Origin of the sequence: Collimonas arenae, assembly GCF_000786695.1 — a bacterium.
Lineage (GTDB): Bacteria > Pseudomonadota > Gammaproteobacteria > Burkholderiales > Burkholderiaceae_D > Collimonas > Collimonas arenae_A.
In genome coordinates this window covers 1,036,285-1,266,970 of sequence record NZ_CP009962.1, presented here as the reverse complement: position 1 = coordinate 1,266,970, position 230,686 = coordinate 1,036,285, and the positions used below count along the sequence as shown (strand labels likewise).

Here is a 230,686-nt window from a genome sequence, read left to right as displayed (position 1 = left end):
CGCTGCTGCTGGCGTTAGCCGGAGCCGCTCTGCCGGTGCAAGCGACGATTGCCGCATCAACTGCCGTAATCGACGCACCCGCTGCAGTCCCGTCATGGGGTGCCGCCGGCCTGCTGCAGGCAGCGTCGGGCCTGGCGGTCGTAATCGCGCTGATCTTCTTATGCGCCTGGGCGGCACGTCGTCTCGGACTGCAAAAACACAATAGCGGCCGCCTGGTGAAAATCATCGCCAGTACCGCCATCGGCCAGCGCGAGCGCGTGGTGGTAGTCGAGATCGGCGACACCTGGCTGGCGCTTGGCGTCACACCCGGGCAGATCCAGGCGCTGCACAGCATGCCTGCGCAGGAGCTGCCGCCAGAGCCCAAGCTGCCGATCCGGCAAGGCGCCATCGCGGCTGGCAATGCCGCCGGTCTTTTTGCGCAAAAGCTGCGCGAATCGCTGGGAAAAAAATAGACAAACGCGGCTTGCCGCGACTTGTATAAATCATTGCAACAACCATTGCAGCGACCATTGCAAAATCATTCCATCGATACTCTTTCAAACCGACAGCCAGAATGCGTCCTCTCTCTTTCCTCGCGCAACACCGCAAACTGCTGCCCGCATTACTGCTGGCGCTGAGCCTGCTGCCGGCCGTCGCCGCCGCACAAGCGCTGCCCGGCATCACCAGCACCGCCGGTCCCGGCGGCAGCCAGACCTGGTCGCTCAGCGTCCAGACCATGCTGCTGCTGACCTCGCTGTCTTTCCTGCCGGCGCTGCTGTTGTCGATGACCAGCTTTACCCGCATCATTATCGTGCTTGGCCTGCTACGCACAGCGATCGGCGCGCAAAGCTCGCCGCCCAACCAGATCCTGGTCGGCTTGGCGCTTTTCCTCACCTTCTTCGTCATGTCGCCGGTGTTCGACAAAGCCTACAGCGACGCCTATAAGCCGTTTTCTGATAATAAAATCAGCGCTGAACAGGCCCTGGAGCGCGGCATCCAGCCGTTCAAGACCTTCATGCTGAAGCAGACCCGCGAAGGCGATCTCGCCCTGTTCGCCAAGCTGGCGCAAACGCCGCAGATGCAAGGCCCGGAAGAGGTGCCCTTGCGTATTCTGGTTCCGGCGTTTGTCATCAGCGAACTGAAGACCGCCTTCCAGATCGGCTTCACCATCTTCATCCCTTTCCTGATCGTCGACCTGGTGGTCGCCAGCGTCCTGATGTCGATGGGGATGATGATGGTGCCGCCGGCCACGATATCCCTGCCGTTCAAACTGATGCTGTTCGTGCTGGTCGACGGCTGGCAATTGCTGATCGGCGCACTGGCCCAGAGTTTCTACACATGAGTGCGAAAATATGACGCCCGAATCGGTAATGGCGGTTGGCTTCCAGGCCATGAAAATGACGCTGCTGCTTGGCGCCCCTCTGCTGTTGGTAGCCCTGATAACAGGCTTGATCATCAGCCTGTTCCAGGCCGCCACCCAGATCAATGAAATGACCTTGTCTTTCATTCCCAAGCTGCTGGCGGTGTGCGCGACGATGGTCATCGCCGGGCCGTGGATGCTGAACTCGATCCTCGACTACATGCGCCAGCTGTTCTCCAGCATCCCTCATCTGGCTGGCTGATGTCGCCGGTCCTGTCCGTCACTTCGGCCCAGCTCGGCGCCTGGGTCGTCGCCTTCGTCTGGCCCTTCGTGCGCATGCTGGCGCTGATCAGCAGCAGCCCGGTCTTCGGCGAAAAGAAGGTCGCGCGCCAGATCAAGGTCGCCCTGGCCGCCCTGCTGGCCATCGCCATCGCTCCCACGCTGGGCCCTATGCCGGATGTGCCGCTGTTCTCCGCCGGCGGCGTCTGGATCCTTATCCAGCAAGTGCTGATCGGCACTGCCATGGGCTTTTCGATGCGCCTGGTATTTGCCGCGGTACAGGCCGCCGGCGACTATGCCGGTTTGCAAATGGGCCTGTCGTTCGCCTCTCTCTTCGATCCGAATAACGGCGGCAACACGATGGTGCTATCGAGTCTGCTGAACATGTTGGCGATGCTGATCTTCCTGGCAGTTGATGGTCACCTGATGATGATCAGCACGTTGGTCGAAAGCTTCCATGTATTGCCGGTTTCAGACGCGCCCTTGGCGGCGGAAGGCTGGCATTTCCTGGCGCTGGCCGGGGCCAATGTGTTTTCAGCGGCGCTGATGCTGGCGCTACCCCTGATCGGCGCATTGCTGACCTTGAATCTGGCCATGGGGATACTTAACCGGGCTTCGCCACAATTGAGCATCTTTGCTGTGGGATTTCCGCTCACGCTGCTGGGCGGAATCTTGATGTTGCAGCAGTTGATGCCGCATCTGGCGCCGTTCATGGAACAGCAGTTTGCGCTGGGGTTAGCGGATATGTTACAAGTTGCCAGGGCATTCAGGCAATAAGCCAGTTCGCGGCCCGTCGCACGTTTAATCGTTCGACTTTAGTCACCGCGATTTTTCAATACCTGACATATCAATTGCGTAGATATCCCTTTTCTACAATGTCAAATTTTCGCATCAACAAACAATCGCAGTCACTGGACGACAACTGTACTTGCCTATCGTGACAGGACTACGCTGTCTTGAACGAAAGCGTGCTTGAGAAAAGGAAGCTGCAATGCAATCTGCGTTCCCTCAATGCTGGATACCCTGCCGCAGCCGGATATGATCAACTGCTCGAGTTGCGGGAACAGCTGAGGAATCAGGGCCAAGCTGGCCAAATTTCGGCAGCGATGGATTTCAAGGCGGCGCAAGGACGCAATCGGCTTCAAGCCGTCAAGACTTGTTGGGTTTGCCCAGATAATTTGAAGTTCGTTCAATGTATCCGGCAGCTGCAAATCCGTGAAGCTTTTACTCTTCGGGCGGTAATGCCAGACATGCAAAAGTTGAAGATTCTTGAGCTTGCTGACACCAGCATCCTTTGGCTTATGACTCCAGATCATATCCTTCAAAGCAGGAAAGCGGGAAAAATCGATCGCCGGCCGCTTGTCATGAACGCCAAAATATTCCAGCGACGACAAGGTGTACAGCGCGTCGATATTCTTCAGATCGATATCCCAAAACCAAACCGCCTGGATACCGGGAAGGCTGTATAAGAAATCAAGCGTTGTCTCGGAAAAGCCAAACGAAGGATTGCCGAATACAGACTTGAATGAATGTCTGTGTGCTTCTTCAAGACACTCTGCCAGCATCGCAGACTCAATGCCCAGTCCTGGCATTCTTGCCGGATCTCTGGAAATTAAAAATCGTTCTTCGCGAGCAATACTCATATTGAGAGATTAAGTTGAGGGAACCATGTCGCCAAGCCTGGGCAATCCGGGGCGAAGATTGCGGCGTGAAGTGTAGAGTCAAAGTGCTCATTTAGCAACAGAACAGAACTATTTTCCTCCCGCTAAACATATTTGAACTGAAATGCAAACAGGCCGCTGCGACATTGCGCAGCGGCCTGTGAAAGATGTACTTCCATACGACGAAATATCGCGTACGCCCCGGAAAAAGGGCAGACAGGAAATTACAAATAATTAAGCAACGAAATCTTCCGTATCTGCACAAACGTCTGCTGCGTAGCTTGCAACGCCATCTGCCGCTGGTACAGCTCGGTGATCGCGCTGGTGTAGTCCAGGTCCTGGATATTCGACAAATAACTTTTATCTGACAAATTGCGGGCATCGCCTGTGGCGTTGAGTGCATCCAGCTCCTGCATGCGCGAACCGACCGACGAACGCACCGTCAGGACATTGTCGAGCGTATTCGACAATTTGACATTGGCCGTGCTCAGGGAATTCAGTAATTGCGCCTTAGCTGCGGGTGTGGCGTTATCCACCGGCGTCTTCAACGCGCCAATCAAATCCTTCAATGCGCCAAACATATCGGGATTGGCGTTCTTCGCGGTGTTGACATTGAAACTATCGCCGGTGGCCGGTGCTCCCGTCAGCGAAATCTGCAAGCCGCCGAACTGGATTGGCGTGCCCGATGCATATGTGCCTGTGGTTACCTTTGGCGGCGTGTCGGAATTGGTCACGGTGAAAGTGGTCGCCGAGGTGAAAGCGATGGAAAAATTCTTGCCGAAATCAGGATTGCTGGCGTCGGTCACCGAGGTCGATCCGTACACGCCGTCGCCGCTATTGGCCGGCGACGAAGTTGTCACATAACCTGCCCCGCCCTGCGCACTTTGGAAAATACTGCGGCCGTCATCCCCGCCGGCCATCTGCCGCGACACGTCAACCTGCAACAGCTTCTGACCCTGATCGCCCACATATTGCGCGCCACCGGCCCGGTCTACGAACGGCGCGCTACCGCTCTTGAAACCAGCGAACAGGAACTGGCCGTTGCCGTCATCGGTATTGGCCAGGCCCAGCAACTGGTCGTAGGTGCTTTGCAATGCGGTGGCGATCGAGCTGCGGTCGGCATCGGTCATGCTGCCGCTGCCGGCCGACACGATCTGCCCCTTGATATTTTGCAGCAGCGTGGTAACGCTCTGCAGTGCATTGTCTTCCAAGCCCAGCGAGCGAGTGGCTTGTGCGCGGCTTGTAGCATATTGCTCGTTGAGAGAGATCGATTGCGATGCGCTCAGAGCGCGAGTCGCGCCTAGCGGATCGTCTGACGGGGTCAGGATCTTTTTCATGGCGCCGATCTGCTGTTGCACGTGCAACAGGCTGCCTTGCTGTGAATTCATTGCAGACAGGCTCTGGTCATAAAACGACTGGGTACTGATACGCATGGTGTTCTCCCGAATTTCTCTTGAGTATGACAGTTCAATCAGCCGCAACTACCTCGCAATTCCAAGGATGGCGTCAAACATGGTCGATGCGGTCTGGATCACTTTGGCGTTGGCCTGGTACATTTGATTGTACATAAGCAGGTGGGCGGTTTCTTCATCCTGGATGACGCCCGACACCGATTGCTGCGCTGCCTTGATTTGCGACGCCAGGCTGGTTTGCGCGGTGTTGGCTATGGTGATCTGATTGGCTTTGTTACCGATGGTGCTGACCAGCTGGCCATAGGCATCGGTATAGCTGGCGGTGCCGCCAGCCATGGTTTTCTTGTTCTGCAAAGCGCCCAGCGCCAGGATATTGCTGCCGTCCGAGACGCCGGCGGTATTCGGCTCGACTGTAAACGTGTCGCCATTGACCGGCTTGCCGCTGATGGTGGCGGTAATTCCGTTGAAGCTATAGGAGGCTCCATCGGTATAACTGACGGCGGCACCGGCGGCATAATTGACGGTCGTGCCGTCAGGATTGGTGACAGTGACGGCGGCAGTGACAGGAAAGCCGGATAAGCTGGGAGGCGCAGTGGTGCTGTCGTACTTGAGGGTCAATGCAGCGGCTAGCGGCGTCGCCAGATAAGAGGCATCGACCTTTCCTGCGCTGATGACGCCGCTACCCTGGTTGCCGGCTGTCTTACCTGTAACGATGGGTGAAGCCGCAGCAACCTTGGCCGGATCGGTCACCGTTACCGTCAGATCGCGAGCGCCGGTACGGGTCGGTTGCACCAGGAAGGAATCACCGATTTGCGGCGTACCGCTGGCCGCTTTCAAGGAAACGCCGTCAAAAGTCGCCGGCAAACTGGCGTAATTGCCGACCACTTTGTTGTCGGACAGACGGGTCACTGCATATTGCGGCGTTCCGGCTACATTGACATAGTCGACCCGGTAATCGCTGGTCGTTAACTGGCTGGTGTCGCTGAAGGACGGGGCAATCACCAGGTTACCGGTATTGCGCGCGTTAGCGATCGCGGCTGGGCTTGCCTGCGAAAAGAAATCCTGGCCCGCCGCACCGTTCAGATCGATACCCAGCTTGTGCTGGGCATTGAACGAATCCGACAGCGCAATCGCCATCCGTCCCAGCGAATTCTGCGCATCGCCCAATGTCTGGTTTCGGAACTGCATCAGGCCGCCGAGCGAGCCGCCGGTGATCACGCTATCCTGCATTTCCACCGCAACCCCGGCGGCGTTTACCAGCGCCACCGAAGTCCGGCTTGGATCGGCGGCGGAGGTCACCGCCTTCAACGTAGATGCCTTATCGCCTAACACCAGCGTCTGGCCGGTGCCGATGAAGACGTTGTACTGGCCTCCATCCTGCACCACCACCTTGGTTGCTACCAGCTGTCCCAGGCTGTTGACCAGCCTGTCGCGCTGGTCCAGCAAATCGTTGGGAGCCTGGCCGCCGGCGGCGTTACTCAGCAAAGAAATTTGCTTGTTGATGCTGGCGATCTGGGTAGCGTAGGTATTAATCTGGTCGACAGAGCCGGAAATCTGATCGTTGACATTCGCGTTCAGGCCGTTCAACACGCCGCTCATGGTACGGAACTGGTTGGCCAGCGCCTGCGCCGAGCTGATCAATTGCTGCCGCGCTGCCGGATCGGCCGGCGTATTGGCCACTGCCTGCACACCCTTGAACATGGTTTGCAGCATCGGCGCCAGGCCGGTAGTCTGGTTGGCCAGCAGATTGTTGATCTGGTTGATCTGTGCGGAATATGTAGCCAGCGACTGGTTGGTCGACTGCGCCTGGTTCAGTTGCGACGTCAGGAACTGGTCGTAGCTGCGGCTGACATCGATCACTTGCGCGCCGCTGCCGAAGAAACCGACGCTGGGTGTATAGATGCCGCCGCTGGAAACGACCTGCACCATCTGACGGCTATAGCCAGGAGTGTTCACATTGGCGGTGTTGTGGCCGGTGATGACCAAAGCCGCCTGCGCCGCATTGAGGCCGCTCAGGCCGGTAAAAAACATGCTGTTCGCCATACATTCATCCTTTAAAAAGGCAACCGCCAGGCATCCCCGCCAAGCTCACTTAAGGTATAACGGCGGTAACCCGGGAAATTTGAGAGATATTTATGTGAATTTCGCAAAAAAACACCTGCCCCGACGGCAAAGCAATACCTTGTCTAGCGCGAAGGCGCACAGGAAGAATCAGATAATCTGCTTGAGAATCCGTACCAGCTTTTCACCGTATAGCGGATCTGTGGCATAGCCTGCGCGTTGCAAGCCATGCGCAGCTTCTGCCGGGTCGCGCGCAGCAAGAACTTGGGCATAACGTGGATTGGCGGTCAGGAAACGAGCATAGTCGGTAAAGGCTTCGTCATACGAACCATAGGCGCGGAACAAGGCCTTGGTCTGACGCGGCACGCCATCGACATACTCGGTCGTGAACGCCTCCACCACAGGCCCTTTCCAGGCCTTGCCGGCCTTGATGCCGAACAGATTGTGGCTGGGGCTGCCATCGCTGCCTTTGATTTCCCGCTTGCCCCAACCCGATTCCAGTGCGGCCTGGGCCAGGATCAATTGCGACGGCACGCCGCTGGCGCGGCTGGCGACCTGCGCCGAAGCACCCATGCGCGAAAGGAATTGGTCGACCTGCGACTGCGCGTTGCCGGCGCCAGCGCGGCCGGACCGATAATCGGCCGCGTCATACAAGGATAAATTCTGGACATTGACTGCATTATTCAACGGTGCAGGCGCACCCGGCTGGACAGCGCGCCGATCCAGCGCCGACGCCGGCATTTTACTGAGCGGCGACGGCTGCTGCTGCGAACCATCGACAGCGCGGCTAAGCTGCGCCTGCATCGCCTCGGCCAGCCCGAGACCGCGTCCGGAGAGGCTTTGCGCCAGTTGCTGGTCCAGCATCGACGTATACATTTTCTCTTGCTGGCTGTCGAACATGCCGTCGGGCGGCGTCGCCTCGCGCATGCTTTTCAGGACCATCTGCATAAACATCGCTTCAAACTGGCGCGATACCTGTTTCAAGCCGTCTTGCGGCGAATTCCTGGTAGTGCGGCGCAGCGCGTCGACGCCCTGGACATCCAGCGCAAAGCGCTGGTCCAGCTCGCCGCTGCGGCTGCTATCGAGTGGGCCGGAAAGGTTCATGCTCATGCGCTGTACCGTGGGTTAAATGATTTCCAGCTCGGCGCGCAACGCGCCAGCGGCCTTCATCGCCTGCAGGATCGACACCAGATCCTGCGGGTTCGCGCCCAAGGTATTCAAACCTTTGACCACATCCGCCAGCGACGCGCCATTCTTGACCACCTGCAAAGCACCGCCAGCCTGGTTCAGCTGGATTTGCGAAGTTTGCGCCACCACCGTGCTACCGCCGGAGAACGGCCCCGGCTGGCTGATAACCGGCTGGGTATTGATCACCACCGACAAATTGCCATGCGCCACCGCGCAATCCAACACGCGCACAGTCTGATTCATCACCACCGAACCGGTACGCGCATTGATGACCACCCGCGCTACCGCTTGCGCCGGTGTCACATCGAGATTTTCCATGCGCGCCAGGAAGCTGACGCGCGCTTCCGGCTGCGCCGGCGCGATCACCTGGATCACCCGCGCATCCAGCGCACTGGCCGTACCTGCGCCAAAGCCGCGATTGATCGCCTCGACCGCTTTCTGCGCAGTGCCAAAATCGGAAACATTCAATTCCAGGGTGAGCGTATTGGCGTCACCCAGCGGCGACATCACCGCACGTTCGACGATAGCGCCCGCCGGAATCCGGCCCGAGCTAAGCTGGTTGACCTGCACCTTGCTGCCATTGGCCGAAGCGCCCGCGCCGCCGACCACCATATTGCCCTGCGCAATGGCATACACCATGCCGTCCGCACCCTTGAGCGGGGTCATCAGCAGCGTGCCTCCGCGCAGGCTTTTGGCATTGCCCATGGAAGACACGGTGACATCGATATTTTGCCCCGGACGCGCAAACGAAGGCAGAGTCGCCGTCACCATCACCGCCGCCACGTTCTTCAACTGCATGTTGGTGCCTGGCGCCATGGAAATACCCAGCTGCGACAGCATGTTGTTCAGCGTCTGCGTCGTGAACGGTGTTTGCATGGTCTGGTCGCCGCTGCCATCCAGGCCCACCATCAGGCCGTAGCCGATCAGCGGATTGTCGCGCACGCCCTGGATGCTGACCAGTTCCTTGAGCCGCTCGGCATGGACCGCAGGGATGAGGCTACATAACAGCAAGCCACACAGCAAGGAATAACGTTGGAGTAGTGGTCGCATGATCAGAACGGTAAGACGTTGAGGAAGAAGCGTTGCAGCCAGCCCATGGTTTGCGCCTCGTCGATATAGCCCTTGGCGCTGTACTCGATCCTGGCGTCAGCCACTTGCGTCGAAGCGACGCTGTTGTTGCCGCTGACGGTCCGCGGATTGACGACGCCGGAGAAACGGATGAATTCCGTGCCCTGGTTGATCATCATCTGTTTTTCGCCGCTGACGATCAGATTGCCGTTGCCCAGCACCTCGGTCACGGTGACGGTGATCACGCCGTTGAACGTGTTTGCAGCATTGGCGCCGCCTTTGGCGGTCAGCGCGTTGGTAGCCTTGGCTTCAGTATCGAGATTGCCGAACAAGCCGCCCAGGAATTTCGGAATCGCCGTCAGCGCGCTGCTGGTGCTGCCGTTGCGGCTGGAGTTCGCTGCGGAGTTTTTGCTGGCGTTAACGTTTTCGCTGACGATGATGGTCAGGATATCGCCGACATTGCGCGGCCGGCGGTCTTCAAACAAGGCCTGGCTGCTGAAACCGGATTGATAGATGGCGCCATTCACCGGCATCGTTGGCCGCACCTCGGCGCGCGCGGTCATCGGCTGCTGCACCAGCGGCTCACGCGGCAGTTGCGCGCAAGCGCCGAGCAACAATGTAGCTAGCCACAGGCAGCATTTTTTCAACATCGGCTTGGTCATTACAACTGGGTCAGGCGTTGCAGCATCTGGTCGGAAGTGGTCACCGCCTTGCTGTTGATTTCATAGGAGCGCTGGGTCTGGATCATGTTTACCAGCTCTTCGACTACATTTACGTTGGACGATTCGACATAGCCCTGGCCGAGCGTTCCCGCGCCGTTCTGGCCTGGCGTGCTTTGGTTGGCGGTGCCGGAGGCGTTGGTTTCGGTGTACAGGTTTTCGCCGTTGCTTTGCAGACCCGTCGCATTGAGAAAGGTCGCCAGCTGGATCTGGCCGACCTGCACGCTCGCGGTGCTGCCCGCTTGCGTCACCGACACCGTGCCATCCTTGGCGATCGTCATGCTGGTGGCGTTTTGCGGAATCGTGATCGCCGGTTGTACCGGATAGCCGCTGGCTGTCACCAGCTGGCCGGTCGAGTCCGACTGGAACGAACCGTCGCGCGTATAAGCCGTGGTACCGTCCGGCATTTGTACCTGGAAAAAACCATCACCGGAAATCGCTACGTCCTTGGTATTGTCGGTCTTGGTCGGATTGCCCTGGGTATGAATCCGTTCCGTCGCCACCAGCCGCACGCCGGTGCCGATCTGCAAGCCGGACGGTAAATTGGTCTGGTCGGAAGTCTGGCCGCCTACCTGGCGCAGATTCTGGTACATCAGGTCTTCAAAGACCGCGCGGCTACGCTTGAAACCGGTGGTGCCGACGTTGGCCAGGTTATTCGAAATCACGTCCAGCTGTTGCTGCTGGGCGTCGAGACCGCTCTTGGCGATGGAAAGTGAACGCATCATGGGTAAAACTCCTGTCGGAAAACTAGTTGCTCGATTAAGTGCTTAATGAGTGCCTAATGAGTGCTCAATGAGCGGTCAATGAGTGATCAATAAGCTGTCGCTAAGCCGTCATGCTCAACAACTGGTTGGCCCGCTGGTCATTTTCATCAGCGCTCTTGACGGCCTTCATTTGCATTTCGAAACTGCGCGCATTGGCGATCATGTCTACCATCGCCGACACCGGATTGACATTACTGCCTTCAATCGCACCGGTCTGCAAGGTCACCGCAGGATCGGCGTCCGGCGCAGCAGCGCCGGCACGCATCCGGAACAAGCCGTCATCGCCGCGCTGCAGGTCTTTGGCGTCAGGATTGACCAGTTTCAAACGCCCCAACTGCGCCACATTGGTAGCCGGATCGCCGGCGCCGATAGCGCTTACCAGGCCATCTGAAGACACCATCACCGCTGCCCCCGGCGGCACGGCCATCGGCCCGGCATCGCCGATCACTGGCAATTTATCCATAGTCATCAATTGGCCGTCGGCGCCTACCTGAAGATTGCCGACTCGCGTATACGCTTCGTTGCCATCTGCGGTCTGTACCGTCAACCAACCGTCGCCGCGCACCGCCACATCCATCGGCCTCCCGGTCTCGGTCAACGGCCCGGTGCGCATGTCCGCGCCAGACGAGGCGCTCACCACGAAGGCGCGCGTGGCTGCTTCGCTGCCCACGACCGGCACCGCGCGGAAGCTGTTGAGTTGCGCCCGGAAACCGGGAGTCGACACGTTGGCCATATTATTGGCCGCCGACGCCTGCTGTTCCATGACTTGCTTGGCGCCGCTCATGGCGATATAGATCATGCGGTCCATGCTTGCTCCCCGTTGCCGGCAACCGTGATGACGTTAACGAAGTCCATCATCAGCGCATGCTCACCAGAGTCTGCATGACCTGGTCCTGGGTCTTCACGGTTTGCGCGTTGGCTTGGTAGGTGCGTTGCGCGATGATCATGTTGACCAGTTCTGCGGTGAGGTCGACGTTGGACGACTCCAGTGCGCCGGAAGCCAATGCGCCGACTTTGCTGCCTGCGCCGGCAGTGCCTACCAGCGGCTGGCCGGACGCGGCCGTTTCGGCCCAGACGTTGCCGCCCTTCGGCTGCAATCCGTCCGGATTGGCGAATGATGTCAACACGATCTGACCCAGCGTCTTGGTCTGTTCATTCGAATATTTTCCGGTCACCGTGCCATCCGGATTGATCGCAAACGCGGTCAGGGAACCGGAGGTATAGCCATCCTGGGTCTGTTTGGCGACAGAATTATCGTTACCGAATTGTGTCGTGCCAGTCAGGTTGATGCTGAAATTCATGGGCGCCGCGCCATTCGTCAGCGGTATGGTGGCAGGCGTCAAGATGCCGCCTGCCGGCGCCACCAGCTTGCCCGTACCCGCGGGATCAAAGGTCAATCCGCCAACCTTGCTGCTGGCGCCGCCGTCGACGGTTTGGTAAACATCCCAGGCGTTGGCGGCGGTCTTGACAAAGAAGCTGGTAATTTCATGCGGGTTGCCCAGCGAGTCGTAGCCAGTCACTGCATTTTGATAGTTGAAACTGGTCGAGTCGGTCGAGCTGAATGTCGTTGTAACAGGTATCGTGCTACGTGAATCAAGATTGTATTGCGCATTGATCTTGGCAGTCGCATTCGGCGCCATCGCTGTCGCCGGCAACTGCAATGCTGCGGGTGTGCCGCCGGCAATACTGCCGTTGGCGCCAACCTGATAGCCCGTCAGGCGCAAGCCGCCAGAATTGATGATGTAGTTGTCTTTATCGATATTGAACTGGCCATTGCGCGAATACGATACTTCGCCGGAAGGGCTAGCCAGACGGAAGAAGCCGTCGCCATTGGTAATCGCCACATCCAGCGCGCGCGTGCTGGTCTGCACCGCCCCTTGCGTAAAATTCTGCGACACGCCCGCTACCTGGGTTCCCAGACCGACCCGCGAACCGGCATAGACGTCGGCAAACAATACGCTGCCCGCCTTGAAGCCTACGGTCCCCGAGTTGGCGACGTTATTGCCGATCACATCGAGATTGCTGGAACTGGCGTTCAAGCCGCTTACGCCTTGTTGAAAACCCATGGTGCTCTCCTTTTTAAATCAGTTAATCGCAAGTTCTTCCAGCCCCGGCTATCGCGAGAACAACAGGTGGCTGGTGAAAGAAACAGATAAATGACAGATGAAATTTATAAAAACTGTTTGACGTCGCTCAACGCCACGGTACCGGCCGCACCCAGGTTCAAGGTGACGCCATTGGCGCCTTGCGCCACGCTGGCAACCTGCGCATAGGTCAGCGTGCCGGCAGCGACGGCTGTACCGTTGGCGGCGGCAGCCACGCTGATTTTGTAATCGCCATTGGCCATCATCGTACCGGTGTCGTTTTTACCGTCCCATGACAAGATCTTGGTGCCTTGCGGCAGCGCGCCGACATCAATCGTGCGCACGGTTTTTCCGGCCGAATCGGTGATGGTGACCTTGACGGTATCGGCTGCGCCTTGCATGTTCAACCCGAACGTGGTCGTAGCCCCAACCGCTGCGCCATCCTTCAGCGTAACGCTGCCACCGGGAGTCAATACGGTGTGGCCGATCAGAGACGCCGCCTGCAAGGTCTGGCTGGAGCCGGTCTGGCCCAGCAACGCTTGCAGCGCGGCATTGGTTTTTTCAATGCCGCTGACGGTGCTCATCTGCGCCAGCTGCGAAGTAAGCTCCGCATTGTTCAACGGATTCAACGGGTCCTGGTTATTGAGCTGTGTCACCAGCAATTTGAGAAAACGCTGCTCTTGGTCTGAACTGCTTGACACAGCGCCTGCCAACGCGCCTGCTGAGTTATTGTCGGCTCCTGAAACGCCCGAAACTGCCATGGTGGTTCTCTCCTGATGCGGTGGCCGCAGAGTGGTTATTCAATCGTTCTGATATAGAAATGGATTACTGCCCGATGGTCAGCGTCTTCAACATCATGGTCTTGGCAGTGTTCAATACTTCGACATTGGCTTGATACGAACGCGAGGCGGAAATCATGTTGACCATCTCCTCCACCACATTCACGTTCGGCATGGCGACATAGCCAGCCTCATTGGCCAGCGGATGCTTGGGGTCATACACCATTTTCAGCGGCGACTGGTCCTCCACCACCCCGGCCACCTGGACACCGCCGACCGCAGCCGAAGCATCCTGTTGATCGTTAGCCGCCACTGCAAACACAACCTGCTTGGCGCGGTATGGCTGGCCGTCCGGCCCAGAGACGCTATCGGCGTTGGCCAGATTGCTGGCGGTAACGTTCATGCGCTGCGATTGCGCGCTCATGGCGGAACCGGCAACGTCGAAAATATTCATGGATACGTTGGAAGGTGGCATAGCTTGTTCCTCGTTTACTTGCTTGCTTACTTTCTTGTTTTCTTACTTTAGCCACAGGGTCATTGCTGCACCGCCGACAGCAACGATTTGATTTGCGCCCCTATGATGGTCAGGCCGGATTCGTAGTGGACTGCGTTGTCGGTGAAATTGACTCGCTCGACATCCATCTCCACGGTATTGCCGTCGATGCTCGATTGCGTCGGCACCCGGTACAGTAAGTCGGGATCGTTGCTGATGCTTGCTTCGCCCTGGATGTGCCGTGCGGAAGTGGTGTTCATGCTGACCGATTGCGCCTGACGGCCTTGCGCCATGGCTTGCGACAAGCTGCTGCTGAAATCGAAATCGCGCGCCTTGTAGCCAGGAGTATCGGCATGCGCAATATTCGACGACAGCACTTCTTGCCGCCGCGCCCGCAAATTCAACGCCTCCTGCTGAAAGCGCAATGCTGCATCCAGTTTGTCAACCATCTTGTACCTGCCTTCAACAGACCTTTTGATGAGAACGATTATAGGTAGCCGCCGGCTGCCGCAATCACCGGAACAGGCAGGATATTCGGCCTTAATTTAAATCGCCGATGTGATTCCGATGCGTCGCATGTACCATGCACGCGTCATTTTCCCTCTGGCAGATAACGGGCAAAATCATCGAAACTCACGCAATAGCCGCTCAACACGCGCTTGATGGTCGAACCGCTAGGATCGGTGACCCGGCCCGTTTCAAGCTTGCTCAGCACCGGCACCGACAAACCGCAACGTTGATGCATTGCCGTCAGCGATATCTTCTTGCCGTCTTCGCCTGTCTGCTTCAAGCGTATCCGCCGCAAAAACTCCGCCAGCGTCTCTGGCGCCATTTCCTGGTGCTCGTCCGTCAATTCACTCACATTCGCCATTGGATATCCTTGGTTTGCAACCGCCTGCCAACGTCTTCGACGCCGGCCCGGCCAGATGCCGCAAAACATTATTAAGCAGGACGCATCCGGCCAATAACGCAAACAACACGCAAATCGCAATCCAGTTCAATGCTTGGCCGCGCCGGCCGGTCACCTAGAATCTGGTATTGCTCGGATATTGCGCAACAACGCCTTGAATAGGGAAATGAGATATGCAGCCAATGCATTTGATCGCAGCCGTAGTGCTGAGCCTCGCTGGCCAGGCCGCGCTGGCGACAGCGGTGGAACTCAGCGGCAGCGCCAGACCGGTGATAGAACAGTTCTTGCTGGAGCAGACCAAAGGTTTGCCGGGCAAGGTCAGTATTCGCATCGACACGCCGATGTCGGGCGCGCTACCCGCTTGCGATGCGCCAGAAGTGTTCCTGCCGAGCGGCGCCCGCCTGTGGGGACGGGTTTCGGTCGGCGTGCGCTGCAGCGGCGACGGCGCGGCCATGCCGGCCTGGAGCCGTTATGTACCAGCCTACATCGCCGTGACAGGAAATTACTATGTCGCCGGCCGCACTATCAATGCCGGAGAAAGGCTGAGCATGGCCGATATCCAGCTGCGCCAGGGCGACTTGAGCGCCTTGCCGCGCAACGTGATCACCAGCCCCCAGCAAGCCGGCGGCATGATCGCCTCCAACCGGATTGCCTCGGGCGCGCCGCTACGGACGGAGTTGCTGAAGGTTGCCAACGTCATACAGCAAGGACAGAATGTCAAAGTGCAGTCGCAAGGATCAGGCTTTGTGGTCAGTACGGAAGCCCGCGCCATGACCAATGCCGGCGCCGGTGCGACCATCCAGGTCAAGACCCAGGCCGGACAGATGCTCAGCGGCACCGCCTTGGCAGATGGCTCGGTCGCGCTGCCGAATTAGCGTAATCCTTGTATAAAACAGCTAATACAGTCAAAACAAGGCTTTTTTGACAAAAACCTAAAGTTTCAGCGCAGACTGCCGTTATACCGAACATATCCTAGGACCTGTTGGCAGTTAATTTGGGAGATGCGTTCAAACCAAAACGCGTGCTGGCAAGGGTGTAGCAGGGAATTCGGACAGCGTGCTGTTCGCCTGCGCAACGATACCCGCATGCAGGCGGGTATGCGCCCTGCAAGGGCATGGCGTAGCAGGGGCAGGTCGCCCCCGCAAGCCATGCAACGCAGTCCAGCGCGCGTTTTGGTTTGAACCCGAAGGGAACGAGCCGTAGGCGTCGCATGCCGTTGTTACAACGGGGCGGCTATCCGCTCCTTGCCGTAGTGCCGCTACGTCGCGTCGCTGCGCCTAGGCCTGCAACGCCTACGTCACGTTCGCATTCCCAAATTAACTGCCAACAGGTCCTAGAGGAAGTATCTTGAAAATCGATCAACCCACAAAGCCGCTGAACAGTGTGTCGAACCAAGCCAATGTGGCGCCCAACAAGGATAGCGCGCCGCGTGCCGCATCCACAGACGCCGCTGCCACCGGCGTCGCCAGCAGCGCCAGCCCGCCTATGCCAGCCGCCTTGAATTCGCTGGCGGCCCAGGTACGCCAGTTGCAGACGCAATTGCTGCAGCCGGGCGCAGGCGATTTCGATGCCGCCAAGGTGGCCGAGATACGCCAGGCCATCAGCGAAGGGCGCTATCAGATCAACCCCGAGAAAATCGCTGACGGCTTACTGGATACCGTGCGCGACCTGCTTGGCAAGAAGCCGTCATGAGCAGCGCCTTGCTCAATCACCTGAATCAGGAACGGGCCGCGATGGCGACTTTCCTGGATTTGCTGGACCGGGAAGCGGAAGCGCTGATCCACAGCCGCTTCGACGAGCTGCAACAGATTACCGAGCACAAGGCGCAGTTGGCTGATCGCATCACTACCCTTGAGCAGGAGCGGGAACGTCGGCAGCAGCAAGCCGGCTTTGCCTTGACGCGGGAAGGCGGCGATGCCGCTGCAGCAGCCGGCGGCAGCGATTTGCAGCTGGTCTGGCACGATTTGCTAAAACGCGCCGCTCAGGCGCGCGAAAACAATCACCGCAACGGCATCATGATTCACACCCATCTGGATTTTGTAAGGCAGTCGATCAATTTCCTGCGCGCCCACGGCCAGTCGCTCTATGGTGCGGACGGCAAGCATAAGATCGGCCTGGGCAACGGGCATAGCCTGGCTTCAGGCTGACATCGGGCATCTTTCTGCCCGCCGCTTCCTCTTTTGTGGTGCAAATCGGCGGTTCATTCGTAACCAACCAAGACCTGGCTACGGGATCCCTGCAATGCGGGTGTCAGCGCACCGCGTCCGTCGATGACAAAAGCAAACGAGAAATAAGACCAGCCATCGTCACCGTCAAACGCAGTGGTGCTCCCGCTGGCGCCGCTCAGCCCCACACATCTGGCGTAATTGCATAAGTAAGCATGAATTCCCGCAGGCGGAGAACTCAGAAATGCATATTGCCAAGCGACCCGGCGCGTTCGCGTACCCGGCTTGACGCCACGGCCAACCGGTTCGATCTGTGCCGATTGATAAGGCGTTCCACGTTGGAAAATCGCTGGCGCCGAGGTGCTCGCACTCCATGAACCGACGGTTCCGCGCGACTCACCGGACGGTTCACCGGCGGTGGCACTATTGAGCTGAAGCGCGCCCTGGCCATCAGATGCAGCAGACGCACCAAAATTTCTCTGAAAATAGGTATCAAGGCTGATAGCGGCTGCCGGTCGTTCTTGCGCAACGACAATCGATGCCGTCAGCCAGAGCGTCGCTGTTATTCCCAGCATCGATGTTTTCATCTCAAGCCGCCTCGCTCCAGCTGCTTTCATTCAGGCGGGCCCGCAACCGGCTAATAGCCTGGCTATGCAACTGGCACACGCGTGACTGGCTAACCTCAAGTACGGCGCCGATCTCACGCAAATTCATTTCTTGTTCGTAGTACAGGCTCAGCAGCAAACGCTCACGTTCCGGCATCAATCCGATCGCCTCGACCAGCATGTGACGCATGCCGCTGTCAAGTAACCGCTGCAATGGATCGTTGTCGCCGCTGCGATCGGAGGAACCATTCTGGCGATCGAGAAAGGAATTTTCGCTGTTATCGCTTTCGCAGTCTTCGTAATAAAGCAGTTGCGAACCGTGGATTTCTTGCAGTAATTGCTGGTAATCTTCCAGCGACAATTTCATGGCCTGGGCGATTTCACGTTCGCTCGGCGCTCGCGCCAGCTTTTGCTCAAGCACCTGCACAGCAGCGTCGACACTGCGCGAGGATTGCCGCAGGCCGCGCGACAGCCAGTCGTTGGCGCGCAACTCGTCCAGCATGGCGCCGCGGATACGCTGGCTGGCATAGGTTTCAAACTGCGCACCCTGGTCTTCCTGGAAGCGGTTGGCGGCATCCAGCAAGCCCAACATGCCAGCCTGGATCATGTCGTCCAGTTCTACGCTGGCCGGCAATTTTGCAATCAATTGCAAAGCCAGGCGACGCACCAGCGGCGCATGCTTCGCCAACGTATCGGATTTGTCGATTTTTCCCTGCGCTGTATACATGACGAATTCCTCTTTCCTGCGTTACTTAGCACTCATTTCACAAATGACGTCAGCTGGACTTACGCAAAGCCGCCCTGACTGCGTTGCATCTCCTGGCCGACCATGCGTACTGTCTTCGTCGATGCGTCTTGCCATGGCGACTTTTCGTAAGTCCTGATCAGGCGTCTTGCGCGGCCATTGCAGAAGCTGCCCCGCAATCCGCCGAAAATCGACCGCTGCCGCGCTGGTCTGGAATGCTTCCACCACGCTCAACCTCATTCTTTGTGCATGCGGCAGTTGCGCATCTGCCGCGACGCAACCGGCGGACTCCAGCGCCAGGCCTAGATAGCGGCTGCCCGCGGCGGCCAGATTGTCCAGCACACGCCGTGCTTCCAAAGCACCTGCGGCCAGGTTGAGCATGACTCGCAACTGCTGTAGCGCATGGACGTAATGCAACTGTTTGATACAGGCATATGCTGCTGTGATCGATGTCGCTTGCGGCCTGAACACCACCACCACGTCGTCGGCTTGCGCCGCCAGCGGCGACAAAGCGCCACGTTCGTCGCGACGGGCATCGATCAACACCACCTGTCCTTGAAACCTGCTGCGGATAGTTGTCAACGTTGCGTCGCCTTTAAAAGCTGGCAACAGTAGCGCGCCGCTACTCACGCGCCCTGCCGCATCCGACAACGACAAAGCGCCGGTCGCGACTTGCGACCAGTTACCGGCCGGCGCCGCCCCTTTGACGCCGATCGCGCAAAGCGCCGCCGCTGCGGACGACGGATCGCCGCCATGTTCATCCAGCAGCAGCACCTCTTGCCCTTGCTGCACCAGCGCCGCCGCCAAATTCATGATCACGCTCGTGACGCCGACGCCGGGGCCGCTGCCGATCAGCGCCACAACCCTCGCCGCCTGCCCGCCAGCGTGCTGCGCCATCAAGCAACGCAAACCATCCGCCTGATCGCTGACTACCTTGTTCAACAGCATCTCCTCATCCCGGCGTCACGGCCATGCCGGTCGTCTGCTCGATGCTGCTTTCACTATCCATCGCCAGCGCATCCAGTAGTGCAATCAATTTTCCGAAACCTTCCAGCATCGCCGCAACGGAAGCGACGGTTACTACGCCGGGACGGTTGCGGTGGCCCGTCAGTTGCGCCAGCATGGCGCGCGCAGCCACGGCCCAATCTTCCTTGCAATGAGCCAGGCGCCACATCGTGGCGCTGGCCTGGCCAGCGACCAGCAAACATTTCTGCATGCTGCTGTCACCCGGTTCGGTACAGGCGTCGAGTTGCCGGATCGCCTGCCTGAGCAATTTATAGAAAGGCTCCGCCGCTTGCTTCCAGCATGCCCATGCCGTCAATTGCACCGCTGTGACGCTGGAAGGCAGATTACTTAGCAGACGCCAGTCCGCAAGTTGCTTGCCGCTGTGTTGATCGACAATGCGCACCAGCACGCAACGCAAATCGGACAGGTTGCCGCCCTTGCTGGTCAAGGTGATAGGCGTCTCGGCCAGCGACTGCAGCGCGGCCTTGCCTTTGTAGACGACAGGCTGCGGCTCCCCGAGCACCGGAAGTGAAGTGAGTTTTGCCAGCGTTGTCGCCGTTTCGCCGTCAAGCACGCGGCAAGTGCCGCGAGCACGCGCCAGCCACAATACGGTACCGGGCTGCCATGACTGCAACAGATCCGCAGCCGGCGCTTTATCCAGCAAATGCACCAGCGGCTTGCCGAAGCTCTGCTGTTGCAGCCATGCCATCTGCCGCATCAGCGGCGTCGCCATGGCGCTGCCAGCCGCTGTGGACAGCAATTGATGCGGCGCCGCCAGCGGCATGCCGCTGCGGTCGGACAACAGCACACCGGTTTGCAGGAAATAGGCATCGCCGCTGCGGCTGGCGACCAGATTGCTCTGGCCGCTGATGGCCAGCACGTGGTCGTCACATGTTGTGCCGATTTCAGCAACCGCCTGCTGCAACAATTTCAATTCCAGCGTCTTGCTGCCAATGCCGTCATCCGCCAGATCGCGCCATACTTCGCAACTGCCATCGAAACCAATCCGGCCTTGCTCCATCGCCGCCACATTGGCCGCAAGCTCTTCGGCATCCTGCGCCAGAACGCGGATCAATTGCTGGCATTGGCTGCGCAAGCGCTGGGCAGTGGCAGCCTGCGCGGCAGCCAGCGTGGCTGCTGCCGCCAGCTCGCCATCGTTGTTCAAAGCCGCCGGCAGTTCTCCCAGATCGGCTTCGCCGGGCACGAACAAGGCGCTGCGGCTGGCACTCTGGAACACGCTTTCAACCAGTTGCAAACGGTCGGCGATCATCAGGTTTTCCGGCACTTTCTGGCCGGATGAAACGTAATGCACCGGCAAGCGGTGACGAATCACTGTATCGAGCAATGCGCCCGGATGGGTCGCCTCGTCGGTTTTGGTAAAGATACATCCCGCCAGCTGATTGCCGCCGGCGCTGTCCTTGTAGGCGTGCACCACTTCATTCAAGGTATCGCCATGGCTGGCCGCGTTAAGCAACAGCAGACGTTTTACCGGCCGCCCGGCGCCACACAGCATGGCGACCTGGTCGGAGACGCTGCGGTCGCGCTGGCTCTTGCCTACGGTATCGATCAGCACCATGTGCTTGTCGCGCAAATCGTCCAGCGCCAGCCGCAAATCGACGGCATCTTTAACCGCGTGCACCGATACGCCGAGGATTTTTCCATAGATGCGCAATTGCTCGAAGGCGCCGATGCGGTAGCTGTCGGTGGTCAGCAAAGCCAGCTTTTCTGCGCCGAAACGCATGACGCAGCGCGCCGCCAGTTTGGCGGTGGTCGTGGTCTTGCCAACCCCGGTCGGCCCCATCAAGGCGTACACGCCGCCCTGCTCCATCAAGGCGTCTTCGTTATCCAGCAAAGGCAGGTTGCGCGCCAGTTCTGCCTTGACCCAGGCCAAGCCGGAGGAAAAATTCAAGCCGGTCGGCAAATGGTCCAGCATCGCCTTGGCCAGGCTGGCGCTGAAGCCGGCGCCGAGCAAGGTGCGCAACAAATGGCCGCGCACCGGGTCGCGGCGCTGCTTGTCATTCCATACCAGGCCGGCCAGCTGCTCTTCGATCATGCCGCGCATGGAATGGATCTCGCTGATAACGCTAACTTCGCTTTCCGTGCTAATCGGCGGCACGACGCCTGCAGCGCGCGACACGATTGCAGGTTGGGGAGAAACGATGACCGAAGGCGCGACGGCTTCAGCAACGACGGGGACAGCTTCTTTGTCCTCGCAGGCAGCGTCCGCCATGGCGACGATTTCAGCGCCGACGGCGGTGGCGCGGCTGGAAACGATAATCGCATCCGGCCCGAGCTGCTCGCGCACCAGGCGCAATGCTTCTCGGCTGGACGGAGCGATGATGGTGATAGTGTTGTTCAAGCTTTGCCTCCGATGGTGGCGGTTACTTTGATATTGCGGGTATCAGGAATTTCAGCGTGCGACAGCACCTTGAGCTGCGGCAGGCTACGTCGCAGGAAGCGCGCCAGCAAAACGCGCAGCGGGTGTTGCACCACCAGTACCGGCGACAGGCCGAACTGCTCTTGGCGCGTAATCGCAAGCTGCGTCTGCGTCAGCAAACTATCGGCCAGTCCCGGTTCAAGGCCGCTGCCGTTGGTCAGCGCTTGCAATAAAACGCGATCAAGCGAGCCGTCGAGGCCGATCACCTGCAACTCGCCATTACCCGGGAACAGTTGCTGCGTGATGGCGCGGCCCAGCGCCAGCCGCACCAGCGAGGTCAGCTCATTGGCGTCGCTGACGGTAGCGCCATGCTCCACCAGCACCTCCAGCACCGTGCGCATGTCGCGGATCGAGACGCTCTCATCGAGCAAGTTCTGCAATACCTTCTGCAAAGTGGTCAGCGACAAGGTCTTCGGCACCAGATCCTCGATCAGCTTCGGCGTTTCCTTGCCGACCCGGTCCAGCAATTGCTGCACTTCCTGGCGTCCCAGCAATTCTGCCGAATGCGCGTGGATCAAATGGTTCAGATGGGTGGCGATCACCGTGCTGGCGTCGACCACGGTATAACCGTAGATCTGCGCCTGTTCGCGCATGGCGCTGTCGATCCAGTACGCAGGCAGGCCAAAGGCCGGATCGACCGTCTGCGTACCTGGCAAGCTTGCGCTGACCTGGCCCGGATTGATTGCCATCCACTGGCCAGGCCATGCTTCGCCATTGGCAATCTCGACGCCCTTCAGCGTAATCGCGTAGGAATTCGGTTTGAGCTCAAGGTTGTCGCGGATATGCACCACCGGCACCAGGAACCCGACGTCCTGGGCAAATTTCTTGCGGATGCTCTTGATGCGGCCCAGCAGCTCGCCGTTCTGGCTGCGGTCGACCAGTGAAATCAGGCGGTAACCGACCTCCAGGCCCAGCGGATCGACCAGCGCCACATCGTCCCAACTGGCGTCGGCAGGCTCTACCGCCGCCGCAGAAGGTGGCGGCGCCTTGGCGGCATATTCTGCAGCAGCCGTCTTTTGCAACAGGCGGCGGCCCAGATACACCAGCCCACCGGAAATGATCAGGAAAGCCACATGCGGCATGCCTGGCACCAGCCCCATCAAGCCAATGATGCCGGCGGTCAGAAACAGCACCTGCGGGTTGGAGAACAATTGCCCCATCAACTGCTGGCCGACATCCTCATCGGTAGTCACGCGGGAGACGATCACGCCGGCGGCAGTGGATATCACCAGCGCCGGTATCTGCGCCACCAAGCCATCGCCGATGGTCAGCAAGGTGTAGTTCTTGGCCGCCACCGAAATATCCAGGCCATGCTGGGCGACGCCGACGATCAGGCCGCCGACCACATTGATCACCATGATCAGCAAACCGGCCACGGCATCGCCACGCACGAATTTGCTGGCGCCATCCATGGAGCCGTAGAAATCTGCTTCTTGCGCTACTTCGGCACGGCGCTTGCGCGCCACGTCTTCGCCGATCAGGCCGGCATTGAGATCGGCGTCGATCGCCATCTGCTTGCCCGGCATCGCATCCAGGGTAAAGCGCGCGCCCACTTCAGCGATGCGGCCCGCGCCCTTGGTGATCACCATGAAATTGATCACCACCAGGATTACGAACACCACGATGCCGACAGCGAAATTGCCGCCCACCAGGAAATGGCCGAATGCCTCGATCACCTTGCCGGCAGCGTCAGGCCCGGTGTGTCCTTCCAGCAGCACCACCCGAGTGGAAGCGACGTTGAGCGACAGACGCAACAAAGTCGAGAACAGCAAGACCGCCGGGAAAGCGGCAAAGTCGAGCGCCTTCATGGTGTACATGCTGACCAGCAGCACCATCACCGACAACGCAATGTTGAAGGTAAACAGCAGGTCGAGCAGGAATGGCGGCAAGGGCAAGATCATCATGCCGAGGATCATCATGATCAGCACCGGACCGGCCATGCCCTTGAAGTTGTTTCCGGCCATGAAAGCCGCCCCTAAGCGAGGCAAGGAACTGAATGAAAAAGCGGGACCTGACGGCTTCATGCCGGATTTCCTAACATATTGATTACATCGAGTGAATCGGGAACCGGCAGATCAGCCGGCGGGCGTGGCGCGATGCCGCCTTCGCTGCGCCAGCGTTGCAGCTGGTACACCCAGGCCAGCACTTCAGCCACAGCGGTATACAGGGCGGCAGGAATTTCTTCGCCCAGATTGGTATGGCGATACAAGGCGCGCGTCAGCGGCGGCGCTTCCAGCAGCGGGATCTTGTGTTCGGCGCCGATGGCGCGGATACGCAGCGCGATCAGGTCGGTGCCCTTGGCCACCACACGCGGCGCCCGCATCTCCTTGTCGCTGTATTTCAGGGCCACCGCAAAATGGGTCGGATTAGTGACCACAACGTCGGCCGTGGCCACGTCGGCCATCATGCGGCGTCGCGCCATCTGTTGCTGCTGACGCCGGATCAGACCCTTGACGTGCGGATCGCCTTCACTTTCCTTGTGTTCCTGCTTCAGCTCTTCGCGCGTCATACGCAGCTTGCGGTAATAGCTCCACAACTGAAACGGCACATCGATGGCGGCGACCAGCAGCAATGAAGCAATCATCAGTGCGCAGCAGTTGGCCACCAGCCGCACCGTATGCGCCAGCGCACCATGCGCCGGCTCGGTCAACAGGCCGAGCAGCGTATCCATATTGCGGGAAATGACCCAATAAGCGACACCGCCCACCAGCACCGATTTGGCGCAAGCCTTGAGCAGTTCCGCCAGTGACTGGCTGGAAAACATACGGCCGATGCCGCTGACAGGGTTCAGTTTGGAGAACTTCGGCGCCAGCGCATCCGTGGAAAACAGCCAGCCGCCCAGCATCACCGGCGCGACCAGTGCGGCCAGCGCCAGCATGGCCAGCAACGGCAGCACAGCCTGCAGTGCTTCCCACGCGGCAGCAGCGGCCTGGGTCAGCATGAAAGAAGTATCGAAACCGGTGGCGCGCTTGAATTGCATACCATTGCGCAGAATATGACCGAGATGCCCGGCCATGGGAACGGCGGTCAGCCACAGGCCGCCGATGCCGGTAAGCAGCATGACAAAGGTGCTGAGCTCGCGTGAACGGGCAACCTGGCCTTCTTCACGCGCCTTTTCCAGGCGCCTTGGAGAACCGGGTTCTGTCTTTTCGAGATCGCTTTCTTCCGCCATGCATGCTCCGAACCAGAAGGGACAAACAGTCCCTGTCAGGATCGATTATTGCTGCAAGGCAGAAGATGCAATCGGGCAAACAAGGCGGGGATCGCCGTGCTGCTCAGGCAATCGGCAGCCGAATGGCTGCGTTGCCGGTTGTTTTTCTTGTCGGCGGTCGGCTAGAGAACCGACCGTCGCCAGACTTGTTGTCGCCAATGATTTTCGATGAAACCGAGGTTCGATCGATGGTGATTACTGCTTAAAAGCCCAGACTGGATAACAAGTCGTCAACCTGCTCTTGATCGGATACGGCATCCGGGCTTTCTTTTGCATTCATTTGCGGACCATTCAGCAAGCCGTTGCTTTCTGCACGCTTTTCGACCGGGGTGTTATCGATCAGGACTTGCAATAACTGCTTTTCCATTTCCTGGACAACTTCCATCATTTTCTTGATAACTTGGCCGGTCAGATCCTGGAAGTCCTGCGCCATCATGATTTCGATCAGCTGCGCGTTGATGGCGCCGGCCTGCACCGGCACATCTTTCAGATAGGTACGCGTATCAAGCACCAGCACCCGGGCATCGTCCAGCTCCACCGGATCGAGAAACCATTCGTCCCAGCGCTGCGCCAGCGATTTGGCCTGCTTGCTGAGCGTTTCCTGGATCGGCTGGGCAACGTCGATGGCGTTCAAAGCGCGTTCGGCGGCCCGTTCGGTCATCGCCGCGACGTAGTTCAAGCGATCGCGGGCATCCGGGATGGCCTGCGCCGCCTTGGCGATTTCCTGGTCCAGCCCCAGTTCCCGCATGCTTTCGCGCAGCAAACGGGTCAGGTGGCCGATGCGGTTGACCAGCTGTTCGGCGGAATCGCCGGCCGCCGGCATCTGTATGGCGAGCGCACTCATCTCAGGCACTCTCTTTCGCGATTTTCTCGAATATCTTGCTGATCTTTTCCTCCAGCGTGGCGGCGGTAAACGGCTTGACGACATAACCGTTGGCGCCGGCTTGCGCGGCAGCGATGATGTTCTCCTTCTTTGCCTCAGCCGTCACCATCAGCACCGGCAGCTTGGCCAGCGCCGGGTCGGCGCGTATCGATTGCAGCATGGTAAGGCCGTCCATGTTCGGCATGTTCCAGTCCGAGACGACGAAACCGAAATTGCCGTCCTTGAGTTTGGCCAGGCCGGCGGCGCCGTCTTCGGCTTCGTCGACGTTGACGAAATCAAGTTCTTTCAACAGATTCCGCACAATCCGCCGCATCGTAGGAAAGTCGTCCACGACCAGGATTTTGATGCTTTTATCAACCATGATTACTCCACACTATGAATAGGACCCGCGCATATGCTTGTATCCGCGACAAATACACGGGATCTCTTGGTATAACGGCATACCTGTCAAAAAACTTAAACCGGCGACCCGCTACACCCGGTTCGAGCGCTCGCCGAACGCCATCAGGCGCGCCATCACACGCTGGCTCATGTCGCCCAGGCTAGCCACTTCGTTTGCTGCACCCAGGGCGATCGCTTCACGCGGCATGCCGAACACGACGCAGCTGGCTTCGTCCTGCGCCAGGGTGTAGGCGCCAGCCTCGCGCAAACGCAACAAGCCTGCCGCGCCATCGCGCCCCATGCCGGTCAGGATCACGCCGATGGCGTTTTTCCCCGCATGCTTGGCAACTGAATCGAACAGCACGTCGATTGACGGACGATGACGGTTGACCGGCTCTTCCTGGTCCAGATGCACAACGTAGTTGGCGCCGCTGCGTCCGAGCGATAAGTGAAAACCGCCCGGTGCGATATAGGCATGGCCCGGTAGCACCCGCTCGCCATGCTCGGCTTCCTTGACGGTGATACGGCACAAGCCGTCCAGCCGCTGCGCAAAGGAACGGGTGAAACCAGGTGGCATATGCTGCGCAATCATGATGCCCGGACTGTCAGGCGGCAACGGCTGCAGCACTTCGCGGATGGCTTCGGTACCGCCGGTGGAAGCGCCGATGATGATCAGCTTCTCGGTGCTCAACAAGGGACTGCGCAGCATCGGCGCCTGCACCGCGCCGTCTGCCGGATGTGCCTCGGCGCCGGGACGGCGCACCGGCCGCAGGCGTGCGCGCGACGCCGCACGGATTTTATCGGCGATCAGGTCGGTGTATTCCAGCAAACCTTCGCGGATGCCGAGCCGTGGCTTGGTGACGAAATCGACCGCGCCCAGCTCCAGCGCCCGCAGCGTGATTTCAGAGCCGCGCTCGGTCAGCGACGACACCATTAGCACCGGCATCGGCCGCAGGCGCATCAGCTTCTCCAGGAAATCAAGGCCATCCATGCGCGGCATTTCGACATCCAGGGTCAGCACGTCGGGATTGAGCTGCTTGATCAGATCGCGCGCCACCAGCGGATCCGGCGCCGTCGCCACCACTGTCATGTCGGGCTGGCTATTGATGATTTCTGTCATCAGGCTACGTATCAGTGCCGAGTCGTCGACGCACAGTACTTTTATTTTTTTTTCGCTCATGCGGAGTCCCCTTGTTTATGCATTTTTTTGCACGGCCTTCTTACGGACAGCCGTATCGAATAGTTCCACTTTGTTGTGTATCGGTTTGGCCAGCGTGTGCACCAGTTGCTGCTCGTCGCGCTGGATCTGGTCGACTTCGTTGATCCGGTGCAGTTTGCGCACCATCGCTTTGCCGCTGCGCGGGAAGTAACTGACGCGGCGCGGCAGGCTGCCGCGCAAGTCTTGCGCCGCCACCCGCACCTGCTCCATCTGCAAGTAGCGCAACACAAAATCGGCATTGCGGTCGCCGATATTGAGCATCGTCATGTTCGCCAGCACAGCGCCGCCGCCGAATACCTTGGCCTCCAGCCTTTCGCGTCGGGCGCCCGCCTTGAACAATTCGTTCAACAGCATTTCCATCGCATATGCGCCATAACGCATGGAGGCGGAGGCCGCGACGCTGCCGCCATGACTGCCGTCATCCGGCAACATGAAATGGTTCATGCCGCCGATGCCCGCAGTGCTGTCGCGCACACAGGCGGCAACGCAGGAACCAAGCACCGTGCTCAGCATCATGTCGTCCTGCGTCACGTAGTACTCGTTCGGTAACAGCTTGACCGCAGCGCTGTCGAACTCGCGGTCGAAATAATGATGGGTCGCCACCGACTCTTCGGCAGTTGACATCATGTGTTTCCCTTGCCATGGCGGACATGGCTTTCATTGAGCTGATACACGGTCTGGCCGCGCAGCCGGAACGGCTGGCTGGCGTAAGAGAAATTCTCGGAATGCCCTGCAAACAGCAAGCCCTGCGGTTTCACCAGCGGCGCAAAGCGCTGCAGGATCTTGTTCTGGGTCGGCTTGTCAAAATAGATCATGACGTTGCGACAGAAGATGGCGTCGAACGGCTCTTTCAAGCCCCAATGCGTTTCCAGCAGGTTCAGCTGATGAAATTTCACCATCGCCGCCACTTCCGGCCGTATCCGCACCTGGCCAGCGCGAGCGCCGCTGCCTTTCAGAAAAAAGCGCTTGAGCCGCTCCAGTGGAAGTTTGCTGACTTGCTCCATCGTATAGATGCCGCTGGCCGCCTTTTCCAGCACTTGCGTGTCGATATCGGTTGCCACTACGCTGGCCGAACCGGCGCGGCTGCCCAAGGCCTCGATCAGTGTCATCGCGATCGAATACGGTTCCTCGCCGGTGGACGCAGCCGAACACCACACCGTGACCGGCGTCGTGTTATGTCTTACGTGCTCCGCCAGCAGGGGAAAATGATGCGCCTCACGAAAGAACGCGGTCAGGTTGGTTGTCAGCGCATTGGTGAACGCTTGCCATTCGGCGCTATCCTTCTGCGCTTCCAGCAGGGCCAGGTAGGAAGTAAAGTCGCTCATGCCAAGTTCGCGCAGGCGTCGCGACAGGCGGCTGTAGACCATCTCGCGCTTTTGCTCCCCCAGCGCGATGCCGGCGCGTTGATAGATCAGCGCGCGCACCTTGGAAAAATCGCTGTCAGTCAGCAAAAAATCACGCATGGATACAGCCATCAGAATGTTTGCCAGTCGTCGTCAACGCTGGCCTTGGCTACCGAAGGACTAGGCGTCAGTTTGAGGTAGGGCTTTCCGGTGGGCTTAATCGCTCGCTTGGCCGGTTGCGGTATCGGCTTTCCGACAGCGATCTTGGATAGCTCCTTGCGCACGACGACAACCGGTTGCACACGTTGTTGTCTGGCAGGATTTTCTTGTGCCGCTACTTCCTGCAAACGAAATACCGATACCGCCTGATGCAGGCGATGCGCCTGCTCCTCCAGCGAACCGGCCGCCGCCGCAGCCTCTTCCACCAGCGCGGCATTTTGCTGCGTGACCTGATCCATCTGGATCACTGCCTGGTTGATCTGTTCGATACCGCTGCTTTGTTCCGCCGACGCTTCAGAAATCTCGCCCATGATGTCGGTCACACGCTTGACTGCCTGCACCACCTCACCCATGGTATCGCCGGCGCGGTCGACCAGTTGCGAGCCGGAATCGACGCGGCTGACCGAATCGTCGATCAGCGCCTTGATTTCCTTGGCTGCCTGGGCGCTGCGCTGCGCCAGCGTACGCACCTCGCCGGCCACCACCGCAAAGCCGCGTCCTTGTTCGCCCGCCCGCGCTGCTTCCACTGCCGCATTCAGCGCAAGGATATTGGTCTGGAACGCAATGCCATCGATGACGCCGATAATGTCGGCAATCTTGCGCGAACTGGTGGTGATGCCTTGCATGGTGTCGACCACCTGGTTCACCACCGCCCCGCCCCGAGCAGCAATATCGGAGGCAGTCTGCGCCAGCTGGCCGGCCTGGCGCGCATTGTCGGCATTCTGTTTGACGGTGGCAGTCAGCTGCTCCATGCTGGCGGCGGTTTCCTCCAGCGACGCCGCCTGCTGCTCGGTGCGCGCCGACAAATCCGCGTTACCGGCGGCGATTTCACGGGTAGCTCCGGTGATCGCCGCGCTGCCGTCGCGGATTTCGCGGACAGTCGCGGCGAGCCGCTCTTGCATCTGGCGCATCGCATGCAACAAGCTATGTTCGTCTCTGGCGGCGACTTCTACCCGCAGATCCAGGTCACCGTCGGCGATCCGCGCTGCAATCCCGGCGGCATACTGCGGCTCGCCGCCGAGACTGTTGGTGACGCTGCGGATAACCAGCAGCATCAAGGCAGACACGAAAGCGCCAATGGCGAACAAGATCAGCAGATCGCGTCGCAGGTTTGCGTAAAAGGCGGCATCGACGTCATCCAGCATGACGCCTGACACCAGGTGCCAATCCCAAGGCTGGAAATATTTGGCGTAGCTCACCTTCGGTCCGTACTGGCCACCGGAAAGCTGCGCCACATAGTCGACAAAGGCCTCGCCCTTTTCCTTGCTGGCGTTGACCATCTCCCGGAAAAAGAATTTTCCTTCCGGATCCTTGCGTTCGTTCACATTGGTGCCGACCAGCGCCGGCAAGGTCGGATGCGCCAGCACCACAGGGCGCGAATCGACCACCAGTACGTAATTGGTTTTAGCGTAACGCATGGCCAGGATGCGTTTTAAAGCTTCAGACTGAGCCGCTTCCTTATCCAGCTTGCCGGCAGTGACGTCGGCAGCGTAGCTCTTGACGATGCCCTCCGCCGTTTCCACCAGATTTTTCAAGCCCTCCTGGCGTTCCTGCAACATGGTGTCGCGGGTATTCCAGGCGCTCCATCCGCCCAGCAGCAACATGCCGATCCACATGAACGCCAGCACCGCCAGCAATTTTTTCTTCAAACTCATTGTTTTCATTTCATTCCAGCTTCCAAATCGGTGGCACCGCTATCGCAAGCGATGGCAATAGCCCGTATTGCAATATAAGCATGCGAGTGGCAAGGCAAACCCGCGAACAGCGACCTAAACCGCTGTCAGCTCATGCGATGACTGTCACTCTGTTTGCAATCAGGCGGCGCTGCGCAGCATCTGCACATGCGGCCGGACATCCATCATTTTTTTCACCGACGCCAGTGCCGGTTCGCGCTCCAGCCTGAAACCGCCGACCACTTCCGCCAGCGTCGCGGCCTGGTCTTGCAAGCTGCCGGCAGCGGCCGCAGCTTCTTCCACCAGTGCAGCGTTTTGCTGGGTCACCTGGTCCATCTGGCTGATCGCCGTGTTGATCTGCTCGATGCCGGCGGTCTGTTCCTGGCTGGCGGCGGTAATCTCGCCCATGATGTCGGTCACCCGGCGTACGCTGGCGACAATTTCGTCCATGGTGCTGCCCGCCTGGTCGACCAGCCGCGTGCCGACGCCGACTTTTTCTACCGAATCGTCAATCAGCACCTTGATTTCCTTGGCCGCAGCGGCGGACCGCTGCGCCAGGTTGCGCACTTCGGCCGCCACCACTGCAAAGCCGCGCCCTTGCTCACCGGCCCGCGCCGCCTCTACCGCAGCGTTGAGGGCAAGAATATTGGTCTGGAAAGCAATGCCGTCGATGACGCCGATGATGTCGACGATTTTCTTCGACGAGGTATTGATCGCACCCATGGTGCTGACCACCTGGGTCACCACCGTGCCGCCATGCAGCGCCACTTCGGAGGCCGATACCGCCAACTGGTTAGCCTGGCTGGCGTTGTCGGCGTTCTGCTTGACGGTCGAAGTCAGTTGCTCCATCGAAGCCGCTGTTTCTTCCAGCGAACTGGCTTGTTCTTCAGTGCGTTGCGAAAGATTCTGGTTACCGGCGGCGATCTGGCTTGATGCAGTGGCAATGGTGTCGGTGCCGCTGCGTACTTCGCCGACAATTTTTTGCAAGCTCTGGTTCATGTCTTTCAGGGCCTGCATCAACATTCCGGTTTCATCGCGCGACCTGACTTCAATGCTGGCGGTCAAGTCGCCGTCGGCCACGCGCCGGGCCACTTCCACCGCAAAGCCCAGAGGCTGCGCCACCACACGGGCGATCCATGAAGCCAGCCCGATGCCAAGCAGCACGATGGCTATCATCAGTCCTATCGTCCAGTTCTTGGCCTTGTTGTAAATCGCTTCGCCATTCTTGGCGGCGGCTGTGCTGCCGTCGCTATTGATCTTGACCAGCCGCTCGACTTCCTGGTCCAGCTCGATGATGGCGTTCAGGGAGTCGCCACGGATCTCTTTCAAGGCGTCGTCCTTCCTGAAGGAGCGGGAAATATCGCCAATTTTCTTGTCCAGCTCCAGATAAGGCGGAATATTGGCTTTGAGCTGTTCGTAGGTACTGCGCTCCTGCTCCGAGACCATAGGCGCGTAATCGCGCATGTTCTTTTGTATGTCGGACTTGATCTGCTCCAGATGCGCGGCGCTCTTGTCCATGTCCTTGACGTCGTTCGACATGACATGTTCCATCTCGATATTTCGCAGCAGCGCCAGGTTGCTCTTGAGCGTCAGCAGCACCCGCACGCTGGGCAGCCAATTGGTGTTGATTTCGGTAGTGGTGGCATTGACCTTGCCCAGCTGGGTGATCGCAGTTGCGCCCAGCACTAGCGTCAATATCAGTATCAAAGAGAATGAAAGCAGCAGTTTGCTGGCGATTTTCAGGTTGTAGAACCAGGTCATGATTTTCTTTTCAGATGGAAGTTGCAGTTACAGGCGGCGGCACGTCACGCATCGTCGGGTTTCATCACGCTGATCCTCGCGGGTTAATCCTCCCGACGTATTCCTGACGTATCCCTGTTAACGGCAGCCCGCGCAGTTTATTGAACCGCAGCAGCCCTTCAACTTCCGGCAGCAATGCCGTTATTACATGTGATTGCCGGTAATTGGGCAGGATGCCGTCCGTCCGTAGCAGGCGCACCAGGGTCTGCACGGCATCGGACTGTGCTAACCGGGATGGCGCAATAACGGCCCTCCATCAAACAAGAAAAGGATAGTTCATGCACAACAAATTCTTCAACGTACGGAATCTGAACGTCGGCCTCAAGCTCAGCCTGTTTACCTTTCTTTTGGTTACCCTGATTTTTCTGATCTATGGCTGGGCCAGTGCACGCTCCACTGCCCGGTTGCTGGAACAGCGGGGAGCCGCCGACATTGCCGGTCGGACCAGCACCATGATCCAGATGCTGGATACCTTCGACAGCAGCCATAAAAGCGAAGCCGAGCGCTTCGCGCTTTTACTGGCGAGCTACTTCCCTGGAAAGTTCTCCATCGACAGCAGCAAGAGCGTCGATGTGGCTGGCAAGCCCATGCCGCTGCTGAAGAACGGCGACGACGTCATCAACATGAATTTCTCCATCGCCGACCGCTTTACCGGCGCCAGCCGCGCGGTAGCGACGGTCTTCATCAAGAATGGGGATGACTTCACGCGCATCTCGACTTCCCTCAAAAAGGAGAGCGGCGAGCGCGCCGTCGGCACCGTGCTCGATCACGCCCATCCGGGCTATGCCAGCCTGCAAGCCGGGCTGTCGTATATCGGACGCGCCAGATTGTTCGGCAAGGAGTACATGACTGCCTACAACCCGGTCATGGATGATGCCGGCCAGATTGTCGGCGCGCTGTTCGTCGGTGTCGATATCAGCAACGACATCGACACCCTGAAAGCGCGCATCCGATCGGTCAAGCTGGGAGAGACCGGCTATTTCTATGCGCTCAGCGCCAGCCCCGGCCAGGATCAGGGCAAATTGCTGATCGATCCGCGCGATGAAGGCAAGAATGTCCTGGCGCAGAAGGATGCCGGCGGCCGCGAATTCATCAAGGAAATCATCGAGCGCAAGGAAGGCAACATGCGCTACACCCTGCAGCAGGGTTCCGTAGCAGGCGTTGAAAAAATCGCCGCCTTCGCCCCCTACAAGAACTGGAACTGGATCATCGTCGGCAATGAAGACGCGACCGAGCTAACGCAGGAAATCACCACGCTGCGCAACCGCAATGCATTGCTTGGACTGGCAGCGGTACTGATCATGGTGGCCGCGCTGTACTGGCTGATCCGCCGCAACGTCAGCCTGCCGCTGAAACGGGTCAGGCACGCCGCGCAACTGCTGGCGCAAGGCGACCTGACTGCAACATTGGCAAGCGACAGAGGCGACGAAATCGGCCAACTGGAGCAGGCGATCAACGGTATCAGCCAAGGTCTGGCGGGCGTCATTGGCGAGGTGCGGCAAGGCACCGATGAAATGGCGCGCGCCTCGCAGGAAATCGCCGAAGGCAACGCCAATCTCTCGGCACGCACCGAATCGCAAGCCAGCTCGCTGGAGCAAACCAGCGGCTCGCTGTCACAGCTTACGGCGGCGGTGAAACAAAGCGCCGACAGCGCCCAGCATGCCAACCAGCTGGTCGTGACCGCATCGGGCCAGGCGCTGGAAGGCGGCCAGGCGGTCGGCCAAGTGGTGTCGACCATGGGCGCCATCAAAGACAGTTCGCGCAAAATCTACGACATCATCAGCGTCATCGACGGCATCGCTTTCCAAACCAATATCCTGGCGCTCAACGCTGCGGTGGAAGCCGCACGGGCAGGTGAACAAGGACGCGGCTTTGCAGTGGTAGCGGCGGAAGTGCGCAACCTGGCGCAGCGCTCAGCCGCTGCCGCCAAGGAAATCAAGGACTTGATCGGGACGTCGGTAGAACAGGTGGATGCAGGCGGCAAGCTGGTGGATGCGGCGGGACAGACCATGCAAGGCATCGTCGCCGCAGTCAAGCGGGTGGCGGACATCATGCATGAGATCACGGCCGCCACTACGGAACAAAGCAGCGGCATCGAAGAAATCAACCGCGCCATGGGCCATATCGACGACATCACCCAGCAAAATGCCGCGCTGGTGGAACAGGCTGCGGCAGCGGCACAAAGCATGCAAGACCAGGCTGCGCAATTAGCGCAGACGGCCTCGGTGTTTAAGCTGTAACCGGTGAGCTGTAACTACTGAGCTGTAACTACTGAGCTGTAATTTCTAAACCTCAATTGCAGCATTAATTACAGCTTTGATTACGGCTGTGATTACGGCTGTGATGCTGGACGGATGACCGGTGTCATCCGTCCATTTTCATTACACCAGCGTCAAGGTGACGTCGATGTTGCCGCGTGTGGCGTTGGAATAAGGGCAAACCTTGTGCGCCTTGTTCACCAGGTCTTCCGCTGCGCCGGCTTCCATGCCTGGCAGGGAAATCTGCAGTTCCACTTCGATGCCAAAGCCGCCAGGGATCTGGCCGATGCCGACATTGCCGGTGATCGACAGGTCTGCAGGCAAATGGATCTTCTCTTGCGAGGCGACGAATTTCATGGCGCCGATGAAGCAGGCGGAATAACCGGCTGCAAACAGTTGTTCAGGATTGGTGCCTTCACCGCCAGCGCCGCCCAATTCCTTTGGCGTGGTCAATTTGACGTCCAGCACGTTATCGGATGAAACAGCACGGCCGTCACGGCCGCCGGTTGCAGTGGCGTGGGCGCGGTACAGAACTTTTTCGACTGACATGATGATTTCCTTTATTGGCCGTTTGGAGAATCCTTTGGATCAGCGCAGTCGGCCGTACTGACGATCCGGATAAAAAGATACAACACTAAGATGACGCAAGAATGAAAAAAACTGACGCATTTACAAAGTACATACTACAAAGCACAAATTACAGATCACACAATTACATTGCTAACAATCTATTCCATAAAATGACATGACTCCGCACCATCCCACTCTCTACTTATTCGATATTACCCGCCATTGCGGCGCGCAGCCGTTGCAACTGCTTGGTCAACGCCTTCAACTCATCCAGCGAACATTCAGCGCTGCAACTCACGTGCTGCGGAATCGCCTGCGCTTCATTGCGCAGATTCCTGCCCGCCGCAGTCAGGCTGACAATCACCTGGCGCTCATCATGCTGCGCACGCTGACGGCGTAAAAAACCGCTGCTTTCCAGGCGCTTGAGCAAAGGCGTCAAGGTGCCGGAATCCAGAAACAAGCGCTCGCCGAGGGTGGATACAGTGACTTCATCGCGTTCCCACAAGGTCAGCAGCACCAGATACTGCGGATAGGTCAGGCCCATCTTTTGCAGCAAAGGCTTGTAAATCTTGGTCATGGTCAACGATGCCGAATACAGGGCAAAGCACAACTGGTTATCCAGCAACAGGCTTTCCGGTCCCAGCAATTCGGGCGGGATGTTTTCGGTTGGCAGGTGATGTTTGCTGGTTTCCATGGTTTGAATAATATATCGCTAAAAATTAAATTGCAAGCAATCTAAATTGCATTTAAAACTATCCGGGACATTGCCATTTGCTATCGGCGTTCGCATGGATTAATCAATGATCGGCACAAAACATCTTACACGCCGCGCTGCTTCATCTGCAATTTAAGGCTTGCCATAAAAAATATCCTTAACAAACTCCGGCCTTTCCCGGCGTGTTACGGTAGACAAAATATTAACTAAACTAAAGCAAAGAAGCAGAAAAAGGAGGCAATCACGAAACAGACTAAGTAGTAAACAACATGCCTGCGCCATAGCGACGGGCATCGTAAAAGCGCGAGACGGAGATGCAGACACATCCCTGCCTCGCTAACCACAATCAACAAAACAGGAGCAGTTGAATATGGCTAAGCGCGATTCTACGCGAGACCTTCTTGCATCTACAACAACAAACGAGCCGGAGCGGCTCACCGCTTCTTTCTACCTCGAAGACAATTCCGAAGCGCTCTGGATATGCTTATCCGGCGCAGCACTCAAACGGACCGGCTTCACGCCTGAATCTCCCCTGCAGGTCAGGATCATGGCCAGTTGCCTGGTCATTACAAGCGATTAAGCCGATACCGAAGCAATAAACACTATCAAAGACCCTATCAAAAGCGCCATCAAAGTTAAGCCATTTCTTAATCCAACGCCCTGCATTGGATTTGAGGAATGGTTTTTTTTGCAAAAGCAACGTCAAACGCGCCGACGAATGCATTGAATGCAAACAGCAGACATCCATCGGGTACACTACCTGCGCATAATTTCCATATCGTCCGAACCATGACCATCACTATCAACGAATCCCTCCGCGCCTATATCGATCCATTGACCGAAGATGAATACACAGCGCTTGAACGCAGCCTGTTGTCCGAAGGTTGCCGCGATGCGCTGGTATTGTGGGGCGACCTGCTGGTCGACGGCCACAACCGCTACGGCATCTGCCAAAAGCACAGCATCCCTTTCAATACGGTACAAAACAAGACATTCCAATCCATGGACGATGTACACCTGTGGATGATCGACAACCATCTCGGCCGACGCAGCGTATCGGACTTTCAGCGCGGCGTACTCGCCTTGCGCAAGAAAGAAATCGTATCGGCACGCCTGACAGAGAAACAAGCCCAGCAAGCATTAGGAACGCCTGCGGACAATGACGCCAGCGCACAGTCAGAAAAAGAACCGCCCTGGACCCGCGAAACCATTGCCCGCGCCGCACGGATGAGCAGCGCGACACTGGGACAAATCGAAAAAATCCAGAAAACAGCTGCGCCAGAACTGGTCGGCGCCATCAAATCCGGCGTCATATCGATTAACGCCGCGGCGGCTGTCGCTTCCCTGCCGAGCGAAGAACAGATCGCCGCCGTCGCCGGAGGCAAGAAGGAATTGCGCCAGGCGGCAAGACAGGTGCGCGAAGCCAGGTTGCCGCCCAAGCCCAAGGTTGAACTGGATGCACCGCTTGAAGGGGCATCGGAAGAGCAAGTCGAAATTTATCGTTTGACGGTATTGGTCGCGGAATTGACGGAGGAGCGTGATCAGTTGAAGAAGAAAGTGCAGAATCTGGCGATTGCGCTTTCTGAGGCGCGGAGCGAGCAATAGTTCACTGCAAGGCTAAAGGGTTCGAGAATATATGTACGGCCACATTCGCAGATGCATCTATTGGCACTGCTGTTTTCGGCCTCTTCCTGGTTTTGTTTGCATTTGGATTGCGATCCCGCATCGCGATTGACAGCCGCCTCTCATACCCTTCATTAGCATTGGAGATTGTCTTGAAGTCAAATTTTGCTAACCACTTTCAAATTATCGCTGGCGCAGGGGAAATCCCGCGTTGATGCCGCAATCGCCGGTGATCGGAATAACGCAGCAATCGATAGCATGGATTGGCTGGCGTCCAAGGCCATGGCGCCCACGCCAACAAGCAGATCACCGCACGGGCTGCAAAACTGGAATGGGCAAATATCCGTGAGTGACGTGAGATCATTATGAAAAACAGCAACTAGGCGGCGGTACCCCGTCATCAGCCTCAGTCATATGAAATTCTAGTCAATGACTGCGTAGCTGATGAACCAGAAAAACGATTTTTGGATAGGAGTTCCGCCGTCACATACCAATTTTGCAGATTACGCATCCATCTCTTTTTACTTGTTTATTAAAGAGCATAGTTCTTGGCAATCACCATTTTTCATGTTCAAGCGCACATCAATCGCGATGATCTTCATGGTGATCTTCATGACGGTCATCGTGACGGTCATCATGATTGCGTTGGTGCGCTTCCCAATCGCGCCGTGCCCAGTAGCGATTACCATCGTAGTAGCGGTCGCCATGCCAACCCTGCGTAATAACAACCTGCGCCGGTACTACCTGTACATGGCGTTGATGCTCTTCCCAATCACGTCGTTCCCAATAGCGATGACCATCGTAGTAGCGCTCGCCATGCCAGCCTTGCGTAATAACTACCCCCGCTGGTGCTACGAGTACGGGAGCTGGCGCCCCGATATTGACATTGACATCAACGGCATGTGCAGTAGCGGAAAGACCAATACCAAGGCTGATAATCGCTGATGCGATAACTGGATATTTCATCGTAATGCTCCAATATATTGTGAATAATAAACCTGGCGATCCGCCGCGACGCATTGGTTATCTGCCTGGTTCTCCCACAATGCAAAGAGTAGCGCTGCGGTTGACGCAATGCGCGAGATGTTTCAGAAACTAACAGCGCTTACGAATTTTGTACATTTAGGTAACATTGAACGATATCCATATGTATGACATCGTCAAAGTAAACTGCTCAACAAAGGCAACAACGTGGCACAACAAGGTTTTCTTCTCACCAGGCACTGGCGCGATACCCCCTCTGGTACGGAAGTCGATTTCTGGCTGGCGACCGATAGCGGTCCACAGCATATCCGCCTGTCGCCGCAGGAATCGGTGGCGTTTATTCCGGCCGAGCAGCAGCAACTGGCCGATAGCGTATTGCGCAACGAACGCCGCTTCGAGCTAAAACCTTTGCAGCTGCAAGATTTCCATTCCCGGCCGGTGCTGGGCTTGTATGTCCAGCAGCATCGCCAGTTGATGAAGCTGGAGAAGCAACTGAAGGAAGCCGGCGTGGATGTCTACGAAGCCGATATCCGACCGCCTGAACGCTATCTGATGGAGCGCTTCATTACGGCGCCGGTGTGGTTTGCCGGGGAGCCGGGCAGTAATGGTCCCATGCTCAACAGCTACCTGAAGCCTGCAGCCGACTACCGTCCGCAGTTGAAGCTGGTATCGCTCGATATTGAAACCACCGCGCACGGCGATTTGTATTCCATCGCTCTTGAAGGTTGCGGACAGCGCCAGGTGTATATGCTGGGGCCGCCCAACGGCGACGCCAGCGGGGTAGATTTCGACCTGGAATATTGCGATAGCCGCCCTCTTCTTCTGGAACGTCTGAACCAATGGCTGGAGCAGCACGATCCCGACGCCATCATCGGCTGGAATCTAGTGCAGTTCGATTTGCGCGTGCTGCAAAAACATGCACAGGAATACAAGATCGCCTTGCGTATCGGCCGTGGCGGCAGCCCGATCGAGTGGCGCGAACATGGCTTCAAGCCGAATCATCACTTCGCTTCCGCTGCCGGACGCTTGATCATTGACGGTATCGAAGCGCTGAAATCGGCGACCTGGAATTTCCCGTCTTTCAGCCTGGAGTATGTGGCGCAGACTTTGTTGGGCGAGGGGAAATCGATTACCAATCCCTATCAGCGGATGGCGGAAATCGATCGCCGTTTTGCCGAGGACAAGCCGGCGCTAGCGACGTACAACCTGAAAGACTGCGAGCTGGTGACGCGTATTTTCGCCCAGACCGAGTTACTGAAATTCCTTCTGGAGCGCGCTGCCGTCACCGGATTGCCGGCGGACCGCAACGGCGGTATGGTCGCCGCCTTCGGTCATTTGTACCTGCCGCAAATGCATCGCCAGGGTTATGTCGCACCGAACCTGGGTGACGTGTCGGGTGAACCTAGTCCCGGCGGCTTTGTGATGGATTCGCGATCGGGCTTGTACGACTCCGTACTGGTGCTGGACTACAAAAGTCTTTACCCCTCGATCATCCGCACCTTCCTGATCGATCCTGTCGGGCTGGTCGAAGGTATGCAGCATCCCGACGACTGCGATTCCTTGCCGGGTTTCCTGGGCGCGCGCTTCTCCCGCAACAAACACAGCTTGCCAGCAATCGTCAACCAGATCTGGCAAGGGCGCGAAGTCGCCAAGCGCGAGCACAACCAGCCGTTGTCGCAGGCGCTGAAGATCATCATGAATTCCTTTTACGGCGTACTTGGATCAACGGGCTGCCGCTTTTTCGATCCTCGCCTGGCGTCGTCAATCACCATGCGCGGCCACGAAATCATGCACAAGACGCGTGAGCTGATCGAGGCCAAAGGTTATCAGGTCATCTACGGCGACACAGACTCCACCTTCGTCTGGCTGAAGCAGCCGCAAACGGAGGAACAGGCTGCCGAAATCGGCAATACGCTGGTCTGCCACATCAACGCATGGTGGCGGCAGCACCTGCAAGAGAATCTGGGTATCGAGAGCGCGCTGGAACTGGAATTCGACACGCACTACCTCCGCTTCCTGATGCCGACCATCCGCGGCACCGATCTGGGCAGTAAAAAACGTTACGCCGGCATGATCGCCAAGGAAAATGGCGAGAAAGAAATGATCTTCAAAGGACTGGAAACGGTACGCTCCGACTGGACGCCGCTGGCCAAGCAATTCCAACAGCAGCTTTACGAACATATCTTCAAGCGCGAGCCCTACCAGTCTTATGTCCGCGATTACGTGCAGCGCACGCTGAGCGGCGAGTTCGACGAGTTGCTGGTCTACCGCAAACGGTTGAGGCGGCCGCTGGAAGCCTATCAGCGCAATGTGCCGCCGCATGTGCGCGCCGCGCGCGTAGCCGACGAATTCAACCGCGAGCAAGGCCGGCCCTTGCAGTATCAGAATGGCGGCTGGATCAGCTATGTGATGACTACGGCGGGGCCGGAGCCGTTAGAGACGCAACGTTCGGCGATTGATTACGACCATTATTTGACCCGGCAGTTGCAACCGCTGGCAGATGCAATATTGCCCTTTTTGGATGATAATTTTGCGACACTGGTGGGAGGACAACGGGAATTGTTTTGAAGAATAGCCCGATATGCCGTTCTAAGATCAAAACCCGAACCGCACCCTGGATTTTAAAGGACGTCTGAATGAAAGAAGTCATACCGATCAATCAGGATCGCGAAGCAAGCGCAATCAAGGTCCTGGACGGACCGATCGAGCAATACCGCCTCGGCGCATCGGCGTCGGTGTTCGAGCGTGTGCGGTTTCGTCTCGACGGCATCGTGGTAGAAGCGCATCCGGCCGAGCAAAACACTACCTCCGAGCGCTTGAAGGCCTTGGCCGGTACAGGCGCCCCGGTGGTGGCCGGCGTTTTCCAGTTGCACGATGGCCGGCATATGCTCGACTGGCTGATTCCTCCCAACGCGCACACCATTGCGGCGCTGCCGATAGCCGTGCGCGCGGCGAAGACGTGGAAATCGTTCTGGCGTGCGCTGCAAGTGGCGACTGTCGCTGGCTTGATCTGCGCATACGCGGTGTACCTGACTGTGCATATGACCTCCGCCTGGAATGCCCTTTCCGGCATCATTGGCCTCGTGGCGGCGATTGCTGCGTTTGTTTCCTCGCTTCAGATATTTTTTTCTGTCCAGACTATCTGGCAGCGTTTTAGCCGCCGGCGAGCGCTGCAGCTGATGGAATCGGTGATGGCGAAGTATGAGAGCGCCTCGCCGCGCACGGAAGAGCGCCTTTCTGCCGGAGCATTGCATGAGCGTTGAATTGCCAAAAATAAAACGCATTGAGGGCAGGCTGCATAAGCTGCAGGCAAGCTCACTTAATCTGATCACAAATTCGTTCGTCGACAATTCCACTTACAGATTCGATATCGACGGCCAGAAGATGCGCTTCTATACCGGGCGTTGGATGTGGAATCCCGAGCCGTTCCTGGCCGAAGGCGACCGGGTTGAACTGGCCGTGCTGGAGGAACCCTTCACCCGCGACGGAGAACAGCGGATCTACGCACTGCGCAACTGCGAAGACGACTGCGTCTATGTTGCACACTTCCTGTGGAAAGGAGATTCATCTTCCTATGCCACGACCCGTATCCCGCCCAAGAGCGAGCATCGCTACATCGCCTGGCTGGGCGTGTTTTTACTTGTTCTTGCCAGCGTGTTTTTTTGCATCAACGCAATGACAAAGGGCGGCAGTTCGTACTGGATCTTTCTTGATAGTCTGTTGCTGGGCATTTGGCTGCTCGCTGCCATTCCCTTGCATGTCATGCGCTGGCGTTGGCAAGCTGGATTTCCGACGCGCAGGCAGCGGATCATGGATGCCGTCTACGATTGCCTCGGCCTTGGGTCGCCACTGGCTCCCAACAAGCCCGTCCAGGCGGTGTAACGGAGAAAAGAGAAAGCGATAGCACCTTGTTTGGAACTGCGCTAGAGTCTTCACAAGCGTTGGCGCCCTAGGGCACTCCGCTTGCAACTGAATATGGATTATCGCCAACCAGCGAATCGCCCGTGCAAGCAGAAAACAGATGGCAATAGAGCTGAATCAGATGATGAAATTATCGACGATGAAAAGCCGGATAAGGTTTTTTCCGACCTTATCGATACTTCTGGCCTTCAGTGCTGCGACGCCTGTAATGGCGCAAACCTCCGGAGCTACCATGATGCATGAAAATCATCCTGTCACGCCAATGGCGGCAGTGTTCGCACCGAGCGGCACGCTGCGCGCATCAATCAATCTCGGCAATCCGGTATTGGCGAATCTGGATCCGCAGAGGAGCCAACCTGTCGGCGTATCCGTGGATCTGGCCACTGAGCTAGCCAAACAACTCGGCGTTCCACTGCAACTGGTCGCGGTCAAGTCGGCCGGCGGATCAGTCGAGAATGTAGAACAAGACAAAGCAGACATTGGTTTTTTTGCAGTCGATCCGAAACGCGCGCAGGAAATTCACTTCACCAAGCCCTATGTCTTGATCGAAGGCTTTTATGCCGTGCGCGACGATTCGCCAATCACGACCAATGAACAGGTCGACCAGCCCGGTATCACCGTGGCCGTCGGCAAAGGCAGCGCTTACGATCTGTTTCTCACGCGCGAACTGAAGCACGCGACGATCGTGCGCATAGCCACCTCTCCGGCCGTCGTCCAAGGTTTTCTGGATCAGCACCTGACCGTCGCCGCCGGAGTCAAACAGCAACTTGAAAAGGATGCGTCGAAGGCAGGCGGATTGCGGATCCTGGATCAACGCTTCATGGTGATCCGCCAGGCGATGGGCGTACCAAAGGCCAAAGGCGATGCAGCGGCCACCTATCTTTCGAAGTTTGTCGAGGACATGAAAACATCCGGCTTTGTCGCCGCCTCGCTGGCGCGGCACCACATCGAGGGTGCGGCAGTGGCCACGGGAGATGACTAATGCTCCCCCGATTCCGTGCCGACCGCGGTAGCCATATAAAGCCGGCTGCGTGACAGCCGACGCTGTCTGACATTAGGCGCTACCTCGTTGCCTATTACCGGGCTTGTGTGACTCTCCGAATTTGCTCTTTCACGCTCCGTTTTTTTCAACGCCGACGCACTTCTCCAAAGCACTTGAAACACAGAGCCTGTTTTTCTGAAACAAGCGCCAATTGATGGTCTGCAACATCCCATGTAGACTCAAAAACCTTGAAGCTTCGGACTAGGGGATATTCGGTGCGAAACGCTAATCAAATTGAACTACTCGCCAAATCAGGCTGGAACACCTGCGAATCCGTGCGAGAGGGAATTGTGCAGGCAGGACTTCCGATCCCTACCGCCGAATATCTGCGCAAGACATTTTCTGCTGCATATTGGAAACGACTCGACCGCGCTATCCAGGCTCTGCGCGATCATTTCCAATATGCACGCTTCGGCGACCAGGCTGTTTTTGGCGCTGTGCTGATTCCCGACCCGGCCAAGCTCGACACACGTGGCGCGGTGGAACCCGCAATGCGCCGGGACCAGGTTGGCGCAGCCAGCGAAGACGTCGTCGACAAGCTGCTTCCTGCTGGAAAATTGGTGATACAAACAGGTACCGACTGGACGCCGGTTGCCAGCATCACCGGCCCGGCGGGCATCCATTTCGGCAGTTACAACGATATTCGCAATAGTGCGCCGGAAACCTATACGGTCGATGGGGTTGATACGCGTGACCTGATGGTGCGGCAAATCTGGGGCGCGCGCGTATTGCAGAGCGGCGCTCAGTTACCTGACTGCGAAGTTGGTGGCAGCTGGACCTTCACATTATTACCGGGAGAAGATCTGGTGAACGCGAAAGCGGTGTCGGGCACCGTGTTGTATGACAAGGTGCGTTTCCGGTTGGGCAGCTCGGATCGAGGTATCGCCGTGGTGCGGATCTGTCCGGCGTTGATTGTCGAATAGACCATCAGAATGCAGGGACAGGTTCGGCGGCCACCGCTTTAAGCCTGTGACCGCCGGGAAATCCATTCAAGCCAACCTAGACACTCATATTACCCAGCGTACTAGCCCGATAAGCCGCCACAAAAGTATCAAAATCCCCCGTCTGGCTACGTTCCAGACTCTCTTGCTCGGACAAGGACGTCGCCGCCAGCGTGTCGTAATAATTACGCTCTTCCAGACTAGGCGGATGCGCCAGGAAATAGGCCGCATGTACTTTGCTTTGGCGTAGTGCAAAACTGGCGAACGATTCCTTATTGTCGCGCAAGATAGCCAGCACCTTTGCCGATGGCGTCAGCTCAACCGACTCCAGCTTGCGGCTTTGCTGTGCAAGCGACGCCGCATGCGCGCCATCGCTGCGCTGGGCGTCCAGCAATTCTGCCGCCGCGCCGATGCGCTGCATCAGTTCCATACCCCATGCCTGCAAGCCGATCGGATTGCCGTCGCGCTGCAATTGCAAGCCGGGACGCCGGCCTTCTTTGACTGCACGGTTGAAATTCTCGGTGTTTTCCAGGCTTTCTTCATCGCTGGTCAGCGGGCTTTCATCGAGCGCGCAGAACAGCAGGAAGGCATCGAGGAAACGCGAGGTTTCGAGGTTGATGCCCATCGGCTCGAAGGGATCGATGTCCATGCAGCGTACTTCTATATATTGCACGCCGCGTGCGGACAGTGCCTGGATCGGCCGCTCGCCGCTGTTGATGACGCGTTTCGGCCGGATGGTCGAGTAGTACTCGTTTTCGATTTGCAGGATGTTGGTGTTGATCTGTACCCATTCGCCGTTACGGTGGGTGCCGATCGCTTCATACGGCGGATAGGGCTGGCTGACCGCGCGTGCCAGACTCTTGATATAGCTATCGAGGCTGTTGAACTGCGGCGTCAGACGGGCCTGCGCTTCGCTGGTGTAGCCGAGGTCGCTCATCCGCAAGCTGGTGGCGTATGGCAGGTAGAGGGTATCTTTATCCAGTTCTTCCAGCCGGTGCTGGCGGCCGTCGAGAAAGCATTTCGACAAGGCAGGCGAGGCGCCGAACAGGTACATCAACAGCCAGCTGTAGCGGCGGAAATTGCGCACCATCGCGATATAGCTTTCCGATTGAAAATGGATTGCGCTGCCGGTGGCGCCTTCAGCCTGTTGCAAAATTTGCCACACGCCTTCTGCCAGCGAGTAGTTGTAGTGGATGCCGGCGATGCATTGCATGCGCTTGCCATAACGCAGCGCCAGGCCGCGCCGGTAGACATGCTTCAAGGTACCCATGTGCGAAGTGCCGTACCAGGCGATCGGGATCTGCTCTTCGGCCGGCAAATGGGCCGGCATCGACTGGCTCCACAGCAGTTCGTCGCCCAGCTTGGTGTAGACGAAGCGGTGGATGGTATCCAGTTCGGTCAGCGCGGTGGCGATATCGTGTTCGGCCGGGGTGATGAACTCCAGCAGCGATTCCGAATAGTCGGTGGTGATCTGCGGCTGCGTCAGCGCCGAACCGAGGGCGCGCGGATGCGGCGTCAGGGCCAGGCGGCCGTCAGCGTCCACGCGCAAGGTTTCTCTTTCGATGCCGCGTAAGCCCTGGCCCAGCAAGCCACGGTGCTGCTCTTGCCCTAGCAGCGCCAGTCGGCGAGTGTAATGATCGGTCAATTCAGCATCCTTTTATAAAATTATCATCTCTGGCTGTGTGGTCATTCATTGCGCATATACAGCCAAAGCCGGTGACATACAGATGTCGTAGAAGGCGAGAATAGCCGAAAATGAAAGAACGCGTTGGATGTGGTCCTGACCCGCGAAAAGTGCCCCAAACGATGCTTTTTTAGGACTTACGCAAAATTTCGCCAGCAAGGCATGCCGACGAAGATAAGGCATGCCGACGACGATAGTACGAAGGTACAGCCAGGAGGCATAACGCCGCTGGCGGAATTTTGCGTAAGTCCTAATTTTATTAAACGGATAACTCCCAGTGAATTCGCGTGGATCGCCAGGAAGTAATTTTCAAGTTTCCACAAGGAAACAGATCCTCGACGCATTCTTCAGGGCGCACACCCTTTATAATCCTGCTTTGCTTTCAATTTTCAATTGCCTTCACCATGCCAGCTCAACTAATCGACGGAAATCTCCTCTCCCAACAACTCCGCGCCGATGTCGCCAGGCGCGCTGCCGTGCTGACGGCCCAGGGCAAACAGCCCGGACTGGCTGTGATCCTGGTCGGCGACAGCCCGGCGTCGCAAGTGTATGTACGCAACAAGGTCAAGGCTTGCGAAGACAACGGCTTGCATTCGGTATTCGAGAAATACGATGCCGACCTGACTGAAGCCGCCCTGCTGGCGCGCATTGACGCCCTGAACCAGGACCCGAAGATCAACGGTATCCTGGTCCAATTGCCACTGCCGGCGCATATCGATGCGCATAAAGTGATCGAAGCCATCGCGCCGGAAAAAGACGTCGACGGTTTCCATATCAGCAATGCCGGCCTGTTGATGACCGGTCAGCCGTTGTTCCGTCCGTGCACTCCTTACGGCGTGATGAAAATGCTGGAATCGGTGAATTTCCCGGTACGCGGCGCGCATGCGGTGATCGTCGGCGCCTCGAATATCGTCGGCAAACCGCAAGCCATGCTGCTGTTGCAAGCCGGCGCCACTGTCACCATCTGTAATTCGAAGACACGCGATCTCGGCCTGCATACACGCATGGCCGACATCCTGGTGGTCGCAACCGGCAAGCGCAACATCGTCACCGCGGACATGGTCAAACCGGGCGCTGCGGTGATCGATGTCGGCATGAACCGCGACGATAACGGCAAACTGTGCGGCGATGTCGATTTTGCCAATGCCAAGGAAGTCGCGGGCTACATTACTCCAGTGCCAGGCGGCGTCGGACCGATGACCATCACCATGTTGCTGGTCAATACCATTGAAGCTGCAGAAAGAATGTAATAGCAATGACCTCTACCGCAATCAAAGCCGCTGCCAGTTCCAATCCCCTGCTCGACTTCACCGGCCTGGCCAAGTTCGACCGGATCACGCCAGCCGACATCACGCCGGCGATCGCCATGCTGCTGCAGCAGGCGCATACCGTGGTCGAACTGCTGGAGGCATCGCCCGAAGCCGCGACCTGGGAGAATTTCGTCTTGCCGCTGGAGCACGTAACCGAAAAGCTCAGCCGTGCCTGGGGCATTGTCAGCCATTTGAATGCGGTAGCGGATACTCCGGAACTGCGCGCCGCGTATAACGAAAACCAGCCAAAACTGATCGAATTCTGGACCGCCCTGGCGCAAAACCTGGCGCTGTTCGGCAAGTACAAGGCGATCAAGAACAACCTCGATTTTGCCGATCTGTCGGACGCGCGGCGCAAGATCGTCAACAACGCCTTGCGCGATTTCCGGCTGGGCGGTGCTGAACTGGCGGCCGCCAAGAAAACCCGTTTTGCGGAAATCCAGGAAAAGCATGCGGCGCTGACTACCCGTTTCTCGGAAAACATCCTGGACGCAACCAACGCCTACGGCTTGTTTGTCACCGACGAAGCAGAACTGGCCGGTTTGCCGGACGACGCGCGTCAGGCTGCGCGGGCCACGGCAGAACAAGATGGCAAGCCAGGTTATAAATTCACGCTACATTTCCCGTCCTATTTCCCGGTCCTGCAATACGCAGACAACCGCGCCCTGCGCGAAAAAATGTATCGCGCCAACGCCACCAAGGCTTCCGAACTGGGTGAGAAGCCGGAATGGGACAACACGGCGAATATCGTCGAAATCCTTCGCTTGCGTAACGAAGAAGCCAAGCTGCTGGATTTCAAGAATTACGCTGCGCTGTCGCTGGTGCCAAAGATGGCAAAGACGCCCGAGGAGGTGATCCAGTTCCTGGAAGACCTGGGCCGGCGCGCCCGTCCTTTTGCCGAACAAGACCTGGACGAACTACGCACCTTCGCCGCCGAACAGCTTGGCCTGGCGCCGCTGGAAGCCTGGGACATGGCGTATGCCGCAGAAAAATTGCGCGAGCAGCGTTACGCGTTTTCCGAGCAGGAAGTCAAACAGTATTTCCCTGAACCGACTGTGGTCGAAGGCCTGTTCCAGCTGGTGCAGAAACTGTTTTCCGTCGACATCAGCGCCGACCAGGCTGCGGTGTGGCATCCGGACGTCAAGTTTTTCCGGATTCAAAAAGACGGCAAGCTGATCGGTCAGTTCTATCTCGACTTGTACGCACGCAACGGCAAACGCGGCGGCGCCTGGATGGACGACGCGCGGGCGCGGCGCCGTATCGGCAATGAAGTACAAACCCCGATTGCCTACCTGACCTGCAATTTCACCGCACCAGCCATGGTCGACGGCGTCAGCAAGCCAGCCTTGTTCACGCACGATGAAGTGATCACCTTGTTCCACGAGTTCGGCCATGGCTTGCATCACATGCTGACCCAGGTCGATGAAATCGGCGTATCCGGCATTTCCGGGGTCGAATGGGATGCGGTAGAACTGCCGTCGCAATTCATGGAGAATTTCTGCTGGGAGTGGGATGTGTTGCAGCACATGACTTCCGATGTCGTTTCCGGTGCGCCGTTGCCGCGCGAACTGTTCGACAAGATGATCGCCGCCAAGAATTTCCAGTCGGGCCTGCAAGCATTGCGCCAGGTGGAGTTCTCCCTGTTCGACATGCGTTTGCATGACGACTACGATCCTTACGGCAAGCAAAGCGTGCAGGATGTGATCGACCAGGTGCGCAGCAAGATAGCGGTCATTACGCCGCCTGCCTTCAATCGTTTCCAGCATTCGTTCGGCCATATCTTTGCCGGAGGCTATGCTGCGGGTTATTACAGCTACAAATGGGCTGAAGTGCTGTCGGCCGATGCGTATAGCGCGTTTGAAGAAGCCGCAGCAAAGGGCGGCAATGTGATTTCGGCCAAAACAGGCAGCAAGTTCCGCGACGAAATCCTTGCCGTGGGTGGTTCGCGCCCGGCGCTGGAATCGTTCAAGGCCTTCCGCGGCCGCGAACCAAATATAGATGCGCTGTTGCGGCATAGCGGGATGGCGGCATAGGTCGTGGCGCCAGCAATGGCGAAAGCAAGATCAAGTTAGTTCAAACACAAACTCAATCGACAAGGGGAAAAGGATGAAAATTGCTGCAACGTTTTTTTTGCTGACGCTGGCCGCCGGTGCACAGGCACAACTCTATAAGTCGACCGGGCCGGATGGCAGAGTCACTTATAGCGATACGCCGCCTGCGAGCGGCCATGTGGTGGAGAAAAAAACCGCTGGCGGCTTGAGCGACGACAACGATGGCCTGCCGTACGAACTGGCGCAGGCAGTCAAGAATCATCCCGTCACCTTGTATAGCTCGGATAAATGCATCCCTTGCGACGACGGCCGTAAAATGCTGAAAGAACGCGGCATCCCCTTCAGCGAAAAGACTGTCAAAAGCAATGAGGATATTGCCGCGCTCAGCAAAGTCTCCGGCGATAGTCAGCTTCCGGTGCTGATGGTTGGCCGCGACAAGCAAAGCGGCTTCTCCGGCACAAGCTGGGGCAGCGCACTAACCGCGGCAGGCTACCCGGAAAGCAGCCGTTTACCAAAAACCTATAGCTATGCAGCGCCGGTGGCCGCTGCACCAACAGCCGGCACTGCCAGAAAAACCACGGCGCCAGCCTCCGGCATGACCAACAGCGGCGATGTCGCGCCGGCAGCAGGCAACGCGCCGCCCGGCTTCCGCTTTTAAGCCCGGCCTGCCCCTATCCGTATAGATCAATGACGCAAATCGACTTCCATACCAATATTTCGGATAAATTCCTGTACACCTGCCGGTTGGTGCGCAAAGCCCGCACGGCGCAACGCCAGATCGTCATTTTGTGCGGCAATGGCGACGAACTGGCGACGCTGGACCGGACGTTGTGGACCTTTTCGGAACATGATTTCCTGCCGCACGTGCGCGCCGGCGATCCCCTCGCCGCGCAAACCCCGGTTATCCTGGCCGCCGACGAAGAGACGGAACTACCCCATCACCAGATGCTGATCAATCTGTCGGGCAAGACGCCACAACACTTTGCGCGCTTTGAAAGAATGTTTGAAATCATCTCGCTGGCCGATGATGACAAGGCCGGCGGCCGTGAGCGCTATCGCTTTTACCAGCAGCGCGGCTACCCGCTGACCCATTTTGTTGCCGAAAACGTATAGAGGAACTTGTCATGACTAACGGCAAACTAGACGCCAATATCCCTTTATTGACCGAGGTCATTGTTCCTCTGCCGACTTTGACCGACATTATCGACATGCCCAAAGCAGTGGTGGCGGCGCCAACCCATCCGGCACCGAGCGCGGTCGACGACGACCTGGATAATTTCGACCTGCCGGTGCGGCAGCGCGAAATCACCCTCAGCCAGCACGACTGGGACCGGCTGGAAGCGGAAGTGCGGGAAAAAGTGCTGCAGCAGTTGCAGGACCGCATCGATTTCGTTATCGAACAACGGGTTCGGGACGGCTTGGCGGATGTGTTGCAGACAGCGGTGGAAGGCATGGCGGCGCAAATCCGGAGCGGCTTGCACCAGACCCTCGATGAGGTCATTTCCCGTGCGGTAACACTGGAATTAGTCAAATTAAAAAAAACAAACATTTAACAGAATTTCTTTGCTTTTCAGTCAAAAATATCATCGCTGTAGATAAAAGTAAAAATTATAAGCCTCATTTTGATCGCCTAAAAAATCACGCTTTTCTTACAATAGCGCTATTGAAAAGGCTGCATATTCTGCTGATTCAGCAAGCGAATTGTTAAAAAACGGTGGTTTTTGGAGATGAGATGAAAGTAATAGTATTGGGCGCTGGTGTGATCGGAACCTCTTCAGCCTGGTTCCTGAACAAAGAAGGTCACGACGTAACGGTGATCGAACGCCAGCCTGGCGCCGCGCAGGAAACCAGTTTCGCCAACGGTTGCCAGATTTCGGTCTCGCACGCCGAACCGTGGGCCAATCCGCAAGCGCCGCTGAAGGTACTGAAATGGCTGGGACAGGAAGACGCGCCTTTGCTGTATCGCTTCCGTCCGGAATGGCTGCAATGGAAATGGGCCCTCAACTTCCTGCGTGAATGCACCCCGGCCCGCACCAACGACAACATTCGCCAGATCGTCGCGATCTGCGAATACAGCCGCCAGACCCTGCAGGCAGTGCGCGCTGAAACCGGCGTCGACTACGATTGCCTGACACGCGGCATCCTGCACTTTTATACGGATCAAAAAGAATTCGACATCTCGCTGCCTGCCGCGCAACTGATGCGTGATCTCGGTTGCCCGCGCGACTCGATCAGCGCCGATGAAGTGGTGAAAATCGAACCGGCGCTGGCGCGGATTCGCGACAAGATCGTCGGCGGCGACTTTACCGCCACCGATGAATCCGGCGACGTCTATAAATTCACTTCCGGCCTGGCCGGCAAAGCGGCCGAAGTCGGCGTCAACTTCCAGTACAACACCAGCGTCACACGCCTGATTACCGAAGGCAGCGGCTCCGGCGCCAAGATCACCGGGGTCGAAGTGATTAATGCCGACGGCCGTCACGAAGTGTTGCATGCCGACGCTTTCGTGGTCGCCATGGGCAGCTTCTCGACGCCGTTGCTGAAGCCGCTCGGCGTCGATCTGATGATCTATCCGGGTAAAGGCTACTCCGCCACCTACCAGATCACCAACTCCGACGCCGCGCCTAGCGTCTCGCTGACCGACGACGGCTACAAGCTGGTGGTGTCGCGCCTTGGCGACCGTTTGCGCGTAGCCGGCACGTGCGAACTGAACGGCTACACGCGTGAACTGAACACCACGCGCTGCGAAGCAATTACCCGCCGCACGCGCGAATTGTTTCCTGACGGTTGCGACTACGACAATCCGGTTTACTGGACCGGCCTGCGCCCGATGACGCCGTCCAACGTGCCCTACATCGGCAAGACGAAAATCAGCAACCTGTTCCTCAACACCGGCCACGGCACACTTGGCTGGACCATGGGTTGCGGCTCTGGACGCGCCATTGCAGAGATCGTTTCAGGCCGCCGGCCGGAAGTCGATTTCGCCTTTACCGGCATGCCGCGGCAAGCGCCGCAGCCGTTGATACTGCCGCGTCCTGTACAGGCTTGAACATGCTGATTGCTCACGGAGCAATGGAATAAAAAAAGACCGATGCTGGCGACAGCATCGGTCTTTTTTTGTCCTTTGCGCCTTCGTGCGGACATGGCGCGGTTTTTGCTCAAGTGTCTCCGGGAAGGATCAGGTCAGCGTTTTTTCCGGATCGGTGCACTGTTGAAGTGCATCACTTGGCGATGCGTACTTCCACTGTCGCCGGTTTTTCATCGAAGGCCACCCGCGTCACGAATTTGGCGCGCTTCATGGGAAAACGCGACTGGAAATGACGGACATTGCCGGAGCCGGAAATGACCCGCCGCACGAACTGGTAATAGGCGTCCATATCGATCACATGCACGACCAGAAAGTAGTCGTAATCGCCGGAGACGAAATAGCATTGCATGACCTCGACTTCCTTGTTCATGCGCAGTTCGAATTCCTGCATGTGTTCGTCGGACTGGTGGTTGAGCGAGATTTCGAGAAACGCCAGCATGCCGTAGCCGAGCGCAAACGGATCGACCAGCGAGACGTCGGCGCTGATGATGCCGGCCTCGCGCAAGTCGCGCAGGCGACGCAGGCAGGTGGGCTGGGAAATATGCGCTTTTTCGGCCAGGGTGCGGGTCGGCATTTGATTGTCGCGCTGCAGCAAGTTAAGCAGTTTGCGGTCGACTTTATCTAAGGTGTGATGTTTGCTCATGCCGAGGGAATTAAAGGCTGCTCCAGCTGTAATAAGAATTCGCAAAAAACCGCTATGCGAAGCGTTTTTTATGTTGTAACGTTGCTCTATTCGGATCAGTCTGAATAAATAACAGAAAAGCAGCGGATGGTGAAACTGTAACTACATTGTTTTATTTTAAATCCTCAGGAGGATATTCATGCAGAACAAGATCAAAATGATTCCGTTGGCTGGTGCAATTGCAATGGCTTTCGCTTTTGCCGGTCCGGTTTCGGCACAAGAAGTCGTTACTATCGGCCAGGTCAGCCCGCTTACAGGTCCTAACGCCCACATCGGCAAGGACAATGAAAACGGCGCCACCATGGCGATCGAAGCGTTGAACGCCAAGGGCACCATGATCGGCGGCAAGAAAGTCACTTTCGTGCTGCAATCCGAAGATGATGCTTCCGATCCGAAACAAGGCACTGCCGTCGCGCAAAAGCTGGTGGATGCCAAGGTCAAGGGCGTTATCGGCCACATGAATTCCGGCACTACAATTCCAGCATCGAAGATCTATTACGATGCAGGGATTCCGCAAATATCCCCTTCCGCCACCAATCCTAAGTACACACAGCAAGGCTTCAACACCGCGTTCCGCGTGGTGGCCAACGATGGCCAGCTGGGCGGCACTCTGGGCCGTTACGCCATCAATACGCTGAAGGCCAAGAACATCGCCGTGATCGATGACCGTACAGCCTACGGCCAAGGCGTTGCGGAAGAGTTCGCCAAGAGCGCCAAGAAAGCCGGCGGTACGATTGTGGCTACCCAGTTCACAACCGACAAAGCGACCGACTTCAATGCGATTCTGACTTCCATCAAGGCAAAGAATCCTGACCTGATCTTCTTCGGCGGCATGGATGCAGTCGGCGGCCCAATGCTGCGTCAGATGGACCAGCTCGGCATCAAAGCCAAATTCATGGGCGGCGATGGCCTGTGTACGACTGAGCTGGCCAAGCTGGCAGGCGCAGGCTTGAAAGACGGCCAGGTAGTCTGCGCTGAAGCCGGCGGTGTGCCGGATGCAGGCAAGGCTGCGCTGGATGCGTTCAAGGCGGCTTATCAAAAACGTTTCAACCAGGAAGTCGTGATCTACGCACCGTATGAATACGATGCGCTGATGGCCATGGTTGCAGCGATGCAAAAAGCCGGTTCGTCCGATCCGAAGAAATATCTGCCAGAACTGGCCAAGATCCACTACAGCGGCGTAACCGGTCCGATTTCCTTTGATCCAAAGGGCGATATCAAGGACGGCTCGCTGACTTTGTACACTTACAAAGACGGCGTGCGTACTCTGCTGACCGTGACAAAATAATCGTCGCGCGCAACACATAGAAAGCGCCCCGGTTTCCGGGGCGCTTTTTTTTCGCCTCTCTTCCGATCATCTGCATCGCCATATCTCCCCCCCCCCGCTTTTCCTTGTGACACAGAACAATCTCCTCACGCCGAGCAAGGGTATTGTCTAAAACACAGGAAAACCCTTTGAGAAGATTTTTTTCTGTTGTAACGTTTACATGCCCCGCCTCTTGCAGCGGGAAACTTTTCATGGTTCTTATCAAATCCTTAGGAGGAAACACGTGCAGATGAAGAATAAAATGTTGCCGTTGGTTGCAGCAATTGCATTGGCCTTGAGCGCATCAGGCGCAGCTTATGCGCAGGAGCAAGTCGTCAAGATTGGTCATGTCGGTCCGGTTACCGGTCCATCCGCCCATCTGGGCAAAGATATGGAAAACGGCGCCAAGATGGCGATCGAGGAATTGAACGCCAAGGGCGTCACCCTGGGCGGCAAGAGAATCAAATTCGTGCTGCTGGCGGAAGACGATGCTTCCGATCCCAAGCAAGGCACGGCAGCAGCCCAAAAACTGGTCGACGCCAAGATCGACGGCGTTATCGGCCACCTGAATTCCGGCACCACGATCCCGGCATCGAAAATTTACTACGACGCCGGCATCCCGCAAATTTCACCGGCTGCCACCAGCCCGAAATACACCCAGCAAGGTTTTAACAGCGTATTCCGCGTCGTCGCCAACGACGGCCAGCTGGGCGGTACGCTCGGCCGCTATGCGTCGACTTCCCTGCACGGCAAGAATATCGCGGTCATCGATGACCGCACCGCTTATGGCCAAGGCGTGGCGCAAGAATTTGCCAAGGGCGTCAAGGGCGCCGGCGGCAATATCGTCGCGACCCAGTTCACCAGCGACAAGGCGACCGACTTCAACGCCATCCTGACCTCGATCAAGGCCAAGAATCCGGACGTGATTTTCTTCGGCGGCATGGATGCAGTTGCCGGTCCGATGTTGCGCCAGATGAAGGCGCTCGGCATCAAGGCCAAATTCATGGGCGGCGACGGCATGTGCACCGCCGAACTGGGCAAACTGGCAGGCGATGGCTTGATCAATGATGAAGTAGTGTGCGCCGAAGCCGGCGGCGTAGAAGAGTCGGGAAAGAAGGGCCTGGACGATTTCAAGGCAGCCTTCCTGAAGAAATACGGTACAGAGGTCAAGCTGTACGCGCCGTACTCCTACGACTCTGTCATGACAATGGTGGAGGCGATGCAAAAAGCCAATTCCGCCGATCCGAAAAAATATCTGCCTGAACTGGCGAAGATCCATCACAAGGGCGTGACCGGGATGATCGCATTCGACGCCAAGGGTGATATCAAGGACGGCACGCTGACCTTGTACACCTACAAGGATGGCAAGCGAACCTTGCTGACCGTCACCAAATAAACAGTCGCACTGTATGGCAAAAGCGCCCCGCCTTCCAAGGCCGGGGCGCTTTTTTCATGCGTTTTTATCACCGCAACACCAGTACATTACGCATATCGTTCTGCCAAATTGATAAAAAAGCATATAAACATACTTTGCGTAGCGTTTTTAATGTTGTACCGTTTAACTCCCCCGCTCAGGCCGAACTACTTGGCGACAGCGGATGTCTAAAAAAGCTGTATTTGTTATTGTTTATTATTAATACCGTTGTAAATCCTTAGGAGAAAATCTGGTGCACACAACTAAAATGACGCCATTGGCCGCCGCCGCAATCGCCCTGTCCCTGGCCGCATCGGCGCATGCACAAGAACAGGTGGTCAAGATCGCACACGTCGCTCCGACTACCGGCCCTATCGCCCAGATTGGCAAAGACAATGAAAACGGCGCCAGAATGGCGATCGAAGAACTGAACGCCCAGGGCATCACCCTCGATGGCAAAAAAACCCGATTCGTACTGGTGGCGGAAGACGATGCTTCCGATCCGAAACAGGCGACCACAGTTGCCCAGAAACTGGTCGACGCCAAGGTAGCCGGCGTGATAGGTCACGTCAACTCAGGTACTTCCATCCCTGCGTCCAAGATTTACTACGATGCAGGTATCCCGCAAATTTCACCTTCGACCACCAGCGCAAAATATACGCAGCAAGGCTTCAACACCACCTTCCGCGTGGTTGCCAACGACAGCCAGCTGGGCAGCGCCCTGGGTCGTTATGCGGCCAACACGCTGCATGCCAAAACCGCGGCCGTCATCGATGATCGCACCGCCTACGGCCAGGGTTTGGCGGAGGAATTCAGCAAGGCGGCCAAGGCTGCCGGCATGACCATCGTCGCTAGCCAGTTCACCAACGACAAAGCGACCGATTTCAATGCCATCCTCACCTCGTTCAAAGCCAAGCAACCTGATGTGGTTTTCTTTGGCGGCCTGGATGCCGGCGCCGGCCCGATGCTGCGCCAGATGAAACAACTGGGCATCAAGGCCAAATTCATGGGCGGCGACGCCATTTGCACTTCCACTTTGCCTAAGCTGGCTGGCGACAGCATCAGCAACGACCAGGTGATCTGTGCGGAAGCCGGAGGCGTCGAAGAGTCTGGCAAAAAGGCCTTGGACGGCTTCAAGACCGCCTACAAGATCAAATACGGCAAGGATGTCGTGATCTATGCACCGTACACTTACGATGCCCTGATGACCATGGCGGATGCCATGCAGAAAGCCAAATCGGCCGATCCGAAAAAATACCTGCCCGAACTGGCAAAGATCCATCATCAAGGTGTGACCGGAATGATCGCATTTGATGCAAAAGGCGATATCAAAGACGGCACCATCACTTTGTACACTTACCGCGGTGCGCTGCGCAGCCAGTTGGCGGTGACCAAGTAAGGCCAAAGGCATTTACCGCAGCCATGCAAAAAGCGCTCAATTGAGCGCTTTTTTTATGGCATTACCTGCCGCAATGCCGGAACATGCTGCTGCATGCGTATTACTTCTGCGACAAAATCCATTTCACCAGCGTGTGCGCTTCGGCATCGCTGACTTGCGGATTGGCTGGCATCGGAATCGCGCCCCAGGTACCGGTACTGCCCTTCAGGACTTTTTGCACCAGCATGTCTTCAGCGCCCTTCTGGCCGGCGAATTTCGCGGCAACGTCCTTGTACGCCGGTCCGACCACCTTGTTTTGCACCGAATGGCACGCCAGACAGTTTTTGGCCTTTGCCAGATCCAGGCCGGCGTCCGCCAGTGCGTAACCTGATGCTGTTGCACTGAGCAACGCGCAAATCAACAAACTACGTTTCATGCTTATCTCCGTCAATGTGTGTGTCACGATTTTACCTGCCCGCGAGCATTGTCTCATATTCAGGAAACACCATCATACATCTCAAATTCGGCATAACAACGCAACATCCGTTGACCGTAGGCATCTTTCGCCCTATCCTTTCCGCAAAGAAAAGGGAATGCCATGCCATTGATTATCATTATCGTTGTACTAATAGCGTTAAAATACTTCGAAATCGGTCCGTTTGCCGGGATGTCCTGGTGGTGGATTGCCGGTTTGATGGCGATAGCATTTATCTGGTTTGAATTCCTGGAGCGGATGTTCGGCCTGGATAAGCGCAAAGCCCACGAAGAACTCGAAAAAACCAGGGCGGATCGCGTCAAGAAAACCTTCGAAAAGCATAAGGGCTCCGGCCGCTAAGTAGCTACAGAAGTAACATTACGCACATCAAAAAGCCGGCGCCCCCCGGCTTTTTTATTAGGGTTCGATAAATGCACATAGAGTTGCGACAACTGCGCTATTTCGTGGCGGTGGCGGAAGAACGGCATTTCGGCCGCGCCGCACTGCGGCTGCACATGACGCAACCGCCTTTGTCGCAGGCGATCCAGGCGCTCGAGGCCAACCTTGGCGCCACACTGTTTGCGCGCACCAAGCGCAGCGTCGCCCTGACTCCGGCAGGACTGGCGTTGTTGCCGGAAGCGCAACGCTTGCTGCAGCAAGCCGCCACCCTGCCCGATCTAGTGCGACGTGCAGCCTCCGGCGAATCCGGACTACTTACCCTGTCGTTTGTCTCAACCGCCGATTACAGCATCCTGCCGCCTTTACTGCGCGCTTTCCGCGAAGCCTATCCGCTGGTGCAAATCGACCTGCAGGAAGCCACCAGCGACCTGCAACTGGCGCAACTGATGGAAGGCAGGATCGACGCCGGCCTGCTGATTCCACCGCTGCCGGACAAAGCCCGGCTGGTGCTTGATTACCAGCCGGTGCTCGCCGAGCCGCTGATCCTGGCTGCGCCTAGCGGCCTCAAGGCCTTGCGCGGCAAAGGCAAGATCGCCCTGAGCACGCTGGCTGAGATGCCGCTGATTATTTTCCCGCGCCGCATCTCGCCCGGCTTCCACGACACCATCCTGGGCTGTTTCCGCGCTGCGGGCGTCACCCCGCATATCGGCCAGGAAGCCATCCAGATGCAAACCATCGTCGGCTTGGTCTCGGCTGGCATGGGGATCGCGCTTGTGCCACAATCGGTATCGAACCTGCAACGCCCCGGGGTCGACTATCGCGAATTGCAGGACCAGACGCCCTTGGTCGAAACTGGGCTGGCCTGGCGCCGCGATAATGCCTCACCTGTATTGCAAGCCTTTTTGGAATTGTTGAGAAAGAAATAAAAGATGCTAATTCACCCTTTGCCTGATCCGATTGCCTTCTCTTTAGGACCGCTGCATGTGCGCTGGTATGGCCTGATGTATCTGCTGGCGTTCATCCAGTTCATCTGGGTCGGCCGTATCCGTATCAAGCAACCGCACATCGCCGCAGTCGGATGGAAAAAGGAAGACATCGACGACATGCTGTTTTATGGCGTGCTGGGGGTGGTGATCGGCGGCCGCCTGGGTCAAGTGTTCTTTTACGATCCCGCCTTTTATTTTTCGCACCCGTCGGAAATCATCGCGGTGTGGAAGGGCGGCATGTCTTTCCACGGCGGTTTTCTGGGCGTCCTGATCGCTATGTGGTGGTGGGGCCGCAAGGCGGGCCGCAATCTGATGGATATCATGGACTTCATCGCGCCGATGGTGCCGCTGGGTTATGCCGCCGGCCGTCTCGGCAATTTCATCAACGGCGAATTGCCGGGCCGCGTGGTATCCGACCCATCGCTGCCATGGGCCATGATCTGGCCGAACGTGGATAACCTGCCACGCCATCCGTCGCCGATCTACCAGATGCTGGTAGACGGTATCCTGCTATTCATCATTCTCTGGTTGTTCTCGCGCAAGCCGCGGCCACGCATGGCGGTAGCCGGTATGTTTTCGCTACTGTACGGCTGCGCCCGTTTCTTCACTGAATATTTCCGCGTGCCGGACTACAACGTCACCTTCGGCGGCATTACCATTTCCGCCGGCCAGATGCTGTCTGTGCCGATGATCGTGCTGGGCATTATCCTGCTGTATATCGCCTACCGCCATCCGCGCAAATATGCCGGCGCTGCCGATGCGCCGCCAGCCAAGGCTGCGGCCCCGTCCCCGACCTGATCCGCAACACTGCGGCGGCAATCCCTGCTTCCCTGGGATTGCCGCCGCGTCCAGAATGTCTTTTCCAACGCAATCATGACAGCCAATCTCTACGCCCTTTTCGCGTCGCACTTCCCTGCCGACAAAACCGCCTGCTGCATCGAAACCCACGACGGCCAGTACTATAGCTGGGGCGATGTCGAACGCGCCTCCGCCAGGATCGCCAATCTCTTCGCCAGCCTGGATCTGCCGCGCGGTTCCCGTATCGCGGTGCAGGTGGAAAAATCGCCGGAAGCCTTGATACTTTACCTGGCCACCTTGCGCGCCGGCTTTGTCTACCTACCGTTGAATACAGCCTATCGTGCAGCGGAAATCGAATACTTCATCGGTGATGCCGAACCTGCAGTGTTCGTCTGCTCGCCGAAAAATTTCGGCTGGGTGGCGCAGATTGCCTTCAAGGCAGGCACCCGTCATTTGTTTACGCTGGATGAAATTACTAGCGGCAACCAAGGCAGGAATTCTGGATCGCTGCTGGCGCGCGCCATGCATTTTCCGGATACGTTTGCTACGGTCGACAGGCAAGCCGACGATCTCGCCGTCATCCTTTATACCTCCGGCACCACTGGCCGCAGCAAGGGCGCGATGCTTTCGCACGGCAATATCGCCTCCAACGCCAAAGTGCTGCAACAATACTGGCACTGGCAAGCCGATGACGTGCTGCTGCATGCGCTGCCGCTGTTCCACATCCATGGCTTGTTGGTGGCGGCCAATGGCGCGCTGCTAAATGGCAGCAAGATGATTTTCCTGCCCAGGTTTGACGCTGCCGAAGTGTGTCGCCAGCTGCCGCGCAGCAGCATCTTCATGGGCGTGCCGACCTACTATGTACGACTGCTGGCCGATAGCGGCTTCGATCGTCGTACCTGCCGCAACATACGCTTGTTCGTTTCAGGCTCGGCGCCTCTGCTGGCCGATACCTTTACCGAATTTGTCGCACGTACCGGCCACACCATCCTGGAACGCTACGGCATGAGCGAAACCGCCATGCTGACCTCCAACCCCTATGCGCAAGAACGGCGTGGCGGCACCGTCGGCCTGCCCTTGCCCGGCGTCTCGCTGCGGCTAGCGACCACCAACGAGAACGGTCATGACACCGTTAGCGGCCCGAATGAAATTGGCGATATCCAGGTAAAAGGGCCGAACGTGTTCCAGGGCTACTGGCGCATGCCGGAAAAGACCGCTGAGGAATTTACCGCAGACGGCTACTTCAAGACCGGTGACGTCGGCAAATTCGATAGCGCGGGTTATCTGGCCATCGTTGGCCGCAGCAAGGATCTGATTATCTCCGGTGGCTACAACGTCTATCCGAAGGAAATCGAAAGCGTGCTCGATGAAATCGATGGCGTAGTGGAATCGGCTGTGATCGGCATCCCGCACGCGGATTTCGGTGAAGCTGTGACCGCGGTCATTGTGAAACGGCCGGAAGCCAAGCTGACCACCGACGGCGTGATCGCCCTGATGAAGACTGCCATCGCCAATTTCAAAGTACCGAAACAGGTATTCTTCGCCGACGAACTGCCGCGCAACACCATGGGAAAAGTGCAAAAAAACCTGTTGCGCGAACGTTACGCCAGCCAGCCGGACATTACTTCATCAGCTTGTTGATATGCCGCCATTCTGCGGCGCTGACCGGCGTGATCGATAGCCGGTTGCCGCGCCGCAGGATCTGCATCTCGGCCAGCGCTTCCTGCTCACGCAATTCCGCCAGGGGAATCAGGCGAGTCTTCTTGAGCGCCTTGACGTCGACCAGCATCCAGCGCGGATTTTCGCGGTCGCTCTTGGGGTCGAAGTATTTGCTCTTGGCGTCGAACTGGGTATCGTCGGGATAGGGTGTGCTCGCCACCTCCGCCAAGCCGGCAATGCCGGGCACCGCGCAGCCTGAGTGATAAAATAGCACGCCATCTCCAACCTGCATCAGGTCGCGCATGAAATTGCGCGCTTGATAATTGCGTACACCGTACCAGGCGATAGTTTGCCTGGACATCGCCAGCACATCATCGATACTGGCGTCGTCAGGCTCGGATTTCATCAGCCAATAATTCATTTGGTCTCTTCCCTCTCTGGCCAACACGTCGGAAACAAGGTCAAAAATACGCTAAAACCACGGCAAACAAAAGCCGCAAACGAAAAAAAGCGGCTGCACGTAAATGCAGCCGCTCCAGAATAAAGTCCCGCCTGTGCCGCTTTGTCGGCATCCTGAACCAAAGCGATTCAAGTTGGCCGCAGTTAGTTCAACTTCGGGCTCATCGGACTAGCGACGCTCACACCTGTCGAACAAAATCCCGCAGCCGTTGCGTATAAATGGTTCAAGGATTTTATGACAATCGCGAACACGGCAGGAATGAGTAGTCTACCCCAAACAACTTCCAAGTCAAATCCTTTTGCTGCATGTTTTTTGCCGCGACGTGGGCAGGCGCTGCGGCGCCGAGCAATGTCAGAACAAATCTTCCTGCGCCGCCAAGGCATCGTCCAGCACCGTATGCATGGTAGCGATTTTCTGCTTGACTTCCGAGACGGTCAGTTCCGACAAAGGCCCCGATGGTGCCTTGCTGCTCAATAATTCAGCAGCGATGCCGAGCGCGGCAATCACGGCGATGCGGTCATTGCCGCGGATCTTGCCGGCGTCGCGGATCGCCGTCATTTTGCCGTCCAGGTAAGTCACCGCTTCCTGCAGGGCGGCTTCTTCGCCTTCCTTGCAAGACAGCGTGTACGGCTGGCCCATGATATTGACGCTTAACTGGCTCATGCAAGCTCCTTATCCTGTGACGACTGCGGCGATGCCGGAAATTTTTCGAGCAAGGCGGCAACCCGCTGATGCGCTTCATTGATCCGTTGCTGCAGCTCGGCATTCTGGCTCTTGAGGTCGTCGCAATCGTTTTGCAAGCCCTTGGCGCGCAGACGCAGTTCGGCGTTTTCCCGGCGCAAAGTATGCGTCAACTCGGCCAGCTGGCCGATTTTTTCTGATAATTGATGGAATTCTGAAATCATTTTGTCACTATAGTGTTGCGGAGGAAATTACGTCAATAGATTCGATCAATCAATCTCGCACTTTGTCATCAGTTACGTCACATTTACATCCCGTTGCTACCAGCTTACACGTCATTTAATGACCGGCGCCAGCCGTTTCAGCACATACCCGTACGCCAACGATTGCAATAATGCTACGGTACTGCCGGCGATGACTTCACCGACGCGCAATAAAGCATATTCCAGTTCCTGGTGCAGCCCTTTGCCGCCAATCGCCGCCGACATCAGGATCACCACGGTGGCCGGCCCCAGACGCCAGTTGGCCGGATAATTTTGCAACAGCATCGCTACCAGCACCGAGACTGCCAGGGCAATCAGCAACGACATGAAACCCGGGCCGAACAAAACCAGCGCCAGGCAAGCCACCACGCAGCCGTTCAGGGTATTGATCAGACGCGCCTTGAAACTTGCCTTGGCGAGGTTGATGTCCGGTTCGGTCACAATGATCAGCGAGATCATGGCCCAGTATGGCTCTTGCAAGCCCAGCGCGCGCAAGCCGTACCACGTGATCAGGGAGCCGGTCAGTATCTTGACCAGATAAAGCAGCGCATTCTTTTTGGGACTGATGAACTGGAATTCCATGGTTTCAGACTTGTCGATGTAAATGCAGCGCGAGCGTCATTCTAGCCGAGAACCGGGAACGGCCCGCATTTTACGTTATCTGACGGCTAGGGCCTGCTCATACTTCATTGAATTTACGGATTGCCATTCTGGCTAGAAAACCATATATTCGTCCAACGAAACAATCTGCCTGATCTGTCGCGCGACGCCGCACCGGCGTCTTCAGTTATAGAGGAAAATATGTCAATTCCGTTTTCTGCTTCCCGCCTTTCCGAACGCTACAAGCTCTCGCTACCCGCCATCGCACTCACCGCTCTATTCACCATGACCAGCATGCCACTCCAAGCCGAGACGCCCGCTTCCGCCACCCAATTTGCCTATATCGGCACGTATAACCCTAACGGCGAAGGGGTTTACCTGTTCAAGGTAGATGGCCAGAGCGGCGCCTTAAGCCGCGTCAATGTCGCCAGCACACAGGCGAATCCGGCGCAACTGACGGTGGATGGGAACGGCAAAACGCTGTATGTCGCAAGTGAAATCGCCAACTACAAGGGCGGCAAGAATGGCAGCATCGCCGCCTATGCCGTCAGCCGCACGGATGGCGCACTGACTATGTTGAACGAGCAGGATTCGCAAGGTGCGACGCCGGCGTTCGTCACGCTTGCAGAGCAGGGAAAATATCTGTTCGCAGCCAACTACGGCGGCGGCTCGGTAGCGGTGTTCCCGATCGCAGGCGACGGCAGCCTGCAATCGGCATCGTCGGTACAGCAAGACAGCGGTCCGGCAGGTGCGGCCAAGCCGGAAGCCGCAGCCACTGGCAGCTTTGCCGCCAGCGACCATAACGGACCGCATGCGCACATGATCGCCAGCGATCCCAGCGGCAAATTCGCGTTCTCCACCGATCTCGGACTGGATCGCATCTATCAGTGGCGCTTCGACCAAAGCAACGGCCGCCTGACGCCGAACACGCCCGCCTTCATCAAGGCGTCTTCGGCCGGCGCCGGACCGCGTCACTTCGTGTTTCATCCCAACGGCAAATACGTGTATGTGATCAACGAAGAAGCGTCGACGTTGACGCTCTATCATTTCGATAAAGCCAGCGGAACTTTGCAGGAGCAGGAATCGGTCTCCAGCCTGCCGAAGAATTACCAGGGCACCAGTTTCGCCTCCGGGCTGATCTTCAGCGCTGATGGCCGTTTCCTGTATACCGCCAACCGGCTGCGCAACAGCATTGCGCAATTTGCCGTCGGCGCCGAGGGCAGGCTGAAATGGGTGGACGATACCTGGACCCGCGGCGACTATCCGCGCAGCCTGGTGATTAGTCCGCAGGGACGTTTCATGTATGTGATGAACCAGCGCAGCGACAACATCACCCAGTTCGCCGTCGACAAGGAAAGCGGCAAGCTGGAATTCATCGACCGTTATACAGGGCTGGGCAGCCCATCGCAGATGGTGTTTTTGCCGTAGGCTGCTTTACTTGAGCACGCCGGCATGCAGATGGATTGCTTCCAGCACGATCGGCATCAGTTCGGCACCGCCCTGCTCGTCGACATAGGCCAGCAATTCGCGCCGCATGCGCGGCTCCCAGCTGCGCTTCAAGTGCGTCACCAGATCCGTCATGGCTTGCGGCCGGTCCGGCATGGTGTCGAAAAATGAACCGATCTGATTCGCCATTTTTACCAGGTGTTCGAGATTCATTGCACCTACCTTTTCCACTGCATGAGGGTGATTCAATCCAAGCTACCTAAGAGGCTGCTGCAAACACAGCTGGCTAGGCGCTCCGACGAAGACAGTACGAGTAGTACGGCGAGGAGGAGCAACAACGCCAGATGTGTTTGCAACAGCCTCTAAGAAACCGACAGACGTTGGGGATGGGCATACACCACATGTCCCGGCTGCCGCACAAAACCCAGCAAGGTAACGTCGGCTTGCTGCGCCAGACGGATCGCCAGCGCTGTCGGTGCGGAGACCGCGACGATAAAGCCGCAACCCATGCTAGCCGCCTTTTGCACCATTTCATAACTGGCGCGGCTGGTGATCAGCACCGCACCACTGGAAAAATCGTGTTGCGGATGTGCATTGATCAAGCCGCCGATCAGTTTGTCTAGCGCATTGTGACGGCCGACATCTTCCCGCACCAGCGTAATTTCGCCATCGGCCTGCAACCATGCTGCAGCGTGGGTGGCGCCGGTGACCTGCTGCAAATGCTGCTGCTTCTGCATCTCGGCCATGGCGGCATAAATGACTGCCGCCGAAAACTGCGCATTCGACACAACCGGCGCCGGCTTGCGCACGGCCTGTTGCAACGTTTCAGCTCCGCACAAACCGCAACCGGTACGTCCGGTCAGGTTGCGCCGCTTTTCCTTCAGGGCCACGAAGCGTTCGGTGGCAATCTGCATCTGCACCTGGATACCGTCCGCAGCGGCCAAGATCTCGCAGTCGAACAGTTCACTGCGATCCCGCAGGATTCCTTCTGTGAGCGAAAATCCCAGCGCAAAATCTTCCAGGTCAGCCGGCGAAGCCATCATCACCGCATGCGAAATACCGTTGTACTCGAGCGCCACCGGCACTTCTTCCGCCACGATGTCGCGGCTGTTACTGACGCCGCCGTTACGCCATTGTTCTACTGCTACTTCCGTGCTGCTGGCGTAATCTGGCAAGACCATGGTTTCCTCTAACTGTTATTTGGTGACCGCCGCCTCCGCCTGTTCGGCCTGTCCTTGCAACAACTTCAATTGCTGCTCGGTGAAACGGCTGAACTGCTTCTGCCATGCGGACGGCTGGCTAACCGGCATGACCTGCACCGCGGTGACTTTGTATTCCGGGCAATTGGTCGCCCAGTCCGAATTATCGGTAGTAATCACGTTGGCGCCCGATTCCGGGAAGTGGAAGGTAGTGTAAACCACACCCGGCTGCACCCGCTCGGTGACCGTCGCCCGCAACACAGTCTGCCCGGCGCGCGATTCAATTCCGACCCAGTCATCGTCTTTGATACCGCGGTCCTCGGCATCGTGCGGATGAATTTCCAACCGGTCCTCGCTATGCCATTCGACATTCTCGGTACGGCGCGTCTGCGCGCCCACATTATATTGCGACAGAATGCGACCGGTAGTCAGGATCAGCGGGAATTTCAGCGTGACCTTCTCGTCGGTGGCGAAATACTGGGTATTGATGAACTTACCCTTGCCACGCACAAACTGGCCGATGTGCATGATCGGCGTGCCTTGCGGCGCTTCTTCGTTGCACGGCCATTGCAGGCTGCCGGCCTGCTCCAGTTTGGCGTAGCTGACGCCATGGAAAGTCGGCGTCAACGCGGCGATCTCGTCCATGATCTGGGACGGATGGCTGTAGTTCATCGGATAACCGAGCGCGTTGGATAACGCAACAGTCACTTCCCAGTCGGATTTTCCAGCCTTGGCCGGCATCACCTTGCGCACACGCGAGATACGACGCTCGGCGTTGGTGAAGGTGCCATCTTTTTCCAGGAACGACGAACCGGGCAGGAACACATGCGCGTACTTGGCAGTTTCATTGAGAAACAGATCTTGCACCACGATGCACTCCATCGCCGCCATGGCGGCGGTCACATGCTGAGTGTTCGGGTCCGACTGGACAATATCTTCGCCTTCGCAGTACAAGCCCATGAAACTGCCGTCGAGCGCGGCGTCGAACATGTTCGGTATCCGCAAACCCGGTTCAGGGCTGAGCGTAACGCCCCACATCTGTTCGAATTCACCGCGCACGGTACTGTCGGAAACATGGCGATAACCCGGTAGTTCATGCGGGAAGGAACCCATGTCGCAGGACCCCTGCACATTGTTCTGACCGCGCAACGGATTGACGCCGACGCCTTCGCGACCGACGTTACCCGTCGCCATCGCCAAGTTGGCGATGCCGATCACCATGGTCGAACCTTGTGCATGCTCGGTGACGCCGAGGCCGTAATAGATTGCGCCGTTAGCGGCAGTCGCATACAAACGGGCGGCGCCGCGCAATTGCTCGGCCGGCACGCCGGTGACAGCCGCCATCATCTCCGGCGAATTCTCCGGACGCAGGACAAATTCTTTCCAGTCAGCATACGATTTCTGGTCGCAACGTTCGGCCACAAAATCCGGCTTTTCCAGGCCTTCCGACAGAATCACGTGCGCCAGCGCAGTGATCAGCGCGACGTTGGTGCCTGGCCGCAGTTTCAGATGAAAGGCTGCCTGTACGTGCGGTGACTTGACCATGTCAGTGGTGCGCGGATCGACCACGATCAGCTTGGCGCCCTGCCGCAGGCGGCGCTTCATTTGCGAAGCGAACACCGGATGCGCCGCCACCGGGTTAGCGCCGATGACCATGATGACGTCGGACTGCATGACCGAATCGAAAGTCTGGGTGCCTGCCGATTCGCCCAGCGTTTGCTTCAGGCCGTAGCCGGTTGGCGAATGGCACACCCGGGCACAAGTATCGACGTTGTTGTTGCCGAAGGCCGCGCGCACCAGTTTCTGCACCAGATAGGTTTCTTCGTTGGTGCAACGCGATGAAGTGATGCCGCCGATCGAATCCTTGCCGTACTTGGCCTGGATGCGACGGAATTCACCCGCGGCGTAAGTCAGCGCTTCATCCCATGAAACTTCGCGCCACGGATCGGTAATTTTGCTGCGGATCATCGGCTTGGTGATGCGGTCCTTGTGTGTCGCATAGCCCCAGGCGAAACGCCCCTTGACGCAGGAATGGCCGTGATTGGCCTGGCCATCCTTGTGCGGCACCATGCGTACTACCTGGTTGCCTTTCATCTCTGCCTTGAACGAACAGCCGACGCCGCAATAGGCGCAAGTAGTGATCGCGCTGTGCTCGGCCTGGCCTAGCATGATGACGGTCTTTTCAGTCAGGGTGGCGGTCGGGCAGGCTTGCACGCAAGCACCGCAGGAGACGCATTCGGAATCCATAAAATCCTGCATCTGCCCAGCCGACACGCGCGACTCAAACCCGCGGCCGTCAATGGTCAGCGCAAACGTACCCTGGGTTTCTTCGCAGGCGCGCACGCAGCGGTTGCAGACGATGCACTTGGACGGATCGTAGGTGAAATAAGGATTCGATTCATCCTTCTTCATCTTGAGGTGGTTTTCGCCTTCATAGCCATATCGCACTTCGCGCAGGCCGGTGACGCCCGCCATGTCCTGCAGCTCGCAGTTACCGTTGGTGGGACACGTCAGACAGTCGAGCGGATGATCGGAAATGTAGAGTTCCATGACGCCGCGGCGGATATCGGCCAGCTTCGGCGTCTGGGTACGGACTTTCATGCCGGGTTCGCATGGTGTGGTGCAAGAAGCGGGATACCCTTTCTTGCCTTCGATTTCAACCAGGCACAAGCGGCAGGAACCGAACGGTTCGAGGCTGTCGGTGGCGCATAGTTTTGGCACATTGATGCCGGCTTCGACCGCAGCGCGCATGACCGAAGTGCCGGCTGCCACGTCGACACTGACGCCATCGATTTCCAGCGTGACCGTCTGGCCGGCTGGTTTGGCGGGAGTACCGTAGTCGAGTTCGTTAAGCTGGTTCATCACATACTCCTGGTTCCGTCGGAACGTGGGTTAGTCGTGTTTATGCTGGTAAAAGTAAGTTCAGGCGGCCTGATTGAGCGCGCCGTCGCCGAAATCTTCTGGAAAATGATCGAGCGCCGATAACACCGGCAACGGTGTCATGCTGCCCATGGCGCACAGTGAACCGTTGACCATGGTGTCGCACAGGTCGCGCAGGAGCTTTATCTGCACAACAGCTTGACGAGGTTCGCCGGCGACGATCTTGTCGATCACTTCTACGCCGCGGGTAGAGCCGATGCGGCATGGGGTGCATTTCCCGCAGGATTCGCTTGCGCAGAATTCCATTGCATATCTGGCCTGTTTCGCCATGTCGACGCTATCATCGAACACCACGATGCCGCCATGTCCCAGCATGCCGCCGACGGCAGCCATGGCTTCGTAATCAAGTTTGGTATCGAACAGCGATGGCGGCAGATACGGGCCAAGTGGGCCGCCGACCTGCACCGCGCGGATAGGTTTGCCGCTGGCGGTGCCGCCGCCAAAATCGATCAGCAATTCGCGCAGGGTGACGCCAAAGGCTTTTTCAACCAGGCCGCCGTGACGGATATTTCCAGCCAGCTGCATCGGCAAAGTGCCAAGCGAGCGCCCCATGCCGTAATTCTTGTAGAACGCGGCACCGCGCGCCAGAATAACGGGCACCGAGGCCAGCGAGATCACGTTGTTGATGACAGTCGGCTTGCCGAACAAGCCTTCGATGGCCGGCAGCGGCGGCTTGGCGCGCACCACGCCGCGCTTGCCTTCCAGGCTTTCGAGCAAGGCGGTTTCTTCACCGCAGATATAGGCGCCGGCACCTTTGCGTACTTCCAGATGAAAGCTGGAATGTGAACCGAGGATATTCTCGCCCAGGTAATTGGCGTTGCTGGCGCTGACGATGGCATGGTTTAGCGCAGCAATCGCATGCGGATATTCCGAGCGAACATAGATATAGCCATGGCTTGCGCCGACTGCTAGTGCGGCAATCGTCATGCCTTCAATCAGCATGAAGGGATCGTCCTCCATCACCATGCGATCGGAGAATGTGCCGGAGTCGCCTTCATCGGCATTGCAAACGATGTATTTTTGCGCAGCTTGGGTAGCTGCCACCGTCTTCCATTTGATGCCTGTCGGGAAAGCCGCACCGCCGCGGCCGCGCAAACCGGAATCCAGTACTTCCTGCACCACCGCTTCGCTGCTCATGTCCAGGGCGCGGCGCAAACCGGCGTAACCTTCATGCGCGAGGTAGTCTTCCAGCGACAGCGGATCAGTGATGCCAACTCGGGCGAAGGTCAGGCGTTCCTGTTTTTTCAGATAAGGAATTTCTTCGACCAGTCCCAGCGCAAGGCGATGCTGGCCGCCATTGAGAAAATCCGCATCGAATAATCCTGCCACATCCTCGGTTTCTACCGGGCCATAGGCAATGCGGCCTTCCGCAGTCGCCACCTCCACCAACGGCTCCAGCCAGAACATGCCGCGTGAGCCATTGCGTATCAGCTTGATGTTCACGCCGCGCTGACGGGCCTGCTCCGTAATATCAGCTGCGACCTGATCGGCGCCGAGCGCAAGCGCGGTTGAATCGCGCGGCACATACACGGTCACCACGGGATTGAGAGCGCTCATTGAACACCTCGCTTGGCGCGTACCACACGATTGAATTTGTCGTTACTGACGCGGGCATGCAAATCGTCGTCAATCTGCATGTTCGGACCGCAGGCGCATTGCCCCAGGCAATACACCGGTTCCAAGGTGAACTGGCCATCGCTGCTAGTGCCATGGAAATCACAGCCCAGGGCTGCCTTTGCGTGGGCGGCCAGTGCATCAGCGCCGACTGCCTGACAGGCCTCGGCGCGGCAGATCTGCACGATATGGCGTCCGGCCGGCTGCTGGCGGAAATGATGATAGAAGCTGATGACGCCGTGCACTTCGGCTCGCGACAGGTTCAGCTCGTCGGCGATCAGCGGCACCACTGAAGGCGGCACATAACCGAGCGCATCCTGGATCGCGTGCAGCACGGGCAGCATGGCGCCGGGAAGCGTCTTGAATTCTTCAATGATGATCCTGACCTGGTTCAGGTCGACAGACGGATCCGAAGGTACAGCTTGCGGAACGTGAGAGCTTGGCTCGATTTGCATCTTCACTACAGTCTCCTACCGGGATTCAGCACTACAAATGGCGCTCGGACTGGATGCTGTTTTTATAGACAGCCATGCATCTTGATCAGCGCGCCGCGGTGTGTCTTGAAATCTGTATTGCCACTCTACTTATCTTATTATTTTGTTGCATCCTTCCGGATACCGGGCAGAGCCATGGCCACACTGCGTTGGCTTGCAGACCCTGCCCTCCTTACTGCTTTTACTACGGTCTATTTAGTTGCCTATCCACTTGCTCTAAATATTTTTTACTTGTTTGTTACGTTACTTGAACAGCACTGCCGATTTTTGCAGGGTGATGGCAATCCCCCAGATCAGTGGAATAACTACCGCCGCCCACGACAGCCACAACAGCGCAGGATTGCCGCCACTGCCGATACGCGCCATGACTTCCGGCGGCAACACTGCATCGCCCTTCACCGAAGCCTGCTCGTGCGCCAATTGCTTTTCGCGCGCCAGTTCTTCCGGCGTCATGAAATGCGTTGCGGCGATCGGACGAATCATCAGGTTGCACAGCAAACCCAGCACCAGCATGCCTGCCAGGATATACATGGTGGTGTTGTACACCGACTCACGCGGCATGCCCAGGCCGAGCTGATACTCGCGCATGTAGTTCACCACTACCGGTCCGAGAATCCCCGCCGTCGCCCACGCAGTCAGCAAACGACCATGGATCGCGCCCACCATCTGGGTACCGAACAAGTCAGCCAGATAAGCCGGCACGGTGGCGAAACCGCCGCCGTACATCGACAAGATCAGGCACACCGCCGCTACAAACAGGGCCACGCTACCGGTCGCGCCAGACCAAGGCAAACTGACATACAACACAAACCCGAGTACAAAGAACACCACATACGTCATCTTGCGGCCGATATAGTCGGAACAAGTAGCCCAGGCAAAGCGGCCGCCAATGTTAAACAGGCTGATCAAACCGGTAAATCCTGCTGCAATCGCTGCAATCGCGCCTTTTTGCTCCAGCGTCAATTCAGTGAATTTAGCGCTAACACCCAGCAAATGACCACCGAACACTTCTTGCAACATCGGCGACGCCATACCGATCACGCCGATACCTGCCGATACGTTCAAACACAGCACCAGCCACACCAGCCAGAACTGCGGAATGCCCCAGACCTTGCTGGCATGGACGTGGTTTTGCGTGATCATGGCGTTGCTGTTGGCCACCGGCGGTGTCCATCCGGCTGGTTTCCAGCCGCTAGGCGGGATCCGGTAACCGAAGGCGCCAGCCATCATGAACACAAGATAGATCAAGGCCATCACTACAAACGTCTGCCACACGCCGACCGAAATATCGGTCGCAAAAAATTTCATTAGCTTGTCTGCCAGCGGACTGCCGATCAGCGCACCGCCGCCGAAGCCCATGATCGCCATGCCGGTCGCCATGCCGCGGCGGTCCGGAAACCATTTGATCAGGGTCGACACAGGCGAGATATATCCCAGCCCGAGTCCGACGCCGCCGATCAGGCCTGAGCCCAGCCAGATCAACCATATCTGATGCTCATACACACCCAGCGCCGAAATCAGCAAACCGCCGCACCAGCACAGCGCGGCGACAAAACCAGCCTTGCGCGGGCCAACGTGTTCCAGCCAGCCACCCCAGATTGCCGCCGACGTTCCTAGCAACACAAAGAACATGGTGAAAATCCAGCCCAGCATCGAGATCTTCCAGTCGCAATTGCTGGCGAATATTTCAGCTAAAAAACTCATGTCCTTGGAACACGCTACCGATTCCTTGATCCCGATCGCCTTTGACAACGGCAACCAGAACACCGAAAAACCATAAGCCATGCCAATACACAGATGTATCGCCAACGCCGCCGGCGGCACCAGCCAGCGGTTAAAACCCGGACCTGCAATGGTCCGTTCTTTATCTAAAAACCCCATCTAATTCCCCCCGGAAATGAAAAAGTCTTATATGTACCATAGGTAATTAATTACATATAGTTTTATCTGTGAAATATTTCCATTTCTCTGCCATATTCGAAAAATATCACTGGCAGCGCGCATACTCAATAGGCTATATTTTGCATATTCTTCGATTCGGTAGTTGGACGGGTGCGAGTGCGCATTTTCCGTTTCTCTGACTAGAGGTGACGACGACGCGGACCGCATTCCGCTCGAAGGAGCAACGAAGGCAGAGGACCGGAAAATACGCAATCGCACCTGTAGCGTCCTCACTTCGCCTGTAAGCCATGACGCTACAAAGAAAACCAATATTCATCTGACATCTATTTATGCAAGTAAGCGGTCAACTGCCGAATCTAGGAACATGTTTAAAGTCAAAATCAAACCACATTGGGAAATTTCACGCGACGCCGACCAGTCGCTGGATACCGCTGTGCTTTTGTCATTACTGACTGCCATCCAGGAGACCGGCTCCATCGCCAATGCCGCCAAGCAGATCGGCAGCTCTTATCGTCACGCCTGGGGCTTGCTGCGAGAAGCCGAGAAGATGTTCGGCCATCCCTTGATACAGACCGGGCGCGGCCGTGGCAGCGAATTGCTGCCGCTGGCGGAAAAGCTGATCTGGGCCGACAGGCGCATCGCGGCGCGGCTTTCGCCGACGCTGGAAAGCCTGGCGTCTGAACTTGAAGGCGAACTGAGCAAGGCAGTCAGCGTGCAGCCGCAAGTGATACGCCTCAACGCCAGCCATGGCTTTGCGGTCGCTGCGCTGCTAAACCAGTTGAATGAGCGGCAATTGCCGGTGGAACTGCGCTATCGCAACAGCGCCGATGCGGTAGCTGCGCTGGCGCGCGAGGAATGCGACCTGGCCGGTTTCCATGTGCCTCTGGGCGAATTTGAAGAGGCTGCGGTGGCCAGCTATAGCCATTGGCTGGACAAACAGAAGCATTGCCTGATCCACCTGGCGGTGCGCAACCAGGGCTTGATGGTCGCTCCCTGCAATCCCAAGCATATTGTCAGCCTGGCCGACCTCAGCCGCGACGGCGTGCTGTTCGTCAATCGCCAACCTGGTTCCGGCACCCGCATGCTGCTGGAGCTGATGCTATCCCGGCACAACTTGTCGCCCACCGCCATCGATGGTTTCGAGACCGCCGAATTCACCCACTCTGCGATCGCAGCCTTTATCGCCAGCGGCATGGCCGATGTCGGCTTCGGCGTCCAAACCGCCGCTGAACGCTTCGGCCTGGACTTCATCCCGCTGATCCGTGAACGCTATTTTTTTGCCGTGCCCATCAGCGCCATGAAGGACCCGCTGATGCAGCAAGTCATTGGCATCCTGCAATCAGACTCGTTTCGCAACATCGTCAATCAGCTGCACGGCTACGACGGCAACGCCACCGGCGAAATCCTCTCGCTCAGCAAGGCATTCAACAGCTTGCGCTAAGTTGTCGCAGAACAAAAAATCAGCGCCATCTATTTATATAAATCGTTGTGAAATGCAAAGATGAATCTAAAATAGCGGATTAATCCCAAAAACATTATCAAAGAACTATTTTCTTATCAAAGTAAAACTGCCGCACGGACGACTACTTACAAGAAATTATTTCTTTGCTGATATGGACGGAACACTTTACCGATATTTACAGGAGATATATTCAATGAAACGAATTTTCAATCTGAGTTTGTGCGTACTTTCCGCCGCACTGTTGATGACTGCCTGCGGCAAGCAAGAATCGAAAACGGCGGAGACCTCCGAGCCGAAGGTATACCTGGTGGGCGCCGAAGCGACTTTTGCGCCGTTCGAGTACCAGAATGAACAGAAGGAAATCGTCGGCTTCGATGTCGACGTCATGAACGCCGTAGCCGACAAAGGCGGTTTCAAGATCAAGTTCGTCAACACGCCGTTTGAAGGCATCTTCAACTTCCTGGCGCAGGGCGACCGCGATCTGCTGGCATCGGCCATCACCATCACCGACGAGCGCAAACAGACGGTCGATTTTTCGGAGCCCTACTTCGAAGCGGCTCAACTGATCGTGGTGCCTAAGGATTCCAAGGTCACCCAGTTTGCCGACCTGAAAAACATGAAGGTAGGCGTACAAAGCGCAACTACCGGCGACGAAATCGTGCAAAAGGAATTGGGCAAAAGCAATCCGAACATCAAGCGCCTGGAATCGGCGACGCTGGTGATGAAAGAACTGGAAGGCGGCGGAGTCGAAGCCGTAGTATCCGATAACGGCGTGATCAAGAACTACATCAAGAACAATCCCTCAGAAGGTTTCCGCTTCATTTCCGACCCGGCTTTTCCTAAAGAGTACTACGGTATCGCGGTCAAAAAGGGCAACGCGGATCTGTTAGCCAAGGTCAACAAGGGACTGGCGGCGATCAAGGCCGACGGCACTTACGACAAGATCTACGCCAAATACTTTGCCGACACATCCAAATAAGCGGGAGCGACCATGAAACAACGATATCTTCCCGTCTTGGCGCTGCTGTGTTCGCTGACCATCCTGGCGGCATGCGGTAAAAAAGAAAGCACTTCCGCCGCGGCGACGGCCAGCACTGAGTATGTGGTCGGCGCTGACGGCGCCTACGCGCCTTTCGCTTCCGAAAATGAACAAAAGGAACTGGTCGGCTTCGACATCGAAATCATGAAAGCCGTGGCCGACAAGGCCGGCATCAAGGTCCGCATCGTCAATACGCCGTTCGATGGCTTGTTCAACGCACTGGCGCAAGGCGACCGCGACATCCTGATCTCCACCATCACGATCAACGACCAACGCAAGCAAAGCATGGATTTCTCCGAGCCCTACTTCGTCGCCAAGCAATTAATTGTGTTGCCGAAAAATTCCACGGTGACCAAGTTCGACGATTTGAAAGCGTTGAAGATCGGCGTCCAGAGCGGCACTACGGCCGATGAGGCGGCACAGAATCTGATCGGCAAGAACAGCCCCAACGTCAAGCGCTTCGAGTCGATGCCCTTGTCGTTCCAGGAACTGGAAGGCGGCGGCGTCGACGCTGTAGTTGGCGACAACGGCGTCGTCACCAATTTCGTCAAGAACAATCCGACCAAGAATTTCCGCATCATCAATGACCCTAGCTTCCCGAAAGAGTATTACGGTATTGCTGTAAAAAAGGGCAATCAGGAATTACTGGCGAAGATCAATCATGGCCTCGAACAAATCAAGGCAGACGGCACCGAAGACAAGATATATAAAAAATATTTTGCGGATGAAAAACTGTAACCCTGAGTCGATCTGATCAGTAACGCCGGCAACTGCGACGACGCTCGGCGCCGTCAGCCGGCGATTTATTTTTTGCGAGAACACCATGAAAAAAATCTTAAGCCGCTATTTGCCGCTGTGCACGCTGGCCTTGGGCCTGATAGCTGTCGGCGCCTGCAGCAAGAAAGAAGAAGCGCCTGCTGCCAGCGCCGCAGCCAAGCAAAGCCTGTATGTGGTTGGCGTGGAATCGGCGTATGCGCCGTTTTCTGCTGAAAACGAAAAGAAGGAAGTGGTCGGTTTCGATATCGACGTGATGAAAGCAATTGCGGCTAAAACCGGCATCGAGGTGAAGTTCATCCCCACGCCGTTTGAAGGTTTTTTCAACTTCCTTGCCCAGGGCGATCGCGACCTGCTGATTTCCGCCATTACGATTACCGATGAGCGCAAGCAGACCGTAGATTTCTCGACACCGTATTTCGAAGCCAGCCAACTGATCGCTGTGCCGCAAAGTAATACGTCGGTGAAGCAGTTCTCGGATCTGAAGACCTTGAAAATCGGCGTGCAAAGCGCCACCACCGGCGACGAAGTGGTGCAAAACCTGGTGGGCAAGAATAATCCGAGCATCAAGCGCTTCGATTCAACCCCACTGGCCTTGAAAGAGCTGGAAGGCGGCGGCGTGGACGCCGTGGTGGCGGATGACGCCGTGGTAAAAAATTACATTACCAACAACCCTTCCGCCAGCTTCCGCGTCGTTTCCGATGCCGGTTTTCCGAAGGAATACTATGGAATTGCGGTCCGCAAAGGCAATACCGAGTTGCTGAACAAAATCAACCGGGGTCTGGCCGACATCAAGGCCGACGGCAGTTTCACCAAAATCAATGAGAAGTATTTTGGCAACGCCAAGTAATAGACGCCAAGGACGCCCGGACCACCATTTTTTGGCGGTCCGAGGCAACTACGGTATAATTTTTCGCTAATTTTTTAAAATTATCCTTATACGCAACCTGGGAAATACCAGAATCGGGCTGCGTATCCATCTTCATCCTCGCATCATTTCTTCTCAATAATTTATGGATTTCCGCTGGAGCATCATACAAGGCTACGCGCCGCTATTCGTCAAAGGCTTCTTCATGACGCTGCAGGTCGCCGTGATCAGTATCATCATCGGCACCATCCTCGGATTATTTCTAGGCATGCTGCGCCTGGCTGAAGTCAAGCAAGGGCCATGGAAATGGCCTTTCCGCGTGGTGAAAGGACTGGCCGGTTTCTATGTGGCGTTCTTCCGCGGCACGCCGCTGTTCGTGCAGATCCTGCTTATCCACTTTGCGGTGATGCCGGTGCTGATCCATCAAGACAACGGTTTGCTGATTTCCGGCGAACTGGCGCGCACCATCAAGCAAGACTACGGTGCATTCATCTCTGGCATTGTGGCCTTGTCGCTGAACGCCGGCGCCTATATTTCCGAAATTTTCCGCGCGGGCATCCAATCCATCGACCGTGGCCAAACCTATGCGGCATCCAGCCTCGGCATGGGTTACAAAGCGACCATGCGTTATGTGGTGCTGCCGCAGGCATTCCGCCGCATGCTGCCGCCGCTGGGCAACGAAGCCATCACCCTGCTCAAGGATTCGTCGCTGGTATCCGCCATCGGCCTGGCCGAATTGGCATATGCCGCCCGGACCGTCGCCGGCGCCTATTCGCGCTACTGGGAACCGTACATCACGATTTCCGTTGTCTACTTCGCCATGACCATGTGCCTGGCGACACTGGTGGGCCGGCTGGAAAAGAAATACGCAGCACCACATCATCGTTGATTTGATGCGTGGACGGGATTGACGTTCTGCGTTGAATCTCTTGTTCACGAAAACACGAAAGGCACGAAAAGAAACTTATCAAGGTTTCATTCGTGCCTTTCGTGTTTTTAACGAGTGACATTTCGGCGTCGTAACCCGAAAGACCAACTAGTCAATCTCAGTCAAACGCCCGTCCACAGTCAGCAAAGCGGTTCGCAGGCGCTTATCGGCGAACACCGGCTGCGCTGCCTGCCGATAACTGCGCAACTGGGCCGTGTAGGTTGCACGCTCGCTATCCAGCAGATTGCGCTTGTAATCAAGAATCCATACTTCATCCTCAAATACCACTACGCGGTCGAAACGCAACACCGTGCTATCGGCGATTATTTCCATTTCATTTCGCGCGTGCAGGTGCAAGGCAGGATCAAAGAAATGCGCCAGTTCCTTCTGCGCCAGAATGGTTTGCGCCTGCTGTCTCACCTGCTTCGCCATCGCCAGCGGACATGGCAGCCAGCGGGCGATAGTCTCACTGTCCGGCAGCACTGCCGGCCACTGCCCATGCTGGGTGACGCGCTCCAGCAAACCGTGCAAGGCAATGCCTTCCGCAATGACCTGGCTATCGAAAGTCGCTGCAACCGCAACAACCGGCGGCGGCAATTGCGGCGGGTCGAAGATCTCTTGATCGAATCGTTGCGCACCGCTGGCAACGGCATCCAGCATGTGTTCTGCGGCCTCGGCGACGGCTGTTTCAGGCACTTGCTCAAGACGCGCATACCAGCTGTCTTCCGTGATACCTCCGCTTCTTCCTGCGACGCCGCTAATGATCAGCAACTGTTTGGCGCGCGTCGTAGCCACGTAGAGTAAGTTCCAGTCTTCCTGGGTCTTGAAGCCCTCTTCCGCGTTAAACAAAGGATCGCGCGCAGCGCCACGTTCCGCACTACTGCCGAACGCAGAAAAATGCTGAGGCGCTTCCGCGTCTTGCGGCCAGTCGCACAGGATGCCGTAGTCGTCACGCGCAGGTTTGCTGTGATTGGCGTCCAGCAAAACTACCACCGGAGCTTCCAGGCCCTTGGCGCTATGCACCGTCAGAATGCGCACCGCGTCGGTAGCTGCATCGATGCTGGCTTCATCGGGCGCGTCACCGCCGCTGGCTTGTTGCAGTCCGCGCAAGGCGTCAATGAACTTCGGCAGGCTGGGATAACGGCCGCCATCCATGTTCAACGCCAGCTCGATGAAAGTTTCGATGTTGCCAATAGCCTGGCTGCGCGAAAGCGGCGATGCTGCTTGTGCGTAGCGCGCCAGCAGCTGTCCTTGATGCAAGATCACATCCAGCAGATCATGTACAGGTAAACGCGGCGCAGCTTGCAGCCATTGTTCCAGCAAAACAACTGCTCGTTGCACCGCATGAGTCGCATTCACATCCTTGGCAGCAGCTCGCAGACGCACCCACCAGCCGCGTTCGGTGCGTTGCGCCAGGCTGATCAGATCCTCATCGTCGGCGCCGAAGATCGGCGATTTCAATACGTGACCAAGCGCGCGCGCATCGTCCGGTGTAATCAGAAAGGTCAATAGGGCAATCAGGTCGGAGATTTCCAGCGATTCCAGCAGGCCACCGCGCTTGTCCGACATGAACGGGATACTGGCTTCACGCAATGCACTTTCGTAAGCGCCGAGATGACTGCGCTTCTTCACCAGCAGCATCACGTCAGACCAGCACAGACTGCGACGGCCACTTTCCTGAGCGACGGTCAGTCGTTGCCGGGCCAGCCACAACGCTTGCGCCAACTGCTTACCTTCATCGCGGCGGCGCGCATCTTCCGACTCTTCGCGCGCCGTGATCAAAGGATTACGCAAGCCCGGCGAAGATGCATCGTCCGCGTCGTCGCCTGCGAGTTGCTTGACCAAAGGTAGCCGCCAAACTTCCCCGCCGGTTTCGCCTAGCGTGGTTTGCGCTGAAAACAGCGGATTGGCGCGAAAACTGGCATTCAGCACTTCTACAATCGCACTTGCGTTACGGCGCGTCTGGTTGGCTTGCAACACCGTTGCGCCCTGCTCTTGCAATAATGTTCGTGCAGCTTCAAAGACCCTCGGTTCAGCGCGCCGGAAACGGTAGATCGATTGCTTCGGATCACCCACCACGAACACGCTGGGCTGGCCAGCGTCTTCGCCGTAAGCGCCAAGCCAGGCGCGCACGATGCTCCATTGCAGCGGATTGGTGTCTTGGAACTCATCGAGCAGGATATGCTTGTAGCGCGTATCGAGCCGGCTTTGCAAGTAAGCCGCAGTCTCCGGATTGGTCAGCAAGCGATAGGCCTGCCATTCCAGATCGGCGAAATCGAACACGCGCTGCTCGGCCTTCAGCGCCTGATAGCATTCCAGATAGGCATTACCGACGCTGAACAGATGCTGGTTCATACTCAGCACTGTGGGCTCGAAGCTGCGCCGGCGCAGCAGTTTTAGTGCTTCACCTGTAACGTTGAACTGCTCATCGAAAGCGTCAAGCGCATTACCGCCCAGGCTGTTTTCCAGTGCCTTGAGAAAATCCTTGGCCTTACCATTGCTGCGCGGCTTGCCGTTGTCGTCAAAAAACTGATGGCACAGCGCGTCGAAATTTTCCACCGCAGCACCTGCGGTCAGCGCCATTTCAATCGCCGTCGCACGCTTCTGGTTGGTAGCTGAACCTTGCCCCAGCAGCCAGGCGATCTGCTTGATTTGAGATGACAGCTTCTCGTCATCCCATAGCGATAAGCGGGCGTCGGTTTCAGCATCTTCGCCGCACAATTCACGCAGCCATTCCAACGGCGCCTCGGCGCCTTGGCGGGTCACCGCCCACCACTCGGCGCGCTTGTCGATAAAGGCATTGAGCAGTTTTCTGGTGCTGAAATCGCCGGTCAACTGATACAGGGCCAGCAGATCCTGTTTGATTGCGTTGTTCTCTTCATCGTTCAGCGATTGCATGAAACGCAGATACGCATCTGCCAGCAGCTCACCGGTTTTCTCGGTCAAAGAATAACCATGCGGCACGCCAGAGGCCAGCGGCGCGATTTGCAACAGCCGCGCAAACCAGCTGTGGAAGGTATCGATCGACAGGCTTTGCGGACTGGACAGCACACGTTCATACAGATTACGCGCTGCCGGCAGCACCTGCGCCAGTTCCTGCGGCGCAATGCCGCGCTCAAGCAGTAAATTGCGCACTTTGGCTTCTGGCTGCAGCGCCAGATCATGCAGCAACTCCAGCAGGCGTTCGCGCATTTCCTGCGCAGCTTTACGGGTAAAGGTAATCGCCAGCAATTCAGACGGCGCGGCACCGGCCAGCAACAGGCGCAACATACGCGCCACGAGCAGCCATGTCTTGCCGCTGCCGGCGCAGGCTTCCACCACGACCGAATATCGCGGATCGCAGGCGGCGTTGGTAAAAGCCTGCGCTTCGACCACGTCGCCGTTCATGCGATAGGCGCTGGGCAAGTCGGCCTGGTCAGGGATCGCTGCGCTCATTACCATGCTCCCTTGCGGCACAAGCCGCGTACATCGCAATACTGGCACACCGAAGCAACGCCATTGGCTGGCAGGCCGACACCGCGAGCAATGGCCTCGACGTTGACGGTGATCTGCGTAGCGAGCGCGGCTTGCGCCTGATCGTAATCTGGTGCGCTGACGTCGCCGACCTTATCCTTGCTGGTTTCGAGGGCGACATAGTGCGCCGACGCCACAGGCCGGTCAGACAGCAAGCCGTAGAACGCCAGTTGATGATCTTCATGGTCTTTCAGTTTTTTGTTCAGCGCCAACAGGTTGTTCGTCTTGTAGTCCAGCACCGCACGTTCGCCAGCATCGTTTTCGTCAATGCGGTCGATGCGGCCATGCAAGATCAGGTTGCGATCCGCCAGTGGCAGCAGTTTCTCATACGCTTGTTCGCCGAAGACAAAGCGCCAGCCTGCTGCTTCGTGCTCATTGGCCCACGCCACATACGGCGCGATCACTTTTTGCCAGCGTGCGTAATAACCCAATGCAGCTGCATTCTTGCTGATGACGGCATCGAACAGTTTTTTTGATATAGCAACCAGCAAAGCTTCGCGCTGATGTGGCGGCAACGGCGCATCTCTCAAGGATTCGTGATAAGTCTCGAGAATTTCATGCAGCCATCCGCCGTAGTCGCGCTTTTCCGGCAAATCCGACAGTTCATCCAGCGAGGCCAAGCCCAGCATGCGACGCGCAAAGAATTGATAGGGGCAGGCGATGAAGCTGTTGTAAGCACTGGCAGTCAGACGCGTTGGCGTCAATTCCGCAGCGGCAGGAACTGGCATCGTTGATGGCGTCGGCTGCAAGCTCTGCCTTGCAATCGTCGCACGCAGCTCCGGCAAAGGCTGCACCCCTGCGCGCGCCAAAGTCAGCTGCAGGCGCTGGATCCAGGGGCTGACCGGATTCGGTTCTCCATCCTTGTGCGCCTGCCAGGACAACACCACTTGCGAATTCATGGCCAGCAGTTCGACCACGTCGCGCAATTGCTGGCGTTGCCGGCTCTCGCGCGTCGCCAGGCCGAGCTCACGCCGCACTGTATTGGCAAAGAACAGCGTTTCCTGCGGCTGCGACGGCAAGTGATCGGCGTCGGCGCCAACTACCAGCACTGCTTCAAAAACGCGCAAGCGGGCACCGTTCAGCGGCAGCATCACTACGCGGCGGTCGTTGATGGCGCTGATGAAACTGGTGTCGTCGAGTTGCAGATTGACCAGTGCGCGCCATTCTGAAAATGAAAACAGCGCACTGAAATCGTTGCCCGGCGGCGCGATATTTTGCAGCAGTTGCAATATCTGCTGGCCTGCTGAATCGGCGCTCAGCGCGGATGCGATCCCCAGCGTATCCAGCGCCGATGTGGTGGTGGCGATCCAGTCGCGCAAATTCTTGCGGCCGCCAAACAGGCCGGCCTGCTGCGCCAGCAAGGCCACTGTCTTTTGCTCTGCCGGCGCAGCGCTGAGTGCGTTGGTTACTGCACGCCACTCGCCGAGCACGTTGGCGCGCCGCAGCAGTATTTCTATTTTCATGACCAGCGCCGATTTGTTCGCGATACTGTCCTGTGCATCGTGCAGCAAGTCGCTGGGTGCTTCGTTCAGCACAAACGGCGACTTCAGCAAATCCAGCAAGGCAGTTGTTTCCCCGCGCGCGGTGATCACGTCGAACCACGCCGAGATCGCCGATGCGGCGCGGGTGGTGGAGAGCTTCCAGCCGGTTTCATCGGCAACATGGATTTGCGCTCGTTCCAGCAAAGCGCGGATACGCCGAGCCACCACCCGGTCCTGCGCCACGATAGCCAGATTGGTTTTTCCGGCCTGTAGCCAGTCAATCACGATTTGCGCACCCTGCACGGCTTCATCTTCGACGCTCTGCGCAGCGCACAGCGCCAGCTCGGTTGAAAGAGAATAATCGGTCGATGTTTGCGGCTCCGCGCCGACAGCTGCTTCGATCATCTCCGGCCACGCCAGCGTATAAGTCGGCAACAAAGCGGACGCACGCCAATCGAGCGTCATCGTCAGCACTTGCTGATGTTGCGCATAGGCTTCGAGAAAAGCCTGCTCCAGCGGTTCCGGCGCCACCGAACTGATCCATATCAATGGCTGGCTGGCGTTCTCGGCCAGCTGCAGCATTTGCGTGAAGCGGGCCGCAATCGCGTCGTCGGCATCCAGCTGGCTTTTCCAGATCGACCAGACCAGTTGGGTTTCATCCGACAGCAACTTGCGCGCATCCGGCGACAACTGTTCCAGCGCGGTTTGCCAGCGCTGTTCCGTGTCGTTGCTATCGTCGCCAGCGTGCAGCGATGGCAGCATAGCTTGCGTCAATTCATCTGATAGCGCTAACAAGGTCTGGGCCAGCGGCAGCAGATCAGTGTTGCGGCGCGCAGTGAATAATTTCTTCAGCCAGCCATGCTGGCGCAGCTCGGCGTACAGGCGCATCAAACGCTCGCTGGCCGGCAGCACGTTCGGCAGCGGCGGCATCGTCATCAACAGGCCTGACAGGGTAAAAAATTGCGGCGGCAAAAAGGTTCCGCCCAGTTGCGCAGTCATCGCGGCTTTCAGCGCCTGGGCGTGGGCAAAGGTTGGCAATATCACGCGCCAGTGTGAAAAATCGCGCATGTCAGCGCCGCCGTCGCTTCCATTGTTGCGGCAAGCCGTCAGCAATGCACTGGCCGCAGCTGGCCAGAAGTTGGCGGAGGGAGCGATTAATAAAGACTTTAATGACATGAGGCTCACTGAGATGCGGCGGCACGGTACGATGGGCCGCCATAGGAATAGATGCTCTGGCGAGGGCTCTTTTTAGCAACAATTACCTGTCATTTTATGCGAGAGCCCCAAAAAACCGCTGCAAAATAAAATCATGCGCCACACTTTTTATCAAAATCGGTTATTATTTAGTGAATATCCCGCCGCAACACCTCTTACCGCACCCACAGAAACTTGAATTCGCGCACGGCATCCCCACTTATTCAATAGAATAGGGACAGCCGCTGGCAACCACCAAGCAGGAATGGTAAGTCGTCTTGGCACACATTGATTATTTTTCCCTCACACTGAGGAAACCATGAGCGAAAACATTAAACACACTACCGACGCATCTTTTGACGCAGATGTACTCAAATCCGACAAACCAGTCCTGGTCGATTTCTGGGCTGAGTGGTGCGGTCCATGCAAGATGATTGCACCGATCCTGGAAGAAGTCGCCAAGGAATACGGCGACAAGCTGCAAATCGTCAAGCTGGATGTGGACTCCAACCAGGCTGTACCAGCCAAGCACGGCATCCGCGGCATTCCGACACTGATCCTGTTCAAGAACGGCGTCCCAGCCGCACAAAAAGTCGGCGCATTGGCTAAAGGCCAGCTGACGGCATTCATCGATAGCAATATCTAAGAACAATCGCGGCGGTGCGCCCGCATCGCCGCTTGTGTTATATCTAATATCTAAAATACCGCGCAGTTCCCTCCCCCACCCAATATTTCCCATCCCGGGACACTCATACCTATGCATTTATCTGAACTAAAGGCGTTACACGTCTCCGCCCTGCTAGAAATGGCAATCGGCCTGGACATCGATAACGCAGCGCGTTTGCGCAAACAAGAACTGATGTTCGCGATCCTGAAAAAGCGCGCGAAATCAGGAGAACAAATTTTTGGCGATGGCGCCCTCGAAGTCCTGCCTGACGGCTTTGGCTTCCTGCGCTCGCCCGACGCCAGCTACATGGCGTCTACCGACGACATCTATATCTCGCCTTCGCAAATCCGCCGCTTCAATCTGCACACCGGCGATTCGATCGAAGGTGAAGTGCGTACGCCGAAAGACGGCGAGCGCTATTTCGCACTGGTCAAGGTCGACAAGGTCAACGGCGAATCACCGGAAGCGTCGAAGCACCGCATCCTGTTTGAAAACCTGACACCGCTGCACCCGAACAAGCCGCTGCCGCTGGAACGCGACATGCGCGGCGAAGAGAATATCACCGGCCGCATCATCGACATGATCGCACCTATCGGCAAGGGCCAGCGCGGCCTGCTGGTAGCGTCGCCGAAGTCGGGTAAATCGGTCATGCTGCAACACATTGCGCATGCGATTACCACCAACCATCCTGATACCGTGATGATCGTCCTGCTGATCGACGAACGTCCGGAAGAAGTGACCGAAATGCAGCGCTCGGTGCGCGGCGAAGTGGTGGCGTCGACTTTCGATGAGCCTGCCACACGCCACGTGCAAGTCGCTGAAATGGTGCTGGAAAAAGCCAAGCGCCTGGTCGAAATGAAAAAAGACGTGGTGATCCTGCTGGACTCGATCACCCGTCTGGCACGCGCCTACAACACCGTGATTCCTGCCTCCGGCAAGGTACTGACCGGTGGTGTCGACGCTAACGCGCTGCAACGTCCGAAGCGTTTCTTCGGCGCGGCCCGTAACATCGAGGAAGGCGGTTCCCTGACCATCATCGCTACCGCCCTGATCGAAACAGGCAGCCGCATGGACGACGTGATCTACGAAGAATTCAAGGGTACCGGCAACATGGAAGTCCACCTGGAACGCCGCCTCGCCGAGAAGCGCGTATACCCAGCCATCAACCTGAACAAATCCGGCACCCGCCGTGAGGAATTGCTGATCAAGCCTGACCAGCTGCAAAAGATCTGGGTACTGCGCAAGCTGCTGTACAGCATGGACGAAATCGAGGCGATGGAGTTCATCCTCGACAAGATCAAGTCGACCAAGAACAACGCCGAGTTCTTCGACATGATGCGTCGCGGCGGCTAAAAACGCAGATAGCGACCCAATCTCCGGTGTCCGATGCTCACTGTACCTGCGTACAGTTCCGCCTCTCGACCGGACCTTGGACCGCTCTCCACGTTTTTCCATGTATCACGTTTGGTTGAAATTCACCTCAACCGAAAGCAAAAAATCTGGCCTGCGCAAGCACGCCGGATTTTTTTACGTGCGCCTCCTAAATAATGACTTTAAGCAACAATTGACGACATAATCGTTACACATCCTCAGAACAAGTCATGCGGTTAAATGCTATCCTTGCGAACCTCCTTTTTTCGCAGCAATCCATCATGGCGACCACTCAATCCAGTCAATCGAAATTCGGCACAGTTCTGCGGGTTACCAGCGGCAACTTCATGGAGATGTTCGATTTCTTCCTGTTCGGTTTTTACGCGACCTACATCTCCAAAACCTTCTTTCCCGCCGGCGACGAATTTGCGTCGCTGATGCTGACTTTCATGACCTTCGGCGCCGGCTTCCTGATGCGACCGTTGGGGGCCATCATCCTGGGCGCTTATGTTGACCGGGTCGGTCGCCGCAAGGGCTTGATCACGACACTGGCATTGATGGCGCTCGGCACCATGCTGATCGCTTTCGTACCTGGCTTTGCCACTATCGGCTATGCAGCGCCTTTCCTGGTGCTGGTTGGCCGCTTGCTGCAAGGTTTCTCTGCAGGGGTTGAACTGGGTGGCGTCTCGGTGTACTTGTCGGAAATGGCGACGCCGGGCAACAAGGGGTTCTATGTCAGCTGGCAGTCTGCCAGCCAGCAGGTGGCCATCATTGTCGCCGCCGCGCTTGGTTTTGGCCTGCAAGTGTGGCTGCAACCGGCGCAGATCGCCGATTGGGGCTGGCGCGTACCGTTCTTTATCGGCTGCATGATCGTGCCGGTGCTGTTTGTGATTCGCCGCTCGCTGCAAGAAACCGAAGAATTCAAGGCGCGTAAACACAAACCGCCGGTAAGCGAAATCCTGAAATCAATGGTGGATAACTGGGGCCTGGTGATCGCCGGCATGATGTTGGTCTCGATGACCACTGTGTCGTTCTACCTGATTACCGTCTATACGCCGACATTCGGCAAGAGCGTGCTGCACCTGAGCACCACGGACGCCCTGGTGGTGACATTCTGCGTCGGTATTTCGAATTTCATCTGGCTGCCGGTGATGGGCGCCCTATCCGACCGCATCGGCCGCAAACCCCTGTTGCTGATTTTCACCATTCTCACCATCCTCACCGCCTATCCGGCCTTGTCGTGGCTGGTAGCCGACCCGACTTTCCAGAAAATGCTGATGGTCGAGCTGTGGTTGTCCTTCCTGTACGCCAGCTATAACGGCGCAATGGTGGTGGCCCTGACCGAAATCATGCCAGTCGAAGTGCGCACCGCCGGCTTTTCCCTGGCGTATAGCCTGGCGACTGCCATTTTCGGCGGCTTTACTCCAGCGATTGCCACTGGCCTGATTGAATACACCGGCGACAAGGGTGCGCCTGGCATGTGGATGACTGCTGCTGCGATATGTGGCTTGATTGCAACATTGTATTTGTACCGCAAAAATGGCAACCAGACGCCTGTAGCAGTGAAAAACTAGGGTTGTCCCAGGCGAGCCCCTTGCCCGCCTGGCCCCCAAATACTGGAGAAATACCGGATCAGTGCCGGATTAAGCACCCAAGGCACTGATTTCATTCATTTTTTCTAATTCCCGGTAGAATTTATTGTATAATTTGCGGTTTTCCACCCCTGGCAAGTGATCGACAATCGGGTCAAGAAGCAAGACGACCGACGAAGTGATTGATTGGCTACCACACCATTGAGGCAATTATGAAAGACGGCATTCACCCAAATTACCGCGAAGTTCTGTTCCACGACGTATCGAACGATTTCAAGTTCATCACACGCTCGACCATCCAGACTCGCGAAAACATCACCCACGAAGGTAAAGAATACCCTCTGGTGAAGATTGAAGTTTCGTCGGAATCGCATCCGTTCTACACCGGTCAACACAAGATCGTCGACACCGCCGGCCGCGTTGACAAGTTCCGCAAGAAATTCGGTACTGTCGGTTCCAAAACAGCGATCGCGAATCAATAATTCGTCCGTTTGTTCAAAAAGGCAGCTACGGCTGCCTTTTTTTATTTATCAAGATCCGTGGCGACGGCATCCGCGACCGCTAACTCTTTGATAAATCGCAGGAAAGCAAGCGTAAATAATTGTATGTTTGCTTGAGAACATCCAGAACAGAAATTACTCTCAGCAATAGCGAAGTCCTCTGCTATCCGGCACAATACCCAACAATTCAATATTGATCAGACACCATTGTGATGAAGCCCGTCCGCCTCCCTGCTTCCGCCACCAGCGCACTGCCACGCTGGGGGCTATGGGCACTGGGATTGTTGTATATCCTGCCGGGCCTGATCGGGCGCGATCCGTGGAAAAATGAAGATGCATCGAGTTTCGGCATCGCCTGGACGATGGCACACGGTACTATCGCCGACTGGCTGGCGCCGAATATCGTCGGCTTGCCGATGCCCACTGAAAGTCCGCTGACCTATTGGATCGGCGCGCTCTTCATCAAACTGCTCGGCTGGCTGGTCAGCGACCCGCTAGCGGCTAGATTGTCCACGGTGGTGTTTTTTCTGGTCGGCTCCCTATCGGTCTGGTACGCAACGTACTTGCTGGGACGGCGCCCCGAAGCACAGCCGCTCAGGCTGGCGTTCGGCGGCCAGCCTGAACCGCGCGATTTTGGCCGCACCCTGGCCGACGGCGCCTTCCTGATTTACCTAGGCTGCCTTGGCTTGCTATCCCACAGTCACGAAGCGACAGCCAAAAGCCTGCAGATTGCACTGGTTGCGTTTTCGATTTACGTTTCCGTGCGCCTGTTTGAGGCGCGCAGCATCCGCAGCGCCGCCTTGCTCGGCCTGACCTTCGGCCTGCTGATCCTGACCCGCGGCTGGGTGTTACCGCTTGGGCTGCTTTGCGGGCTACTGACGCTGGCGCTGATACGCGACAAAGCAATCATCAAAGACCTGCTACTGGTCACCTTGCCGGTGACGCTCATCGTCGCCGGTATCTGGTTGGCAGCTAACTTCGCCATGCTGCCGCACGGCGTCAATCGCTTCGCCGCCTGGGAATATTTCAACCTCCAGCAATTGAGCTGGCCGTCGTGGACCGCCTTATCGTATTACTTTAAATACGGTATCTGGTTCGCATGGCCGGCATGGCCGTTCGCCGGCTGGGCTGTCTATGCCTGGCGCGAACAGCGCTCGACCTTGCATATCGCCTTGCCGCTGGCATTTTTTGTCAGCCTGACGGTAGTGCTGCTGCTCAATCCGCATCCGGAAGAAGGCATCCTGCTGCCGCTGTTGCCGGCGCTGGTGATCCTCGCTGCGTTCGGCTTGCCAACCATGAAACGCGGCGCTATCAATGCTGTCGACTGGTTCTCCGTGATGACCCTGACCGCCTGCGCCGCCTTTATCTGGCTGGCCTGGATCGCCAAGGAAAGCGGCTGGCCGGCCCAAATCGCCAAGAATGTCTACAAACTTGCGCCCGGCTTCAAGCCTGAGTTCAACCTGATCGCCCTGATCATCGCCCTGCTCGGCACAATATTCTGGATACTGCTGGTCAACTGGCGCCTGTCGCGCCGGCCATCGGTGCTATGGCGCGCGGTGGTGCTGTCCTCCGGCGGCGTGATCCTGTGCTGGCTGCTGCTGACAACCCTGTGGCTACCATGGATTAACTACAGCAAGAGCTACGCCGGCGTAGCCGCGCAAATCGACGAACACCTGCCAACGGTCAAGCAATGCGTGGACACCAATGTCGGCCCCGCGCAACGCGCTTCGTTCGCCTACTTCGGAGACATCCCGTTCGGCGAATACGGCCAGCCGCACTGTGATTTCCTGCTCTACCAGGACAATATCTCGGTCAAGACCGACGACGCCATCTGGCGTGAGTTCAAAGGCAACTGGGAGCTGCTATGGACCGGCCGCAGGCCTTCGGACCGGGATGAACGATTCCGCCTATACCAGCGTGTAAGCAATTAATGCCAACCTCCCCGGGAAATTCCGACGGTAGGCGGAATATTCAGGGAAAAGCAGATTCATACGCAAAGACTATTGATCGGGACAAGGAATTAAGTCATAATAGCGGACGCGTTGCCGAGATGGCGGAATAGGTAGACGCACGGGACTCAAAATCCCGCGCTGGAGACAGCGTGCCGGTTCGATTCCGGCTCTCGGCACCACCCCTGTATTACTAATGTCATTTCAAACACGACATTTACATACAAATCAATGAGTTAGAAATGTGCAGTGGAAATATATATCAGTCATAGCGATATTAAATTACACTTCACTACACCTTTTCTACACTTCGATTTACACCTCCATGGCAAGTATTCAGAAAGTCAACACAAGCTGGAAGGCTCAGATTGCCATTCTCGGCCATCGCGAGAGCAAATCCTTCAAGAGCAAACGCGAGGCCGAGTCATGGGCAGCGCGCCGGGAAACTGAGATGCGCTCCGCGAAGAACACGCCGCAGGCCAGCAAGTACACCTTGTTGGATGCTTTCCAAAAATATGCTAAAGAGGTGTCTCCGGAGAAAGACGGCGAACGCTGGGAGGTGCTGCGGCTGAAAGCATTCGAGCGGCACAAGCTGCCATTGATGAAGCCCATAGGCGAAGTTACCCCCGACGATATGACAGAATGGCGTATCGATCGCCTTACAGTCGTCAAGCCCGGAACCGTACTGCGCGAAATCAGCCTGCTTTCCGACCTGTTTGAGTCCGCAAGGCGCGAGTGGCGCTGGATCGAGCAGAACCCGATGCGCGACATGCGCAAGCCCAAGAAGCCGAAACATAGGGAAACTGTGATCACTAGGCCCCAGATCAAGCGCATCCTGCGGAATCTTGGTTATGCAAAGGGGAAAGTCAGGACGGTATCGCAGGCAGCGGCTTGCTGCTTCCTGCTGGCGCTGCGCACTGGCATGCGCGCTGGAGAACTATGCCGCCTTGAGTGGCGATTCGTGTTTGATGGGTATTGCCGGCTGCCAAAAACAAAGAATGGAAATGTCCGCGATGTTCCGCTGACACCGAAGGCTACGGAAATCATCGATCAGATGCGCGGATTCGATGCTGATTTGGTCTTCGGTTTGAAAGCGCAGACGCTGGATGCATTCTTCCGGCGCGCGCGGGACAAAGCAAAAATGGAAGGTTTCACTTTTCACGATTCCCGGCACACCGCGGCAACTTGGATCTCGGGCCGGATGAAGTCGACCAATATTCCGGTGCAGCAGGCAGTTTTCGATCTCTGCAAAATGTTCGGATGGACCAAGCTCGACCAGGCGCTGGTCTACTACAACGCCAGCGCGGCAGATATTGCCAAGCGGATTACATGATATCGGTGCCCAGGGAGGGCTTATGTTGATCTCGGCAAAAAGAAAGACCATAGCGCAACTTGCTGCTGAGCTGCGCGACAAGAAAGCGGTACATGAGATCCTGTCGATGCAGGGACGCCCGAACGCTGAGATTGCTGCGGCGCGCATCGAATATAATGCCGCGCATGAGGCTTTGGAACAGTCCATGCCGAATCATCGGCTATAATATTTCTTTTAAGGCAATTAAATAGTGGTGATGATTTGACATTCTATATATTTATGGCGCTCATATTTTGGGCAATGGCGCTCAGCGGCGTATCTAAAACAAAAGAAAACAAGATGCTGGCGTTGATCGCAGTTGCCGCTTTCGTGGCGCTAGCCGGCTTTAGGCTTGAGACCGGCTATGACTGGATTGCCTACGAATCCGCGCTCAATGATGCCCCCTCTCTCTTTGATTTTTCCATCACGGATTTGCCGGCCTCCATCAATCAAATGGAGCCGTTATTTATTCTTTTGCTTTCGATAATCAAAGAGTTCGGCGGCTCCATCCAGGAATTATATTTTGTCGTCGCGCTCTTCAATGGAATAGTGTTTTACAAATTTATCCGACATTGCCGCGCAAGCGTCATCCTCGCTTTTTCAATCTATTTCTGCTGGTCATACCTGATAGGGCAAATGGGGATCATGCGGCAGTCGATTGCATTATCGTTCTTGATGCTTTCGCTGATACGCTTCGACAAGTCAAAGTATCCATCGACCGTTCTATTGTTGCTGGCCGGCGTCGGATTTCAATATTCTGTCTTGATGTTCATACCGATTTTTTGTACTTTCACTTACAAAAAAATTATCCGATACCGAATGCCGATTATGGCGGCATTGCTGGTTCTTTATTTTGCTGACTTCAGCTTGTTTGGAATGATTGGAACTGCGGCCAATGCAATCGGCCTTAGTTTGATTGTGAGCAAGCTGCAATTTTATTTGAATATCGGGACATTCCCTAAGAGCATCGGCGCCATCGCCTACCTACTTCTCAACGTGTTTTCGTTTCTCTATTTTGCAAAAACGATCGATGTTCAATCGAAGGTTGAAAAGGCTCTGATGCTTTCATTGTTGCTGATGATCTTCGTTGAAGCTCTCTTCTGGCAATTCCCGTTGCTATGGAATCGAGTTCAATACTTCGTCATCATTGCGCAGGCTATCTTGCTATATAAGACCTGGGGAACAATAAAAATAAATCACAGAGCAATCCAACTCGTTGCTACATTTGCACTCAGCATAGCCGCGCTTGTGAAGATGCTGAACAACGATGCGGCAGAGCCGTATATACCATACCAGTCGGTCATTGAATCCATCTACTCGACAGATATTGGAGATGGCAGGGAACGAACAGAGCGGTACAATTATTCTATGGAGCAGGAATTACCGTAGCTTGCTACCATCGGCTATCTACTTTTGTGCGCTGATGGCATTCTTCAGGCTGTCTGCCATGGCAGTCGTCTTTGATTCACTGCCGGCGCTGGAGCCGAAAAAATAACCAATCACCTGCTGGGCATTCGCGGCAACATATCCAACCACGGAACCGATCAGACCGGCCACCGCTGCCACCACAGCGACATCCTTGATCGTGATACCACCGGTCAACACCTCATAGCAGCCGACGAGTGCCATTACCATCACAACAGCAAAGGTGGTCAGCACAGCGATGCCAAGCCAAAATACCTTGTTGCTGGTGTACTTGCGCGCATCCTGGGTGTCGCTGACATAAGCCAGCGTCTGCTGCTGAGCAAGAGCTGCTAGCGCCTCCTTATCCTTGAAGCCGACCGTCGCCATCTGCAACTGGTAGTTCTGGTTTGCCTGCGTCATCGCCAGCAACTGATCGGGTGTGGCGCCAGAGATTGCCGCGGCAAGCTGGCTTTGCCGGGTGTCTGCTGTCACATCAGCCGCCGGCGTCAGATTGAAAACAGATTCCAGCGCCGCCATGGCACCGCCAGCAAGAGGACCACCGACGCCGGTGGCAATCATGGGGGCGAGTTTTTCAACGACGCCAAGTGCGCTAGACCAGTCCATTATGCTGCTCCTATATCAAGGTTCTTCGCCAGGCGGTTGACCCAGCCATTGATGAAAGTCATGTTATTCAGTGAGCTGTAATACCGTGCACGGTTGGCACAGAACCGCATAACGATCTTTAACGGATCCGAGCCGCGCACCGCCGAGATAGTTTGGGCACCAATAGCTCCATCTACCGTAACGCCAGCAGCAGCCTGAAGCCACTGCGCCGGGTGGCCACCGTTGTATGCCGTATCAAAGATCTGATATCCAATGCGGATATCAAACTGATCGCACTGGTAGAGATCCCAGTAGCATTTTTTGGCGATACTCTTGGCCTGTTCCAGCTGCAGCAAGCGCATGTCTCCGGTGTAGCCGTTCTGCATGGCTACGCGCTTGGTGATGCCGTACATAGTTTCGCCGCCAGGATCCGCTGAATTATTACTATAGCCGCCCTCGATCCCGATCAGAGCTGCAAACGCATCGTCGAAGTTAATCATCGCTCATCTCCTTTTTATTGCGCAAATGTTTGCGGATCTGCATCACATACCAGATGATCGCTAATCCCGTCGATATCACGGTCATCACGGTTGGTAGGACGGAGAATCCGACGAGGATCAATTTAACGAAATTAGCCAGTGTGGCAAATCCGAGAAAAGCATCCAAAGTGTGTTTTAAATGTTCCATGGTTTCTCAATCCGGAATGACTGCATTAGAGCCAGCATTCGGCTCGATAGACTTCTGACAGTGATTCTTCTGAATCATGGAAAGAAATTTACAGAGGATGCATCCCCATTGTTTTCCTTCTCGCATGGCCTTATCTGCTCTGCTTGAAATAGTTTCCTGCGGATCTCCCATCAAGATCGTGTTCGCCATTTGATCGATGGCAATAAGCAGATTCCAAAAGTATTTTTTCATCATGGCACCTACGATTTAAAGACAGAAATATTTACCGTACCGGCCGGGAAAGTGAGCGTAGCCCCCGAAATGTTGTAGACCATCACCGTTACTGCGTTGGTCGCACTTACATAGCCGCTGATGATGGCGTATGCGGTTCCCTGCTGAGTCGTCAGCCCGACGGATACCTTGTCACCTACGATTGCGCCAGCGACTGTAAAAATCCCCGAAGCGAACGCATTATTCAAGACGGAACCAACTGTCCATGGCCCAGTAAAGGTAGGGCCGGATGGGGAATCTGTATTGCCACCGGTACGCGCAATATTCCAACGGCGCGGGGAATTTAATGTGAGCGTCGTGAAGCCCTGGCCGAAGATGTTATCGCTGATCGACCCATACGCCGAAGTTGTTCCATCGTCTGAGAATGTCATCGAGCTGGTGGCCGTGCCAATATTTCTTTGGATCACAGCATGCGTCACGCCTGTCAGATTCAATACGTCACCCAAAACATTCGCATCGAAAAGACAATCCTCGATGACTACGCTGGCTAATTTCCGGCCAAAGATCGCGTTCCCATAACCGCCTGATGCACCAAAGCGGAAACGGCACCCACTGATAACAATGCCAGGGAGTGCCGTAACGTTATCCCCCAGATTCATTAAGAATGTAGATGTTGGGTTGCCGACCAAACTGAGCGGATTGATTTCAATGTCGCGCAAAACGATACCACCCGACGGATCTGAAGAGTAAGTCGGGATATAGATACCGCTCCAGGCTGACGAAAGTGGATCGGCGCCGACCAGGCCGCCGTGCATGTAGCATGGTGCCTGCAGGATAGCGCCGTAGTTCACGGACTGGATGTCAGTATCGATGAAGGCAATCATCAAGCTGCCGGCGGTATGGTTAATGCCACGCGCGAACGAGATCCAGCAGCAATCTATAGTTGTCAGATGCTCAGGACCTTGATTGCCTGAAATATCCGAATACGTAGCAATGACTGTCTGAAATCCTATTCCAGTCCCAGTGTTGTATGCAACCACATTGCGCCACATCGACTGCACAACCTTACCTGCGACAATGCAAGGATTGACAACGTTCGTCATCACCACATCCTCGACCATCAACAAAAAGATGTCCTTCGCATAGATACCAGTTCCGAACACATTTCCGTTGGCGCCCATGTAGATGTCGCGGATAATCAGGCCGCTGATGAATGCGCTGTGCGCACCAGATGCAACGCCAGGAATATTAATCGCCGTGATACCGGTGCAAGTAGTCCCCACGGCGATCAAGCTGAGCTTTTCAATCACGCAGGCAGCGCGCCCGAGCGGCATTGTGATCGGGATCTTTACTGCCGAACATCCGTTGCAAAGAATGTAGGTTGACTGCTGACTATCGCCATACATACCGGCATTGGGTGGGATGAAATCGGAGGAAATAAGATACGTGCCAGCCGGTAGGTAGAGCCGTTTATTCGCTGCGTTAGCAGCATCTCTTGCCTGGCCAAGAGCTACAGTGTCATCAGCAATCCCATTCCCGACAACGCCAAAATCCATCGCGCTGATACTCTCACGCATCTTGCTTTGCGCTGTGCGTGAAACTGCTCCTGTTCCACTCTGAAGAAATCCGATAAGGCTGGACCCTGCCGACGTTGCAAGCAGAGTTTGCAGTGCCGTGGCACTTTGAGACGCCGGCGCGATAGCGATGGGATTTCCATTGCCGTCAAAGCTCAGCAGGTTGTTTGCGCGCAGTGATGCCTGCGGCAATACCGTTGTCGGGTTGATGTCTTGAATTGGGAAGGTCAGCGCCCTGCTCAGCGTGGTGCTGCCAGCAATCTGCTGAATCTGCATTTCAAGATTATCCAGCGCCCCCTCCACCACATCGGGGTAGTAGCCGGACTGGTTGACCAGGCTAGTAAGCTGCTGCAATGGAACCTGGCGCTTAATAATCAGAGAAGTCCCAGTAGCAATAGGGCTACCAGAAAGCGGATAGGTAACCGCGCCTCCAGTCGACTGGCCGATGCCTGTCACACTATATTGCGCAGTGGTGAGGACAGTTGCATTTCCCACAGAATCGACGTAGGTCACCACCAGATCGGAAACCAGTGGAACCGGAAAATTAAAACTGAATGTATTCGTCAGCCCGTTACCCTGAGCGGTAACGCTGTTCGTTGTGGTAGAGACTGTCATGGAAGGCCTTTTAAGTTTGGCCTTGCATTTGCGCGGGATGGCTGGGTTAAGGTGAGCCGAACTTACGCAAGAATTTGGTTTTAAAATTACCGCTGTTTATGTTGCCCAAGAAGTACGCCGCGTGCCCAATCCTCGGCATTCTCTGGTTGTTCTTTACCACTAAAAATGTCGCTTAAATATTGAGCCGTGGTTCCGAGCTGGCCGCCACCGGGCGCAATCAGACCGATGGCATTTCCTGCGTCCTTGATCGGAGCTTTGACCTCGCCGCCGGTTAGCGCCTTTTTAATATCCATGATCGGCTTGGCAATCGTGCCCAGTACCGACATATAGGCAGGCTCGCCGGCGCTGTTGTAGCCCTCCACAGCTGACCAGGCATTGCGCACCATAGGCACCATGCCGGCATATTCTCCGGTGATCGCGCCGGCCGCCCAATGCGCCCAGCCCTCCTCCTTGTTCGGCCTGGCCAACACACCAGCCCAGAGCGCCGGAACAATCATGGCCATCAGGTAGCGGCTCAGCACTTCGGGCTTGCTGAAGCCGGCTGTCTTGAACTTGTCGGCCATGTCCATATTTTGGCCCAGCGTGTTGTTCATGAAACCGTACAGCGTTGTCATGGCCTTGACGGCTTCATTCTTGTTTTGCATCAGCAGGGAGCGGGACGATTCGATATTGCTGCCATGGGCCTCACGCACGATCTGGCTGGCATACTTCACGGCGTCCTCGTCAGACATCGGCTTGCCGGTGCCACCGCGGTTGACAGGTATGCCCTCAGTGATCGCCCGGTCGTATGCTGCCCACGCCGTCGGCACCGCTGTAAGCTGGTCAGCCCAGGCCACAGCTGAGTGCCCGAATCGCTCGGCTTTGGAGTGCATGCTTTCCGGTTCAAACAGAGATGAGGCCGTCTGCCGGTAATCCCGGTCCTGCTGCATCAGCCGCGCGCGAATCTCTGGGAATTTCAGCACGGCGCTGGCCACTTCTCCGGCGTGATTCGTCGCCATGGCTGCCATGCGGCCGGCCAAGTACTTCTCCCCGCCGCCGGAGAAATAGCCGGCCGTCTTGAATCCGGCGCTGCCGCCATGCTTCAGGACGGTACTGACGCGCAGCGCGATGCCGTTGGCGACGATGGCGCGCCGACTGGATGCCATGATCGATTGTAGTTTGCTCATTTGGCCGTCGCTGTTCTGCGAGTTGGCGATATTGCCGATCCATTCTTGCATCGACTTGTATTGCTCCGGGCCGAAGGAAAGCTGGAACTGGCGCCTGAAATCCTTGTTCGCCAGGATCTTGTGGGTATCCAGCAGCGCCTCGCGGTAGGCCAGATCGTGCACGGTATCATGCAGCCTGCGCTCGATAGAGTGGTAGTCGAGGTTCAACCGATCGTAATAGCTGGCGGTCCTACTATTGAGCGAACCGTTGGTCGTCGTGTCGGCCCGGAAGTAATTGCCCTTGAACAGTCCCTCGCTGGGATCGATCGCTGACGAGTCGGACTTCTTGACCGCTAGGCGGGAGCGCACCGGGTCGTAGTCGATCGGCGCGTAGCCGCCACGCATATCACCGAAATTGGTCTGGAATGGACGGGACTCGATCTGGTCCGGCGACGTATTGCCCAATCGCTTGTTCATTTCAACCATGTCGGGCCAGTGCTTCTCGAAAGCATCCCAGGTGATCTGCGTGGCGCGCCAGTCCTTATCGATCATATTGTCGTGCAAGAAAGACCAGACGTCCTTCGGATCCCACTCCATGCCCTTGGTCAGCTTATCGAAGTTGGACTCGTTGCCGACGTGACGCGCAATGCCCAGCATATCGCCACGCGTCAGCCGGCGGTAGACCGGCGTCCCGGCAGACTTGGTAAGGTCGGCATCCAGCAGCGTGCTGTTCGGCACCAGGTCGTGCAGCGAGTCCTGCCAATCGTTGCCTAGCTCACCCTTGACAGCTGCACGGAACTGATCCGACAGGCCCTTGAGCATGTCGACCTTGCGGTAGTTGGCATCGAATACCCGCTCGAAAATCGACTTGCTGAACGGCCCCAGGATCTCATGCATGTCGAACTGGTTTGCCTTGAACTGTTGCGGTTTCAGTTCCACGGCGGCGCCGCGGATGAACGCAGCTGCCTTTGACAAGCCTACCTGGTAGAGACTATCGACGCCGGCGCGCGGCGGCTCTACGATGTCCTTCAACGTGAACTTGTCGCCCCGCTGCTGCATCTTGTCGACCAGATCAGAGACAACGGCATCGAGCGCTACATGTTTGCCGTCGATGGTGATCTGCTTGCGCTCCCGTGCTACCGTCTCCAGACTGCGGATGGTGTCGTTGAATCCACGGATCTGCTCGACCGTCATGTCTTTGTAGTGCATGCGCAGGGACTGGTCCAACATGTCGGCATTGACCAGCGGCGAATAGCCGAGCGCCTGCTGGGACTGGATCCAGGTTTCCAGGCTGGTTTCGGCCTTGGTTGGCCCTTCTGGCGGGTTCTGCCGGAAGTCGAAGCGCTCACGCAACGCGTCGATCTGGTTGAGGATGTCGGGGTCGAAGTTATTACGGATCGAGTCTTTGTCGAATTTCTTTTGCGATGCGACAATTTTCTTGATCTCGGCCACGGCATCAGTTGCGGCCTTGGCCAAGCGGTTGTTCAGTAGCGCATCCCGCTGCGCCTTCACTGCGGCGGCCGGGTCTTTCGCAGCCTGGCTGATTGCTTCCTTATTTGCCTTGGCCTCAGCCACCTCATACATTCTCGGGTTGAGGTCTCCAACCTTCTTGGCGGCAATGGAATTGTTGGCGACTTCGGTCGCGGCGCGTGTGATCTCGCGCGATGGCACCGGCGACTTAGTGAGCAGCTTCAGACCGGTGGCGATGAACTTGGCCCGTGCTTCGTTATGCACTGCCTCATTGGCGGCCATCTCGACGCTCTGTGGGTCGACCAGTTCGCCGTGCTGCTCCAGCATGCGCTGATCGGTCAGGCGCGCTACCAGTTCTTTCATGTCCGCGCCTTCAGCCAGGTTGCGCACCAGTTCGGCGCCATTGCGGAAGCCGAACATGTCAGCCACCATATCGGGTGGCATGCCATCCTTTGATGTCAAGCCGCGCAAGTTGGCATCCGGAGCTAGCTCCTTGGCCATGTCGGTGTTCAGCTTGAAACCCTTTTCTGTCTTGATCTTCTCGCCAGTTTGCGGGTCGACCGTCTCGCCAGTCTTCAGGAATTCCCTGGCGCGGTTGATCGGCTCGGCCTGCAATTCCTTCATGACCTGCTCTTGAATCTCGCGCCGGGCGTCATTGTGCTGGCGCTGCAATGCCTTCAGCGCCTTATTCTTGGCGTTGCTTGCCCATTGCATATCTTTCAGGCTTCTGGCCTGCATTTCGTTGATGGCGCTCTGCGTGGCCTGGTCGCCCAAGTTAGCGTAATCGGCCATCTGCTTATCGGTGGCGCCGGACTGGGACAGGTCCAGTGGGAAGTAGCCGCGGGCACGCTCCGATTGCTGGATGGCATCCCGGCTGGCCAGCAAGCGGTCGAACACGCCTCGCACCTCTGGAGACAGGTCGGTGCCGAGATTACGCACGCTCTGGTAGACGTTCAGCATCCAGGACCGGAACCGGCTGAACAGCGATTGCAGTGCGGTGGTTGGCGCTTTGCCTTCCATCAGGTAAGTCTCGAATCCCTTGGCGAACTTCTCATGCATGTCGCGTTGCTGTTCCAACGTGCGCCCCTGCCAGTCTGTCAGATCCTTGCCGCCCATCCACGTCAGCGCGGTGTGCATGTCGTCCTTAAGCTCCTGCGGCGCGCCTTCGCGGCCGGCAAGATCGCCCAGGGTAGACAGGTAGAAGTGTGAACTTTCGTGCAAGAAGGTCGACAAGTCGGCGTCCTTCAGCAGCGCCACGGTGTTCGTGTCTGGATCGAAGGCGCCGCGGGATGCCTGATGTAGAACCTTTCCTGGCGCTTCCCGATACATGCTTTCCGAAGTTGAAAAAGCGCGATTCTTCCCTTTATTCTCTACGAACCCAAATCGCTTGTAGAAATCGGTCAACTGCTTTTTGTTGCCACCGAAATCAGCCGACGGCGATAGTGTCACGTGTTGGCCTGTCCTATCTGCATAATCGACAAGCGCCTGCATCGCAGCTGTACCTTTCCCTTCTCCACGCTCTCCCTCTGGGACGATGATCTTAGAAAGTGTGATAATCCCGTTCTTCTCGGAAATAGAGGCATTAAGCCCGGCATCCGAAAATTGCTTTGTGAGGTCGTCTAGGCTGGCGGGTGGCTCGCTCTGCCTGAGCGATTGTCCACCAATATCCTCACCCTTTATCGTGAGCGGATATTGCTCATACAGCTCGCTGGGCTTCACGCCCATCCGATCAGCCATAGTGCGGTAGAACTCTTGCACCGGCACCACGCTGGCGCGGCTGACGTCGTCGGGGAAACGGCCCGTCGCTTTCATCTGCTCGAAAAGCTTGTCGCCGATGCTGTTGACGTCGGTCTGCGTATCCAGGCTAGTCTGCTTCTGGGCCACGATCTCGTTGGCCTTGTCCTGCATGCCATTGGCAGTATCTGCATAATACTGCTGGCCTTCCGCATAAGTGACGCCGCCGGCCTCGGCCTTCAGGTTTGGCAGCAGCTGCGGCTCCAGATCGGTGCCGGCGATATGCGTCAGGTAATCGGATACCGGGATCTGCACATCACCGCCGGTACGCGCCGCTTCTTCCAGCTGGTCGGCCATGCCGGGCATCTCGTTGACGTCTACTTTTGATTGTTGCAGCGCATCAGCAAAGGTGCGGCCGTCAACATAGACATCCTGCAGGGAACTGTTCTCGCTGATCTGCTGGACGAACTGCTTGAACGCGGCCGGGTCTGCTTCGCGCAGCTTCATGCCGCCGGCGAGCTGGCCCAGCTGCTCCATCTTCTGGCCGCCCTGCTCTGCCGTCTCGGCTTGCACGGCATCTTGGTACACCTGGCGCACTGCCTCATGCATGCCGGTATCGCCGGCGCGCGGCCCCATAGCGCCACCCAGCACGGCGCCGCTCAGTCCAGACAGCAACATCTGCTCAGGGTCAAACTCCTGCTTCTGTGGCAATACAAGATTCATGGCTTGGCGCGATACCTCGCCGGTCGCGGCGCCCGATATGAAACCGGAAGCTACGCGCGCAGCAAGATTGCCGGCCATGCCCAGCGGCACGATGCCGCCAAGGGTCGATGTCGCATACTGCATCTGGCTGGCTTCGATGGCTTTGCCTATGTCGCCAGTCTGGGCGTAGACGTCATGGCCAGTGTTGACGGCAGCGGTCAGCGCCGGGAATGCCATTGCCTTGGCGCCATGGCCTACTGCTTGTCCTACACGGCCGGCCACGCTTGCAGCCTCAGCAGCTGGACCAGCAACAGCACCACCACCGCCAGTTAATGTTATCTGCGACAGCATGCCGGTCAGGTTACCCAGGACGCCGGCTGCCTTGGCGCCGAATGGCAGCCCGGGCGCTTCAGCGAAAGCTGGTTGTGCTTGCTCCAGCGGCGCGATCATGTGCTGGTTCCACCATGCTGCCGTGTTCGTGCCCTGCGCCATATCGCTGGCAGTGATCGTGTAGCCGACAAGGCGGTTGATGCCCATGGCTGCGCTGTTGAAGGAATTGCCCAACTGCTTGACAAAGTTGGCGCCGGAATCTGAGGCTGCTCCCAGCAACGTTTCCATGGTGCTCATCTTACCCAGATCATCCTGCGCTACCCTGGCGGCGTCGGGATTGGCAACAGCCCACTTTGCCATTTGCGGGCTCTGCGCCATCACCGCAGCATTGTCTTGCGCCTTGGCCTGGGCTTCATAGCGCGGCAGATCCGTCTCTATGGCGGCCTGCGGCGCATTGACCTGTGGCGCGATCTTGGCGGCGCGCGCGGCGGTATCGCTGCTGGCGGTGCTGTTGGTGACGGCCACCGCTTGCGCTTGCTGCAGCGTCTGGGCATCAGTCTGCTGCTTTTGGCTAGCCAGGAAGGACTCGAACGGGTCGGCCTTCGCTGCGGTAGCCGGCGCTGGAGCGGCAATAGCAGGGGCCGCGGGCGCAGCGCCTGGTTGCGCTGGTGCTTGCGACTGTTGCAGGAACGACTCGAAATCGGTATCAGCCATCATTTACCTTTGTTGGCCAGCGTGAATTTGGTGTACCACTGTTGTAGCTCCTGGTCGCTGGCCGGCCTGCCCATGACTTTCTGAAACGATTGGGCAAGCTGCGCTTTCTGTGCCTGCGGCACCGGCACTGAGAACTGCGTCAGGTCTGGCGATTGGAACGCTGGCATCTTGCTATCCATCGAATACCAGTGACCGGACTGCTGCGTACCCTGCACCAGCAGGCTTCCGGCGATCTTCCGGGTGGTGGTCGTGTCTGGATACTTCTGGTTCTGGTTGTGGTAATCCTCCAGCGCATCGTTCAACTTGCCGTAGAACTGCGTGGTGGTGTCGGCCTGGGTGGTGTTCGGCTTGGCCGATGTGCCAAGACCCAGCGGCTTCAGCATGTCTTCGACATCGCCCTTCGTGCGCGCCCAGTTCAGATTCTTGCTGGCCTGAGCAGCATCGTTCTTGCTGGTCGAGGTCTGCAGGTCAATTAGCTGCTTCCAAGCGCTGTCCGGCATCGTGCCGTACATGGCACCTAAATCCAGCTTGGCAAAGTTGGCCGGATCGTTGGCTGCCATGCCCTTGAGCTGGTAATAGCTGGCAGCACTGGTGCTGTCGAACTGCTGGTCACCCTTGGCCAGCCGGCTCTGCACTGCCAGACGAACTTCTGGCGTGGCGTTCTGGTAAGCGCTGTTCAGGTTAGGATTGGACGTAATGTCATTCATCGAGCTGATCTTGTCGCTGCCGTCGGGCTTGCTACCGGCGATGGCGTTATACAACGTCTGCGTGGCAGCGCTCTGCTGGGCCTTGATGCCGGCCGTGATCTGGTTGCCCTTCTGCATCACCCGGTTGTAGACGTTTTCGGCATAGGCGGGATCATTCGGGAATTGCTGCTGCGCCTGCACCTTGGCAGCTGCGGCCTTGTCTGGCAACGATGTTTCCAGATCCTGGGCATTTGGCAACGTGGTCGGACCGTTGGTCTGCGCTGGAAGACTGGCCAGCACCTTGCCAGCGTAGGCCTTGGTTTCAGTAAATGGGATCTTGGCAATGAAGTCGGCGTTGCTGATCTGGCCCTTGCTCGGATCAGGCAGCTGGGTCATGCTCGGATTCTTGCCGGTCTTGTTGGTGCCGTTCAGCCAGTCGTCAACCATCCCGGGGCCGGCATTATAGGAAGCAGCTACCAGAGCCGGATTGTTGCCGTAGCGCGCCGACATGGCACCAACGTAGTCATTCCCCACCCGGGTACGTTCGGCGGCACTGTTGTCGCGTGCGGGCGTGACGCCGTACCCAGGGTTCAGGTTTGTGGATGGCATCACCTGCATGTTGCCCTGGGCACCGGCTGGCGACGTCAGCACATTGCCGCTGGCATCTACATCTTTGCCGTTGCTCTCGTTCTTCATGATCGCAGCTTGCAGCGCTGGGACAGGTGCCGTGGCGCCGGCTGGCGGCGGCGTGATGGCATTGCTGGCGGTACGGTCGGCCGACACTTCCTTGGCACCCTGCATCAGCTGGTGCTCGATGCTGGCATATTCGGTCGGGTCGACCATGGCGCCGATGTTATTGTGGTGCGAGACACCGCTGGAATCAGTCCAGTTCTCGCCGTTCTTCAGCAAGTCATACGCGCCGACTGGGTCGGTGTTCGCCATGGTACGCAGGCGCGAGGTGGTGGCCGTGCTCAAGTCCTTCTGGATCTGGGCGTTGATGTATTCGATAGGCTGGCCACGGAACTGGCCATGCTGCATATCCTCCGAGACAATCTCGTTCTTGGCGGCATCGAAGACGATCGGGTCATTCCAGGCGGTGACGGCTTTCGTCACGCTGTTGTTGATCATGCCGCGGCTGGTCTGATCCTGATACACCACGTTCTGTTGGCCGGCGTAGCGCGACATCCCATCAAGCATCATCTGGCTTGTGCGGTTGGATATGTCGTCAAACATGCGCTGCGCAGCAGGATTCAGGTTCGTCCGGACAGTATCATGCAGCTCCTGCATTTTCTGCTGGTAGGTCGGGTACTGGTCCGTCGCATCCTTGCCGCCCAGCTGCAAATACTGCTGCTGCAGGTCACGCATGCCGGGCATGTAATCATTGGCATAAGTGTGGTTGACATCCGTTTCGTTCTGGATCGCCTGCCATTTCTGCGCCACATCCGTGACCGTCTGGCCAGCATTTTGCACTGCTGTTCCCAACTGACCTGCGGCCTGCCCTACCTGCGCGCCGAAGTCATTGGGATCAGATTGGATCTGCTGCGACTGTAGAGCGCCTGAGCTGAAGACACTTTGCGAAGTCTGAATATTTGGCAGGGTAGGCATTAGGTAGCTCCAACTTGCGCATTGTTGTTGTAGTTCTTATATGTCTGACCAGCGCTACCAATCAGTGACGACAGGCCACTCAGATACCCGGCCGTCTGAGAATTCTCGCCTTTCAGGATTTCTAGATTGCTCTGGGCGCTATAGTCTGCGCCCTGGTTTGTATAGTTCCAGGCTGAGCGTGCGGCATTGCTGGTGATGGTTGCTTCGTTCAGGGAATTGACTTGCGCAACGCCCTGCTGCGTGCGCAACGCGCTGCCGCTGTTGATGTCGACGCCGGATGCCCCCATCACAGCGCGTATCATTCCTTGCTGCTGGGCGGCCTGTTCTTGCTCTGCCTGCAGCTGCTGGTTCCCTTGGCTGGTAGCCATGTTGGCATTATCAGCGGCGATCTTTTCATTGTTCTGATTGACCTGTGCTTGATAGTCGGCAGCAGCCTTCTGCGCGTTCGCCGTGGAGACTGCGCTGTAGACGCTAACAGCAGCACCCACTGCAGCAATGCCAACCCCAATTTCAGCAGCTGTAAATCCGAATGACATGATTACCCTTTCAAGCGGTTATGCAGCAATTGCTTGTTTTCGGCGCCGCCGAGCAGTTCCGCGCTGCTGGCCTCGACCAGTTCCAGCACCAGCTTTTCCAGGTCTGTCTCGGTGGTCGCGTGTACCGTTGTCCAGTAGGTATCCAGGTGCGCATAGCCGGCACGCTTCGTGCCAGGCTTGGAACTGATGATCTTCTGCAGGTGCGTGATGCGCTTGACACCTTCGTCAGCAGTGACACTGATGTCACCAGAGATAATGCAAAGATGCTCAGTGCGATGTACGGCACCGGTCAAAGCTACCCCTTTATTGATGAACATCTGGCGTGCGTAAAGCCCTGGTGCAAAATAATCCCAGTGTGGGCAATTAACCTGTGGCAGCTGGCACATCTCGGCCTCAAGCCGATTGACGTACTCGATCAGGTCCGGATTAGGCGCTTGCACTTGCATGCTTTTTCTCACTATAAAAAGGACGGAACAACGTGTGGTCAGGTCCACGCTCAACTGGATCTCCTACCACAAAGCCAAGCCATTCAAGCCAGCGGATGGACAGCACATATCTGGCATCGACCATTCCTTTCAGGTCTGGGTACTGCGCCAGCACACCAGGCAGCCCAGATTTGCAAGCCCTGATGAAGCTGCGTGAATGTGTCTCGACCAGGTCGGAAGTCAGAAACCATGGGTATGCAGTCGAATCCAACAGGTTGTGAAGGACGAAACCAAACATGCATGCCACCTGTCCATCGATCACCCAGGACCAAGACAGCGCGCTGTTGTCCAGCTCATGCACCAGCGCCTCCAGTGGCAACCGCCGGTCAGACGCCCATACCTCGGCGACTTCGGCGGTGCGCATCCGCGGCGCCATGTTGTAGGCGTGTGCGTAGGTAGCTGGGATCACGTGGCCGATCATTGCGGGGTATCTCCTATCGTGACTTCAGGGATACATGCCAGGATCGTGCAAGGGAGCGGCCAGTCCTGTTGCACTGCGATCTGGCCTGGCACCGTCCAGTTCGGCTCGATGTTCACGCGCTCGTCGCCAGTAAATAGCGTGACGGGCATACCCATAGGCTGTGTGGTGCGGTCCTTGATTTCTGTTAGCTGGTTGAAGTTCGGCCCAACTTTCAGGCCGCGCGAATCCTGCAGTCGCAACGTGACGGCATTGATTTTCTTGCGCTTGCCTTGGATCGTGCCATCTCCCTGCACGTCCAGATACAAGGTCTGCAGTTGGCAGATATATGGCAACCCGATGGTGATCAGCGTAGCTGGCCGCTGTAAGGTAATTGAGCCAGCGGTGACTAACTGATTAGGCTGGACATTGCCATCGGCCAGGATCGATACCGTTTGCCCATTCAGATGGTCAAGCCCGAACACTTGCGTAACTGGTGCCGTCATTGACCATGCGCCGCTTGCCGCCGGCCAGATGCTGGTGAGGTTCTGTAGCACGTTGACAATGATCTGCGTCGAGCTCGGCACTGATGTCACAATCCCCATGCCGTTATTTATCCGCACCACGTTGCCGATGTTGGCGCTTGAAAATATCGCAGCGCTGGCGTTCATGGGTACAGGGCTAGTGACAATCGGCTGAGCCACTGCGCCGGAGCCGGCGCCAGTAGGATCGAAGATATTCAGAATCGGGCGCGTGTAGTTTCCGCCGACTGCCAGCGGCGTGATCGCTGTGATGATGCCCCCGACGATGGTTACCGAAAACGTTGCTCCGGTGCCATTCGGATCAATGACGGTCGCCGTGGTCAAGTTGCTGTAGTTCTGGCCACCAGCAATTACGTCGACGCCTGAAATGACAGGGATGTTGAATTCTTCAGTTGGGATCAGCGTGGCAGCTGGATATGTCAGTGGGTACTGCAGACCAGCATCAACGCACCATGCGCGGCTGACATCGGCCGGAAGCCCGATAGTTGGATCGCCGCCCATCTGCCGGCTGGCGAAGCGCTCGATATATTGTAGGTACTGGCCATTGATGAAACGCTCAACGATTGTATATACAGCGTTCTCGTTACCTTCAGAGATAGAGCAAACGCTCTTGTACAGGCCGTTTGTGTCGTAGTGGGTCCACGCGTAGACCTCCTGTTCTTTCAAGTAGGTCAGCGACAGCATGATGCCGTCATCGCGCACGGCCAGTGCTTGCTTGAACGGCTCATCTGCCCAGCACCACTCTGTGATCTGGTGACCATAGAAAAGATGATTCGACAATAGTGATATGTCAGTGCCTGTGTAGATGTTGACGTAGAAGTTATAGGCCAAGTCGCGGACGATTGATCCTTTTGCCTGGACGTACAGGATGTCGTAGTTGATCGTCAGCGGTGGCACATCTCCGCAGCCGTTATAAGCCTGTGGTACGGCTTCGATAGAAGTTGGTGTCACCGTGCCGCTGGCGCCGCCGTCGACCTTCCATGCACCGCTGGAGGTCAGCACGATCAGGCTTTGCATCGGGATCATGTGCTTGATCGCATTCACCTGCTGGCTGGCGATCGTGATTTCGATATTGTCGTCTGGTTTCGAGGGGATGGCGAAATTCATGTTGAAGAAGTCGCCAGTCTTCGAAAAGTCGATCTGCTCGGGTGCATTGGCCATGCCGCCGAAAACCTGGCGCTGCTGGTAATAGGTGACGCAGGAAGGATTGCCGGCCACCGTGAAAGGGTTGTACCCCTGCGGTGGCACATTCGTGAAGTCCGGCAGGATATTGTTGTCGATGAAGGTATTAGAAGCAGCCGGATTAGTCGATCCGACAAATCCGAACAGCGCGCCCTGCGGGGGCATCGTGTTGAGATTTTCCTGTGTGCGATAAATATTGTAGATTTCTGCGCCGGTCACCGCATTCCAGCCAACAGTATTTTGCGCCCCTACATTCTGGCTCAATGCATGCACACCGACGGTCGATACCACAGCAGAAGGTAGACTCTCGACGCCGCCCACAACAGCAGTGATTACGTAGGAATATACGGTAGTTGGATACACGGTGCCAACCGCATTATTGCTAATTGTTGGTCCTGATGGCGGGGACACCGATGGCGTGAAAGTAATCGGCGTAATCGTCCATGCCCAGTGCTGAGTGCGTGTCAGCTTCTGCGGCGTGTAATTTGGATGAACCAGCGTCATCACATCGGCAGATTGCGCGAACTTCAGCAATGCTAGATCGCTTCCTGCATATGGTGTCGTCAAAGTAAATACTCGGCCAACAGTGCCGCCTGATACATAGGCCGAATAGCCACTGGTCGAAATGACTACGCCATACATGTCTGTCAGGTAAAAGGTATTTGTCGTAGCACCTGTGACAACACCGAAGCGCCCATTCAGCTGCGTCATGCCGACGATGCCAGTGAGATACACTAGGTCGCCATTGTTATAGCCGTGAGCAGGATCAGTGATGACCCCGGGGAATGCTTGCGATATACCGGTGATGGCCGTAGCCGGCTCCAGCACATAGCCTCCATTCATCACCACGCGCATGGTGAGATTCCCGAATACCAGGGCGTAAGTCTGCAGCGTATTGAATGTAAAAGGAATAAGGCGGTTCGGCGTAGCGCTGTCTTTACATTGCCCTACAAATTTCTTACCTTGTCGTGACGATGCTCCGCCCCGGTAGTCGACAAAGAAGTTGCGCAAGATGGCCGCACCGGAATGGTACTTAGCCAGATCGACGCGCCCATACATGGACGGCGCAATCTCGCCGGCAGCAAAACTTGGCTGGATGGTTTCTTGTGCCATGGTCAGGAGAGCAATGTCAAAGCTTGGGGGCCGTAGATAAACAGGCCTCCATCTGGATAGGCGTAATCAGATGCATAGCCACGTACGCGTATCCAGTCAGGCGCATGATCGATTACGGTGAGGCCTTCATTACCGTTGGATGCCTGTGCATCCATGGTGTACTGCTGAGCCATTGCAAGAGCCATCTTCATCATGGCTTTGTCGCCAGTCAGCGGAATGCAGATCTTGGCGCCAAGGAATGCTGCCAGCGCCTCGACAAACCGCGCATCGTACATTGCTGGGTTCAGGTTGCGGAAGGTATAGACCAGCGTGGCCTGCGGCTGATTGGTGAGGATTACGTTGATCGGATTGCCGGTCGGGTCAAGATCGGTACTTAGCACGAATCGGACAGGTTGGTTCATCGCGGTAACCTGCGATGGAATACCAGGGGTAGAACTAGGTACAGCTGCCTGAATCGTCGGCATTACGAAACGCGCCAGCACGCAGTCGCTCGGCACAGCGTATTCATAGAGCCAGGGCGAAGGAACCGGCTGCCCTTGCGTTCCATCCTGCAAGAGCGTCATTGCAATCTGCTTGCGCGCGAAATTCCAATGAGCGGCGCGCAGCACAGCATCAATGGCCGTCGGGTATTGCAGGCTGATCTGGTTAGACTCAGCGCTGCCCTCGGTCATGCTGGCAATGCTCGACCGCGTGCCGATGACAGACATGGCCATGTTGCAGATGTCGATTTGGCTGGCCATGGCTATTTCTGCTTACTGTAGAGTTTGCTGGCTGCTTCCTTGAAACCACCCTTGATCGCGTCCTGGGCTTCCTCTTCCTCGTCTGCAGGAAGTTCCTCCTGCGCCATGCATTGGATCTGAACGCCAAGACATTGCGAATCACCATACTCACTAGACTCGCTGGTGCTGACGACCTCACCGCAAACGTAGAAGGCAACCTGAGTACCCAGGTCTGGCAGCTCGTCGATGCCGAGTTTTCCCAGATCTTCCTTGTTCAGGCTGATGCGTAACCCACAAGGGTATGGTGATGGTTCAGATACCATTGCATCCTGGCCATCGTCTTTACGTGCCATGTCGACTATCTTCATGACCGTCTCCTAGCGCCGACGGCGAGCAAAGATAGTGCCGTAGCCACCGTTGGTAGACACGGCGAATGTGGATTGCACCACCAAGTAATAGGTCGCTGTTGAAGAAATATTTATCCTAGTCGTCACCGACATACCGATGCTATTACCAGCCGATGCAGCAAATGGCAAATATACAGTGCTCTGTGCCATAGAAAATGCATTCGTCACGGATGAGATGCCGCCAACGGTATTAGTCTGTGTAGTCGTTCCAGCTGGTCCAGTCACAACCAAGCCGGTTACATCCCAGTCGCCGGGTGTCAGCGAAATGGAAGTTATGGTTGCCGATGTGCCAGTGGTGAGTGCTACCGCCGACCCGCTTGCAATCGAGCTAGTAATCACCTCGCCCACACTGCCTGCTTGGGCACTATCGCCTAATGTCGTACCAACAATGCCGGCTGTTGTGGATGGCGTAAGAACCCCAGATAGCGACAGGGATGTGCCTGTCGCAGCGCCAATAACTGGAGTGGTCAGAGTCGGAGAGGTTTGCAGGACAACTGAGCCAGTACCGGTTGCTGTAGCGCTGGAAGTCCCACCGCTGGCAATTGGCAATGGCGGCGACAACCCACTGATGGACCCCGACGTAATAGCGGCAATTGGCGATGATGCAGATGCACCAACAACAGTTACTGGAACCGGGACGAGATATCCGTTCTGGTTGACTTGAATCGTATCGGTAGCGCTGATGGGGTTGTAGATGCCGCCGGCGAATGCCGTAGACGCAACAAGAACAGCCAGAAGCAGAAGTAATTTTTTCATGTGAGTCTCCGATGATCTCCAGTATTCATTCCTTGCGAAATCCGCCAGTTCGCAGTGCCACTTGTGAATGCGGTCATGCGCAGGCGGTAGTAGACGCCGGCTTCAACCTCATCCTCTTGCAGCGCTCCGGGCGTCGTCCAGGTGATGTTGTTGCCGGTGTGCTTGTTGATCACCGGGATCCAGGTTGTGCCGGCGTCATAGGAGTTTTCCAGCGTCAGCGTGCCAACGAAGGTTCCCCACACAGCGATATTGAAGTCGCCAAGCAAGGGCGCTTGCGCGCCAGCGACGGCAGACGACAACGCGCCTGTCAGCACATAGCCAGCCTGCTCTATTCCGCCAGTTGCGAAAATGCCCATGTCAGGCTCCTTAGTTGATTGCCGTCAAAGCCAGGATCGGGTCGACAAATTCCTTGCCGTGCTTCTTGAACATGGCCTTGGCGGCGTCGTTCAAAGGAACCATGTGATAGCCTGGCATGCCGGCATACTCGATTTGTTGACCGGCGACCAGCAGCTTGTCGTCGATGTAAGCGGCTTCCGTCAGTTCATAACGGGCTGCGCCAGGTGCTGCTTGAATGTTTTCAGTTGCCATGATGAATACCTTTCGGTGAAGGGCCGAGTTTCCTCGGCCCTATTGGTTAGTTATTGACGACGATGCCAGGCTTGTAGTACTGGCTGTACGTGCGAGCACCCAGCCAAGCGATCACCGAGCCGGCCGTGTTGGCGCCGACGTTGACATACGCGGTCCGGTAGTAGCGAGGAATGGCGCCGGCATCAGGATTGACCGGTGGCAGCGGCAATGAAAGCAGCGCACCTACGCCCAGGCTGGCGACCGGCACCGCGCCGGTTTCGCTGTAGGTTGTCCACGTGGTGTTATCCGTGGAACCCTGAAGCTGGAAGTTGACAGAAGTGCCCCCCACATAAGCCGCCGTGATTTGAAAGTTCACGGACAGCTCGCCAGGACCAGAAGGCGCATCACCCATATCGCGAGCGTTGATCATGTCCAGCGTGTTGGTGCTGGTCGTGGTCGCGCCGCTGGCGAACTGCGCAGCGCCGGTCATGCCGGTGGTAGCGCTGTAAGTGCCTTGGTCAAAAACCAAAAATGCATCGATAAGCATGTCGATCTCCTTTTAGATGGCCGATTCGGTGGACAGAATCGCATCGACTGTGCGAACTGGAATCCCCCGGAACGTGGTGATGGCTTTGCCTTCCCACTCTTCCAGGCGCAGCAGGACGTTGGTCTTGTTGACAGCTTGGATGTCGAGGTAGGTGCGAATGGTGCGGTTGCAGTAGATGGCAAGACGGCCCATCTGCATCATGCCGCCGTCTGGTGCGTCGGATTTCTGCTCTGTCGATACACGCACAGGGGCAGTCGGCAGACGGTGAACACCACGGATCAGCGCGTTAATCAAGTTGGCAGCAGAGCCACCAGACAAGAGTGTCACGTCGATGTTGGCGATGCGCACCACGTAACGCCAGTCGCGAACGGTCAGGCCCATATCCCACTTGAAGTGAGTCCGGTAGCCCTGATACATGTTGCCGTTCGAGTCTGTCAGCGGCCATTCGCCAAGGTCACGATGCTGAAGTCCGGAGATTTTGCCTTTCGGGAAAATACCGTGCACCGTGTTCGGACCCCAGCAGGTGATCCAGATCGACGTGTTGGTCGATGCGGCGCCGCCAGCGCTGATGACGTTGGCTGCTGTTTGCGCATTGGCCAGGGTGGAAGTGTTGAAGCGTGCCGACAGTCCCATGAAGCGCTCGGGGTTCACCAGAGTGTTCCCGTAGAACAGTGTTTGCGCCATCTGCTGGTTCATGCCTTCGAGGAAAGCCATATCTTCGGACAAGCGGAACTCGGCGGTGTTACCGTTCAAGTCAGCCAGATCCTTATCGATTTCCGAGTAGCATTCCAGCATGCCGCAGTTGTCGGTGATCTGTGCGGTGGTGGATTTGGTCTTGATGACACCGTAGTTCAGCAGGCGCCATGTTGCAGACGGCAAGCCAGTACGAACGGTGGTCTTGTGACCGGTTGGAAGATTACCCTCTACGACAAGCATGTCGTCCAGGATTTCATTAGTTTGGGAAAGCAGATTGATGATGGTGGCGATCTTGCCATCGTCGTCTACGCGTTTCGCCCAGTCCGCATACGTGAGTGCGGTGCCGCCGAGAATAGCCATGTGAAGCTCCTTAGTGGTTCATTTGTGGTTCTCCTTGTCTTGAGTCTTCATCGGGTGGCCGTGTAAAGGTGGGGCCGTGCGAGTCAGAACGTAGAGTGATTAAGTTTCGTGCCCGTTGCCCAGCCCTGCCATCGTGGGGTACATGATCGAACCTGCCGACTTGCTGCTGCCGCCTGGTCGACCTTCTACCGGACTGGCGGGTGCGTGAGGTGCTGCCGCCTTGAGGAGTCCACGGATAATTTCTGGATTGTTGCCGGCGCCGGTCAAGTTAAGCGCCTCGTAGAACTTTGATGCACCTTCACCGAGAAGATTGCTCAACCCGCTTTTGATCGTGGCTAGGTTCTTGTCGAGGTTCGCGCCACCGATTTCGGGGTCTGCCTTGACTTCTGCCTGCCACTTGTTCTGCAGCTCAGTCCAGGCGCGCATTGGCGCTTCGCTGAGTTGCTTGAAATTTTCTGCGTACATGTCGACGAACTTCTGTGCTACGTCTTGGGAAAGGCCAGACTTGGCGGCCTCTTCCTTGAACGCATTCATGCGGTCCGGCTGTACGTGGATACCCTCAGGCAGCGCGAAATCCTTGTACTCGACAGGTTCAAGCGGCTTGGTTTCGCCTTCTGGCTTTGGTGCTTCGCCTTCTAGTGGCTTGGCGCCGTCCGGTGCTGGAACACCATCCAGCATGCTCGCTGGTGGCGTCAGGCCAGGATCAGCCGGTGCTGCGGCAGCTGGAGCAGCTGCTGGTGCCGATGCGGCCGGAGCAGCTGCAGGCGCAGCTGGTGTACCAGCAGGTGCTGCGCTGGCTGCTGCACCGCTGCCGTCGTCGCCTTCCAGGAGGCGGTGATTGAATTTGAACAGATTAAACATTTGCATTCTCCCGAGCCATCAAGATGTATTCGTCCATGCAGTGCTTCTGGATCTCTGCCATGACTGGCATGCCAGCGCCGCGGCGGCCGAGGTTGTAGTAGTCCTTGCTGTTGCCGTTGAATTCGACAGAGAACAGGCCACAGTTGGACAGAAAAGCCCACATCCAGCGCCGCCCGTCGCTCGTTGCCATGGTCAGCTTCAGGCCGTTGATGCGCTTCTCTTCGCGCACCTTGGCCAGCTTCTCACGATCGGCGACGGCTTTACGGTCTCCAGTGTCATAGTTGTCTGCTGCAGTTTCTTCAGTTGACGAGCGCATTTGGTGCCTCCTTGAATGGGATGGTGTTGTGCTGCTGGCCGACGTGTTTAAGGTGCACCGACAAGCCCCAGTCGAGGAAGATTGAATAACCACTTTGCCGAGCCCAGCGGCAGAAGTAATAATCCTCGCCTTCAATCCACCAAGTACCGTCGTCTTCACGACGTGCTGGAGTTTGGAAAATTGGCGACTCTGCGGCCCCGATCTTCTCGAACACCGACATCTTGACCAGCATGCAACCACCTGGCAGCGCACCGACTTCCATCAGCTCGTTCGGCTTGATCTCCATTCCCTGCATCGAGTCATGAATGAGAGTGCCATCCAATGTCTTGCCCAGGATCAAATGCGGCTCTTCGCGCTGCACATAGGTGCCGCCGACGATATCCTTGTCAGCAGCCAGCAGCCGGTGCAGTGCCCAATTCGGCAGCACCACATCGCTATCTACGAAGAATATGTAGTCGACATCCAGCTTCTGTGCCTCGGCCACCATCCTGTTACGGTTATTGACAACCAGCGAACCCTTGGCGTTGGTGATCGCCAGCGGAATTGTTTCTGTCCCATGCTGTGGGCCGCACATGTACGCCACGGCTGCCAGTGCCATAGCAAAGTCAGCGTGCACCATGTCGCCGGATGGGACGGCTATGCAAACTTTTTTCATTTGGCCACCACCTTGCAGAACGGTGCCAAGCTGGCAAGCCCATTCGATAAGAGATTGAGAGCGTCAGATTCCTTGTAGACCGTGGCGACGGTCCGGTCATCGGTCCATCCGCCGGCGGGCTGACCGAAGTCGCGCCCGATCTTCACGCTGAAATAGACCGGTAGTCCGCTTTCCAAGCGTTCGATGATGTGCCCGTCGTTGATGGCTTGGGCTTCTGTTTGTTCCACGGTCAATCTCCTTTGAGGTTTGGGTACAGCGTTTTTGCTGCGGACTTCTTCTTGCCCAGCACGGCATCAGCCTTGCTGTCGATCTTCTCTTCTTCGGCCTTAGACATGCGGCCTGCGTTGACCGCCTGGCTGGCGCGGCTCTTTGCGTTCGCGGCGTGGCTGGCGTCAGGCATCGGATACTTCTTCTTCCCGGGTTCGCCAAACTGACTGGCGGGAATCTTCTTGCGATCGGCAGCGGTGAGCTTGGCCATATCAGTCCCCGTCCTGCGTCTTGAGCGACGGATACATCTTCTGCGCCGGCGTCTTGTGCTTCAGCGCTGTCTTGCTGATCACGGATTCCTTGGGCGCGCCCTTGTTGTCGGCAATGCCCTTGGTCACCTTGCTATCCTTAGCATCGGTCTTCTTGACTTCGCCCATGCTGCCCTTGCTCACATCTGGACTGGATGGCGTGCCACCCTTGGTGCCGAGCCATGGATCTGACGTGTCGCGCTTCTGCGACGGCGCGCCAGCGTTGCCAGACATCGGCGGCGTGACGGTGCTTCCTGGAGATACAGGGCCGTTTGGCCCGACTGGTGCTTTGTGTGCAGTAGTAGCCATCATTGCCCCTGTGTAGGTAGGTTGGGATAAACGGTCTGGGCAGGATTGGCTTGAGCGCCCTTCTTGCCCTTCTTCACTGGCTTCGTTGCAACCGGTGGCTGCACTGGTCCTGGCTGCTGACCTTGCGCCACTTGCTGCATGATCTGTGGATTGATTTCAGGCATCACAGTTTCCTTGTTGTGCCGGTCTGTGGATCGATCAACAGTGGCGAGTGGTTCGGGTGAGTCACGATCAAACGATTGCCGGGGATCAGCGCCAGCTCCATGCCGGTGCCGGTGTATTCCTTCGGCAGCTCACAGATACGCTGGGCGCCCCGGATGGCCACCCCGACTTTGTTTGAGGCTGGGCTGTAGACCAGCTGGGCGTCAGGAACAGGCGGTGGACCAAACTTCAGTCCGCCCGCTGCTGCTTCACGCACATCCTCAGCCGCTTCCTCTTCCATGCGCTGCTCGAACAACTTGCGCGCCAGAGGATCAGCACCAGGCCGTAGCATCTTCTCCAGATCCTTGAGGTTGAATATCTTGTCGCTCATCACCCGTTCCCCAACATCTTCTGAAGCGCAGAGATACCGCCGCCGGTGTCTGTCTGGCTGAGTGTCTGTGCGCCCTGTGCGGCGGCTGTGCTGTTCTGCAGTGCCTGTTGCTGCTGCATCTGCTGGCTGCGCGCGGCGCGGATCTGCATGACCTTGACGATAGGCACGATGGCCTTGGGTGTTACGCCCAGCATGTCAGCGTAGGTGTCGATGATCTCGTCGAAGTCCAGGTTATCCAGCACCTCAGGCTTGACTGCAGCGATGTTGCCGACGAAGCCGGCCAGCCGCTCGATGCCGGCAGTACTGGCAGCACGCTGAGCCTCGGCCAGCATTGAGATGTATTCTATCTTGATGTGGATGCCAGACAGCTCCTGCGGGATCGGCGGCAGCTGGCCGGTGCGCAACATGATGTTGAATGCGCAGTTGATGGCCGGGTCCAGTGCTTCGTTCTCGAAACGCTCCAGCACCGGCCCGAGCTGGATCAGCTTTTCTTCCTTGCGAGCATCGATCTCAGTTGCGGTGCGCACGGTGTCCAGCTGGCTGATCATCATGAACAGGTCGTTGAAGAACGTGACCTTGATACGGCCCTGCACATCCTTGATGTCGTTCGACAGGCCGCTGAAATCTGGTGCGATCTCATAGGCTGGTTTGAAGCCGACGCCGTTGAGGTTTCCAGCGATATAGGTCACACCGCCTGGGAGCATGCTGGCCGGCTCGTTCTTAAGCGATATGTCCGCAATCATCGGCGGGTTGACGTGCTTGTCGATCGCCTGTGCCTTGCGCTTCTGCTCTACCTGCAGCATCTTGATGTCGCCCAGGGCGTCCATGCCAGGACTGCGGCCGTAGGCATCGTTGCCCACGATATCCCAGCGAGGGGCGATGAATGGCTTTTCGTGGAAGCCGCGAACGCGCAACAGCAGGTTCTGTCCGGTGCCCATCTCCCAGTAGATCTCGCGCCACTCCATACCCTTGACGCCTGGGGCGCCAGGGACCAGATCACTGTTACGCTCGATCAGGTGGCCTACCTTGACCTCGCGGGTGAGCATGGCGCCGCCGGTCTGGATCGCGCCCTTAATGGTCTGGCTGCAATTCTCCAAGCCGAACTGCTCAGCAACCTGTTTGACGGTCAGGACGAACTCACGGCCCAGTGTGCTGACGTCTTGGCGGTCATCGTTGGCCAGGAAGTATTCGCCAGCGCAGGTGTTGAAACAGCGGATGATGTCGTCGTAGTCTTGATAGATGATCATCACCCCAGTGCCGAATGCACCCAGGTCGCCATAGATCGTAGCCAGCGATGTGTAGAAATTTGACTCGGCGAAGACTCGCGCCAAGCGCTTCTGGCATTCGTCCAGCCACAGCTTTACAGGACCGAGCGCGTTCAGTTCATCGTTGTCGGTGGCCATCTTGAACCATGGCCGGCCAGGTGATGTGATACCTGACATCATGCCGGCCTGCAGCACCCGCAGCGCGATCGTTCCGGTGTTGTCGATGATGCGCTGGTTAATCGGTGAGCCACGGTTGCCCTGGTTCGGTGTGATCAGCCACTTGTACCGGCGCGGGATTAGATAGTCGGCGATCTCGCGCCAATGGGTCCACCAGCTCATGCGGTCATTGCGTAGCCCGATCAAGAGCTGGTCGCAATGCTCGCGCAGCCGCATAGTATCGGGCGTGACATTATCGCCTGCGCCCTTCTGCGACGGCTTCAGTTCTGCTGATGTGGCCATGGTGGTCATTAGTCAGCCTTAGATGATGGGCGTACCAGGAGCTTCAATAGCGGCCGCTGGCGCTGTTTCAGTAGCCGTGGCAGGCGCAGCAGCAGTCCCCCATACCGCTGTACTCACAGGTTCTGCTGGTGCTACTGGCACGGCATCGGGATGGACTAGATGCTCGACAAAATCGCCGATCTTACCTAGGATGCCTTCCGCCTCGCCGGCGCCAGTCTTGGCCACTGCTTCAACCTCAGCCACTGCGGGCTTGGCCATCGCTTCCAGTGCAGCAACACGCTGATCCAGCTCTTCATGCGCGGCGGCCAGCACATCCATGAAGGCATGCTCGGCTTCCTTCAGCGCTGTTTCAGGGTCAGCCAGTTGCATGGCTCCCTCGACCTTGGCCTTAATTGCTGCGAATGCGTCAGTTACTTTGCTCATGTTCAACTCCCGAGTAAGGTTTTATTGCTGGTGGTGGCCGGCTGGGTCAATCCTTCCGGGCCGGTCATGATGGTTGCGGCCGGGCCAATTGCAGCGCTAGCGCGCTGCGTGACTGCTGCTGATGCTGCGGCGCCGGTCGGCGACTGCATCATCGGGATAGGTGGTGGTACGGTTACTGATGGTGGTGTTGGTGCGGAGCCGCCCATGATCGTTACCTTTCATTCATCGGGTCATATTCTCTCGACACGCGCTGCGGTTGAGAGTTGAAGGGGTCGTACTCATGCTGCACGGTCGGTGTCAAATGCCCTGCTGCACGTCCTGCATTCGCATTGGGTTGCACTGGATAGGCAAAGGTCAATGCGAGAGCGTCAGCGATGTCTGGCGACGACAGGCCGCGCTTCTTCATGTCGGATTTCTTTTCGAGGATGATGGCGTCCCGGCCGTCGCGCATGACATAGCCGTATTCCCGGCCTTCCAACTGGGCATGCAGATCAATATCATCCGGTGGGATCGAGCCGCCAGTCTTGAGCCATTCACGCATGACGCCCCACATCTCGGCTGCCTTATTGTTGTAGACGACCTGCTCTTGGCCTGGTGTGCTGCGATCGGGTGTTGACCCATTGTTCACGCCGATGCAGGGAATGCGCATCTGGCGCAGGCGATCAACCACGCCGCCGCCCAGGCCACCCTCGTCGACGAAGATGGCATCAGCGCGGTAGAACTCGTATTGCTCGGCCACGCGGGCGGCCAGCTGCATCGTGTCTAAACCACGGAACTTGAGCGGCACGTGGGTTGAACCGTCTCGCCCTTTGCGGATGTAGATAACCGATTCGTCGTCGCCAAAGCGAGCAGGATCAACGCCAAGCACAAGAGCATCGTAGATACCTGCATGGGCCTCACGTTTAGCCGCAGCCTGGACGATGTCCGAACCAATGAATTGAGTAGAGCCAGCGCGAGGGAACACCCCGCGCACACGTACACGCACAAAGTCAGAATCTTCACCATAGTCTTTCACCCATTGGTCGAGTTGGGCCTTGTTGGCCTTACGCGCGGTGCGGCTGTCGATCTGGCGCGTGATCCAGCGGTGCTTGAACCGCCCAAAGCATTCACGGAAGCGACCGCTGTTGCGTGTTGGATTGCCGAAGGCGCACCAGATGATCTGCGTGTTGGCGTCCGTCAGCGCACCTTCAGCCACTTCCCATATCACGTCTGGGATGGCTGAACCCTCGTCGAACACCATCAGCACGCGCTTGCCGCTGTTGTGCAGGCCGGCGAACGCCTCAGTGTTGCGCTCGGACCATGGCGACATGTCAATGCGCCAAGTCTTCTCATGCTGCTCCTGGCGGCTGAACAACGCTGTGGCTGTCAGCTCAAACCAGTGGGCACAGATGCACAGGCGGTGCCACTTGGCCAGCTCTGCCCAGGTCTTGGACTTTAGTTGCGCTTCTGTATTCGCCGTGACCACGCCGCGGGTGTCTTCGTGGGTGCACATAGCCCACTCAATAACCCAGGCCACCAGGCAGGATTTACCGATACCGTGGCCGGATGCAACAGCGATCTGGATGGCTTCGGTGGTGGTCGCAGCGCCAGACTTCAGCCGATCGCGAATATCGCACAGCACGCTGATCTGCCACTCGTCCGGCCCCGGCTCATCAGCCAACTCACCAGATCCCCATGGGAAGGCGAACAGCACGAAGCGCAACGGGTCAAGGCTGCACAGGGCCATTTCCTCAATAAGTTGTTGTTCGGGGGTCATGGATAAACCCTCTTGCGCGCCTGCTCCAGCACGCTGGCCAGGTTATCGGCGGCAATCTCTTTGCTCTGGCTGTCGACTAAGCCATAGGCTTCACGCTCCAGCCCGACCAGTATCTTCAATGTCTCGGCCAGCTTCTTGGCGCTGTCCACGCGGCTGGCGCTGGAGATGACCTTCATGTAGAGGTCATTACGCTTGTCGACCCCCTTGTCGTCTTCCTTGCGCAGCAGCTCACCCAGTTCGATGAATAGGTCAAGGCTGCCGGTCTCAGCTTCTAACTCGCTCAGCAGCGAGATCGCCAAGGCGCGAAAGCGCTGAATATCTTTGCGATGAGCAATACGGATGTTGGCAATGACCTGGGCATTGACCTCAACGATCTGCCGATCTGTAACAGCGCGCTGTTGTGTAACCTCTTCTGTAACAGCTTGCTTTGTTACAAGGTTATCGGCCTGCGCTTTGATCTTGGCAGATAGGTCGCGGATCCATCCTTCTTTTTTGGCACGGCGCGCGATAGCTACATGGTTCGCGCCAGGATTAGCTGAGGAAATCTCGCGAAGCGAAAGCAAACCGGCCCGGTAATCGGCCTCAATGCGTTCCCAATCAACAGTTGAATTTGCAGGTTTGGTCACTTGGATACATTTCGTTGCCTTCGATAAGGGTCAACTGTATCCATGTCGTCCGACGGAATCCTGTGGGTTTTCTAGGCTTAGTCGTTGTGGGTAATTCGCTACGTTCCAGGCGTGTTGCATTGCACCACAGGAGCACCAAGCGCTCCCCGCTGTCGTAGTGTGGTTCGGCATCGGCGTTGCGCCAGCCGCCCACGGTCGTAGGTGGAACTGCGATGCTAGCAGCGATTGACGCGACTGTGAACCCGCGTTGCACTAAATCTGCAATTACGCGGGACCAGTCGATCGGATCGTGTTTAACCGGCATCAGCATAGATCAAAACGCCCCCTCAGTCGACGGCCACAGCGCTGGGCAGGCGGTGGTGATGTCCAAGCCAAGCTGTGGCTGTTCTGTCGCAATCGGCGTTATCGTCACCACCACCCTGGCCTCGCCGTCCGGCTCCATGCGCTCGCCGGTGTCGCGCCGCACCCATTTGTCATCCTCGATTGCCACGCCCTTGAGTGAGTCGTAGAGAACCTTCCTGGCGTTGTCCAGATCCAGGCATTGCACGGTATCATCCCAGGCGGCGCCATCACGCTTCATACGCTTTTGCCAGTCGAGCGGCCGGTGCGGGTAGAGCTTGATGTCGATCTGCACCCGGCCGGTGATCGGCGCGCGGATGCCGGCGGCCATTGCCAGGAGTGCCACGGTCTTTTTGTACTTCTTGGCCTCGGACGATGGCGCGGTCATCGTGCGCCCGCCAAGTGGGAACGAGTTCCAATATCGGTTTGCCGATATCGGGTATGGCAGTGTGAGGGTGATTGGTTTCATGGTTTTCCTTATGCGTCACAAAACGCGCGCGAGGCCGCGGCGAGCGTTCTTGTTGAAGTCGGTGAATTTCTGGGATTGCGGGTCAAACCACAGCTTGACGCGCCCTTCCCATTCGCCGTTACGTGACTTGTCGCAGATCAGCAACGTATCAGCCATGTCGTCCGGAGGTGTCTTGCCGGCGTCGACATCGCGCTCCTTGCGCTTGTTGCGGTAGACCAGCACCACGTTGTCGACCAGGTCGGCGATGGCGCCGGAGCCGCTGATGTCCATGCGCGTCGGCATCTTCTCGTCGCCTTCGCCCTTTTTCAGGTGAACGACAAGGTGAATGTGGATGTTGAGATCGCGCGCAATGATGGTGAGCTGATCGACAAATTCCTTCTGGCCGTTGTAGTCGTCAGTGCCTTTCACGCACTTCATGAGCGAGTCGACGGCAATATGTGTGCAACCCAGCTTTTCAGCGCAATGCCGGATAACCGCAAACAAGCGCTTCGGGTGAACCGATCCTTGCTGGTCGTACACCCACATGCTTTTTTCTGTTTTCTGGATGAAGTTGCGCACCTGCTCGGGGGTCGGATGACGCAGGCCGGTATGCTGACGAATCATGCGCGAAATGGTCTTTGGCGGCTTCATTTCGAAGCTCGCAGTACAGGACTTATGCCCGTCTTGCGCCAGGGTAGAAAGGACCTGGCCCTGCAGCATCGACTTGCCGGAACCGTTGAAGCCACCCCACAGCGTGACCTCGCCTGGCGCGAAATACAGCCAGCAGTTAGCAAACGGCATCTTAGGATATTTCGGCGCGCTTCCCAGCACATCCGGCGCCAGCTCGGCAATTACTTCGTCCGCATACATCGCCACGCTGCGCACACGCTCCTGCGGCTCTGTCTCGGCCAGGTAGCCTTCAAAATCGATCATGTCTTCGGTCAGAAGCTCCATGCTGTCCACTCCCCTTTTTTGAATTCCATCATCTCGTCGCCGGCGCATGCGATGACATGCGCGGCTTTCTCGGCTATCTGTTCCACGATCCTGCAGAAGCCTTCATCCATCGCTGGACCATGCACATGCACACGGCAGTTCACCAGGAACCGGAAATCATGCGCCCGGTGCATCTCGTTGGCGGGAATTTCCACAGTCGGCAGCAAGCCAAACTGCATCCCGTTTTCCGGGTCGTCGTACTTGTTCGTGATCGGCAGATCGGCATACCCAGCATTCACAAAAACAGCCTTCGGCATGTAGCCGGCCACTCGTTCGCGCAGGATTTGCCGGTCGCCGCGCATCAGACGAACGGGTTAGACCCGCCTCCAGAGCTACCCAGCTGACCCACGTATTGCGCGAATTTGGTTGCTCCGAAAAGCGTTTCAGGGCGCAGGTATTGCGACATCGTGGCGTTTTCCAACCATTCCTCGACCTTCACATCGATGACGGCTTTACATTCCTCGATGCTGGACTCGTTGAGCCTGGCAACGATCAATCGAATATTCGCCTCGACAGGTTTGTACGACCTTCCGGTTTTTTCGTTGAGGTGGTTCAGAATTTCGATTGCGTCGGGTTCTCCCGACAATGTCTTTACTTCCCTTACCCTTCCCTTCCCCTTCCCTTCCGGGGGTGAGGACTCGGAGAGTTCTAGTCGAGCCTGTGCAGGCTTTTCATCAGGAAACGGTGGATATTTGAGTGTTGGCTTGTCGATTTTCTGGTGATTCCAGCCAGTTACATGCCAGAAAGCCTTATCCTGTGCGGTGTACAGAGCTATCAGACGATTCGACTCCAACTCGTCGAGTAATACCTGAACATCTGTCGAGGTAATATCGTCACCTGGGAAGATTTCAGCCTTGAGCGTCTTCGAGCTGGCCGGGTGGTTGCCACCGTCATCACAAAAGTTCCAGAGACCGATAAACAGCAGCCGAGCCATCGGCGAGCAATCCATTACCTGTTCGTTGGCCCAAAATTCAGGCTTGATTGTGCGAATTCTGGCCATTTAAGCCCCCGCCATCGACATCAAAGCCAGCGTATCGACGCACCATTGCATCGGCGTACGGCGCTCAGCAGTGAACAGGCCGGCCCGAGCAGGAACTGTTTTCTGCTTCACCGGCATGACTTCCCTTTTGCTCTCCAGCGGTGGTTTGACGACCGCCCGCGGCTTGTACGTCAAATGCTCAGGCTCTGGCGGCTCGATCACGGCACCATCCAGGAAATAGATGTTGCGGGCGTGGGAGCGATTGGCGGTGATGCCGTTGCCCTGCATGATGAAAACGGAGCGCTTGATCTGTTCGTAAGTGGCATCGGGCAGTATGGTATAGACGTTTTCTGCCAAGTCATTCAGCCCCATGCCCTGCGGTGCGCTGCGCAAAACAGTTTTGATGGCGGTGCGAATTTCGCGCATCTCGTTGCGCTTTGTAAGTGGCTGGCTCATAGCTATTCCTTAGGATGATTGGCGATCGCCCACAGCATGAGCACCGTGATGGCGATGATGACGAGCGGGAACATTAGGCAGTCGCCCAGGCACGCGCAAACAGGTTGGCCACCACGGACTCACCGGTGAACTCAGCCATACGATCGGCATACGCCTTGCGCCAGTGATGCACGGCCAGCTCGTCGGTGTATGGGCAAGCGGTAATTGGGCGGCCTGCTTCAGCGGCCAGGTGCGCGTCGCGCTGGATGGTTGGAATGTTCATGGAGAATCCTTAAGCGTCGTTTTCGAGGTCAGCCTTGAGCCAGTTGAAGGCCATGCGCTTGAGCGCGCGCTGATCGTCTTTGTCCACCACCACGGAGTCGGTCGCCGCTACCTGCAGGCCGATGGCCGCCAGGAGGTTGCAGAAGGTCAGCAAGTGCTCCTGTTTGAACCGGCTGATCGTGCTGGCGCTAGTGCCCATGCAAGCGGCTGCATGCTCCTGCGTGACCTGTGAAATCCTGCGCAAAAGTTCGGACTCAATCTTTGCAGCCGTCTTGCGGGTGTTTTCAACCGGATCGGTAGAAACTGTTTCTGTGCTCACAGCGACACCTTTTCAGTTTCAGCGTGAGTGCTGCGCAAATATTGCCAGTTCGTCCCAGGCGCCAGCACTTCACACAGAACGGCGCCGTTGCAGAGCTTTTCGAGATCAGGTGCTCGATCAGCTGGAACGCGCCCTTTTTCGATCCACTCATAGACAGAAACTGGGTGTATTCCGAAGAATTTAGCGACAACAGCTGCGCCGCCTGCTTCGTCAACTGCTTTTTTTACTTCGTTTTCGGGTGTCATATTTCACTCATTAAGGAGTTGCCTTAGTTGATTGTAGCAGGGAATACCTTAATTGCAAATGTTAGGCTACGCCTTATGGAAATTGGTCAAATAATCAGAGCGCGCCGGAAGGCCCTCGGCCTCACTCAAAAAGATGTCGGAGACTACTTCGACATCAGTAGCGTCAGCGTTTCCGAATGGGAGCGCGCCCTTGGAAAGCCAGAGCAGGATAAACTACCGGGACTTGCTCGTCTCTTAAAAACAACAGTAAATCACTTATTGACAGGGGTTGAAGACGTCAATGCCACCGAGCGCAAGCTCGATTACAACGCTGTTGCTGTTGAGAATAGGGGGAAACTTCCATTGATATCATGGGTTCAAGCGGGGGAGTGGTCGGACATCGTTGACAACTTCCATCCTGGCGACGCAGAAGACTGGATTGCCTGCCCTTTCAAGCATAGCGAACAGTCTTTCGTCTTACAGGTAGTGGGCCACAGCATGTACAACCCGGGCGGGGAAAAGTCATATGCCCCAGGTGAATACATCGCCGTGGACCCGAAGAAAGAAGCGATCAACAAATCGATGGTAGTGGTGCGGATTGACCACGAGGAAAAAGCCACATTCAAGCAGTTGTTAATCGATTCAGAGGGCACAATGATGCTGCAGGCGCTGAATCCATCACATGTACCAAGAATCATGACCATACCGGAAGGCTCAAGAATTGTTGGCGTCGTCATTGGGAAATGGGTTCCCGAGTAATAATCGCCAACTTTTGAAGCCGGCCCACCCTTCGCGGTGGGTTTTTGTTATCCGCATACTTCCCTATCCTTCCTGCTGTTCCAGATAGTTTTCTATCCCTCCACCTTATTTAAAATAAATAATTAAGGCAATGCCTTGACACGGACTAAGGTATTGCCTACTATACGAACTAAGGAAGCGCCTTATTCGATACCAAGTACCGCGTAGGCCATGTGTTGTGAGAGTTGGGTGTTTCCTTCATCGGCTGCGGCAGCAGAAACGAAGTGCCGGAATTATCCACGGTGGTCCGGCCCCCTAATTCAACAAGGAAATCGAAATGGCAAAGCACATCTACACGGTTAAGGGTTCTGGCGACTTTCCTATCGACATGCTTCGGTATGACGAATGCTGGCCAGATCAGCCGGCCGATGCAGAAGCTATTGCTCCAGGCAATCGAGAAATTCGCTACATCAAGTTGCTGAGTGACCGCTATCCAACAGTGCATCGCTGGGAATCGTTTTGCTGGACTGTTTCCGCAATCGATTAAATAAATCAGCAACTAATTCTAAGGAGATGTGATGAGTAATCAGTACACGTCATTGACTGATCGTTTTAACGCCAAATGGACTCCAGTTCCTATCGCTGGTTGCTGGATTTGGATCGGCTCAGTAAAGCGCGGAAGAAATGGAGATGAGCGGCCACAAATACGCGACAAGGCAACTTCGCGATTGGCTTATCGAGTTTCTTATGAGCTTTTTAAAGGCCCAATCCCAGAAGGTTTCCTTGTCTGCCATACCTGCGATATTGGGGTGTGCGTCAATCCAAGCCACTTGTTTCTCGGAACGCACAAAGATAACCAGCAAGATGCAGTCCGTAAAGGACGTCATACATCGCAAACCAAGCCAGAAATTTGCATTGAAAATGGCCGTCGCAATGGTCGCCTGAATACTTGGTCTGCTGGGTGTGAAGGCAAGTCAATTATTCCTCATTCAGATATTCCTGAAATAGAGGTGCGCATTGCAAGCGGTCAATCTCTTAGTTTTGTGAGTGCTCAATATGGGGTATCAAAACAAGCGCTCAAACAATTTATGGCAAGAGCTAAAGTCCGCGCCGCCCTCGCCAAAGCGGAGGCAGCATGACCGCCACCCCCGAGCAGTTAGTGCACTACGCGGCCCTTGGCGTCGAGGCTGCTGAGTTTGCGGAGATGAAGCGCGATGCTGACCTCTTTGGAATTGATGAAAATTCGTGCGATTCGGATGGTTGGGTTAGCGTTGATGACCGCCTCCCCAAGATTGGAGAATGGTGCGCAGTTTTTATCGACCTTCGCACTGGCGACTGGTTCGATCAGCAGACTATTCCAGTGACTATTATTACTGCCGCCAGTCTACGAAGCATTGACAGTGAAGGATATGCGGACTGGCAGCAAGGGCAGCTTTCTAGTGGACATCCATTGAGAAAATTTTCGCATGTTACTTATTGGATGCCATTGCCGAAAGCACCAATCGGGATCCATCCATGACCAACACTTCCCACCGCCTGCTCTCGAAGCGCATAGCGATGAAGATAGCGCGCCGGCCGAAAGATGCGCCGAAGCCGGACGATGTAGTGCGCAGCGAGACGAGCCAAGTCCTGCGGCAGATGAAGATGTTTTTGAACGCGAAATAGGAATAGATCATGAAAAACTACGAAGAAACCTACGGCGAAGATTACGTCGCTATTTTCGGCCACAAGATCACGTCAAGCAGGTTTCTTAAGATACGTGACTTCCTCTGCGCCATGGCCGTCATCACCGGCATCGGCTTTGCGAATGCTGTTTGCACGAATGCGGGTGACTACGCCGCGCCGACCGCCGAAGAGATTGATGTCCAGCGGCAGGTGGCGCATCTCTGTCAAGCCGATGGCTGGCCGGAAGATTCCAAGATCGCATTTGAGCGCGCTTGCAAGGGCGAGCTGCGCCGCCCACAAATTAACTGACCCACAGGAAAATCATGTCAAACGCACTTACACTTATCACGGAAGACATCTACGGCACTCGGGACAAGTTCTCGACGGTGCTGGCCGACAAGTCGCTCAATTTCGAACGTGAAGCCGGTTTCGCCATTCAGGTATTGGGTGGCAACGATTATGCGCTCAGCACGGCGGCCAAGAATCGCCAGTCCGTTGTCGACGCCGTGACGAACATTGCCGCCATCGGGATCAGCTTGAACCCAGCGAAGAAGCAGGCATATCTGGTGCCGCGCGGGGGCAAGATTTGCCTCGACATCAGCTATATGGGCTTGCTCGACCTGGCTATCGATTCCGGCTCGATCATGTGGGGCCGGTCCGAGGTGGTTTATTCGAGTGACCGTTTCACGTTGAACGGCTTCGATAAAGAGCCAGAGCATGCCTATGATCCGTTCGGCATGGACCGCGGCGATATGGTCGGCGTGTATGTGGTCGTCAAGACGAACATCGGCGACTACCTGACCACCACCATGACCCTGGCCGAGGTCGATGCCATCAAGCAGCGTTCCGAATCCGGCAAGAAGGGTTCTGGACCTTGGAAGACCGACTACAACGAGATGGCAAAGAAGACGGTCATCAAAAGGGCCTACAAGATGTGGCCGAAGACCGAACGCCTGGCGCAAGCCATTCACATGCTCAACACCGAGAGCGGCGAAGGTATCGACTTCAATGCCCAGGAGCGCGGCGCGAACTGGATTGACGTCGAGCCGATGATAGTTGAGGCCACGCGCACCAAGACCGATGCCGACGCTCTCGCCTACTGGAAATCCAACAATGCCAAGCTCGGTAAGCAGCCTGCCGACCATACCAAGCTGAAAGAAGCCGTTGCGCGGCATCGTGCGGCCCTACGCAGCGCCGACGAAGCTCGGACTGTAGATATGCCAGCTAGCACCACCAGCGCAGCTCCTGCGGCTGATCCTGACTTCGTGGCGGCTATGGATGAAGCCGGCGGCTATGTTCAAGGCGGCGACTGATCATGGAACGCACTCAACAAAACGAAGAATGGTTCTTGAGCAGGCTTGGCAAGGTCACCGGATCGCGTTTTGGTGATGTCATTGCCATGGGCAAGAATGGTAATTTTCTAAAATCGCGCGAGACTGCGATCACTGAAATCACGCTTGAATTGTTGACCGGCCAGCCTGGACCAATGTGGACCAGCAAGGCTACTGATTGGGGCAATGAGCAAGAGCCGTTCGCGCGCATGGCATACGAAACAGCTACAGGCGCATTCGTTGAAGAAGTCGGATTCATTGACCACCCTACCATCTTGCAATGTGGCGCATCGCCGGATGGCCTGATAGACGCCGATGGCGGCTTTGAGGCGAAGTCGCCATACACGCCAGCGGTTCACATGGCCACGCTGCTCTACGGCATGCCTGCCGATCATATGGCCCAGTGCCAAGGCGGTATGTTCGTGACCGGTCGCCAGTGGTGGGATTTTGTTTCCTGGCATCCGGCCTTCCCCGAAGGAATGAAGCTCTACATTCAGCGCATCGAGCGCGACCAGAAATTTATCGATGCCATGGAAGCGCACATCGTCAGCGCAATCAAGGAAATAAACGATAACGTGGCGCGCTTGCTTGAAAAATATGAGGTAGTGCAATGACCGCCCAACGTTTATCGACCTGGCTCGCCCTCCGCTGCCGCGAGCCCGATTTCCAGGCATTTCTGCACGTCGACAGCGAGGTCGAAGCCACCCGGGCAGTGCGCTCGATCTGCCATGTAACCTCGCGCGGAGATATCGACCGCGACGAGAGCGCTGCCACCAGGTTCCACCAGTTTATCCGTAGGCCCTACTTTGAATTTATGACCAGAAAGGAACACCATGTTTGAATTGACGAAAACGCAGGTCGGCCTGACTAATGTCAATCCGCGCGCAGAACTGCACGGCGACGAGCATCAGATTGCCGTCGACCTGTCCATCCGGGCGAACCTGAGCGGCGAGATCCTGAAACAGTTCAGCGCCGAGCTGCGCGACTTCCTTTACAAGGCGCCGGACGATCCCGACCTGGCCGAGCAGGCCGATCCGGAATCGCCGACACAGCCACGCTTTCCAAAGATGGGCGCGATCAAATGGGATTTCGAAGGCACCGGCTACAAGGTCACGGTCGACTATGGCCTGGGCGGCGATAGCGACATCGTGCTGCACGACTGCAAGGTCGACAAGTTCGTGTTCGACCCACAGAACGGCGGCACCGTGGTGACCGGCTTCCGCATCATCGCGCACCCGGATACCGATGTGGTCGGCCTACTCTGCGACCGGATCCAGCAGGACATCGAGATCACCATTGAGCCGCCGGCACCGACAACAACTGCTGAACTATTTCTACCGAAATAACCACCCCGATCCGCGCCGGGTGCGCGCGGAGCCAATACGCATGCGGTAGCTCAGTGGTAGAGCATATGCGAAGTAGTGAAATGGAAACTACGCCAAAGGCCACGGCGACTATCCAGAGTAGCGAAAGACGTAAGACTTTGGTTCGATTCCAGACCGCAGTCGCATTGGCAGCAACACCAATTTTATGGAGATGAGCATGACGACAGTTATCCAAGCAGTAGAAGTAAAACGAGATGGGTACGGCTACTGGACACACCCAGACATGCCAGATTTTGATGAGGGTGAGGATGCTCAATACAAAGCTTGGTTGAATAGCCAAGGACTACTCACCAAGTACAAAATGCTCGAAGGAGAGAATGACACCCATCCTGCATTTGACAGCTATTTTGAGCATGGTAACCCTGACATCAGCGCATGGGAACCAGCGTCACCGGCTGGTGACGGTTGGTTCACTATCTGGATTCAAGACACCGAAGACGGACCTTATTGGGTATGGGCGCGACGCGTAGAACTTACGGACGAGAACATGAGTTCCTCTGCGAGGTTGGCCGCCAAAGACAGCGATGCGTAATAAATTTCCCGGCATTTGCTATCGCTGCCAACAGCAGGTTGCCAAAGGTGCCGGGCACTTTGAGAGACATGCCGGGGGATGGCGCACTATCCACGCTGAATGCGTTCTTATCCAGCGCGCAGAAAAAGAACGTGTCCTACTTGCTAAGGAAAAATTATGACCACCGAAGCCCAGAAGATCATGCAGGCGAACCGCGAGGGCGTCAGGTTCGGCGCCCAGGAGATGCGCGACAGGATCGTCGCCGAGCTGGAACTGTTTGCGGTGCCAGAGGCCATCATTGCGCTGGTGGAGCGGGTTGAGGTGGCGCAGCATCTCAAGGCAGCGTGACCGCCAATGGCCGCCTACTACAACGAAATTGATCCCTACGCAGCACAGTGGCTGCGTAACCTGATTGGGGGGGGGCACATCGCCCCCGGTGATGTCGATGAACGGAGCATTGAAGATGTTAGACCAGAAGATATTCGCGGATACACACAATGCCACTTCTTCGCCGGCGTCGGAGTCTGGGCATACGCCCTTCGGCGCGCCGGCTGGACCGACGATCGACCTGTTTGGACCGGTTCCTGTCCTTGCCAACCTTTCAGCGCGGCAGGCAAAGGAGCTGGCTTTGATGACGAGCGGCACCTCTGGCCGGCCTGGTATCACCTCATCAGCGAGTGCAAGCCTCCAATCATCCTTGGAGAGCAGGTTGCGAGCAAAGACGCAGATGCTTGGATCGACCTTGTACAAGATGACATGGAAGCCTTGGGTTACCCCTTCGGGGCGGTCCCGTTTCCGTCTGCGGGCGTCGGTGCGCCGCACATCCGAGACAGAACGTACTGGGTGGCCGACTCCTACGCGACGAGATTACAAGTCAGGGGTCGATACGGCCGAAAACCGGGAAGCCCGCAACGCCGGCGGAATGATGATGCAGGAAGCAGCATCTCTAGCGGGTTGGAACACCCCGTGCTCATCGGACGGCAATGGGGGAAAACGCCCACATCCAGAGACATCAATGACGGGGCGACACCCCAGCGGCCGCAAGGTCAACATGGGGCTTGCATCGCAAACACATATTGGATTTCTGAAAACGCAGCCGGTCCGACTAACGGTTACTGGCGTGCTGCTGACTGGCTTGGATGCAGGGATGGAAAATTCCGGCCAGTTGAACCCGGCACATTCCCGCTGGCTCATGGGGCTACCGCAAGAGTGGGACGACTGCGCGCCTACGGCAACGCGATCAACGCTGAGCAAGCAAAAATCTTTATCGAAACCGTGATGGAAATCATATGACCTCCCGCCAACTAAAAACCCTATCCGAGAACTCGTTCTACGCGCTTCTCTTCGCCGCCGGCCTGACGCTGGCCGCATACATGTTTCTTGAATTCTGAGGTGATTATGGCTATCGATATTGAAGCAGAGCGGAAGCTGTTTGAGGTATGGGCAGAAGCTAACTGGTGGTTTGTCGATGTGCCAGCTAACGCTTTTGAGATTTGGAAGGCAGCTCGCGCCGCAATGGTCGCGCCGCAGCAGGCTGGTGGTCAATCTATCGACATTCAGCCAGAAAGCCACGCCAGTGCTGAATATAGGGTGGTGGCCGCGCCGCAGCAGGAGCCAGTGGCGGAGAATAAACGCGAAGAGATCGCACGTCTGCTAAAACTACTCAAAGTGAACGGGGAATTTTCACCTGCGACTCTTACTTGCATAGACGATACGGTGAAATATCTACGGAGCGCCCCGCCACCGCCAGCAGCTCCGGCGCTGAGTGATGAGATGATCCAGCTGTTGAAGGACGCCAAGGAATATCTAGGCCAGGTGGGATGTCGAGCCGAACTTTGCGATTTGGAAGAAGCCCGTGAGGTCATCGCGCGCATCGACGCAATTCTTCCGAAGGAATGACGATGAAATTCACCGACATGAAGAATTGCTACACGCCCGAACAGACGCGAGAAATCCGCGCCGAGTGGAATTCACTACAGAACCAAATTTGGCGCGATGAATGCCGCAAAATCATCGCCTACTGCATCGCTCCGGATATGGAAAAGGCAGCGCATCAGATGCTTGAAGAAGTTTTTCAGAAGTCGGAGGGAAAATCATGAGCGAAGCCATCAAGATTTGCGCAACTTGTAAACACAAGCACTTCAATCTTTTGAATTTCATCCTTGGCTATGCCCCGCTCTGCCGGCGCCCAAGCGTCGGGATTGATCCTGTCTCTGGAAAAATAAATAGGCGCTGGACAGATCAAGACCGTGCCTGGGAAGAACAATGCGGGAAAGATGGCAAATATTGGGAGCCAAAGTCATGAGCCTGCCATACGAAAATGCGACCAGCGGCGGCACAGCACTGGAGGAAATCCGCAAGTTACTAATGAAGTTCGGCTGCAGCAGATTCGGCACCATGACCGACAGCGAAGCGGGTGAGCTTCTAGTGCAATTCAGCCATCGCGGCCGGGATGTCACTGCACGCGCCAGCTATCGCGGCTACGCTGCGGCCTGGTTGCGGGAGCATCCATACGGCCAGCGCACACGCAGCTCGAAGACCGATCATGAAAAGAAAGCCCTTGCGCAGGCCGAAATCAGTGTCTGCAGCATCCTGCGTGACTGGATCAAAGGCCAGATCATGGCTATAGAAACCGGTGTGCTGAGCTTCGAAGGTGCCTTTCTTGGTCAGATCATGCTGCAAAACGGGAAAACGGTAGTCGAGCACGTAATAGACGCCGGCCTATTGCAGATCGAGAATCGGAGCACATCATGAGCGACCATGACGACATCTGCACCCTCTGCGGGCGCACAGGGCATCGGCCAGCGGAGTGTCCTTGGCGCTCGGTATCGAAGAATTTTATTGAACAATGGAGAGCGCGATGAAAGAACGCCCAATCTTATTTACCGGCGCCATGGTGCGCGCGCTGCTCGCCGGCGACAAGACCCAGACGCGCCGGATCGTGAAGCCGCAGCCGGCAGTATCGAGTGCCGGTAACCTGACTGGCGAATGGCTTCGCCGTCCACTCGACGGGCTACTGCTGCCGAAACTGCAAGATATCGCAATTCACTGCCCTTACGGCCAGCCAGGCGACCGACTCTGGGTACGCGAGTCTTTCTGGGGCTGCGACTTACCAGGCTTCGGCGATCAGCCATGCGTGGTCTACGACGACGAATGGCGCGGCAAGGAATACCAGCCAGCAGAGGCTCGGCCATGGGCGCGCAAGTTCGGACGGATCCCGTCAATCCACATGCCGCGCGATTGCAGCCGGATCCTGCTGGAAATCACCGCGGTGCGCGTCGAGCGTCTGCAGAGCATCAATACCGAAGACATCATTGCCGAAGGTTTGTCTACGACATTGCGCGAGCATGACGCCGAGAAAGATCTTCAAAACCAATGGTGCGACTTATGGGAATCAACTGGTGGCGACTGGATGGCGAATCCTTGGGTGTGGGTGGTGGAATTTAAACGCATTGACGGAGAGTAAAATGACCGACCAACAAACCTTGATAGAATGCGCTGCACGGGGCGCTCAAATCTACGCAGAGCGGCATCCACGGCCTTCGCAGGTCACGCAGGTTCAGGCGGCGCAGATGCTAGGCATCAGCGCGCAGACCGTCGGCCGCATGGTGCGCGAAGGCCGGCTATCCCTCAATGGCTTGGGCATGATCCCGATCTCGGAGATTGACCGCAAGCTGCTGGTGAAGTGACCGCACTACACCTCATTTACACCAACACCACCGAGAGCCGCTCAGATGCTCAATCCGAGTTTCCGGCTCTCGGCACCAGGAACACGTTTCATGCAGTATCAAGCACTCTCAAAACCCGCATGCTCCCAAGCATGGCGGGTTTTTTGTTGTCTCAAGCCGTTTCACCCGATACCATGAGATACCAACAATTTATAGGTATTTTTGTTGGTACCTTTCAAAAGTGCTAAACGACATACCAACACCGAGGGTTTCATGGCACTGACAGACACATTCATTCGACAGGTAAAACACAGCGGTGCACCGGCTGGCGACAAACACGCCGACGGGCAAGCGCTATATCTGCTAGTGAACGCGAGCGGGAAATACTGGCGCATGAACTTCCGCTTCACCGGCAAGCAAAAAACGCTGGCGCTGGGCGTCTACCCTGCTGTGTCGCTTGCCAAGGCCAGAAAACGACGCGATGAGGCCCGCGAGTTGCTGGCGGAAGGTATCGATCCTGGCAAAGCCAAGCGCGACGATAAACAAGCCAAGATCGCGGCGGCCGCATTCACTTTTGAAACAGTGGCGCGCACGTGGCTTGGCAAGACGGCGGCAAATCGCGCCGAAAGCACCCAAGAAAAAAATACGGCTTGGCTGGAACGGAACATCTTCCCCTTCATCGGTTCCATGCCAATCTCCGATATCAAGCCAAAGGACGTGCTGGCGGCGCTAAGCAAGATAGAGGCACGCGGAGCTATTGAGTCGGCGCACAAGATCAAGCAGATATGCGGCCAAGTGTTTAGGTTCGGCGTTGCCACTGGTCTAGCAGAACGCGACGTTACGGCAGACCTACGCGGCGCGTTGTCCGCTGTTCCGAAAGCCCACTATGCTGCCATTACAGAGCCGAAACAGGCTGGAGAGTTGATGCGTTCGATCCATGCCTATACCGGACATCCTTATGCCGTAGCAGCCCTGAAATTATCCCCGCTGCTGTTTGTGCGTCCAGGAGAACTGCGGTCAGCAGTGTGGATGGAAATTGACCTGGATGCAGCAGAGTGGCGCATACCAGGCGAAAAAATGAAAATGAAAATCGACCACCTGGTGCCGCTATCGACGCAGGCGGTCGAGATACTGCGTGACATGCAAGCTATGACCGGACACGGCAAGTACGTTTTCCCAAGCATTCGCACCGGCGAACGCTGCATGAGCGAAAACACCGTCAACGCGGCATTACGTAGCATGGGCTACAGCAAAGAAGTTATGACGGGACATGGATTCCGGGCAATGGCTCGCACAATCATGGATGAAGTGCTGGGCGAACGGATAGATTTGATAGAACATCAATTAGCACACGCGGTAAAAGACCCGAACGGTCGCGCCTACAATCGCACGGCGCATTTACCGGCCCGACGAGAAATGATGCAACGATGGTCAAATTACCTCGACAAATTGCGTATGGGTGCAGATGTTCTGTCACTTCGAGCTGCGAACTAATAACAGTTCGGTGGCAATTATCGAGAAAAATATGGAAGAGCTCAGAAGTCAAAAACCAAATGACGAGCAGTCGTCAAAAACATTCGCAGCAGCCATCTTAGGTACACTGGATTCGTTTCATCAAACATTGAAACTTGACGAATCTCAAAATTTTTACGAATTGTTTGTACAACGTTGTTTGGCTGATGACATAACCGGCGAATCTCAGCTGGAAGTAATGCTAGATATTGAGGAAAGCTGCAAATCTAAGCCAGTTAAAATCAGAATCGCAGCCATACGACTGGGGCTACTAGTAGCGTCATGTGCATTTGCCGTGCAGGCCATTAAGGGAAGAGAAAACAGTTACGAGTCTTGGCGCAATGCTGCCGAGGCCAATCGTATGCTAGGTCTATTGCAGGGAGCAATCTATGCAGGCAACAAAAAATTCTCTAATTCTGCTTCTTCGGCACGAGCCGCATACGCGTCCCACCAAGAGAATCATGCGCTCGAAGATGATTTGTACGCATGGTATAAATTACATAGGCTAAAATTTAAAAATGCCGCTTCAGCTGCCCGCGCTGTGCTTGATCAGAGAATGAGCATACTTACATATATAGTGATTTACCGCAAAATATTGTCTTGGGACAAATTACACCCTGCGGGCAGAAAGCATTCACAAAATTAGTGAGTCAAATCATAGTTCAATCCGTTGCGCTAAGGCGTGTTTTCAAGGATTGAATTGTGTCAAAACGAAAATGTAAATTTATCCGACTCAGTGAACTGGCAAGCACAAAAGGCAAACCAGGTAAACTTCCCGTGAGTCCTGCAACAATCTGGCGCTGGTTGCGAGAGGAAAAAAACGGATTTCCAAAACCGTTCAAGTTGAGTGAAGGGGTCACGGCGTGGGATGCGGATGAGATCGATGCATTTATCGCACGGTGCGCCGGAGTCTCCGCATGAATAGGAATCCACCGAGTAAAAAAATAAAAGCCGTCGCCCCCGACCAAGAGAACACGGCTTCCAAGAACACAGCATCTCTAAATCATACCTCGTTATCCGCCGCCAGTACAGCCTCCTGTATTTTGTGGAGACGGTCCAACAGCGCAGAAGACCGGCGCACTCGCGTATTGGAGTTACTGGGGATATGTCGACAAACGACCTACAACCTTCGCGCCAAAGACATATCACATAGCGGCGCTCGTGTTAAGGAGCTTCGCAAGCTTGGGCATTCAATTTCCACTGCACGCGTAACTGCTGTGGACTCCGACGGGTATTTACATGCCAGCGTCGCATTGTATGTGCTGGAAAAGGCGGGCATTAATCTGATGCAGGCCGACATGTTCGCAACTAATGCCGCCATGGACAAAGTCGTAGATGCGTAACTACTCAAAAGTTAGCCCTAAGTTTTGGATAGGAACGACTGGCAAAGCTTTACGTAAGCAAGGCGTGGAGGCGCTTATTGTCGGCATGTATCTCATGACGGCCCCGAACGCAAACATGCTTGGCCTCTACTATCTTCCCATTAACATTATTGCTCACGAGACTGGCCTGGGCTTAGAGGGGGCTACCAAGGGACTTGAATGCGCCATGCAAGCCGGATTTTGCGCCTACGATCATCAGGCTGAGATGGTATGGGTCTACGAGATGGCCGCATATCAGATTTCCGAGAAATTAAAGCCATTAAAGCCCGAGGATAAGCGGTGTTTGGGTGTTCAGAATGACTATAACGATCTACCCAAGAACCAGCATTTACGCGGGTTTTACGAGAAGTACGCGGGGATTTTTAATATGAGTGAAATGCGCGATTTAGAAAGTCCCATCAATGCCGCATTAGAAGCCCCCTACAAGCCCCTTGTAAGCCAAGAACAGGAGCAGGAGCAGAAACAAGAGCAAGAGCAGAGAAACGTCGACACTACCGCGCCAACGGTCGCCGTGCCATCGAAGAAAAAACACGGGACCGAAGAAGATCATAGTGCAGCACGCTGGATGTTTAAGTTGGTGCTCAAGGTCGACGCGACGACGAAGGAACCGAATTGGGAAACATGGGCGAACGATGTACGTCTGATGCGTGAAATCGATAATCGCAGCCACCGCGACATCTGCGAACTGTTCCAGTGGTCGAAGCAGAGTTCGTTCTGGTGTGCCAACATTCTATCGCCGGGAAAACTCCGTGAAAAGTGGGGCACGTTGGTTATCCAACGCGATCAAGGTACGTTATCTGTGACACGCCCCATTGGCGAAACCATCGAGCAAACCAACGCTCGCGTCATGGCTGAATTTTTGGCTATTGGCTGCAGACCGCTTGATGATGGGATGACCATCGACATGGAGCCAAGTCATGCTTGATGACGAGAAGACTCAGTTTTTTGAGCTACTCAAGGACTGCATGGCGCAATACGCAAAGCCGTTACCTGAGACGTCGATGCTAGCAACGTGGTGGAAATCCCTCTCGCCCTACCCGTTACGCGTTGTGGCTGCTGGATTCGCGTCCTACATCAACGACGAAGGCACGTTCGAGCCGAAGCCTGCTGGTATCGTCAAGCGCTGCAAGCTGCTCGATGGCCGTCCGGCTGCGGAAGAAGCTTGGGCGCTGTCCTTATTGAGCACCGATGAGAATGAAACGATTGTCTGGACGCAGGAAATGGCAGAAGCCTTCGCCATTGCCAGGCCGGTGCTTGACAGCAGCGGCGCAATCAGCGCTCGCAAGGCATTCATTGAGGCGTATCAACGCTTGATTGACGTCGCCAGGTTCCAGATGCGCGCCCCAGCTTGGATCGTCTCTGAGGGGCATGATAAGAGCCGCAAAGTCCTGGCGTTACAAGCGGCCGAGCGCACCAGCCGGTTGCCTGCTTCTGTCGTCGCCGCGCTTCTGGCCCCACCTGAGCAGAAAGTGCAAGGAGATGATCCTAGCGTACGCGAGCAACTAGGGAAGGTTAAAAAACTGCTGGCTGATCTGGATGCTCAACGCCAAGCCAATCGGGCCGCAATACCGACTGATGCTGAGATTGCTCGCCAGCAGCGTGCAGAACTAGCAAAGAAGGTTGCCAACTACGTAGCCAGTAGATCGATATGAGCGAATCGCTACACTCCCGCAATGCTAATGGTGACTATCAGCGCCAGCGTGACTCCGACTTATCGGCCGAGTATTGGAACACCGACTGTGGAGAGTTTGTCATCCCCAAGTCATCGCTCAAAGGATCGAGGCGTGCGCAAGCGTTCGACGCAGTGCGTGCCGCCATGCATCAAATCAAACAAAAATTCCCGGCTGCCGGGCAGAAAGTGAAGTCGTTATGAAAAAACTCAACGCTGATGCATATAAAAACGTCAGTCGTGACCACAAGGCTGCCGTAATTTGCCTTGATCCTGTTGACTCTAATGCCATGACTACACGAGAATTTTCGGGGGACGCGTGGGGGCCGATTGCTCTCGACGAAGTGTTCGCCGTCGCTAATCAGTATTCCGCCCGTATAGAAAAAGGTGATTTATCGTGCCTTGAGTCAATGCTTGGGGCTCAAGCGTTCGCATTGAACGCAATTTTCAACAATTTAGCGAAGCGAGCGCAAGCAAATATTGGAACCAACACTGGGGCAATGGATGTTTATCTGCGTTTGGCATTGAAGGCACAGTCACAGTGTCGCACGACAGTGGAAGCACTTTCCGAAATCAAGTCCCCTCGTGCTGCGGCGACGTTTATCAAGCAAGCCAATGTTGGGCAGAACGTGCAGGTCAACAATGGCGGCAATGGTGCTACCCGGACGCGCGCGCCCGCACGAGAAAATCAAGAAATCCAAAACAAACTATTAACTGAAGGAGATGGAAGTTATGCGGAAATGGACACAGGAAGAACGGTTGAGGCAGTCAGAATTGATTCAGAGATGGAAGCCATGGGAGCAATCAAGCGGTCCGAAAACGGCAGAGGGAAAAGAGCGCGTAAGCTTTAACGCCCAAACCCATGGCGCATATTCAAGAGAGACCAAGGATAGAATTCAGGGCGTGCTGAAAGGCCTTCGCGAAACCCTGGATTTCATTCTCAAGTGATGGATTGGAGGGACAAGTGTTATTTCATGCGGATTTTCACCGTATTTGATGCAAATATGATGCAGTGATGTGTAATAACTCAGACTTGACCTGACACTACATGTCAGACAGACTCTAATCCAAGGGGTATTCTTGGGGCGTCTAACCGCCAGTCCGTAATCGGCCACAACCAGCCATCGTTGTTAGACTGCTTTTAGGATCCTTAAACGCCGGCCGTCTGTAAAGTACGTGTGTAGGCATCGCACCGGCAGGACAGTTCTACCGAATCAAGGCCAAATCGATGACGGAATCTGATGAGAGCAGTGAGCTGAGCGCCGAACAGCAAGACACCGCCAACTTGCTGGAGCGCTTGCTCGGCCGCGCGATCTCGGACCGCTACGTCGACTTTTGCCGTTTGGCATTGGGAGTCTTCGAGCTGCGCGTATCGCGGCCAATCGCCGCTCATGCATTGCGTGAGCTTGAAGGGATACTGCGTCGTTCACTAAAAGCTTCATTGGAGATACGCCCCGCTGAAGAGTCAATCGATCCACTGCACATCAAAGCCAGGGAAGAACTGTCAAGACTCGGACTCGACAACACCGCAATCGAAAGAGCGATTGAAGCACTTAAGCCTCGGACCAACCAAGCGAACCAAATTCGTCAAATCGCTGCGAGCCTCGGACTTGCACCTGACGGTGACGTTGCTGAAGCCTGGATTTCGCTGTCCAAGACGGCTGGCAGAGCGCATGAGCACTCGTTCCACGAGTCATTGTTGGTCGACGAAGATTTTCGGAAGAAGTCCCAGCAACCATTCGAGATGGTGATCCGCGCCGTCGCTGTAGCACTACAAAGGCGCTACAGCGTGCTCATGCGACGGGTCGAGGAACTTGCTGCGATGTCCGACAAAAGTCAAGCGGCCAAATTATTCGGAGCAGAAGTGCCCAGCGCAATGCCGCTGCAGTGGCATTTCTTCCACAGACTGCAAACCGCAGATTGGTTGCCTTTTCTGGCCCAGCAGAAACTCATCGGGCCGCCGCTGCCAGAGCTCACGGGCGCAGGCGTCAACGTCGGACGGTTTGGAGAATGGCCAGCAGGAAGCTATCTGCGGCGCATGGCGGAGTCTGAGGACGCAACTGTCAGAGACCAGGTTGCGATGGCTGTCAGAAATGTTGCACCCTCAAAACACCCCGATGTCAGGCGCAGCGGTATGGAGATCATCGCCGCCTTTCCGGCCGCCGAAGCCGCGTCTCTTGCAGAGGTCGCGGTCGGATGGCTTGACCGCGATGCCAACTCCATGACGCTTCAGCCGGCTGAGCAATTGGTAAAGCGACTCGCAAACGGGGGGCAGCGCGCTGCGGCGCTAGCGGTGGCAGCCCGCCTCCTGCAGGTGTTCGGCGACGACGGCAACACCACAAGCCTCTATGCACAGCACATGTATGAGCACAGCTTGCCGCAGTTGACGCCCGTGCTGACGGCGGCATTTGGCGTGGCAGCCCTAGAACTGTTCAGCGATCTCTTGAACCAAGCGGTGGTCAGTCGCAAGGCTGGCGATGATCCGGCGTTCGATCCTACGTCATACGATCAAGGACTGATTACGGATGACTCGAACGCTAACTACAGCATCTACGACGCGTTGAAGTGCCAAGTGCGATATTCTGCCGAGCAGATCATCCACGGCGACGCACTGCAGATGCCGGCTGTCTTGGAAGTGCTTGGAAAGCATACGCCAAAGCTCTTTCGCCGCTTGGAAATGTTCTTGCTTTCACAGCACCCGGCCGCTGCGTCCGAGCGGGCAAGGTCATTGCTCTTGGATGCCGAGCTTCTCGAAGCGCCATGGTGCACGCACGAGTACGCGCTCCTTGCGCTTGCTTGGTTTCCATCGCTGACACCCACGGATCAGCAGACAGTCCTCGGGCAAGCAGATGCTATTTCAGGGCGCTATATGGACGGCTGGAAGGCACGCTTTGAAGAGCGCGCGAAGCAGCCACCGAATGCTGAAGAGGTGCGTATCTTCTCGGCCCACGTGTTGCGCGATGCACTTTGGTATTGGCGGGCTGTACTGCCGACAGATCGACAGCGCTCGGTCGATGCAATCGTCGCAGAGTTTGGCGATCCTGAGGCTTGGCGGAACGCATATTGGACTGGACAGGAAGAAAGCCCGCTGGCAACAGCAGATTTCGCGTCGCAGCCCATCGCAGAGATCGTCGCATTCCTGCGTGACTGGCAGCCCCGCCATGAGCCGCGGCGTCAGACTATAACAGCTCTTGCTCAGGAGCTAATGAGGGTCGCGACCCAGAACCCGGTGAAGTATGCGCAAGAGGCCATGCAGTTTGCCGACCTTCCTGCCGTCTACGTTCATCGATTGCTTGATGGGTTGAGCGATGCGACAAGAAATCAGCGCGATTTCCCATGGACCTCGGTTCTACAGTTGCTCGGTCTAACATTTTCCCGCCTGAATGAGCCAATTGCTTCGGCCTCGATTGCCGAAGGCGACGATCCGACATGGCATTGGGCCTGCGCAGCCGGGGGCGAGCTCCTGAAGGCAGGCTTGCGGCGTGGCGCCGCTGGGATAGGTTTTGAACACAAGGAAACAGTTCAGGACCTGCTCTTAACACTTCATCGTCACGCACCTCAGGCGCCCGAGGTTGACGACTTTGAAGAGCGATTTGAGAGGGACCCGTACTTCGCTTCGGAAACAACTTTGCGAGGGGCTGCCATTGAACTTTGCATACTGTTGATCTTTTGGCTGAGCAAGGAAGCGGGATCGACGCATGCGAGCACGCCGCGCGAAGCTCTCGCACTGACGCCGCCGGTCATGGCTGCATTAGAGACTGAACTTCGGGATTGCTCACCAAACGGTCGCATCCCGCGGTCGATCATGGGGCGCTATCTAGGGTGGCTGTTTTATTTTGGAGAGAGCTGGCTCACCGAAAACATGGTGCCAATGTTTGCACGATCCGATCAGCAGTTGCGGCGCGCTGCATGGCTTAGCCACCTTCTTCATGACGGTGGGCCACTTGGTTCAAAGCTTGACGATCTGCGCAGCGACTATGTGCATGAGATAGGACTCATTGCTGACACGCCCAACGATCGCAAAGGGTACCGACAGAATCGCCTTGGCGAGTACCTGGTTATTCTCTATCTGAACGAATATCTCGATCTTCAATCTGGCGGGTTGCTTGACTCCTTCCTGATCAAGGCACCAGGGAAGGTTCGCCAACATGTCATGTGGGCGCTAGGTAGGAACTTGCAGAAACCTGCCACTGACTTCCCGGATTTGCAGCGGACGCGGGTGCTGGCCTTTTGGGACAGTCGGCTTGCCGCTAGCGAGGTTGCAACCGAGCGTGCCCACTTTGAGGGAGAACTCGGTTCAATCGGGCTGTGGTGCGAGAACCATCAAATCGACCTCACTTGGCTCTTTGACCGACTACTCAGGATGTTGCGCTCAGGGTTCGTCCCGGAGCCGGCATACAACGTTGTGGCGTGGCTTGCCAAGGTTTGTGAAACACATGTGGATCGCGCTGTCGAGGTCCTAGAGAAGTTGCTCACGAATCAAAACGTTGAACCGTGGGTCTACGTAGGTCAAGATCAATCAATTCGAGCGCTCCTAACGGCTGGCCAATCACGTGGCACAACCGCAACAGTCAAACGTGTGGAGGAACTCGTGAGTTTCCTGGCCTCGATCGGGCAGTCCGGATATTTGGACTTGGTCCGCCCGACGCAAATTGCGGCGGTGAACCAGCATGGATAGCTTTGGACAATGAGGTGGTTGGCGGAGTTCGGTCCATGGACACTTGGATGGGGTAGCGAGCAGCTTCTATAAGGTGTGAACGTCGGCCTGGTGCTAGGCAAGTCGAGATTGCCAATTTCTGCAATGGGTCGTTTGCAGTCGATCGCATCGGACATGACGTGTCAGTTCGAGTTTGAACTAATACAAGTGATGTTTTTTCCAGGGCTTCTATGTCAATATCTGATCGACGCCAGAGAAGTTTCCCGTAATTTATCTGTAACGACAGGCAAAAAGCCGGGAAAATTTCGGTCTTCCCGGCTTGGTATGAGCGACTACCATCTAGTGCGCAGCAGCGTCTTTCCCTGCTTCCCTTAGCCGATCAATCGCCTCGGCAACGTCCCGTATGTCGGCGGATAGTGGATTGCCCGCCATGGGTACGGCAAATTTTCCTAGCGACCGGTGCGTGTAACCAGTTGCCTTGCTGATACCTAGTGCTTCGCATACCTCGTCAATACTTAGCCGTGGTTTGTTGTAAATCGCCAGCAGCATGAATTCTGTGTTCATCGTTTTACCTTTATTCCGTACCAAAGCCGCCTGACCCCGTTTTACGCTGCAAATGGGCGTCGCGCTCGTTCGCTAGATGTTTTTTTTGCACCTATCCAAGCTTCCACTTCGGCTAAATCCCACGCCACATTCCGACTATTCAAGGTGATGCGCGTTGGGAAATCTCCGCGTTTTTCCATGTCAAAAATTGTGCGGTCGGCCAGCGGAATCATTGTCAGCAGTTTCTTTTTGTTGATGAGGGACGTTGCGTTCATTGTTGTACCCGGAGCAAACTGCCCCCCAACTACATCAGGTCCAGTGTCGCGCATGGCAGAAAACCGCTCAGTCGGGTCCCAAGTGCTCGCTCCCGGGGCGCATCCCTCGACTGAACTCGCCACGAAGTCAGCCAGTCCGAATATAAGGCCACGCCGCATATCGCCCTGACAATTCAAGCTGTGGTCGATAAGGTCGACGACAGCCTGGATGTCAAAGTCCGAGTGAGTTTTTTTGGCGTGAAGCACTAAGTCTTCAATGCCGGCCAGCATACGTTTTGCGACCTGTGCTCCAGCGGCAAGACTGGATTTGTTTTCATTCGTCAGCTTTGGTGAACTCAATTTATTGCTCCTTATGTGCTATGTGTCGTGCAGACTTTTGGTCTGAATTGCTAGAATTTTCTAGAGTTCTTCCGTGTCAGTTTCAGCCAAGCCGTAAATTTTTGGCGGAACCACGTACTTTTCATGTAGCCGTTTGATTTCAATCGTTAGCTCAAGAAATCGTCCGGCCCATGCGGGTATAGGAACAACTCCATTTAACCATCGGCTGGGTGTATTACGTCCAACGCCAGCCTGGCGACAAAAATCCGAAGACTTCCAACCTAGTTCATCCAACATTCCCTTAAAGATATCCGGCGTCACGCGCTCTCCTATTAATGTGTCAATGCCATTGATGCTAACGGAAAATAACATATGGTGCAATATTTTAATAAAATAGCTCCATATGGGTATATTTAGCCATATTCGGACAATCACGAACATAGTGCCATCTAACGGTTGCACGCCCCACGACAGTTGAAACAGGAGCAAGCATCGCAACTCTTATCAAAACTTATGGTGAAATCGAAGCGCAAAACTTAGTGTCAAACAAGCCGCCGATGCGCATCTACAGCGCCCTTCATTGACGCGGGTTTGCGGAGTGGCTATATTTGTTGCGTGTGCTCTGTATGGGATTGGAAGTAGAGGCGGGATCGTCCAACGTCAAGCCATCAAGACTTGAAGTCACACTCGTTGTCCCATCTAGAGCACCTTTCTCGCCCCTCGGGTGCCAAAAGAGACGCCGGTAGAATCAAATTCAACCGGTGCCCTTAAATCTTCGTTGTAAATGCCTGATGAAGGAATCAACTTCTGACGGGTTATTTCTTGCGTGAAATTCCATAATTAGAGACAGGACGCTACGGCGTAGGCCTGAATTTTCTTATGCTTATGCGTGCGCGAGAGACTTGCAGGACGTCAGCAAAACACCTTAACAGTGATGCAGGGCGCTTCCGGTCTATTTGTCTCGGAATCAAGTCGCTTGGCCGGCAGCACGCTACCTATCGCAGCATCCTAGGTTGCCCCGTGGCGGGACTCACCTGGTTAGCGAATTTTCCGATGTTCAGCCGCATTTGCTTTGGTTTTCTTGGACTTCACGCCGAACCAGCTTAAAAATAGCGATTTCCGTAAAACCTAGAGCTAGCCAGCTTCATCGGTGAGACAGACTTTGCTCTCATCACCACAGGAGGTCCCATGAAACAATCTGAAGCACTCCCCTCAACAACCGAATTTATTTCAGTGTTCTTGCCAATTCTCGCCGGACAGTCGGGAACCGATCCAGAGTTCACTTTCGACATGGAAACGGCGGAAGCGAACGCGAATGGCAAAGACCCTGTCGTCAGCCGAGCGCTCTCGCAGCTTGAACAATCTTTCACTGAGCTTTTTCAAACAGTTGGTCGAGTTCATTTTTTGCAAATCGCGGTACAGGCGGAGCAAGCTGATGCGACGCCGATTGAAACGACTCTGCGCAACTTTAATACTGCCGTGTCCCGTGAACTCGCTCAGGCAAAAACAGATTTGAAGCAATGGGATGCTTACACAAAGCAGCGCCGCAACCAGGTAACACCCGCGCTACTCGCAGCCGGAGACAGTCAATTTGAAATTGGTAAAGAACTTAAGCGGCTTCGCCATAGCATCTTGACGGCCGAGACAACGCGGCATCAAGCCGAGGGAAAATACCGAGCGGCGGGCCTGAGCAAACAGCAAATGCTGGATATAAAGATTGAGCCAACTTTTGAGCAAATTGAATCGTGGCGCTTTCTAATCAAGGGACTCGAAACAAAGCAGCGGTTGCTCCAGTCGTTTACAGAAGATTTTCCTCGGTTTCGGATGGAGAGACTTCAGGGAGTCGAATTGCCTACGCTGTTAGTTCGTCAATCTCAATTGACTGAGCAAAACAAGCGCCTGAAATAATTCTAACTGGAGCCGCACTTATGAAGAGCACCAGCGACAACACGATTTTGAGCAGCGACTGGATGGGCTTGAACCCATTACTGATAGCCAGCTTCTACCCAGTGAACAAAGATGGGCTTCGAGATGGTCAAGAGATGATTGAAGTGCAAGCACCGCTGACAGAGGTGAATCTAGACGCAACGCTGAATTGGCAGTCGCCATTTGAGAATAGTAGCCCTGACACAAAAGCTCCAGCACTGGTCGCGATGCTTCAATCGGGAGCGCTACTCGGGGCTATGAATGATGTTCGTGCAGCCCCGAGCGGCGGTAAGACTGCTTCGTCTTCGCAATCCCCCTCCGATCCAGGCGTCGTAACGAAAACGCTTCAGGATGTTCAGGGCCGCACTGGCATTACGAAGATGAACTCCACTCAGATTTTCAGCGGAATGCCCCCCCTGAAAATCACCCTAACTATGCTTTTCCGAGCGCATTTCGATGCGCAATCAGAAGTTGAAGCGCCGCTTCAGCAGTTGTGGTTTTGGGCGCTTCCGCAGCAGTTGAGCAAGGACAGTCTTGTAGCGAGGGTGATGTCAAAAAAGAGCGGTATCTCCGATTACGTCACGGCCCTACTTCCTTCTAAGGCTCCGCAGATGATCGGCTTCACCTACAAGCGCCGCACGTATGCGCCCATGGTCATTGAGTCGATTGGAGAGCCGCTGTCTTCTCCAATAGAGTCGAACGGCTTCTACACGGAAATCCTCATCCCAATGACCCTCTGCTCTCTGACTGCGCACGACAAAGACGATATGCGCCGCTTCATGACGCCGACCTAAGCCACAGAGCCGCCAGCGGCAGCACCTGGCGGTGGTTGACCGACAATTAATTTCCACAACAGGACCAAATAAATGAACAATCTTGACGCCGATTCCGAGATAGATATCGAGGACGCCCACGATATTGAAGAAATTCAAGACACTGAATCTTGCCGCAGATGGCTGACTTCAAAAGCCATCGCGGATTTTTCGGGACAGAAGGCGCGAGAGTTTATCGTTGGTCGACCGCTCGATGAAACACTTCGCATACGCCTCATTAACGCCCGCAGATTGAACAATCTGGAGCAAATAGCAGCAGCCAAACTGCTGGGCTATCAAAACTCATCAGCGCTTTCTAAAATGGAGAGCGGCTACAGCCCAATTTCCAGGAAGGCAATTGTCCGGGCCGCGCTGGCATACGGCGTCAGTTCCGACTACCTTATGGGTTTGTCCGACGAGCCGGAGCGTGACCCGAAGATTGCCGAACAGATGGCGATAATCCGCACGGTGCGTGCGCAAATCTTGCAGCAAAGCCAGTCCCTCGCCTCGATCCTCCTGAAAAATGCCAGCGATATGACCCCAATGGAGGGACATTTAACCGCTTTGCTCGCTCAGGCGAAGCGCGTGGTTGAAGCGTTCGACACGTCGTGCCGGCAAAACAAGCATTTCCAGAACGATATCCTGGGAGGCGCTAACCTCCAGCGGGCAATCGATGATGTTCAAGCTACGCTGATGACGACAAGAAAATTTCTGAACCGTCGTGCCGACCTTATGCTGGCGCGAGCAGCAGCGCACGAGACTAGTCTACAGGGTGTCACGATGGCGTCTGCCTAGCCACAAATCTTTCAACCGGTGATATAACATGGCATTGAAAAGCGACGATAAGGGATTTCTCCAGGGAGAGCCGGTGCAGTGGGCACGAGCGCTCAAACTCTGGACAGAGATCAGGAACGAAGTTCATAGCCTGCGTGAATCGTTGTCTACTGCGGCTGTGCAGACCAGAATAACCGCGAAAAAAAATGACGTAGCAGTTAAGAATGTTATAGCCACGCCAAAATCCAAAGCAGCTACAGTCAACGCAGAACGAGCGACCAGGTTGAGGGTTACGCCAGCCACGCCCGCTAAGCGCGGCGCGAATGGGCGATTCCTGCCGGCCAACGCCAAGGTAAGTAAGCCAGAAGAAAAGACGAAAAAAGAGAACAGTCCAAATAAAAAGAAGGTGGCGTCTGAGCCACAAGAAGACGATGAAGAACTCGATATTCGCAATCCACTAAAAAAAGCGATGGGGGCGGTACATGGCGTGGTAGGTGCGGCAGTCGTAAAGGCTCCAGATGTTGCCCCTGCTATCGCAGCCGCGAAAGAACTTCACTCCATTGTTGCACCGCTTGGTCGTGGCTGGGCGAAGTTATTCGGCAAAGGCGCTGACGACAAAAAGGTTGTCTGGTACAAGCGCTTATGGAATGAGCTACGGGGTTTGCGTCAGGAAGACTCTGCCTACCATTTAGCCGAAGCCAGGCGTGCAGGCGAGAATAAGCATAAGGATAGCGCTGGAGAAAAATCTGGCGGTATCCTATCGATGCTCGGTGGGCTTTTTACTAAAATTCCTGGTCTTGGCGCGCTCGGAGGTCTGCTTAAAGGTGGGGACGGCCTGCTTGGTGGTCTGCTCAGGGGGGGCGGTCGTCTGATGGGCGGATTAGGGAAGGGATTATTCCGTCGCATCCCGCTTATCGGAGCGGCATTCGCCGGCATCTCTGCGGCGACCAGCGCATTTGGTCCTGACGATCCAGATAAAACACCGGAGGAAAATCGCAAAGGTCGCTTTACAGGCGTAGGCTCCGGCGTTGGCGCACTTATCGGCGGCGGTATCGGTACATTGCTCGGTGGGCCTATAGGTACTGTCATTGGTGGCATGGTCGGTGACAAGGTTGGTGAGCTGGTCGGCGCATGGCTTTCTACCCTCGACTGGGAAAAGATTGGCGCGCAGATCACTGGTGCTTGGGACACATCCGTTGCGTTCATCAAGGATTCCTGGAAGGCGGCAACCGACAAACTATCCGATATCTCGAAGACGGTTGGTGCAGCCTGGGATTCCGTCATTAATGGGGCAAAGGCCTTCTTGAAAAGCAAACTAGGTATTGATGTCAATGCGACAGTAGCTAAGGTTAAAGAAGTGGCCGCTGTCACTGTTGAAAAGACAAAAGCTGTAGTGGCACCTATCATTGACAAAGCCAAGGCTGCCGTCGCTCCGGTAGTCGAGGATGTAAAGAAAGGTGCTGCTGTAGTCGGTGACGCTGTTAAGACTGGTGCTAGTGCGGCTGGCGGTTACGTGAAAGGGCGCGCTGAGAAAATGGCGAGTCCCATTGTGCGGCTGGTTAAAGCGGTTGGGATGACTCGAATTTTTGAACATCAGGATGGCTCTGTTGAGCAGCGTGATGGCGGCACGGCTGCATGGCGGAACAATAATCCCGGAAATTTGAAATTTGAATATGCCGGTAGCGCAGACAAGACTGTCAAGACCAAGCGGACGAAGGAGGCCGCGCTCGCGGCGGCTCAGAAACGTTATGGCACTGGAATTGTCGACCTTGACCAATGGGGCAATGCCGTATTCGATTCAGCAGAATCTGGTCGCGATGCTCAAGCACAGCTTTTGAAGTCTTCTCATGGGAAAAAAACCATTGAGGAAATGCTGCCGAAGTATGCGATTTCCGACTACTCCGGCAAGGCAGATGTTAAGGCGTATGCTGACAGAATTTACAAAACAGCTGATGCAAAGGGATTAGATTTACGCGGCAAGAAAATAGGAGACCTGTCGAGCGATGAAATGAATATGCTGCTCGACGGCATGGGTAAAATGGAGGGGTTTAAGGTAGGCAAGGTCAGTACGATTCAGGCCGCTGACAAGGACAAGTTGGCTGCGCTGGCAGGCGGGGGCGCGACGGCTGTAGCGTCTTCGGCTGTTGGAGGCATCAATATCGCGCCTGCATCGCAGATACCGTCGTCCGTGCAGTCGGCATCTATTATTCCGACCATGCCGAACGTGACTTCGATAAGCGCGGTTCCGGCTATTCCAGATGCGCCGACAGTGCAATCTGTGCAAAGGTTTGGATCATCAAAGCCGCTTGTGGTACAGGTGGCAGGTAGCAATGACACTGTGGGTCAAGACTTGAGTGACCGGCGCATTGCTCACATCGCTACTGGGGGCATGTCTGGTGGGATCGGCGTAAATCTCTGAGGCTTGAGTTGAACAGCGCCAGCTATGCTCGAAACATCGGTTATCGACGGCGGACACCAGCAATAAGGGTCCCAAATTTCTGGAGATCCTCGGTATCATAACCCACGTGCCACCAGGGAGTACGAATTAAACTCCCCCTCTTTTTTCGTCGTCAGGCGCTTAAGTGCTTTGCTCATTTCGCAGAGCAAACACTGCGCAACTCATTCTCTTGTGCGTCCCGCTCCTATATACCCGAAGGTGGGTATAGGGATTTTGTCTTTCAGTCTTACGTCCCGAAAATTCTGCGCACACAAAAAAAACCACCTCAAGGGTGGCTTTGGTGTCGCTCCTGCGGCTATTGTGCGCAGTGAACGAATTTCAGGCAAGCAGGTCCATCCGAGGATGCAGCTTCACGTAAGCTAGTGCCGTGCTTTCGCCTAAATTATGCGGAAAATTGAAAACTCAATGTGCCGCAGTGCTCACACTATACAACCAAAACAGCAATGCACAAGCCCTGTGAAATGCCAAAGTTGCGGATACTAAAGCTCAACCAGAACACCAATACGCCGTAAAAAATCATCGCCCAACAACTGAGGATGATAAGAATGCTCACCAACCATATCGTCAGGGTGAATGGTGGCGATTCGACCTATCATTTCCGGCTCATTTCTGAGTACGCCAAGCGTTGTTCCGAACGTCACGTCGATGATTTCGTCGCTCGGCAACGTCAGCCACGCATGCAGGTTCAATGTTGCCGTTGCTGGTCGGCCAGCATCCAGCATTTCTTTCAATCCCTCCATCGATGTATAAAAAATGGGCTTATTTCCCAACTTCACGAAACCGAGCGTATAGGTCAGCGGCACATCCAGCACCTCTTCAAGCGCATCCTGTACGAACCCACTGAATGCGAAACACTGAACAGCTATTTTTTCCGCATCAAAATGGCCCATACATTCTTGCAAACATGCCGTCACTTTACACATCATTTCTGGCGTTAGATAACGCTTATCGGTGCGCGGAATATTCTCATGCTTCAGACTCCACGCTGACGTTCTCTGCATTGCTTGACCAAACTCAATTCCATATGACATATTCACTTACCCTTAGAAATTAGTAAAACACCTGTTGCGCAAATTCTTATATACGGAAGTCTGGTTGTGAATACGAAAGCCCGCGATTTACACGAGGCGTCGCTTCCTTCTTTGATACCTGTATCTTAGTGATCCACTTTAGACAGGTCGCAAGACGATAAATAGTTTACGGATTTAGTATCAGCGCGGTAGATTGGTTACTTGCTAATCACGACGCGATGCTGGATTGGATAACTCAGAATGACACGCAAAAAACCATAGGTAAAGAGCGCGGACAGCAGTATCGCAACAACAGCAATGCGGATATTTCGCCTCGGCGAAGAGCTACGGTTTTCATTTTCTTTCGTAGACCTCTGAAGCGAATTATAGGAAAAGGAATTGACGCCACGCAGACCGGTTGGATCAGGTGCTTTCATTATTCTGAATGTTCAATTTTCAGCGAGGCTTGAACTGCTTGTCGCTGATGCGGAATTTCCTGCGACGGTCGCCCATCAATTCGCGTAGCTCACTGATAGTTAGGTCTGTGACTTCGTACATGCGAATCAGCAACGACGCACCAACCGGCAAACGATGATGCCGGATTTTGCTTATGACCGGCGGCGCGACTTCGAGCGCGCGTGATAGCGCGGCATCGTTTTTCAGTTTTAATTTTTCAATCAAAGCGTCAAGCAGATGATTTGGATCATACGTGATCTGTTCAGAGAGCTTGTCGCCGGTTGATGTGTCTACAGTAGCCTTGGTCGTTACCACGTTTGATTCCTTTACCTGTTGATTGATGAGCGCAGAGGATTGAAAAAAACAACTGTCTTGCAGTAAAAGTGAGGGTACAAATAAAAGCTAAATTTTGCAGAAAAATCCGTCGAAACCATAATTAGTGAAAAAATTTAAATAGCAATGCGCTGCCAATAATTCCTAAAACTAACGCTGCATATATCCAATAAATTTTTCGCGCTAGCGGACTTATTCTTCCCCATATACCTTCATTTTGACCATCTGTGACAACCATTTTTCCCTCTATATTTTTGGTTATAAATTATGGTTGAATGACCAGCAAAGAATAGAGGAAAACAGCCTCTGCAAATGTGAACAATAATCCGATGTATATAAAATATATGGCACCAAAATCCAAACGTAAAACCCATCCCTCGACATATCGGCAAAGCCAAAATGCATAGAGCAGCATTTGAAATTATTTGAATAATTGACACACCTACATAGCCTTAGCGTTCCCACGTCACTTTCCTCTTGATGAAGAAATTAATTCATTAACGACGCGATAATATTTTTTGATAGAACCACAATCCGATAGAAGATATTAATGTCAGCACACCTACAGCCTTTCCGTATAGATATAGCTCAGATATGCCCGGTAACGCATACACAGCATCAGTTTTTATCCAACGAAGAAATGGTATGTACAACAATAAAATAAATACAAACGCTAAAAAATACACTGTGAAAAATAGCAAAAATATATATAAAAAAGATCCAATATTTCGTTTTAATTGCGACATTATTTATTTCCACCACTTTATTTTTTGTTTACAACAGTATTTGTTGTATTACCTGTTAGCTCCTGTAGTACTGCACCTACAGCACTTCCCGATACTGATGGAATAGAATTTTTCGGAATGGCAGTAGATACTCCATACCCTAAATCTTGCCATTGTTGACGATACCAAGGATTTAATACAGTATTCAAACCCTTTTCTGCTAGAGTGCCTAAGCCGTAACCGATGGTTGTCCCTAATGCCGCCCCACCCATGCTGAGATTTGGATTTTCTCCTTTAATTCCGGACCCAGCTAAGGCCCCTCCGGTGTTAACTAGAAGGGCTGGTACTAACCCCGTTCCGAATGTGAGCGCACCGGTCAAAGTACCCATACCCACGTCGAGAAAATTAACTTGACCTTTATTAAATAATGCTTGCATAGATGCATTTGCAGTCCCACCAAGTACCCCACCTGTCACCATACCGCCCAATGCAGGAATTCCTCCCGCCGTTGCAAGTCCCAGTCCAAGCATACCAGCGCCAGCTAACGTGGCACCTACAGGGTCTTTTTGGATATTACTCGTAACAAGTTGATCGTAAGTCTGCCCCGTAGTAGATTGCCAAATTCCAAGAGTATATGCCTGCTGATTGGCCGCGACGTATTGCGAATTGAATCCATGATTCAGGTAATTAAAATCGGTTGTTGACCCACTGCAGTTCAACAGTTGACATCCGAGAATTGACCTCACTTGGTAGTCGTGAATACCTCCTTCAGCCTGGGCAGTCTGTGCATCTGAGTTACGCAGTTCTTCAGCCACAATTCGACCTTCCGCCGCATCGACGGAGATACCGAGTTTCTTAGCAACTAAGCTTGCATATGTTTTAGCCAAATCATATTGAGTTTGATGCAGTAAGTGATTGTTCGTCGCCGCATTCGCCGCAATATTCCCACCTACGCTGGCATCCATCAACGAGCCACCTGTTGCCCCTCCCACTAGTGCGCCCACTGCAGTCGACAAGGCAATCACGTTATTGAGCTGATCAGCACTGAGCTGCTCGGGGTGGAAATTACCATTGGCATCATACGCATTCGGATATAGCTCACGAGTCAACACTTGCGCTGCCAACTCACCCGATGCACCCGCACTAGCGCCAACTGCTGCACTGCTACCATTCGCCACAGCGAGAACAGCACCAAGCACGGCATGCGTCAATACTTGCTCCGTCTGATTGGCGTTACCCGGTTGCGCGAAATAGTCGCCGATGGCCTGCGCCGCAGACGGAGCGCTGGCATTGGCGGCAAGCTGCCCCACACTCTGACCGGCAAGACCGCCGGTCAATAATCCGGTCACAATGTTCAAGGCACGCGTGTAATCGCCTGTCGGTCCCCAGTTTTTGGCCGTCGTTTCTGCGTTGCTGACAGCTTGCTGGGCGCTATTCAGATTTTGCGTGGCAAGATCGAGGTTTTGCTGAGCTTGCGCCTTTTGTGCGTCCGTGCTGCTCGGATTGTCAAGAACCGCTTGTGCCTGCGCTATATTTGCATTGGCGGTGTTGACGTCCCCTTGTGCTTGAGCGACTTGCTGTCCTGCTCCCTGGCGTCTATCGCCAGCTATTTGCAGGCTAGTGCTGATCACCGTGTTGGCCGCAGTTGCTATCGCCTGTTGATTGCTCATCACATTCTGCAGATTGGGCAAAGCCGCGATGGCACCATTGGCCGTCGCCAGATCGGTGTGTGCTCCCAACCCGGCGGCACTAGTCATGTGCTGGCCGCCCACATTGATGTTGCCATCAGTGAGCGTGCCATACGTAGTGGATGTGGCGTTACCCTTGTTCTGCACCACCACCCCAGGGATAACGTTGGGACTGGGGGTGCCAGTACTCGTTTGATCCGGAGCAGCACCTTGATTCAGGCTACCGCCATAGCTACCTGACACACTCGCCGTGTTTGCCGAGTAATTCATCTGGTTGGTGATGTTTTGCACCGTGAGAGAATTGGCTGTCAGATCGGAATTGGCCGCATTGGTGCTGGTAATTGCACCGCCCTTCAGGGCAACCGAATCGGCGGTGACGTGATAGCCACCGTTACCGGCAAACAGCCCCGACTGTTGATTAACAGTCTGACTACTGCCATTGGCGTTCGATTGCGACAAGCTGCCCGATGCCTCCCACGCCGTGCCAAAGGAGACCTGCACCCGCCCACCGATATTGCTTTGTTCATTATGCTGGACGCTGGTGTCTTGCACCGATGTGATCGCCAACTTGCCGGCAACATCCGCATTAATCGTATTGGCGTTGACATCGGCACCTTGTAAAGTCGTGTCGCCCTTGGATTTCAAAGTGACGGTGTCGCCGCTTAAATGCGTGTTGCTATTGGTCGTTGCGGTATTGTTGTAGTTCCCATTGCCTACGTTGGCGCTGGCAAAGGCATACGCTCCGGTTTGCGCGCCTACCTCATACCCCACGCCGACTTGTACTCCGGCACTGTGGTTGCTGCCGCTGCTGGTCACTGTACTTTGTCCGGCATCGAGCAGGATGTTCTGGGCTGAATCGAGCGTCAAGGTGCTGCCTGGCGTATTGCCGGCGGCGATCGTCGCGCCAGTGGCGTGAATATCGCCCGCAGTACTGGTGAGATTGACATTCCTACCGCCTTGAATCGTGCTGCCCTGGGCCTGACTGTAATTGCTGCGATCCTGGCTATTGGCCGTCGTGAAACCGACGCCGACTTCGGCTTTCAGCAACTCGCCGCTTCCCACCCCACCCGCGACAGCACTGGCGGCACTAGCAACTTGATACGCATTCGATGTCGCCGCCAGACCTTGCAGGGCTTGCAGGCGACCATCGGATTTCTTCGCATTCTCGATATTGTTGCCAAGATCGATCAACGGCGAAGTCACGGTCGCAAAGGCTCCCACCTTCAGGTCAGAACTACTTTGGGCACTGCTACCGGTGTTGTTGGCCGTGTTGATGTCGATGGACTTGCCAATAATGTTGATATCGTTCTTTGCCAGCACGTTGCTGGCGGTCTGCGTGTAGGCGCCTCCGGCAGTCAGGTTGACATTGCCTTGCAAGCTGCCGACATTGGACGCCACCTGGGTGACGGCGGTGTTGTTATCCTGGCTTTTATCTGAGCTATAGCCTGCAAAGCGCTCCGTATCGGAAATCACCACTTTACCGACGGCCTGGCTGTTACTCTGGTTGGCGTTGGTGAGCGTATTCTGTCCGCTTTGGATGGTCAGATTCTTGGCAGCATTGATGCTCAAGTCGTTGTTAGCGACCAGATTGGCGGCCGTCAGAGTGATATCGCCATTGGTTGTCGCCAGGGTAGCCTTACCGCCAGCCGAGAGGGTCGTGCCGCTGATGGTGTCGGTGCTGCCGTTACCATTGCCTTTACTGTTAAATGCGCCTGCCGGCATACTGCCGCGGTTATCCGTGCTCCAACCTTTGGATGCACTGGTTTGTCCCTGGGTCTGGTAGCTGTGCGCCACATCCAGATTAATGTTGTTTTGGGCAAGCAGCAACGCGTCACCGCCTGCGCTCATACTTGCGCCCTGGCTGGTGATGCTGCCGCCTGTGGCCAGCACCGTCAAATTATTACCCGCCGTAAGTGAGCTGACCTGGGCATTGCTGGTCGCAAGATCCTGAGTGCCGCTAGCGCTACGCGAACCGGCTTGCACCACGATGGGGGTAATAGCTGCCAGCGTACCGTCTCCAATCGCATCGCCCATCTTGGTGGCTTTACCCAGTAAGCTGGTACTAGGGTTGCTGCTGGCGCTTTGCTGATAGGCGCTCTTAAACGCTCCGGCAGGGTTGTACGTCACCCCCACCGAGAAACCACTAGAGCTGGATTGTTGTGCACCATGTTCCACGCTCGTGTTTTGTGCTGCGCTGAGATCGACGCTTTTACCGATCAGCGTCAGGTTCTGGCCGGCGCTGATATCCGAAGCCACCACATTCAGTTTATTCCCAGCCTGAATCTGTGTATTGCCATTGATCGAGGCAATGCTCGAACTCTGCTGGGTCACCGTCTCCATACTACTTTGACTGTCGGCACTGGATTTGCCATAGCCGATGCTAGCGACGCCGGCAGAGAAACCGCCTGTGAAACCGGATTTCTTTTCGTCGCGGCTAAAGCTACTGTTGCTGGTGTTCTGCGACGCGGTGACAGAGACGTTATTGGCGGCGTTCAGTGAAACATCGTTTGTTCCGATCACATTGCTGCCGGCGACATTGATATCCCGGCCAGCCTGCACACTTACGCTGTCGCCCGACAAGGTACTGCCGATGGCGCTCGTGGCGCTGGCGTTGCTCTGTATACGGCTGGAGGACGACGACAGGAAGCCATGCGACGTCGTGTAAATTGCCTGATCGAGACTGCTACCTTGTTGCGCCGTACCGAGATTAACATCGCGTACAGCCACTGCCGTCAGTTGACCAACAGCATTGACGTTGGCCGCGCTGGTGGTCAGGTCACGACCTGATGTCATCGTCAGGTTGCCACCAGCATTGATGGCGGCGCCATTCACCTGCGTCTGGTTTTCGTACAGATGATTGTCACCGTTGTAGGTGACGTTATAGCTGCGTTGCGTATTGACCGCCGTCAGATTCAAATCGCGTCCCGCCGACAGTTGCGCATCGCCGGTAGTGTTGATCTGTGCCGCCTGCACCGTCAAATCCCTCCCCGCAGAAATGGAGAGTTGATCAGCGGTGACGCTGGCGACAGTACTCAGGCCGATATTCGTACCCTGCCTACTAGACGCCGATACCGTATCGGTCGCCAAGGTGACATCACGCCCAGCGAGAATGCCGACACGATGACCCGAAATGCTGCCGCCATTGTTCAAAATATCGTTCTGTGCGACCAGCACGGTCGTACCATCGGTACCTGTATTACGGATGTTACCGGTATTGGTGATATCCGTGGCCTGAACGATCATATTGTTGGACGCTTGCAGCGTACCGCCGTTTGCCAGGGTGCCGTTGATCTTCAAATCGATATTCTGTCCGGAAATCAACGCACCGGTCGGTTTTAAATCGCTAGCATCCGCGCGGGCCAGATAAACGACTGGCGCTAATACCTGCGTCTGCGTACCATCCGGCAGCGTCACCGTTTGATTGACCATCCAGACGATATCGGAAGTCAGCGCAGCCATCTGCGCATCGCTCAAGGCCATGCCGGGCACCATATTGAACTGCTTGGCGCTTGCAACGCCGGAGTCCATCAGCGCCTTGAATTCGTCTTCATTGCTGGCGTAGCCGCCCAGGAAACGTTTGCCGGTCAACTGCATCACCTGATCGGTGACTAATTTTTCTTCGTAGAAGCCGTCGCCTAAGCGCTTTTCTGTCGTTGCCGGATTGATCCCCAACAGATTCAACATATAGTTGCTTGAGAGGAAACTACCATAATTGGTAAATACCGGATCGGTGGCAACCAGGTATTGCTGGCCGGGGCTGGTTTGAATCGTGAACAGATGGTTGTTCGGCAAGGCCAGATTCGGCAACGGATTGCCTGCGCTGCCAATGGTCTGGTTGCTGCCGGCGGTACTGGTGCCGCCGCCAGCTGTGCCTCCCGTTGTGGCAACGGTATGACCACTGCCGCCGATACCTGTGCCTGAGCCTATAATGCCGCCCACAGCAGCGATGCCGTGACCGTTCGCGCCCGAGACCGTTTGCGTTCCCTGATTCGCCGCCAAACTGAGGCCGCCGACGCTCGGTACAGCAGAAGAGCCTACGCCTTGGCCGAGAGCTGGGTTGGTGCTGCTATTCGGTGCGGTGTTCTGTTGCACGCTCCAGACCTGCAAGGCCAGCGGCGTCGAGGGCAACGTGACATCGTAAGCTGCACCATTGTTGTCATAGGTATAGTAATTTTGGTGCGGGTGACCGCTGACCCAGTGATAGTAATTCTGTCCGGCGGTCATGTGGTCGACCGTATCGGTTGTACCCGTCGCGCCAATATTGTTGATGTTACCTGTTGTGCCCGACAAAGTGCCGCCAGCAATAATGGTACTTTTATCGTTGGTGATATTCCCGGACAGGACCATACCGTTACCGGAACTGATCGTGCCTGGAGCGCTGGAAGTCACCACCGTGTTCGAGACGGTTTGCGTATAGTCCTTTTTATAGAACTGCTCGAAACGGTTGCCATCCGGGATAATCAGTACAATCCCGCCGTTGCCGCTATCGCCCCAGGTCACTTGATTCGGGTTATACCACGTCGTCGGAGCAGCCCATTCTGCATATTGGGTAACTTGCGTGGTCTGGGTAGGATCGACCTGCTGGGCCGTTGTAAAGTGCGCGTTGGTGTTGTTCAGTTGCGCCGTCTGGAATACCAGATTGCCGCCGGCATCGATGGTCGCCGAGCTATTGGTGATGCTGTCGGAAGTGCCAACGGCCAGATGATTGGCATCGAGCGAGCGGGCAAAGGTCATATCGCCCAAGCTCTGGATAATGGCGTTCTCACGATTGACGGTAGTGACTGCACCGATATTGATACTGTTACGGGCCGCAATCGCACCAGCCTGGCCGCTAACCGGATCGACATCATTGGTCAGCGTTTGCGCGCCAAGAGCAATATCGTCGCCGTAGATACGACCCGTATTGGTAATCGCATTGCCAGCCTGAATCGTCGTGGCGCTGGCATTGATCAGACCGGTGGATTGATTGTCGACGTTGGCCGCATTCAGCGTTAAACCGTTGACCGCAGTTAGAGTGCCAGTATTGGTCAAATTGCCGGTCGTGTTCAAGGTCAAGTTGTTATTGGCCGTCAGAACATTGCCTGCCGTATTCGTGTAGTCGCCTTGTAGATTGATAGTGCCATCATGTCCGGCCACGACAACGCCGTTGCCGACGATGGTCGGGGCGGTCAAACTCAGATCGTGGCCGCTGGCGACCGTACCGGCCGCGTTAGTAAAACTGCCAGTGGCAATACCGATATCGCCGCCAGCGCCGGTGGTGCTACCGATGAGTCCGAATATATTGTCGATACTGGCGACATTCAGATTGATATTACCGGCTGCGCCAACCGTACCACCGACGTTCGTCAGCGCAGCGCCACCCTGATTCAGTTGAAGGTTTTGCGCCGAATAGAGTGCACCGGCGTTATTGTTGACGATGCCGCCAGTATTCAACATCAGATTGCCGGCAGCAATGATTTGTCCTTGCTGGCTGTTGTCCAGATTAGACGCATTGATATCGACCTCCCCGTTGCCGCCGATAGTTCCTTGATGATTCGTGACCTGGCTACCGCCGTTGATCTGGGTCAGGCCGGTGCCGGTATTGGCAATGCGACCTGTCGAATTGTCGATGCCATTGCCGGAGACCGTCAAGGTTGCCGTGCTGCCGTTGGCTTCGATGCGGCCATTGGCGTTACTCAACGCGCCGGCAGCACTGGTGCTGACATTCGCCGCGCCCTGAATTACGCCATTGGTGTTGGTTAGGGTACTGTTCGATTGCAGCGCCAGGTTGTCTTTGCTGTAGACAGTGCCGCCGCTATTATCGAACGAACCAGCGTTCAGATTCACTGTACCGCTACCACCAATGAAGCCGCCGATACCGTTCGCCACGGTATTGCTGATGGCTTGGGCAATGGAGACATTCAACGGTGCTGCGCCGATACTTTGTACCGTGCCGCCAGCGTTATTCAAACTTTGGGCGCTGACATTGACGGCTTGCTGCGTTCCTTCGATCTTGCCGTTTGTATTGTTGATTTGACCGTTCGCGGCGTTCAGGTTCAGGCTGCTGCCGCCGATGTACCCGCCTGCGCTATTGTCGACACCGCCTTGCGTGGCTGTCACACCAAGCTGCTGCTGGGCGAACAATGCGCCGCCCTGGTTAGCAATCGATGCAGCAGTGATGGCCGCTTGCCCATTGCTGCCCAGTGTGCCGCCGGCATTCGACAGAGTACCTGCGCCGTTCCCGACGTTCACGGTCAAGGTGCCGCTACCAGCCAAGGCTATTGTGCCGCCGTTATTGTTCAACACTTGCGGCGTCAATGACAAGTCGGCGCTGTTGGTCTGGATCAGGCCACCATTGCTGTTGTCGAGCGTGCCTGTAACGCCAATCTGGGTCGGATTGCTGCCGTACTGGATGATTTGGCCGTGCTCGTTGGTCAAATTGCTGCTGGCGATGCTTAATTGATCTGCCGTAATTTTGCCGCTACTGTTATCGAGTTGCTGCGCTGTCAGTGCGACGTTGGCGGCATCTACTGCGCCGTTGGCGTTCTTCAAGGACACCGCACTTGCGGTCAAATTATTACCAGCGGCAAGACGACCGCCGCTGTTATCGAAACTGTTGGCAATTGTCGTTGTGAGATTGTGCGTGGCGGTGATCTTGCCGCTATTGATGGCGTTCGCTGCAGTGACTGCCACGTCGCCGTTGCCACCGATGACACCGGCATTGGCGTTCGTGAGCTGGCCGGCTGCATTGAGGGTCAAGCCATCGGCATTCAATGACGTGATGTTCCCGGCTGTATTATCGATGTTCGCCCCGGAGACCGCTAATGCGCCGCCCGATTGAATCGTTCCTTGCGCGTTGGCGATATCGTTGGTGACATGCACGTTCGCCTGATTCTTTGCCGTGATGCTGCCGGCTTGATTATTCAAGCTGTTGGCAGTCAAAGCCAGTTGGCCGTTGGTGCCGATGACACCGTTTTGGTCGGACAACGCTCCTGCATCATTGATCGTCAGCGTCCCGGTGCCGGCATGGGCAATCGTGCCGCTGTTATTCTGAATGGCCCCCGCTGTAATTTTCAGATCGGTGCCGTTGGTTTGCAGCGCGCCGCCGTTGCTGTTATCCAAGGTGCCGGCAACGGCGATGGTCGTCGCGTTGCTGCCGAATTGACTGATTTGACCATGTTCATTGGTCAAATTGGTGCTGGTGATCGCAAGCTGGTCGGCGGTAATTTTACCGCTGCTGTTATCTAACTGCGCAATGCTCAATGCCACGTTGGTGGCGTCAATCGTGCCGTTCACATTCTTGAGACTGGTAGTACTGGCGTTCAAATTCTTGCCGGCGGCCAGCAGGCCGTTGCTGTTGTCGTCGCTGCCAGCGACTGTGCTGGTCAGGTTATTGCTCGCAGTGATCTTGCCACTGTTGACCAGTGAACCCGCTGAAATACTAGCGTCACCATTGCCGCCAATGGCACCTGCCGCCCCATTCGTGAGCTGACCCGCTGCACTGATTGACAAGCCGTCGGCATTCAAGGAAGTTATGCTACCGGCGGAGTTATCGATATTGTTGCCGGTCAGAGACAATGCGCCGCCCGACTGCATAACGCCCTGCGCATTCGTCACGTCGCCGGTCACATGGACGTTAGCCGCTCCTCCTGATGTAAGGCGACCTGCCTGATTATTCAAGCTGGCAGCCGTCAAGGCAAGCTGGCCATTGGTACCGATAACACCTTGCGCGTTGCTGATGGCTCCGCTCTGGATCGTCGCCGTACCGGAGCCGGCATGATTAATTTGGCCTCCCGCGTTGTTCAGACTTGCCGACTGGATCGTCAAGTTCTGCGCATTGGTGGTCAAATTCCCACCATTGTTGTTGATGGCACCGGTCGTCGTGATACTGGCATCACCGCTGCCCGATTGGGTGATCGTGCCGCCGACGTTCGATAAGCTGGCCGAGGTGCTGGTCAACTGCGACACGTTGATTTTGCCCTGGTCATTGATGACAGCGCCTGCTGCATTGATGTTCATTGGGCCGGTAGCTTGCAGCGTGCTCCCTGCAAGATTGACATCGCCGCTGTGCGTCGCCAGGCCGATGCTGCCGGCAGCGTTCGTCTGCGAGTGCGATAGATCGATGCTTGCGCCGTTCGCGGCAATGTTGCTACCAGCGGTATTCTGGCCGGTGGCAACAATAGCGCCCGATGCCACCAGATTCACATTACCGCCTTGCGTGACCTGGCCGTTGGCATTGACGCCAGCGCCGACCGCACCGGTTGAAGCGACGCTACCACCGAACAACGTCACATCGCTTTGACTGGCGACCGTACCACTGTTGGCGATCTGGCCAGCGCTATAGATGCTCACCGCCTGCTGGCCGTAGGTAGTGCCGGTGTTGGTCACGCCATCGTTGCCGACAACGCGTAGCAGGCCCGTTGCCGTGGTGCTCCCACCGAGAGTCACTTTGCCCGAACTGTCGATGTTGAGGTCACCGGATTGCGCTGCCATGGTGCCGTAAGAGGCAACCCCAACGCCGGCTTCGGTGCCGACCAGCTTAATTTTATTGGCATACATTGATCCGAGAGCGGCAAGATCAATGCTCACGGTCGGCTTGTTATTGTCGCCCTGGATGACGGTTACCCCGAGGTCGCCATAATTAACCTGATTTGTTCCAGTGATGGCATTCAGGTTGTTGGCCCATAGCTGACCGTTAACCGCAACGCTTCTGGAAATTAAATCTAACTGATCTACGTTGCTGGCGTTAAGGCCAGCGCTGCCGATCTGGATATTACCGCCAGTGACACGAAACGCGTTCAAGCTACCGTCGCCGCCGAAGACTGGCGTCCCAGTGGTCAGCACTGCCCGGCTGGTATTAATGAAGCCCGCGCCATTGGTTCCGCCCACCAGGATTCCGTTCGGATTGGCAATAATGACCTGAGCCCTCTGCCCGGCGACTTCCAGATAACCGTTCAACTGACTGATGCCGGTTCCCGTCACCTCGTTGAGAATAATTTTTGCGGGGCCATTTCCCAAATTGGGATTGCCAGCCACGAAACCTGCTTGCTGAGTGGAAACGACTGTAGAGGAGTTATTGAGAATCGCTCCTTGGCTCCCGACCCCAAAGGTTGTGTACTGATTATGGCTCAGCCCTGAAGCGGAAGGCGCGACAATGTTGACGAGCGGAATTCCATTAGCGGTACTTGTTACCGTCGGACGGCGCGAACCGGCATTCGGGTCGGCGACAATCTGGGCCGAGACAACGGAGACGCCGCCGAAGAGTGCGGCAACGGCCACGCCCAGATACGCCAGGCGCATCAGCGGCGAGGTTGTCGTCGCCGCGCTACCGGATTGGCTGCCTGCGCTTTTACCCTGACTCGCTACGTCCTCCGCTACGGCCATCAACATGCCCCGGTTCTTATTGAAAATGACGCGGTAGGAAAGCTTGTTCATAGTGAGTCCAGATAAAAGGAGCGTCTCATGTCGACGACATCAGGCGGTGATGCAATGAGGGGCGAAGAGGGTATAGCTTATTGTTTGCGCAGCGCCATGGAGAGGATTTGGGTCGCTTCAATCGAATTTGGCAAAGGCCCGCTAAATTGAAAGTAAGCGCCGAGTTCTTCTGCCGAGGTGCCAAAGAATCGGAAAAACGTTGGAACGGGGCCATTTACAAGACCGAATCCCGTTGTCAGATGCGGATAGACAATGCCGTTATTCAGCGCGGTATAAGTTATCCCCGTGTACGTAAACGTACTGGCAAATTTACTTGGATCGGTGGCAGACGGCGTACCACTGCTGTCAATGAGGACTGGATTGGGGGCTATCGCGAAGGTGACTTTTTGGGCAGCATAATCGACCGTTGCTGTAACGTCGGAGGAGTACAAGGCTCGGGCAGTTTGTGTATTTCCGGGAATATTGCTGACCTCGGAGATATATTGGAAAGCCTGACCCACATAGGTAGCCGTACCGGAACTTGGCCACGTCAATGTGGTGAGATCCGACTGATAACCAGCCAAGTCAAAACCTGCTGTGGACGCGTCGTCGATATTGCGCCAATAGACGTTTTGTATTGTCTTGGTTGCATTCGGGTTCAATATGCGGATGTTCTTGTTGGCAGCGACATCGTTGGTCGAAAAAATATGACTCGCAGTCACACTTCCACCCGCTAATCCAGATGGGAATGTGAAATTAAAAGCGGGGCTATGATCTAACGAATCGATCGGCTGATGAGTAAACGTTATATTGGCTGAAGCATCTATAGTCGCACCGAGATCTATTCCGCTTGTAGCCCCTCCAGTGTAGAAGTCAGTTCCCATGCGATTAAAAGCCAGTGCATTGACCGAAGGTGTTGTCGCGGGCGGCGTAGTCGTGGCCGGGGTTGTTGATGAACCGGTGCTGGCGGTGCTATTCCCACTGTCGCCACCACCGCAGGCGGTCAACGCAGCCAGACATAGTAGGCTGGCGATAGTAGCGAATTGAGAAACGACATTCTTTTGTTTAGCGTTTTGCATTTTTATGCTCTGTTATATGGTGAAGGCAATACTTGATAGTAAGGAACAATGTAGAAACAAAAATGACAACAATTGTTAAATTATCTATATTTCACATATGTATCACGATGTGTCGGGAAATAACCACGCAAAGCCCGCACCTAATATTGGTAAGCGAGACTGAAACCGACCGCCGGCATGGCGGTATTAAAACCTTGCGGCTTATACAGCGCCCAGCTGGAAAATACGTCGTAGGTCAAACCGTATAAGCCGCCGCGCATACCGACGGTTGCGCCGGCCAACTTGTTGCCGAGCAAGCCCGGATTGCCGGAATCATTCGACGTCGCGGGCCAGCCGCGCACGCTAGGGCCATAGACCTGTCCATAATCCAGACCGACATAGCCGGTTTGGCCGCTGCTGGCGATGGGCAAATCAAGTTCATTACGCAAATAAAAACCACGCTCGGCAGCCAAGGTCAGTTCTCCGTCGAAGCCACGCACTGTGTAGCGATTGCCGATGCTGAATTGATCCGTCAAATACAATTGAGAACGGGAGGTTTGAGCACGAAACGTACCTATATAAGTCACCGGCTGGCTGGCGATCTGGAACGGTACGCTCAAGGTGGCGTCGATGGTCTGCAAGGTGTAGTGCAGATTGTTCGTCGCCGGATCTTCCTGCCCCAGATAATCCTTGATATAGGTCTGGCCGTTGAACCAATTGACACCCCACCGATTCGCTAACGTCAGATCGAGTTGGGCGCTGCCGAAGTAATGCGTGTGCACCCAGGCTAGCTCCGCGAACGTGGTGTTGCGGTTTTGTTTTTCGTTTTCGGCATCGTCGACATAAGAGTGATTCCAGCGCTTGCCGACCTTAAATTGCCAACTGTTTTTTTGCGATTGATCGCGCTGGAATAATTGCGCAACCTTGAATTCCAGATTGCGCGACTTTCCGTGGGAGACGAACGTCTGGATGGATTGCGCGACCTCTTGGTGATAATCGTAGGTGCTGCCCGAGACAGAAAAATTCCAATAGCCGACGGGTACTGCGTAATAGATGTTGTTTCCGCTGGTCCCGCGCTGACCTGCCTTGCGGTCGGCATCAGTGCTGAGGCCGACGTTGAACATGTCGTTGAGACCGAGCGGGTTGTCAACCGCCAGATTCAGTCCCGCTTGCAGCTTGCCTGTGCTTTTAGAACCGCTATCGTCGAGCGTACCGGTCAGCTTCCACGGTTTGCTACGCTTGACATTGATCACGACGTCGCTTTCGCCGGGCACATCACCGGGGACAATTTGCATGTCCACATCTTGACTGGGAACTCGCTTCATTTGCTCTAAGCCTTGTTCCAGATCGCGCAAGTTGAGCAGTTGATCAGGGCCGGTCGGGAATGCGGTTTTCCAAGTACCGTAAAGCAAAGGATCGGAAAATCGAATGGCGCGAATAACACCCGGGATCAGCGTCAAGGTAAGCACGCCATCGGCAATATCTTGTCCAGGAATGCCGATGCGCGTCGTGCTGTAGCCACGCGCTAAAATTTGATTGGTCAGGCGCTTGACGATCAGATTCAATCCCTGCTTTCCAACACAAGCCCCGTCATAGCGCCGCAGGTAATCTTGAGCAAAGCGGAAATGATCGAATGGTAAGTCGCTCGCGCCGGCTGCACGAATCGCAGGCGGTAACTGGCTCGGGACATCAAGGACGAACTGGTGAATAGGGAAACAAGGGGTCTCGCTCGGAAGCGCCAAGCTGTCGGCTGTGTCTGGAACAACCTTTTCTTGCAGATTAACGTTCGGCGCTTGCAGCAGGCGTTGACGCTCCTGAGCCTCGGCCTGGCTGCGACGGCGCTGCTCTTCGCTATCTGACGTTTGAACGGTCTGCGCACTGCCGTTATGGAGTGCTCCTGCCAGCAGAACCAAACTCCCAACACTTTTTGCCAAGCCCGACAGGCGCGCGCGACCCTTGTCGGAAGAAAACTCCTGCCCCATTGTCTACTTTCTTCATTTTATTAAGGCAGGATTGTATGCAGAGCATCATTGCTGAACTAGCAAAAAAAGATAATTTCGAGGAGATTTTTCAATTGTTAACGTTTTCACCCACAGAGAAATCATAGTAAAAAATGCCCTTCTGAGCCCGAGCCTAAACTAAAGCCGTAAAAATTGAACCTGTCAATTGTGATAGGTACAGCTTCCGCGCATATCGGGGAAATCTGTTCTAGAAACTCATGTCGCTAGCCAGTTTGCGCATCGCACACCTGCCGGCGCTAATCGTCATATCTTCCAGCACCGCGCACATGTCCGATACCGGCTTGAAATGCTACCTGTCGCATTGAATTGGTTTAACACCAGAGGCCAGACAAACAGGGCAAGGCGTATCGCTAATGACTCGTGGATTCAAATCAAGCGGTTTAAAGCCCTTGCCACCACAATCGACGCAGACATCATTTAGCCAATGCCTCAGACTGAGCGCGGCGATTTTTTTGAGATTGATATGCAACGGCCAGTTATTTACCGCCGCCTTTTTAACTACGATGCCTTCCCACTCTGACAAAAGCTGGTAGTAGGTGGTTGCGTCGTTAGCTTGCTCAACTGGCTTCGCATGCATACACGCGCTGATGAATCAGATTTGGCTCATCTCTGCGACAAAAAATATGCGCGCAAATTCAGTGGAATCGGCCGTATAACTGGGCATTGGGACAAATCTCTTGCAAAGTAGTAGCGATGGCTACCTTGAATAGCAAGCCCGTTGATTGTAGCGACCTGTTCGACGCCAACTCTCTGATCTCGCATTTCTGCCGCCAAGCAGACTGTCGGAGAAAGGGGAACGATGGAATATCTCAGGAAATTGTCTGGAACGATGAATTCGACATCATCAGAGGTAAGTATTCCCCATTTAGTTTTCTTCATTCGATTTCGTTCCCGATCCATTGCAATACTGATCCCGATACCAGCCATAAAACGACCTGGCACAGTTCCTTCTGGCTTCATGAAAACAACACCCTTAGACTCGAGCACCTCCTGAGAATTTTTACTTAAATTCCTATCTGGTTCCACGCCTTTGAGGAGTGTGTCCGATATTGGATTCAAATATCGATTAAATCTAAGCTGCCAAATCAGATACAAATCGGTAACTGACTCATTCATATGAGTCGACAGAGTGCGAACGGAGCCGGACGCAATTTGTTCGGCTGTATCTTGATATTTATTTTCTATTTCCACCATCAAGCCGTGCTCTGTCTTATGGTCCCATACGCGACGAGCGCAAAAATACGGATTGTCAGTACCGAACATAATATTGTCTGAATGATCCAGCCTGCGGACATGTACCCCTCCGCTCGTCGCAAAACGATCCATGCTCGCGCGTGGAAAGATGTGCTGATTCACGGTGAGCTTATGTGGGTTACCCTTCTGCGTCTTTTCTGCGCGCATCATGTGCGTTTTATACGTAGACTATTTCGATTTCAAAGTGGGGTTACCGTTAGGTCGTATTGAGGAAGTTCACGCACTATCTTCCCACCGAACCGGGTAACGAGTATTGGTCGCGCGGCAGAGCCGACCAGCGCCAGTAAAATGGCACCCCTAAAATTAGATTTTGCACGGATTACCAGAATAAATGGCTTTTATCTTGACGAAGAAGAATGCGCTGTCACGGTTGACATATAATTCAAAGGAACGACAGGTAGCTCCGGTGCGGATGTCATGCCGTATCGTTAGAACTCACCCTGTTGCAATAATCCGACAGCTGGAACATTTTTCTTTTTGCTGGTATTTTTGTTGGTATTTTATAAAAAAAATTAAGAAAACCCAGTATCTGCGCGGGTTTAACGAAGAAATTCGATTCCGGCTCTCGCACCAAATGAATATAAGGCTCTCAAACTTGAGGGCCTTTTTTCATTGTTTCTGCAAATGTAGAAAGTGAACGTCATCGCCACCTCTCCACCTCAGAAATCTCACATGCGCCGCTGTTTTGCTATGCCGATGCGGGATGACTACGACAATGAACGGGCTGTATTACAAATTGCAGGTCGCTACACGGCCTAAGAAATTGCGGCCGCTTCCATTTGTTTGGCAACGCGATGGTGAAAATATTCAGTGCCATTAAATTCAGCGACCAAAGCTTTCCTTCCCTTTACCGCCCAAGTGAAAACCTGTTTCCCACCCTATTTTTCGATTTGAAATTTCTTGCTGCATCGCGCATGTCCTTTCGATTTAGGACCATACGCCACTCAAGCCACTCAATACTCTTTCGCCTCACCATTACGCAGCGGCTCAAGGCCAATTGCCAAGCGCGCTCCTTCACCCAATGTATCAACAGAGAAGTTGCGATTCATCTGCAAGACGAGTGGTTGCAGCGGGCTGGGATTTACACCGCAGACGCCGATACGGGTGCGGGTGATGAGTGGGTGTTTGGTGATTGCCAGAGAGCAAGTTCCGCAACTTCTACACAACTCTGCAACATGTGAAAAATCGACTCCTTGCCCTAGACAGTTTACGGATCAAGGAGCGGATTTTATTAGGCAAAAAACGGGTCAACAATAAACAGCATTCGTGTCGTTGCAAGACCCGGTCCTCACCTATTGTCGATGAGCGCGTGGAATTTGATTTGTTCCGCGCCTCATTGGCGCAAATTAGCCGGTGTAGGCGCCTTTATACCAACCTTCGCCATCCCAGCACCACTCAGTCGTTTGGCTGCCAGTGGTTGCATAGACGCGGATATGGATAGTGTTTCCGTTCAGCCAGCTGGTTGCAGAGGCATTTTCACCTGGTTGCTTGAATGCGCCCGTGTACCAACCCTTCGATCCGTCGTAGCAACGTTCAGTGATTGTAGAACCATTGGAAGTATAAACACGGATCGAAGGAGCGCTTGTTCCCCATGAAACGGCTGCAGTTTGATTTGACATTTTTAAACTCCTGGATTGAGTTGAGTAAAGTGACAAACTAAAACACTTCTGTGACCACGACATACGTGTCACCGCGATGATGCCCATTCATATTAGCAAGTGACCTGCGCAATAAATACCTGTCAATTTTCCCTGTCAATTTTCGCAGGCAGGAGATACAGACATCATCTTGCGGACGCTGGGTCAGGTTTCAATACTATTTTGATTAGATGAGAAATGACGAGTCGTTAAATTTTCGTGTTCAATTTTTAACGAAAGATGCTTTTTCCCGTTACAGCATGGCGCGGAAAAATGGAGGATCGACCTTTCGATAGCCGTGGAGGACAAGATGCATTTGAATTTATTAAATCTAAAGGAATTGCCGTCAATTCCGAATCAAAATCACACGCGTTGCAACCCCAAGGAAAACACCACCCCATCCGCAACATTTTGCGCAGTAATGGTCCCGCCCATCTTGGCCATATAAGTCTTGGCGACAAACAACCCCTGTCCCCGGTTGCCATTCGCACCGGCATCCAGTTGGTCGGAGACGCCGTATTCGAAAATCTTGTCGATCAGTTCTTCGGCGATATGCGGCCCCTCATTGTGGATGGCGATGGTGACGGCGGTTTCGGTCGTTTTCAGGTCGATGGAGATCATGGATCCCGGTTGGCGACAGCGGTCGGCGTTGCGCAGGACGTGCGTGACGACATCCTCCAGCGAATAATCATCCGCTCTCACCATCACGCCTGGCTGACCGCCGGAAAACCTGACGTTGGCGATGCCGACCAGCGGTGCATTGTCGGCGACGTTGCCAAGAAAAGCGCTGATGTCGATGGCCGTTACCTGCAGTACTGTGGATTGAAACGCTTCGCTGGGAGACGCGCTGCCATACAGCACCCGTATCGCCTGCTGCATGCGGTTGATGTAACGGCTGCTCTGGTTTTCTGCCGCGCCCTGCAACGCCATCAGCGATTGCAACGGCGACATGATTTCATGACCCACCGCATGCCACATTTCTTTTTCCTGCTCGGCGCGGATTTCCTCGCGCTCAAGATCTTCCCTGACGCGCCTGAGCAAGTCGTGCAGGCAGCTTGCCAGCACGCCTAGCTCATCCGCGCCGCGCAAATCGGTGAGGTCGAATTGGTCGAGGCCGCCTGATCCTTTGACGATTTTCGATACCTTGGCTGCGCGCCAGGTCAGCAATGTGATGCGGCGGATGATACCGATCTCGATGACCAGCCACGCGACGAACAATGCCAGTAGCATCGCGCCGACAAACCATGACACGCGCGCAGCCACCACGCCCAGGCTGCGGTTGACGCTGCGTTCGTCGCCCGTCAGGGTCACATCATAGATTCCCGCCGACGTCACGACAGATTCGCGGCTTTCGTTCGGCACGCCCACTTCGTCTACAGGCAGGCGGCGCACCAGGCGGCTAAGCAGGCGCGAACTGTCATCCGGATGATCTTCGGCTCCTATCAGGCTGACTAGGTCGGTGTTGTTTGCTGCACCACGCTTCCTGATCCGCAAGCTCTCGCCCGGCAACAGCAGAGAAGCAAGGTCGCCCACGACAAAGGCCCTGGCTGCGCTTGCGCTTTTGCTGTCGAGCAGCAGCGGTCCATCTCCCGGAGACAAGACCTCTATCCGCACCTGGATCTTATCCAGGTCGGCCGGTGGCCAGACGGGGACATTTTTCTGGAACAGAGCGTCTTGCAAGACTCCCACTGGCAGCCGCAACGAGAAAAACGAACTGCGCGGACAATCCTTATTTTCTTCGCCCTGCCCGGGCTTGCTGCACAATGTGCTTTGCCAGATCCAGCCGCGAAAATCCTTGACCGGCTTGGCTCCCACGAGGCCACTATCATCATCGAGAAATCCGGTCAGGCGGCCATGTGCGCCATGCGCTTGCACTGCATTGGGGTCGCCATTCTTTTCAAACGGCGCGATCCAGCGATAGGTCTGTCCGCGCAGCGCCACAGTCACCCGCACCCGGTGCGCGTCACCGATATCCTGCTCGCCGCGCTGGTGCGGCATCAATTCGTTGCTGACGAAACTGCCGGCAACATAGATGAAACCGCCCGCCCACGGGTTGTTGCCAATGGCGACGCATAGCGCGCCGCTATCGCCGTACTGCACCAGGCAGCCGGACATGGTGACGGCTTGCTGGACCTTGTTCTGGTCGTCGAAATCGAGTGAGGAAAATGGCAGCAATACCGGGTGCAGCCCAGCCGAAGCGGCATCGCCATTTTCGGTGCGAGGATTCAACAGCGCCAGTTGTCCGGCCGGATGGCGCAAGGTGGCCAGGATCTGGTCGCTGGTCTTGCGAAAATTGGCTTGGTAATTCTTGTAGCTCAGCTGCTTTTCCTGCTGCAGCACGTACAGAGCCATCGCAATGGTCGCCAACGCCAGCAGCAGGAAGGCGCCACGAAACAGGATACGCAAGCGGTATTGGGCAAGATTCGGAAGACTGATCTTCATGGGCGCGCGCTCCCGCTGTTGAGGTGGCCAAGCATCAGGTTTCCTGGTCTACCCAGCGAAAACCGCGCATCGGGATATTTTCAATGCAAGCGAACTCCGGATCGACCTCGCGAAACGCATCGCGGATGGTGCTGACGTGCTTGCGGATGTTGTCGCGATTGCGCCCGCTTTTGACCACCTGGAACAACTGTTCATAGGTCACCACCTGGCCGCGGTGCTCGTACAGCGCCGCCAGCAGGCGTTGCGCCGTCAGCGGCAGGTTGATGCGTTGCGCGCGCCAGATCGGTGTCTTCTGGCGCAACGGATCGATGGAAAGCTCGTTGCCGTTGGCCGCCGGCGTAATTTCTTTCGCGCTGTTGCGGTCCTTGGCGGCGCGCAGGATTTCGAGGAAGGTATCGATGAAATCGGATTCCTCGAAGGTGGCCTTTTGCAGGTAATCCCAGGCATCCAGCGCCTTCATGATGCTACGGTAGATGGTGGCCGGCATAGCAGACACTACCAGTACCGGCGTCGCCTGGCCTTTGTTGATGGCGTTGATGATGGCGACGCCGGCATGGCGTTCGCGCCCCAGTTCGATATCGAGCACCACCACGTCATAGTTTTCACGCGCCAGCGCCGCCTCGGCATCGTCGCGCGTATGCCACTGATCCACCTGGATGCCAGGCTTGGCCGATTCGATCCAGCCCTTGAGCTGGTTGCTGGTAGGGATGTCGTCTTCGATTACCGCTACTTTTAACGCTTGCTTTGACATTTTTTCTCCGCTGCTTCTACCCTCAATACGCCCCTCGCCGCCGGACTTTTACAGGCAAGCGTCCCTCCGTGCCTTTGAATTCCCTTGCGTGAGCCGAGCTTTGTGGAAGTATCCGCGCTTTCCCATGAATTGTCTGTGCCGCGCTGTGAGTATTTATTCACAAGGCTTACCAGACTGCGACGTTGCGGAGCATTCACCGTTGCCGGATAACCCAACTGCCCATCCCTGCCCATTGTTACTTCCGCCATCCGGCGCGCAAGATTCTTCCCAGGGAAAAGCGTTGCATGCCGCTCCCAACCGTCGAATTACCACATCAACCAGGGGAAATATCATGTCTGAACGGCTCGAATCACTGCTGCAAGGTTTACTTGCACTGCTCACCACCACCATTTCAGCGATCGGCGCCGCGCTGGCCAGCCTGGGCCGCACCGCGCGGCGTGCCTGGGTACTGTTGCTGGCGATTGCCCTGATAGGCGGCAGCGGCTACGCATTGTTTACCCACCCGCCGTTCAAAACCCTGGAACCGGGTGAAGTCGGTATCCGCACCAACAAGCTGACAGGCAGCGCTACTGAGATAAAAGAAGGGCTGGTGGTGGTCATCCCCGGCCTGCATGAATTGCGGCGCTACTCGCTGCTGGACCAGGTATACCGCCCGGTGCGCAGCAGCAAGGCAAATGGCGAAGCGCCCTTCCAGTCGATCGAGGGTCTGTCGCTGGGCGTGGATCTGACCATACGCTATACCATCGATCCAACCAGGCTGGCTGCCATCGCGCAAAAACTGCCCACTGACATCAACGGCGAAATCGTCGAGCCGATGGTGCAAGGCGTGATCTACAAATCCTTTACCCGTTATTCGGTGCGCGACATCTTTTCCACCAAGCGCGGCGAGATCCAGAAAGAAATAGAAAACGAATTGAAACCCAAGCTGGCTGCTGACGGCATCATCCTGCGCGGCGTGCAGATGGGCCAGGTAGACCTGCCGCCGGAATATCGCCAGGGCATGGAAAAATTGCTGGCCGAGGAACTAGAAAGCGAAAAAATGAAATACACGCTCGAATTGAAAAGCAAGCAAGTCCAGCAAACCGAACTGGAAGCCGAAGCCGACAAGGTCAAACGCGAGAAATCGGCCGAAGCGGCGGGCAACGAACAGATCATCGCCGCCAAGGCCCAGGAAGAAGCCATGAAGCATGTGCTGCCGTTCAAGCAAAAACAGATTGAACAACGCCAGTATGAAGCCGAGGCAGAAAAAGTGTCGCGCATCAAGACCGCCGAGGGCAGCGCAGAAGCACGCCGTATCGAAGCGTCGGGCGAAGCCGATTCGCGCCACAAACTGGCCGACGTCGAAGCCTATCGCCTGGAAACCATTGGCAAGGTCACCAGCGCCCAGCTTGAACGCGACGGCGCGCTGATCTCGAAGAATCCCTTGCTGATCCAGAAAACCATGGCTGACAAATTGTCCGACAAGATCTCGGTCATCATCGCCCCGCCTCCAGCCAACGGCGGCTTCATCGGCTCGGCCCTGCTTGGCGGTGCGCAAACAGGCTCTGCCCAAGGCCAGCAAGCCAGCGCTACCGCTCCACAGGAGACACAACAATGATGCTCGCCGCCCTGGCCCTGGTCGCCATCGTCACCCAGGATAGCGCCGCCCTGCGCGCCGCGCCTCGTGAATCAGCCCAGCAACAGGCCGTGCTCTGGCAAGGCGACAGCCTGGAAGTGCGCGGAGAGAAAATGGACTACCTGCAGGTCTATGACCACCGCCGCGAACGCGGCGGCTATATCCGCGCCTCGCAGGTGCGCACTCAGTCGCTGGAACCGAAAGACGCCCCCGACCTGCTGGCGGTCGTGCGCTTCCTGCGCGATACGCCAGGTGCTGAGGCATTGGGTATCAGCTACGCCGCAGCCTACCTGAAAGCGGCCCCAGCCGAAGCCATCGGTCCTGAACCATTCGATGCTCTGGGCACCATGGCGGACCGCCTGGCGCGCCGCGCCTCCGTCAAGCGGGGTAAAACCGATGACACTGTATTGTCGGCCCATCTGGAAGTGGCATCCAGCTATGGCATCGGCATGCAGGGCTTCGAGCGCGACGGCCGCATCCAGCTGTGCTACAACGGCGAAGCCTTTCGCCGCGTGCTGGCCATGAAATCGACTGACGAGCAGCGCGCCCGTGCCGCTCTGGCGCTGACCCGCCCTGAATGCGTGGATCCAAACATCACGCCCACCGACCGTAACAACCTCGATACCTGGCGCGCTGAAATCCTCGACCGTGTACAGCTGACCGAACTGCCCGAGTACGAGAAAAACCGCCTGCGTCTGCGCCGCGCCAGCGTCTGGGCCAGCATCGCCTTCGAGCACGCCAGGCAGCACCAACCGGCCCAGGAAGCGGCCAACCGCGCGTTGCAGGAACTGGCCGGCGTCAACCCGGAAGACATCGCCGAACCGGACGCAAGCGCCTATACCGACGCCGCAGTGCGCGTCGCGGCATCGCGCTGGGCTGCAGAAACTGAACCTGCTACCGGCAGCGGGTTGGCAGTCATCAGCACACCCGGCGAAAGCGGCGAAACCTGCGTGGCGCTGACAGACGCCAAACACGATCAAAAAAATCCGCTCGCCAAACGCTGCACTTACGGCCTGGTATGGAAAGCCTCGGCCAGCGTCAACGCCCAACAAACCGCGCTGGCACTTGCCGTGCAACCACTCGATTCATGGCGCGAACTCTGGGTATTCCATCAGGGAGAAAAAGGCTGGATCGTCGACATCCTGCCGCCTGCCGCCAACACGCCCGATGTCGGCTATCTTGAATTCGCTGGCTGGGTACCGGGCAGCGCGAAGATGCTGGCGGTGCGCGAAGCGCGCGTGGATGGACGCTTCAAACGCAGCTTCGAAGTGATACGAATGGATACCATGGACGTCGAGAAACAGGCCGACAACCCGCGTTCATTGAGCTTGTTTTATCGCTGGCAGGATCCAGCCTGGAAAAGAGGAACATTGAGCATGCGGAGATAGCCGGCCTCCGGCTATTCACGGCGCGAAGAGCCATCACATCATGCCATATCAACATCGATTTACTGATTTCCTGGTCTCGGCGCCGATGAATTAAACTGTACGATGTCGATGGTTTTCCTACAGGCGGATCAACATGAAGTCACATGACGACGATCTTGCATATTTCGAGGCGCATGGCGCCGCGCCTTTGCCGGCCACAGCCGATCAAGGCTATGTCGACCATGACGGCGCGCGCATCTGGTATGCAAGCTACGGATCCGGCGTTCCGGTCATCCTGCTACATGGTGGCCTTGGCCATGGCGGCAACTGGGGTCATCAGCTACCGGCGCTGCTCGCGGCCGGTTATCGCGCCGTGCTGATGGACAGCCGTGGGCACGGCCGCAGTACGCGCGATACAAGACCCTATGCGTATGAGCTGATGGCGTCCGATGTGCTGACGGTGATGGACACATTACATGTGGAAAAAGCCGCTATCGTCGGCTGGAGCGACGGCGCATGCATTGCCTTGATCCTTGCCATGCAAGCGCCAACGCGGATTGGCGGCGTGTTTTTCTTCGGCTGCAATATGGACCCCAGCGGCGTGAAGGAAATCTCCTGGCCCAATCCTCTCCTCGATCGCTGCTTCCGCCGCCATGCTGCGGATTATGCACAGCTGTCGGCCACACCTACTGAATTCAAGGAATTCGCCGATGCCGTCAACGAGATGATGAAGACGCAACCCAACTATTTTGCGAATGACCTGGCAAAGATCGACGTACCAGTTGCAATCGTACAAAGCGAGCACGACGAATTTATCAAACCCGCACATGCTGAATATCTTGCCAGCAGCATTCCAGGAGCTGAACTGATTCTGCTTCCCGGCGTGAGCCATTTCGCGCCTCTGCAAAGACCGGAACAGTTCAACAGCGTGATGCTGGAATTTCTCGGCAAACTTCCTGCCTGAGGGAAAAGTCGTGTAGGCTGGCGCGTCCGCATGGCGACGATCAACCTCACCAGAGAGATTGCGCAAAATGGAATTGCTTCCGCTAGCAACAGAGCGATTGATATTAAGAGGATTTACCCGTCACGACCTGGCTGCGTTTTCAGGCTATCGCAACAAACCAGAGGTGGCCCGCTATCAAAGCTGGTCGACTTATTCTACCGAAGATGCAGAAGCATTCTTTGAACAACAGCACGGCCTGGCCTTCAATGCCGACGATACCTGGTTTCAGATTGCCGCCGAACGCAAGGAAGATGCGGCGCTGGCAGGCGATGTAGCTGTGCATTTCTTCGACGGCGGATTGCAGGCCGAGATTGGCGTGACCTTCGATTCCATTTATCAAGGGCAAGGCTATGCCTGGGAGGCGCTATCCCGGGTCATCGGTTTGCTGTTTGAAGATCTCAAAAAACACCGGATCGTCGCTACCGTGGATGCGTCCAATTTACGCGTGCAGCATCTATTGGAAAAACTGGGCTTCCGGCGTGAAGCGCATTTCCGCGAAAATATCTTTTTCAAAGGCGCCTGGTCCGATGAGTATGGCTACGCCTTATTGGCCAGCGAATGGCGGAAACAAAAACGCTAAAAGATGAGAAATCCGCCAGATTGCGACATGCGCAAAGGAACTCCGCTGCGTTGACAATGGTTTTAATTGTAAAACAGTGAGAAATCACCAAGAGGTAAGCATTGCCATGCCTGCATGGCTGTCAACTTCAACAGTTGACGTGATGCAGCAAGTGAATGTAAAGTAAAGCTACCTCTTGAAAGGTAACAATTGGAACGGGCTATGCCTGAGGCTAGGCATAGCCCATTTCCTCTTCCCTGTTCGGCGCCAGCCTTGCAGGTTCAGGCAAACGCCGGCAAGTCACCGCGAAACGCCACGTGTACTTTATTTCCATCCGGATCCCGCAAATACGCCCCATAGTAGCCATCGCCGTAATGCGGCCGCGGTCCCGGCATTCCCTCATCGCTTCCCCCAGCTGCGATACCAGCAGCGTAAGCAGCATCTACGGATTCTGCAGAAGGCGCGCAAAACGCTACCATGGAGCCGTTGCCAACGCTCGCCGGCTGATGGTCGAAAGGCATGTAAACGTAGAATCTCGGCAAGGTCCGGTCGGGCGAAATCCAGCATGCGGCGAGCGGCCCGCCGTCCGGCGTGACAGCACGCCGTTTCTGGCCGATCGGGATCAGAACCGCGTCGTAGAAAGCCGCGGCTCTGTCAATATCGTTGCAGCCTATCGTCACGTGACTAAACATACAAAGTACCTTTCTTAAAACGGTTAGCGGCCCGCTCTCAACATAGCCTGGGGGATGTTTCTTCTCATGGTTCTACAGGAAATTGTGCGACGGAACGCTGCTGGATCGGCGTCGACATGACGATCGAGGTCCGCGTTTCCCCGTAATGATTAATGCTGCCGACGAAGAGCTCCAGGTGCCGGATGTCTTTGGTAATGACGCGCAGCAGAAACGAATCTTGTCCCGTCACATGCAGGCATTCGAGCACTTCCGGCATCACCTGGAGTTGTCCGATCAGACGCGCCTTGTCGGGTTGCGCCGTGGTGATGCCGATCACCGCCATGACATCGTAGCCTACAGCCTCGGGGCTGACGACCGCCCTGTAGCCGGTCACGATGCCCGCTTCCTCCAGCCGCTTGAGCCGCTCCGATGTAGCCGGCAGCGAAAGGCCGCTCTGGTCGGCCAGGGCTTTCAGCGATATGCGGCCGTCGCGCTGGATAGCCGCCAGGATTTTCCAGCCTTTGGCATCAATTTCCATCATTAAGGCTCCGGGCAGATTTAACAAAAATAATAAAGGTAATATAGCAGTTCCACCTGATTTCGCTTATTCAAGCGCGGCGATTATATTGAGATAATTTTCCTTCCGATGAATCCCTTGCCGAGGATCGAAAGTGAACGTTGCGCTATTTCTGAAAGCGGCCTTGATCGGCCTGTCGATTGCCGCTCCGGTGGGGCCGGTAGGCTTGCTGTGTATCCAGCGCACGATCGCATATGGACCGCGCATCGGTTTCGCCAGCGGTCTCGGCGCCGCTTTGGCCGACGCGACCTATGGCGCGGTCGGCGCTTTCGGGCTGGCGGCAGTCACACAGTATTTTGTGACGCTGGCGACGCCTCTGGCGATCCTGGGCGCCGTGTTTCTTGGCTGGATGGGGTCTACGCTGCTGCTTGCCAAACCGGTTGCCGACACAGGATCTGCAACCGGCAGCGTGATGGCCGGCAAGGCCTTTATCTCCGTCTTCGTCTTGACGCTGACCAACCCAATGACGATCCTTTCTTTCATCGCCGTATTTGCAGCCATCTCAGGCTCTGCGGCCACTGCACCAAGCGCCGCCGGCATCATGGTGCTAGGCGTATTTACCGGATCTGCATGCTGGTGGCTGCTGCTGGCATGTGGCGTGGCAGTGATTCGCAACAGAATAGGGCCGCGCCTCATGTCTGCCGTCAACCGCATCGGCGGCTGTATCCTTCTGCTCTTTGCTGGATGGCAGCTGGTCCGAGTCATTGGGGGTTGAAACCACCACCGGATGCGCATCTTGCGACACATCCGGAATTTACTGGAAAATCTGTATCAGAACTGATGCCGCACGCCGACCATGGCGCTGGCGCGGGTCTTGACGAAACCGGTGATGGCGCCGCTGGCGTCCTTGCTGACCGGGAAGGCGTAGACATCGAACATATTGGTGACGTAGCCGGCGTCGATCTTGCTGTAATCGGCCTGCAGGTAGACGTTGGTGCGCTTGGATAGTTTGTAGTTGAACATCCCGACAACCGTGCGCTTGTTGCCTCTCTGTTCGCGCTGTCGATCGTAATAGAAGCCGCCATACAGCTCCACTGCTGGCGTCAAGCCATAGGATGCGCCGGTGGCCCAGACGTCGTTCTTTTGCAGCGTCAGATCGCTGCGATGGTTGAGATAGCTGAGAAAGAGTTTCAAGGCGCCGATCGGATAGTAGCCGCCGGCGGTCCAGACTTTGTGATCTACCACGCCGTTGACGTCATGCGTCTGCTGGTAACCGGCGCTGACGGCCGCAGGTCCGAGCTCATAAGTGATGCTGCCACCTTGCTTGCTGCCATTGCGAGTGGCGCCGGCTTGTTCGCCGAACCCTACCATCAACGTACCAGAGAAATGACCGGCCTTTTGTTGATACAGGATTGAATTGTCCCAGCGATTGCCGCCCATATAGTTATCGTAGATGAAGCCGGATTCATAGACATTGGCCCATCCGAAGGGCTCGTTGGCGAACTCGACGTTATACGCGGGGCTGTACTGGCGGCCAGCCGTCAACGTACCCCAACTGCCAGACAGGCCTACCCATGCCTGGCGGCCGAACAGGCGGCCGCTCTGCGCAGCTTTGCCGGTATCGGGTTCGAAGCCATTCTCCAGCGTGAAGATGGCCTGCATCCCGCCGCCCAAGTCTTCGCTGCCCTTTACGCCCCAGCGGCTGCCGCTGGCGGCGCCGGACGTCAGCTCCAGCAATTTGCCGCCGGCGATATCCTGATTGCTGCTGTAGCGGACGCCGGTATCGATGCGGCCGTAGAGGGTGATGGTGGATTGTGCGTCAGCCGCCTGGCTGGCCAATGCGGCGACGCAGCCGCTGATGATGCAGCGTAATTTCATGGGTCCTCCGGTGCGGGGCGAATATAGAGTCGGGATTATTGAATCGCGTCGGGAGTGACCACAATCCAATTCTTGTCGGCTGTCACCGGCAGGCCAAGGGCTTTCTGGCGCGCTGCGTTTTGCTGCTGCATGGCGTTCAGCTGCTGCATGTATTTATCCTTGCGATTGACCCAGACCCGCACCCCGCCTTTCTCGACATCGGTCTTGTGGAACAGCATCGGACCGTCGCTGACCGGCGTATCGCCCGCCACCAGGATGGGCCGCTTCCATTCATCGATATAGGTGTTGATGGCAGCCGACTTGCCTTCGAACCAGGTCAGCGGCGCCCACAGCGTGGGGGTCAGCTCGTAATCCTGCAACGCGTCCGGCTGGTAGCGGCCCGCGGTTACCAGCTTGCGCACCGTGGTAAGTTCACCGGTCTTGCGATTCTTGAGTAGCATGCTGACGCCGATGACGTTTTGCGGCTTGACGTTATAACCGTATTTCGGATCGGCCAGCAGCATGCGCGCCAGATCCTCGCTGGCGGCACTCATCACATAGACCTCTATACCGTTTTGCATCAGCGCCTGGTATAGCTCGCGCATGCCTCTGAACAGCCTGGGCGCTTGTACTTCGCCGGTTTTTAACTCACCGGCTTCGTAGTACCTTACCGGTAGCGGCTTACCATAGGTCATCAATTGATCGACCTGCTCTTTCAGCTCGCGCAAGGTAAAGCCGGCGAACACCTGCGCCACCCAGGGATAGCAAACCTGGTCGTCGATTTCGCATAGCCGCTGGTAGTAGCTGTACAGGCTTTCCTTGAATTGCGGCGTGTCCTTGAAAGGAATCAGCTTGAGCGCAGGCGGCAGTTTATCGCGCGTCAGCAAGCCTTTCATTTCCATGAATGGCAGCAACGATTCTTCCAGGTCGTAGCGATAGCTGGTGTTATCCATGTCGAACACCGCATACGCGCCCTGATTGGCGTTGGCCGAAATCACGCTCTTGAGTTTTTCGGCGGCAGCTGCCGGCCAATGTTCCAGCACCATTTCCGCACGGACCATGCAGGACGCCGCATACAGCGCCACGCCAAGCGTGACACCGGTCCACCAGGTTATTGTCTTGCTGCTCGCCATACCATTCCCCTTCCAATGATGTGCATCGGGATTCGAAATCCGTGCCGTAGCCGGCCAAAGCATTGTGGGATTGATAATATGACGTCGATTGTGGTCAAGCGACGTGAAACATAAGGCATGCGACAGCAGCCAACGTTACGTTGGGACTCACGAATGGCTGCCGCAAAAAAAACGGGATGCGTAAATTTACGCATCCCGATCTATTTGAAAATTTGAAACCGAGCGCCAGAACCATCGTCTGGCGCGAATCAGACCATCACACTTTATTTGCTCGTGGTCTTATCACCGCTAAAACTGCTGTTATCCATCATCGTCTGCTGCGATTCCAGCGTCCGGATACGGCTTTGCAAAGCCCGCAATTCGTTACGCGCGGCTTGCTGCTTGCTGCTCAGGACTTGCGTTTGCTGGCGCGCTTGTTCCTGCTGCGTGCTGACATTCTGTTCTTGCTGCTGCTGTACGACCAGATCGTTCTGCAGAGCGCTCAGGCGTGTTTCCTGGCTGGCGATCTGCTGTTCGGTGTACTGCTTTTCAGCTTCCAACTGGATGCGGCGGATATCGATCGCAGCCAGTTTTTCGGTCTGAGCGACGAAGCTCTTGTAGATCTGCTCGGCCTGCGTATCGGAGGTGGTTTTTACCACGCGCCAGAAATTCTTTTGCTGGAACAACGCAACATAATAGGTACGGTTATCCGGCTTGAACAACAGGCTGGAACCATAGTTGCCGTTGTAGGTGGTGCGCAATTCGCTCACGCCCTGGCTTTGCATGAGCTGCTGTAATTCACTGATGGTGCTGTTGCCGCTGACGGCAGGCTTAGCGCTGGCGGCGGGAGTCGGAGCAACGGTTGCCGGCGCCGGGCTGACGGTAGACTGCGCCATTGCATTGATCGACAAGCCAGCAATGAACAATCCCAATCCTAAACCGCGAACCGCACTGCATACAGTTACTTTCATCCCCTGATTCCTTCGCTAACATGAGTTTTTATAGACATAAGCTGCATCATGCGGCCAATTTTATCTGTAATTTTGTTGTAACTGGGCATTGTTTTTACTTAAAACGAATTTGTTGCTTATTTTACCATTCCCACTCCCGGGATTACCCTATGGAAAAGTCCCAAAGTAGCATCGAAAGCAAGAAAAATCCGGTATTAAAGCGGTGGCCGCCATGACTGGAGTTCGGCCACCTACTCAGCCTCACCAATTGCCTCGGTATCGGCGATCTGGAACTTGCGCATTTTTTCCCACAACACCTTGCGGCTGATGCCGAGGGCATGCGCGGTATCCTGGCGACGCCAGCCGTTGGCATCCAGCACCGATAGAATCCGGCTGCGCTCCGCCATATCCCACTTCTTGCGCACCGCGGTCAGGTCATTGCCCTCTACCATCCGTTCCATGGTGCCGAGCGTATCGAACACGCGATCGATGCGCGCCCGGTCCCAGACGCCCAGCTGGCGATAGATAATCCCGACCCGTTCGGCGACATTGCGCAGCTCACGCACGTTGCCGGCGAATTTTGCCGCAGCGACCAGTTCCAGCAGCCATTCAGGCGGCGCCGGGATATCGTCATAGGTCTGCGCTAGCAAAGTGCTGAAAATCGCGATCTTGTCGGTGCTACCGCGCTCTTCAAGATTCGGCACCCGCAGCTCGATCACCGCCAGCCGGTAATACAGGTCGGCGCGGAACATGTCCTGCTGAACTTGCTCGCGCAGGTTGCGGTTGGTCGCCGCCACCAGCCTGAAATCCAGTTTGACCTCGGTTTGCGAACCCAGCCTGGTGACGGTGCTCTGCTCCAGCACCCGCAATAGCTTCACCTGCTGATAGAGCGGCAGATCGCCGATTTCATCAAGGAACAAGGTGCCGCCGTCGGCCTGCTCGAAATAGCCTTTGTGAGCCAATAAAGCGCCGGTAAAAGCACCTTTGGCATGGCCGAAAAACAGCGACTCAAACAGACCATCCGGAATGGCCCCGCAGTTGACAGCAACAAATGGGCCATGGCGATAACGGCCGTGGCGCTGGTGCAACAGCTGTGCGATGCGTTCCTTGCCGACGCCGGTTTCGCCGATGATCAACACGCTGGATTCACAGTCTGCAAAAGCTTCCGCCTCGGCCACCAGCGCCTGCATCGGCTCGGATTGCGCGATCAACGGTTGCGGCGAACGGTCGGCGTTGGCGGTGGCATGCAGCTCGGAAGCAAGGCGGAACACCAATTTGCGCAATTCGGCGCAGGTAAAATCGAGCATCAGGATATGCGAATATTCGGTCGGGTAGACACGCGGATTGGCCGCCCGCCCCACCTCCGCCACCCAGATCACCGGCATGCCATGTGATTTTTGCCAAGCATCGGCGGAAAATTCAGAATGCTCGATCACCGTCACAGAAATCACCGCGATCGAAGGCCGCGACGATACCTGATCGCGCGTCACCGGCATGCCGTCGGCGCGTATCACCTCGATATCGAAACTCGCCAGGCACAGCGAAATCCGGTCGGCAATATCGGAATTGCCTTCCCATATGTAGATATCGAGACTTTCTTGCAAAGGCTTGTTTTGCATGCTCATTTCTTTCAGTCACCGTCGCGTAGCGCCGGCTGGACTACCGCCGGCGTTTGTACCTGGCGCGCCATCAGGTCGCGAATTTCAACCAGCCGTTCGTAGATATTGAATGCCAGGATCCATAGCTCGCTGATCAGGCGCCAGATTGGCAAGACCAATAGCGCGCAGCCAAAAACCATAAAAATATGACCAACGCCGCCACTTGATCCGCGATCGTTAATGCAGCTAAGTACTCCAGCGATCACAATCACAGGCATGCCCAACCAATTGATCAATTGGATCTGATAGGCGGCAATAAGATAGTCAAAGCCAAGCAAGCCGGACCGCTTGGTGTAGCCATTTTTTGTTATCACAGTAATTCCATCATTTGATTTCCCACGTTCAGTAAACCAGTTTTACATTCCCGCAACTGATTGAGGATACTTTTAAGGTACTTTGTCCAATACCAATTCCCAACAACGAGAGTGCTGAATCAAGAGCAGCGCCCACAAGGGACAAAATCGGGTTTAACACCCCCCCTAAAGCGCTTAGCACGGGATTCAACAGACTCAAAAGGCCTCCAAAAACAAAGGTTCCCGGTTGAATAATGTTCCCTAAAATACTGCTCAAAGAAGAACCAACTGTCACACTATTCGGGAATGGCGCATTCATGGTCAAAGGCCCACTGGGATTAGTCAGCGATGCGTTGATCCCGAGACTCACCGTCGGAATTCCGAGCACACTAATTACGTTTACCTGATTTGCCGGTTTTGACACGTCGGGGCAAGAAAATGGAGCGCCACCGGCAGTTTGCCCATTTGCCAAACAGACTTCAGCAGCACCGGTCTGAATAGAGAATGTCGCGCTTTGCGGCGCATTACATTGCAAGCTGTTGAGTGTGGCTGTGCCAGGAGCGAGATCAACATAGAGCGGAAGACTAAGCAAGCCAGGTATATTGGCATTAAGACTCAGCCGCAACTGGGCCGAAGTTGCTGTCGCGCCTATACCGACTGCGATTTGCGGCGGCTCAATCAATTTCAAACTCAATCCGCCAACGCCGGGTATTGTCGCAGCAGTATTAATAAAATTACTCTTGTTGGCGACCTGTAAAGTCCCGACGTTTAATAAATCCAGAACATTAATTTGCGTATCTAGCGCTGCTATACCATTTGCCGCATTGAGATTCAAAAGATCCCCAATTGTTATCATGGTTCCGCCCAATGTTCCTGTCGTCAGGGCCAATAGATCAGCGACATTTATGTTCGCCGCCTGAGCCGGAGAAAGTGCCTGAATGCTCGCATTGACCAACTGCGCCAAGGATATTTGAGTGTTAGCGACTTGAGTGACTGTACCTACATTAATATTCAAGTTAGCTAGCACTTGTAATAATGAGACTTGAGCTCCAACCAATCCGTTATACGAGGCAAGAGATAGGCAAACATTACTTCCTAGCAAACCATTAACCAGCTGTGCCGACAATGAACCGCTGGCAGTGCACAATGACAGCAATCCCGTCCCCAACGAAAATGCCGCCGAGGGGCTAGTGCCGGACGCAATCGCGTGAGCAGCTATCTGCTTACCTAAACCGAAAAACCCCGGTACATTCCGTATCGCATCCACTTTCACTGCGTTCGGCGTTGCACCTCCTGACCAATAGCTCGGCGCCAGACTGGCGTTGGCTACCGGATCCCAAAGACCGCATTGTGGAGTAATTGTGTTGGACGTAGAGATTGAAAATCCGTTGGACTGCGCATTGCCAATGGCGGCTTGCACTATCTGGCCAGACACTGTGCATGCAGTGGAGATTCCTGCTGATGGCGTGTTCACAAGTTGCTGGGCTCCAGCCAACGCAGCCAAATCAGCAACCTTTTGCAAATCTCGCTTCATGTAAAACATGTAGCCGATATCGATCGAAGAAAACAGGATAATGATAATCGTCAGGAAAACCGCGGCCATCACGGCAACCGAACCACGCGCGCGGCCTGTTCCATCCCGGCGGTGATGCAAGGGTCGTTCGGAAATCTGGCTCAGAAATGCGTTCATGATAAGTTGGCGTAAGTGTGATGTCGCTATCCGCATAAATGTTCAATCGGATTGCTTCTTCGTCACCTTATTGTCATAAAATTCAGGCAACGGATGCCTGAAACTTTCCAGATAGCGTTCCCAGCTGACGTCGGCGGTCGCGCCCAGCATCGGCAATCCCGTGCCGGCAACGCGGCCGTCCGCCTGGGCCTGTAACAAGGTATGAGTGACATCTCCGATACGGACTCCGGTTCGCCGTTCCGGGGGAACGGCGGTCGTCGACGACTGAGCCGGCGCGGCGGCGACCGTGGCTGTCTGAGGATATGCGGCGGCGCTGAGCGCCGCTGGCGTCGCCGTCGGCGCAGCGGGATTTACAGTATGGACAGGCTCCTGCAGCAATGCGCCCGTGAGCGGCGTCATGTTCTGCGCGACCACTTGCGAAAAGCCGGCTGTCGCCAGCAGCACCGAAGCTGTCAAAAAAATATGCTGAAGAAGAATTCCTTGCGCTTTCATTTTCTACCTCTTGAGCAAAAATTAAACTGCGTGACGAATTTCCCGGGACTTAACTTCCATTACCGAAGCGGTCCATCATCGATTGAAACTGCGTAGCCGGCAATGGCACCGGAGTGGCATTTTTCACGGTTGGCGCAATAGCGCCGCCAATACTGACCTTGGCAGGATCAACTGCCTGAATCACAGGCTGCCGCTGACCGATTTCGGCTGCCAGGCTGTATATCCTGGCGCGGCTTTCTTGTGGCAACGCAGCCTTATCCATGACTACCCGCGCTTTTTCCGGATCTCCAGAGACCAACAAGAGCAGCGCCAGATTCCCTATCATCTTGCGATTGTCCGGCATCAGTTCGGCGGCTTGCGCCAAAGGCACCCGGGCAGATGCGGTATCGCCGCTGCGCAACATGGCATAGCCAAGATCGCTCAACATCGCGGCATTGGTGGGCTCGCGCCTGGCGGCTTCTCGCAGCGCTTTGACTGCGGCCGGGTAATCCCCATTTTGCGCAGCCAGCAAACCCAGGCCATGCCAAGCTGCTCCGGCCTCGTCAGAAGTCAGCAGTTTGCGGTAGACGGCGTCCGCTGCGGCGTCTTGGCGGGTTTCGCGCAGTGCATCTGCACGCAAACGCTGGACTTCCGGCGTACTGCCGTTTTTCTGTTCGTAAGCATCGATATGCGCCAACGACGCAAAGTACATTCCTTGCTCTTGCATTTGCCGGATCATGCCGAGATACATTCCTTTGTTGTCCGGCGTAGGGGCCTTTTCCTCTGCTTGCTGACGCAGTTGCGCCGCTTCGTTTTGCTGCGCATATACTTTTGCCGCATCGCTGGCACAACCACCCAGTGACAATAAAAAAAGTGCGACGGAAAGCGCAAAAACCAGGGCCGAAACAAAATGCATGTGCGAAGAAAAGTTTCCCGCATTGGCAACTCTCTTGGAAAAATTCATACGTGTGACCCCATTCTTGACAGAGCGCGAATCACCGCCAGGAAACCCACGCCACCGGTAATCACCAGCAATCCCGGCAGCAAGGTTAGCACCATGACTCCGGTCATTTTCACCGTCAATTTACCGATTCTCTCTCTCATATCCAACTTGCGCTGCTCACGAATCCGTTCGCTAAATAGCTTGAGCGGTTCTTGCACCGCGCCGCCGTGATGTTCCACTTGCACCAGCAGGCGCGCAACGGCATGCAGATCCTCGTTATCAAACACAGTCGAAAAACGCCGCATCGACTGCTCACGACTGCGTCCCGTACTGTATTGACGGCCGGCGATCGTCAGTTCTTCACCTAATACTTGCAACACACTCTTGAATTCGTTTTCAATGACATGCAGGCTCTGATCGACGGACAGCCCGACGCCCTGCAGCAAGCGCAGCAAATCAATTAGCAACGGCAATTCCTCCGCGGCCTGGCGCTGACGCTTGTGGGCGGTACGCTGCATTATCCACTTTGGCAGCATATAACCCAGGGCCAACCCAAAAAATAGAATCAGCACCGTGGCCACCCATCCGCCGCGATCAAAAAACAGTACGCCGAGCAACGGCAAGCAAATCGCCAGCACCGCTCGTGCAGCAAAAAATAGTGATTTTCCACGTACATCATTGACGCCGCATTGGTCCAGCAAATGTCGATCCTCTTCCGCTACCAGTTGCTGTCCTATCGGTGTATCCAGCCAGTTGGCGCTGAATGAAATAATTCGCTCACGCCAGTCCGGCGGCCGGGATATTGCTACGGGTGCGGTCGCCGGCCGGTCGTGAGATGCGATTTTTTCATCAACGGTGGCGAGATTCCGTTGAAGTCGCCATGCTCTTGCCAGTAGCGCGGCGCCTACCAGCAACAAGGCCGCTGCCAGCAACAGGACTGCAAGAATGATCAGCGTATGCTGTGTTGTGTTCACGTTGTTTCCATCTTGAAAATTACAGGCCAAGCGCCAGGCGCACGGTTAAATCGATTTCGCCAGCCGATATAGACAATAACCGCCCACCACTTCCAGCATGGCCGCCCCGATCAGCATTTTCTTGCCGATCGGGTCGATCCACATGCCGACAAACATATTGTTATTAAAAATAATCAGAAAGATGCCAATGGCGATTGGCAGTATTCCCATGATCCACGCAGACAAGCGAATTTCTGCAGACAAGGAAATCATTTCATTTTGTGCGTGTTCCAGATCGCGCATGAATGCAGCCATGCGCTCCAGAACTACATCGGAGCGTCCGCCAAATCGCGCAGATACGCCGATGACGGCAGCAACCAGATCAAGTTCCTTGAACCTATAGATTGCGGCTTGCTGGCGCAGCGCATGCTCCAGATCGACACCCGCCTGGACCTGCCGGTTAGCGCGATCCAGAATGACGCGTAACGGCCCTTCGACGCCGCCGATACCAGTCTGAAAAGCAGCACCTATGCTGTTGCCTATCGTGACCAGACGCACCAGCGTATCCAGAAAGCCGGGCAATTGCCGTATTAGGGTCCGTTGCATCTTGGAGGTTTTGAGCCAGAAATAGAAAACCGCCAGCATCGCATACAACATAGCTGTCCCTAATGCCGAGAGCCAACCGCCGAGGATCAGGGCGAACAGAGTCAGTACGATACCGGGCACCAGTATCTGCGCATACAGCTTGCCGCTCGGATGTTGGATTCCAGCCCGCAAAAAGAAATTGCGCAATGCCTCCGTCGTCAACGGCTGTTGTTGCGCTGCTTCGCTCGCACTCTGCGGTTGCAATTGTCCCTGCTGCATTCCCTGAATCTGCCGATTCACGAACTCGGCGCTGACGTCTTGCCTGCTACGCTGCTGCGCGCGCTGCCACAGCCATAGCGCACTGCCGGTTAGCAGCAGAGCGGCAGCGAGCAGCCAAAGAGCGATATGCATGACTAGCGCCTTCCTGGCTGGCCGCTGGTGCTGTAACCAGGGCCGCCGGTATTCGGACTGCCAGTACTTTGCTGCCCAAGCTGGCGCTGACGCTGCAATTTCGGCGCATGCGGAAAGATACCCAGCGAGACCCAGCGATCGGCCTCTTCGCCATCCGGTGCGATAAAACTCTCGTGCCGATACAGTTCTTGCAGGGTGATAATGTTATCGCCCATGCCGGTCACTTCTGTAATCGAAACAATGCGGCGGCGGCCATTTGACAACCGTCCGATTTGCACGATGAAATCCAGCGCGCCAGCGATCTGCCGTCGGAGGCTGCTTTCGCTGCCTTGGAAGCCGGCGAAGCCGGCGAGCATTTCAATCCGGTACAGGCATTCGCGCGGCGAATTGGCGTGGATCGTGCCCATCGAACCGTCGTGGCCGGTGTTCATCGCTTGCAGCATTTCCAGCACTTCTGCACCGCGCACTTCGCCGACGATAATCCGGTCGGGGCGCATGCGCAGGCTGTTGCGGATCAGGTCGCGGATGCTGACCGCGCCGGCGCCTTCGAAACCGCCCAACCGAGATTCCAGCCGTACCACATGCGGATGATTGAGCGACAGTTCCGCGGTATCTTCCACGGTCACCACGCGCTCCTTTTCTGGAATAAAAAAGGCCAATGCATTGAGCAAAGAAGTTTTACCTGAACTGGTTCCGCCTGACACCAGAATATTACAACGAGCCTTGACGGCGTTATCCAGCAGCGAATATATCTCGTCATTCATGGTGCCGAGATTGAGCAGATCGGTAGGCTTCAGCGGTTCCTTGCGAAATTTTCGGATCGATACCATGGGACCGTCCACCGACAGCGGCTCAATCACCACATTCAGCCGACCGCCATCCGGCAAGCGCGCATCCACCATCGGATTCGATTCGTCCAGCCGGCGTCCCAGCGGTGCCAGAATGCGCCGGACGATCCGCAACAAGTGCGCATTATCGGTAAAGCGCAGCGTTTCACGCTGCAATATTCCGTGGCGCGATACAAACACATCGTTATAGCCATTGATCAGGATATCTTCAACCGTCACATCGGCCAGCAAATCCTCAAGCGGCCCCAGTCCGGCGAGTTCCTTGGTCAAGGCATCGGCAATTTGCCGCACCTCGGATTCATTCAGTGGAATTCGTTGCAGGCGTACAAAACCGTCAACATCCAGATTGACGAATTGCTGGATCGCGCTGCGCGACCAGCGTCCGAACTCCGCCCCCAATTCTTCGATCCGTGTCAGCAGATGATCGTAAGCCGCCGTCTTGATATCCTGGAACTCCTGGGTATTCGAGAACGTCTGGTCGTCATCAGCAAATTCAATCTGGTTACTCACGTTTATATCTCCCGTTCTTCGTCAGGGGCCGCTGCTTTCCTGTCCTTTTCCTGCAACTCAGCAGGCTCCGGTTTAGTAGCGCAGATCGGTCTAAATCACGCTTGCATCAATTTAAATGCCCGGTCTATTTCCGTAACAGTATCTTTGGCAACCAGCGTCCCATTCCAAGCTTATGCGGTACTGTTTCTCCGTGGCTGAGCAAGCCATCGATCAGGCCATCAACTGCGCGCACATAAGCATCGTGAGGTGCGACCTCATGCAACAACTTGCCGCGATTGGCGCTGGCGGTGAGTTTCAGCGTGCGCTCTGGCAAAGTGGCTAGCAAGGGTAATTTGAAGCGCTCGGCAATCTGGCTGGCGCCCATGCCGAAGCGATCGTCATATCGGTTCACCACCAGATGCCGCTTGCCATCATCGGGATGACGGCCGTTCAATTCTTGCAAAGTACCCGCCAAAGAAACCAGAGCGCCGACGCTTTGATCCGTCACCAGCCATACCTGATCGGCGGCGCCGGTCAGGTTGGCAATAAATTCGTGATTAGTGAAGCCACCAAGATCTGCGATCAGTACATCGAAATACAGGCGCAGGCGATCTAGCAAAGCCAATGCATCGTGATGCGATACAGTGCGCATTTCGCTTAAGCTATGCGGCAATGAAATCACGGTAACACCACCAGGACTCCGCGGTAGCGCAGTGTGCACCAATGTTTCATCAAAACGACGAAGATTCCGTACTGCTTCGGCAAAATCGAAATTGCCGTTGGCGCTCAGATATAACTTTCCATCGCCAGCAGGTAGTCCAAGATCCAGTAACGCTACCCGACTGTCGGTTGCAACACGCTTTCCTCCATGAGGACCATTCCGTTGTTGAATCATGTCCGCCAGATGCGCCGCGAGTGTGCTGGTACCGATGCCGGAACGAACACCAAGCAACGTCACCAACTGACCTCGCTTGACCGGCGCTGGCGACCGTGCGGCCGCCTTGGTCAGCACGCGCTGGACCACTTCACGCGCCTCTTCTTCGGAGGCGCTAATGTCAATGAAATCACTGACGCCAGCGCGTAATGCAGCCACCGTCCCTTCGGGAAATGCCATGGAACCGACAGCCACCAGAGGTAAGGTTGGAAGTTTTTTACTCAATGCGCGCGCCAGTTCAATTGCGTGCGCGGTAGTGCCTGGCGAGTCTAGCGACAACACACCGCCAAGATCGTGCGCATGCTCAACTCCGGAAAAATCCAGCAGAACCAACAACGGATTGAGTTCTGTTATACGTGACAGCAGCTCCGCCACATCCGCCTTTTCCTGCAGCAAAGTTCCCCATTTTCCAAGGGCAGCGCCCAGCCATTCCGCCTGCGTGCTGTTACGCGAGCAGAACACAAAACGGCTCAGCGACGTCAGTTCATTCAAAGCTTTGTTACGAGCGTTCATCATGTAATCCAAAAAGGCTGTCGCTTACTTCGAAAATCCCGGCAACTCATCCCGACTCGCTCCCCCAAGCAGATAACTTCCCCACGCGGTTCCAGCAGTATTGCGGCGCTCATTCTCGCCTGGCATCGGTAGCGGTACATCTTTTGCGATGGGTTGCACCACATGCGGCGTCACGATAATCACCAGTTCTTTGTCATCCTGCGTATAGTTCATGTTCCGGAAAAAACTGCCTATGATGGGTAGATCGCCAAGCAGTGGAATTTTTTCCACATTCGATTTTGTGGTGCGCGATACCAGCCCGCCGATAATGAAACTTTCTCCGTCTCCCAGTTCCACCGTAGTGTCCGCGCGGCGAGTAGTAATTGCCGGGATAGATACGTTGTTCGACGTGATGGCGTTGGTATAGTCGAGCTCGCTGGCCTCCGGCGCCACTTTCAATGCAATCCGGCCTTTCGCCAGTATGGTCGGAGAAACCGTCAGGCCGATACCATAAGGCTTGTACTGGATGGTGATAGACCCCAAGCCCGCAGATTGGGGAATCGGCAGTTCCCCACCCGCCAGAAAACTTGCACTCTGTCCGGACAGGGCGGTCAGTGTGGGTTCGGCCAACACCCTGGCAAGACCATTGGTTTCAATCAGGCGCAAGTTACTGGTCAGGCTATAGCTGCCTCGGCTAAAGGAAGTCAGCAGACCTACGGCCGACGATGCTGTATTTAAGCCGCCATTGGAAGCAAGATTGCTACCGAGGTTAAAACTGAAATTGCCGCGTTTCAAGGTGGCGCCAAAGTCAAAACCAATTGCCTTCAGCACCTGCTTGCTGAACTCGACAATCTTGACGTCTATCTGCACCACGCTGCCGCTGCTGATGCTGGAAATATCGAGCACCTTGCCTTTTCCCACCGCATCGGCAGCAACCGCACTGCTGCTCAAATGGTCCAGCAACGATGGCGCCTGGCCACTGATCAAGGCGGCGCCGCCTTGTACGTGTACATCGGCGCCTGGCTGGCCTGCCACGGTCGACTGCAAATCGCCTTGCACCTTGATGCGCCAAGTCTTGGCTGGCAATCCCTTGGTCCACGCAGTCACCGTAGTGCTGCCAGCCTTTTTTCCAACCAGGATCACGCTGCCGCCTTTACCGCCGCTGCCTTTCACCATCAGCACATCCGCAACTTCGGGGTCGGCGATGGCAATTCGTTCCAGCGTGCCGCTGACCGGCAGGCTTTGCTGTTCCCGTGCCCCCAGCGAAATATCGGCGACATCGCCGGCAGCCATTGAGATTGCGGGAACGATACTGGCGCTCAATAACAATGGCAGAAGTAGGTCGTGAATTTTCATGAGTTGCGAGTTATCCTGTTATCGATATAAGCCGGTCATTGAAAAAATCTGCGCGTCAAAAAGCCACCGACTCCCGTTGCGTGCCGCGAATCACTTCCACTGTGCCAGGCGCGTGTACAGCCCCTGCGCCAGACGCCTTGGCTACCGTCACGTTGCGTGTCGCAGGCTTATGCCCTTGTGATGATTTTGAATCAGCGCTCAGACCATCCATTTCGATCCCCGCAAATGCCTGGTTGTCAGGTTGCTTCAACGCTTCCTGCTGGTCGCGGGTCAGATCCTTCTTGCCCGCCAGCACTGCTGGAATTTGCGGGAACAAGGCAACGTCGGAAATAGTTTCATCGCTGGGGCCGCGCAATGCCAGCGTCAGCTTGCCATTCTGTGTTGCCAGCAGCAATCTGTTGACGTCTGCAACTGGCGTCGCCAGTACCGCAGTGCGCGGCGCCTGCTGGGATTGCGGCATTCCCTGCGATTGCTGCACCGATTGGGATGATTGCTGGGCCGGCGCCATGCCGGCGCTGCCGCCACTGGTCGCAGTCCCGATTACAGCGCTTCCATAAGAAAGCACATGTACGCGGGACAGCAGCAAGCGCGATTGCGTTGTGGCGATGTCCTGTGACTGTTTGAGCGTGAAAAAGACGTCGACATAATCACCGGGTTGGACACGATTACCGGCGCCGACAATTTCATCGACAGGTATCGCCACCGCCCGCTCGCCGTCCGCCAGCTTGACGGCCAGGCCACTGGCCAGCCCGCTTTCCGTAATGGGCGTACCAGCGCCGATGTCAATCAAAGGGATTTTGCCGACAACAGAACTAGCCTGGTTATAGGCGCCGGCCGGATTGATCGGCAGTGTCACCAAGCTGATGTCGTCGGTGATGATGGCTTTACCCGCCTGCAGTGCGTGCGCCGCGACGATCACCTCATATTGCTGGGAAGGCTTGCCGGTTATCGCTGGCCCCGCCGACGTCGCGATCGTTGGCGGCGGACGGCTACCCAGCCACCAGGCCACAAACGCTAGACCAAGTGCGGCCACTACCAATATCGCCGCCACAATTTTTGTCAGGTTATTCATAGTGTGTACTCGATGCCTATCCGAACGAAAGAATTGTTCAACGTGGTTTCCAAGTCAAATACAAAGCAAACAGGGGTCAAGTCATTGGCTCACAGATTCGTGACCAGTCAAAAAATTGGAACGCATGCAAAAAATATTCAACCGTGTGAACTAATCTTGTTCAGTCAATTTGCACCGTTGCCGAGCTTGTCAGAGTGGCAGGCACCGCAACCCGCATTAACGAACCCAGCAATAACGGCACCAGTGGATATGTACCGTAATTGTATGAGACGGTCACTGTGATGCATTGTGCGGTCGTGCCAGCAGGGTTGGCACAAGTCAAAGGTACGGGTGTTGGGCAAGATACGCCGCCGTTGCCTAGCCAGCTGACGAGTTGAGTAGCTGTAGCGCAGGCAATCGCGCCGCGACTGGCAGTGGTATAGCGCAACGCAGCGCGCGCGCCCTCTTCAGCCGCCAGCGCCAGAGATTGCTGGGCCAGAAAAATCAGGACATAGGTGATGATCCCATATAGAAGCATGAAGAATATGGGAAATATCAATGCAAATTCAATTGCTGCAACGCCGCGCTGGGCAGCGCTCTTGGCTCCTCTATCCATATCCGGATGAGCTGCACGTTTATATTTGTAATGCATCCCCGCTCCCGATCTTCGCAGCCGATACGATCCGTGCACTACCGACGTGCGCCGTGCTGACATCCATGAAGCAAACAATCAATCAGGTGAAAACTGGCATAACTCCCGCACCTTGCATGCCTGCCCAAGCTCCCGTCAAGGCCAGGTATGCGGCGTAAGGAATGCCAACACGATTACCGCGTCTTTCCAACATGCGTTGGTACCAGTTCCAACACGCCACGCGAACCGCAATCACTTGCAAACCTGGCGCCAGCCCTAACCGCAATACGTAAACTATCATCGCATGCGCACCGGCGATCAATGACGCGAACAAAAAAACAGGCAACAACGCACCTGGCCCAAGCAATAAACCAAGCACAGCAAAAAATTTGACATCGCCTGCAGCCATCGCACGTAAAATATAGAGCGGAGCGAAAAATACCAATCCTGCCATAAAGCCTGAAAACGCACCGCGCCAATCCAACCCATTCAATCCGTTGCCGAAGACTACAAGCCAAGCAAATTGCACCGCTATCGCTATCAAAAGCAACTTATTGGGAACTCGCCTGAACAAATAGTCATACAAAAATATTAAAGTGCAAAACAACAGGAATAACGGCAACGGTAGATGGCTCATATGCAGCATGTTTGCTCCGCTCAACCATCCCAATAGAATAGCCGGACAGTTTACGGTGCCTTAGGTAACAGACCCGAGATATAGTTGAACAGGCCACTCAAACTTCCTCCCAAGGCAGTTACTCCGCCTATGATAGCCACAGCAATCAGTCCGGCAATCAGCCCGTACTCAATCGCCGTAACGCCATCTTCATCCCGAAGAAATTTCATTAATTTGACGTTCATTGTGATCTCCTGAAGAAACACCATCGCATTAAAGAGGCAGCCCTTGGCGTTGCAATCCAGATGGACAAAAACAGCCGATCTGACTGCAGACAACCACTCCCAATTCCGGACTACGCGGTATCAGCATAGCCCCGATTAAAAATTACCTCAACATAAATTTTTCTCTTAAGAAACATATTAATAGAGCATTACCTCTAGTGGAATTTTCATAGGTAAACCACGATTTCATCTTGAAATAATGTTTTACATTGTGAAAAAAATGCTTACATGAAGGCAAGTAAAAATTCCTTTGAGGGAACTAAGAAATCAGCTATCAATGTGCATTTCCCATAGTTTTTTTGAACGCCAAAATGTTGTCCAATTTATGCATTTTGAATGCTTCAAAAATCACTAGGAATGCGGCTTAACGGCGACTTTGTTGCCCTCAGGGCGATAACTGTTGAACGGTCGGATCGGCGACGGAAAATCAGAAGTTGATAGCAGCCAACAAAAAAACACTGGCCGATCTGAATCAAGATCCGTTTTTGCTGCCTTGAATCAATATTCAATCCAACTGATATGAATACATTGCATTAAAGCGCAATGACCTTGAGTTGGAATTGACTGGAATATTGGCTACTGGTTTTGCCACCGACAGGTCCAATGTGTAGTAGTGAGCATCTGAAAACCGTACCCCCAGCGCAACAGAGCCCAAAGTGTCGTGAGTCAAAGGACCGGCATTGGAATACACTCGAGAATGGTCCACCAGAAAATAGGGCTGCACCGATTTCAGGTAGGTGTAACTCATGGGGAACAGGCGATTTACTTCAGCCGATATGCCCCAGCCTTTGTCGCCGGCCACTTCTCCGGCTGGATAAGCCAGACCGAACAGCTTGCCGCCAAAACCGATCTGCTCCGAGGTCGGCAAAATATTACTGCTGTACTGTGTGCTGGCTGCTATCGCAACGCCGAAGCCGCCGGGCAATTGATTCGATTGCGATGCTTGCAGGGTGACACGGGTAAAGCCCACATCAACGTTATTGCCCTTACTCTTGTTGCCAAGTCCATCTATGGCTTTGTACACGCCAACACTTAATTGTCGCGTCTGCTGCAATTTTTCCGGACTTGTTTTGACATCGACCCAAGCTGCCTCTGCGCTCAGCACCCGTACTTGCGAACTGAGCGTCACCGTAATTGGCGCGTAGAGCGGCGCAGGAGTATAAGTCTGACTGTTTTCGGCGCTATAAGCACCGCCTGTAACGGTCAGGCTATGCGTGTTGTCCAGGATGACGGGGTAACTCAGGGAACCACCGACATGGGTAGTTTTCGTTTGGTATTGCGTCAGGTAATTCAGTGGCGCCAAAGCGGCATTTTGCGGTTGAGCGCGATAATCCGATGCATTTATCCTAGCGGTCAAGCCGTCGGTACCTATTGGCTGGACATAGTTGATGGCGTAGTATTTCTCCTTCTGATCACCGCTCGGCTGTAGCGTACTTACACTCACCTGCTCACCCAATGGCGTCAAGCCATTGCTGGTAGCGTTCAACAAGCCGCGGATTCCCGGCTGCCGGTAATCGGCGCCGACACCAACTGTGATCGGCTTCCGTGTCACCGTCAGCACCATATCGGCTGCGCCGTCGGTAGTCGTCGGCGGTGCTACGTTGGCGACAATCTTGACTCCTGGCTGCAGGCTAAGAATGCCGGCAACCCGTTCGAAGGTAGCGCGGCGCAACGGCCGGTCCTGCTGCAATTGCTCGCCGATCCGCTTCAGACGCTCTTCGCTGCCGCCCGGATTGCCTTCAACCTTAACGTTCTTGACGTAACCCTCTACCACCGTAATGACCACCACATTATTCTCGAAGCTCTGGGCCGGCACAAAGGCAAAGGAAAGCGGATAGCCGCGGTCCTGATACATCTGCGTAACCTTGTTGGCGGCGGTCAGCAATTCCGCCACCGTGGTATCGCGGTTGGCCATCGGCGCGAATAGCGCTGCGACTTCTGCGAATGGCAAGGCATTGACGCCGGATATCTTGAAACTCGCGGGCGTCAAATGACTCGCCAGCAGTTTTTGCATGGCCGGATCAACCGGCTGCGTCTGCACATTGATGGTTACCGTCGGATTGGACGGCGCTTCGACCTTTGGCAAGGAGTCGGTTGGGTTGCCTTGTAGCGGGCTGCGTGAATCGGCATGCGCGGGCATGGCAACCGTCGTCATCAACCAATAGGCGCTATGGGCCAGGATCAATCCGGCGCGGCGGGAGCACTTCGATTTAAATAGTTGCATGCGGCTACGGCTCTCGTTCGTTATCGACGGCAAAACCATTCTATTCATCGCGGTCTGAAAATCAGGACCTGAAGTGACTGTTAAAGTACGGCAATAATTCATTCAGTGCAACTATTTTATTCTGCTATACATGGCTAGTTCATTGATGATTTGTAGTTGCATGATTGAGCAAATTGACACCCCATCAAACAAAAATCCCTGGTAGAAACCAGGGATTTTTGTACCCATATACAACTGTTTATTTCTTACTTGTGGCGCCCAACAAACCGCCCAAGAGACCGGTCGACTGGCCGGTGCCGCCTGTGCCTGTTGCGCCACCCGAAACACCAGAGGTCAAGCCGGCAACCAGATTGAGTACCGGAGCCAATGGGCTAGCTGTTGTGCCACCAGCGCCAGCAGTTCCGCCCAAACCGCCTAACAAGCCAGTCACAGGGGCCAGCGGGCTGCCTGTGCTGCCACCGGCAGCTCCGCCAACAGCACCGGTCAAGCTACCCAGCAAACCGGTGACAGGAGCCAGTGGACCGCTGCCGCCTGCGCCACCAACCGCGCCAGTCAAACCACCCAGCAAGCCGGTGACAGGTGCGAGAGGACCACTGCCGCCAGCACCACCGACTGCGCCAGTCAAACCGCCTAGCAAGCCAGTGACAGGAGCCAGCGGGCCGCCTGCACCAGCCGCACCGCTAAGACTGCCAGTCAAACCATTCACCACACCGACCACAGGAGCCAGAGGACCGACAAGCGCACTAGTCAAAGCATTGTCAGCCGGTTGCAAGATGCCGCCTGTTTGATTGCCCAGCAATGGCTGGCCAGTGCCGGTGACGCCGTTGGTGGAAAGGCCTCCCACCAGATTGCCGGTGTTTGTGACCACCGGACCAAGATTGCTAACGACAGGCACGCCTGAACCAGTCAGTCCGCCACCGACGCTGGCGACAGTATTGCCAAGCACGCCCACCAACAGGTTAGCTGGCTGATTGAGCGCCGTCACATTGCCTGCCGTTTGCAAAACGGTGGCGGCGGTGCTGGTCAACGGTACGATGGCCGTACTGACTGTCTGCGTCAATTGTTGTACCGGACCGGTAGTCAATGCAGTCGTCACCAGCGGCGCCACAGTGCCGGAGACAGTATTGCCGACGGTGCTAACCAGGCCGCCAACCGGCGTAGTCACGGGCGCCAGGGCGCTCAGCGGACCGCTGCTGCCCAAGCTGGAGACCACTTGGCCAGCACTGTTCACAGTAGCGCCGACCTGGGCTACCACGCCGCCGGTGCTGCCGGCTGTGATTCCGAGTGGATCTTGCGCAGTGCCGATTTGACCGAGGCCGTTAGTCACGCCGCCGCCCAGCACGGTGACGATACCGCTAGCGTTATCTATCAAACCACCTAATGCGACCTTGGAAGCCGACGTCAATGGCAATTGGCTGACGATTGTGTTGCCGGCGCCATCCACCGCTGTGCCGACGCTTGATACTGTAGTGCCGAGATTCGACAAAGCATTGGCTGATGACGTTGGGGGCGCTGGTGGAGTTGGTGGAGTGACCGGCGTCGTCGGCGTGGTCGGGCTGGTCGGCGTGGTACCGCCAGGGCCTGGGCCAGGCCCAACACCGGCCGTTGTACCGCCGAGGCCTCCCGTCAGGCTGCCACTGCCGCCGCAGCCTGCGAGCAGTGCTGTCAGTAACATGGATGTTGCGAGCAATCCGCTTTTCTTCGATGCTTTCATGATCTATCTCCCTTTTTGATGAATCGGATAACAGCTATGCCTACTGTCTTTTCGCAAAGATCGTGCCAGCGGGTAATACGGCTAAACCCGCCGCCGACGTACCTCATCAAAAATTTTAGAAATCGAAGATAAAACCTTATAAATCAATGACTAAGAGAAATTTTATTATATAAACCCTTATCCTGGTCCATGCCACCAAGTTGTTCTCCGACACGTAACATGTAACGTAACAACGAGGAACATCTCGCTCCTCCGCGACCTCAAGACAATAACAAAATCGCCATTTATCGGCCGCGCCGCAACAGCCTATAATGGACGCTTTCAACCGCCATCTGTAGACTGCCAGCCATGCCCCAGTCCCTGGAAAATTTACTGGTCGTGGGAATTTCATCCCGCGCGCTATTCGATCTGGAAATAGAGGAAGCCATATTTCGCCAGCAAGGACTGGAGGAATATCGCCGTCACCAGCTGCTCAACGAAAACCAGATCCTTAAGCCGGGCGCCGGTTACGCCTTGGTAAAAGCGCTGCTGAAACTGAACCAGCTGACCGGCCGACGTTTCGTCGAGGTGGTGGTCATGTCGCGCAATTCCAGCGAAACCTCGATGCGTATTTTTAACTCGATCAAGCATTACGATCTCGACATTACGCGTGCGGTACTATCCGGTGGAGCTTCGCTGGCGCCGTACTTGCAGGCATTCAACGTTAGCCTGTTCCTGTCGCTGCACGAAGATGACGTGCAAGCGGCGGTCAATTCCGGCGCCGCCGCCGCGCTGCTGTATCAGATGCCCGACAGCGCCATGGAAGAACTGGACCAGATTCGCATCGCTTTCGATGGCGACGCCGTGATTTTTTCAGATGAGTCGGAAAGGATTTATCAAACCGAGGGAATTGAGGCATTCGAGAAACATGAGCGCGAAAACGCCTTGCTGCCTTTGCCGCAAGGCCCGTTTGCACGGCTGCTGCTGGCGCTGTCCTACATCCAGAACAATTTCAAGAACCCTGACGGCCATGCCGCGCCTATCCGCACGGCGCTCGTCACGGCGCGCTCGTCGCCCGCGCATGAACGGGTGATCCGCACCTTGCGTGCCTGGGATGTAGCCATCGATGAAACCTTCTTCATGGGTGGCCTGGTCAAATCCGACGTGCTGGCGGCCTTCAAGCCGCATATGTTTTTTGACGACCAACCCGGCCATTGCGACCGCGCCGCCAGCCGCGTACAAACCGGGCGTGTGCCCTTGAAGCAGAGCGGTGAATCCGAATAAACGCGAATCAGCCGCCGCGACGCTCAGGCGGTCGGCAAGTTATAAGCCTTGAACTGCTCGCGCAATTTGTTTTTCAGCAGCTTGCCGGTCGCCCCGATCGGCAAGGCGTCGACGAATGCGACGTCATCCGGCGTCCACCATTTGGCGATCTTGCCTTCGAAAAATTTCAACAGCTCCGCGCTACTGACTTCCATTCCCGGTTTACGCACCACCACCAGCAAAGGTCGCTCATCCCATTTTGGATGAAAAATCCCGATACAGGCGGCCATCTGCACAGCCGGATGCGCCATCGCGATATTTTCCAGCTCAATGCTGCTGATCCATTCGCCGCCTGACTTGATCACGTCCTTGCTGCGATCGGTGATTTGCATGTAGCCGTCAGCATCGATGGTCGCCACATCGCCGGTTGGAAACCAGCCGTCCCGCATGATATCGCCACCTTCATTCTTGAAATAGCTGTCGACTATCCATGGTCCCTTGACCAGCAGATTACCGTAGGTGACGCCATCCCAGGGTAATTCCTGCCCGTCGTCATCGACAATCTTCATGTCGACGCCGTAGATAGCATGGCCCTGTTTTTGCAACAGCAATTCCTGCTGCTCGGCGGGTAATGACAAATGCCTGGTTTGCAGGCTGCCAGTGGTCCCCAGCGGCGACATCTCTGTCATGCCCCAGGCATGCACCACGTCCACGTCATAACGATGACGCAAGCTCTTCATCATCGCCGGCGGACAGGCCGAGCCGCCAATGATGGTGCGCTTGAAACTGGAGAAACGTAGCTGGTTCTGATCCATATGATTGAGCAGGCCCAGCCACACCGTCGGCACGCCGGCGGAAATGGTGACCTGCTCCTGCTCGAATAATTCATACAGCGATTTGCCGTCGAGCCCCGGTCCCGGAAACACCATTTTCGCACCCGTCAGCGGTACAGCGTACGGCAAACCCCAGGCATTCACATGAAACATCGGAACGATCGGTAACACGGCGTCGCGGCCTGAGATGTTCATAGTGTCCGGCATCACCGAAGCCAGTGAATGCAACACGGTGGAGCGGTGCGAATATAGCGCGCCCTTGGGATTTCCGGTGGTGCCCGATGTGTAGCACAAGCTGGAGGCGGAATTTTCGTCGAACGTCGGCCAGCGATAATCGTCCGCGTTGGATGCAAGCAGCTCTTCGTAGCACAGCAGATTGGGCAGTTTGCTATCCGGCGGCATGTGCTCGCGCGCGCATAAAGCGATATAACCCTTGATGGTCTTGGCTAGCGGCGCCACCGCTTCCACCAGCGGCAGGAAACAAGTATCGAACAAGAGATACTGGTCTTCGGCGTGGTTGGCGATATAGCCGATCAGGTCTGGATGCAAGCGCGGGTTGATCGTATGCAGCACCGCACCGGTTCCGGAGACCGCGTAGTAGGCCTCCATGTGCCGGTAGCCGTTCCATGCCAGCGTTGCGACCCGTTCGCCCATCCCCACGCCAAGTGTAGCGAGCGCATTGGCGAGCCGCCGTGAGCGCTGATGGCACTCGCTATAGGTATAGCGATGCAAATCACCCTCAATCCGCCGCGACACGATTTCGTTAGCGCCGAAATAACGGTCGGCGTGCTGGATAATGCTGGAGATGAGCAAGGGCTGGCTCATCATCTGTCCCATCAACGGGCTCTTCGGATACTCGGGCATCGCATCTCCTGATCATTGTAGTACTACCGTTTTTCACTACAATTTACACGCTTTATCTATCTTGTGATCAACTAAAACGCATCCGGCGATGTCCTCCCGAACCAATAAAAAAGGCCCTGCTTTGCCGCCGGTTATCCGGTGGTAAAACAGGGCCCTTCTCTTCTTGCTTGCTACTTCTGTCTAGATCTTAACGCGCCGAAATCGCGTCCACCACGCACAAGGCAGTCATGTTGACGATACGGCGCACAGTTGCCGATGGCGTCAGGATATGTACCGGCTTGGCGCAACCGAGCAGGATCGGGCCAACCGCTACGCCATTGCCGCAAGTGTTCTTGAGCAAATTGTAGGCGATATTGGCGGCATCGATATTCGGCATCACCAGCAGGTTGGCATCGCCTTTCAGCGACGAATCCGGCATCAGCTTGCGACGCAGTTCAATGTTGAGCGCAGTATCGCCGTGCATTTCGCCGTCGACTTCCAGTTCGGGCGACAGTTCCTTGATGATCGCGAGCGCGTTGCGCATCTTTTGCGCCGAAGCGCTGTTGCTGGAACCATAGTTGGAATGGGACAGCAAGGCTACGCGCGGCTTGATGCCGAAGCGCAACATCTCTTCCGCAGCCAGGATGGTGATCTCTGCCAGTTGCTCGGCAGTTGGCTCTTCGTTGACGTGGGTATCGACCAGCACCAATTGACGATCGGTCAGGATCAAGGCATTCATCGCAGCGTAGACATTCACGCCTTCGCGCCGCCCCAGTACCTTGTCGATGTAGTTCAGATGCAGGCTGGTGGTACCGTAGGTGCCGCAGATCATGCCGTCGGCGTGGCCCTTGTGGATCGCCATCGAACCGATCAGCGTATGACGGCGGCGCATTTCCAGCTTGGCGTATTGCTCTGTCACGCCCTGGCGCTTGGTCATCGCCAGGAAAGTTTGCCAGTAGTCGCGATAGCGCTCGTCGAAATCCGGATTGATGACTTCGAAATCGACGTCCGCTTTCAGACGCAGGCCGAAACGTTCGATACGTTGTTGCAGCACCGCAGGACGGCCGACCAGGATCGGCCGCGCCAGGTTTTCATCCACCACCACTTGCACCGCACGCAGGACGCGTTCTTCTTCGCCTTCGGCGTAGACGATGCGTTTCTTACCGGCTGGCGTCTTCTTGGCGATCTGGAACAGAGGCCGCATGAAGGTGCCGCTGCGATACACGAACTGTTGCAGCTTGTCGATGTAGGCTTCCATGTCCTTGATCGGACGGCTGGCGACGCCAGAAGCTTCAGCAGCCTTGGCCACTGCTGGCGCAATCTTGATCATCAGGCGAGGATCGAACGGCTTTGGAATAATGTATTCAGGGCCGAACGACAGGTTGGTGATGCCGTAAGTAGTGGCGACGATGTCCGACTGCTCCGCTTGCGCCAGTTCGGCGATCGCGTGCACCACGGCGATTTCCATTTCGCGGGTGATGGTGGTGGCGCCGCAATCCAGCGCACCGCGGAAAATGTACGGGAAGCAGAGAACGTTGTTAACCTGGTTCGGATAATCCGAACGGCCCGTCGCCATGACGGCGTCGTCACGCACGGCTTTGACATCTTCCGGCAGGATTTCCGGCGTCGGATTGGCCAGCGCCAGCACCAGCGGCCGGGGCGCCATCGCCTTTACCATGTCTTGCTTGAGTACGCCGCCAGCCGACAGACCGAGGAAAATATCGGCGCCTGGGATGAGTTCGCCCAGAGTGCGCGCATCGGTTTCTCGTGCAAAACGCGCCTTGTCCGGATCCATCAGCTCGACCCGTCCTTTGTAGACCACGCCAGCTAGGTCAGTCACGAAAATGTTTTCAATAGGGAACCCGAGATCAACGATCAGGTCCAGGCAGGCCAGCGCCGCGGCGCCAGCGCCCGAGACCACCAGCTTGCAGTTCTTGATGTCTTTGTTGACTACTTTGAGGCCATTGAGAATCGCCGCGCCGACGATGATAGCGGTGCCATGCTGGTCATCGTGAAAGACCGGGATCTTCATACGGTCGCGCAGCTTGCGCTCGATCTCGAAGCACTCTGGCGCCTTGATATCTTCCAGGTTGATGCCGCCGAAAGTCGGCTCCAGCGAAGCGATGATGTCGCACAGCTTGTCCGGATCGTGTTCGTTGATTTCAATATCGAAGACGTCGATGCCGGCGAATTTCTTGAACAGAACGCCCTTGCCTTCCATCACCGGCTTGGAAGCCAGCGGGCCGATATTACCCAGGCCGAGGACGGCGGTGCCGTTGGTGATGACCGCCACCAAGTTGCCGCGCGCTGTGTAGCGGAAGGCATTCGCCGGATCGGCGACGATTTCTTCGCAGGCAGCGGCAACGCCGGGCGAGTAAGCCAGCGCCAGATCGCGCTGGTTTGTCAGTAATTTGGTGGGAGTTACGCTAATTTTCCCGGGGGTCGGAAACTCGTGATATTCAAGCGCCGCTTGGCGCAGTTGTTGGCGGAGCTCTTCTTTTTTATCGATCATCGAATCCATGTTTCTCTGTCCCCAAGTGTAACAAGTGAAAGTCCCTGATTTTATCAGACTGGTCGCAACCGGCTATGTGAATTTCGCATGGTGAATGCCGATTTCACATAGTTGTATATTTGCAATATTTTTCGATATCAAAAAAGACACATGAAAAATCTATCATAGCCATAAAGATATGCAATTTCCAATTTTAATAAATAAAAACTATTATATGTCTCACGGCAATAGCAAAACACCCTTCCCTAGCATAAAGAGAGAGCACATCATGGCAAACCAAGACACCAGCATCAAATCAGTCACTATCGAAAACCTGGAAGCCGCTTTCGCCGGTGAATCCATGGCCCATATAAAATACCGTTATTTCGCCAAACTGGCGCGCGAAGCCGGCGCCGAGGAAGTCGCCAAGATTTTTGAAGATACAGCGGATCAGGAAGTCATGCACGCCTTTGGCCATCTCGACCTGCTGTACCCGAAAGCACAGCTGACGCCAGCCAAATCGCTGGAAATAGCCATTGAAGGCGAGACTTACGAATACACCGAGATGTATCCGAAATTCCGCCACCTGGCGATTGAAGAAGGTAACCAGGCTGCCGTCGCGGAATATGACGAACAAATCGCCGAATCGAAAGAACACGCGGAAAATTTCAAGCGTACCTTGGAGAAAGCCGCCAAACGTTTCGCCGCACTGGCCAAGGTGGAAGAGCGCCACGCGAATCATTACCAGCATGCGCTGGATGCGCTGAACGCGGCATAATCGCTTACCTGACTAACCCGGTAGCGGGGCAATGCGCTACCGGCACAATTAACTATTACGACACACACTTTATAGGAACAAAAAAATGAAAACTTACCAATGCATCGTTTGCGGCCTGATCTATGACGAAGCGGCTGGCTGGCCGGAAGACGGCATCGCTGCCGGCACCAAATGGGAAGACGTGCCTGCAACCTGGGAATGCCCGGATTGCGGCGTCGCCAAGGCCGATTTTGAAATGGTCGAAATCTAAGCGGATGTTGTAGAATCAGCCGCCGCACTGCTGCAAGTGCCTGCGGCGGCTAATTGGTCCCGATTTCAATACGTAAAACCGCTTTATCTTCAGCGCTATCAATCCCCAGGAAATTCCATGAAACCCATTATCATCATCGGCGCCGGTATGGCTGCTTACTCGCTGGCACGTGAAGTGCGCAAGCTGAACAAGACTGCCGCACTGCTCATCATCACAGCTGACGATGGCGGTTTCTATTCCAAACCGATGCTGTCGAACGCATTCGCGCAAAAGAAGCAGGCTGCACAGTTGATCTCGCAAAGCGCGGCGCAAATGGCGGAGCAGGTTGGCGCCAATATCATGACCAAGACCACGGTCAAGCATATCGATACCGCTGCAAAGGTGGTGGACACCAGCATTGGCGCTTTCGAGTATGAGCAGCTGGTCATCGCTGTCGGCGCGCAAGCGATACGGTTGGGGATTGCCGGCGACGCGAGCGACCGCATTCTATCGGTCAACCATATCGACGATTACGCCACCTTCCGCGAAAAGCTGCTGATGGAACAACCGCACACGGAGCCAGCCACGGCCCGCGTGGTGATTCTTGGCGCCGGCCTGATCGGCTGCGAATTCGCTGACGACCTCGCGCTGCACGGCCACAAGGTCACGCTGGTTGATCCGAACGCATTGCCGTTGGCTGCGCTGGCGGCACCGCCCTTGTCGCAAGGCCTACATGCCGCGCTCACCGCCCGCGGCATCGATCTTCGGCTGGGCACTACCGCCAGCAGCGTCGACCATGCCGATGGCGCAATCAAAGTCACGCTGGCTAACGGCGATACGGTGATTGCGGATGTAGTGTTGTCTGCTGTCGGTTTGCGTCCCGACCTGACGCTGGCGCAAGCTGCGCAACTCAATACCGGCCGCGGAATCATCGTTGATTCTCACGGCCGCACCAGCGCCTCCGATGTGTACGCGCTGGGCGATTGCGCCGAGTATCTGGTCGATAGCGAAGGCCGTACCAGCCCGCTGCCATACATTGCACCGATTCTTACTGCTGCGCGAGCGATTGCCAAGACCTTGAATGGTGAAGACACCGCAATTGATCTCAAGCATTCCCCGGTCATCGTCAAAACGCCGAGCTACCCGTTGGCGCTGGTGCCGCCGCCACCGCATGCGGTAGCCACCGGCCGTTGGGAAACCGAAGTGGATGGCGTCACTACTATTTGCCGCTTCTTCGATGCGCAAGGAATGATGGTTGGTTTCGGCGTCGCGCCGCAAGAAGCGAAAATCAGGCAAGCCTTGATGGCAGCCTTGGGCACCACAATTTAAGCAGAACCGCAGCTTGGGTTAGCGTGCGCTGACCCAGGCAAGTTATACAAATTCTGCAATCAGCTCGACGATCTCTGTGCCGTAAGTCTCCAGCTTTTTCTCACCGACGCCACTTACTCCACGCAAATCATCCAGCGACACAGGCTGCGCCTTGGCGATTTCGCGCATCGTCGCATCGTGGAAAATGACGTAGGCCGGAACATTATGCTTGCGTGCCGTTTCCACTCTCCACCAGCGTAATTTCTCGAAAATGGCTTGCTCCAGCGTCGACAAATCGGTTTCAACATAACCCTTGGATTTGCCGCCACTGCGTTTTTGCTTGACCGGTTTCTGATATTGCCGCAATTGCACCGGATACTCGCCTTTCAGCACGGGCCGTGCGGCGTCGGTCAGCTTGAGCGCGCTGTAGGCTTCATGGTCGACCGTGATCAGGCCGAGCGCAATCGATTGCCGCAGAATCGCCCGCCATTCCGCTTCGCTGCGATCGCTGCCGATGCCAAAAGTGGAAAGCTGATCGTGCCGCCATTGCTTGATCTTGTCGGAATCTATGCCGCGCAAGACATCCATTACGTGCATCGCGCCAAAACGCTGATCGACCCGGTAAATCGTCGACAGCAGCTTTTGCACCACCACTGTCGCATCGAAAGACACCGGCGGATTCATGCAGGTATCGCAATTGCCGCAGCGTTCCGAACCCTGGCCGAAGTAATCCAGCAAGCGTACGCGGCGGCAATGCAGGGTTTCGCACAGACCGAGCATCGCATCCAGCTTGACGCCCTGCACCCGCTTGAACGTCTCGCCGGCTTCCGATTCATCAATCATGCGGCGTTGCTGCACCACGTCCTGCAAACCATAGGCCATCCAGGCATTGGCGGGACCGCCGTCACGACCTGCACGGCCGGTTTCCTGGTAATAACCTTCGATGCTTTTCGGCAGGTCCAGATGGGCGACGAAACGCACATCCGGTTTGTCGATGCCCATGCCGAAGGCGATAGTGGCGACCATCACGATGCCGTCTTCGCGAAGGAAGCGACCTTGATTCTTGGTCCGTTGCGTGTATTCCATGCCAGCGTGATACGGCAAAGCGGCGATCCCTTGCTGCACCAGGAATTCAGCAGTTTCTTCCACCTTCTTGCGTGACAGACAGTAGACGATGCCGGCATCGCCGACATGTTCGCTTTCTATGAAATCAAGCAGCTGCTTGCGGCCGTTGGCCTTTTCCACAATCTGATAACGGATGTTGGGGCGGTCGAAGGAAGATACAAAACGTGCGCCGTCTTCCAGCTGCAGCCGCATCGCGATTTCTTCGCGGGTCTGCTGGTCGGCAGTCGCCGTCAGGGCGATCCGCGGCACTTGCGGGAAACGTTCGTGCAAGATCGACAGCTTGATGTATTCGGGCCGGAAATCATGCCCCCATTGCGACACGCAATGCGCTTCGTCGATGGCAAACAAAGCGATCTTCGACGATTCCAGCAACTCCAGGCAGCGCGGCGTCAGCAAGCGTTCCGGCGCCACATAGACCAGATCGAGATCGCCGCTGCGCACGCGACGTTCGATCTGCGCTGCTTCTTCGTAGGTCTGGGTAGAATTCAGGAAAGCTGCGCGCACACCGACTTCGGCCAGCGCGTCGACCTGATCCTGCATCAACGCGATCAGCGGCGAAATCACCACGCCGACGCCATCCCGCAACAAGGCCGGAATCTGATAGCAGAGCGACTTGCCGCCGCCGGTCGGCATCAGCACCAGCGCATCCCCGCCGTTGGCTACATGGCTGACAATCTCAGCCTGCTGGCCTCGGAACGAGGGATAACCGAATACCGTTTGCAGTATATGAAGTGCTTGCGGATCGGAACCTGATGCTTCTGCTGAATTTGGCATTAATACACTTTTAACGATGACACTAACTACGCTTGGCTTGATTAGCTTAAGAAACCATTGTTGACCGCAACCAGCAGGAAAATCCCGAGTGCGATGCGATAGACGATGAACGGCCATGTGGAGAATTTTTCCAGGAATTTCATCAACCCCCAGATTGCACCAAAGGCGGAAATACTAGCGATTACCAACCCGAAAATCAGCAGCATCCAGGTTTCTAGCGGCATATGCAGATGGAACAACACCAGCAGTTCTTTCAAACCGGCCAGAGCAATCGCGGGCAAGCCGAGCAGGAAAGAAAAGCGCGCCGCTTCTTCGCGCTTGAAGTTCAGGAACAGCGCGGCAGTCAAGGTCGAACCGGAACGCGAAACGCCCGGAATCAAGGCGCCCACTTGCGCCAGGCCGACGATCAGCGCATCGCGCAGCCGCATTTCACCCATGCTGCGGCGATGCTTGCAACTCAGCTCGGCCAGCGCCAGCAATATGCCCATGGCGATACAGGCGTAGCCGATCACGCTCAAGCTACGCAACGGTGAGCCGCAGGCATTAAGCACATGCGACAACGACAGGCCGGCGATCCCGATCGGGATAGTGGCCAGGACGATGGCGACGCCGAGACGGAACTGCGGGCTGCTGAAATCGCGCTGGCGCACCGCAGCGATGCTGCCTACGGTCACTTCGCGCACGTCGCGCCAGAAATAGCTCACCACCGCCGCCAACGCCGCCAACTGCATTGCCGCCGAGAACGCCGAACCAGGGTCGTGCCAGCCCAATACCGCCGGCACGATACGCATATGCGCGGTGGAAGAAATCGGCAATAACTCAGAGATGCCCTGAATCACGCCAAGGATAGCGACCTGCAAATAGTCTAGCGATGCAAACCCGATATCGGTACCTGCGGAACATACACTTGCCACAACATTCTCCTGCTGAGGATTAGAGGGTTATATTTTTTAAAGCAGTAACAACAAATTCAACGAAGAGGTTATGGCAAACACAGATGGCTAGGAGGAGCAACAACGCCAGGTGCGTTTGCAACAGTCTCTAAGCTTGGCGCTCAGTGTACCCAGCTGACCCAGCCCGTGTATCCGGTCACGATCACCACCAGCCCGAACACAATCCGGTACCACGCAAACGCGGTGAAATCGTGGCTGCTGATATAGCGCAGTAACCAGCGCACACACAGGAAAGCCGAGATGAACGCCGCTACGGTGCCAATCGAAAACAAGGGAATATCAGCCGCCGAGAGCAGCGCGCGATCTTTATACAGAGAATAAATGGTGGCGGCAAACAGGGTCGGGATGGCCAGGAAAAAGGAAAACTCAGTGGCAGCCTTGCGCGACAGGCCAAACATCATGCCGCCGATAATTGTAGCGCCGGAACGACTGGTGCCGGGAATCAGCGCAAAAGCCTGGGCAAACCCGATCTTCAAGGCATCCATCGCCGTCATGTCGTCGACCGACTCGACCCGCGCCACGCTGTCGCCAGTCTTGCTGCGTGCGTTGTTGCGGCGCTCGACCCAAAGAATCACGAAGCCGCCGATAATCAATGCAATCGCCACCGGCAGCGGTGCAAACAGTTTTTCCTTGATCATCTTGCTAAATAGCAGGCCGAGTATCGCCGCTGGCATAAATGCAATGATCAGGTTGAGGACCAGCTTGCGCGCCTTGTAATCGCTGGGTAGGCCACGCAGAACAGCGCCAATGCGCACCCGGTATTCCCAGCAGACAGCGAAAATCGCACCGGCCTGGATGGCGATCTCGAACACTTCTGCCTTTTCGCGGCCGATATCAGCGGTAAAGTCCAACAGGCTGCCGGCCAGGATCAGATGGCCGGTCGAAGAAATCGGCAGGAACTCGGTGAAGCCCTCTACCAGACCCATGATGAGAACTTTTAACGCGAGAAGTATATCCATGTCGAAGGGGGTAAAAAATGAAAAATAAGTTAATGTCGCGGCGGGCCAATGATACCGTCCCAACCACCAGCGTGTGGCGAGCGCTTTCTTAAAACAAGAACGCTATTTTACCGGTTCGAAAGTGACCACCAAGTTTTCCGGCTTGCTAGCGATGCGAGTCGGCATGAAAGCAACGCCGGCATAGTGCAGATCTTCCGGCTTGAATGTGTACAGCGGCAGCTTGGTTAGCAGTTGTTGCGCCAGCAGATTGCCGATCTGTGTCACTTGTGCGGCGTACGTATTGTCCAGGCCATTGAGGACCAGGCTATCCAGTTTCGGATCAGTCAAGGTAACGGCGTTCTGTGCGTTATCCAGCGTCAGCACGCCGGAGATTGCCATTTTCCCGCTCCACGACTTGCCCAGCAACGGCAAAGCCACCGTGACGTCTGTGTTCATCGCCAGGCGATTCTGCCCGGCCGGAAAACTCAGTTGAGCCTTGTCGGCGGTGATTTCAAATATACCCAGATAGCGCTGCGAATAAGGCATGCGCTTGTCCACGGATTGTTGCAATTTGGTCAGCGGAAACGCAATATCGCGCGGCCCGATCAGCGCTGCGCAGGATGCCAGCAACAGTGCTGCGGCCAAGGCCAGCAACATAGTAATTGCCTTGCTAGATGCAGGCCAGATTGATTTCATTCAGATTTCCTTATTTGCCAACGGACAAAGGAGCAATTCTACCCTGCGGTCAATTGCTCAAGCGTTGCCAAGTAATGCATCGCATGCGTCCGCGAAGTGCCACACATGTCTGCCGCAGGTTGCAAACTGGCGCAAACGGCGGGCCGTTCTGGGCTACCGAAAATCCGGCAAAGATTTGCTGCGTCCAGTTGAACGCATCGCACCCCCGCCGGTTTGCCCTTGGGCATGCCGGGAATCGCCGACGAGATCGAGGGCGCAGTACAACAGGCGCCGCAATCCGGACGACAAACCAGGATTGACGCGCTCAAGTTATGGCCCTGCCGGATAAAGAGCGTATTGAAAACATGTGAAAATGACCAGATTTAATGGAAGATTGAAGCAAGGCCAGATTCTACCGCCATCTCGTCAGCCCATCGTCATTATCAGTTCCAGCGGCAGCGCCGTAGTGGATTTGATCTGCTCCATTGAAAATGCCGACGAAACGCTATGCAGTTGCGCCAGCTTGATCAGTTTCTTGTAAAAAAGATCATAACCCTGGATGTCGGTCGTGACCACTTTCAACAAATAGTCGACGTCTCCGCTCATGCGATGGAATTCCTGCACTTCCGGCAATGCCGTCACCGCGGCGGCAAATTTGGCCAGCCATTTTTCATCATGCTGGCCGGTGCGCATGCTGACGAACACGGTCACAGGCAAACCGATTTTGTCGCGGTTGACGATGGCCACACGCCGCTCGATATAACCTTCATCCTCCAATCGCTTCAGGCGTTTCCAACAAGGCGTACTGGAAAGGCCGATCTTCTCGCTAAGTACAGCGACGGACAGGCTCCCATCAATTTGTAGCGCAGCGAGAATCGCATGATCGAATCTATCTAGCGTAGATCGGTTTAGCATATTTATACTTTATTTATAAAATAAGTAGATTAAACGTTTCGTATTTTATCAAATACAAGGTATTTTTAGCATGTCTTTACCCATCGAAAACAGTAAACTATTACCAAGTTTATTGCCGATGAAAAAAATGACTGAAATTTATCTGGACGGAAACGCCACTACCGCAGTCCTGCCTGCCGCTATCGAAGCCGCAACACAGGCAATGTCACAGTGCTTTGGAAATCCCAGCAGCACACATGCTACCGGCATCCGCGCCAAGGCCATGATGAGCCAGGCGCGGCAACGTGCGGCGCGCCTGCTTGGCGCAGGCGATGGCCGGCTGATGTTCAACAGCGGCGCCACCGAAGGCATCCAGACTGCAGTGCTGTCGGCGCTGTGCGCCCTGCGTGAACGGCAGTCCGGCGGCGAATTCATCGGCAAATTCCTGCTTTACGGTGCCACGGAACACAAGGCAGTGCCGGAAAGCTTGGCGCACTGGAATCGACTGCTGGGCTTGAATCTGGAAATGATAAAACTCCCTGTCGACGCCGATGGCTTGCATGATCTTGATGCGCTGCGCCTGTTAGCCAAGGACGCGGCGCTGATATGCACCATGGCTGCTAACAACGAAACCGGCGTCATCTCCGAGCTGGCGCAGATTGAAGCAGTGCTGCAGGAGACATGTAGCGATGCCTACTGGCTGGTCGACTGCGTCCAGGCGCTGGGGAAGATGCAGCTGAACCTGGCTGCTACCCGCATCGATTACGCAACATTTTCAGGGCATAAGTTGTATGCGCCCAAGGGCATCGGCATGCTCTACGTGCGCCCCGGAACGCCTTTTACACCGTTAATGATGGGCGGTGGCCAGGAATCCGGGCAACGTTCCGGCACCGAAAACATGGCCGGCATTGCTGCACTCGGTGCGGTTCTGGCAGCGCTGGAAGACGGCGTCACCTTTCGCAATCACCAGCAACTGCATACCTTTCGCGACCGCCTGGCCGCCAGCCTGCGCACAGCCTTTCCGGATATCGTATTTAATCTGCCGCTGGAGAAAACGCTGCCGACCACACTCAATTTCTCTGTACCGGGCATGTCCAGCAAGGAATTGCTGGATCTTTTCGACGCTGCGCAGGTGCGGGTCAGCTCCGGAAGCGCCTGCTCGGCAGCAAAAGCAGCTCCCAGCTACGTTCTGGAGGCGATGCATCTGCCGGAATGGCGTAGCAGTTCGGCGATTCGCATGTCGTTCGGCCCTCTTGCCGACGACGCTTTCATTAACGCCGCCTGCGCGCGCATCGAACATTGTGGCATTGCCTGGCGTAATGGCAGTACGACTACGCTGTCGGCTGCGATCCGCGACGAAGTGGTCCAATTCAACCAGGAAGGCGCCAATGCCTGGCTGGTAGCCGATGGCGCAACCCGCAACTGCGTCATCATCGACCCATCGCCGGCGCTGGCGCCGCGGCTGGCGGCCTATGTACGCAGCCAAAACTACCGGTTGAGTGCGGTTCTTTGTAACCACATACGGCCAGATGGCGATGAAGCCAGAATTGAATTGGCGGGTGCACTGGGTAGTCACGCCGATGCTATCGGCAGCCACGACGCGTTCGGCTGGCCGGCATCAGAAGGTTCGGCAACGACGGCAGTCATGCTGGGCGCTCGGAAATTAATCCGCATGCCGCTAGGTGAGCATCAGATTTACTTGCTCGGGGATGCCAAGGATGAACCTTTTTCGGCGCACTTTGCCTTTATTGGCGAATTGCCGGCCGCAACGATAGCGTCGGCATTGATCGACCCTGACACACTGCTTTGCTCCGCGCGCGACGACGCCAATCTGTTGTGCACCAGCCTGCGGGCGGAACAAAGCCAAGCGGCAGGCGCCAAGATCGACAGTAATACGGACAACATGCATCTGTCGGCAGCAGCGCTTGACCAATTCCTTTCAAACCATCCTGACGCAATCCTGGTGGACGTTCGTGAAACCTATGAACAAGCGGCGGGCGTGGTTACGATAACCGGAACGACCGTGCTACATGCACCGCTGAGCCGCCTGACCTCGCACCTGCCGCAATGGCTGCGCAATGATCCGGTGCCATTGGTATTTTTCTGCCGTAGCGGCAATCGCAGCGGTAAAGCGGTCGCCTGCCTGCGCCGGCTCGGCTATCAAAACGCATGGCACGTGGTTGGCGGGCTTGCCATTCTTGACAGACAACAGGCTTGACGCTCTGAGGGAAAAATAGATCGGAAGTTGACATCAGGCACTTTGCCGCTTACATTACTGACTCTTAAGTCAGTAATTTCAGGATTCATGAACTGCCCTTTCAGCTCCAAACCCCGCTGGGCACGACGCAAAGAAGCACGGCCGCAGGAAGTACTGGCGGCCGCGCTGGATTTGTTCGTCGAGCGCGGCTTTGCCGCTACCCGGCTGGGTGACGTAGCCGCGCGCGCCGGCATCTCTAAAGGCACGCTCTACCTGTACTTCGAGAATAAGGAAGAATTGTTCAAGGCAGTGGTGCGCGAAAACATGCTGCCGGTGCTGGATGAAGCCGACGATACCATTGACGGTTATAGCGGCGCCAGCACAGACTTGTTCCGCGAGCTGATTCTCGGCTGGTGGGAGCGTATCGGCGCCACCAAACTAGCCGGCATCACCAAGCTAATGATGGCTGAGTCAGCCAATTTCCCAGAGCTGGCGACCTTCTACCGCGAAGAAATCAGTGCCCGCGGCGACGCCATGATCGTGCGTATGCTTGAGCGCGGCGTCGAGCGTGGCGAATTCCGCGCGATTGACGTCCGCCAAACTGCCAATGTGATCGTTGCACCCGTGATTATGTTGATGATATGGCAGCAACCTTTCAATCCCTGCCACAAGGAAGCACTGGATTCGGCAAGCTATCTGAACAGCTTCATCGATTTGTGTCTGAACGGCCTGCAGCAGTCAAAACCGGCATCCGGCTGAGCGCAAGCCATGCCGAATACCCTGAAGCGCGCAATTGCCACCCCTGAATGCTTTATTTGCCACACCGTGCAATAGGTTTTTAAGGGTGGCCTTTGATAGAATGAGCCCTTTATTTTCATTACCGAGCCTTAACCATGAATATCGAACAAGCCCGCTTCAATATGATCGAACAGCAAATTCGCCCCTGGAACGTGCTGGATCTGGACATTCTGGAATTGCTGACGGTAGTCCGCCGCGAAGACTTCGTGCCGGCAGCCTACAAAAGCCTGGCGTTTTCCGACACCGAGATCCCGCTGCCTGGCGCAAATGGCGAAAGCATGTTCCCGCCAAAGTTAGAAGCGCGCTTGCTGCAGGAAGCCGCAGTCAAGAAACACGAACAAGTATTGGAAATCGGCTCGGGCTCGGGCTATATGGCTGCTTTGCTGTGCTACAAGGCTAGACATGTCACGACAGTTGAAATCGATCCGGAACTGAAGGCGCTGGCCGCCAGCAACCTGGTCACCTATGGCATCACCAATGTCGATGTCGCCCAAGGCAACGGCGCCCAAGGCTGGGATCTGAGCGAAACCAAGACCTTCGACGTGATCTTCATCTCGGGTTCGTTGTCGGTGTTGCCGGATGCTTTTCTCAAGCAACTCAATGTCGGCGGCCGTATCGTCGCCATCGTAGGCGACGCGCCGGTGATGTTTGCACAAATCATTACCCGCACTTCGGACACCAATTACACCACGGTGCATTTGTTTGAGACGGACGTCAAGCCATTGCGCGAAGCCGCCGTCCATTCCCAGTTCAAATTCTAAACCGGGCTTGATCGAGACTATGCAACATCTAACCGCCTCAGAACTGGCCGCCTGGATTGCTGACCCTCAGCGGCCGACGCCGTTGCTGCTGGATGTGCGCGAACCGTGGGAATACGAAACTTGCCACATCGCCGCAGCCCAGCTGATGCCGATGCAAACGGTTCCGGCGCATCTGAACGATCTGGAAGAAGACCAGGCCATCGTCTGCATCTGCCATCATGGCACGCGCAGTATGCAGGTCGCGGCGTTTCTTGAACGCCACGGTTTTTCCTCGGTCAGCAACCTGACCGGCGGTGTCCATGCCTGGGCCCAGCAGGTTGATCCTGCCATGCCGACCTACTAAGCCCGACCCGACCCCCTATGCTTCGGAGAGTGTAATGCGCAATACCATTGTGGTCGCCTCTTTGATCGCCAGCGCATTGCTGGCGGCGAATGCACAGGCGGTCGACCTGGTCCAGACTTATCAGCTGGCGCTGGCCAATGATCCGGTCTATACCAGTGCGCGTTATGCGCTGAGTGCAAGCAACGAGACCAGCGTCCAGGGCCGCGCGGCGCTGCTGCCGGTGGTCGGCTTCGGCGGCAATTACAGCCGCTCCGGACAATCGTGGAACACCATCACCAATAATTACAGCCTGCAACTGACCCAACCGCTATTCCGGCCGGCTTACTGGCAGCAGTACCAGGAAAGCAAACTGTCGGTGGCTGCGGGCGAAGTCAAGTTTGCCCAGGCCCAGCAGGATCTGATCTTGCGGGTAAGTCAGGCTTATTTCGATACGCTGACAGCGCAGGACGTCCTGGCTTCCCTGCAGGCGCAAAAGAGTGCAATTGCCGAGCAACTGGCTTCCGCCAAGCGCAATTTCGAAGTCGGCACCGCCACCATCACCGATACCAACGAGGCGCAAGCCAGTTACGACCTGGTAATCGCGCAGGAAATCGCCGCGGCCAACAATTTGGAAGTCGCACGCAATGTCCTGCAGCAGATTATCGGCAAGCCGCCCGCGCCGCTGGCGACCTTGCGCCCCGGGGTCCAGCTGAGCGCACCGCAACCTGCGGCGATCGAAACCTGGGTCAGCAGCGCGGAAGATCAGAATTTCGGCGTGATCGGCCAACAGATTGCGCTAGATACGGCAAAGTACGACATCAAGAAAAGCCGCGCAGGCCACCTGCCGACGGTTGACCTGATCGCCAGTCGTGCGCATTCGGATGTCAGCGGCAGCGATATTCCCTTCTACAACGTCTCGCAGATGACCAACTCGATCGGCGTGCAGTGGACTATTCCTTTATATGCCGGCGGCGCGGTCAACAGCAGCGTGCGGCAAGCGGTGGCATTGGAAGACAAGGCACGCTCTGACCTGGAAAATGCTCGCAGGACTGCGGCATTGAATGCGCGCCAAGCCTATCTTGGCGTCAGTAGCGGCCTGGCCCAGGTCAAGGCTTATGAGGCGGCCGAGATTTCCAGCCAGTCGTCGCTGGATTCGAATCGTCTTGGCTATCAGGTCGGCGTGCGCATCAATATCGATGTGCTGAATGCGCAACAGCAGCTGTATTCCACGCGCAGGGATCTGGCCAAGGCGCGCTACGACACGCTAATGAATAGCCTGAAACTGAAGTCCGCAGTTGGCACCCTGAAGGAAGAAGATCTGCAGCAGATCAATGTCTTGCTGGCCCCGGCGACCTATTGAACTGAAGCCTGTCGGATGGATATGCAAGGTCGGATTCTCTGCTACGCGTTGCGCTAATCCGATCTAGGATCGCGGTGTTTTCAGGATGAACGGCGAAGTCTTGAACATGTGAATGCAGTTGTCGACCACCTTGGTTACGTTCTCCGGGAGATCAAAGCTGTGCGGGCTGAAGGTCCAGTTATTCAAAATACCAAACAACAGCCCTTGCACCATGACCGCTGCCAAGATAGGATCTAAGTCGCGCGGCAGCTGTCCTTTTGCAATCGCAAAGCGCAACAAGCGTTCTATATCGGTACGGCCTTGCAAGAAACATTCATGCTGGCGGATATAAATAGGATCCTCAGGGTCTACCAGTTCGCACTTGTGCAGAACGATTTCAAAAATTTTGCGCGACTGCGGGTTCAGCGTCGCTTCTTGCAGGGTATACAAACATCTGTTGCGAAACTGATTTAACGGATCATGCGCATTTTCGTCGGCGGTTTTTTCAATCATCGCTTCCATCGGCAGGCGCACCCGCTCGCACATTGCATCAAATAAATCGCTTTTGTTCTTGAAGTGCCAATAGATAGCACCGCGCGTCACGTCAGCTGCACTGGCGACATCAGCCAGGGTAGTCCGCGATACGCCGTGCTGATGAAACACTTCCGCGGCCGCATCCAGGATGCGGCCGCGCGTTTCCAGTGCTTCTTCTTTTGTACTTCTAGCCATGTTGAGTCAATCTCCGGATTGTTACGACATTTTGTGCATTTGCAGCAAATGTTAAAATATTAACGCGCATCAAGTACACTGGTCGGTATAACTTTTCACATACATTCGTGCATGTATGTATAATAGCAGCATTCCGGCCATCCAACCCGCTTTCAGGCAGAGCGTCCGGTGCATCAAAGCAATTACTTAGATATCCTATGTCATTTCCAGAAACAGAAACACCTGTCAGATTTGCAGTCCTTCCTCAATTACCGTGCGAGAATTTTATGAATTCAGTTAGCTCTATCAGTCGTCTCACGCGTATCACCCTGGCCGTCGCGGTATTGTCCGCAGTTGCCGCTTGCGGCAAAAAGCCAGACGCTCAAGGAGCACCGCCTCCAGCCGGCGTTTCCATCATCACTATCGCACCGGAACGGCTCGCCCTCACAACCGAATTGCCTGGTCGCTTGGAAGCTACCCGCATCGCCCAGATCGGCGCCCGCGCCGCCGGCATCGTGCTCAAACGTACTTTCCGTGAAGGTAGCGATGTCAAGGCTGGCCAGACTCTGTACCTGATCGATCCGGCTCCGCTACGCGCTGCCTATGACAGTGCGCAGGCTACGCTCGCAAAGGCTGAAGCCAATCTGACTACCGCCACGCTGAAAGCCCAGCGCTATAAGCCGCTGGTGGAAGTGAATGCGGTCAGCAAACAGGATTATGACGACACCGTGGCTGTCCAAAAGCAAGCCGCGGCAGATGTTGCATCCGCAAAAGCCGCCCGTGAAACTGCCAGCCTGAACCTGGGCTACGCGACAGTGATCTCGCCAATTTCGGGCCGCATCGGCAAAGCGCTGGTAACCGAAGGCGCGCTGGTTGGCCAGGGCGAAGTGACGCAGCTGGCAACCGTACAGCAGATCGATCCGATCTACGTCAACCTGACCCAGTCCAGCACTGACATCCTCAAATTGCAGGAAGCAATGCGCAACGGTCAGCTGCAAAGCGCGGGCCAGGGCCAGGCCAAGGTCACTCTCGAAACCGAAGATGGCCATGCCTATCCGCAAGCAGGCAAGCTGCTGTTCTCGGATCTGACGGTTGATCCGAATACCGGCTCGGTTACCTTGCGCGCTGAATTCCCTAATCCGGACCACAGCCTGCTGCCGGGCATGTACGTACGCGCCAAGCTGGAGCAGGCAGTCAATGCCTCAGCCCTGACCGTGCCGCAACAAGCCGTCCAGCGCGACCTCAACGGCGCGTCGGTGTTCTTGGTCGGCGCCGGCAACAAAGTGACAGTACAGCCAGTGAAAGCCGACACCGCGCAAGGCAACAGCTGGATCGTTACTGACGGCTTGAAAGCTGGCGACAAGGTCATCGTCGACGGTTTGCAAAAAGTGAAACCAGGCGCGGTGGTCAATCCATCGCCTTGGCATCCGGCTGCCGCTCCAGCAGCAAATGCAACCGCAGCAGCCGCAGCCGCCGCTCCGCAAGCTGATTCAACATCTAAAGCTAAATAAGGAGCCTACTGATGGGCAAGTTTTTCATCGATCGCCCCGTATTTGCGTGGGTGCTCGCGATATTCATCCTGCTCGGGGGTGCTCTGGCGATCACGCAGTTACCGGTGGCCCAGTATCCTTCGATTGCACCGCCGACGATTGTCGTCAGCGCTGCTTATCCCGGCGCCACCGCGCAAACCATTGACGATAGCGTTACCAGCCTGATCGAACAGGAAATGAACGGCGCCGATGGCTTGCAGTACATCGAATCGCAAAGCCAGGCCGACGGCTCGGTATCCATCACCGTGACGTTTTCGCCAGAAACCAACGCCGACCTGGCTGCGGTGGATGTGCAAAACCGTCTGAAACGCGTGGAAGCGCGGCTCCCGGCAGTTGTGACCCAGAATGGCGTACAGGTCACCAAGTCGCGCAGTAACTTCCTGATGTTTATCGGTCTCTCGTCGACCGACGGCAAGCTTGATCCGATTGCGTTGGGCGATTATTTGTCGCGCAACGTGCTCAATGAAATCAAACGTGTGCCTGGCGTCGGTCAGGCACAGCTGTTCGGTACCGAACGCGCCATGCGGATCTGGATCGACCCCGCCAAGCTGGTCGGTCTCAACCTGACTCCGGCGGACGTCACCGCCGCCATCACCGCGCAAAATGCGCTGGTTGCGGGCGGTACGCTGGGTGATCTGCCTAGCCCTGGCTCGCAGCAGATTTCTGCAACCGTGGTGGCGACCGGCCAGTTGAATACCGTCGAACAGTTCGGCAAGATCCAGCTGCGCGCCAATTCGGATGGTTCCATTGTCCGTCTGCGCGATGTTGCGCGTATTGAAATCGGTGGCCAGTCGTATGCCACTGCCGGCCGTCTGGACGGTAAGCCGACTTCCTTCGTCGGTGTGCAATTGTCGCCAACTGCGAATGCTTTGGGCACCGCAACGGCAGTCAAAGCCAAGATGAAAGAGCTGTCCAAGTACTTCCCGGCCGGCGTTACCTACGAGATCCCTTACGATACGTCGAAATTCGTCAAGATTTCGATTGAAGAAGTGGTCAAGACTTTGGTGGAAGCGATCATCCTGGTGTTCCTGGTGATGTACCTGTTCCTGCAGAACATCCGCTATACCCTGATTCCGACAGTGGTTGTGCCGGTCGCGCTGATGGGTACTTTCGCCACGCTGCTGCTGTTCGGCTTCTCGATCAACGTCCTGACCATGTTCGGCATGGTGCTGGCGATCGGTATCCTGATCGACGATGCGATTGTGGTGGTAGAAAACGTCGAGCGCATCATGAGCGAAGAAGGTTTGTCGCCACGTGAAGCAACCCGCAAGGCGATGGGCCAGATCACCGGCGCGCTGATCGGTATCACGCTGGTGCTGATCGCCGTGTTCATCCCTATGGCATTCTTCAGCGGCGCGGTGGGTGCGATTTATCGCCAGTTCTCGTTGTCGATGGTAGCTTCAATGGTGTTCTCGGTATTGATGGCGTTCACGCTGACGCCGGCACTGTGCGCCACCATCCTGAAACCTGTGGAAAAAGGCCATCATCACGAAAAAACAGGCTTCTTCGGCTGGTTCAACCGCAAGTTCAACGCTACTACCAACAGCTATCAGGGCTTTGTCGCCAAGATGCTGACCAAGACCGGTCGCTACCTGGTGGTGTATGGCGCCATCCTGATCTGCGTTGGAGTGTTGTACACCCGTCTGCCAGCATCATTCCTGCCAAGCGAAGATCAGGGCTATATTGTCACTAACGTGCAATTGCCTGCCGGCGCCAGCAGCAACCGCACCCTGGAGGTGATCAAGCAGATCGAAGCGTATTACGGGAAATTGCCTGCGGTAGCCAATGTGGTGGCGATTACCGGCTTCAGCTTCTCCGGTAACGGTCAGAATGCCGGCCTGGTATTCACGCCGCTCAAGGACTGGAGCGAGCGTGGACCTGCTGAATCGGCTGACGCGATTGCCGGCAAGGCATTTGGCGTGTTCTCGCAAATCAAGGACGCCATCGTCTATCCGCTGAATCCTCCGCCAATCCCGGAACTGGGTAACGCTACCGGCTTTACCTTCCGCCTGCAAGACCGTTCGGGACAAGGACATGCGGCATTGACCGCTGCACGCAATCAGTTGCTCGGCATGGCTTCCCAAAGCAAAATTTTGGCAGGGGTGCGACCTGAAGGTTTGGAAGATTCGCCGCAGCTGCAACTCAATATCGACCGCGACAAGGCGAATGCGCTGGGCGTATCGTTCAGCGCCATCAACAGCACGCTGTCGACTGCACTCGGTTCGTCCTACGTCAATGACTTCCCTAACCAGGGACGCCAGCAACGCGTGATCGTGCAAGCGGATGCACCGCAACGCCTGCAACCGGAAGACCTCGCCAGGCTGTATGTCAAGAACACCCAGGGCACCATGGTGCCGTTCTCGTCATTCACCAGCTCGGAGTGGACCAAGGGCCCTGTGCAACTGACGCGTTATAACGGCTATCCGGCGATGAAAATCTCCGGCGGCGCCTCGCCTGGCCATAGTACTGGTGAAGCCATGGATGAAATGGAAGCACTGACTGCCAAACTGCCGCCAGGCTTCGGCTTTGAATGGACAGGCCAGTCGCTGGAAGAAAAAACGTCCGGTTCGCAAGCGCCGATGCTGTACCTGCTGTCGCTGATCGCCGTATTCCTGGTGCTGGCGGCGTTGTATGAAAGCACTTCGATTCCTCTGGCAGTGATGCTGGTGGTGCCGCTGGGTATTCTCGGTGCGTTGCTGGGCGTGACTTTGCGCGGCATGCCGAACGACGTCTACTTTAAGGTCGGGATGATTACCGTGGTCGGTTTGTCGGCAAAGAACGCGATTCTGATCATCGAATTCGCTAAAGATTTGCAAGCTGAAGGCAAGGGCCTGATCGAAGCTACCCTGGAGGCAGTCCATCTGCGCTTCCGTCCGATCCTGATGACGTCGTTTGCGTTCATCCTCGGCGTGTTGCCGCTGGCGATCAAGACCGGCGCCGGTTCAGGCAGCCAGCGCGCAATCGGTACCGGCGTCATGGGCGGCATGATCACAGCGACAGTCCTGGCCGTGTTCCTGGTGCCGGTGTTCTTCGTGGTGGTGCGCAGGTTCTTCAAAGGCAGCGAACGCCTGCAGAAGCTGCATGATGCCAACAAAAAAATAGATGTGGAGAGTCAGCATGTTTAACACTTTACCCAAGCACTTGACCGGCACCCTGCTGCTGGCAGGCGTCCTCTCGGGTTGCACCTTGGCGCCGACCTACGTGCGGCCGGAGGCGCCTGTAGCTGGCAGCTACCCGGCTGCTGCCGAAGGCAAGGCGCAACTGGATGCGGTGGAACTCGGTTGGCGCGAGTTCTTCCCGGACCAGCGCCTGCAGGCGTTGATCGCATCCGCGCTGGAAAACAATCGTGACTTGCGTACCGCAGCCTTGAACATCGAGGAAGCGCGGGCGCAGTACGGCATCACCGCCGCCGATGCCTTGCCTAACTTTAACGGCAACTTCAGCCGTACCCGCGGCCGTACCGCCTCGGATCAACTGGTCCCTGGCCAACCGGCGGTAGGTACCGCCTACGCGGTCGGGCTGAACATGACAGCATTCGAGCTGGATTTCTTTGGCCGCGTGCGCAGCCTGAAAGATGCAGCGCTGGCGACCTATCTGGCAACAGAAGAAGCCAAGCAATCGGCACAAATCAGTTTGATTTCGCAGGTCGCCCAAGCTTATCTGACAGAGCAGTCATATGCCGAGCAACAACGGTTGGCGCAGCAAACCCTGGATAGTCGTCTGGATGACTACAAGCTCGACAAGATGCGCTTTGAAGTAGGCGCATCTTCCGCGCTCGACCTGAGAAACTCGGAAACCCTGGTCCAATCCGCCCGCGTATCGCTGGCGACGCTGGTGCGTCAGCGCGAGCAAGCCACCAACGCCCTGGTGCTACTGGTCGGCAAGCCATTGGGCGACCTGCCAGCGCCGCAATCGTTGTCGGATGAAAAAATCGTCACCGACATTCCCGCCGGCCTGCCATCCGACTTGCTGAACCGCCGTCCCGATATCCGCCAGGCTGAGCAGCAGTTGCGCTCCGCCAATGCAAATATCGGCGCTGCGCGTGCGGCTTTCTTCCCGACCATTTCACTGACGGCTGGCATCGGCAATTCCAGCACCTCACTGGGCAGCCTGTTCTCGGCAGGCAGCCGCACCTGGTCATTCGTACCGCAATTGACACTGCCGATTTTTGAAGGCGGACGCAACCGCGCCAATCTGTCGCTGAGCGAGATTCGCAAGAATCTGGCGATTGCCAATTACGAAAAAACCATACAGAGCGCCTTCAGGGAAGTTTCCGATGCGCTGGTCGCTCGCGGCACACTGGAAGAGCAGTTGGCCGCGCAAGACGCCTTCCTCAAGGCCCAGGAAGAACGGGTCAAGCTGACCGATTTGCGCTACAAGAACGGCATCGCCAGTTCAACCGACCGTTTGAATGCCCAGCGCGATCTGTTCTCGGCGCAGCAATCCTTGATTCAAACACGGCAGCTGCGTTTGAATAATGCGATCGATCTGTATCGGTCGTTGGGCGGTGGGTTGAATGAAAATACGGTGACAACCAAATCGTGATTCTTCATTCCGTCTAGTTCTATTTACAAAAAACGCCGCACAAATGCGGCGTTTTTTTTCGCCACTCATGTTTGCGGCTAAGCCAAGAATATAATGAGACTTTTCCTTGCTGATAATAAAAATCGAAATGAATTTCCTATGAAGAAAACCATTGTTCTCACTGGGGCAACCGGATATATAGGCTCTCATACTTGGTGCGCCTTGCTTGCCGCCGGATATAACGTCATCGGTCTGGATAATCTTTGCAATAGCATGTATGCAGTTGTAGAACGAGTTGCCACGATTTCCGGTGAAAAATTGCATTTCATCGAAGGGGATGTGCGCGATGCTACTTTGCTAGATAGTCTTTTCTCAAAGTACCAAATAGATGCAGTAATCCATTTTGCCGCCCTGAAAGCCGTGGGAGAATCGGTAGAAAAACCGCTTGCATATTACGATACGAATCTAAATGGCTTGTTGAATTTATGTCAGGTTATGGCGCAGCATACCGTCAAAACTTTGGTATTTAGTTCATCTGCAACGGTTTACGGTAATCCGGAATCGGTGCCAATCGTGGAAAACTCTCCTCTGCGTCCAACCAATCCCTATGGCCAAACCAAAGTGATGAGCGAGCAAATTTTGCATGACCTGGAACTCTCTGACCCAGATTGGCGCATCGGCTATTTACGCTACTTCAATCCCGTTGGCGCTCATGAAAGTGGTTTGATCGGTGAAGATCCTCTTGGCCTGCCTAACAACTTGATGCCCTACGTGGCGCAGGTTGCTGTTGGCAAGCGGGATAAATTACGCGTTTATGGTGGTGACTATCCAACGGAGGACGGTACTGGCGTGCGTGATTATATTCACGTGATGGATTTGGCTGAGGGACACGTCTCGGCACTTTCGCATTTACTTCACAAAGGTGCATCATTCACAGTCAATCTCGGTGCTGGGAAAGGTGTCAGCGTGCTGCAAGTAATTAGCAGCTATGAGAAAGCATGCGGCCACTCAATTCCTTATGAAATTGTCGCAAGACGCCCCGGTGACGTACCCGCCTACTGCGCGGATCCGTCGCTGGCCGCTGAAATCCTCAATTGGCGGGCGACCCGCGACCTCAATACTATTTGTGCCGACTCGTGGCGTTGGCAGAATATGAATCCAAACGGTTTTTCTGATGCCTAAGCCTACAACGTCAATAAATGACGATCACCATCTGTATTTAAATATGAATTCTTTGTTGCAATCTCCCCGGCAGGTGACTGTACAAAAATTCTATCGATCGGAACGAGATAAATGAAAAGCGCCACGTTTACACGTGGCGCTTTGTTATATGCAGTCTCAAAAATTAATTATTTGCATAACTATGCTAAGCAATACTTTTATTGATGCGATTCTTTTGGCTTATCTAGAAATTCTTTTCTCTTCATAATATATATTAAGAAAAAAGCTATGCTTATAGTGTAATAAGGATAAACTTCCCACCACAAAAATACAACATCGACTAATCCCAATGTAAAAAATCCAAGGCACAATGCAAGACCCATTGCAGCTATATAACGAATTTCTGAATCATTATTACGTATATTGCGAAAGAAATAATAAGCTGGTGTGCAGTACAATGCTAGTATTGTAAATAATCCAAACAAACCAAGCTTCGACATCATAAACAATATTTCATTGTGAGAGTGCGGGAAAGTTGCAGAAAGAGGAGTAATAATATTTCGCTTGGAAAGTTCTTCCAATGCCAGTGGAAAACCCTCCACACCAACTCCTGTGAGTGGATGTTCGGTGAACAATACCCAAGAACCGTGCCAGAGTTGGAGACGCGTCCCCAAAGAAGTATCGATATTTTTCCCCGCAGAATATTGCGTGATATCGCTTTCCCCAATCAGAACTCGTTCTTTTACAATATTTCCAAAATAAGATATTGCACCCAAAAAAACAACAAAAGAAATGACGACTGACAATTTATAGCTGGAACGAATATTTTTGGTCACTAAAAGTGCTATGGCAATAAATACAAAAATGGTCAACCATACACCGCGCGATTGTGATAAATATGCGGCATATAATCCGGCACACAGCGCCGCTATTTTGAAAAAAATAGCAATTTTGTTCTCTGGCTTATTCCAAACGATAGATAAAGCAGAGAAAATTCCTAGCAGTAAGGTGAGTTCACCAAAGATAATAATGGGAATAAAATCCGATCCGTAACGCATTGCCCCGCCGCCAGTAAGCACATGGATTTTAACCGCCGACAGGAATGCTCCTATCACCCAAGCCCACTGAACGTACTTCATGTATCTGATAGACAGAAAGGACATTACCCAGAAAACCAGGACGAACATCGCTAGCCGGAATGGGGGATCATATGTTCGCCATAGAAAATGACCGGATCCAATCTGATTAGCCAATACAGCAATTAGCCAGGCGCACATTGTCAGATGAAGCGGCCAGTATTCTTTTACTAACTGAACGAATGATTTATCATTCGCTTTTTTCCCAGATACTAGGAAAACTAGGCCAAATAATAACAACAGGCCAAAAATCACCCCGGCAGATCGATCTACAACTAATGCCAGTATATAAAATGCAATCAATAAGGCAGTAACCAGCAATTTCGAGTAACGCAAATGCTTCTCCGATTCGCGGATATTTTAAAATTCAAAGAACAACTTATTGCTTTATTTTCTTTAAAAAAGAAAACTCAGCTTTCGTTAAAAATATACTATTAATGTAATGCAATAATATTTGGATTTACCCAGTCAAAGTCTTAAAATTACGAATAAATCTTGCATATAAATACCTAATATGCCAAAGCACACCATCAACGACTCTATGCTGCTTGATGAGAAATTTCGAAAACAACTTCAATTCCCTGACAGTTTTAGGCTGGTCCAATGGCATATCTGCCCAAGAAGATTGCACTTGATATTCAATGAATATGGCTCTTGCTTCGTGCAAACACCAATCATGCCAAGGTTTTACAGGGCCGGTAAAATGCATGAATACAACCGGTTCTGTTACTTTCAAATGCTTCTCGCCCTTACTGAGAAAATCCACCAGATGGTAGCGAAAATTCCATTTTTCTTCGATATATATTGTGTGCCCGTTGAGCACAATATTTAATGCGTCCTGATCTGCAAAAACCAACTCCTGCGTCGACAAAATCGTTAATGCCTTGTTTTGCGAATCGTTCGCTATCCAGTTGTCAACATTGATGTACATGACACCCGCATTGAAATATTCATGATGCGACAAATTCAATCTGGCAATTTGTGTCTTCGCCGTGGTTTCCATCTGATCATGAACCACTGCGGCTATATAGTCATCTATTTCTATAGAGGATAATCCATCAAGTTTTCCCATACACAAGATATCGGCATCCATATAAAGTACTTTACTGGCAATTCCCTGAAGCAAATTGGGAATCAGGAGCCGAACGAATGTACCTAGCGGATGCTGAGAAAAGCAGGGAAATTGCGAAAACTCGGCCAACACGCTGGTGTGGAGCATGTGGATATTGATGGTAGTGTTGTACTGGCTTTCCAATTCCGCCAAGCGGCGCCGACTGTCATCGGTAATAGAAAATGCAAAGACGTGGAACACGAACGTCATGCCAGGATTGTTTCTCAGCACGGAGGTCATGGCGACGCCCATGCCTCTGTAGTAATTGATGTCTACACCAAATGCAATATGCATAGGATGAGACGCGAGAATTACGCCGGAAACCGGATTATGGGATGAAGGGATGCCCAATTGTTGTCCTTGCTAGCCTATGTTATCGAATCCTCAAAGCCTAAGGACTGAGTCTTCCATGAAAATTAATAAAAAAGCCATTAAAACGAACCACTATCAAGCTTTTTAAAAATTAGCGAAGGATAGCAAATTTGAGTCCTGCATACCATTGAAACGCATGATAGTTTCAGTCTTAGACGAATGTACAGGCCTCTGGATTCAGTTGTTTTTGTTGTATTTGAGCCAGCCCGCTGTCGAGCGGTTCCCATATGTTACAAGCGTTACAAGTTGCTGCGTTGCAGAAAATGCCACAGCATTCCCAGCCACTCATGTAATGCATATTCACTGCGACGCATACCCTCCCCAGAAGGCATGAAACTCAGCAACGTCAGCCTGTCCCTACTAAAAAATACCGTCGGTGCGACCACCACTTCCAATCCGGT

At 55.7% G+C, this 230,686-nt stretch carries 220 protein-coding genes, 2 tRNA genes, 1 other RNA gene and 2 pseudogenes (2 of these 225 running past the window's edge); 95 read left to right on the top strand and 130 right to left on the bottom strand.

The window, feature by feature from the left end:
* From fliO to fliR, 4 genes are all read left to right on the top strand, one after another.
* Positions 1-452: the 3' portion of a flagellar biosynthetic protein FliO gene (gene fliO, locus LT85_RS05720; protein WP_081992090.1), read on the top strand. 28 nt of this gene lie to the left of the window's left edge; the window shows 452 of its 480 coding nt (coding positions 29-480); the start codon falls outside the window, past its left edge; its stop codon occupies positions 450-452.
* A 101-nt stretch (positions 453-553) separates the two neighbouring features.
* A complete protein-coding gene (gene fliP, locus LT85_RS05715; RefSeq protein ID WP_052134740.1) occupies positions 554-1,321 on the top strand; it encodes a flagellar type III secretion system pore protein FliP in 768 nt (255 codons plus the stop codon).
* A 10-nt stretch (positions 1,322-1,331) separates the two neighbouring features.
* Positions 1,332-1,601: a flagellar biosynthesis protein FliQ gene (gene fliQ / locus LT85_RS05710; protein WP_038486422.1), complete on the top strand. Its 270-nt coding sequence runs from the start codon at positions 1,332-1,334 to the stop codon at positions 1,599-1,601.
* The gene (gene fliR, locus LT85_RS05705; RefSeq protein WP_038486420.1) at positions 1,601-2,395 is read left to right on the top strand and encodes a flagellar biosynthetic protein FliR; all 795 of its coding nucleotides are present in this window, start codon (positions 1,601-1,603) and stop codon (positions 2,393-2,395) included. Before fliQ ends, fliR begins: the two co-directional genes overlap by 1 nt.
* A gap of 155 nt (positions 2,396-2,550) precedes the next feature.
* Here fliR and LT85_RS05700 read toward each other — a convergent pair whose 3' ends face one another.
* The 13 genes from LT85_RS05700 to LT85_RS05640 form a co-directional block, all read right to left on the bottom strand.
* A complete protein-coding gene (locus LT85_RS05700; protein ID WP_156117445.1) occupies positions 2,551-3,261 on the bottom strand; it encodes a hypothetical protein in 711 nt (236 codons plus the stop codon).
* A gap of 242 nt (positions 3,262-3,503) precedes the next feature.
* Positions 3,504-4,712, bottom strand: a complete 1,209-nt coding sequence (flgL, locus tag LT85_RS05695; protein WP_038486416.1) for a flagellar hook-associated protein FlgL — start codon at positions 4,710-4,712, stop codon at positions 3,504-3,506.
* Positions 4,713-4,760: 48 nt separating this feature from the next.
* Entirely contained in the window at positions 4,761-6,734 is a 1,974-nt protein-coding gene (gene flgK, locus LT85_RS05690; RefSeq protein WP_038486414.1) for a flagellar hook-associated protein FlgK, read from the bottom strand.
* Positions 6,735-6,902: 168 nt separating this feature from the next.
* Positions 6,903-7,856, bottom strand: a complete 954-nt coding sequence (gene flgJ / locus LT85_RS05685; RefSeq protein WP_038495172.1) for a flagellar assembly peptidoglycan hydrolase FlgJ — start codon at positions 7,854-7,856, stop codon at positions 6,903-6,905.
* 21 nt (positions 7,857-7,877) lie between these two features.
* Positions 7,878-8,990, bottom strand: a complete 1,113-nt coding sequence (locus LT85_RS05680; protein WP_038486412.1) for a flagellar basal body P-ring protein FlgI — start codon at positions 8,988-8,990, stop codon at positions 7,878-7,880.
* A gap of 2 nt (positions 8,991-8,992) precedes the next feature.
* On the bottom strand, positions 8,993-9,670 hold the full coding sequence (locus LT85_RS05675) for a flagellar basal body L-ring protein FlgH (RefSeq protein WP_052134738.1): 678 nt from the start codon (positions 9,668-9,670) through the stop codon (positions 8,993-8,995).
* A complete protein-coding gene (gene flgG, locus LT85_RS05670; RefSeq protein ID WP_038486410.1) occupies positions 9,670-10,452 on the bottom strand; it encodes a flagellar basal-body rod protein FlgG in 783 nt (260 codons plus the stop codon). The genes LT85_RS05675 and flgG overlap by 1 nt, the downstream gene beginning before the upstream one ends.
* Positions 10,453-10,552: 100 nt before the next feature.
* Entirely contained in the window at positions 10,553-11,299 is a 747-nt protein-coding gene (locus tag LT85_RS05665) for a flagellar basal body rod protein FlgF (protein WP_038486408.1), read from the bottom strand.
* A gap of 49 nt (positions 11,300-11,348) precedes the next feature.
* Positions 11,349-12,557: a flagellar hook protein FlgE gene (gene flgE / locus LT85_RS05660; RefSeq protein ID WP_038486406.1), complete on the bottom strand. Its 1,209-nt coding sequence runs from the start codon at positions 12,555-12,557 to the stop codon at positions 11,349-11,351.
* Positions 12,558-12,661: 104 nt separating this feature from the next.
* Positions 12,662-13,336: a flagellar hook assembly protein FlgD gene (locus tag LT85_RS05655; RefSeq protein ID WP_038486404.1), complete on the bottom strand. Its 675-nt coding sequence runs from the start codon at positions 13,334-13,336 to the stop codon at positions 12,662-12,664.
* A gap of 64 nt (positions 13,337-13,400) precedes the next feature.
* Positions 13,401-13,829 carry a flagellar basal body rod protein FlgC gene (gene flgC, locus LT85_RS05650; protein WP_038486402.1) on the bottom strand — a complete coding sequence of 143 codons (429 nt, stop codon included), beginning with the start codon at positions 13,827-13,829 and terminating at the stop codon, positions 13,401-13,403.
* Positions 13,830-13,888: 59 nt separating this feature from the next.
* Complete coding sequence (flgB, locus tag LT85_RS05645; protein WP_038486398.1) at positions 13,889-14,296, bottom strand: flagellar basal body rod protein FlgB; 408 nt, start codon at positions 14,294-14,296, stop codon at positions 13,889-13,891.
* A 143-nt stretch (positions 14,297-14,439) separates the two neighbouring features.
* Positions 14,440-14,718, bottom strand: coding sequence for a helix-turn-helix domain-containing protein (locus tag LT85_RS05640; RefSeq protein WP_038486395.1), 279 nt, complete (start codon positions 14,716-14,718; stop codon positions 14,440-14,442).
* 212 nt (positions 14,719-14,930) lie between these two features.
* Here LT85_RS05640 and flgA point away from each other — a divergent pair, with 212 nt between their 5' ends.
* From flgA to LT85_RS05625, 3 genes are all read left to right on the top strand, one after another.
* Positions 14,931-15,632, top strand: a complete 702-nt coding sequence (gene flgA, locus LT85_RS05635) for a flagellar basal body P-ring formation chaperone FlgA (protein ID WP_038486392.1) — start codon at positions 14,931-14,933, stop codon at positions 15,630-15,632.
* Positions 15,633-16,104: 472 nt separating this feature from the next.
* Complete coding sequence (gene flgM / locus LT85_RS05630; RefSeq protein WP_253273673.1) at positions 16,105-16,449, top strand: flagellar biosynthesis anti-sigma factor FlgM; 345 nt, start codon at positions 16,105-16,107, stop codon at positions 16,447-16,449.
* Positions 16,446-16,904 carry a flagella synthesis protein FlgN gene (locus LT85_RS05625; protein ID WP_038486386.1) on the top strand — a complete coding sequence of 153 codons (459 nt, stop codon included), beginning with the start codon at positions 16,446-16,448 and terminating at the stop codon, positions 16,902-16,904. The genes flgM and LT85_RS05625 overlap by 4 nt, the downstream gene beginning before the upstream one ends.
* Positions 16,905-16,957: 53 nt before the next feature.
* Here the strand turns inward: LT85_RS05625 and LT85_RS25240 are convergent, their stop codons facing one another.
* From LT85_RS25240 to LT85_RS05555, 13 genes are all read right to left on the bottom strand, one after another.
* A complete protein-coding gene (locus LT85_RS25240; protein WP_052134736.1) occupies positions 16,958-17,509 on the bottom strand; it encodes a flagellar protein FlhE in 552 nt (183 codons plus the stop codon).
* 1 nt (position 17,510) lies between these two features.
* Positions 17,511-18,254: an RNA polymerase sigma factor FliA gene (locus LT85_RS05615; protein ID WP_038486383.1), complete on the bottom strand. Its 744-nt coding sequence runs from the start codon at positions 18,252-18,254 to the stop codon at positions 17,511-17,513.
* A gap of 21 nt (positions 18,255-18,275) precedes the next feature.
* Entirely contained in the window at positions 18,276-19,214 is a 939-nt protein-coding gene (locus LT85_RS05610; RefSeq protein WP_156117444.1) for a MinD/ParA family ATP-binding protein, read from the bottom strand.
* A 10-nt stretch (positions 19,215-19,224) separates the two neighbouring features.
* On the bottom strand, positions 19,225-21,636 hold the full coding sequence (gene flhF / locus LT85_RS05605) for a flagellar biosynthesis protein FlhF (RefSeq protein WP_038486379.1): 2,412 nt from the start codon (positions 21,634-21,636) through the stop codon (positions 19,225-19,227).
* On the bottom strand, positions 21,633-23,678 hold the full coding sequence (gene flhA / locus LT85_RS05600; RefSeq protein ID WP_052135491.1) for a flagellar biosynthesis protein FlhA: 2,046 nt from the start codon (positions 23,676-23,678) through the stop codon (positions 21,633-21,635). The genes flhF and flhA overlap by 4 nt, the downstream gene beginning before the upstream one ends.
* 56 nt (positions 23,679-23,734) lie before the next feature.
* Positions 23,735-24,886 (bottom strand): flagellar biosynthesis protein FlhB, encoded by a 1,152-nt coding sequence (flhB, locus tag LT85_RS05595; RefSeq protein ID WP_038486373.1) that lies wholly within the window; start codon positions 24,884-24,886, stop codon positions 23,735-23,737.
* A gap of 241 nt (positions 24,887-25,127) precedes the next feature.
* Positions 25,128-25,769, bottom strand: a complete 642-nt coding sequence (cheZ, locus tag LT85_RS05585) for a protein phosphatase CheZ (protein ID WP_038486367.1) — start codon at positions 25,767-25,769, stop codon at positions 25,128-25,130.
* A 1-nt stretch (position 25,770) separates the two neighbouring features.
* The gene (gene cheY / locus LT85_RS05580; protein ID WP_038486364.1) at positions 25,771-26,169 is read right to left on the bottom strand and encodes a chemotaxis response regulator CheY; all 399 of its coding nucleotides are present in this window, start codon (positions 26,167-26,169) and stop codon (positions 25,771-25,773) included.
* Positions 26,170-26,280: 111 nt separating this feature from the next.
* A complete protein-coding gene (locus tag LT85_RS05575) occupies positions 26,281-27,369 on the bottom strand; it encodes a protein-glutamate methylesterase/protein-glutamine glutaminase (protein ID WP_038486361.1) in 1,089 nt (362 codons plus the stop codon).
* Positions 27,370-27,384: 15 nt separating this feature from the next.
* Positions 27,385-28,035 carry a chemoreceptor glutamine deamidase CheD gene (gene cheD, locus LT85_RS05570; RefSeq protein WP_038486358.1) on the bottom strand — a complete coding sequence of 217 codons (651 nt, stop codon included), beginning with the start codon at positions 28,033-28,035 and terminating at the stop codon, positions 27,385-27,387.
* Positions 28,032-28,883 carry a CheR family methyltransferase gene (locus tag LT85_RS05565; RefSeq protein ID WP_038486355.1) on the bottom strand — a complete coding sequence of 284 codons (852 nt, stop codon included), beginning with the start codon at positions 28,881-28,883 and terminating at the stop codon, positions 28,032-28,034. Before LT85_RS05565 ends, cheD begins: the two co-directional genes overlap by 4 nt.
* Positions 28,883-30,634: a methyl-accepting chemotaxis protein gene (locus tag LT85_RS05560; RefSeq protein WP_038486352.1), complete on the bottom strand. Its 1,752-nt coding sequence runs from the start codon at positions 30,632-30,634 to the stop codon at positions 28,883-28,885. The genes LT85_RS05565 and LT85_RS05560 overlap by 1 nt, the downstream gene beginning before the upstream one ends.
* 150 nt (positions 30,635-30,784) lie before the next feature.
* Positions 30,785-32,404, bottom strand: coding sequence for a methyl-accepting chemotaxis protein (locus tag LT85_RS05555; RefSeq protein WP_052134732.1), 1,620 nt, complete (start codon positions 32,402-32,404; stop codon positions 30,785-30,787).
* Positions 32,405-32,721: 317 nt separating this feature from the next.
* Between LT85_RS05555 and LT85_RS05550 the strand changes: the two genes are divergently transcribed.
* Entirely contained in the window at positions 32,722-34,683 is a 1,962-nt protein-coding gene (locus tag LT85_RS05550; protein ID WP_038486349.1) for a methyl-accepting chemotaxis protein, read from the top strand.
* A 141-nt stretch (positions 34,684-34,824) separates the two neighbouring features.
* Here LT85_RS05550 and LT85_RS05545 read toward each other — a convergent pair whose 3' ends face one another.
* Both LT85_RS05545 and LT85_RS05540 read right to left on the bottom strand, forming a co-directional pair.
* Positions 34,825-35,250: an organic hydroperoxide resistance protein gene (locus LT85_RS05545; protein WP_038486345.1), complete on the bottom strand. Its 426-nt coding sequence runs from the start codon at positions 35,248-35,250 to the stop codon at positions 34,825-34,827.
* Positions 35,251-35,473: 223 nt separating this feature from the next.
* Entirely contained in the window at positions 35,474-35,965 is a 492-nt protein-coding gene (locus LT85_RS05540; protein ID WP_052134729.1) for a MarR family winged helix-turn-helix transcriptional regulator, read from the bottom strand.
* Between the two features lie 391 nt (positions 35,966-36,356).
* Here LT85_RS05540 and LT85_RS05535 point away from each other — a divergent pair, with 391 nt between their 5' ends.
* Together LT85_RS05535 and LT85_RS05530 are read left to right on the top strand one after the other, a co-directional pair.
* Entirely contained in the window at positions 36,357-36,566 is a 210-nt protein-coding gene (locus LT85_RS05535) for a SymE family type I addiction module toxin (protein WP_038486342.1), read from the top strand.
* 209 nt (positions 36,567-36,775) lie between these two features.
* Positions 36,776-37,591: a hypothetical protein gene (locus tag LT85_RS05530; RefSeq protein ID WP_038495154.1), complete on the top strand. Its 816-nt coding sequence runs from the start codon at positions 36,776-36,778 to the stop codon at positions 37,589-37,591.
* Between the two features lie 768 nt (positions 37,592-38,359).
* Here the strand turns inward: LT85_RS05530 and LT85_RS27655 are convergent.
* Positions 38,360-38,575, bottom strand: a pseudogene (locus tag LT85_RS27655) (hypothetical protein); the annotation flags it as partial.
* 225 nt (positions 38,576-38,800) lie between these two features.
* Here LT85_RS27655 and LT85_RS05520 point away from each other — a divergent pair.
* From LT85_RS05520 to LT85_RS05500, 5 genes are all read left to right on the top strand, one after another.
* Entirely contained in the window at positions 38,801-41,161 is a 2,361-nt protein-coding gene (locus LT85_RS05520) for a DNA polymerase II (RefSeq protein WP_038486336.1), read from the top strand.
* Positions 41,162-41,229: 68 nt separating this feature from the next.
* On the top strand, positions 41,230-41,856 hold the full coding sequence (locus tag LT85_RS05515) for a hypothetical protein (RefSeq protein ID WP_038486333.1): 627 nt from the start codon (positions 41,230-41,232) through the stop codon (positions 41,854-41,856).
* Positions 41,846-42,475, top strand: a complete 630-nt coding sequence (locus LT85_RS05510) for a hypothetical protein (RefSeq protein ID WP_038486329.1) — start codon at positions 41,846-41,848, stop codon at positions 42,473-42,475. The genes LT85_RS05515 and LT85_RS05510 overlap by 11 nt, the downstream gene beginning before the upstream one ends.
* Positions 42,476-42,746: 271 nt before the next feature.
* A complete protein-coding gene (locus LT85_RS05505; RefSeq protein WP_253273670.1) occupies positions 42,747-43,496 on the top strand; it encodes an ABC transporter substrate-binding protein in 750 nt (249 codons plus the stop codon).
* Positions 43,497-43,771: 275 nt separating this feature from the next.
* Positions 43,772-44,479: a hypothetical protein gene (locus LT85_RS05500; protein ID WP_038486327.1), complete on the top strand. Its 708-nt coding sequence runs from the start codon at positions 43,772-43,774 to the stop codon at positions 44,477-44,479.
* Positions 44,480-44,555: 76 nt separating this feature from the next.
* On the opposite strand, the gene gshA is transcribed toward LT85_RS05500, so the two are convergent.
* Complete coding sequence (gshA, locus tag LT85_RS05495; protein ID WP_038486322.1) at positions 44,556-46,142, bottom strand: glutamate--cysteine ligase; 1,587 nt, start codon at positions 46,140-46,142, stop codon at positions 44,556-44,558.
* Between the two features lie 443 nt (positions 46,143-46,585).
* Here gshA and folD point away from each other — a divergent pair, with 443 nt between their 5' ends.
* From folD to LT85_RS05465, 6 genes are all read left to right on the top strand, one after another.
* Positions 46,586-47,431 (top strand): bifunctional methylenetetrahydrofolate dehydrogenase/methenyltetrahydrofolate cyclohydrolase FolD, encoded by an 846-nt coding sequence (folD, locus tag LT85_RS05490; protein ID WP_038486319.1) that lies wholly within the window; start codon positions 46,586-46,588, stop codon positions 47,429-47,431.
* A 5-nt stretch (positions 47,432-47,436) separates the two neighbouring features.
* The gene (locus LT85_RS05485; protein WP_038486316.1) at positions 47,437-49,524 is read left to right on the top strand and encodes a M3 family metallopeptidase; all 2,088 of its coding nucleotides are present in this window, start codon (positions 47,437-47,439) and stop codon (positions 49,522-49,524) included.
* 73 nt (positions 49,525-49,597) lie between these two features.
* Positions 49,598-50,200, top strand: coding sequence for a glutaredoxin family protein (locus LT85_RS05480; RefSeq protein ID WP_038486313.1), 603 nt, complete (start codon positions 49,598-49,600; stop codon positions 50,198-50,200).
* Positions 50,201-50,229: 29 nt separating this feature from the next.
* Complete coding sequence (locus LT85_RS05475) at positions 50,230-50,655, top strand: DNA polymerase III subunit chi (protein WP_038486310.1); 426 nt, start codon at positions 50,230-50,232, stop codon at positions 50,653-50,655.
* A gap of 11 nt (positions 50,656-50,666) precedes the next feature.
* Positions 50,667-51,095, top strand: a complete 429-nt coding sequence (locus LT85_RS05470; protein WP_038486308.1) for a hypothetical protein — start codon at positions 50,667-50,669, stop codon at positions 51,093-51,095.
* A 179-nt stretch (positions 51,096-51,274) separates the two neighbouring features.
* Positions 51,275-52,591 carry a D-amino acid dehydrogenase gene (locus LT85_RS05465; protein WP_038486305.1) on the top strand — a complete coding sequence of 439 codons (1,317 nt, stop codon included), beginning with the start codon at positions 51,275-51,277 and terminating at the stop codon, positions 52,589-52,591.
* A gap of 172 nt (positions 52,592-52,763) precedes the next feature.
* Here the strand turns inward: LT85_RS05465 and LT85_RS05460 are convergent, their stop codons facing one another.
* Positions 52,764-53,273, bottom strand: coding sequence for an Lrp/AsnC family transcriptional regulator (locus tag LT85_RS05460; protein ID WP_038486302.1), 510 nt, complete (start codon positions 53,271-53,273; stop codon positions 52,764-52,766).
* A gap of 178 nt (positions 53,274-53,451) precedes the next feature.
* On the opposite strand from LT85_RS05460, the gene LT85_RS05455 reads away from it, so the two are divergent.
* From LT85_RS05455 to LT85_RS05445, 3 genes are all read left to right on the top strand, one after another.
* Positions 53,452-54,600 (top strand): branched-chain amino acid ABC transporter substrate-binding protein, encoded by a 1,149-nt coding sequence (locus LT85_RS05455; RefSeq protein WP_038486299.1) that lies wholly within the window; start codon positions 53,452-53,454, stop codon positions 54,598-54,600.
* A 268-nt stretch (positions 54,601-54,868) separates the two neighbouring features.
* A complete protein-coding gene (locus LT85_RS05450) occupies positions 54,869-56,014 on the top strand; it encodes a branched-chain amino acid ABC transporter substrate-binding protein (RefSeq protein ID WP_437177283.1) in 1,146 nt (381 codons plus the stop codon).
* Between the two features lie 286 nt (positions 56,015-56,300).
* Entirely contained in the window at positions 56,301-57,431 is a 1,131-nt protein-coding gene (locus LT85_RS05445) for a branched-chain amino acid ABC transporter substrate-binding protein (protein WP_038486292.1), read from the top strand.
* Between the two features lie 100 nt (positions 57,432-57,531).
* Here the strand turns inward: LT85_RS05445 and LT85_RS05440 are convergent, their stop codons facing one another.
* Positions 57,532-57,846 carry a c-type cytochrome gene (locus LT85_RS05440; protein ID WP_038486289.1) on the bottom strand — a complete coding sequence of 105 codons (315 nt, stop codon included), beginning with the start codon at positions 57,844-57,846 and terminating at the stop codon, positions 57,532-57,534.
* 162 nt (positions 57,847-58,008) lie between these two features.
* Here LT85_RS05440 and LT85_RS05435 point away from each other — a divergent pair, with 162 nt between their 5' ends.
* From LT85_RS05435 to LT85_RS05420, 4 genes are all read left to right on the top strand, one after another.
* On the top strand, positions 58,009-58,245 hold the full coding sequence (locus tag LT85_RS05435) for a TIGR04438 family Trp-rich protein (protein WP_038486286.1): 237 nt from the start codon (positions 58,009-58,011) through the stop codon (positions 58,243-58,245).
* Positions 58,246-58,316: 71 nt separating this feature from the next.
* A complete protein-coding gene (locus tag LT85_RS05430) occupies positions 58,317-59,210 on the top strand; it encodes a LysR substrate-binding domain-containing protein (protein WP_038486283.1) in 894 nt (297 codons plus the stop codon).
* 3 nt (positions 59,211-59,213) lie between these two features.
* Positions 59,214-60,068 carry a prolipoprotein diacylglyceryl transferase gene (gene lgt, locus LT85_RS05425; protein ID WP_038486280.1) on the top strand — a complete coding sequence of 285 codons (855 nt, stop codon included), beginning with the start codon at positions 59,214-59,216 and terminating at the stop codon, positions 60,066-60,068.
* 75 nt (positions 60,069-60,143) lie between these two features.
* The gene (locus LT85_RS05420; RefSeq protein ID WP_038486277.1) at positions 60,144-61,709 is read left to right on the top strand and encodes a malonate--CoA ligase; all 1,566 of its coding nucleotides are present in this window, start codon (positions 60,144-60,146) and stop codon (positions 61,707-61,709) included.
* On the opposite strand, the gene LT85_RS05415 is transcribed toward LT85_RS05420, so the two are convergent.
* From LT85_RS05415 to LT85_RS05400, 5 genes are all read right to left on the bottom strand, one after another.
* Positions 61,690-62,148, bottom strand: coding sequence for an EVE domain-containing protein (locus tag LT85_RS05415; RefSeq protein WP_038486274.1), 459 nt, complete (start codon positions 62,146-62,148; stop codon positions 61,690-61,692). The genes LT85_RS05420 and LT85_RS05415 overlap by 20 nt on opposite strands.
* Before the next feature lie 120 nt (positions 62,149-62,268).
* Positions 62,269-62,449, bottom strand: a non-coding RNA gene (gene ssrS / locus LT85_RS25830) — 6S RNA.
* 89 nt (positions 62,450-62,538) lie between these two features.
* Positions 62,539-62,850 (bottom strand): cell division protein ZapA, encoded by a 312-nt coding sequence (locus tag LT85_RS05410; RefSeq protein WP_038486271.1) that lies wholly within the window; start codon positions 62,848-62,850, stop codon positions 62,539-62,541.
* Positions 62,847-63,092 (bottom strand): cell division protein ZapB, encoded by a 246-nt coding sequence (gene zapB, locus LT85_RS05405; RefSeq protein WP_038486268.1) that lies wholly within the window; start codon positions 63,090-63,092, stop codon positions 62,847-62,849. The genes LT85_RS05410 and zapB overlap by 4 nt, the downstream gene beginning before the upstream one ends.
* 111 nt (positions 63,093-63,203) lie before the next feature.
* The gene (locus LT85_RS05400) at positions 63,204-63,713 is read right to left on the bottom strand and encodes an FUSC family protein (RefSeq protein WP_038486265.1); all 510 of its coding nucleotides are present in this window, start codon (positions 63,711-63,713) and stop codon (positions 63,204-63,206) included.
* Positions 63,714-63,932: 219 nt separating this feature from the next.
* Between LT85_RS05400 and LT85_RS05395 the strand changes: the two genes are divergently transcribed.
* Positions 63,933-65,159 carry a lactonase family protein gene (locus LT85_RS05395; protein WP_081992082.1) on the top strand — a complete coding sequence of 409 codons (1,227 nt, stop codon included), beginning with the start codon at positions 63,933-63,935 and terminating at the stop codon, positions 65,157-65,159.
* Positions 65,160-65,165: 6 nt separating this feature from the next.
* Here the strand turns inward: LT85_RS05395 and LT85_RS05390 are convergent, their stop codons facing one another.
* The 6 genes from LT85_RS05390 to LT85_RS05365 form a co-directional block, all read right to left on the bottom strand.
* Complete coding sequence (locus tag LT85_RS05390) at positions 65,166-65,390, bottom strand: formate dehydrogenase subunit delta (protein ID WP_038486262.1); 225 nt, start codon at positions 65,388-65,390, stop codon at positions 65,166-65,168.
* Positions 65,391-65,539: 149 nt separating this feature from the next.
* The gene (fdhD, locus tag LT85_RS05385; protein ID WP_038486259.1) at positions 65,540-66,358 is read right to left on the bottom strand and encodes a formate dehydrogenase accessory sulfurtransferase FdhD; all 819 of its coding nucleotides are present in this window, start codon (positions 66,356-66,358) and stop codon (positions 65,540-65,542) included.
* Between the two features lie 15 nt (positions 66,359-66,373).
* A complete protein-coding gene (gene fdhF / locus LT85_RS05380) occupies positions 66,374-69,238 on the bottom strand; it encodes a formate dehydrogenase subunit alpha (RefSeq protein ID WP_038486256.1) in 2,865 nt (954 codons plus the stop codon).
* Positions 69,239-69,298: 60 nt separating this feature from the next.
* A complete protein-coding gene (locus tag LT85_RS05375; RefSeq protein ID WP_038486253.1) occupies positions 69,299-70,873 on the bottom strand; it encodes a formate dehydrogenase beta subunit in 1,575 nt (524 codons plus the stop codon).
* On the bottom strand, positions 70,870-71,385 hold the full coding sequence (locus LT85_RS05370) for a formate dehydrogenase subunit gamma (protein ID WP_052135489.1): 516 nt from the start codon (positions 71,383-71,385) through the stop codon (positions 70,870-70,872). Before LT85_RS05370 ends, LT85_RS05375 begins: the two co-directional genes overlap by 4 nt.
* A gap of 282 nt (positions 71,386-71,667) precedes the next feature.
* Complete coding sequence (locus tag LT85_RS05365) at positions 71,668-73,305, bottom strand: OFA family MFS transporter (RefSeq protein WP_038486250.1); 1,638 nt, start codon at positions 73,303-73,305, stop codon at positions 71,668-71,670.
* A gap of 385 nt (positions 73,306-73,690) precedes the next feature.
* On the opposite strand from LT85_RS05365, the gene LT85_RS05360 reads away from it, so the two are divergent.
* From LT85_RS05360 to LT85_RS05340, 5 genes are all read left to right on the top strand, one after another.
* Positions 73,691-74,767 carry a substrate-binding domain-containing protein gene (locus tag LT85_RS05360; RefSeq protein ID WP_038486247.1) on the top strand — a complete coding sequence of 359 codons (1,077 nt, stop codon included), beginning with the start codon at positions 73,691-73,693 and terminating at the stop codon, positions 74,765-74,767.
* 214 nt (positions 74,768-74,981) lie between these two features.
* A complete protein-coding gene (locus LT85_RS05355) occupies positions 74,982-75,767 on the top strand; it encodes a basic amino acid ABC transporter substrate-binding protein (protein ID WP_038486242.1) in 786 nt (261 codons plus the stop codon).
* Positions 75,768-75,779: 12 nt separating this feature from the next.
* Positions 75,780-76,565, top strand: a complete 786-nt coding sequence (locus LT85_RS05350) for a basic amino acid ABC transporter substrate-binding protein (protein ID WP_038486239.1) — start codon at positions 75,780-75,782, stop codon at positions 76,563-76,565.
* A gap of 85 nt (positions 76,566-76,650) precedes the next feature.
* Positions 76,651-77,451, top strand: coding sequence for a basic amino acid ABC transporter substrate-binding protein (locus LT85_RS05345; protein ID WP_038486235.1), 801 nt, complete (start codon positions 76,651-76,653; stop codon positions 77,449-77,451).
* A 163-nt stretch (positions 77,452-77,614) separates the two neighbouring features.
* Positions 77,615-78,358, top strand: a complete 744-nt coding sequence (locus tag LT85_RS05340) for an amino acid ABC transporter permease (protein WP_038486232.1) — start codon at positions 77,615-77,617, stop codon at positions 78,356-78,358.
* Positions 78,359-78,505: 147 nt separating this feature from the next.
* Here LT85_RS05340 and LT85_RS05335 read toward each other — a convergent pair whose 3' ends face one another.
* Entirely contained in the window at positions 78,506-81,832 is a 3,327-nt protein-coding gene (locus tag LT85_RS05335; RefSeq protein WP_172656944.1) for a UvrD-helicase domain-containing protein, read from the bottom strand.
* Positions 81,832-84,567 carry a PD-(D/E)XK nuclease family protein gene (locus LT85_RS05330; protein WP_038486226.1) on the bottom strand — a complete coding sequence of 912 codons (2,736 nt, stop codon included), beginning with the start codon at positions 84,565-84,567 and terminating at the stop codon, positions 81,832-81,834. Before LT85_RS05330 ends, LT85_RS05335 begins: the two co-directional genes overlap by 1 nt.
* A 337-nt stretch (positions 84,568-84,904) precedes the next feature.
* On the opposite strand from LT85_RS05330, the gene trxA reads away from it, so the two are divergent.
* The 9 genes from trxA to LT85_RS05285 all read left to right on the top strand — a co-directional run bounded on the left by trxA (position 84,905) and on the right by LT85_RS05285 (position 93,404).
* A complete protein-coding gene (gene trxA / locus LT85_RS05325) occupies positions 84,905-85,231 on the top strand; it encodes a thioredoxin TrxA (protein WP_038486223.1) in 327 nt (108 codons plus the stop codon).
* A 111-nt stretch (positions 85,232-85,342) separates the two neighbouring features.
* On the top strand, positions 85,343-86,605 hold the full coding sequence (gene rho / locus LT85_RS05320) for a transcription termination factor Rho (protein WP_038486220.1): 1,263 nt from the start codon (positions 85,343-85,345) through the stop codon (positions 86,603-86,605).
* 299 nt (positions 86,606-86,904) lie between these two features.
* The gene (locus LT85_RS05315; protein ID WP_081992075.1) at positions 86,905-88,197 is read left to right on the top strand and encodes an MFS transporter; all 1,293 of its coding nucleotides are present in this window, start codon (positions 86,905-86,907) and stop codon (positions 88,195-88,197) included.
* A 230-nt stretch (positions 88,198-88,427) separates the two neighbouring features.
* Complete coding sequence (locus LT85_RS05310; protein WP_038486217.1) at positions 88,428-88,697, top strand: type B 50S ribosomal protein L31; 270 nt, start codon at positions 88,428-88,430, stop codon at positions 88,695-88,697.
* 230 nt (positions 88,698-88,927) lie between these two features.
* Positions 88,928-90,646 (top strand): ArnT family glycosyltransferase, encoded by a 1,719-nt coding sequence (locus tag LT85_RS05305; RefSeq protein WP_038486214.1) that lies wholly within the window; start codon positions 88,928-88,930, stop codon positions 90,644-90,646.
* Between the two features lie 113 nt (positions 90,647-90,759).
* Positions 90,760-90,846, top strand: a tRNA-Leu gene (locus LT85_RS05300).
* A 143-nt stretch (positions 90,847-90,989) separates the two neighbouring features.
* On the top strand, positions 90,990-91,997 hold the full coding sequence (locus tag LT85_RS05295; RefSeq protein ID WP_038486211.1) for a tyrosine-type recombinase/integrase: 1,008 nt from the start codon (positions 90,990-90,992) through the stop codon (positions 91,995-91,997).
* Between the two features lie 22 nt (positions 91,998-92,019).
* Complete coding sequence (locus LT85_RS05290) at positions 92,020-92,202, top strand: hypothetical protein (RefSeq protein ID WP_038486208.1); 183 nt, start codon at positions 92,020-92,022, stop codon at positions 92,200-92,202.
* 53 nt (positions 92,203-92,255) lie between these two features.
* On the top strand, positions 92,256-93,404 hold the full coding sequence (locus tag LT85_RS05285) for an EpsG family protein (RefSeq protein WP_156117441.1): 1,149 nt from the start codon (positions 92,256-92,258) through the stop codon (positions 93,402-93,404).
* A gap of 18 nt (positions 93,405-93,422) precedes the next feature.
* On the opposite strand, the gene LT85_RS05280 is transcribed toward LT85_RS05285, so the two are convergent.
* From LT85_RS05280 to LT85_RS05100, 39 genes and pseudogenes are all read right to left on the bottom strand, one after another.
* Positions 93,423-94,043: a hypothetical protein gene (locus LT85_RS05280; protein WP_038486202.1), complete on the bottom strand. Its 621-nt coding sequence runs from the start codon at positions 94,041-94,043 to the stop codon at positions 93,423-93,425.
* Positions 94,043-94,522 (bottom strand): glycoside hydrolase family 108 protein, encoded by a 480-nt coding sequence (locus tag LT85_RS05275; RefSeq protein ID WP_038486199.1) that lies wholly within the window; start codon positions 94,520-94,522, stop codon positions 94,043-94,045. The genes LT85_RS05280 and LT85_RS05275 overlap by 1 nt, the downstream gene beginning before the upstream one ends.
* Complete coding sequence (locus LT85_RS05270; RefSeq protein ID WP_038486196.1) at positions 94,515-94,709, bottom strand: hypothetical protein; 195 nt, start codon at positions 94,707-94,709, stop codon at positions 94,515-94,517. The genes LT85_RS05275 and LT85_RS05270 overlap by 8 nt, the downstream gene beginning before the upstream one ends.
* 6 nt (positions 94,710-94,715) lie before the next feature.
* Positions 94,716-94,943, bottom strand: a complete 228-nt coding sequence (locus tag LT85_RS05265; protein ID WP_253273669.1) for a hypothetical protein — start codon at positions 94,941-94,943, stop codon at positions 94,716-94,718.
* A gap of 5 nt (positions 94,944-94,948) precedes the next feature.
* A complete protein-coding gene (locus LT85_RS05260; RefSeq protein WP_038486190.1) occupies positions 94,949-97,108 on the bottom strand; it encodes a glycosyl hydrolase family 28-related protein in 2,160 nt (719 codons plus the stop codon).
* An 86-nt stretch (positions 97,109-97,194) separates the two neighbouring features.
* Positions 97,195-103,206 carry a hypothetical protein gene (locus LT85_RS05255; RefSeq protein WP_038486187.1) on the bottom strand — a complete coding sequence of 2,004 codons (6,012 nt, stop codon included), beginning with the start codon at positions 103,204-103,206 and terminating at the stop codon, positions 97,195-97,197.
* Positions 103,203-105,494, bottom strand: a complete 2,292-nt coding sequence (locus tag LT85_RS05250) for a transglycosylase SLT domain-containing protein (protein ID WP_038486184.1) — start codon at positions 105,492-105,494, stop codon at positions 103,203-103,205. Before LT85_RS05250 ends, LT85_RS05255 begins: the two co-directional genes overlap by 4 nt.
* Positions 105,494-106,030, bottom strand: a complete 537-nt coding sequence (locus LT85_RS05245) for a virion core protein, T7 gp14 family (protein ID WP_038486181.1) — start codon at positions 106,028-106,030, stop codon at positions 105,494-105,496. The genes LT85_RS05250 and LT85_RS05245 overlap by 1 nt, the downstream gene beginning before the upstream one ends.
* Positions 106,031-106,032: 2 nt before the next feature.
* Entirely contained in the window at positions 106,033-106,476 is a 444-nt protein-coding gene (locus LT85_RS05240) for a hypothetical protein (protein ID WP_052134724.1), read from the bottom strand.
* The gene (locus LT85_RS05235) at positions 106,457-106,936 is read right to left on the bottom strand and encodes a hypothetical protein (protein WP_052134723.1); all 480 of its coding nucleotides are present in this window, start codon (positions 106,934-106,936) and stop codon (positions 106,457-106,459) included. The genes LT85_RS05240 and LT85_RS05235 overlap by 20 nt, the downstream gene beginning before the upstream one ends.
* Positions 106,933-109,749, bottom strand: a complete 2,817-nt coding sequence (locus LT85_RS05230) for a ubiquitin-activating E1 FCCH domain-containing protein (RefSeq protein ID WP_052134719.1) — start codon at positions 109,747-109,749, stop codon at positions 106,933-106,935. The genes LT85_RS05235 and LT85_RS05230 overlap by 4 nt, the downstream gene beginning before the upstream one ends.
* A 2-nt stretch (positions 109,750-109,751) precedes the next feature.
* Complete coding sequence (locus tag LT85_RS05225; RefSeq protein WP_038486178.1) at positions 109,752-110,489, bottom strand: hypothetical protein; 738 nt, start codon at positions 110,487-110,489, stop codon at positions 109,752-109,754.
* Positions 110,490-110,491: 2 nt separating this feature from the next.
* Positions 110,492-110,836 carry a capsid staple protein gene (gp10, locus tag LT85_RS05220; RefSeq protein ID WP_038486175.1) on the bottom strand — a complete coding sequence of 115 codons (345 nt, stop codon included), beginning with the start codon at positions 110,834-110,836 and terminating at the stop codon, positions 110,492-110,494.
* 9 nt (positions 110,837-110,845) lie between these two features.
* A complete protein-coding gene (locus tag LT85_RS26440) occupies positions 110,846-111,631 on the bottom strand; it encodes a hypothetical protein (protein WP_156117440.1) in 786 nt (261 codons plus the stop codon).
* On the bottom strand, positions 111,628-111,987 hold the full coding sequence (locus tag LT85_RS05215) for a hypothetical protein (RefSeq protein ID WP_038486172.1): 360 nt from the start codon (positions 111,985-111,987) through the stop codon (positions 111,628-111,630). The genes LT85_RS26440 and LT85_RS05215 overlap by 4 nt, the downstream gene beginning before the upstream one ends.
* 10 nt (positions 111,988-111,997) lie before the next feature.
* Entirely contained in the window at positions 111,998-112,219 is a 222-nt protein-coding gene (locus LT85_RS05210) for a hypothetical protein (RefSeq protein ID WP_038486169.1), read from the bottom strand.
* Positions 112,220-112,265: 46 nt separating this feature from the next.
* Entirely contained in the window at positions 112,266-112,745 is a 480-nt protein-coding gene (locus tag LT85_RS25235) for a Bbp16 family capsid cement protein (protein WP_052134717.1), read from the bottom strand.
* A gap of 12 nt (positions 112,746-112,757) precedes the next feature.
* A pseudogene (locus tag LT85_RS05200) lies at positions 112,758-113,735 on the bottom strand (major capsid protein); the annotation flags it as partial.
* Positions 113,736-113,900: 165 nt separating this feature from the next.
* The gene (locus tag LT85_RS05195; protein WP_038486163.1) at positions 113,901-114,662 is read right to left on the bottom strand and encodes a hypothetical protein; all 762 of its coding nucleotides are present in this window, start codon (positions 114,660-114,662) and stop codon (positions 113,901-113,903) included.
* Positions 114,655-114,978 (bottom strand): hypothetical protein, encoded by a 324-nt coding sequence (locus LT85_RS05190; RefSeq protein WP_038486160.1) that lies wholly within the window; start codon positions 114,976-114,978, stop codon positions 114,655-114,657. Before LT85_RS05190 ends, LT85_RS05195 begins: the two co-directional genes overlap by 8 nt.
* The gene (locus tag LT85_RS05185) at positions 114,962-115,633 is read right to left on the bottom strand and encodes a hypothetical protein (RefSeq protein WP_156117439.1); all 672 of its coding nucleotides are present in this window, start codon (positions 115,631-115,633) and stop codon (positions 114,962-114,964) included. The genes LT85_RS05190 and LT85_RS05185 overlap by 17 nt, the downstream gene beginning before the upstream one ends.
* A complete protein-coding gene (locus LT85_RS05180; protein WP_038486152.1) occupies positions 115,630-115,860 on the bottom strand; it encodes a hypothetical protein in 231 nt (76 codons plus the stop codon). Before LT85_RS05180 ends, LT85_RS05185 begins: the two co-directional genes overlap by 4 nt.
* Before the next feature lie 2 nt (positions 115,861-115,862).
* Positions 115,863-116,111 carry a hypothetical protein gene (locus LT85_RS05175; protein WP_038486149.1) on the bottom strand — a complete coding sequence of 83 codons (249 nt, stop codon included), beginning with the start codon at positions 116,109-116,111 and terminating at the stop codon, positions 115,863-115,865.
* 1 nt (position 116,112) lies between these two features.
* On the bottom strand, positions 116,113-116,460 hold the full coding sequence (locus LT85_RS05170) for a hypothetical protein (RefSeq protein WP_156117438.1): 348 nt from the start codon (positions 116,458-116,460) through the stop codon (positions 116,113-116,115).
* The gene (locus LT85_RS26435) at positions 116,457-116,621 is read right to left on the bottom strand and encodes a hypothetical protein (RefSeq protein WP_156117437.1); all 165 of its coding nucleotides are present in this window, start codon (positions 116,619-116,621) and stop codon (positions 116,457-116,459) included. Before LT85_RS26435 ends, LT85_RS05170 begins: the two co-directional genes overlap by 4 nt.
* Complete coding sequence (locus tag LT85_RS05165) at positions 116,621-116,989, bottom strand: hypothetical protein (protein ID WP_038486143.1); 369 nt, start codon at positions 116,987-116,989, stop codon at positions 116,621-116,623. The genes LT85_RS26435 and LT85_RS05165 overlap by 1 nt, the downstream gene beginning before the upstream one ends.
* Positions 116,989-118,722 carry a portal protein gene (locus tag LT85_RS05160; RefSeq protein ID WP_081992069.1) on the bottom strand — a complete coding sequence of 578 codons (1,734 nt, stop codon included), beginning with the start codon at positions 118,720-118,722 and terminating at the stop codon, positions 116,989-116,991. Before LT85_RS05160 ends, LT85_RS05165 begins: the two co-directional genes overlap by 1 nt.
* 9 nt (positions 118,723-118,731) lie before the next feature.
* Complete coding sequence (locus LT85_RS05155; RefSeq protein WP_038486140.1) at positions 118,732-119,136, bottom strand: hypothetical protein; 405 nt, start codon at positions 119,134-119,136, stop codon at positions 118,732-118,734.
* Positions 119,137-119,138: 2 nt separating this feature from the next.
* Positions 119,139-119,342: a hypothetical protein gene (locus tag LT85_RS26430; protein ID WP_156117436.1), complete on the bottom strand. Its 204-nt coding sequence runs from the start codon at positions 119,340-119,342 to the stop codon at positions 119,139-119,141.
* Positions 119,343-119,347: 5 nt separating this feature from the next.
* On the bottom strand, positions 119,348-120,892 hold the full coding sequence (locus LT85_RS05150) for a terminase (protein ID WP_038486137.1): 1,545 nt from the start codon (positions 120,890-120,892) through the stop codon (positions 119,348-119,350).
* The gene (locus LT85_RS05145; protein WP_038486134.1) at positions 120,889-121,518 is read right to left on the bottom strand and encodes a hypothetical protein; all 630 of its coding nucleotides are present in this window, start codon (positions 121,516-121,518) and stop codon (positions 120,889-120,891) included. Before LT85_RS05145 ends, LT85_RS05150 begins: the two co-directional genes overlap by 4 nt.
* 313 nt (positions 121,519-121,831) lie before the next feature.
* Positions 121,832-122,326: a RusA family crossover junction endodeoxyribonuclease gene (locus LT85_RS05140; protein ID WP_052134715.1), complete on the bottom strand. Its 495-nt coding sequence runs from the start codon at positions 122,324-122,326 to the stop codon at positions 121,832-121,834.
* A 15-nt stretch (positions 122,327-122,341) separates the two neighbouring features.
* Complete coding sequence (locus LT85_RS05135) at positions 122,342-123,259, bottom strand: DnaB-like helicase C-terminal domain-containing protein (protein WP_052134713.1); 918 nt, start codon at positions 123,257-123,259, stop codon at positions 122,342-122,344.
* Entirely contained in the window at positions 123,247-123,600 is a 354-nt protein-coding gene (locus LT85_RS05130) for a hypothetical protein (protein ID WP_038486131.1), read from the bottom strand. Before LT85_RS05130 ends, LT85_RS05135 begins: the two co-directional genes overlap by 13 nt.
* Positions 123,600-124,298, bottom strand: coding sequence for a conserved phage C-terminal domain-containing protein (locus LT85_RS25230; RefSeq protein WP_052134711.1), 699 nt, complete (start codon positions 124,296-124,298; stop codon positions 123,600-123,602). Before LT85_RS25230 ends, LT85_RS05130 begins: the two co-directional genes overlap by 1 nt.
* Complete coding sequence (locus LT85_RS05115) at positions 124,299-124,733, bottom strand: hypothetical protein (protein ID WP_038486128.1); 435 nt, start codon at positions 124,731-124,733, stop codon at positions 124,299-124,301.
* Between the two features lie 73 nt (positions 124,734-124,806).
* Positions 124,807-124,995: a hypothetical protein gene (locus LT85_RS05110; protein ID WP_038486124.1), complete on the bottom strand. Its 189-nt coding sequence runs from the start codon at positions 124,993-124,995 to the stop codon at positions 124,807-124,809.
* Between the two features lie 9 nt (positions 124,996-125,004).
* Entirely contained in the window at positions 125,005-125,313 is a 309-nt protein-coding gene (locus LT85_RS25825) for a CII family transcriptional regulator (protein ID WP_081992066.1), read from the bottom strand.
* Positions 125,310-125,558: a Cro/CI family transcriptional regulator gene (locus tag LT85_RS05100; protein WP_038486121.1), complete on the bottom strand. Its 249-nt coding sequence runs from the start codon at positions 125,556-125,558 to the stop codon at positions 125,310-125,312. The genes LT85_RS25825 and LT85_RS05100 overlap by 4 nt, the downstream gene beginning before the upstream one ends.
* 75 nt (positions 125,559-125,633) lie before the next feature.
* Here LT85_RS05100 and LT85_RS05095 point away from each other — a divergent pair, with 75 nt between their 5' ends.
* From LT85_RS05095 to LT85_RS04980, 29 genes are all read left to right on the top strand, one after another.
* Positions 125,634-126,296, top strand: a complete 663-nt coding sequence (locus LT85_RS05095) for a LexA family protein (protein WP_038486118.1) — start codon at positions 125,634-125,636, stop codon at positions 126,294-126,296.
* Positions 126,297-126,612: 316 nt separating this feature from the next.
* Positions 126,613-126,822, top strand: a complete 210-nt coding sequence (locus LT85_RS05090; RefSeq protein ID WP_052134710.1) for a hypothetical protein — start codon at positions 126,613-126,615, stop codon at positions 126,820-126,822.
* Positions 126,823-126,853: 31 nt separating this feature from the next.
* Entirely contained in the window at positions 126,854-127,414 is a 561-nt protein-coding gene (locus LT85_RS25820; RefSeq protein ID WP_081992063.1) for an HNH endonuclease signature motif containing protein, read from the top strand.
* Complete coding sequence (locus LT85_RS05080) at positions 127,411-127,794, top strand: DUF551 domain-containing protein (protein ID WP_038486115.1); 384 nt, start codon at positions 127,411-127,413, stop codon at positions 127,792-127,794. The genes LT85_RS25820 and LT85_RS05080 overlap by 4 nt, the downstream gene beginning before the upstream one ends.
* The gene (locus LT85_RS26425; protein WP_156117435.1) at positions 127,791-127,940 is read left to right on the top strand and encodes a hypothetical protein; all 150 of its coding nucleotides are present in this window, start codon (positions 127,791-127,793) and stop codon (positions 127,938-127,940) included. The genes LT85_RS05080 and LT85_RS26425 overlap by 4 nt, the downstream gene beginning before the upstream one ends.
* Positions 127,941-127,949: 9 nt before the next feature.
* The gene (locus tag LT85_RS05075; protein ID WP_038486112.1) at positions 127,950-128,249 is read left to right on the top strand and encodes a hypothetical protein; all 300 of its coding nucleotides are present in this window, start codon (positions 127,950-127,952) and stop codon (positions 128,247-128,249) included.
* A gap of 14 nt (positions 128,250-128,263) precedes the next feature.
* Positions 128,264-129,253, top strand: coding sequence for a recombinase RecT (locus LT85_RS05070; protein ID WP_081992060.1), 990 nt, complete (start codon positions 128,264-128,266; stop codon positions 129,251-129,253).
* Between the two features lie 2 nt (positions 129,254-129,255).
* Positions 129,256-129,885 (top strand): lambda exonuclease family protein, encoded by a 630-nt coding sequence (locus tag LT85_RS05065; RefSeq protein ID WP_038486109.1) that lies wholly within the window; start codon positions 129,256-129,258, stop codon positions 129,883-129,885.
* On the top strand, positions 129,882-130,112 hold the full coding sequence (locus LT85_RS26420; protein WP_156117434.1) for a hypothetical protein: 231 nt from the start codon (positions 129,882-129,884) through the stop codon (positions 130,110-130,112). The genes LT85_RS05065 and LT85_RS26420 overlap by 4 nt, the downstream gene beginning before the upstream one ends.
* Positions 130,105-130,617, top strand: a complete 513-nt coding sequence (locus tag LT85_RS05055) for a hypothetical protein (protein WP_038486103.1) — start codon at positions 130,105-130,107, stop codon at positions 130,615-130,617. Before LT85_RS26420 ends, LT85_RS05055 begins: the two co-directional genes overlap by 8 nt.
* A 38-nt stretch (positions 130,618-130,655) precedes the next feature.
* Positions 130,656-130,778, top strand: a tRNA-OTHER gene (locus LT85_RS26415).
* A gap of 35 nt (positions 130,779-130,813) precedes the next feature.
* Positions 130,814-131,188, top strand: a complete 375-nt coding sequence (locus LT85_RS05050) for a hypothetical protein (protein ID WP_216595044.1) — start codon at positions 130,814-130,816, stop codon at positions 131,186-131,188.
* Positions 131,189-131,344: 156 nt separating this feature from the next.
* Positions 131,345-131,515, top strand: a complete 171-nt coding sequence (locus LT85_RS26410) for a hypothetical protein (protein ID WP_156117433.1) — start codon at positions 131,345-131,347, stop codon at positions 131,513-131,515.
* A gap of 6 nt (positions 131,516-131,521) precedes the next feature.
* Entirely contained in the window at positions 131,522-132,460 is a 939-nt protein-coding gene (locus tag LT85_RS05045; protein ID WP_038486101.1) for a DNA cytosine methyltransferase, read from the top strand.
* 105 nt (positions 132,461-132,565) lie between these two features.
* Positions 132,566-133,066: a hypothetical protein gene (locus LT85_RS05040; RefSeq protein ID WP_156117432.1), complete on the top strand. Its 501-nt coding sequence runs from the start codon at positions 132,566-132,568 to the stop codon at positions 133,064-133,066.
* A 2-nt stretch (positions 133,067-133,068) separates the two neighbouring features.
* Positions 133,069-133,266: a hypothetical protein gene (locus tag LT85_RS05035; RefSeq protein ID WP_038486095.1), complete on the top strand. Its 198-nt coding sequence runs from the start codon at positions 133,069-133,071 to the stop codon at positions 133,264-133,266.
* Positions 133,263-133,472, top strand: coding sequence for a hypothetical protein (locus LT85_RS26405; protein ID WP_156117431.1), 210 nt, complete (start codon positions 133,263-133,265; stop codon positions 133,470-133,472). Before LT85_RS05035 ends, LT85_RS26405 begins: the two co-directional genes overlap by 4 nt.
* The gene (locus LT85_RS05030; RefSeq protein WP_038486092.1) at positions 133,469-133,921 is read left to right on the top strand and encodes a hypothetical protein; all 453 of its coding nucleotides are present in this window, start codon (positions 133,469-133,471) and stop codon (positions 133,919-133,921) included. The genes LT85_RS26405 and LT85_RS05030 overlap by 4 nt, the downstream gene beginning before the upstream one ends.
* Positions 133,922-134,027: 106 nt before the next feature.
* Positions 134,028-134,633, top strand: a complete 606-nt coding sequence (locus LT85_RS05025) for a hypothetical protein (protein WP_038486089.1) — start codon at positions 134,028-134,030, stop codon at positions 134,631-134,633.
* Between the two features lies 1 nt (position 134,634).
* On the top strand, positions 134,635-134,856 hold the full coding sequence (locus LT85_RS05020; RefSeq protein WP_038486087.1) for a helix-turn-helix domain-containing protein: 222 nt from the start codon (positions 134,635-134,637) through the stop codon (positions 134,854-134,856).
* Between the two features lie 252 nt (positions 134,857-135,108).
* A complete protein-coding gene (locus LT85_RS05015) occupies positions 135,109-136,329 on the top strand; it encodes a tyrosine-type recombinase/integrase (protein ID WP_038495099.1) in 1,221 nt (406 codons plus the stop codon).
* Positions 136,330-136,360: 31 nt separating this feature from the next.
* A complete protein-coding gene (locus tag LT85_RS05010) occupies positions 136,361-136,993 on the top strand; it encodes a hypothetical protein (RefSeq protein WP_038486084.1) in 633 nt (210 codons plus the stop codon).
* Between the two features lie 56 nt (positions 136,994-137,049).
* Positions 137,050-137,268: a helix-turn-helix transcriptional regulator gene (locus LT85_RS27070; protein WP_172656942.1), complete on the top strand. Its 219-nt coding sequence runs from the start codon at positions 137,050-137,052 to the stop codon at positions 137,266-137,268.
* Positions 137,265-137,690, top strand: a complete 426-nt coding sequence (locus LT85_RS05005) for a helix-turn-helix domain-containing protein (protein WP_038486081.1) — start codon at positions 137,265-137,267, stop codon at positions 137,688-137,690. Before LT85_RS27070 ends, LT85_RS05005 begins: the two co-directional genes overlap by 4 nt.
* A complete protein-coding gene (locus LT85_RS25220; RefSeq protein WP_052134705.1) occupies positions 137,683-138,654 on the top strand; it encodes a hypothetical protein in 972 nt (323 codons plus the stop codon). The genes LT85_RS05005 and LT85_RS25220 overlap by 8 nt, the downstream gene beginning before the upstream one ends.
* On the top strand, positions 138,647-139,381 hold the full coding sequence (locus LT85_RS25215) for a hypothetical protein (protein ID WP_052134703.1): 735 nt from the start codon (positions 138,647-138,649) through the stop codon (positions 139,379-139,381). Before LT85_RS25220 ends, LT85_RS25215 begins: the two co-directional genes overlap by 8 nt.
* Entirely contained in the window at positions 139,378-139,602 is a 225-nt protein-coding gene (locus LT85_RS04990) for a hypothetical protein (protein WP_038486038.1), read from the top strand. Before LT85_RS25215 ends, LT85_RS04990 begins: the two co-directional genes overlap by 4 nt.
* The gene (locus LT85_RS04985) at positions 139,599-140,249 is read left to right on the top strand and encodes a hypothetical protein (RefSeq protein WP_052134701.1); all 651 of its coding nucleotides are present in this window, start codon (positions 139,599-139,601) and stop codon (positions 140,247-140,249) included. Before LT85_RS04990 ends, LT85_RS04985 begins: the two co-directional genes overlap by 4 nt.
* Positions 140,250-140,626: 377 nt before the next feature.
* Positions 140,627-144,076 carry a hypothetical protein gene (locus LT85_RS04980; protein ID WP_038486034.1) on the top strand — a complete coding sequence of 1,150 codons (3,450 nt, stop codon included), beginning with the start codon at positions 140,627-140,629 and terminating at the stop codon, positions 144,074-144,076.
* A 318-nt stretch (positions 144,077-144,394) separates the two neighbouring features.
* Here LT85_RS04980 and LT85_RS04975 read toward each other — a convergent pair whose 3' ends face one another.
* From LT85_RS04975 to LT85_RS26400, 3 genes are read right to left on the bottom strand one after another with little or no spacing between them, the layout of a single operon-like run.
* Complete coding sequence (locus LT85_RS04975) at positions 144,395-144,619, bottom strand: MarR family transcriptional regulator (RefSeq protein ID WP_038486031.1); 225 nt, start codon at positions 144,617-144,619, stop codon at positions 144,395-144,397.
* Between the two features lie 41 nt (positions 144,620-144,660).
* Positions 144,661-145,212 carry a helix-turn-helix transcriptional regulator gene (locus LT85_RS27650; RefSeq protein ID WP_437177282.1) on the bottom strand — a complete coding sequence of 184 codons (552 nt, stop codon included), beginning with the start codon at positions 145,210-145,212 and terminating at the stop codon, positions 144,661-144,663.
* Positions 145,213-145,272: 60 nt separating this feature from the next.
* Positions 145,273-145,512, bottom strand: a complete 240-nt coding sequence (locus tag LT85_RS26400) for a hypothetical protein (protein WP_156117430.1) — start codon at positions 145,510-145,512, stop codon at positions 145,273-145,275.
* Positions 145,513-146,379: 867 nt separating this feature from the next.
* Here LT85_RS26400 and LT85_RS04960 point away from each other — a divergent pair.
* From LT85_RS04960 to LT85_RS25205, 4 genes are all read left to right on the top strand, one after another.
* A complete protein-coding gene (locus LT85_RS04960; RefSeq protein WP_038486025.1) occupies positions 146,380-147,099 on the top strand; it encodes a hypothetical protein in 720 nt (239 codons plus the stop codon).
* Positions 147,100-147,119: 20 nt separating this feature from the next.
* On the top strand, positions 147,120-147,911 hold the full coding sequence (locus LT85_RS04955; RefSeq protein WP_052134700.1) for a hypothetical protein: 792 nt from the start codon (positions 147,120-147,122) through the stop codon (positions 147,909-147,911).
* Positions 147,912-147,983: 72 nt separating this feature from the next.
* Complete coding sequence (locus LT85_RS25210) at positions 147,984-148,724, top strand: helix-turn-helix domain-containing protein (RefSeq protein WP_052134699.1); 741 nt, start codon at positions 147,984-147,986, stop codon at positions 148,722-148,724.
* A gap of 28 nt (positions 148,725-148,752) precedes the next feature.
* Positions 148,753-151,122 carry a hypothetical protein gene (locus tag LT85_RS25205; RefSeq protein ID WP_052134670.1) on the top strand — a complete coding sequence of 790 codons (2,370 nt, stop codon included), beginning with the start codon at positions 148,753-148,755 and terminating at the stop codon, positions 151,120-151,122.
* Positions 151,123-151,640: 518 nt separating this feature from the next.
* On the opposite strand, the gene LT85_RS04940 is transcribed toward LT85_RS25205, so the two are convergent.
* The 7 genes from LT85_RS04940 to LT85_RS04910 form a co-directional block, all read right to left on the bottom strand.
* Complete coding sequence (locus LT85_RS04940; protein ID WP_038486019.1) at positions 151,641-152,192, bottom strand: hypothetical protein; 552 nt, start codon at positions 152,190-152,192, stop codon at positions 151,641-151,643.
* A gap of 435 nt (positions 152,193-152,627) precedes the next feature.
* Entirely contained in the window at positions 152,628-152,942 is a 315-nt protein-coding gene (locus LT85_RS04930) for a hypothetical protein (RefSeq protein WP_038486012.1), read from the bottom strand.
* 781 nt (positions 152,943-153,723) lie between these two features.
* A complete protein-coding gene (locus LT85_RS04925) occupies positions 153,724-164,787 on the bottom strand; it encodes a hemagglutinin repeat-containing protein (protein ID WP_038486009.1) in 11,064 nt (3,687 codons plus the stop codon).
* Positions 164,788-164,864: 77 nt separating this feature from the next.
* Complete coding sequence (locus LT85_RS26395) at positions 164,865-165,845, bottom strand: hypothetical protein (protein ID WP_156117429.1); 981 nt, start codon at positions 165,843-165,845, stop codon at positions 164,865-164,867.
* 140 nt (positions 165,846-165,985) lie between these two features.
* A complete protein-coding gene (locus tag LT85_RS04915) occupies positions 165,986-167,806 on the bottom strand; it encodes a ShlB/FhaC/HecB family hemolysin secretion/activation protein (protein ID WP_038486003.1) in 1,821 nt (606 codons plus the stop codon).
* Positions 167,807-168,134: 328 nt separating this feature from the next.
* Complete coding sequence (locus tag LT85_RS26390; protein WP_156117428.1) at positions 168,135-168,422, bottom strand: hypothetical protein; 288 nt, start codon at positions 168,420-168,422, stop codon at positions 168,135-168,137.
* Positions 168,423-168,448: 26 nt separating this feature from the next.
* Positions 168,449-169,249: a hypothetical protein gene (locus LT85_RS04910; RefSeq protein WP_038486000.1), complete on the bottom strand. Its 801-nt coding sequence runs from the start codon at positions 169,247-169,249 to the stop codon at positions 168,449-168,451.
* Between the two features lie 644 nt (positions 169,250-169,893).
* On the opposite strand from LT85_RS04910, the gene LT85_RS04905 reads away from it, so the two are divergent.
* Complete coding sequence (locus tag LT85_RS04905; protein WP_038485998.1) at positions 169,894-170,280, top strand: hypothetical protein; 387 nt, start codon at positions 169,894-169,896, stop codon at positions 170,278-170,280.
* Positions 170,281-170,445: 165 nt separating this feature from the next.
* Here LT85_RS04905 and LT85_RS04900 read toward each other — a convergent pair whose 3' ends face one another.
* The 3 genes from LT85_RS04900 to LT85_RS04890 all read right to left on the bottom strand — a co-directional run bounded on the left by LT85_RS04900 (position 170,446) and on the right by LT85_RS04890 (position 173,929).
* Complete coding sequence (locus LT85_RS04900) at positions 170,446-170,718, bottom strand: fucose-binding lectin protein (RefSeq protein WP_038485995.1); 273 nt, start codon at positions 170,716-170,718, stop codon at positions 170,446-170,448.
* A 381-nt stretch (positions 170,719-171,099) separates the two neighbouring features.
* Positions 171,100-173,178 (bottom strand): sensor histidine kinase, encoded by a 2,079-nt coding sequence (locus LT85_RS04895; protein WP_038485992.1) that lies wholly within the window; start codon positions 173,176-173,178, stop codon positions 171,100-171,102.
* A 34-nt stretch (positions 173,179-173,212) separates the two neighbouring features.
* Positions 173,213-173,929 (bottom strand): response regulator transcription factor, encoded by a 717-nt coding sequence (locus LT85_RS04890; protein WP_038485989.1) that lies wholly within the window; start codon positions 173,927-173,929, stop codon positions 173,213-173,215.
* Between the two features lie 331 nt (positions 173,930-174,260).
* On the opposite strand from LT85_RS04890, the gene LT85_RS04885 reads away from it, so the two are divergent.
* The 4 genes from LT85_RS04885 (at position 174,261) to LT85_RS04870 (ending at position 178,494) form a co-directional block, all read left to right on the top strand.
* Positions 174,261-175,526: an SPFH domain-containing protein gene (locus LT85_RS04885; protein WP_052134667.1), complete on the top strand. Its 1,266-nt coding sequence runs from the start codon at positions 174,261-174,263 to the stop codon at positions 175,524-175,526.
* Entirely contained in the window at positions 175,523-176,932 is a 1,410-nt protein-coding gene (locus tag LT85_RS04880) for a hypothetical protein (protein ID WP_038485983.1), read from the top strand. The genes LT85_RS04885 and LT85_RS04880 overlap by 4 nt, the downstream gene beginning before the upstream one ends.
* 133 nt (positions 176,933-177,065) lie before the next feature.
* The gene (locus LT85_RS04875) at positions 177,066-177,875 is read left to right on the top strand and encodes an alpha/beta fold hydrolase (RefSeq protein ID WP_038485981.1); all 810 of its coding nucleotides are present in this window, start codon (positions 177,066-177,068) and stop codon (positions 177,873-177,875) included.
* A gap of 67 nt (positions 177,876-177,942) precedes the next feature.
* On the top strand, positions 177,943-178,494 hold the full coding sequence (locus LT85_RS04870) for a GNAT family N-acetyltransferase (RefSeq protein ID WP_038485978.1): 552 nt from the start codon (positions 177,943-177,945) through the stop codon (positions 178,492-178,494).
* A gap of 260 nt (positions 178,495-178,754) precedes the next feature.
* Here LT85_RS04870 and LT85_RS04865 read toward each other — a convergent pair whose 3' ends face one another.
* The gene (locus LT85_RS04865; RefSeq protein ID WP_038485975.1) at positions 178,755-179,165 is read right to left on the bottom strand and encodes a VOC family protein; all 411 of its coding nucleotides are present in this window, start codon (positions 179,163-179,165) and stop codon (positions 178,755-178,757) included.
* 64 nt (positions 179,166-179,229) lie between these two features.
* Positions 179,230-179,682, bottom strand: coding sequence for an Lrp/AsnC family transcriptional regulator (locus tag LT85_RS04860; protein WP_038495079.1), 453 nt, complete (start codon positions 179,680-179,682; stop codon positions 179,230-179,232).
* Between the two features lie 133 nt (positions 179,683-179,815).
* Here LT85_RS04860 and LT85_RS04855 point away from each other — a divergent pair, with 133 nt between their 5' ends.
* Positions 179,816-180,436, top strand: coding sequence for a LysE family translocator (locus LT85_RS04855; RefSeq protein ID WP_038485971.1), 621 nt, complete (start codon positions 179,816-179,818; stop codon positions 180,434-180,436).
* A gap of 56 nt (positions 180,437-180,492) precedes the next feature.
* Here LT85_RS04855 and LT85_RS04850 read toward each other — a convergent pair whose 3' ends face one another.
* The 19 genes from LT85_RS04850 to LT85_RS04760 all read right to left on the bottom strand — a co-directional run bounded on the left by LT85_RS04850 (position 180,493) and on the right by LT85_RS04760 (position 201,223).
* A complete protein-coding gene (locus LT85_RS04850) occupies positions 180,493-181,539 on the bottom strand; it encodes a porin (protein WP_038485968.1) in 1,047 nt (348 codons plus the stop codon).
* Positions 181,540-181,574: 35 nt separating this feature from the next.
* Positions 181,575-182,651 (bottom strand): HAD family hydrolase, encoded by a 1,077-nt coding sequence (locus LT85_RS04845; RefSeq protein ID WP_052134665.1) that lies wholly within the window; start codon positions 182,649-182,651, stop codon positions 181,575-181,577.
* 263 nt (positions 182,652-182,914) lie between these two features.
* The gene (locus tag LT85_RS04840) at positions 182,915-183,601 is read right to left on the bottom strand and encodes a DUF2968 domain-containing protein (RefSeq protein WP_038485965.1); all 687 of its coding nucleotides are present in this window, start codon (positions 183,599-183,601) and stop codon (positions 182,915-182,917) included.
* Between the two features lie 230 nt (positions 183,602-183,831).
* The gene (locus LT85_RS04835) at positions 183,832-185,199 is read right to left on the bottom strand and encodes a sigma 54-interacting transcriptional regulator (RefSeq protein ID WP_038495074.1); all 1,368 of its coding nucleotides are present in this window, start codon (positions 185,197-185,199) and stop codon (positions 183,832-183,834) included.
* 11 nt (positions 185,200-185,210) lie between these two features.
* Positions 185,211-185,552, bottom strand: coding sequence for a DUF4282 domain-containing protein (locus LT85_RS04830; protein WP_038485961.1), 342 nt, complete (start codon positions 185,550-185,552; stop codon positions 185,211-185,213).
* Between the two features lie 28 nt (positions 185,553-185,580).
* A complete protein-coding gene (locus tag LT85_RS04825; RefSeq protein WP_172656941.1) occupies positions 185,581-187,221 on the bottom strand; it encodes a TadG family pilus assembly protein in 1,641 nt (546 codons plus the stop codon).
* A 42-nt stretch (positions 187,222-187,263) separates the two neighbouring features.
* Complete coding sequence (locus LT85_RS25200) at positions 187,264-187,713, bottom strand: DUF3613 domain-containing protein (protein WP_052134664.1); 450 nt, start codon at positions 187,711-187,713, stop codon at positions 187,264-187,266.
* 49 nt (positions 187,714-187,762) lie between these two features.
* On the bottom strand, positions 187,763-188,608 hold the full coding sequence (locus tag LT85_RS04815) for a tetratricopeptide repeat protein (protein ID WP_038495068.1): 846 nt from the start codon (positions 188,606-188,608) through the stop codon (positions 187,763-187,765).
* Positions 188,609-188,652: 44 nt separating this feature from the next.
* Positions 188,653-189,609 carry a type II secretion system F family protein gene (locus LT85_RS04810; RefSeq protein WP_038485955.1) on the bottom strand — a complete coding sequence of 319 codons (957 nt, stop codon included), beginning with the start codon at positions 189,607-189,609 and terminating at the stop codon, positions 188,653-188,655.
* A gap of 45 nt (positions 189,610-189,654) precedes the next feature.
* Positions 189,655-190,584: a type II secretion system F family protein gene (locus tag LT85_RS04805; RefSeq protein WP_038485952.1), complete on the bottom strand. Its 930-nt coding sequence runs from the start codon at positions 190,582-190,584 to the stop codon at positions 189,655-189,657.
* A 2-nt stretch (positions 190,585-190,586) separates the two neighbouring features.
* A complete protein-coding gene (locus tag LT85_RS04800) occupies positions 190,587-191,942 on the bottom strand; it encodes a CpaF family protein (RefSeq protein ID WP_038485949.1) in 1,356 nt (451 codons plus the stop codon).
* A gap of 124 nt (positions 191,943-192,066) precedes the next feature.
* Entirely contained in the window at positions 192,067-193,371 is a 1,305-nt protein-coding gene (locus LT85_RS04795) for an AAA family ATPase (protein ID WP_038495065.1), read from the bottom strand.
* Positions 193,372-193,392: 21 nt separating this feature from the next.
* The gene (locus tag LT85_RS04790; RefSeq protein WP_038485946.1) at positions 193,393-194,703 is read right to left on the bottom strand and encodes a type II and III secretion system protein family protein; all 1,311 of its coding nucleotides are present in this window, start codon (positions 194,701-194,703) and stop codon (positions 193,393-193,395) included.
* Between the two features lie 55 nt (positions 194,704-194,758).
* Positions 194,759-195,775 carry a Flp pilus assembly protein CpaB gene (cpaB, locus tag LT85_RS04785; protein ID WP_038485943.1) on the bottom strand — a complete coding sequence of 339 codons (1,017 nt, stop codon included), beginning with the start codon at positions 195,773-195,775 and terminating at the stop codon, positions 194,759-194,761.
* A 160-nt stretch (positions 195,776-195,935) separates the two neighbouring features.
* Positions 195,936-196,370, bottom strand: coding sequence for a TadE/TadG family type IV pilus assembly protein (locus LT85_RS04780; RefSeq protein ID WP_038495063.1), 435 nt, complete (start codon positions 196,368-196,370; stop codon positions 195,936-195,938).
* A 118-nt stretch (positions 196,371-196,488) separates the two neighbouring features.
* Entirely contained in the window at positions 196,489-197,031 is a 543-nt protein-coding gene (locus LT85_RS04775) for a prepilin peptidase (RefSeq protein ID WP_052134659.1), read from the bottom strand.
* A gap of 41 nt (positions 197,032-197,072) precedes the next feature.
* Complete coding sequence (locus LT85_RS04770; protein ID WP_038495057.1) at positions 197,073-197,246, bottom strand: Flp family type IVb pilin; 174 nt, start codon at positions 197,244-197,246, stop codon at positions 197,073-197,075.
* 544 nt (positions 197,247-197,790) lie between these two features.
* Positions 197,791-199,509, bottom strand: a complete 1,719-nt coding sequence (locus LT85_RS04765) for a ShlB/FhaC/HecB family hemolysin secretion/activation protein (protein WP_253273667.1) — start codon at positions 199,507-199,509, stop codon at positions 197,791-197,793.
* Positions 199,510-199,747: 238 nt separating this feature from the next.
* A complete protein-coding gene (locus LT85_RS04760) occupies positions 199,748-201,223 on the bottom strand; it encodes a collagen-like triple helix repeat-containing protein (RefSeq protein ID WP_038485940.1) in 1,476 nt (491 codons plus the stop codon).
* A gap of 348 nt (positions 201,224-201,571) precedes the next feature.
* Between LT85_RS04760 and LT85_RS04755 the strand changes: the two genes are divergently transcribed.
* Positions 201,572-202,486: a 5'-nucleotidase gene (locus LT85_RS04755; protein ID WP_038485937.1), complete on the top strand. Its 915-nt coding sequence runs from the start codon at positions 201,572-201,574 to the stop codon at positions 202,484-202,486.
* Positions 202,487-202,509: 23 nt separating this feature from the next.
* On the opposite strand, the gene LT85_RS04750 is transcribed toward LT85_RS04755, so the two are convergent.
* Both LT85_RS04750 and LT85_RS04745 read right to left on the bottom strand, forming a co-directional pair.
* Positions 202,510-204,162 carry a 3-(methylthio)propionyl-CoA ligase gene (locus LT85_RS04750; RefSeq protein ID WP_038485934.1) on the bottom strand — a complete coding sequence of 551 codons (1,653 nt, stop codon included), beginning with the start codon at positions 204,160-204,162 and terminating at the stop codon, positions 202,510-202,512.
* Positions 204,163-204,349: 187 nt separating this feature from the next.
* The gene (locus tag LT85_RS04745; RefSeq protein ID WP_038485931.1) at positions 204,350-206,662 is read right to left on the bottom strand and encodes an NADP-dependent malic enzyme; all 2,313 of its coding nucleotides are present in this window, start codon (positions 206,660-206,662) and stop codon (positions 204,350-204,352) included.
* A gap of 259 nt (positions 206,663-206,921) precedes the next feature.
* Between LT85_RS04745 and LT85_RS04740 the strand changes: the two genes are divergently transcribed.
* From LT85_RS04740 to LT85_RS04730, 3 genes are all read left to right on the top strand, one after another.
* Positions 206,922-207,410 (top strand): rubrerythrin family protein, encoded by a 489-nt coding sequence (locus LT85_RS04740; RefSeq protein ID WP_038485928.1) that lies wholly within the window; start codon positions 206,922-206,924, stop codon positions 207,408-207,410.
* 85 nt (positions 207,411-207,495) lie between these two features.
* Positions 207,496-207,660 carry a rubredoxin gene (locus tag LT85_RS04735; RefSeq protein ID WP_038485925.1) on the top strand — a complete coding sequence of 55 codons (165 nt, stop codon included), beginning with the start codon at positions 207,496-207,498 and terminating at the stop codon, positions 207,658-207,660.
* A gap of 117 nt (positions 207,661-207,777) precedes the next feature.
* Positions 207,778-208,968 carry an FAD-dependent oxidoreductase gene (locus LT85_RS04730; protein WP_038485922.1) on the top strand — a complete coding sequence of 397 codons (1,191 nt, stop codon included), beginning with the start codon at positions 207,778-207,780 and terminating at the stop codon, positions 208,966-208,968.
* Positions 208,969-209,010: 42 nt separating this feature from the next.
* Here the strand turns inward: LT85_RS04730 and recQ are convergent, their stop codons facing one another.
* The 6 genes from recQ to LT85_RS04705 all read right to left on the bottom strand — a co-directional run bounded on the left by recQ (position 209,011) and on the right by LT85_RS04705 (position 214,327).
* Positions 209,011-210,846, bottom strand: a complete 1,836-nt coding sequence (recQ, locus tag LT85_RS04725) for a DNA helicase RecQ (RefSeq protein WP_038485919.1) — start codon at positions 210,844-210,846, stop codon at positions 209,011-209,013.
* A 41-nt stretch (positions 210,847-210,887) separates the two neighbouring features.
* Positions 210,888-211,760, bottom strand: a complete 873-nt coding sequence (locus LT85_RS04720) for an undecaprenyl-diphosphate phosphatase (RefSeq protein ID WP_038485916.1) — start codon at positions 211,758-211,760, stop codon at positions 210,888-210,890.
* Positions 211,761-211,900: 140 nt separating this feature from the next.
* Positions 211,901-212,758: an undecaprenyl-diphosphate phosphatase gene (locus LT85_RS04715; RefSeq protein ID WP_038485913.1), complete on the bottom strand. Its 858-nt coding sequence runs from the start codon at positions 212,756-212,758 to the stop codon at positions 211,901-211,903.
* Between the two features lie 102 nt (positions 212,759-212,860).
* Positions 212,861-213,433, bottom strand: a complete 573-nt coding sequence (locus LT85_RS04710; protein WP_052134657.1) for a DUF1439 domain-containing protein — start codon at positions 213,431-213,433, stop codon at positions 212,861-212,863.
* Between the two features lie 38 nt (positions 213,434-213,471).
* Positions 213,472-213,726 carry a YkgJ family cysteine cluster protein gene (locus LT85_RS25810; RefSeq protein ID WP_081992731.1) on the bottom strand — a complete coding sequence of 85 codons (255 nt, stop codon included), beginning with the start codon at positions 213,724-213,726 and terminating at the stop codon, positions 213,472-213,474.
* Between the two features lie 112 nt (positions 213,727-213,838).
* Complete coding sequence (locus LT85_RS04705; protein ID WP_038485910.1) at positions 213,839-214,327, bottom strand: Lrp/AsnC family transcriptional regulator; 489 nt, start codon at positions 214,325-214,327, stop codon at positions 213,839-213,841.
* 127 nt (positions 214,328-214,454) lie between these two features.
* Between LT85_RS04705 and LT85_RS04700 the strand changes: the two genes are divergently transcribed.
* The 5 genes from LT85_RS04700 (at position 214,455) to LT85_RS04680 (ending at position 219,744) form a co-directional block, all read left to right on the top strand.
* A complete protein-coding gene (locus tag LT85_RS04700) occupies positions 214,455-216,524 on the top strand; it encodes an aminotransferase class V-fold PLP-dependent enzyme (RefSeq protein WP_052134656.1) in 2,070 nt (689 codons plus the stop codon).
* Between the two features lie 87 nt (positions 216,525-216,611).
* On the top strand, positions 216,612-217,262 hold the full coding sequence (locus LT85_RS04695; protein ID WP_038485903.1) for a TetR/AcrR family transcriptional regulator: 651 nt from the start codon (positions 216,612-216,614) through the stop codon (positions 217,260-217,262).
* Between the two features lie 134 nt (positions 217,263-217,396).
* Positions 217,397-218,062 (top strand): protein-L-isoaspartate O-methyltransferase family protein, encoded by a 666-nt coding sequence (locus LT85_RS04690; RefSeq protein WP_038485900.1) that lies wholly within the window; start codon positions 217,397-217,399, stop codon positions 218,060-218,062.
* Positions 218,063-218,081: 19 nt separating this feature from the next.
* Positions 218,082-218,405 carry a rhodanese-like domain-containing protein gene (locus LT85_RS04685; protein WP_038485897.1) on the top strand — a complete coding sequence of 108 codons (324 nt, stop codon included), beginning with the start codon at positions 218,082-218,084 and terminating at the stop codon, positions 218,403-218,405.
* A 34-nt stretch (positions 218,406-218,439) separates the two neighbouring features.
* Positions 218,440-219,744: a TolC family outer membrane protein gene (locus LT85_RS04680; RefSeq protein ID WP_038485894.1), complete on the top strand. Its 1,305-nt coding sequence runs from the start codon at positions 218,440-218,442 to the stop codon at positions 219,742-219,744.
* A 63-nt stretch (positions 219,745-219,807) separates the two neighbouring features.
* Here the strand turns inward: LT85_RS04680 and LT85_RS04675 are convergent, their stop codons facing one another.
* Positions 219,808-220,452, bottom strand: coding sequence for a TetR family transcriptional regulator (locus LT85_RS04675; protein ID WP_038485891.1), 645 nt, complete (start codon positions 220,450-220,452; stop codon positions 219,808-219,810).
* A 266-nt stretch (positions 220,453-220,718) separates the two neighbouring features.
* Here LT85_RS04675 and LT85_RS04670 point away from each other — a divergent pair, with 266 nt between their 5' ends.
* The 4 genes from LT85_RS04670 to galE all read left to right on the top strand — a co-directional run bounded on the left by LT85_RS04670 (position 220,719) and on the right by galE (position 227,687).
* The gene (locus tag LT85_RS04670; RefSeq protein ID WP_038485888.1) at positions 220,719-221,942 is read left to right on the top strand and encodes an efflux RND transporter periplasmic adaptor subunit; all 1,224 of its coding nucleotides are present in this window, start codon (positions 220,719-220,721) and stop codon (positions 221,940-221,942) included.
* 11 nt (positions 221,943-221,953) lie between these two features.
* Complete coding sequence (locus LT85_RS04665; protein ID WP_038485885.1) at positions 221,954-225,106, top strand: efflux RND transporter permease subunit; 3,153 nt, start codon at positions 221,954-221,956, stop codon at positions 225,104-225,106.
* Positions 225,099-226,526, top strand: a complete 1,428-nt coding sequence (locus tag LT85_RS04660) for an efflux transporter outer membrane subunit (protein ID WP_038485882.1) — start codon at positions 225,099-225,101, stop codon at positions 226,524-226,526. Before LT85_RS04665 ends, LT85_RS04660 begins: the two co-directional genes overlap by 8 nt.
* Before the next feature lie 138 nt (positions 226,527-226,664).
* On the top strand, positions 226,665-227,687 hold the full coding sequence (gene galE / locus LT85_RS04655) for a UDP-glucose 4-epimerase GalE (protein ID WP_038485880.1): 1,023 nt from the start codon (positions 226,665-226,667) through the stop codon (positions 227,685-227,687).
* 197 nt (positions 227,688-227,884) lie between these two features.
* On the opposite strand, the gene LT85_RS04650 is transcribed toward galE, so the two are convergent.
* The 3 genes from LT85_RS04650 to LT85_RS04640 all read right to left on the bottom strand — a co-directional run.
* Positions 227,885-229,138, bottom strand: a complete 1,254-nt coding sequence (locus LT85_RS04650) for an O-antigen ligase family protein (protein WP_038485877.1) — start codon at positions 229,136-229,138, stop codon at positions 227,885-227,887.
* Positions 229,139-229,262: 124 nt separating this feature from the next.
* Entirely contained in the window at positions 229,263-230,264 is a 1,002-nt protein-coding gene (locus LT85_RS04645) for a glycosyltransferase family 8 protein (protein ID WP_253273666.1), read from the bottom strand.
* A 260-nt stretch (positions 230,265-230,524) separates the two neighbouring features.
* Positions 230,525-230,686 carry the 3' portion of a YdcF family protein gene (locus LT85_RS04640; RefSeq protein ID WP_253273665.1) on the bottom strand. The gene runs 597 nt beyond the window's last position, so 162 of the gene's 759 nt are visible here — the last part of the coding sequence; its start codon lies off the right edge, out of view — the gene reads right to left on this strand; it ends in the stop codon at positions 230,525-230,527.

Coding starts and splice junctions, on each gene's coding strand:
- fliP (WP_052134740.1), top strand. CDS start 554: ATGCGTCCTCTCTCTTTCCTCGCGCAACACCGCAAACTGCTGCCCGCA.
- fliQ (WP_038486422.1), top strand. CDS start 1,332: ATGACGCCCGAATCGGTAATGGCGGTTGGCTTCCAGGCCATGAAAATG.
- fliR (WP_038486420.1), top strand. CDS start 1,601: ATGTCGCCGGTCCTGTCCGTCACTTCGGCCCAGCTCGGCGCCTGGGTC.
- LT85_RS05700 (WP_156117445.1), bottom strand. CDS start 3,261: ATGAGTATTGCTCGCGAAGAACGATTTTTAATTTCCAGAGATCCGGCA.
- flgL (WP_038486416.1), bottom strand. CDS start 4,712: ATGCGTATCAGTACCCAGTCGTTTTATGACCAGAGCCTGTCTGCAATG.
- flgK (WP_038486414.1), bottom strand. CDS start 6,734: ATGGCGAACAGCATGTTTTTTACCGGCCTGAGCGGCCTCAATGCGGCG.
- flgJ (WP_038495172.1), bottom strand. CDS start 7,856: ATGAACCTTTCCGGCCCACTCGATAGCAGCCGCAGCGGCGAGCTGGAC.
- LT85_RS05680 (WP_038486412.1), bottom strand. CDS start 8,990: ATGCGACCACTACTCCAACGTTATTCCTTGCTGTGTGGCTTGCTGTTA.
- LT85_RS05675 (WP_052134738.1), bottom strand. CDS start 9,670: ATGACCAAGCCGATGTTGAAAAAATGCTGCCTGTGGCTAGCTACATTG.
- flgG (WP_038486410.1), bottom strand. CDS start 10,452: ATGATGCGTTCACTTTCCATCGCCAAGAGCGGTCTCGACGCCCAGCAG.
- LT85_RS05665 (WP_038486408.1), bottom strand. CDS start 11,299: ATGGACCGCATGATCTATATCGCCATGAGCGGCGCCAAGCAAGTCATG.
- flgE (WP_038486406.1), bottom strand. CDS start 12,557: ATGGGTTTTCAACAAGGCGTAAGCGGCTTGAACGCCAGTTCCAGCAAT.
- LT85_RS05655 (WP_038486404.1), bottom strand. CDS start 13,336: ATGGCAGTTTCGGGCGTTTCAGGAGCCGACAATAACTCAGCAGGCGCG.
- flgC (WP_038486402.1), bottom strand. CDS start 13,829: ATGCCACCTTCCAACGTATCCATGAATATTTTCGACGTTGCCGGTTCC.
- flgB (WP_038486398.1), bottom strand. CDS start 14,296: ATGGTTGACAAACTGGATGCAGCATTGCGCTTTCAGCAGGAGGCGTTG.
- LT85_RS05640 (WP_038486395.1), bottom strand. CDS start 14,718: ATGGCGAATGTGAGTGAATTGACGGACGAGCACCAGGAAATGGCGCCA.
- flgA (WP_038486392.1), top strand. CDS start 14,931: ATGCAGCCAATGCATTTGATCGCAGCCGTAGTGCTGAGCCTCGCTGGC.
- LT85_RS05625 (WP_038486386.1), top strand. CDS start 16,446: ATGAGCAGCGCCTTGCTCAATCACCTGAATCAGGAACGGGCCGCGATG.
- LT85_RS25240 (WP_052134736.1), bottom strand. CDS start 17,509: ATGAAAACATCGATGCTGGGAATAACAGCGACGCTCTGGCTGACGGCA.
- LT85_RS05615 (WP_038486383.1), bottom strand. CDS start 18,254: ATGTATACAGCGCAGGGAAAAATCGACAAATCCGATACGTTGGCGAAG.
- flhA (WP_052135491.1), bottom strand. CDS start 23,678: ATGGCCGGAAACAACTTCAAGGGCATGGCCGGTCCGGTGCTGATCATG.
- flhB (WP_038486373.1), bottom strand. CDS start 24,886: ATGGCGGAAGAAAGCGATCTCGAAAAGACAGAACCCGGTTCTCCAAGG.
- cheZ (WP_038486367.1), bottom strand. CDS start 25,769: ATGAGTGCGCTCGCCATACAGATGCCGGCGGCCGGCGATTCCGCCGAA.
- cheY (WP_038486364.1), bottom strand. CDS start 26,169: ATGGTTGATAAAAGCATCAAAATCCTGGTCGTGGACGACTTTCCTACG.
- LT85_RS05575 (WP_038486361.1), bottom strand. CDS start 27,369: ATGAGCGAAAAAAAAATAAAAGTACTGTGCGTCGACGACTCGGCACTG.
- cheD (WP_038486358.1), bottom strand. CDS start 28,035: ATGATGTCAACTGCCGAAGAGTCGGTGGCGACCCATCATTATTTCGAC.
- LT85_RS05565 (WP_038486355.1), bottom strand. CDS start 28,883: ATGGCTGTATCCATGCGTGATTTTTTGCTGACTGACAGCGATTTTTCC.
- LT85_RS05560 (WP_038486352.1), bottom strand. CDS start 30,634: ATGAAAACAATGAGTTTGAAGAAAAAATTGCTGGCGGTGCTGGCGTTC.
- LT85_RS05555 (WP_052134732.1), bottom strand. CDS start 32,404: ATGACCTGGTTCTACAACCTGAAAATCGCCAGCAAACTGCTGCTTTCA.
- LT85_RS05550 (WP_038486349.1), top strand. CDS start 32,722: ATGCACAACAAATTCTTCAACGTACGGAATCTGAACGTCGGCCTCAAG.
- LT85_RS05545 (WP_038486345.1), bottom strand. CDS start 35,250: ATGTCAGTCGAAAAAGTTCTGTACCGCGCCCACGCCACTGCAACCGGC.
- LT85_RS05540 (WP_052134729.1), bottom strand. CDS start 35,965: ATGGAAACCAGCAAACATCACCTGCCAACCGAAAACATCCCGCCCGAA.
- LT85_RS05535 (WP_038486342.1), top strand. CDS start 36,357: ATGGCTAAGCGCGATTCTACGCGAGACCTTCTTGCATCTACAACAACA.
- LT85_RS05530 (WP_038495154.1), top strand. CDS start 36,776: ATGACCATCACTATCAACGAATCCCTCCGCGCCTATATCGATCCATTG.
- LT85_RS05515 (WP_038486333.1), top strand. CDS start 41,230: ATGAAAGAAGTCATACCGATCAATCAGGATCGCGAAGCAAGCGCAATC.
- LT85_RS05510 (WP_038486329.1), top strand. CDS start 41,846: ATGAGCGTTGAATTGCCAAAAATAAAACGCATTGAGGGCAGGCTGCAT.
- LT85_RS05505 (WP_253273670.1), top strand. CDS start 42,747: ATGATGCATGAAAATCATCCTGTCACGCCAATGGCGGCAGTGTTCGCA.
- folD (WP_038486319.1), top strand. CDS start 46,586: ATGCCAGCTCAACTAATCGACGGAAATCTCCTCTCCCAACAACTCCGC.
- LT85_RS05485 (WP_038486316.1), top strand. CDS start 47,437: ATGACCTCTACCGCAATCAAAGCCGCTGCCAGTTCCAATCCCCTGCTC.
- LT85_RS05480 (WP_038486313.1), top strand. CDS start 49,598: ATGAAAATTGCTGCAACGTTTTTTTTGCTGACGCTGGCCGCCGGTGCA.
- LT85_RS05475 (WP_038486310.1), top strand. CDS start 50,230: ATGACGCAAATCGACTTCCATACCAATATTTCGGATAAATTCCTGTAC.
- LT85_RS05470 (WP_038486308.1), top strand. CDS start 50,667: ATGACTAACGGCAAACTAGACGCCAATATCCCTTTATTGACCGAGGTC.
- LT85_RS05465 (WP_038486305.1), top strand. CDS start 51,275: ATGAAAGTAATAGTATTGGGCGCTGGTGTGATCGGAACCTCTTCAGCC.
- LT85_RS05460 (WP_038486302.1), bottom strand. CDS start 53,273: ATGAGCAAACATCACACCTTAGATAAAGTCGACCGCAAACTGCTTAAC.
- LT85_RS05455 (WP_038486299.1), top strand. CDS start 53,452: ATGCAGAACAAGATCAAAATGATTCCGTTGGCTGGTGCAATTGCAATG.
- LT85_RS05450 (WP_437177283.1), top strand. CDS start 54,869: ATGAAGAATAAAATGTTGCCGTTGGTTGCAGCAATTGCATTGGCCTTG.
- LT85_RS05445 (WP_038486292.1), top strand. CDS start 56,301: ATGACGCCATTGGCCGCCGCCGCAATCGCCCTGTCCCTGGCCGCATCG.
- LT85_RS05440 (WP_038486289.1), bottom strand. CDS start 57,846: ATGAAACGTAGTTTGTTGATTTGCGCGTTGCTCAGTGCAACAGCATCA.
- LT85_RS05435 (WP_038486286.1), top strand. CDS start 58,009: ATGCCATTGATTATCATTATCGTTGTACTAATAGCGTTAAAATACTTC.
- LT85_RS05430 (WP_038486283.1), top strand. CDS start 58,317: ATGCACATAGAGTTGCGACAACTGCGCTATTTCGTGGCGGTGGCGGAA.
- lgt (WP_038486280.1), top strand. CDS start 59,214: ATGCTAATTCACCCTTTGCCTGATCCGATTGCCTTCTCTTTAGGACCG.
- LT85_RS05420 (WP_038486277.1), top strand. CDS start 60,144: ATGACAGCCAATCTCTACGCCCTTTTCGCGTCGCACTTCCCTGCCGAC.
- LT85_RS05415 (WP_038486274.1), bottom strand. CDS start 62,148: ATGAATTATTGGCTGATGAAATCCGAGCCTGACGACGCCAGTATCGAT.
- LT85_RS05410 (WP_038486271.1), bottom strand. CDS start 62,850: ATGAGCCAGTTAAGCGTCAATATCATGGGCCAGCCGTACACGCTGTCT.
- zapB (WP_038486268.1), bottom strand. CDS start 63,092: ATGATTTCAGAATTCCATCAATTATCAGAAAAAATCGGCCAGCTGGCC.
- LT85_RS05400 (WP_038486265.1), bottom strand. CDS start 63,713: ATGGAATTCCAGTTCATCAGTCCCAAAAAGAATGCGCTGCTTTATCTG.
- LT85_RS05395 (WP_081992082.1), top strand. CDS start 63,933: ATGTCAATTCCGTTTTCTGCTTCCCGCCTTTCCGAACGCTACAAGCTC.
- LT85_RS05390 (WP_038486262.1), bottom strand. CDS start 65,390: ATGAATCTCGAACACCTGGTAAAAATGGCGAATCAGATCGGTTCATTT.
- fdhD (WP_038486259.1), bottom strand. CDS start 66,358: ATGGTCTTGCCAGATTACGCCAGCAGCACGGAAGTAGCAGTAGAACAA.
- fdhF (WP_038486256.1), bottom strand. CDS start 69,238: ATGAACCAGCTTAACGAACTCGACTACGGTACTCCCGCCAAACCAGCC.
- LT85_RS05375 (WP_038486253.1), bottom strand. CDS start 70,873: ATGAGCGCTCTCAATCCCGTGGTGACCGTGTATGTGCCGCGCGATTCA.
- LT85_RS05370 (WP_052135489.1), bottom strand. CDS start 71,385: ATGCAAATCGAGCCAAGCTCTCACGTTCCGCAAGCTGTACCTTCGGAT.
- LT85_RS05365 (WP_038486250.1), bottom strand. CDS start 73,305: ATGGGGTTTTTAGATAAAGAACGGACCATTGCAGGTCCGGGTTTTAAC.
- LT85_RS05360 (WP_038486247.1), top strand. CDS start 73,691: ATGTTTAAAGTCAAAATCAAACCACATTGGGAAATTTCACGCGACGCC.
- LT85_RS05355 (WP_038486242.1), top strand. CDS start 74,982: ATGAAACGAATTTTCAATCTGAGTTTGTGCGTACTTTCCGCCGCACTG.
- LT85_RS05350 (WP_038486239.1), top strand. CDS start 75,780: ATGAAACAACGATATCTTCCCGTCTTGGCGCTGCTGTGTTCGCTGACC.
- LT85_RS05345 (WP_038486235.1), top strand. CDS start 76,651: ATGAAAAAAATCTTAAGCCGCTATTTGCCGCTGTGCACGCTGGCCTTG.
- LT85_RS05340 (WP_038486232.1), top strand. CDS start 77,615: ATGGATTTCCGCTGGAGCATCATACAAGGCTACGCGCCGCTATTCGTC.
- LT85_RS05335 (WP_172656944.1), bottom strand. CDS start 81,832: ATGAGCGCAGCGATCCCTGACCAGGCCGACTTGCCCAGCGCCTATCGC.
- LT85_RS05330 (WP_038486226.1), bottom strand. CDS start 84,567: ATGTCATTAAAGTCTTTATTAATCGCTCCCTCCGCCAACTTCTGGCCA.
- trxA (WP_038486223.1), top strand. CDS start 84,905: ATGAGCGAAAACATTAAACACACTACCGACGCATCTTTTGACGCAGAT.
- rho (WP_038486220.1), top strand. CDS start 85,343: ATGCATTTATCTGAACTAAAGGCGTTACACGTCTCCGCCCTGCTAGAA.
- LT85_RS05315 (WP_081992075.1), top strand. CDS start 86,905: ATGGCGACCACTCAATCCAGTCAATCGAAATTCGGCACAGTTCTGCGG.
- LT85_RS05310 (WP_038486217.1), top strand. CDS start 88,428: ATGAAAGACGGCATTCACCCAAATTACCGCGAAGTTCTGTTCCACGAC.
- LT85_RS05305 (WP_038486214.1), top strand. CDS start 88,928: ATGAAGCCCGTCCGCCTCCCTGCTTCCGCCACCAGCGCACTGCCACGC.
- LT85_RS05295 (WP_038486211.1), top strand. CDS start 90,990: ATGGCAAGTATTCAGAAAGTCAACACAAGCTGGAAGGCTCAGATTGCC.
- LT85_RS05290 (WP_038486208.1), top strand. CDS start 92,020: ATGTTGATCTCGGCAAAAAGAAAGACCATAGCGCAACTTGCTGCTGAG.
- LT85_RS05285 (WP_156117441.1), top strand. CDS start 92,256: ATGGCGCTCATATTTTGGGCAATGGCGCTCAGCGGCGTATCTAAAACA.
- LT85_RS05280 (WP_038486202.1), bottom strand. CDS start 94,043: ATGGACTGGTCTAGCGCACTTGGCGTCGTTGAAAAACTCGCCCCCATG.
- LT85_RS05275 (WP_038486199.1), bottom strand. CDS start 94,522: ATGATTAACTTCGACGATGCGTTTGCAGCTCTGATCGGGATCGAGGGC.
- LT85_RS05270 (WP_038486196.1), bottom strand. CDS start 94,709: ATGGAACATTTAAAACACACTTTGGATGCTTTTCTCGGATTTGCCACA.
- LT85_RS05265 (WP_253273669.1), bottom strand. CDS start 94,943: ATGATGAAAAAATACTTTTGGAATCTGCTTATTGCCATCGATCAAATG.
- LT85_RS05260 (WP_038486190.1), bottom strand. CDS start 97,108: ATGACAGTCTCTACCACAACGAACAGCGTTACCGCTCAGGGTAACGGG.
- LT85_RS05255 (WP_038486187.1), bottom strand. CDS start 103,206: ATGATGGCTGATACCGATTTCGAGTCGTTCCTGCAACAGTCGCAAGCA.
- LT85_RS05250 (WP_038486184.1), bottom strand. CDS start 105,494: ATGCCTACCCTGCCAAATATTCAGACTTCGCAAAGTGTCTTCAGCTCA.
- LT85_RS05245 (WP_038486181.1), bottom strand. CDS start 106,030: ATGTCATTCGGATTTACAGCTGCTGAAATTGGGGTTGGCATTGCTGCA.
- LT85_RS05240 (WP_052134724.1), bottom strand. CDS start 106,476: ATGCAAGTGCAAGCGCCTAATCCGGACCTGATCGAGTACGTCAATCGG.
- LT85_RS05235 (WP_052134723.1), bottom strand. CDS start 106,936: ATGATCGGCCACGTGATCCCAGCTACCTACGCACACGCCTACAACATG.
- LT85_RS05230 (WP_052134719.1), bottom strand. CDS start 109,749: ATGGCACAAGAAACCATCCAGCCAAGTTTTGCTGCCGGCGAGATTGCG.
- LT85_RS05225 (WP_038486178.1), bottom strand. CDS start 110,489: ATGGCCAGCCAAATCGACATCTGCAACATGGCCATGTCTGTCATCGGC.
- gp10 (WP_038486175.1), bottom strand. CDS start 110,836: ATGAAGATAGTCGACATGGCACGTAAAGACGATGGCCAGGATGCAATG.
- LT85_RS26440 (WP_156117440.1), bottom strand. CDS start 111,631: ATGAAAAAATTACTTCTGCTTCTGGCTGTTCTTGTTGCGTCTACGGCA.
- LT85_RS05215 (WP_038486172.1), bottom strand. CDS start 111,987: ATGGGCATTTTCGCAACTGGCGGAATAGAGCAGGCTGGCTATGTGCTG.
- LT85_RS05210 (WP_038486169.1), bottom strand. CDS start 112,219: ATGGCAACTGAAAACATTCAAGCAGCACCTGGCGCAGCCCGTTATGAA.
- LT85_RS25235 (WP_052134717.1), bottom strand. CDS start 112,745: ATGCTTATCGATGCATTTTTGGTTTTTGACCAAGGCACTTACAGCGCT.
- LT85_RS05195 (WP_038486163.1), bottom strand. CDS start 114,662: ATGTTTAATCTGTTCAAATTCAATCACCGCCTCCTGGAAGGCGACGAC.
- LT85_RS05190 (WP_038486160.1), bottom strand. CDS start 114,978: ATGCGCTCGTCAACTGAAGAAACTGCAGCAGACAACTATGACACTGGA.
- LT85_RS05185 (WP_156117439.1), bottom strand. CDS start 115,633: ATGAAAAAAGTTTGCATAGCCGTCCCATCCGGCGACATGGTGCACGCT.
- LT85_RS05175 (WP_038486149.1), bottom strand. CDS start 116,111: ATGGCCAAGCTCACCGCTGCCGATCGCAAGAAGATTCCCGCCAGTCAG.
- LT85_RS05170 (WP_156117438.1), bottom strand. CDS start 116,460: ATGATGGCTACTACTGCACACAAAGCACCAGTCGGGCCAAACGGCCCT.
- LT85_RS26435 (WP_156117437.1), bottom strand. CDS start 116,621: ATGCCTGAAATCAATCCACAGATCATGCAGCAAGTGGCGCAAGGTCAG.
- LT85_RS05165 (WP_038486143.1), bottom strand. CDS start 116,989: ATGAGCGACAAGATATTCAACCTCAAGGATCTGGAGAAGATGCTACGG.
- LT85_RS05160 (WP_081992069.1), bottom strand. CDS start 118,722: ATGACCACCATGGCCACATCAGCAGAACTGAAGCCGTCGCAGAAGGGC.
- LT85_RS05155 (WP_038486140.1), bottom strand. CDS start 119,136: ATGAGCAAAGTAACTGACGCATTCGCAGCAATTAAGGCCAAGGTCGAG.
- LT85_RS26430 (WP_156117436.1), bottom strand. CDS start 119,342: ATGGGCGGCTCCGCACCAACACCACCATCAGTAACCGTACCACCACCT.
- LT85_RS05150 (WP_038486137.1), bottom strand. CDS start 120,892: ATGACCCCCGAACAACAACTTATTGAGGAAATGGCCCTGTGCAGCCTT.
- LT85_RS05140 (WP_052134715.1), bottom strand. CDS start 122,326: ATGAAACCAATCACCCTCACACTGCCATACCCGATATCGGCAAACCGA.
- LT85_RS05135 (WP_052134713.1), bottom strand. CDS start 123,259: ATGGAGCTTCTGACCGAAGACATGATCGATTTTGAAGGCTACCTGGCC.
- LT85_RS05130 (WP_038486131.1), bottom strand. CDS start 123,600: ATGCGCGGCGACCGGCAAATCCTGCGCGAACGAGTGGCCGGCTACATG.
- LT85_RS25230 (WP_052134711.1), bottom strand. CDS start 124,298: ATGGCCAGAATTCGCACAATCAAGCCTGAATTTTGGGCCAACGAACAG.
- LT85_RS05115 (WP_038486128.1), bottom strand. CDS start 124,733: ATGAGCCAGCCACTTACAAAGCGCAACGAGATGCGCGAAATTCGCACC.
- LT85_RS05110 (WP_038486124.1), bottom strand. CDS start 124,995: ATGAACATTCCAACCATCCAGCGCGACGCGCACCTGGCCGCTGAAGCA.
- LT85_RS05100 (WP_038486121.1), bottom strand. CDS start 125,558: ATGACACCCGAAAACGAAGTAAAAAAAGCAGTTGACGAAGCAGGCGGC.
- LT85_RS05095 (WP_038486118.1), top strand. CDS start 125,634: ATGGAAATTGGTCAAATAATCAGAGCGCGCCGGAAGGCCCTCGGCCTC.
- LT85_RS05090 (WP_052134710.1), top strand. CDS start 126,613: ATGGCAAAGCACATCTACACGGTTAAGGGTTCTGGCGACTTTCCTATC.
- LT85_RS25820 (WP_081992063.1), top strand. CDS start 126,854: ATGAGTAATCAGTACACGTCATTGACTGATCGTTTTAACGCCAAATGG.
- LT85_RS05080 (WP_038486115.1), top strand. CDS start 127,411: ATGACCGCCACCCCCGAGCAGTTAGTGCACTACGCGGCCCTTGGCGTC.
- LT85_RS26425 (WP_156117435.1), top strand. CDS start 127,791: ATGACCAACACTTCCCACCGCCTGCTCTCGAAGCGCATAGCGATGAAG.
- LT85_RS05075 (WP_038486112.1), top strand. CDS start 127,950: ATGAAAAACTACGAAGAAACCTACGGCGAAGATTACGTCGCTATTTTC.
- LT85_RS05070 (WP_081992060.1), top strand. CDS start 128,264: ATGTCAAACGCACTTACACTTATCACGGAAGACATCTACGGCACTCGG.
- LT85_RS05065 (WP_038486109.1), top strand. CDS start 129,256: ATGGAACGCACTCAACAAAACGAAGAATGGTTCTTGAGCAGGCTTGGC.
- LT85_RS26420 (WP_156117434.1), top strand. CDS start 129,882: ATGACCGCCCAACGTTTATCGACCTGGCTCGCCCTCCGCTGCCGCGAG.
- LT85_RS05055 (WP_038486103.1), top strand. CDS start 130,105: ATGTTTGAATTGACGAAAACGCAGGTCGGCCTGACTAATGTCAATCCG.
- LT85_RS05050 (WP_216595044.1), top strand. CDS start 130,814: ATGACGACAGTTATCCAAGCAGTAGAAGTAAAACGAGATGGGTACGGC.
- LT85_RS26410 (WP_156117433.1), top strand. CDS start 131,345: ATGACCACCGAAGCCCAGAAGATCATGCAGGCGAACCGCGAGGGCGTC.
- LT85_RS05045 (WP_038486101.1), top strand. CDS start 131,522: ATGGCCGCCTACTACAACGAAATTGATCCCTACGCAGCACAGTGGCTG.
- LT85_RS05040 (WP_156117432.1), top strand. CDS start 132,566: ATGGCTATCGATATTGAAGCAGAGCGGAAGCTGTTTGAGGTATGGGCA.
- LT85_RS05035 (WP_038486095.1), top strand. CDS start 133,069: ATGAAATTCACCGACATGAAGAATTGCTACACGCCCGAACAGACGCGA.
- LT85_RS26405 (WP_156117431.1), top strand. CDS start 133,263: ATGAGCGAAGCCATCAAGATTTGCGCAACTTGTAAACACAAGCACTTC.
- LT85_RS05030 (WP_038486092.1), top strand. CDS start 133,469: ATGAGCCTGCCATACGAAAATGCGACCAGCGGCGGCACAGCACTGGAG.
- LT85_RS05025 (WP_038486089.1), top strand. CDS start 134,028: ATGAAAGAACGCCCAATCTTATTTACCGGCGCCATGGTGCGCGCGCTG.
- LT85_RS05020 (WP_038486087.1), top strand. CDS start 134,635: ATGACCGACCAACAAACCTTGATAGAATGCGCTGCACGGGGCGCTCAA.
- LT85_RS05015 (WP_038495099.1), top strand. CDS start 135,109: ATGGCACTGACAGACACATTCATTCGACAGGTAAAACACAGCGGTGCA.
- LT85_RS05010 (WP_038486084.1), top strand. CDS start 136,361: ATGGAAGAGCTCAGAAGTCAAAAACCAAATGACGAGCAGTCGTCAAAA.
- LT85_RS05005 (WP_038486081.1), top strand. CDS start 137,265: ATGAATAGGAATCCACCGAGTAAAAAAATAAAAGCCGTCGCCCCCGAC.
- LT85_RS25220 (WP_052134705.1), top strand. CDS start 137,683: ATGCGTAACTACTCAAAAGTTAGCCCTAAGTTTTGGATAGGAACGACT.
- LT85_RS25215 (WP_052134703.1), top strand. CDS start 138,647: ATGCTTGATGACGAGAAGACTCAGTTTTTTGAGCTACTCAAGGACTGC.
- LT85_RS04990 (WP_038486038.1), top strand. CDS start 139,378: ATGAGCGAATCGCTACACTCCCGCAATGCTAATGGTGACTATCAGCGC.
- LT85_RS04985 (WP_052134701.1), top strand. CDS start 139,599: ATGAAAAAACTCAACGCTGATGCATATAAAAACGTCAGTCGTGACCAC.
- LT85_RS04980 (WP_038486034.1), top strand. CDS start 140,627: ATGACGGAATCTGATGAGAGCAGTGAGCTGAGCGCCGAACAGCAAGAC.
- LT85_RS04975 (WP_038486031.1), bottom strand. CDS start 144,619: ATGAACACAGAATTCATGCTGCTGGCGATTTACAACAAACCACGGCTA.
- LT85_RS04960 (WP_038486025.1), top strand. CDS start 146,380: ATGAAACAATCTGAAGCACTCCCCTCAACAACCGAATTTATTTCAGTG.
- LT85_RS04955 (WP_052134700.1), top strand. CDS start 147,120: ATGAAGAGCACCAGCGACAACACGATTTTGAGCAGCGACTGGATGGGC.
- LT85_RS25210 (WP_052134699.1), top strand. CDS start 147,984: ATGAACAATCTTGACGCCGATTCCGAGATAGATATCGAGGACGCCCAC.
- LT85_RS25205 (WP_052134670.1), top strand. CDS start 148,753: ATGGCATTGAAAAGCGACGATAAGGGATTTCTCCAGGGAGAGCCGGTG.
- LT85_RS04940 (WP_038486019.1), bottom strand. CDS start 152,192: ATGTCATATGGAATTGAGTTTGGTCAAGCAATGCAGAGAACGTCAGCG.
- LT85_RS04925 (WP_038486009.1), bottom strand. CDS start 164,787: ATGAACAAGCTTTCCTACCGCGTCATTTTCAATAAGAACCGGGGCATG.
- LT85_RS26395 (WP_156117429.1), bottom strand. CDS start 165,845: ATGCAAAACGCTAAACAAAAGAATGTCGTTTCTCAATTCGCTACTATC.
- LT85_RS04915 (WP_038486003.1), bottom strand. CDS start 167,806: ATGGGGCAGGAGTTTTCTTCCGACAAGGGTCGCGCGCGCCTGTCGGGC.
- LT85_RS26390 (WP_156117428.1), bottom strand. CDS start 168,422: ATGCATGCGAAGCCAGTTGAGCAAGCTAACGACGCAACCACCTACTAC.
- LT85_RS04910 (WP_038486000.1), bottom strand. CDS start 169,249: ATGATGCGCGCAGAAAAGACGCAGAAGGGTAACCCACATAAGCTCACC.
- LT85_RS04905 (WP_038485998.1), top strand. CDS start 169,894: ATGGTGAAAATATTCAGTGCCATTAAATTCAGCGACCAAAGCTTTCCT.
- LT85_RS04900 (WP_038485995.1), bottom strand. CDS start 170,718: ATGTCAAATCAAACTGCAGCCGTTTCATGGGGAACAAGCGCTCCTTCG.
- LT85_RS04895 (WP_038485992.1), bottom strand. CDS start 173,178: ATGAAGATCAGTCTTCCGAATCTTGCCCAATACCGCTTGCGTATCCTG.
- LT85_RS04890 (WP_038485989.1), bottom strand. CDS start 173,929: ATGTCAAAGCAAGCGTTAAAAGTAGCGGTAATCGAAGACGACATCCCT.
- LT85_RS04885 (WP_052134667.1), top strand. CDS start 174,261: ATGTCTGAACGGCTCGAATCACTGCTGCAAGGTTTACTTGCACTGCTC.
- LT85_RS04880 (WP_038485983.1), top strand. CDS start 175,523: ATGATGCTCGCCGCCCTGGCCCTGGTCGCCATCGTCACCCAGGATAGC.
- LT85_RS04875 (WP_038485981.1), top strand. CDS start 177,066: ATGAAGTCACATGACGACGATCTTGCATATTTCGAGGCGCATGGCGCC.
- LT85_RS04870 (WP_038485978.1), top strand. CDS start 177,943: ATGGAATTGCTTCCGCTAGCAACAGAGCGATTGATATTAAGAGGATTT.
- LT85_RS04865 (WP_038485975.1), bottom strand. CDS start 179,165: ATGTTTAGTCACGTGACGATAGGCTGCAACGATATTGACAGAGCCGCG.
- LT85_RS04860 (WP_038495079.1), bottom strand. CDS start 179,682: ATGGAAATTGATGCCAAAGGCTGGAAAATCCTGGCGGCTATCCAGCGC.
- LT85_RS04850 (WP_038485968.1), bottom strand. CDS start 181,539: ATGAAATTACGCTGCATCATCAGCGGCTGCGTCGCCGCATTGGCCAGC.
- LT85_RS04845 (WP_052134665.1), bottom strand. CDS start 182,651: ATGGCGAGCAGCAAGACAATAACCTGGTGGACCGGTGTCACGCTTGGC.
- LT85_RS04840 (WP_038485965.1), bottom strand. CDS start 183,601: ATGAAAGTAACTGTATGCAGTGCGGTTCGCGGTTTAGGATTGGGATTG.
- LT85_RS04835 (WP_038495074.1), bottom strand. CDS start 185,199: ATGCAAAACAAGCCTTTGCAAGAAAGTCTCGATATCTACATATGGGAA.
- LT85_RS04825 (WP_172656941.1), bottom strand. CDS start 187,221: ATGAACGCATTTCTGAGCCAGATTTCCGAACGACCCTTGCATCACCGC.
- LT85_RS25200 (WP_052134664.1), bottom strand. CDS start 187,713: ATGAAAGCGCAAGGAATTCTTCTTCAGCATATTTTTTTGACAGCTTCG.
- LT85_RS04815 (WP_038495068.1), bottom strand. CDS start 188,608: ATGCATTTTGTTTCGGCCCTGGTTTTTGCGCTTTCCGTCGCACTTTTT.
- LT85_RS04805 (WP_038485952.1), bottom strand. CDS start 190,584: ATGCATATCGCTCTTTGGCTGCTCGCTGCCGCTCTGCTGCTAACCGGC.
- LT85_RS04795 (WP_038495065.1), bottom strand. CDS start 193,371: ATGATGAACGCTCGTAACAAAGCTTTGAATGAACTGACGTCGCTGAGC.
- LT85_RS04790 (WP_038485946.1), bottom strand. CDS start 194,703: ATGAAAATTCACGACCTACTTCTGCCATTGTTATTGAGCGCCAGTATC.
- cpaB (WP_038485943.1), bottom strand. CDS start 195,775: ATGAATAACCTGACAAAAATTGTGGCGGCGATATTGGTAGTGGCCGCA.
- LT85_RS04780 (WP_038495063.1), bottom strand. CDS start 196,370: ATGGATAGAGGAGCCAAGAGCGCTGCCCAGCGCGGCGTTGCAGCAATT.
- LT85_RS04775 (WP_052134659.1), bottom strand. CDS start 197,031: ATGCTGCATATGAGCCATCTACCGTTGCCGTTATTCCTGTTGTTTTGC.
- LT85_RS04770 (WP_038495057.1), bottom strand. CDS start 197,246: ATGAACGTCAAATTAATGAAATTTCTTCGGGATGAAGATGGCGTTACG.
- LT85_RS04765 (WP_253273667.1), bottom strand. CDS start 199,509: ATGCAACTATTTAAATCGAAGTGCTCCCGCCGCGCCGGATTGATCCTG.
- LT85_RS04760 (WP_038485940.1), bottom strand. CDS start 201,223: ATGAAAGCATCGAAGAAAAGCGGATTGCTCGCAACATCCATGTTACTG.
- LT85_RS04755 (WP_038485937.1), top strand. CDS start 201,572: ATGCCCCAGTCCCTGGAAAATTTACTGGTCGTGGGAATTTCATCCCGC.
- LT85_RS04750 (WP_038485934.1), bottom strand. CDS start 204,162: ATGCCCGAGTATCCGAAGAGCCCGTTGATGGGACAGATGATGAGCCAG.
- LT85_RS04745 (WP_038485931.1), bottom strand. CDS start 206,662: ATGGATTCGATGATCGATAAAAAAGAAGAGCTCCGCCAACAACTGCGC.
- LT85_RS04740 (WP_038485928.1), top strand. CDS start 206,922: ATGGCAAACCAAGACACCAGCATCAAATCAGTCACTATCGAAAACCTG.
- LT85_RS04735 (WP_038485925.1), top strand. CDS start 207,496: ATGAAAACTTACCAATGCATCGTTTGCGGCCTGATCTATGACGAAGCG.
- LT85_RS04730 (WP_038485922.1), top strand. CDS start 207,778: ATGAAACCCATTATCATCATCGGCGCCGGTATGGCTGCTTACTCGCTG.
- recQ (WP_038485919.1), bottom strand. CDS start 210,846: ATGCCAAATTCAGCAGAAGCATCAGGTTCCGATCCGCAAGCACTTCAT.
- LT85_RS04715 (WP_038485913.1), bottom strand. CDS start 212,758: ATGGATATACTTCTCGCGTTAAAAGTTCTCATCATGGGTCTGGTAGAG.
- LT85_RS04710 (WP_052134657.1), bottom strand. CDS start 213,433: ATGAAATCAATCTGGCCTGCATCTAGCAAGGCAATTACTATGTTGCTG.
- LT85_RS04705 (WP_038485910.1), bottom strand. CDS start 214,327: ATGCTAAACCGATCTACGCTAGATAGATTCGATCATGCGATTCTCGCT.
- LT85_RS04700 (WP_052134656.1), top strand. CDS start 214,455: ATGACTGAAATTTATCTGGACGGAAACGCCACTACCGCAGTCCTGCCT.
- LT85_RS04695 (WP_038485903.1), top strand. CDS start 216,612: ATGAACTGCCCTTTCAGCTCCAAACCCCGCTGGGCACGACGCAAAGAA.
- LT85_RS04690 (WP_038485900.1), top strand. CDS start 217,397: ATGAATATCGAACAAGCCCGCTTCAATATGATCGAACAGCAAATTCGC.
- LT85_RS04685 (WP_038485897.1), top strand. CDS start 218,082: ATGCAACATCTAACCGCCTCAGAACTGGCCGCCTGGATTGCTGACCCT.
- LT85_RS04680 (WP_038485894.1), top strand. CDS start 218,440: ATGCGCAATACCATTGTGGTCGCCTCTTTGATCGCCAGCGCATTGCTG.
- LT85_RS04675 (WP_038485891.1), bottom strand. CDS start 220,452: ATGGCTAGAAGTACAAAAGAAGAAGCACTGGAAACGCGCGGCCGCATC.
- LT85_RS04670 (WP_038485888.1), top strand. CDS start 220,719: ATGAATTCAGTTAGCTCTATCAGTCGTCTCACGCGTATCACCCTGGCC.
- LT85_RS04665 (WP_038485885.1), top strand. CDS start 221,954: ATGGGCAAGTTTTTCATCGATCGCCCCGTATTTGCGTGGGTGCTCGCG.
- LT85_RS04660 (WP_038485882.1), top strand. CDS start 225,099: ATGTTTAACACTTTACCCAAGCACTTGACCGGCACCCTGCTGCTGGCA.
- galE (WP_038485880.1), top strand. CDS start 226,665: ATGAAGAAAACCATTGTTCTCACTGGGGCAACCGGATATATAGGCTCT.